Raw genomic sequence first — 230686 nt, forward strand, 5'->3', positions numbered from 1 at the left:
CAGCAGATCGGGAGTGAACTGGATGCGCCGCACCGAGCAGTCGATGGACCGGGCCAGCGCCTTGGCCAGCATGGTCTTGCCCACGCCCGGCACATCCTCGATGAGTAGATGGCCCTCGGCGAGCAGTACGGTCAGCGAGAGCCGTACGACCTCCGGCTTGCCCTCGATCACGTTCTCCACCGACCTGCGGACCCGGTCCGCTGTGGTGGTCAGATCCGTGAGGCTCGCTCGATCGTCATAGGTCGTCACCCGGCCCTCCTCGGCCCGTTCTGCGGGCCGGGGCCCTTTCGACGGACCCGGCCCTCCCCGAAGCGTGCGCACCGCATCCCGGACGGCTCCGGAATGCGACGCCACACCACGCATTCTTGCTGCCGATATGGCTTCACGTCACTCGGCTGTGGATAACCGCGGACAACCAGGGTCGATATGAGATGACCGGGCGCCTTATGCACCGTTCGGAACAGCGCCCGGGGCGGCGCTTACAGCCCTGGGGGCCGCGCTCAGGGCAGTTCAGGACAGCTCGGGAGAGCTCAGGACAGGGGGTCTATCTCGCGCAACAGGCCCGTGTGGACGTCGAAGACGAAGCCCCGGACGTCGTCGGTGTGCGGCAGGAACGGAGACGTCCGCACCCGCTGCATCGACTGCCGGACGTCCTGGTCCACATCGCGGAAGGACTCCACGGCCCACGCCGGCCGCTGGCCGACCTCGAGCTCCAGCTCGTGCCGGAAGTCCTCGGTGAGGCTCTCCAGACCGCATCCGGTGTGGTGGATGAGTATGACGCTGCGGGTGCCCAGGGCCCGCTGGCTGATCGTGAGAGAGCGGATGGTGTCGTCGGTGACCACGCCGCCCGCATTGCGGATGGTGTGGCAGTCGCCGAGCTCCAGGCCGAGCGCGGCATGCAGGTCGAGCCGGGCGTCCATGCAGGCCACCACGGCCACCTGCAGGATCGGGTGGGCGTCCATGCCCGGATCGGTGAAGTCGGCGGCGTACTTCCGGTTGGCCTCGACGAGGCGGTCGATGACGGTACCCCCGCTGCGGGCGGTACGGCCCTCGGAACGGTGCGCTGATGTCGACATGAGTCAACGGTATGCGTCACCTTCGCCGGAGGCCGCCCGTGAGGCCGGGCAAAGCCGGTCAACGCACACCCTTGTGACCTAACCCACAGGCCTGATCCCCGCTGGGCCATACGGGTGAAGAACCGGTTCTGCGGCGCGCAGGCCGAGTTGGTTGACCGAGGGGACGAGTGGACTAAAGTGACGCGAAGTGGGAGGCGTGACGCTCCCCTCGGAACCGATTCCCCCGCGTGCGCGGTGCGTACGTACGGCTCGGCCTCCTCCCGCTCCCCGGTCGGCTGACGCCCCTTCCCCGGCGCCAGCAGGCCACTTCCCCTTCAGAGCGGGCGGGGACCCGGTGGTACGTGCGCCCGGTGCACGCCGGACCTGAGAGGGGCGCATGAGCGAGACCCGACATGTCCCGGTGATGCTCCAGCGGTGCCTGGACCTGTTGGCCCCAGCTCTCGCCCAGCCCGGCGCCCTCGTCGTCGACTGCACGCTCGGCCTCGGCGGTCACGGCGAAGCCCTGCTGTCCGCCTTCCCCGACGCCCGCCTCATCGGGCTCGACCGCGACCCGGTGGCGCTGAAGCGCTCCGGCGAGCGGCTCGCGCCCTTCGGCGACCGCGCGACCCTCGTGCACGCGGTCTACGACGAGCTGCCCGAGGTCCTCGACCGGCTCGGCATCGCGCGCGTGCAGGGCGTCCTCTTCGACCTCGGGGTCTCCTCGATGCAGCTGGACGAGGCCGAGCGCGGCTTCGCGTACGCCCAGGACGCCCCGCTCGACATGCGCATGGACCAGACGACCGGGATCAGCGCGGCCGAGGTCCTCAACACCTACCCGCCCGGCGAGCTCGTCCGCATCCTGCGCACCTACGGCGAGGAGAAGTACGCCAAGAAGATCGTGGAGGCGATCGTCCGGGAGCGGCGGAAGGAGCCGTTCAGCACCAGCGCCCGCCTCGTCGAGCTGATCCGCGAGGCGCTCCCGCAGGCCGCCAAGCGCACCGGCGGGAACCCGGCCAAGCGCACCTTCCAGGCGCTGCGCATCGAGGTGAACGGGGAGCTCGCCGTCCTCGAGCGCGCCGTGCCCGCCGCCGTCGCCGCGCTCGCCGTCGGCGGCCGGATCGCCGTCCTCTCGTACCACTCGCTCGAGGACCGGCTGGTCAAGCATGTGTTCGCTTCAGGCGCGGCGAGCAGCGCACCGCCCGGTCTGCCCGTCGTGCCCGAGCAGTACCAGCCGCGGCTGAAGCTGCTCACCCGCGGCGCCGAGCTGCCGACGGAGGAGGAGATCGCCGAGAACCGGCGGGCCGCCCCCGCCCGGCTGCGCGGCGCGCAGCGCATCCGGGAGGACGTGGCGTGAAGCGAGCCGTCCGCGGCAGGGCCGCGCGGCTGGCGCGGTTGGTGCCGGCCCGGTCCGGCCCGGCCCCCCGGATGCCGTTCGTGCTGCTCGTCGTGCTCCTCCTCGGCAGCGGACTGATCACGCTGCTGCTGCTCAACTCCTCTCTCAACCAGGGCTCGTTCAAGCTGAGCAAGCTGAAGCGGGAGACCACCGAGCTGACGGACGAGCAGCAGGCGCTGCAGGAGCAGGTCGACGGGTACTCGGCCCCGGATGCCCTGGAGCGGCGGGCGCGGGAGCTCGGGCTCGTGCCCGGCGGCAGCCCGGTCTTCCTGTTCCCTGACGGCACGGTCCGCGGATCGCCGTCCCCCGCCCCCGGCTCGTACGTGCCGGGGGCGGCGCCGTGACCGAAGCCCTCGCCCGTTCTTCGGAGGCCATCGCATGACCCCGCCCCAGGAGCCCCCGCGCCGCCGGGTGCCAGGACCCCCGAGGCCGCGCGGCGAGGCCAGGCGCCCAGCGCGCCCTCCGCAGCAGATCCGCCTCGCCGCACACCGCCCCCGGCTCCGCCTCGTGAGCCTCGGTTTCACCCTGGTCCTGATCGCCTTCGTGGTGCGCCTGCTCCAGGTGCAGGCCGTGGACGCGAGCGCCTACGCGGCCAAGGGTGACGTCAACCGCTACGTCACCCACACCCTCGCCGCCGAGCGCGGTTCGATCACCGACCGCACCGGCGTCGCCCTCGCCACCACCGTGGACGCGTACGACATCACCGCGGACCCGCTCCTCTTCACCCGCAAGCAGACCAAGGTCAGGGACGCGCCGGAGCAGGCCGCGGCCCTCCTCGCGCCGATCCTCGGCAGGGACCAGCAGGAGCTCGCGGAGAAGCTCTCCAGGCCCGATACGCGGTACGTGGTGCTGGCCCGCCGCCAGTCGCCGCAGATCTGGAATCAGATCAGCGACCTCAAGCGGGCCTTCGAGGACAAGGCGGCCGACGGCAAGGGGCACAACGTCCTCGCCGGGGTCTTCCAGGAGCCGCACAGCAAGCGGGTCTATCCCAACAAGGACCTCGCCGCGGGGGTGCTGGGCTTCGTCAACGCCGAGGGCCACGGCGGCGGCGGGCTCGAGGGGAAGTTCGACAGGAAGCTCGCCGGGACGGACGGCAAGATCACGTACGCCCAGTCCGGCGGCCGCCAGGTGCCCACCGTCGGCACCCAGGAGCAGCCCGCCGTCCCCGGCTCCGACATCGAGCTGACCCTCGACCGGGACATCCAGTGGGCCGCCCAGAAGGCGATCAGCGAGCAGGTGCGGGCGTCCGCGGCGGACCGGGGCTACGTCATCGTCCAGGACACCCGCACCGGCGAGATCCTGGCCATGGCGAACGCCCCCGGCTTCGACCCCAACGACATCTCGGCGGCAGGCCGTTCGGCGCTCGGCAACGCCGCGCTGGAGGACGCGTACGAGCCCGGCAGCACCAGCAAGGTCATGTCCATGGCCGCGGTGCTGGAGGAGGGCGTGGCGACGGCCGGGACCCACGTCATCGTCCCCAACCGGCTGCACCGCGCCGACCGGCTCTTCGCCGACGACATCGACCACGCCACCTGGCAGCTGACGCTCAACGGCGTGCTCGCCAAGTCCAGCAACATCGGCACGATCCTCGCCGTCGAGCAGCTGGGCAGGACGCGTCAGGAGACGAACCGGGTCCTCAACTCGTATCTGCGGAAGTTCGGCGTGGGACGGCCGACCGGGCTCGGCTTCCCCGGCGAGACCCCGGGCATCCTGGCCAGGCCGGAGGAGTGGAGCGCATCCCAGCAGTACACGATTCCCTTCGGTCAGGGCCTGTCCGTCAACGCCCTCCAGGCCGCCTCCGTGTACTCCACCATCGCCAACGGCGGCGAGCGGATCGCGCCGACGCTGGTCCGCGGAGCCCGCGGCCCCGACGGTCACCTCACCCCGGCCGCGGCCCCCGGCAGAAACCGTGTGGTCAGCGAGGACACCGCGAAGACCCTCACCCACATGCTGGAGTCGGTCGTCGACGACGAGGAGGGGACGGGCACCAAGGCCCGTATCCCCGGCTACCGCGTCGCGGGCAAGACCGGCACCTCCAACCGGGTGGACCCGGACACCGGCCGCTACCACGGCTACACGGCCTCCTTCGCGGGCTTCGCGCCCGCCGACAAGCCCCGGGTCACGGTCTACTGCGCCGTGCAGAATCCGACCAGCGGCAGCTACTACGGCGGCCAGGTCTGCGGCCCGGTCTTCAAACAGGTCATGGAGTTTGCGCTGAAGACCCTGCAGGTCGCCCCGACCGGCGCGAAGCCCGCGCGCCTCCCGGTCACGTTCTAGGGAGCACAGCCGTGACGACGATCACCCCCGAGCCCGGGAACCAGGACGCGGCCCACCCCTCTTTTCGCCGCGAGCCCGGTGCGCCCGGTACGCTCACCGCCGTGCCACATGCTGATCAGTCTCGAACCACCCCGCAGGATGTTTCCGCGACCTACCCGGGAGCACCGCGCCCGGAGCAGGTCCGCCCGACACCGCTCGCGGCCCTGGCGGATCAGCTCGGTACCAAAGCGCCCGATCCCGGCGCGGACGCCGAGGCCACGGGCATCACGCACGACTCGCGCGCCGTGCGCCCCGGCGACATCTACGCGGCGCTGCCCGGCGCCCGCTTCCACGGTGCCGACTTCGCCTCCCAGGCCGCCGACCTCGGCGCCGCCGCGATCCTGACCGACCCGGCGGGCGCCGACCGCGCCGCCGCCACCGGGCTGCCGGTCCTCGTCGTGGACGACCCGCGCGGCCGGATGGGCGCCCTGGCCGTCGCGATCTACGGCGAGCCGGGCCGTGACCTGCTGCAGATCGGCATCACCGGCACCTCGGGCAAGACCACCACCGCGTACCTCATCGAAGGCGGGCTGCGCGCAGCGTCCGTCGAGGGCGGTGGTGGGCGACGGGAGGATGGGCTCAGGGCCGCGGCCGAGAAGGGTGAGGGAGGCCTCACCGGGCTGATCGGCACCGTCGAGTCCCGGATCGGCGACGAGCGGCTCAAGAGCGAGCGGACCACGCCCGAGGCCACCGACCTCCAGGCGCTCTTCGCGGTGATGCGCGAGCGCGGCGTCCGCTCGGTCGCCATGGAGGTCTCCAGCCACGCCCTGGTCCTCGGCCGGGTCGACGGCACCGTCTTCGACGTCGCCGTCTTCAACAACCTCAGCCCCGAGCACCTCGACTTCCACCCGGACATGGAGGACTACTTCGCGGCGAAGTCGCAGCTGTTCACCGCGGCCCGCAGCCGCGTCGGAGTCGTCAACTTCGACGACGAGTACGGCAAGCGGCTCGCCCAGGAGTCCGAGGTTCCGGTCACCACCTTCTCCGCCGAGGGGCACCCCGACGCCGACTGGCGCGCCGAGGACGTCGAGGTCGGCCCGCTGGGCTCGACCTTCACCGCGGTCGGCCCGGCCGGCGAGTCCGTACGGGCCGCGGCCCCGCTGCCCGGCCCGTTCAACGTCGCCAACGCGCTGGCCGCCATCACCGCCCTCGTCGTCGCGGGGATCGACCCGCAGACCGCCGCCGACGGGGTCGCCGCCGTTCCGGGCGTCCCCGGCCGCCTGGAGCGCGTCGACGCGGGCCAGCCCTACCTCGCGGTCGTCGACTACGCCCACAAGCCCGACGCCGTCGAATCCGTCCTGCGCGCCCTGCGCAAAGTCACCGACGGCAAGGTGCACGCCGTCCTCGGCTGCGGCGGCGACCGCGACCCGCACAAGCGCGGCCCGATGGGCGCCGCGCTGGCCCGGCTCGCCGACACCGCCGTCCTCACCTCCGACAACCCGCGCTCCGAGGACCCGCTGGCCATCCTCGCCGCCATGCTCGCCGGGGCCGCCGAGGTGCCCGCGCACGAGCGCGCCACCGTCCTCATCGAGGAGGACCGGGCCGCGGCCATCGCGGCCGCCGTCGCCCGCGCCGAGCCCGGCGACACCGTCCTCGTCGCAGGCAAGGGCCACGAGCAGGGGCAGGACATCGCCGGTGTGGTGCGGCCCTTCGACGACCGGCAGGTGCTGCGCGAGGCCATCGAGTCCGCCGAGTCCGCCAAGCACCGGAACCACCAGGGATGACAGAACGCCATGCGCGCACCGACCAACAGCTGGAAACCCCCCTCCCGCACCGGGGGTGACCGGTGATCGCCCTCTCCCTCGCCGAGATCGCCGCCATCGTCTCGGGGCAGCCGCACGACATACCGGACCTCGACCGCAAGATCACGGGCCCGGTCGTGATCGACTCCCGCGAGGTGCGCCCCGGCGGCCTTTTCGCCGCCTTCGCGGGCGAGAACGTGGACGGCCACGACTTCGCGCAGCGCGCCGTCGAGACGGGCGCGGCAGCCGTACTGGCCGCCCGCCCCGTGGGCGTTCCCGCGATCGTCGTCGACGATGTCGAGACCGCGCTCGGCGCCCTCGCCCGCGCCGCTGTCGAACGCCTCGGCACCACCGTCGTCGCCCTCACCGGCTCGTCCGGCAAGACCAGCACCAAGGATCTGATCGCCCAGCTGCTGGAGCGGATCGCCCCCACCGTCTGGACGCCCGGCTCTCTCAACAACGAGATCGGCCTGCCGCTCACCGCGCTGCGCGCCGAGCCCGGCACCCAGCACCTCGTCCTGGAGATGGGCGCCCGCGGCATCGGCCACATCCGCTATCTCGCCGGGCTTACCCCGCCCCGGATCGGCGTCGTGCTCAACGTCGGCACCGCGCACATCGGCGAGTTCGGCGGCCGCGAGCAGATCGCCCAGGCCAAGGGGGAGTTGGTCGAGGTGCTGCCCGCCGCGGCCGAGGGCGGCGTCGCCGTGCTGAACGCCGACGACCCCCTCGTACGCGCCATGGCGGCCCGCACCAAGGCCCGTACGGTCCTCTTCGGCGAGGCCGAGGACGCGGATGTACGAGCCGAGGACATCCGCCTCGGCGAGGCCGGGCAGCCCGCCTTCACGCTTCGAACACCGACCGGGTGCAGCGGCGTGACCTTGCGGCTGTACGGTGAGCATCACGTGTCGAACGCGCTCGCCGCGGCCGCCGTCGCCCATGAGCTGGGCATGCCCGTCCACGAGATCGCCCAGGCGCTCTCCGCGGCGGGACAGCTCTCCCGCTGGCGGATGGAGGTCACCGAGCGCTCGGACGGCGTGACGGTCGTCAACGACGCCTACAACGCGAACCCCGACTCCATGCGAGCCGCGCTGCGCGCCCTCGCCGCCATGGGGAAGGCCTCACGGGCCCAAGGGGGTCGTACGTGGGCCGTCCTCGGCCTGATGGCCGAGCTCGGCGAGGAGTCGCTGGCCGAGCACGACGCGGTCGGGCGGCTCGCCGTCCGGCTCAACGTCAGCAAGCTCGTGGCGGTAGGGGGCCAGGAGGCCGCCTGGCTCGACATGGGCGCCAAGAACGAGGGTTCGTGGGGTGAGGAGTCGGTGCACGTGTCCGACGCGGAGACGGCGATCGACCTGTTGCGCAGCGAGCTGCGCCCGGGGGATGTCGTGCTGGTGAAGGCGTCCAGGTCGGTCGGCCTGGAGCGGATCGCCCAGGCATTGCTCGACGGCACGGGTGAGGGCGAGGTCGCCGGCCGATGAGGCAGATCCTGTTCTCGGGAGTCATCGGGCTCTTCCTCACCCTGGTCGGTACCCCGCTGCTGATCCGGCTGCTCGCCCGCAAGGGATACGGGCAGTACATCCGCGACGACGGCCCGCGTGACCACCACAGCAAGCGCGGCACCCCCACCATGGGCGGCATCGCCTTCATCCTGGCCACGCTCATCGCGTATGTCCTGACGAAGGTGATCACCTCCAGCGAGCCGACCTTCTCGGGCGTGCTGGTGCTGTTCCTGATGGCCGGGATGGGCCTGGTCGGCTTCCTGGACGACTACATCAAGATCGTCAAGCAGCGGAGCCTCGGCCTGCGCGCCAAGGCGAAGATGGCGGGCCAGCTCATCGTCGGCATCGCCTTCGCGATCCTGTCGCTCAACTTCGCCGACTCGCGCGGCCAGACCCCGGCCATCGACAAGCTGTCCTTCACCCAGGACTTCGGCTGGCGCCTCGGCCCGGTGATCTTCACGATCTGGGCGCTGTTCATGATCCTCGCGATGTCGAACGGCGTGAACCTCACCGACGGCCTCGACGGCCTGGCCACCGGCGCGTCCGTGATGGTCTTCGGCGCGTACACCTTCATCGGCGTCTGGAAGTACCAGGAGTCCTGCGCCAACGCGGCGACCCTCACCAACCCCGGCGCGTGCTTCGAAGTCCGCGACCCGCTCGACCTCGCCGTCGTCGCCTCCGCCCTGATGGGCGCCTGCTTCGGCTTCCTGTGGTGGAACACCTCGCCCGCCAAGATCTTCATGGGCGACACCGGCTCGCTGGCCCTCGGCGGCGCGCTCGCCGGCCTGGCGATCTGCTCCCGTACGGAACTGCTGCTCGCCCTGCTCGGCGGCCTCTTCGTCCTCATCACCATGTCCGTGGTGATCCAGGTCGGCTCCTTCCGGCTCACCGGGAAGCGGGTCTTCCGGATGGCGCCGCTGCAGCACCACTTCGAGCTCAAGGGCTGGACGGAAGTGCTCGTCGTGGTCAGATTCTGGATCATTCAGGGTATGTGCGTGATCGTGGGTCTGGGCCTCTTCTACGCGGGCTGGGCGGCCGACAAGTGATCTGGCAAGACATGGGGGTACCCCCACCCAGCGGTAGCTGGGGAAGCGTCACCGTCGCCGGCCTGGGCGTGAGCGGCATCAGCGCCGCCCGCGCCCTGGCCGGGCTCGGCGCTGCCGTCACGGTCGTGGACGGCGGCGACGGCGAGCGGCAGCGCGAGTCCGCGAAGGCCCTGGAACAGGAGGGGATCGCGGTCCGGCTCGGGGACGGGACGACGCTTCCCGAGGGCACCGAGCTGGTCGTCACCTCGCCCGGCTGGAAGCCGGACAGCCCGCTGTTCGCGGCGGCCGCGAAAGCGGGTGTGGACGTGGTCGGCGACGTGGAGATCGCCTGGCGGCTCCGCGGCCCCGACAGCGCCCCCTGGCTCGCGGTCACCGGCACCAACGGCAAGACCACCACCGTCCAGATGCTCGCCTCGATCCTCTCCGCCGCGGGTCTGCGCACCGCCGCCGTCGGGAACATCGGCACCCCGATCATCGACGTCGTACTGTCGGGCGAGCCGTACGACGTGCTGGCCGTCGAGCTCTCCAGCTACCAGCTGCACTGGGCGCCCTCCGTACGCGCCCACTCCGCCGCCGTGCTCAACCTCGCGCCCGACCACCTCGACTGGCACGGCTCCATGCAGGCGTACGCCGCCGACAAGGGCCGGATCTACGAGGGCAACAAGGTCGCCTGCGTCTACAACGCCGACGACCCCGCGACCGAGGAACTGGTCCGCGCGGCCGACGTCGAGGAGGGCTGCCGTGCCATCGGCTTCACCCTCGGCACTCCCGCCCCCTCCCAACTCGGCGTCGTCGAGGGCATCCTCGTCGACCGCGCCTTCGTCCAGGACCGGTACAACAGCGCCCAGGAGCTCGCCGAGGTCTCCGACGTCCAGCCCCCGGCCCCGCACAACATCGCCAACGCCCTCGCCGCCGCGGCCCTCGCCCGCGCCTTCGGGGTCGAACCCGCGGCCGTACGCGACGGGCTGCGGGCCTTCCGCCCCGACGCACACCGCATCGCGCACGTAGCGGACGTGGACGGGATCGCGTACGTCGACGACTCCAAGGCCACCAACACCCACGCCACCGAGGCGTCTCTCGCCTCCTTCGAGCACATCGTGTGGATCGCGGGCGGCCTCGCCAAGGGCGCCACTTTCGACGACCTCGTCGCGAAGTCCGCGTCCCGGCTGCGCGGTGCGGTCCTCATCGGCGCCGACCGGGCCCTGATCCGCGAAGCGCTCGCGCGACACGCCCCCGAGGTCCCGGTCGTGGACCTCGACCGGACCGACACTGGGGCGATGGCCGCGGCGGTGGGCGAAGCGGCGCGGCTCGCCCGGCCGGGAGACACCGTCCTGCTGGCCCCGGCCTGCGCCTCCATGGACATGTTCGTCAATTACGGCAAGCGCGGCGAAGCCTTCGCGGAGGCCGTACGGGACCTGGAAGCCGGCACCGGCGGTGGGCAGGAGCAGGCGCAGGGGCGGTAGCCGGAGGTCCCCGCCGCGGAAGGATCCGGCGCACCACACCTTACGGAGGGGACATGACGGCGCGGACGGAGAGACCGGCGGCGCTGCGCCCCGAGGGGCGCGGCACCCATACCCCGAAACCCCCGCGCGGCAGCGCCTGGCGTGGGCTTCGTCAGCTGCACACCCGGGCCCGGCGCGCCTGGGACCGGCCGCTGACCGCGTACTACCTGATCCTTGGCGGGAGCCTGCTGCTCACCGTGCTCGGCCTGGTGATGGTGTACTCCGCCTCGATGATCCAGGCCCTGCAGTCCGGGCTCGCCCCCACGTACTTCTTCCGCAAGCAGCTGGTGGCCGCGGTCCTCGGCACCGGGCTGCTGCTCCTCGCCTCCCGCATGCCGGTACGCCTGCACCGCCTGCTGGCCTACCCGCTGCTCGCCGTCTCCCTGTTCCTGATGGCCCTGGTCCAGGTGCCGGGGATAGGGCACTCGGTCAACGGCAACACGAACTGGCTCCAGCTCGGCGGCCCGTTCCAGCTCCAGCCCAGCGAGTTCGGCAAGCTCGCCCTCGTCCTCTGGGGCGGCGACCTGCTCGCCCGCAAACAGGACCTGCGGCTGCTGACCCAGTGGAAGCACCTGCTCGTCCCGCTCGTCCCCGCGGCCTTCATCCTGCTCGGACTGATCATGCTCGGCGGCGACATGGGCACCGCGATCATCCTCACCGCGATCCTCTTCGGCCTGCTGTGGCTGGCCGGCGCCCCCACCCGGCTCTTCGCGGGCGTCCTCGCGGGCGCCGGGCTGCTCGGCGCCATCCTCGTCACCACCAGCGAGAACCGGATGGCCCGGCTCGGCTGCCTCGGCGCCACCGAGCCCGGCGAGGGCGACCGCTGCTGGCAGGCGGTGCACGGAATCTACGCGCTGGCCAACGGCGGATGGTTCGGTTCCGGGCTCGGTGCGAGTGTGGAGAAATGGGGCGAACTCCCGGAACCTCACACGGACTTCATCTTCGCCGTGACCGGGGAGGAACTGGGGCTGGCGGGGACGCTGTCGGTCCTGGCACTGTTCGCGGCTCTAGGCTATGCGGGTATCCGCGTGGCCGGACGCACGGAGGACCCCTTCGTGAGGTACGCCGCGGGAGGCGTGACCACCTGGATCACGGCCCAGGCCGTGATCAACATCGGTGCGGTGCTCGGTCTGCTGCCGATCGCCGGTGTCCCGCTCCCGCTGTTCTCCTACGGGGGCTCCGCCCTGCTGCCGACCATGTTCGCCATCGGGCTGCTGATCGCTTTCGCGCGAGCCGAGCCCGCCGCCAGGGCGGCCCTGGCCACGCGGCAGCCCGCTTTGCGGAAGAAGCTGGCTGGGGTGAGATGGAAGACGATGCGACGGCGCGCCACGAGGCGGCCGTCCGGAGAGCGGTGAATTTCGGTGCATGTCGTACTCGCCGGTGGGGGGACCGCCGGCCACATCGAGCCCGCGCTCGCCCTCGCGGACGCCCTGCGCAGGCAGGACCCGACCGTGGGGATCACGGCCCTCGGCACTGAGCGCGGACTCGAGACCCGGCTCGTGCCCGAGCGGGGCTACGAACTGGCGCTGATCCCCGCCGTACCGCTGCCGCGCAAGCCCACGCCGGAGCTGATCACCGTCCCCGGCCGGCTGCGCGGCACCATCAAGGCCGCCGAGCAGATCCTGGAGCGCACCAAGGCCGACTGCGTGGTCGGCTTCGGCGGCTATGTGGCGCTGCCCGGCTATCTGGCCGCCAAGCGGCTCGGCGTGCCGATCGTCGTCCACGAGGCCAACGCCCGCCCGGGCCTCGCCAACAAGATCGGCTCCCGGTACGCCCACCAGGTCGCGGTCAGCACCCCGGACAGCAAGCTGCGCAACGCCCGCTACATCGGCATTCCGCTGCGCCGCGCCATCGCCACCCTCGACCGGGCCGCGGTGCGCCCCGAGGCGCGTGCCGCGTTCGGCCTCGACCCCCACCTGCCCACGCTGCTGGTCTCCGGCGGCTCGCAGGGCGCCCGCCGCCTCAACGAGGTCGTCCAGACGATCGCCCCGGCCCTCCAGCGCTCCGGCATCCAGATCCTGCACGCCGTCGGCCCGAAGAACGAACTGCCGCATGTGGACAACATGCCGGGAATGCCCCCGTACATCCCGGTACCGTACGTGGACCGGATGGACCTCGCGTACGCAGCGGCCGACATGATGCTCTGCCGCGCGGGCGCGATGACCGTCGCCGAACTGTCCGCGGTCGGCCTCCCGGCCGCGTACGTTCCGCTGCCGATCGGCAACGGTGAGCAGCGGCTCAACGCCCAGCCTGTGGTCAAGGCGGGCGGCGGCCTGCTGGTCGACGACGCCGAGCTGACCCCGGAGTGGGTGCAGGGCAACGTGCTCCCGGTGCTGGCCGATCCGCACCGGCTGTACGAGATGTCCCGCGCCGCGGCGGAGTTCGGCCGCCGGGACGCCGACGACCTGCTCGTCGGCATGGTGTACGAGGCGATTGCCGCACGCCGCCAGGTGTGAGGCCGGGCAGGCCCGGGGTGTCCCCGGGCCCTTGGTAAGGAGGCCGGGGAGCGTGGCCGGACCGACCACCGCCGATCGCGGTGCCAGGGAGTCATCGCCGTCCGGCCCGCCCCCGCAACCCCGGCGGAAGCGGCGGCTCCGGCTGTCGGTGGCAGGCCGGCGCGCCCTCCTCGCGGCGCTGGCGGTCGTCTCGCTGCTCACCGCGGGCGGGGTCTGGGTGATCTACGGCTCGCAGTGGCTGCGGGTGGAGAAGGTGAGCGCCAAGGGGACCCGGGTCCTCACCCACCGCCAGGTGGTGGCGGCGGCCGACGTACCGCTGAACACCCCCCTGATGTCCGTCGACACCGCGGCCATCGCCGCCCGCTTGCGCGCGGAACTGCCGCGCATCGACTCCGTGGATGTCGTACGGGTATGGCCGAACGAAATCGGTCTAAAAGTGACCGAGCGGAAGCCGGAAGCGCTTATTGAAAAGGGCGGAAAGTTCATCGAAGTGGACGCCAAGAGCGTCCGCTTCGCAACGGTGGCCAAGGCCCCCGAAGGTGTCCCGCTTCTGGAATTGGACGCGAGCAGGTCGCCGAGTCTCCGCAGATTCGGACCGGCCAGGCTCCAGCGGGAGGCGGTACGGGTCTCCGCCGGACTCCCGGACGCGATTCGCCGCGACACCCGCGTCATCCGAGTCAGTTCATATGACTCCATCACCCTTGAACTGACGGGTGGTCGGGTGGTGGCGTGGGGAAGCAGTGAACTGGGCGTGGCCAAGTCGAAGGCACTTCTCGCGCTCATGAAAACCGCGCGGGATGCCGACCACTTCGACGTCAGTGCGCCCACGGCCCCTGTGGTGTCGGGGAGTTGACGCGCCGAGCGGCGGGCACGCACCCTGGTTGGCCAGTGCTTGGCGTGATCACATAGGGTGAAAAGAAAAACGGGAGGTTCGGCGTGTTCGTTGAACGCGCAGTGCTTGTCGACTTAGTGTCTCGTTCGAAGAGTCCACAGGGCAGGCACAACTGGTAACCCTAAACTTGACCGTTAGGGTTCGGGTCGGCGATGTGACCGTCCCATTCGGCATCCGTCCGCGCACCGCGACAAACGCGGGACGCGGACACGTAACTCGAGGCGAGAGGCCTTCGACGTGGCAGCACCGCAGAACTACCTCGCAGTCATCAAGGTCGTCGGCATCGGCGGCGGTGGCGTCAACGCCATCAACAGGATGATCGAGGTCGGTCTCAAGGGCGTCGAGTTCATCGCGATCAACACCGATGCACAAGCCCTGCTGATGAGCGACGCCGACGTCAAGCTCGACGTCGGCCGCGAGCTCACCCGCGGCCTCGGCGCCGGCGCCAATCCCGATGTCGGCCGCAAGGCGGCCGAGGACCACCGCGAGGAGATCGAAGAGGTCCTCAAGGGGGCCGACATGGTCTTCGTGACCGCGGGGGAGGGTGGCGGCACGGGCACCGGCGGCGCACCGGTCGTGGCCAACATCGCGCGTTCCCTGGGCGCCCTGACGATCGGCGTGGTCACCCGCCCGTTCACCTTCGAGGGCCGCCGCCGCGCGAACCAGGCCGAGGACGGCATCGCCGCGTTGCGCGACGAGGTCGACACCCTCATCGTGATCCCGAACGACCGGCTGCTGTCGATCTCCGACCGTCAGGTGAGCGTGCTCGACGCCTTCAAGTCGGCGGATCAGGTACTCCTGTCCGGTGTCCAGGGCATCACCGACCTCATCACCACCCCTGGCCTCATCAACCTCGACTTCGCCGACGTCAAGTCCGTGATGTCCGAGGCCGGGTCCGCGCTCATGGGCATCGGCTCGGCCCGCGGCGACGACCGCGCGGTGGCCGCGGCCGAGATGGCCATTTCGTCGCCGCTGCTCGAGGCGTCCATCGACGGCGCCCGCGGGGTGCTGCTGTCCATCTCCGGCGGCTCGGACCTCGGTCTCTTCGAGATCAACGAGGCCGCCCAGCTGGTCAGCGAGGCCGCCCACCCCGAGGCGAACATCATCTTCGGCGCGGTCATCGACGACGCGCTCGGCGACGAGGTCCGGGTCACCGTCATCGCGGCGGGCTTCGACGGCGGTCAGCCGCCGTCCAAGAACCGCGACAAGGTGCTCGGTACGACCAGCGGCCGCGACGACTCGTACCCGGGCGCGGGCCGTACGCCCTCCGACGGCGCGGGCGGCCGCCCGTCGTTCGGCGGCCTCGGCACCGTCACCCCGCGCGATCTGCCCGGCGAGCGTGAGCCGGACCGGACCGAGTCGGCCCCGGCGGGCGAGGTGCCCTCGCCTCCGGCGGGGCCGCCGCAGGTTCCCTCGGCCCGCCCGTACCAGGACAGCCAGGCCGAGGAACTGGACGTCCCGGACTTCCTGAAGTAACCGGCCCGACGTGATAGGGCAGCAGCACTCGACGAGCGGCGCGCACTTCGCTTTCACCGACCGGTGGGGCGGGGTGAGCGCCGCTCCGTACGACCAGCTCAACCTCGGCGGCGCGGTCGGCGACGACCCCGGAGCCGTACGGGCCAACCGCGAACTCGCGGCGAAGGAGCTGGACCTCGACCCGGCGCGGGTCGTCTGGATGAACCAGGTGCACGGGCGGGACGTAGCGGTAGTCGAGGGGCCGTGGGAGAGCGACGGCACTCCGGAAGTGGACGCCGTGGTGACGACCGGGCGCGGTCTCGCCCTGGCCGTTCTCACCGCAGACTGCACCCCCGTCCTGCTGGCCGACCCGGTCGCGGGCGTCGCCGCAGCGGCCCACGCCGGGCGCCCGGGACTTGTGGCCGGAGTCGTGCCGGCGGCCGTCGAGGCGATGCTGTCCCTCGGCGCCGAGGCGTCGCGCATCACGGCCGTTACGGGACCCGCGATCTGCGGACGCTGCTACGAGGTGCCGGAGGAGATGCGGGCGGATGTGGCGCGGGCCGTTCCGGAAACGTGGTCGACCACGAGCTGGGGTACGCCGGCCGTGGACGTCACCGCCGGAGTTCTTGCGCAACTTGCCCGGTTTGGCGTGGAGATGTGCTCGACGTCTCCCATCTGCACCCTGGAATCGCCCGATTTCTTTTCATACCGCCGTGATCGCACGACGGGTCGGCTGGCCGGATACGTCTGGCTGGACTGATGGGACTGGCATGACTGACCGCAGAGCTCAACTCGCCGAGAATCTGGTGCGGGTGGAGGAACGTATCTCCGCCGCCTGTGCCGCCGCGGGGAGGAAGCGGGACGAAGTGACCCTGATCGTGGTCGCCAAGACCTACCCCGCGAGCGATGTCCGGCTGCTCGCGGAGCTCGGCGTACGGCACGTCGCGGAGAACCGGGACCAGGAAGCCGCACCCAAGGCGGCCGAGTGCTCCGATCTCCCCCTCAACTGGCACTTCGTCGGGCAGCTCCAGACGAACAAGGTCCGTTCCGTGGTGAGTTATGCCGATCTGGTGCAGTCGGTCGACCGGCCGAAGCTCGTCACCGCACTCTCCGGCGCGGCCATGCGCGCCGGACGCGAGATCGGCTGCCTCGTCCAAGTCGCCCTGGACGCCGAGCCGGGGGAGACCGGAGGCAGGGGCGGGGCGGCGCCCGACGCCGTGCCGGAACTCGCCGCCGCGATCGCCGGGGCCGAAGGGCTGCGCCTGGGCGGGGTGATGACCGTCGCGCCGCTCGCCGGGCCGTACGCGGGGCGGCAACGGGCCGCGTTCGAGCGGCTGATGGAAATCTCAGCAAGCCTGCGCGCGGAGCATCCTGCTGGGAACATGGTATCGGCGGGAATGAGCTCGGACCTCGAGGACGCCGTGGCGGCCGGAGCGACACATGTGCGCGTAGGCACTGCGGTACTCGGAGTCAGACCCATGCTCCGGTAACGTCGCGAAGCAAGTCGGACCACAGCAGAAAATATGGTCATTTCCGTCGATAGGCGGACAGGCCGAGTGGATCCAGGGCGACCGGTGACGGGGCCGATCCACCACAGAGCGGAGGACGCAGAGAATGGCCGGCGCGATGCGCAAGATGGCGGTCTACCTCGGCCTCGTGGAGGACGATGGGTACGACGGCCGGGGCTTCGACCCCGATGACGATTTCGAGCCGGAGCTGGGGGCACCTCCCAGCGGCCACGCTGGGGGAGAGCCCGAGCGGGCCCGCCGGCAACACCAGCCACATCAGTCCGAACGGACACAACGGGATGAACCGGTACGGGTCGTCCACCCCCCGGCGCAGCGCGAACCGCTGGCGATCGCCGCGGAAAGCGGACGACCCGCCCGTATCGCACCCGTGGCATCCATCACACCTGAACGCCAGAATTTGGAGAAGAACGCACCGGTGATCATGCCTAAGGTCGTGTCCGAGCGTGAGCCCTACCGCATCACGACTCTGCACCCCCGGACCTACAACGAAGCCCGTACCATCGGGGAACACTTCCGTGAGGGCACTCCGGTGATCATGAATCTGACGGAGATGGATGACACCGATGCGAAGCGACTTGTCGACTTTGCGGCTGGATTGGTGTTTGGTCTTCACGGCAGTATCGAGCGAGTGACGCAGAAGGTGTTCCTGTTGTCGCCTGCTAACGTCGATGTCACGGCGGAGGACAAGGCCCGCATCGCAGAGGGCGGGTTCTTCAACCAAAGCTGAGACGCAACACCGGTCACCGAGGCTGCGAGGCCCGGCGCGAGTAAGGGGAGAGGCAACGCGAGATGGACATCGCACTGCAGGTGGTCTACATCGCGCTGTACTGCTTCCTGATCGTGTTGATCTTCAGGTTGATCATGGACTACGTCTTCCAGTTCGCCCGCTCATGGCAACCCGGCAAGGCGATGGTGGTGCTCCTCGAGGCCACCTACACTGTCACTGATCCGCCGCTCAAGCTTCTGCGGCGGTTCATTCCGCCGCTGCGTCTCGGGGGCGTGGCGCTCGACCTGTCCTTCTTCGTACTGATGATCATCGTCTACATCCTGATCTCCGTCGTGAGGCAGCTGTGAACGATACGGTCTTGCCGAATGCCGACGACTACGTTGAGGTGAAGAGATGCCGTTGACCCCCGAGGACGTGCGGAACAAGCAGTTCACGACCGTCCGCCTCCGAGAAGGCTATGACGAGGACGAGGTCGATGCCTTCCTCGACGAGGTCGAAGCCGAACTGACCCGGCTGCTGCGGGAGAACGAGGACCTGCGCGCCAAACTGGCCGCAGCGACCCGTGCCGCCGCGCAGAACCAGCAGCAGGGGATGCGCAAGCCGCCGGAGCAGCAGGACCGTGGCGGTGCGCCCGTACCCGCCGCCATATCCGGACCGCAGCCGGTGCCGCCACAGCAGCAGATGGGCCCGCCCCAGCTGCCCGGTGGCGCACCCCAGCTGCCTGCAGGTCCCGGTGGCCACGGCCCGCAGGGTCCGCACGGCCCCGGTCCCATGGGCCAGGGCGGCCCCATGGGTGGTCCGATGGGCGGCCCCATGGGCCCCGGCGGACCGCAGCTGCCGCAGCCCGGTCAGGGCCCCGGTGGCGACAGTGCCGCCCGCGTGCTCTCGCTCGCGCAGCAGACCGCGGACCAGGCGATCGCGGAGGCCCGTTCCGAGGCCAACAAGATCGTCGGCGAGGCCCGCAGCCGCGCCGAGGGCCTGGAGCGGGACGCCCGTTCCAAGGCCGACGCGCTCGAGCGGGACGCCCAGGAGAAGCACCGCGTCGCGATGGGCTCGCTCGAGTCCGCCCGCGCCACGCTGGAGCGCAAGGTCGAGGACCTGCGCGGTTTCGAGCGCGAGTACCGGACCCGCCTGAAGTCGTACCTGGAGAGCCAGCTGCGCCAGCTGGAGAACCAGGCCGACGACTCGCTGGCCCCGCCGCGTACCCCGTCCGCGCCTTCGCTGCCGCCGTCCCCGTCGATGGCGGGCGCGGGTGCCGGGCCGATGGGCGGCCACACCATGGGCGGTAACCAGACCATGGGCGGCCACGGTCACGGTCCGGGTGGCGGTGCCCCGTCGTATGGCGGGCAGCAGCAGATGTCCCCGGCCATGACCCAGCCGATGGCGCCGGTGCGGCCGCAGGGTCCGCAGCCGATGCAGCAGGCGCCGTCGCCGATGCGTGGCTTCCTCATCGACGAGGACGACAACTGACGGCCCACCGCGCGGTGAGCGCGTAGCCGTCGGCAGCTCGAACGGGCGGGGCCCGGGACGATGTCCCGGGCCCCGCCCGTTGCCGTGCCGACGCGCGTGGCCCGGCGCTCTGCGGGCCAACGCCCCCGGCGCGGTGCGCCAGGGGCGTTGGTGGTGCCGGCTGCAGGCCGGTTTACGCCTTGCGGAGGCGGAAGGTGAGGGACAGGCCCTCGTCCTCGAACGGGTCCCCGTACGACGCGTCCGCCTCACCGGAGGCGAAGTCCGTTGCGAGGACCTCGTCGGCGATCAGGCCCGCGTGATCCTCCAGCGCCGTACGGACCTCCTCGTCCGTCGACTGCCAGCGCAGAGCGATGCGGTCGGCGACATCCAGGCCGCTGTTCTTGCGGGCCTCCTGGATCAGCCGGATCGCGTCACGGGCCAGGCCCGCGCGCCGCAACTCCGGTGTGATCTCCAGGTCGAGCGCCACCGTCGCGCCCGCGTCCGAGGCCACCGACCAGCCCTCGCGCGGGGTCTCGGTGATGATGACCTCCTCCGGTGAGAGGGCGACCCGCTCGCCGTCCACTTCCACCGAGGCCGTGCCCTCGCGCAGCGCCACCGACAGCGCGGCGGCATCCGTCTCGGCGATAACTTTGGCGACCGCCTGGACGCCCTTGCCGAAGCGCTTGCCCAGGGCGCGGAAGTTCGCCTTCGCCGTGGTGTCCACCAGGGAGCCGCCGACCTCGGAGAGCGAGGCCAGCTCGCTGACGTTCAGCTCCTCGGCGATCTGGGCGCGGAGTTCATCACCCAGCGACTCGAAGCCGGCGGCCGCGACGAGCGCGCGGGACAGCGGCTGCCGTGTCTTCACACCCGACTCGGCACGCGTCGCACGCCCCAGTTCCACCAGCCGTCGCACCAGCACCATCTGTTGCGAGAGTTGGGGGTCGATCAGCGCGGTGTCCGCGACCGGCCAGGTCGACAGGTGCACCGATTCCGGCGCGTCCGGGGTCACCGGCACCACCAGGTCCTGCCACACCCGCTCGGTGATGAACGGGACGACCGGTGCCATCAGCCGCGTCACCGTCTCGATCACCTCGTGCAGCGTGCGGAGCGCGGACGCGTCGCCCTGCCAGAAGCGGCGGCGCGAGCGGCGTACGTACCAGTTGGACAGGTCGTCGACGAAGGCCGAGAGCAGCTTGCCCGCGCGCTGGGTGTCGTACGACTCCAGGGCCTGGGTGACCTGGTCGGTCAGCGCGTTCAGCTCGCTGAGCAGCCAGCGGTCCAGCAGCGGCCGCTCCGCCGGGGCCGGGTCCGCGTCGCTGGGCGCCCAGCCGGACGTCCTGGCGTACAGCGCCTGGAAGGCGACCGTGTTCCAGTACGTGAGGAGCGTCTTGCGGACGACCTCCTGGATCGTGCCGTGGCCGACCCGGCGCGCCGCCCACGGTGAGCCGCCGGCCGCCATGAACCAGCGCACCGCGTCCGCGCCGTGCTGGTCCATGAGCGGGATCGGCTGGAGGATGTTGCCCAAGTGCTTGGACATCTTCCGGCCGTCCTCGGCGAGGATGTGCCCGAGGCAGACCACGTTCTCGTACGACGACCGGTCGAAGACGAGTGTGCCGACCGCCATCAGCGTGTAGAACCAGCCGCGGGTCTGGTCGATGGCCTCCGAGATGAACTGCGCGGGGTAGCGCTTCTCGAAGGTCTCCTTGTTGCGGTACGGGTAGCCCCACTGCGCGAAGGGCATCGAGCCCGAGTCGTACCAGGCGTCGATCACCTCGGGCACCCGGGTCGCGGTCAGCGAGCAGCCTTCGGCGGTGCAGGTGAAGGTGATCTCGTCGATGAACGGGCGGTGCGGGTCGAGGCCCGTCTGGTCGGTGCCGGTGAGCTCGGAGAGCTCGGTGAGGGAGCCGACGCAGGTGAGGTGGTCCTCCTCGCAGCGCCAGATCGGGAGCGGCGTGCCCCAGTAGCGGTTCCGGGAGAGCGCCCAGTCGATGTTGTTGTTGAGCCAGTCGCCGAAGCGTCCGTGCTTGACCGCCTCCGGGTACCAGTTGGTGCGCTCGTTCTCCCGCAGGAGGGCGTCCTTGACCGCGGTGGTCCGGATGTACCAGGACGGCTGCGCGTAGTAGAGCAGCGCGGTGTGGCAGCGCCAGCAGTGCGGGTAGCTGTGCTCGTACGGCAGGTGCTTGAAGAGCAGTTCGCGCTGCTGGAGGTCCTTGACCAGCGCCTCGTCGGCCTTCTTGAAGAACGTGCCGCCGACGAGCGGGACGTCCGCCTCGAAGGTGCCGTCCGGGCGCACCGGGTTGACGACCGGCAGACCGTACGCGCGGCAGACCTTGAGGTCGTCCTCACCGAAGGCGGGGGACTGGTGGACCAGGCCCGTACCGTCGTCGGTCGTCACGTACTCGGCGTTGACGACGAAGTGCGCGTTTTCGATCTCGACGAGCGAGAACGGGCGGTCGTACGCCCAGCGCTCCATCTCGGCGCCGGTGAAGGTCTGGCCGGTCGGCTCCCAGCCGCCCCCTGGGCCCAGCGGCCCGGGAGGTGCCCCCACGCCGAGCGCCTTCTCCAACAGCGGCTCGGCGACGACCAGCTTCTCCTTGCCGTCCGTCGCGACGACGTACGTCACCTCGGGGTGGGCGGCGACCGCGGTGTTGGAGACCAGCGTCCACGGGGTCGTCGTCCAGACCAGCAGCGCCGCCTCGCCCGCCAGCGGTCCCGAGGTCAGCGGGAAGCGGACGTAGACGGACGGGTCGATGACCGTCTCGTAGCCCTGCGCCAGCTCGTGGTCGGACAGGCCGGTGCCGCAGCGGGGACACCAGGGGGCGACCCGGTGGTCCTGGACCAGCAGGCCCTTGTTGAAGATCTCCTTCAGCGACCACCACACCGACTCGATGTACTCGGGGTTCATGGTCCAGTAGGCGTCGTCCAGGTCGACCCAGTAGCCCATGCGCGTGGTGAGCTCGGCGAAGGCGTCCGTGTGCCGGCTCACCGACTCGCGGCACTTGGCGTTGAAGGCGGCGATGCCGTACGCCTCGATGTCCTGCTTGCCGGAGAAGCCGAGCTCCTTCTCGACCGCGAGCTCCACGGGCAGGCCGTGGCAGTCCCAGCCGGCCTTGCGGCCCACGTGGTAGCCCTGCATGGTCCGGAAGCGCGGGAAGACGTCCTTGAAGACGCGGGCCTCGATGTGGTGGGCGCCCGGCATGCCGTTCGCGGTCGGCGGGCCCTCGTAGAAGACCCACTCGGGCCGGCCCTCGGACTGCTCCAGGCTGCGGGCGAAGACCTTGCTCTCGCGCCAGAAGTCGAGCACGGCGTGCTCGAGGGCGGGCAGGTCGACCTGGGCGGGGACCTGGCGGTACTGCGTCATCGGATCTTCCTCCGGCGGACACTTTTCGATCTCCGTCGGAGGGACGAGAGCACTTCGCTCCCGCGGTACCACCCTCCTTGGCGGTGGAGCGTTCCCACCGCCCCCTCATTGGGGTCGCGCTGCCGGGTCTAGTCGCTCGCAAGCTGCTCAGCTGGAGCTTTCTTCCGGCGGCTCCGGGGCGATCTTCACGTCGCGCTCGCCCCCGGGCTCGCACCGTCCCCGGGTCGCTCATGGCTGCGTACGGCGCTACTCGTCCCCTTCCACGCCTGTCGCTGCGCCCAGTGTACGGGCCTTCGCCGACCGCGGCCGACCGGTTTCCCGGTGACCCGAATGGCGACATACGGGCCGACGGAGTGCGGCCGGCGGATTACGGGGCGGGGAGCGGGGCACAACGGTTGCAGACCTGCCCCGACGGCGTGGCAGGGGCGGCGTGCCCCGTTGCCGCGCACTTGGAGTCGATTTATCGTCCCAGCACGATTCGCGTGCAAGATCACAATATGTGAAGGGGCCGCGACCATGGTGGCGAAAAAGTCCGCCGTGAAGAAGTCGGCGTCCGCCGGATCCGCAGGCGCGGCGCCCAGGAAATCATCGGCGAGGAAGAGCACCGTGAAGACGAGCACGCGAGTGGCGAAGGCGGCACCTGAGAAGAAGGCGACGGCTGGGGCTGCGAAGACGGCGCCGCCGAAGAAGTCGGCGGCGAGGAAGGCCCCCGCGAAGAAGGCCGTCAAGGCCGCGCCCAAGAAGACCGCGCCCAAGAAGACCGCGCCCAAGGAGCCCGCGGCCAAGGAGCCCGCGGCCGAGAAGACCGTGGCCGAGAAGACGGTCGCCGAGAAGCCCACGGCGAAGAAGGCCGCGCCCGCGAAGAAGGCCCCTGCCAAGAAGGCCGCGCCCAAGAAGGCGGCGGCGAAAAAGGCCGCGCCCGCGAAGGTGGCCGCAGCCCAGGAGACGGCACCCGGGACGACCACCCGGGCCGTGAAGAAGACCACGGCCGGCAAGACGGCCAAGAAGGCCGCGCCGGCGACGAAGGCGGCGCCCGCCGCCCGGAAGCCCGCGACGAAGACGGGAGCCAAGTCGGTGGTTGCGAAGAAGACCCCGGGCCGGGCGTCGGCCGCCAGGAAGGCTGCCGCGCCCGCCGCCGCACCGGCCCCCGCCTCCGCCTCCGCCGTGCCGAAGGCCCGCGTCACCCAGGCCGCACCTGCCGAACTCGCCGTACGCCCGGGCGAGGAGCCCTGGACCCCGGCAGAGGTGGAGGAGGCCCGGGCCGAGCTGAACGCGGAAGCCGAGCGGCTGCGCGACGAGCTCCTCGCCTCCGAAGCGGCGATCACCGGTCTGATGCGCGACTCAGGCGACGGAGCCGGGGACGATCAGGCCGACACCGGCACCAAGAACATCACCCGCGAACACGAGCTGTCGCTCGCCGCCAACGCGCGCGAGATGCTCGTGCAGACCGAGCGGGCCCTGGAGCGGCTCGACGCGGGCACGTACGGGCTCTGCGAGTCCTGCGGCAAGCCGATCGGCAAGGCGCGGATGCAGGCGTTCCCGCGCGCCACCCTGTGCGTCGAGTGCAAGCAGAAGCAGGAGCGCCACTGAGCGCCCGCACGTGTGTGCCGTACCCTCGTCCTCAGTTCAGCCGGGCGCGGCCGCCCGGCCCGCGGACAGATGCTGAGGGACTCACGTGGCAGAGGCGGAGCGGACCATCGGTACTCCAGGGTTTGAGGAGGGGGCACCGGAGCCGGAGCAGACCGAGGAGCCCGCACCGAAGGGCAAGCGGCGGGTCGCGGTGCTGATCGCGGTCGCCGCATTCGCGTACGCCCTGGACCTGGTGAGCAAGATGATCGTGGTGGCCAGGCTGGAGCACCACGCGCCGATCGAGATCGTGGGCGATCTGCTCAAGCTGGAGGCGGTGCGCAACCCGGGTGCCGCGTTCGGCATCGGCGAGGCCCTGACCATCGTCTTCACGATCATCGCGGCCACGGTGATCGTGGTGATCGCGCGGATCGCCCGCAAGCTCTACAGCGTGCCGTGGGCGATCGCCCTCGGACTCCTGCTCGGCGGGGCCTTCGGGAACCTCACCGACCGGATCTTCCGGTCGCCCGGGGTCTTCCAGGGCGCGGTGGTGGACTTCATCGCCCCCGCCCACTTCGCGGTCTTCAACCTGGCCGACTCGGCGATCGTCTGCGGCGGCTTCCTGATCGTGATCCTGTCCTTCCGCGGGCTGGACCCGGACGGCACGGTCCACAAGGACTGAGCGTACGAGCAGGCGTACGAGGCGTCGCCGGCGTTCCGGCATACTCGACGGGTGAGCACGCTTCCCGAGATCCGCCAGCTGCCCGTACCCGACGGCCTCGAGGGTGAGCGCGTCGACGCCGCCATCGCCCGCATGTTCGGCTTCTCCAGGACCAAGGCCGCCGAGCTGGCCGCCTCAGGAAAGGTCCAGGTAGACGGCACGAAAGCGGGCAAGTCCGACCGCGTGACCGGTGGCGCCTGGCTCGAGGTGGAGATGCCGCAGGCCGCGCCGCCCGTGCAGGTCGTCGCCGAGCCCGTCGAGGGCATGGAGATCGTGCACGACGACGACGACATCGTCGTGATCATGAAGCCGATCGGGGTCGCCGCCCACCCGAGCCCCGGCTGGACCGGGACGACGGTCATCGGCGGACTGGCCGCGGCCGGCTACCGGATCTCGACCTCGGGTGCCGCCGAGCGGCAGGGCATCGTGCACCGCCTCGACGTCGGGACGTCCGGCCTGATGGCCGTGGCGAAGTCGGAGCGGGCGTACACGTCGCTCAAGCACCAGTTCCGGGAGCGGACGGTCGACAAGCGCTACCACGCGCTCGTACAGGGCCACCCGGACCCGCTGAGCGGCACCATCGACGCCCCCATCGGCCGCCACCCGCACCACGACTACAAGTGGGCCGTGATCGCCGACGGCAAGCCGAGCGTCACGCACTACGACCTCATCGAGGCGTTCCGCGCCGCCAGCCTGCTCGACGTCAAGCTGGAGACCGGGCGCACCCACCAGATCCGGGTCCACATGGCCGCCCACCGCCATCCCTGCGTCGGCGACCTCACCTACGGCGCCGACCCCACCCTCGCCAAGCGGCTGAAGGTCGGGCGGCAGTGGCTGCACGCGGTCAGGCTCGGCTTCGAGCACCCCGCGGACGGGCGCTGGGTGGAGTTCGAGAGCGCGTACCCGGACGACCTGCAGCGCGCGCTGGACATCGTGCGCGCTGAGAGCGCGTGACCGCCCCGGCGCGGGACGCCCTGCCGTACGACGTCCGGGTCGCCCGTGACGAGGCGGACCGGGCGGCCTGCTTCGCGGTGCGGACCGAGGTCTTCGTCGCGGAGCAGGGGGTGCCCGCCGAGATCGAGTACGACGCGTACGACGGCGGCGCCGTGCACGTGCTGGCCGTGGGCCCGGAAGGGCCGCTGGGCGCCGGGCGGCTGCTGCACGGCCGGGCCGCGGCCGCGAAGAACGGCGGCGACGAGAGCGTCGGGACGCTCGGCCGCCTCGCCGTCACGCGGGCGGCGCGCGGCCTCGGGGTCGGGGCCGCGCTGGTCCGGGCGATCGAGTCCGAGGGACGCAGGCTCGGCCTCACCGCGATCGACCTGCACGCGCAGGTGTCCGCGCTCGGCTTCTACGAGCGGCTGGGCTACGCGGCGTACGGCGAGGAGTTCCTGGACGCGGGCATCGTGCACCGGTCGATGCGCAGGGCGCTCTAAGCGGTCTTGGGTAAGTCCGGGCGGCGTCGCGTGCCGATGGGCGGCGCCTGGCCGCACCCCGCTCGTCGCACGCAGCGCCGCTGCGCTCTCCTCACGGGGCACGCCCATGCTTGCCCCTCGACCCGCTCCTTCTCCCACCCGGACTTACCCAAGACCGCTTAGCCGCGCGCGAGACAACCGGGCTCCGCTGGATCTCGCTCGTGCGGCGTCCGCACGTGTCGACGCGAGCCCGGGCGGGCGCCCGGGGGCCCGTCGTAGGATCGCCTGGGAAACCCGAGCGAGGGGATCGCTAATGTCACGCACAGTCGTCGTCAGCGGTGGCGGTACCGGGATCGGGTTCGCGGCGGCCAGGACCTTCGCGCGGGACGGCGACCAGCTGGTGCTCATCGGCCGGCGGGCCGATGTTCTCGAGCGGGCCGCGGCCGAGCTGCCGGGGGCCGTGGCCTGCCCGGCCGATCTGACGGACCCGCAGCAGGTCGCGCGGGCCGCGCACTTCGTGTGCGAGGAGTTCGGCGCCGTCGACGTGCTCGTCAACAACGCGGGCGGCAGCGGCCGTCTCGAGCCGCCGGCGGAGACCGACGACCCGCTGGCGGCGACCGCCCACGACTGGACGGTCAACTTCCGGCTCAACGTGCTCACCGCCGTGCTGCTCACCGAGGCGCTCCGCGACCATGTGGCCTCGCCCGGTGGCCGGGTGCTGTTCCTCAGCTCCATCGCGGCCCTGCGCGGGTCCGGCCGCCACGCGTACGGCTCCGCGAAGGCGGGCCTGCACCCGTACGCGTTCGCGCTCGCCGCGGACCTCGGGCCGCGCGGCATCACCGTCAACCTCGTCGCCCCCGGCTACATCGAGGAGACCGGCTTCTTCGGCGACGGCATGCCGGAGGAGCGCCGTCAGGCGCGGATCGACGAGACCCTCAACCACCGGCCCGGGCACCCCGGGGACGTCGCCGAGACCCTGCACTGGCTTGCCTCCCCGGCCGCCGACCACATCACCGCCCAGCTGATCCAGGTCAACGGCGGCGCGGAGAGAGGGCGTTAGCCGACGGAGCGCAGGCGTCAGTCGACGTCGACCGGCTTGTCCTCGGTGTCCTCAGGAACCGCCGCCGTGATGACGCGTGGCAGCGCGTACGGGTGCTCGTCGTGCAGCCAGGCGACCATCCGCTCGCGGACCTCGCAGCGCAGCGTCCACACTTCGTCCGCGTCCCGCGCTGTGACCAGGGCCCGCACCTCGATCGTGGTCGGGGTGGTGTCGGTCACGGCGAGGCCCCAGTCGCGCCCGTCCCAGGACGGGCAGTCCTGCACGATCTCGTGCAGCTTCTCCCGCATCGCGTTCACCGGCGCCGCGTGGTCCACCTGGAAGAAGACCGTGCCCGTCATCTGCGGGCCGCCGCGCGACCAGTTCTCGAAGGGCTTGCTGGTGAAGTACGAGACCGGCATGGTGATCCGGCGCTCGTCCCAGGTCCGTACGGTCAGGAAGGTGAGGGTGATCTCCTCGACCGAGCCCCACTCGCCGTCCACCACGACCACGTCGCCGATCCGCACCATGTCGCCGAAGGCGATCTGCAGCCCGGCGAAGAGATTGCCCAGCGTGGACTGGGCGGCGATGCCCGCGACGATGCCGAGGATTCCGGCGGAGGCGAGCATCGATGCGCCGAAGGTGCGCATCGCGGGGAAGGTCAGCAGCATCGCGGCCACCGCGACCACCCCGACGACGGCCGTCACCACCCGCTGGATCAGCGTCACCTGGGTGCGCACCCGCCGCACCCGCGCCGCGTCCCGCGTCGCCGTCGCGTAGCGCGAGTACGCCGACTCCACGACCGCCGCCGAGATCCGTACGATCAGCCAGGCCGCGGAGCCGATCAGGACCAGGGTCAGCACCTGCCCGATCGCCTTGGTGTGATCACGGGCGATGTGCGCCTCGCCGTACGCGCCGCGCAGCAGCGCCGCGCACAGCACGAACTGCAGGGGCAGCCTGCACCGGCGCAGCAGGCCCCACAGGGGTGTCTCCGGGTGCGCCGCGTCGGTTCTGCGCAGCACCTGGTCGACGACCCAGCCGACGATGACGGTGACCGCGACCGAGCCGCCGAGTACGAGCAGCGGACGCAGCACATCCTCCATAGGCACCTCAGCTCCTTCCGGGGAGTCTGGCCTGCCAGGCATATCAAATGCCCGCGGCTGTGCGCGTACCCACGACCGTAGCTGGCACGATGTGAGATGAGAGACAGTGCGAGAGAGAAGTGAAGAGCTGTGGCGTCCTCGACGATCGTCCTTTTCCACTCGGCCTTCGGGCTGCGTCCTGCCGTGCACGCGGCGGCCGACCGGCTGCGCGCGGCGGGGCACGAGGTGCACGTGCCCGACCTGTACGACGGGCGGACCACCGAGACCGTCGAGGAGGGCATGGCGATCAAGGACGAGATCGGCCAGGACGAGCTGCTGCGGCGCGCCGTCACCGCCTCCGCCCCGCTCTCCGACCGAGGTCTCGTCTACGCGGGCTTCTCGCTCGGCGGCTCGATCGCCCAGAACCTGGCCCTCGCGGACGAGAAGGCGCGCGGGCTGCTCCTGCTGCACGGCACCTCCGACATCGCGGAGGGCGCCGCGGCCGACGACCTGCCGGTGCAGCTGCACGTGGCCGACCCGGACCCCTTCGAGCCGCATGACTGGCTGAACGCCTGGTACCTGCGGATGCGGCGGGCGGGAGCGGAGGTCGAGATCTTCCGTTACCCGGGCGCCGGGCACATCTTCACCGACCCTGAGCTGCCGGACTACGACGCCGAGGCGGCCGAGGCCACCTGGTCGGTGGCGCTCGGCTTCCTCGACGAGCTGTAGAGCGGCCTCAGCGCACCGGCGCGTCCGCCCGCTCCACCTTCTGGCTCCCCGACCGGGTCCGGTAGGAGCGGGTCCACTCGGCCGAGGCGTTGCGGTCGGTCTTGTCGGAGATCACGTAGTAGTCCATCTGCGCCCGCTCGGCCGTGACGTCGAGCACCCCGTAGCCGTGCGAGTCCATGTCCAGCCACTTCACATGGCGGTTGGCGGCCTTGATCGCAGCGACCGCGGCCGGTGACACCGACTGCGGCGGGACGTGCAGGATGTCGTCGAGGTTGTCCGAGGTCACGGACGTCACCACGAACTCGGTGGCCGCCGACGGCGAGAAGGGGTACGTGGCGGCCTTCACCGGCACGTCGTTGGCCCACGCCATGTGGATGTCGCCGGTCAGGAAGACCGTGTTGGTAAGCCCGCCGTCCCGCAGGTGCGCGAGCAGCTCGCGCCGGTCGTCGGTGTAGCCGTCCCACTGGTCCACGTTGACCGCCAGGCCCTCCTTGGGCAGCCCCAGCAGCTCGGCGAGCGGCCCCAGGAGATGGGCGGGCACCGAGCCGAAGGCGACCGGCGAGATCATCACGGACGTGCCGACGAGCTTCCACGACGCGTCGGAGGACGAGAGCCCCGACTTCAGCCAGTCCAGCTGGGCGCGGCCGGTGATCGTACGGTCGGGGTCGTCGACGTCGCCGTTGCCGACCGTCGACTGCTGGGAGCGGAAGGAGCGCAGGTCGAGCAGGTGCAGATCGGCCAGCTTGCCGAAGCGCAGCCGCCGGTAGGTGGTGCCCTCGGTCGACGTCCGCACCGGCAGCCACTCGAAGTACGCCTGCTTGGCCACCGCCACGCGCTGCGCCCACTCGCCTTCGGCGCCCTCGGTGTGGTTCTCCGCGCCGCCCGACCAGGCGTCGTTCGCGAACTCGTGGTCGTCCCAGATCGCGACGACCGGGTGTGCGGAGTGCAGGGCCTGGAGGTCGGGGTCGGTCTTGTACGTGGCGTGCCGGACGCGGTAGTCGGCGAGACCGGTGATCTCGTGCGCGGGGGAGTGCGGGCGTACGACGTACCTCTGCGCCGGGTACTCGCCGGCCGCGTACTCGTAGATGTAGTCGCCCAGGTGCAGCACCGCGTCGAGGTCGGTGCGCGCGGCGAGGTGGCGGTACGCGGAGAACCAGCCGGACTCCCAGTTGGCGCAGGACACCACACCGAACCGGACGGAGTGTGCGGTGTCGTCGTGCGCCGGTGTGGTGCGCGTGCGCCCGACGGGCGACTGGACCCCGCCGGCGGTGAAGCGGAAGAAGTACGGGGTGGCCGGGCGCAGTCCGCGCACATCGACCTTCACGGTGTGGTCGGACGCGGCGCGGGCGCTGGTGGCGCCGCTCGCGACGACCTTGGAGAAGGCCTTGTCCTCGGCTATCTGCCAGTCGACCGTGACCTCGGGCCCCTTGCCGGAGCCGGGTATGGCCTCGGGGGACGGGGTGACGCGCGTCCACAGGAGTACGCCGTCGGGCAGCGGGTCGCCGGAGGCGACGCCGTGGAGGAAGGCGGGGGCCGCGGGTTCGGCGGCCATGGCGCTGGTTCCCGCGGCGGTCAGCGGAATCAGCGCGGCAGAGGCCGCAGCGGCCTTGACGACCGTGCGGCGGCGGGTGCTCGTGTTGCTCGTGTTGTTCGGCTGGAGATCGGTCACGGCCGATCAGATTACGGACTCGTAGGCCGAACGGGCGGGCGAATACGGGATGTTCGCCCGCCCGTCGGCGAGAGGTCGCTTCCGCCCCTGTTGAGGCGGCGACGGCCCTCAGCTCTTCGCGGCCAGGGCCTTGTCGACCGCGGCGTTGAACTCCTGCGGGGTCATCGGGGCGTTCTGGCTGCCCTCGGCGGTGAGCTTGGTGCCGTTGAGCTTGAAGCTCGGCGTGCCCTGGATGTCCTTGGCCGCGTTGAACCGGTCCTTCATCGCCAGCGCCCACTGGTCGTAGGTGCCCGCGTTCACGGCCTTCTCGAACTCCGCGTTGCCCTTGAGGGACTTGACCTGGTCCGCGACCTTCAGCAGGTACGCGTCGTCGGCGAACTTGTCCTCCCTCTCGTCCGGGTGGTTCTTGGCGGAGAAGAGGGCGGTCTTGTACTCGAGGAAGGCGTCCGGGCTGACGTTCAGCGCGGCGCCCAGCGCGCTCAGGGCGTTCTTGGAGCCCGACCCCTTGGGCGGGATGTTCTCGTCGAGGAAGGCGCCCATCGTGAACTGCAGCTTGTACTTGCCGTCCCTCATGTCCTTGAGGACGGTCTCGCCGGTGGCCTGCTCGAAGCTCGCGCAGACGGGGCAGCGCATGTCCTCGTAGACCTCGAGGGTGTTCTTGGCGTTCTTGTCGCCGATGACGACGACCGTCCCCTTGTCGCCGGAGGTGTTCGCGGGCTTCGCGAAGCTCTCCTTCTTCGCGGCGGCCACCCAGTCCTCGTGGCTCACCTTGCTGTCGCCGCCGCCCATGTTGCTGACGGCCACGCCGATGCCGGCGGCTATCGCCAGCACCGCGACGATCGAGCCGCCGACGACCAGCTGGCGGCGGATCTTGTCCCTCTTCGCCTGGCGCTCGCGCTCCGCGCGGAGGCGCTCGCGGGCGGCGGTCTTGCTGGCCTGGCTGTTGCGCTTGCTCATGGTGTTCTTCCTGCTCCGTCGATGGGTGTGGTTGGGACTGCTGTGCTCGGTGGGTCCTGAGTGGTTGTGCTCAGAGAGCCACGCAGCACGGCGGCCCGCGCCGTACGACGGAGTGGACCAGCATCGGCTGGGTACGGGCCGGACGCACGCGCCGTACCGCCCGCAGAGCCCGGTGCGCGGGCCCCTCCTCCGCCCCCGTGACCGCGGCGACCGCGGTCAGCAGCGGCCGGAAGGCGAAGCCTGCGACGGCGCGCAGCAGGCGGGCCAGCGCCGTCTCGCCGCGCCGCAGCCAGGCCGCCGCGGCGAGGCCGACCGTGACGTGCGCGGCGAGCAGCAGCCAGGGGGTGGCCGGGTCGCCGGCGACCGGCAGGGTGGCGGCGGGCTCCCGGCCCGCCATGCGGGCGAGCGGCGTACCGAAGTCGCCGCCGCTGCACAGCAGATCCAGGCCGACCGAGCGCAGCGGGCCCGCCACGGGGCCGCCCGCCTGGCCGTAGCAGGCGTGCTGGCCCGTGGTGAAGACCGTGTCCGCGGCCAGCTCGAGCGGGATCAGCAGGGCCGCGATCGCGCCGTAGCCGCGCTCCCGCCCGGCCAGTGCCCAGGCGATGGCGAAGACACCGGCGGAGAGCGCGGCGACGGTGGTCACCGGGAGCGGGACGCCGGACAGCAGGACGTGCGAGGCAGCCGACAGCGTCACGCACAGCGCCGTGAAAAGCGCTGCGCGTAGCGTCCTCAACTGGGCCCCGGATATGTCCATCGCGCAGAGTGTGCCATGTCCGCAGGTAAGGGGCGACTAAACGGGCCCCTCATACGGGCCCCTGTCAGCGGGCCCTTGTCGCTGCGGCTCGCTACAGCCCCGGGATCCGTCCGTTGCGGAACAAGTCCACGAAGATCTGGTGGTCGGACCGCGCCCTGGCCCCGTAGGAGTGCGCGAAGTCCACCAGCAGGCCCGCGAAGCCGTCCTCGTCGGCCGCGATCGCGGCGTCGATGGCCCGCTCCGTGGAGAACGGGACCAGCGAGTGGCCGCTCTCGTCGTCCGCCGCCGCGTGCATGGTCGCGGTGGCCCGCCCCAGGTCGGCCACGACCTCCGAGATCTCGGCCGGGTCGTCGATGTCCGACCAGTCGAGGTCCACCGCGTACGGCGACACTTCGGCGACCAGCTGGCCCGACCCGTCCAGCTCGGTCCAGCCCAGCCAGGGGTCGGCGTGGTCCTGGAGCGCGCGCTGCGAGATGACCGTGCGGTGCCCCTCGTGCTGGAAGTAGCCGCGGACCCGCTCGTCGGTGATGTGCCGGGAGACCGCCGGGGTCTGGGCCTGCTTCATATAGATCACGACGTCGTTCTCGAGGGCGTCGCTGTTGCCCTCCAGCAGGATGTTGTACGACGGGAGGCCCGCGCTGCCGATGCCGATGCCGCGGCGCCCGACGACGTCCTTGACGCGGTACGAGTCGGGGCGGGCGAGGCTGGACTCCGGCAGGGTCTCCAGATAGCCGTCGAAGGCCGCCAGGACCTTGTACCGCGTCGCGGCGTCCAGCTCGATCGCGCCGACGCCGGGCGCGAAGCGGCGCTCGAAGTCGCGGATCTCGGTCATCGAGTCGAGCAGCCCGAAGCGGGTGAGGGAGCGGGCGTCGCGCAGCGCGTCCAGCAGCGGCCCCTCGGCCGTGTCGAGCGTGAAGGGCGGCACTTCGTCGTTCTTCGCGCCGGTGGCCAGCGCGTGGATCCGCTCGCGGTAGGCGGCGGCGTACGTCCGCACCAGGTCGCTGATCATCTCGTCGCTGAGCGCCTTCGTGTACCCGATCAGGGCCACGGAGGCGGCGAAGCGCTTCAGGTCCCAGGTGAACGGACCCACGTACGCCTCGTCGAAGTCGTTGACGTTGAAGATCAGTCGGCCGTTGGAGTCCATGTAGGTGCCGAAGTTCTGGGCGTGCAGATCGCCGTGGATCCACACCCGGGCCGTCCGGTCGTCCAGGTACGGGCCACTGTCCCGGCCCTCCTCCAAGTCCTTGTAGAACAGGCAGGCCGTGCCGCGGTAGAAGGCGAAGGCGGAGGCCGCCATCTTCCGGAACTTGACCCGGAACGCCGCCGGATCGGCGCTCAGCAGCTGCCCGAAGGCGGTGTCGAAAACGGCGAGGATCTCCTCGCCGCGCTGCTCGGCCTGGGTGGACAGGGCCTGCTGGGACGACATCGCGGTGAGCCTCCTGGTGCCTGGAGCTGAGCGTCGGATCTTCCGGCTGTTCCAACGCGCGAGGCTACTCGCGAGTGCCCGCCCGCTGTCAGTCCCGAGGCATAGACTTCAGAGCCGTCGACCCAACCCGTCGCCCGACCACCGCCCCTGATCGAGGCGCTTCGCGCCGCAGCTTCTTCTGGAGGTCTTCAGCCGTGGCCAAGCCGCCCTTCACGCACCTGCACGTTCACACCCAGTACTCGCTGCTGGACGGTGCGGCGCGGCTGAAGGACATGTTCAATGCCTGTCAGGAGATGGGCATGACGCACATCGCGATGACGGACCACGGCAACCTGCACGGGGCGTACGACTTCTTCCAGCAGGCGACCGGTGCCGGAATCACGCCGATCATCGGCATCGAGGCGTACGTGGCGCCCGAGTCGCGGCGCAACAAGCGGCGCATCCAGTGGGGCCAGCCGCACCAGAAGCGGGACGACGTCTCGGGCTCCGGTGGTTACACCCACAAGACGATCTGGGCGGGCAGCAAGACCGGTCTGCACAACCTCTTCCGGCTCTCCTCCGACGCCTACAAGGAGGGCTGGCTGACCAAGTGGCCCCGGATGGACAAGGAGGTCATCGCGGAGCACGCTTCAGGCCTCATCGCGTCCACCGGCTGCCCCTCCGGCGAGGTGCAGACCCGGCTCCGCCTCGGCCAGTTCGACGAGGCCCTGAAGGCCGCCGCCGACTACCAGGAGATCTTCGGCAGGGAGCGGTATTTCCTCGAGCTGATGGACCACGGCATCGAGATCGAGCGCCGGGTCCGCGACGGCCTGCTGGAAATCGGCAAGAAGCTCGGCATCCCGCCGCTCGTCACCAACGACTCGCACTACACGTATGCGCACGAGTCGAGCGCCCACGACGCGCTGCTGTGCATCCAGACCGGCAAGAACCTCTCCGACCCGGACCGCTTCCGATTCGACGGCACCGGCTACTACCTGAAGTCCACGGAGGAGATGTACGCCATCGACTCCTCCGACGCCTGGCAGGAGGGCTGCGCCAACACCCTCAAGGTCGCCGAGCTGGTCGACACCACCGGCTGGTTCGAGAAGCGGGACCTGATGCCCCGCTTCGACGTGCCCGAGGGCTACACCGAGGTCACCTGGTTCCGCGAGGAGGTCAAGCGCGGCATGGCCCGCCGCTACCCCGGCGGGATCCCCGAGGACCGGCAGCGCCTGGTCGAGTACGAGATGGACATCATCATCCAGATGGGGTTCCCGGGGTACTTCCTGGTCGTCGCCGACTTCATCATGTGGGCCAAGAACAATGGCATCGCGGTCGGCCCCGGCCGGGGCTCCGCGGCCGGCTCGATCGTCTCGTACGCCCTGGGGATCACCGACCTCGACCCGATCGAGCACGGCCTGATCTTCGAGCGGTTCCTCAACCCCGAGCGCGTCTCCATGCCCGATGTCGACATCGACTTCGACGAGCGCAGGCGCGCCGAGGTGATCCGGTACGTCACCGAGAAGTACGGGGCCGACAAAGTCTGCATGATCGGCACCTACGGCACCATCAAGGCGAAGAACGCGATCAAGGACTCCGCGCGCGTGCTGGGTTACCCGTACGCGATGGGCGACCGCATCACCAAGGCCATGCCCGCCGACGTCCTCGGCAAGGGCATCCCGCTCTCCGGCATCACCGACCCGCAGCACCCCCGCTACAGCGAGGCGGGCGAAGTCCGCGGGATGTACGAGAACGAGCCGGACGTGAAGAAGGTCATCGACACCGCCCGCGGCGTCGAGGGCCTGGTCCGGCAGATGGGCGTGCACGCCGCGGGCGTGATCATGTCCAGCGAGACCCTCACCGACCACATCCCGGTCTGGGTCAGGCACACCGACGGCGTCACCATCACGCAGTGGGACTACCCCACCTGTGAGTCGCTCGGCCTGCTCAAGATGGACTTCCTGGGCCTGCGCAACCTCACGATCATGGACGACGCCGTCAAGATGGTGAAGGCCAACAAGGGCATCGATCTGGAGCTGCTCAGCCTGCCGCTGGACGACCCCAAGACGTATGACCTGCTGTGCCGCGGTGACACCCTCGGCGTCTTCCAGTTCGACGGCGGGCCCATGCGCTCCCTGCTGCGCATGATGAAGCCCGACAACTTCGAGGACATCTCCGCGGTCTCGGCCCTCTACCGGCCGGGCCCGATGGGCATGAACTCGCACATCAACTACGCGCTGCGGAAGAACGGGCAGCAGGAGATCACGCCGATCCACCCCGAGCTCGAGGAGCCCCTGAAGGAGGTCCTCGACATCACCCACGGCCTCATCGTGTACCAGGAGCAGGTGCAGAAGGCCGCCCAGGTGCTCGCGGGCTACTCGCTCGGCCAGGCCGACCTGCTGCGCCGCGCCATGGGCAAGAAGAAGAAGGAAGTCCTCGACGCCGAGTTCGTCAACTTCCAGAAGGGCGCCCGCGAGAAGGGCTTCTCGGACGAGGCGATCCAGGCGGTCTGGGACGTGTTGGTCCCCTTCGCCGGGTACGCGTTCAACAAGGCCCACTCCTCCGCGTACGGCCTGGTCACCTACTGGACCGCCTACCTCAAGGCCAACTACCCGGCCGAGTACATGTCCGCGCTGCTCACCTCGGTGCGCGACGACAAGGACAAGTCGGCGGTCTACCTCAACGAGTGCCGCCGTATGGGCATCAAGGTGCTGCCGCCGAACGTCAACGAGTCCGAGGCGAACTTCACCGCCCAGGGCGACGATGTGATCCTCTTCGGCCTGACCGCGGTCCGGAACGTCGGGCAGAACGTGGTGGATTCGATCATCCGCAGCCGCAAGTCGAAGGGGAAGTACACCTCCTTCCCCGACTTCCTCGACAAGGTCGAGGCGGTCGTCTGCAACAAGCGGACCGTCGAATCGCTGATCAAGGCGGGCGCCTTCGACGAGATGGGCCACACCCGCAAGGGCCTCACGGCGCACTACGAGCCGATGATCGACAATGTGGTCCAGGTCAAGCGCAAGGAGGCCGAGGGCCAGTTCGACCTCTTCGGCGGCATGGGCGACGACTCCGGCGACGACACCCCCGGCTTCGGGCTCGACGTGGAGTTCTCCGACGTCGAGTGGGACAAGGCCTATCTGCTGGCGCAGGAGCGCGAGATGCTCGGCCTCTACGTCTCCGACCACCCGCTGTTCGGCATCGAGCACGTCCTCAACGAGAAGACGGACGCGGCGATCTCCCAGCTGACGGGCGGCGAGCACGCCGATGGCGCGATCGTCACCATCGGCGGCATCATCTCCGGGCTCCAGCGGAAGATGACCAAGCAGGGCAACGCCTGGGCCATCGCCACCGTCGAGGACCTGGCCGGCTCCATCGACTGCATGTTCTTCCCGGCCACCTACCAGTTGGTGTCCACCCAACTCGTCGAGGACGCGGTCGTCTTCGTGAAGGGCCGCCTCGACAAGCGGGAGGACGTGCCGCGGCTGGTCGCGATGGAGCTGATGGTTCCCGACCTGTCGGAGGCCTCCGCCAACGCGCCCGTGACGATCACGATTCCGACGGTGAAGGTCACCCCGCCGCTGGTCGAGAAGCTCGGCGAGGTGCTCGACCACCACAAGGGCAGCACCGAGGTCCGTATCAAGCTCCAGGGGGCCCGGAAGACCACCGTGCTGCGGCTCGACCGGCACCGGGTCACCGCGGACCCGGCCCTCTTCGGCGACCTCAAGGTGCTGCTCGGGCCGTCCTGCCTGGCGGGCTGAGCGGAGGCGTCCTGCCCGGCGGGCTGGGCGATTCGCCCTGCCTGGGCGGCTGAGGGCGGGCGTCCTGCCTGGGCGGCTGAGCCGCGCCGTACGGTCCACGCGCGGAAGGGGCGCGCCCTGGGCCCGGACCGGTCCGGGGGAGGGCGCGCCCCTCGTGTTGCTCAGCTTCCGCTCAGCGGCAGCGGTCAGTTGTGGCCGAAGTTCTTGCGCTGCTTGTTGCGGGCAGACTGCTCGGAGCTCGAGGAGTGTGCCTGCTGCTGGGACTGGGACTCCGACGACGAGCTCTGCGCGTTGGGGCTCTTCGCGCGCTCGTCGGCGCGCGAGGCGGCGCTGCGGCTCTTGGGCTGACTGCGATTCTTGTTCTTGGCCATGATCGTGCCTCCTGTGCGGAATCTCGGAACCTGGCCTGCGGCCGGCCGGCGGGCGCCGGGGCCGCTTTGCGAGATAACGCTCGCATGACCCGACAATGAACGCATGTCGGACAATTACCCTGAGTGAAAAGGGTGGGTGAGGAAGCAGGCGGGGTAAGCGCTTCCGTACGGCTCCCGTACGGCTTCCGCGCGGCTTCCGTATCCGCCACGCCGATGATCGAGTTCCGACTGATAACCCCTGTGCGGTCGGGCAGACTCGAAGGAAACCCGAAGCCAAAACGCCGTTCCGGGGGGCGACGGACTTCACGAAAGAGGGTGGAACGTGGACCGCTGCGTCGTCCTGGTGGACGCCGGCTACCTGCTGGGCGCCGCTGCGAGCCTGCTCGCAGGAGAGCCCGCCCGCGCCCGCATCACCGTCGATCACGCCGCCCTCATCCAGGGTTTGCGGGAGCGCGCCGAAGTCGACACCGAGCGTCCCCTGCTACGGATTTACTGGTTCGACGGGGCGCCGGACCGGGTGCCGCAGCCGGAGCACCGGCGGCTGCGCGTCATGCCCCGGGTCACCGTCCGGCTCGGCGCGCTGACCCGCAGCGACGGGCGGTGGGCGCAGAAGGGCGTGGACGCTGCCATGCACGCCGAGCTCACCGAACTCGCCCGTAACCGGGCCTGTTCCGACATCGTCCTGGTCACCGGGGACGGCGATCTGCTGCCCGGCCTGATGGACGCCAAGGAGCACGGCGTCGCCATCCATCTGTGGGCTGTGCAGGCCGCCGACGGCGACTTCAACCAGTCCGAGGATCTCGTCGCCGAGGCCGACGAGCGCCGCGTGCTGGACCGGGCGTGGATCACCCGGGCCGTACGGGCCAAGGACCTCGTCGAGCCCTGCGCGCCGCCGGCCGCGCCCGAGCCGGAGATCGCGGCGATCCTCTCCGCACCGCTGCCCGAGTCGTCCGCCGCGGGCCCTGCGCCTGCGCAGGGGCAGGCGGCCGACGCCGGGGTCGGCGCCGGGGCAGGCGCGGGTGCCGGTGTGGGCGCCGGTGCCGGGCAGGGTGGCGTCGCGGTGCCGCCGTCGGCGAACGGCTCCGCCGCCGGTGCGCAGGCGGCCGCGGCGGCCGCGGCCGGTGCGCCGAGCGCGTCCGATGCCACGGGCGCCAAGGGCGTCCCGACCCCGAAGGACCTCGCGGGCCTCGGCCGCGCCCACGCGGGCCAGGGTACGCAGCCGCCGCAGCAGGCGCAGCCGGCGAACGCCACGCTCCGCTGGTCCTCCGACCGCGGCTGGGTCGAACGCGGCGGTCCCGCCGAACCCGCGGAGATCGCCGCCCTCCCCACGCTCGCCCAGCTCACGAGCGCCGAGCAGCGCTGGGCCGACCGCGAGGAGGACATCACGGCGGTGAGCGGCGACCCGTTCGAGGTGGGCCAGGTCTTCGCCCGCCGCTGGACCGAGCGGCTGTCTTCTCAGACGCACCTGCAGCAGCTCTCCACGGAGTACCCGCGGATCCCGCACCGCATCGACGGGGAACTGCTGCGGTACGCGGCCCGCTTCGGGCTGCTCGCCCACAAGGACGACCAGATCGACGAACACGACCGGTACGCGATCCGCGCGGGCTTCTGGCGCGAGTTCGACACCCGCGCGGGGGAGGAACGCGGCTCCGCCGCGGGATGAAGACCGCTGTGGGCATTCGTTCCGCCCCGCGGAACGAATGCCCACAAAGCGCCCCGGGGCCAGGGATCGGGGGCTGGACGCGTACCCTCGTTGCTCGTGAGGACGGGCACAGCGCGGGCAGGGCATGGCGGCGGAGCCGCCGCGGCGGAAGCCGCCCCCGCGTGTGCCGTGCGCAGCCTGGTCAAGACCTACCCGGCCGTCCGGGCCCGTCGCCGTGCTCCCGCCGCTCCGGCCGTGCGAGCGAGCGACGGCATCAGCCTCGATGTCCAGCGCGGCGAGATCTTCGGGCTGCTCGGCCCGAACGGCGCCGGCAAGTCCACGCTCGTACGCCAGCTCACCGGCCTCATGCGGCCCGACTCGGGCAGCGTACGGGTGCTGGGCCACGATCTCGTACGGCACCCGGAGCGGGCGGCGCGGCTGGTCGGCTACCTCGGTCAGGAGTCCACCGCCCTCGACGAGCTGACCGTTGCCCTGGCCGCCGAGACCACCGCGCGGCTGCGCGGACTCGACGCCAGGGCGGCGCGGGCCGAGCGCGACGCCGTGCTCGACGAGCTCGGGCTCGCCGAGATCGCCGGAAGGCCGCTGAAGAAGCTGTCCGGAGGTCAGCGGCGGCTCGCCTGCTTCGCCGCTGCGCTGGTCGGCGACCGGCCCGTGCTCGTCCTGGACGAGCCGACGACCGGAATGGACCCGGTGGCCCGGCGGGCCGTGTGGAGCGCTGTGGACCGGCGCCGGGCCGAGCGCGGTGTGACCGTCGTGCTCGTCACCCACAACGTCATCGAGGCGGAGACCGCCCTCGACCGGGTCGCGGTGCTGGAGCGCGGCCGGGTCATCGCCTGCGACACGCCGAGCGGCCTGAAGGCCCTGGTCGCCGACGAGGTGCGTCTTGATCTGGTGTGGCGGGACCGGGCCCCGTTGGACGTGCCGGAGGTAGCGGCGCTGCGCGCGTCCGCGCGCGAGTCCGGGCGCCGTTGGGTGCTGCGGCTCGCCCCGGACGAGGCCCGGGCCGCGGTCGCCGCCGTGACCGGCGGCTCGGCGTTCGCGGCGCTCGATGACTTCACCCTTGCCACGCCGAGCCTGGAGGATGTGTACCTTGCGCTCGGCGGCCGTACGAAAGGCTTGGTGAAGGGTGACTGACCGCATGCGAGCGGCCTGCCACCGGCCCGTAGCGAACAGGAGCACAACGTGAGTGTCGTGCCCGCGGAGGCGGTGTCCGGAGGACTCCGGGCGAATGCCGGTAACGGCGGCGAGGCCGAGCCGTGGCCCGACGGCGACGCGGCGGCCGCCGCCCCGCTCGCGCCGCCCGCCCGGCTGCTGCCCGCGCTGGCCGCCGTCTACCGTGCGCAGCTGTCGCGGGCCCGCGTGGCCCGCATCCCGCTGCTGTTCGTGGCGACCTTCCAGAGCGTGGGGATCATGGTCCTGATGCGCGGGGTCGTCGACGGCGCCGACGAGGCGCGGGCCGTGGTCGCCGGGTCGAGCGTGCTGGTGGTGGCCTTCGTCGCGCTCAACCTTCTCGCCCAGTACTTCGGGCAGCTGCGCGCGAGCGGCGGGCTCGACCACTACGCCACCCTGCCGGTGCCGCCGGCCGCGGTGGTGCTCGGCGCGGCCGGGGCGTACGCGTCCTTCACCGCGCCCGGTACGGCCGTCACGGCCGTCGTCGGCAGCCTGCTCTTCGGGCTGCCCCTCGCCAACCTGTGGGTGCTGGCCGCCGTGATCCCGCTCGCGGGTGCAGCCCTGGCCGGGCTCGGCGCCGCCCTCGGGCTGCTCGCGCCCCGGCAGGAACTCGCCACGCTGCTCGGCCAGTTGGGCATGTCGGCCGCCCTGCTGCTGGGCGTGCTGCCCGCGGCGCACTTGCCGGACCCGGTGGCCTGGGCGCGGGACCTGCTGCCCTCGACGTACGGGGTCGAAGCGCTGGCCCGCACCTTCGAAGCGAGGCCGGACTGGCTGGCCGTCGGCGCGGATCTCGGCGTCTGCGCAGCCGTCGGCGTCGCGTCGCTGGCGGTCGCCACCTGGGCGTACCGGCGGGCGGCGGTGCGATGACGCGCCCGGACCGGCGTCCTGCCGCGGGCAGCACCGCCCCGGCCTGGCACGATGGCGGAGTGACCGCACCCATGACACCGCACGATCAGCATCCGCACGACCCCCGCCAGAAGCCGCCCACCGGAGGCGGGCCGGTGTACGCGCCCGCTGACGGGCCCGGCTTGCGGGCCGAGTTGCGGCAGGGCGCACTGGTGGTGGTCGCTCTGGCGGCCGCCGGGGTCCTGCTGGGGCTGCTGTGGCTGTGGCTGGCGCCGCGGGTCCCGCTGGTCTCGGACGGCAAGGCCGTCTACTTCAAGAACTCCGAGGGCGAGGAGGCGATCGGTGCGGACGGCACGTTCGTGCTGCTCGCGGCGGGCTTCGGGGTGCTCACGGCGGTGGTGGTCTTCTTGCTGTTCCGGCGCGGGGGCGTCGCGCTGGTGGTGGCGACCGCGGTGGGCGGGCTGCTCGGCTCACTGGTGGCGTGGCGGCTGGGCGTATGGCTGGGGCCGACGCAGGACGTGGCGGCGCACGCGAGGGCCGTGGGGGAGGGGAAGGTCTTCGACGCGCCGCTTCAGCTGCGGGCGAAGGGGGCGCTGCTGGCGTGGCCGATCGCGGCCGCGGCGGTCCATTTGTGCCTGACGGGCCTCTTCGGCCCCCGCGACGCCCCGCCGCCTCCGGCGCGGTTCTGACCGGCCTCCGGCCGAGGTTCGTTTCCCACCCGCCCACCGCTTCCTTCGGAACGAGAGGTTCCATGGCCGCCCGCGGAGTCCCAGCATGCGGCCGGGGTTGGGCGGGGAAGGCCCGCCCGTTCCGCCGGAACTGCTGGGCGCGTGTCGGCCCGCGGAACGCCACCGGGGGGAGGGGGCGGGGTGGGGTGGCCCACTCCAGGCACTAAAGCGTGATTTGTGGGCCGGCTTACCGACGGCCCGCAGACGACGAACAACCGTGCCGGCCCGTAAATCATGCCGCCGGGAGTGGGCCACCCCACCCCGCACCCGGCACCAGGACGCACACGCCGCAGCGGCCGCCTGCCCGCTGCCCGCTGCCCGCCGCCCGCCGCCCGCCGCCCGGCGAGAGCGCCGGGCTAGGCCGGGCGGCGGCCGTGGTTTGCGCGGTTTCTTCGCGTGCGCCACTTGCGCTTGCGGGTGCGTTTCGACACGGCGTCGCCCCCTCCCGCGCGGGCCGGGCGCCCGCGCCTTCCCGCAGAGTGCGCCCGGGCGGCACAGACGTCCAGTACTCCGCGCCCGCGCGGACGCGCGTGCGCCTACGCGCGGGCGATCGGTGCCAGCACCGCGCCCGTAAGAGACGCCAGATCCGCGGGCGCCAGCTCGACCTCCAACCCGCGGCGGCCCGCCGACACACAGACCGTCGCGTGCCCCGAGGCCGATGCGTCCAGCACCGTCCGCAGGCGGCGCCGCTGCCCGAGCGGCGAGATGCCGCCTCGCACGTACCCCGTCGTGCGTTCGGCCACCGCCGGGTCCGCCATCGCCGCCCGCTTGCCGCCGACCGCCGCCGCCAGCGCCTTGAGGTCGAGCGACCCGGCGACCGGGACGATCGCGACCGTCAGTGCGCCGTCGACCTCCGCCAGCAGCGTCTTGAACACCCGCTCCGGTTCCACCCCCATCGCCTGCGCCGCCTCCTCGCCGTACGACGGCGCGGCCGGGTCGTGCTCGTAGGAGTGCACGGTGAACGCCGTACCCGCCTCGGTCAGGGCGACCGTCGCGGGCGTCCCGCCCGCGCCCGGCCGCCCCGGTCCCGCGGACTTCTGCTTCTTCTTCGCCAAGGTGCCGAAGCCTTCGTTCAGTTGGGCTCAGCTCGGCCCAGCCCAATCGGGACTCAGTTCTCAGTTCGGGTTCGTCGGCTGCCGCGTCAGGTCGACCGCGGGCAGCGACGGAATGCCGCGGATCAGCGCGCTCTCCCCGCGCAGTATCTTCAGCTCCTGCCGGAGCCGGTCCGCCGTATCCGGCGCCTCCAGCAGCCGCTGCTTCGCCGGGGTGTCGAGCACGGCCGCCGCGGCCACCAGATAGGACAGCACGGACGGTTCGTCCGGCAGTTCCTGCTCGGCGCTCAGCGACCGTTCGTTCGCCCCGGCCAGCCGCTTCTGGTACGTGCGGAACGCTCGCATGACCCCCGAGGCGAGCGCCCCCGCGCCCTCGCCCTCCTCCTCGGGAAGGGTCTCGATCTCGCCCACCAGATACGCCCCGGAGGCGTCGACCGACCGCAGCCGGAAGCGCGTCGTGCCGGTGGCCAGCACGTCGAAGCCGCCGTCGCTCTTCTCCCGGATGGTGGCCGCGTCCGCGACGCAGCCCACCGGGTGGAAGGCCTTGACCGGGTCCTCGCCGAAGCCGGCCGCCGGGCCGCGCTCGGGGAGCGCCGTGGCGTCCGGCATGCCGGGGGCGCTGGGCGCGACCTCGTGGCCGTCGCGGATGGCGACCACGGCGAAGCGGCGCGGCGTTTCCTCGTCCAGCTTCAGCAGGTCGCGCATCATGGCGCGATACCGCTGCTCGAAGACGTTCAGGGGCAGCACGAGGCCCGGGAACAGCACCGAGTTCAGCGGGAAGAGTGGCAGGCGCGCGACAGTCACAACGCTCAAGCCTAATGGCCGGTTGCGGGCGTCCTGCCCGCCCGTCTCCGCAGGGGCATGGACGAGGCGACCTGGATGCGGACGCCGTCGCGCAGTTCGAGGAACTGGCCGAGCGGATCGTCGGAGATGTGGCTCCACGGGAAGCTTGTGGCATACGGGCCGATCAGCCGGAACTGTTCCAGGGCCTCGGCCCAGCGGCCCCGGACGATCAGGATGTACGCGAGGAGGTTGCGGACCTCGGCGGGCCATGGGTCGGCGGACGCGTACCGCGCGGACATGGCGATGGCCAGGTCGGCGGCCGCGTCGATGCGCTCGGCCAGGACGTCGGTGGCGCCGGGCCCCGTATGGCCCGCCCCGCGTCCAGTACGTTCCGCCCCGCGTCCAGTACGTTCCGCTCCGCGCCCCGGGCGGCCCGCCCCGGGCCCCGTACGGCTCGCCCAGCCCGGCGCGCGGTCCGCCTCCGCGAGCAGGACCGCCAACGCCGCCCGGACCGGGAGGGCTTGCAGCAGCGAGCCGGGGAGCGCCTGCCCGGCCGCGCGCTCCGCGAAGCCGAAGCACTCGCGGTGCGAGCCGTACCAGTCCGCGCTCAGGTACTGCAGCGCCGCGACATGGCACCCGTAGTGGTGCGGTGACCGGCGTACGGCCTCGCCCCACAGCACGTCGAAGTCGGTGCGCGTCGCGTGCGTGCCGCGCGCATGGTCGAGCGCGATGCGCCACGGCACGGGGTCGCGCGGGGCGGCCTCCGCAGCGGACTCGATGAGCGGCGCGGTCTCCCGCAGCGGCTCGGCGCGGCCGGGCCGCTCCCAGGCTCTGCGGACGGCCAGCTCGGCCTTGACGAGCGCGGCGTCCGGATCGCGCGGCGCGGCTGCCAGCCAGTCCGCGAACCAGTCCGGGCGGTGCTGGGCGAAGATCGCGAGGCGGGTGGTGTAGCGGTCGCGCGACTCCCACTCGGCGGCCTCGCGGGTCGCCGCGAGCAGCGCAGCGGCCGGGCGGTGGTCGCCCCGCCCGGCGGCCGCGAGCGCGGGGGCCAGCGGCTCGTCGGGTGCGTCGAGCAGCACGTCGTCGTCCGCCGACAGGCCGGCGGCGAGTCCGGAGGTGTGGCGGAGCATACGGATGGTGGTGACGAGTGCCCGGAGGAAGACCATCGTGCCTTGTGCCTCCGGCGGTAGACGGGCGGGAACGGGTCGGGACATGGACTGCCGTGCCCTGGTGGGGAGTTCGGGCGCGGCGGTGCTCGAGGTCATTGAAACCCCAGGTCGAAGGCGCGCCAAGAGGTTTCTGCGACGCTTCTGTATCAGCGGAAAGGTTGCTTGCGGAACGGTCAATGCCGGGTAAAGAGTGCTGGTCGCGGCGGATCGCGTAGCCCGCCGGGGTGCGGCCTGCCGGTCCCTGCCGCCGCCCCGGCCCCGGCACCGGGCAGGGCCGCGGTGACCCTGTCTGCCGAGGGGGAGGGCTCGGGGCGGTCTCGGGAGCTGCGCTCACCGAGTCCCCGGGCCCGCGCCCGCCGTCGGCTTCCGCGTCCGGGCCCTCGGCTGCGGCAGGCCGACGCGTCGTCGCGCGGGTGGGGTCCGGCCCAGGTCCATGTGTCGTCGCGCGGATCGGGTCTGGGTCAGGTCCCTGGGCCGTCGCCCGCCGCGTCGTCGCCCGGGTCGGGTCCGGGCCAGGCCCCCGTGTCGTCGTGCGGACCGCATGGCCACTCCGCTCAGCTCCTGCGGAGGAGTCGTGACGCGCCCGCCGCAACCGTCGTCGCGAGGATCCAGCCCAGCAGGATCAGGACCGCCGCCGCCCACTGGAAGCGGCCCTGCGGCTTCCAGAAGCCGTCCTGCCCCAGATCGATGACCGGCAGCAGCAGATCCAGCGTGTACAGCGCGGCGTTCCAGTGCGGCGACTCGCCGTCGCGCAGCTCCTGCGGCGGGTTCCGCTCGAAGAGCAGCGCGCCCACCGCCCACAGCACCGCCATCCACAGCGCGGCCCGCCCCGGCTTGTAGCCGTACGCCACCGCCCAGTCCTGCAGATAGCCCCACAGCTTCCCGGCCAGCGGCAGCGTCTCCCTCCGCCGCCGCTGCTTGGCCAGCAGCACCGCCCGCGCGTCCGCGTCCTCGCCGCTGGCCCGCAGTGCCGCCGCCAGCTGTTCGTACGGCTCCGGGGCGTACTCCGGGGTGGCCGCGGCCACCCACTCCAGCCGCCGCGTCAGCGGGAAGGGCCCGCGCGGGATCAGCGTCTCGTACGCGAACCCCGCCATCGCAAGACCGCCGGGGCCCGGCCAACTCGTCGACCGGTCGACCAGGTTGACGACCTTGGCGCCCGACAGCACCACCCGCCCCCGCTGGGGCCGCTCGCCGAGAAACCGCAGCTCCGGCGTCTGGATGCGGCGCAGCGACACTTCCTGGCCGGCCTCCATGACGAACCGGGCCTGGTAGAAGTCGACGGCGTCGCCGAACCGCCCGTCGTCCAGCCGCACGCCCCCCTCGCACTCGAAGTGCTGGATCCGCGTCCCGCGCGTCGGCGTGATCCCGTACGGCGGCGTGGTGCCGGTGGAGCCGGCCAGCGGCGAGGTGCTGAGGCCGGCCGCGGTCATGTACAGGGACCGCTCGACGGTCAGCTGCGGGGCGTTGAGCGCCCGCCGCCCATACGGGTTGCTCAGCCGGCTGCCGCGCAGGCTCAGCGAGACGCCGATCTGCGCCCCGCGCAGGCTGAACTCGCCGTACGACTGCATCATTTCGGCCTGCAGGTCCTGCGCGACGGTCATCCCGTCGGCGGCGATCGACCGGCCCTTGCTGTCCTTGTAGACCGTGAGCTGGTTGAGCAGCAGGTCGGTGCCGATGTGCGCGTCGGTGAGCCGTATGCCGCTGCGCACCGTGCAGCGCGGCAGGTGCAGATCGCCCTCGGTGGTCAGCCGCGCGGCCTCGAGGCGGGGTATCGCGCAGGCCACCAGGCGCAGGGTCGTGAAGCTGCACTCGGGCAGCAGCACCTCGTTCTCGAAGCGGCAGCCGCGCAGCTCCACGTACGGCTCGACGGTGCCGCCGGACAGCTCGAGCGTGCCGGTGATGTACGCACCGACCAGCTTGAGCGCGGAGACCCGCCCCGGCTGCGCGGACGGGCCGTCGAGCAGCAGCAGGGCGACGACGCGGGCGCGCACGCTGCGGTCGGGACCCCAGTAGTGCCTGCCCTGCGGATCGTCCTGCACGGGATTGCGGGTGCGAAGGTCGTGCGTGCTGCCGTTGCGGAACGCCTGCCACATTCCCCACTCCGCAGGGGTCAGCTCGAGACCCTCCGGCGGCTCGCCGCCACCTGCTCCGGACACCTCCGCAACCCCCTTCCCGCGCCGCGCGGCCCACACGGCTCTTCCAAGCTCCCTATTCCCGTTCCGTAACCGACTGAACGCTAGCGGTCAGCAGCATCGCGGGAACCGGGGCAGGGGCGCGTATCAGCCACTGAAACGCGCGGCCGGACACCGGAACAGGTCTGAGACAATTAACTCCGTGATCTCCCGAATCGATCTGCGCGGTGACGCCCTCCCCGAGGGTGCTGCCCTGCGTGACCTGCTGCCCCGTGCCGAGTTCGACGTCGAGGCCGCCCTGGAGAAGGTGCGGCCGATCTGCGACGACGTACGCCATCGCGGCTCCGCGGCACTGATCGAGTACGCGGAGAAGTTCGACGGTGTGCGCATCGAGCAGGTGCGGGTGCCCGCCGAGGCGCTGGCCCGCGCCCTGGAGGAGCTGGACCCGCGCGTGCGCGAGGCGCTCGAGGAGTCGGTCCGCCGCGCCCGCCTGGTCCACCGCGACCAGCGCCGCACCGACCACACCACCAGGGTCGTGCCGGGCGGCACGGTCACCGAGCGCTGGGTGCCGGTCGAGCGCGTGGGGCTCTACGTGCCGGGCGGCCTCGCCGTCTACCCGTCCTCCGTCGTGATGAACGTCGTCCCGGCCCAGGAGGCGGGCGTCGACGCCGTCGCCGTCACCTCCCCGCCCCAGAAGGAGTTCGGGGGCCTGCCGCACCCGACGATCCTCGCCGCCTGCGCCCTGCTCGGGGTGGACGAGGTCTACGCGGCGGGCGGCGCCCAGGCCATCGCCATGTTCGCGTACGGCACCGAGGACTGCCTGCCGGTCAACCTGGTCACCGGGCCCGGCAACATCTACGTCGCCGCGGCGAAGCGCCTGCTCAAGGGCCGGATCGGGATCGACGCGGAGGCGGGCCCCACCGAGATCGCGATCCTCGCGGATGCCACCGCGGACCCGGCGCACGTCGCCGCCGACCTGATCAGCCAGGCCGAGCACGACACGCTGGCCGCCGCCGTCCTCGTCACCGACTCCCTCGACCTGGCCGAAGCGGTCGAGGCCGAGCTGAAGACCCAGGTCTCCGTGACCAGGCACCGCGAGCGGATCAGCGCCGCCCTGGCCGGGCAGCAGTCCGCGATCGTGCTGGTCGACGGCGTGGACGAGGGTCTGCGGGTCGTCGACGCGTACGCCGCGGAGCACCTGGAGATCCAGACCGCGGACGCCCCGGCGGTCGCCGCCCGGGTCCGCAACGCGGGCGCGGTCTTCGTCGGCCCGTACGCCCCGGTCTCGCTCGGCGACTACTGCGCGGGCTCGAACCACGTGCTGCCCACCGGCGGCTGCGCCTGCCACTCCTCCGGCCTGTCCGTGCAGTCCTTCCTGCGCGGCATCCACGTCGTGGACTACACGCGCGACGCGCTGGCCGAGGTCACCCACCACGTGGTGACGCTCTCCGAGGCCGAGGACCTGCCCGCGCACGGGGCGGCCCTCAAGGCGAGGTTTGGGGGCACTCCCCCTAGCTTCGCCGGGGGGACCCCCACCCACGCGCGAAGCGCTGTGGGGGAGGAAGGTGCGCAGCCCAAGTGACCGGGATCGACGATCTGCCCATCCGGGACGAGCTGCGCGGCAAGTCCCCGTACGGAGCCCCGCAGCTCGACGTTCCGGTGCGCCTGAACACCAACGAGAACCCGTACCCGCTGCCCGAGCCCCTCGTGCGGCGGATCGGTGAGCGGGTCAGCGAGGCCGCCCGCCACCTCAACCGCTACCCCGACCGGGACGCGCTCGAGCTGCGCACCGAGCTGGCCAGGTACCTGACGCGGACCACGGGACACGAGGTGGGCCGGGCCGGTGTCTGGGCCGCCAACGGCTCGAACGAGGTCATCCAGCAGCTGCTCCAGACCTTCGGCGGCCCCGGCCGCACGGCCATCGGCTTCGAGCCCTCGTACTCGATGCACGCGCTGATCAGCCGCAGCACCGGCACCGGCTGGATCTCCGGCCCGCGCCACGACGATTTCACCATCGATGTGGACGCGGCCGTACGGGCCATCGGTGAGCGGAAGCCCGACGTCGTCTTCATCTGCTCGCCGAACAACCCGACGGGCACGGCGGTCGACGCCGGGACGGTCCTCGCGCTGTACGAGGCAGCGCAGGCCGCCAAGCCGTCGCTGGTCGTGGTCGACGAGGCGTACGGCGAGTTCAGCCACCACCCCTCCCTGCTGCCGCTGATCGAGGGCCGCCCCAAGATGGTGCTGTCCAGGACCATGTCCAAGGCCTTCGGCGCCGCCGGGCTGCGGCTGGGCTACCTCGCCGCCGACCCGGCGGTCGTGGACGCCGTCCAGCTGGTCCGCCTCCCGTACCACCTCTCGGCCGTCACCCAGGCCACGGCGCTCGCCGCGCTGGAGCACACCGATACGCTGCTCGGGTACGTCGAGCAGCTGAAGGCCGAGCGGGACCGGCTGGTCACCGAGCTGCGCGCGATCGGCTGCGAGGTCACCGAGTCGGACGCCAACTTCGTACAGTTCGGCCTCCCCCATAGCCTTAAGGGCAGGGGAGACGCCCCCACCGTCGACGCCCACGAGGTGTGGCAGGGCCTGCTGGACCGGGGCGTCCTGGTCCGGGACAACGGAGTACCGGGCCGCCTGCGCGTCACCGCGGGCACCCCGGAAGAGAACGACGCGTTCCTCGATGCGGTGCGCGATCTGATGAAGGAGCTGAACCGATGAGCCGCGTAGGCCGCGTGGAGCGCACCACGAAGGAGACCTCCGTCCTGGTCGAGATCGACCTCGACGGCAGCGGAAAGGTCGATGTGTCGACCGGGGTGGGCTTCTACGACCACATGCTCGACCAGCTCGGCCGCCACGGCCTGTTCGACCTCACCGTCAAGACCGACGGCGACCTGCACATCGACAGCCACCACACCATCGAGGACACCGCGCTCGCGCTCGGCGCCGCCTTCAAGAAGGCGCTCGGCGACAAGGTGGGGATCTACCGGTTCGGCAACTGCACGGTGCCGCTCGACGAGTCGCTGGCCCAGGTGACCGTCGACCTGTCCGGCCGCCCGTACCTCGTGCACACCGAGCCCGAGAACATGGCGCCCATGATCGGCGCGTACGACACGACGATGACCCGGCACATCCTCGAGTCCTTCGTCGCCCAGGCCCAGATCGCCCTGCACGTGCACGTGCCGTACGGGCGGAACGCGCACCACATCGTCGAGTGCCAGTTCAAGGCCCTGGCCCGCGCGCTGCGGTACGCCTCGGAGCGGGACCCGCGGGCGGCCGGAATCCTGCCGTCCACGAAGGGCGCGCTGTGAACACACTGTCCACCCTGCTGATCCTCGTCGGGCTCTTCCTGCTCGGCGGCGTCATTTCCTTCACCAAGCAGAAGATGCCGAAGGGCGTGATCGTGGTGCTCGGCCTCGCCTCCGCGATGTGCCTCACCGCCGGAGTCCTGCGGCTCGAGGGGGTGTTCGCATGACGACCCCGACCGGGACCGGGACCGGAAGCGGAACCGGAAAGCGCGTCGTCGTCTTCGACTACGGCTTCGGCAACGTCCGCTCCGCCGAGCGCGCCCTCGCCCGCGTCGGAGCGGACGTCGAGATCACCCGTGACTACGACAAGGCCATGAACGCCGACGGCCTGCTCGTGCCGGGCGTCGGCGCCTTCGCCGCCTGCATGAAGGGCCTCAAGGAGGCCCGCGGCGACTGGGTCGTCGAGCGCAGGCTGTCCGGCGGCCGCCCCGTCATGGGCATCTGCGTCGGCATGCAGATCCTCTTCGCCCGCGGCATCGAGCACGGCGTCGAGACCGAGGGCCTGGACGAATGGCCGGGCACGGTCGAGCCGTTGCGCGCGCCGATCGTCCCGCACATGGGCTGGAACACCGTCAAGGCCGCCGAGGGCTCCTGGCTCTTCGCGGGCCTCGACGCCGGAGCGCGCTACTACTTCGTGCACTCCTACGCGGTGCGCGACTGGAACTTCGAGGCCGCCAACCCCAGCATCCAGCCCCCCAAGGTCACCTGGTCCACGCACGGCGAACCCTTCGTCGCGGCCGTCGAGAACGGCCCGCTGTGGGCCACCCAGTTCCACCCCGAGAAGTCCGGCGACGCCGGCGCCCAGCTGCTGACCAACTGGATCGAGACGCTCTGATGCCCCACAAGCTCGAACTCCTCCCGGCCGTTGACGTCCGCGACGGCCAGGCCGTCCGCCTCGTCCACGGCGAGTCCGGCTCCGAGACCTCCTACGGCGACCCGCTCCTGGCCGCCCTCACCTGGCAGCAGGCGGGCGCCGAATGGCTGCATCTGGTCGACCTCGACGCCGCGTTCGGCACCGGCCACAACCGCGACCGGATCGCCGAGGTCGCCCGCGCCATGGACATCAAGGTCGAGCTGTCCGGCGGCATCCGCGACGACGAGACCCTGGCCGCAGCGCTCGCCACCGGCTGCACCCGGGTCAACCTCGGCACCGCGGCCCTCGAGACCCCCGAGTGGGTCGCCAAGGTCATCGCCGAGCACGGCGACCGTATCGCCGTCGGCCTGGACGTCCGCGGCACCACCCTGCGCGGCCGCGGCTGGACCCGCGACGGCGGCGACCTCTACGAGACGCTGGCGCGCCTCGATTCCGAGGGGTGCGCGCGCTACGTCGTCACCGACATCGCCAAGGACGGCACCCTCCAGGGCCCGAACCTGGAGCTGCTGCGCAACGTCTGCGCCGCGACCGACAAGCCGGTCGTCGCCTCCGGCGGCGTCTCCTCCCTTGACGACCTGCGGGCCATCGCGAAGCTGGTACCGGAGGGCGTCGAGGGCGCCATCGTCGGCAAGGCCCTCTACGCCAAGGCGTTCACCCTGGAAGAGGCGTTGGAGGCTGTGTCCGGATGAGCGAAGCCGTGCAGCGAGTGCAGTCCGACAGCCCCTGGGAGGAGACGATCGGTTTCGCGCGTGCTGTCGCGGCCGGGGACCGGGTCCTCGTATCCGGCACCATGCCCTTCACCGGCAGGGTGCTGCAGGGCGAGGGCGACCCGTACGAGCAGGCGCTCGCGGCATTCCGCAACGCGCTGCACGCGCTGAAGGAGTTCGGCATCGGCGCCGAGTCCGTCATCCGCACCCGTATGTACCTCACCCACCCCCGCGACGTGGACGCGGTCAGCCGCGCCCACAAGGAGCTCTTCGACGCCGTACGCCCGGCCGCGACGCTCGTCGTCGTCTCCGGCTTCGTCGACTCCCGCGTGCTGGTCGAGGTGGAACTCGAAGCATTCCGCAGCAAGTCCGAGGAGCCCCGGAAATGACCCTGGCGGTCCGAGTCATCCCCTGCCTGGACGTGGACGGCGGCCGGGTGGTCAAGGGCGTCAACTTCCAGAACCTGCGCGACGCGGGCGACCCGGTCGAGATGGCCAAGCTGTACGACGCGGAGGGCGCCGACGAGCTGACCTTCCTGGACATCACGGCCTCCTCGGGCGACCGCGAGACGACGTACGACGTCGTGCGGCGCACCGCCGAGCAGGTCTTCATCCCGCTGACGGTCGGCGGCGGCGTCCGCACGACGGAGGACGTCGACAAGCTGCTGCGCGCCGGTGCCGACAAGGTCGGCGTCAACACCGCGGCCATCGCCAGGCCCGAGCTGATCAGGGAGATCGCCGAACGCTTCGGCAGCCAGGTCCTGGTCCTGTCCGTGGACGCCCGCCGGTGCCCGGAGGGCACGGTCACCGACTCCGGCTTCGAGGTCACCACACACGGCGGGCGCCGCGGCACTGGGCTGGACGCGGTGGAGTGGGCGCACCGCGCTGCCGAGCTGGGCGCGGGCGAGATCCTGCTCAACTCGATGGACGCCGACGGCACGAAGGACGGGTACGACACGGCGATGATCGAAGCCGTCCGCAAGCACGTCACGATTCCGGTGATCGCGTCGGGCGGCGCGGGCCGGCTGGACGACTTCCCGCCGGCGGTCGCGGCCGGGGCGGACGCGGTGCTCGCGGCCTCCGTCTTCCACTTCGGCGACCTGCGCATCGCCCAGGTCAAGGACACCCTGCGGGCGGCGGGCCACCCGGTTCGCTAGCGCCTCGGGGCGCCGTTTCGCCCCGTGCGCCGTCCGCTTGGTGCGCCGTCCGCCCGGTGCGCCGTCCTCGCGGCGCTGCGCGCCGGTGGTTCCCCGCGGGAGGCGTCCAACCGCGTCCAACCGCGCATTGGCCTCCGCGGTGGTCTGCGCGATGGCCTACATCGAGATGCCGAGCGGCGCGTCCTGCGCCTGCGAGACCGCTTCCTTGTCGCCCTCCAGCTCCACGCGCGCGACGTTCTGGCGGCCGAAGAGGAAGAGCGTCAACTCGCCCGGTTCACCGGTGACCGTGACCACCGGGGTGCCGCGCTTCGCCACCGCCGTACGGCCGTCGGGGCGGCGCACCACCAGGCCGACCGAGGACTTGCGGCCGAGCAGCCGGGCGGCCTTCTCGAGGCGCGACCACAGCACGTCCGCGAACACCGGGTCGATCTCGCGCGGCGTCCAGTCCGCCTGGGCGCGCCGTACATCCTCGGCGTGCACGAAGAACTCCACCGTGTTCGCGGCCTCGTCGATCTGCTTCAGGGCGAACGGAGACGACCGCGGCGGGCCCGTCCTGATGAGCTGGATCAGCTCCTCGTACGGCTTCTCGGCGAGCTCCGCCTGCACCCGGTCCCGGCGGGCGGCGAGCGGCTTGAAGACGATGCCGGCGGCCGCGTCGGCCCGCCGCTCCCGCATCACCACGTGCGCCGCGAGATCGCGGGTCGTCCAGCCCTGGCACAGCGTCGGTGCCGCGGGCCCCGCGGCCTCCAACAAATCGGCGAGAAGAAGTCGTTCACGCTTCGCATGGGTCGACATACGGCCAGCGTACGGCGGGCCCTGGCGCCTTGCCACGGTGCCGCGCGGAAGCCCGGCCCGCGACGCGACGCCCTGTACGGCGCCGCGCGCCGACCGCGACCGCGACCGCAGGCGAGCCTCAGCCACCCACCCGCACACGGAGGGCCGTACGCGGCTCCCGCCTGTAGCGGCGCACGCTGCCCCACCCCCGCCCCTTCGACGACCAGCTCCCGGCGGGGCGGCACGGTTGCTTCGTCGCCCTTCTGTGGTGGCGTGGCGTCGCCATTCACCTGCCCTTTCAGGGCGGGCGGATGGGAAGACCCCGGCGCGGAGCGCCCGGGCATGATGGCGGGCGGGTCAGCCCGGCAGGGGCTTGGTCAGCTTCTTTCCGCCGAGGCGGTCGCTCAGGGTCAGCGCGCAGGAGATCCGCTTCTCCTGCCGGATCCGGTACGTGTCCAGGGAGGGGTAGAGGGCGTAGTTGAAGTACTGCCGCCCGTCCTCCGGTATGGACTTCATCCGCTCCGCCACCGCCGTCTCGCACAGCGCCAGCGCCTTCTCCTGAAGCTGCGCGTCGGAGGAGTACGACCCGGTCAGCCGCTTGTTGGCGATCACTTCGCCGTCGTGGGCCACGCCGCAGGAACGGGTCACGATGTGGGCGACCGAGCGGTCGAGCGCCGGGTGGTCGAAGCACCGGCCCGGCTTCAGGACGACGAACGGCACCAGGTCGCCCGGCGAGGCCGACGCGCTCGCCGGAGCTGAGGGCGCCCCCTCGCCCGGGCCCGCCGAAGGCCGGTCGTCGGGCTGCCCGCCGGGCGTGGCTCGCGGCTTGGCGTCGGCCGAGGCGTCACCGTCGTCCGAGCCCTTGAAGAGCAGGAGACCGCCCACGGTGAGTCCGGCCACCAGCACGCCCGCGATGAAGATCGCGGCGATCTTCGGGCCGCTGGGCCCGCCGCCGGAGGGCGGCGGAGGCGGCGGGTACGCGCCGTAACCGCCCTGCGGCGCGGGGAAGCCGCCCTGCTGGCCGTACGCCGGGCCAGGCGGCGGCCCGTATCCATGCCCCTGTCCCTGTCCCGGCCCCTGTCCCGGTCCCTGCCCGTATCCCGGTCCGGGCCCATAACCCTGCGGAGGGCCGAAGCCGCCCCCGGCGGCGGGCGGCGTGGGCTCGTTCGGCGAGGGCGGAAAAGTCATGCCGGAAGCATGCCCCATCGCACCGACAATGGGCCCATCGGCCCATCCGGCCAGGCGAGTTGGCCGATAAACGCGCCCTATGCCGGATTCGCGATGGTGCTGGGTCGCCGAGGCCCTGCGAGGCCGTGCCGGGCCGTGCGCGGCCGCAGGGTGCCCGACCGCTCGCGGCCCTCGCGCCGTGCCGCCCGCACCCCCTCGCGCCGTGCCGCCCGCGGTACGGCCCATAAGCGGCACAATGGAGCCCATGTCCAGCACCGCACGCCCTTCCGGCCTCGCCCCCGCCATCGCCGCACGTCTCAAGCGGAACGACGACGGGCTCTTCCCCGCCATCGCCCAGCAGTACGACACCGGCGAGGTGCTCATGCTCGGCTGGATGGACGACGAGGCGCTGCACCGTACGCTCACGTCCGGCCGCTGCACGTACTGGAGCCGCAGCCGCCAGGAGTACTGGGTCAAGGGCGACACCTCCGGCCACGTCCAGTACGTGAAGTCCGTGGCCCTCGACTGCGACGCCGACGCGCTCCTGGTCAAGGTCGACCAGGTCGGGGCCGCCTGCCACACCGGCGACCGCACCTGCTTCGACGCCGGTGAGCTCCCGCTGGACACGTCCGCGGGGCAGCCGCGGGCGGCCCACTAGGATCCCGCCCCATGACCACGGGTGCTGCCATGACGGACACGATGGACCTCGAGACCTTCCGCAAGCTGGCGGCCGACCGCCGCGTCATCCCCGTCAGCCGCAGGCTGCTCGCGGACGGTGACACGCCGGTGGGCCTCTACCGCAAGCTCGCCGCGGAACGGCCCGGCACGTTCCTGCTCGAGTCCGCGGAGAACGGCCGCTCCTGGTCCCGCTACTCCTTCGTCGGCGTGCGCAGCGCCGCCACGCTCACAGTCCGCGACGCCCAGGCCCACTGGCTCGGCACCCCGCCCGTAGGCGTACCGGTCTCCGGCGACCCGCTGGAGGCGCTGCGCGCCACCGTTGAGGCCCTCCACACGCCCCGCGACCTGGCCGACCAGCAGCACCTGCCGCCCTTCACCGGCGGCATGGTCGGATACCTCGGCTACGACATCGTGCGCAGGCTGGAGCGGATCGGCGACAGCACCACGGACGACCTGCGGCTGCCCGAGCTGACCATGCTGCTCACGTCCGATCTCGCCGTCCTCGACCACTGGGACGGCACGGTGCTGCTGATCGCCAACGCGATCAACCACAACGACCTCGAGACCGGCGTCGACGAGGCGTACGCGGACGCGGTCGCCCGGCTCGACGCCATGGCCGCCGACCTGTCCCGGCCGGTTCCAGCGAGCGCCGCCGTCCTGCCGCCCTCGGAGGTGCCCGCGTACACCGCGCTGTGGGGCGGCCCCGCCTACCAGGAGGCGGTCGACGACATCAAGGAGCGGATCCGTGCGGGCGAGGCCTTCCAGGTCGTGCCGTCGCAGCGGTTCGAGACCCCCTGCCCGGCCTCGGCGCTCGACGTCTACAGGGTGCTGCGGGCCACCAACCCGAGCCCGTACATGTACCTCTTCCGCTTCCCGGCCGTGGACGGGGAGGAGGGCTTCGACGTCGTCGGGTCCAGCCCGGAGGCCCTGGTCAAGGTCGAGGACGGGCGCGCGATGGTCCACCCCATCGCGGGCACCCGCCCGCGTGGCGCGACCCCGCAGGAGGACGCGGCCCTGGCTGAGGAGCTGCTCGCCGACCCCAAGGAGCGGGCCGAGCACCTGATGCTCGTCGACCTCGGGCGGAACGACCTGGGGCGGGTCTGCGAACCGGGCAGCGTTGAGGTCGTCGACTTCATGTCGATCGAGCGCTACAGCCACGTCATGCACATCGTCTCGACGGTCACCGGCCGCCTCGCCGAGGGGCGCACGGCCTTCGACGTCCTCACGGCCTGCTTCCCGGCCGGCACGCTGTCGGGGGCGCCGAAGCCGCGCGCGATGCAGATCATCGAGGAGCTGGAGCCGAGCCGACGCGGCCTGTACGGCGGCTGTGTCGGCTACCTCGACTTCGCGGGCGACTCCGACACGGCGATCGCCATCCGTACCGCTCTGCTGCGCGGCGGTACGGCGTACGTGCAGGCGGGCGCGGGCGTCGTCGCCGACTCCGACCCGGTGGCGGAGGACACGGAGTGCCGCAACAAGGCTTCCGCGGTCCTCCGTGCGGTAGCCATGGCAGCGGGCCTCACCACGCACTGACCCCCTCCGGGCCCCGCGTCTGCGCCCAGCCCGGACGCCTGCCGCGCTTGGCCCGTGGCACAAGCCGGCCGGGCCGCTCGGCCTCGGCTCTGGCACCGGACGCAGGCCGCGCCCGGCTCCCGGGCCGGCCTGGCCCTGGTCCCGCCTCGTCGGCGGGCCGACATGGGTACCGGGCGACTCCGGCGCCAGCCCGGGCCTCACCGCCCCGGCGCCGCCCGGGTCGGCATGGCTTCCGGGCACTGGCCGGGGGCAGCACCCGGGTCATGCTCCCGTCCGGCCTCGTCGGCGGCCGGTCCTCCGCCGCCGCACGGGGCGGGGCGCGGCACTTCCCAGCCACGCCCTTCCAGGGCGCGGGCTGGCACGCAGTGGCCAGACGGGCAAGGGCAGGCGAGGAGACCTCGCGCCGCAGGTGCGCGAGGCGGGCCCGGGTGGACCCGCGTGCATGGTCCCGCGCCGGGCGCTGCATAGTGGTGGGGTGAGTGCCGTACCCCACCCCCGTGCACCCCAAGCCCAGGCGCAGCCGTCCCGGCGGAGCCTGGGCGCCGCCCTGCTGCTCGGCGCGCTCGGGGCTGCGCTCGCGCTGATCGCCGGCGGCCAGACCTGGAGCCAGGGCACGTCCGCCGCCGCGCAGGGCGCCCTGCCGCTCTCGGCCGACGGCCGGGACGTCACCGGGCTGCCCGCCGCGCTCGCCGTCGTCGGACTCGCCGCGCTCGTCGCGGTCTTCGCCGTACGGCGTACGGGCCGGACTCTCGTCGCCGCCCTGCTCGCCCTGAGCGGTGCGGCCGCAGTCCTCACCTCCCTCCTCGGCGGCTCCGACACCGCCGCGCTCGAGGCCAAGGCCGCGCAGGCCACCGGCCTGACCGGCACCGGAGTCGAGCACGTCACGCACAGCGCCTGGCCGTGGGTCTCCGCCGCCGGCGGCGCGCTGCTGCTCCTCGCCGGGCTGCTCGCCCTCCGCTACGGGCGCTACTGGCCCGCCATGTCCGGCCGCTACGAGCGCGGCGGCCGTCCGGCCCCGAGCCGAGCGCGGACCGCGGCGGACCCCGACCGCCCGGAGGAGATCTGGAAGGCCCTCGACCGCGGCGAGGACCCCACCCGCGAGACGTGACCGTCCGCGATCCGCGTCGCAGGCGAGGCCACCCACACCCCCGGATCACCGGCAGCCCCGCTCGTCGGGGAGAATGACCGATGAGCCTTCACCGCGCCACGATCCAGGCGCGCGACACAGCAGCGAGGAGTACTCAATGGCGGGCAGCAGCCACGGACACACCCCGGCCGCCTGGACCGGTGTCACCATCGCCTTCATCGGCTTCCTCATCTCCGGTGCCTTCACGGTGCTGGCCGAGCCCCTCGGCTTCGTGGCCGGGCTCGTCGTGGTCGCCATCGGCGGTGTCGTCGGCCTTGCCATGCGCGCTGCCGGCATGGGGCAGCAGAAGCCGCCCACCACGCCGGAGGCCCCCGCCCAGAGCTGAGGCCGCCCCGGCGTGCCCGGCGCATCACGGCGCGGCTCCTGCCCCGTACGGCCCTACGGTGCCTGGAGCTGCGCCTTCGTGCGTCTGCGGGGAGACTTGGTGGTGTGACCGATGAATCGGTGAATGAGCCGGTGCAGCCCGTACGGTCGGTGCCGTCGGAGCGGTCCACGCCATCCGTGCGGGCCGTGCAGACACCCGTACCGCCCGCGGGCCGTCGGGCCTCCGCCGTCGTCGTCCCGCTCGCGACCCTGGCCGGAGTCGTCGCCGCCTTCTGCTACGTCGGCGCCGTGGACCCGAACGAGCCGGGCCACTACCCCGTATGCCCGCTCCTCCACTCCACCGGCCTCTACTGCCCCGGCTGCGGTGGCCTGCGCAGCGCCCACGCCGTCGCGCACGGCGACCTCGCCACCGCGATCGGCGCCAACGTCCTCGCCGTCGCCGCGTTCGCGGCCTTCGCCGCCGTCTGGGCGCTCTGGCTCGTACGGACCGTACGCGGCCGCCCCCTGGAGCTGCGGCTCCGGCCCGCCCACGGGTGGTCCCTGGCGGCCCTGGCGCTCTTCTTCACCGTCGTCCGGAACTCGCCCCTCGGGGCCGGGCTGGTGCCATGATCTCCGCCACCGCAGCGCCCCTGCGGATCACGGAAACCACCACGAATGTCCAGGTAGTGGGACCGCGGTCCACCGGATGCGGGCCCTCCGGCCCCGGCCGGATACCATCGCAGTGCTCCACGCAACACCTGGTGGGGCGGCGCCCGACCGGCGCCAACCATCTGCTCCACACCCGTCCCGGAAGGGGGCCGCTCGCGTGAGTGTGCTCGACGAGATCATCGACGGAGTCCGCGCCGACCTCGCCGAGCGGCAGGCGCGTGTCAGCCTCGACGAGCTCAAGGAGCGGGCCGCGAAGGCTCCCCAGGCCAAGGACGGCGTCGCCGCGCTGCGCGGCGACAGCGTCAAGGTGATCTGCGAGGTCAAGCGCTCGAGCCCGTCGAAGGGCGCGCTGGCCGCGATCGCCGACCCCGCCGGGCTCGCCGCCGACTACGAGGCGGGCGGCGCGGCTGTCATCAGTGTGCTGACCGAGCAGCGGAGGTTCGGCGGCTCGCTGGCCGACCTGGAGGCCGTACGGGCGCGGGTCGACGTTCCGCTGCTGCGCAAGGACTTCATCGTCACCTCGTACCAGCTGTGGGAGGCACGGGCGTACGGCGCCGACCTCGCCCTGCTGATCGTCGCCGCGCTCGACCAGGAGGCCCTGGTGTCGCTGGTCGAGCGGGCCGAGTCGATCGGGCTCACCCCGCTCGTCGAGGTGCACGACGAGGAGGAGATCGAGCGGGCGGTGGACGCCGGGGCGCGCGTCATCGGCGTCAACGCGCGGAACCTGAAGACGCTCGAGGTGGACCGCGGGACGTTCGAGCGCATCGCGCCGGAGATCCCCGGGCACATCGTGAAGGTCGCCGAGTCGGGCGTCCGCGGCCCGCACGACCTCATCGCGTACGCGAACGAGGGCGCGGACGCGGTGCTGGTCGGCGAGTCGCTGGTCACCGGCCGCGATCCGAAGGCGGCCGTCGCCGACCTGGTTGCTGCGGGCGCGCACCCGGCGCTGCGGCACGGGCGGGGCTGAGGCCGCGATGCAGGATGTCTACGCGCGGATGGCGCGGCTGGCGCGCGGCTGCAGGCCGCGCGGCTGCCGTGCGCCTGCGCGGCGCGTCCGGGGACGCCGGGTGCGCTATGTGATCGGCTGCGAGCCGGGGCAGGTCAACGGGATGCGATGGCGCCTGGCGGCTGCGCTTTAGCCATCCGGCTGCGTTGGCGGTTCCCGGCGGTTCCCGGCAGTGCCGGGGCCGGTGCCTCCCGCCGGTGGCCCCAGCGAACCCCTGGACTGCCGGGCACCCCTGTGGCCCCTGCGGGTCCGGGGCGCATGGCCCCCGCTGCGGGTGTTGATCGCCCAGTGGTCTTTGGTCTTATGCGGAGCCTGGGCGGCATGCGGCCCCCTACTGAAGACCTGCTGGGCCGCTCCGCGGTAGCCGATGCGGTCCTGCGTCGCAGGGACTGCCTGGGTGCCTGCGGCCGGTGGTCCGCTGCGGAGTTGCCTGGATGGCTCCACCCGGTCGCCCACTGGCCGCCTGCCTGGGTGGTGGTTTCGTGGGTCCCGGGCCCTGTGGCTGGGTGGTCTCTGGCGGAATCAACGGCCTGCCCGCCGTGGTCCTGTGGGTTCTGCTGCCTACGGCGTTCCCGCCGGTGCCTACCGGCCCTGGCCCAGGCCGGTTCGAACCGCGCTGGGAACACCTGGCCGGGCCTAGGCCGGTGCCCGCCCGCCGCCTGTAGGGCTCTCATCCACCCGTCCTTCAAGGCGGGCGGGAGGAGGCCCCGTCGGTTCCGAAGGAACATAGGGGCGGGTGGGCGGGAGGAGGACCTGCCGCGTAGCGGCAGAAGCCAGGGAAGCCCAGCGCAGCCAACGCGTACCTTGTTCACATACCGAGACTTTCGGGGCGCGAGCCCCTTCCGAGGAGTACGTCGGATGTCCTCTGACTTCTTCATCCCCGACCCGGAGGGTCGGATCCCCAGCGCGCAGGGCTACTTCGGCGCGTTCGGCGGCAAGTTCATCCCCGAGGCGCTCGTCGCCGCGGTCGACGAGGTGGCCGCCGAGTACGAGAAGGCGAAGGCCGACCCGGCCTTCGCCGCCGAGCTCGACGAGTTGCTCGTCGACTACACCGGCCGCCCGAGCCCTCTCACCGAGGTGCCCCGGTTCGCCGTACACGCGGGCGGGGCCCGGATCTTCCTGAAGAGGGAAGATCTGAACCACACGGGCTCGCACAAGATCAACAACGTGCTCGGCCAGGCGCTGCTCACCAAGCGCATGGGCAAGACCCGCGTGATCGCCGAGACGGGCGCCGGCCAGCACGGTGTCGCCACGGCCACGGCCTGCGCCCTCTTCGGGCTCGAGTGCGTGATCTACATGGGCGAGATCGACACCCAGCGGCAGGCCCTCAACGTCGCGCGGATGCGGATGCTCGGCGCCGAGGTCGTGGCCGTCAAGTCCGGCAGCCGGACGCTGAAGGACGCGATCAACGAGGCGTTCCGCGACTGGGTCGCGAATGTCGACCGGACGCACTACCTGTTCGGCACGGTCGCCGGGCCGCACCCCTTCCCCGCCATGGTCCGGGACTTCCACCGGGTCATCGGCGTCGAGGCGCGGAGGCAGATCCTGGAGCGTACGGGCCGGCTGCCGGACGCCGTCGCCGCCTGCGTCGGCGGCGGGTCCAACGCGATCGGGCTGTTCCACGCCTTCATCCCGGACGAGAAGGTCCGTCTCGTCGGCATGGAGGCCGCGGGTCACGGCGTCGAGTCCGGCGAGCACGCCGCGACCCTGAGCGTCGGCGAGCCCGGCATCCTGCACGGCTCGCGCTCGTACGTCCTCCAGGACGAGGAAGGCCAGATCACCGAGCCGTACTCGATCTCGGCGGGCCTGGACTACCCCGGCATCGGTCCCGAGCACTCGTACCTCAAGGACGCGGGCCGCGCCGAGTACCGCCCGGTCACGGACGACGAGGCGATGCAGGCGCTGCGGCTGCTGTCGCGGACCGAGGGCATCATTCCGGCCATCGAGAGCGCCCACGCGCTCGCCGGGGCGCTCGACCTGGGCCGGGAGCTGGGGAAGGACGGCCTGATCCTGGTGAATCTGTCGGGCCGCGGCGACAAGGACATGGACACGGCCGCCCGCTACTTCGGGCTGTACGACACGGACGCGACGGTCGAGGCCGACGGGGACGGCGGGATCGCCGAGATCCGGGAGGACACGAAGTGAGCGGGAACATCAAGCTGTTGAGCGACACCCTCGCGGCCGCCAAGGCCGAGGGACGGTCCCCGCTCATCGCCTACCTTCCGGCCGGGTTCCCGACCGTCGACGGCGGCATCGATGCGGTCAAGGCGGCTTTCGACGGCGGCGCCGACGTCGTCGAGGTCGGGCTGCCGCACAGCGACCCGGTCCTCGACGGGCCGGTCATCCAGACCGCCGATGACATCGCACTGCGCGGCGGCGTGAGGATCGCGGACGTGCTGCGCACGGTCCGCGAGGCCCACGGGGCGACCGGGAAGCCGGTGCTCGTCATGACGTACTGGAACCCGATCGACCGGTACGGCATCGAGCGCTTCGCCGCCGAGCTGGCCGGGGCCGGGGGAGCGGGCTGCATCCTGCCCGACCTGCCGGTGGAGGAGTCCGAGGTGTGGCGGAAGGCGGCGGAGCAGCACGGTCTCGCGACGGTCTTCGTCGTCGCGCCCAGCAGCCGCGACGACCGGCTCGCGAAGATCACGGCGGCCGGCACGGGCTTCGTGTACGCGGCGTCGCTGATGGGTGTGACAGGTACGCGGGAGTCGGTGGGCGCGCAGGCCCAGGACCTGGTACGGCGCACCCGGGCGACGACCGAGCTGCCGGTGTGCGTCGGGCTCGGGGTCTCCAACGCCGACCAGGCCGCGGAGGTGGCCGGGTTTGCGGACGGCGTGATCGTCGGCTCGGCCTTCGTCAAGCGGATGCTGGACGCGCCCGACGCCGAGGCGGGTCTTGCGGGGGTCCGGGCGCTCGCGGGGGAGCTGGCGGAGGGTGTGCGCCGCAGAGCCTGAGGCGGAGCGCCTGAGGCGGAGCTGCCTGGGGCGGTAGCTCGTAAGGGTGGATCTGTGACCGGGGAGGCACGCTGGTGCCTCCCCGGTTCGTTTCCCCGGGTGTGAGCGAGAAGAACCGTGAGGGTAAGCGCAGCGCACGCGAGCGGCTGCAGGAAGAGCGCGAGCGGGACCGGGTCCGCGAGAAGCGCAGGCGTGCGCTGATCGTCGGCGTGGCCGGCGTCGCCGTGCTCGGTATCGCCGCGGGTGTCGGCTTCGCGGTGTCGCAGGCGGGGGGTGACGGGGACGGGCCCGTGGTCGCGCCGACGGGCGCGAACGGCGAGGACAGCCTCGCGATCCCGGTCGGCAGGGCCTCGGCGCCGTCCACTCTCACCGTCTACGAGGACTTCCGCTGCCCGGCGTGCGGCCAGTTCGAGAACGGCTTCCGGGACACGATCCACGAGCTGCAGGACAAAGGGCAGCTCAAGACCGAGTACCACCTGGCGACGATCATCGACGGCAACCTGGGCGGCAGCGGCTCCCGTAACGCGGCCAACGCCGCGGCGTGCGCGCAGGACGCCGGAAAGTTCCAGGCGTACCACGACGTGCTCTACCGGAACCAGCCGCCGGAGCAGGACGACGCCTTTGCCAACAAGGGCCGTCTGATCGAGCTGGCGGGCAAGGTCGAAGGGCTGGCCACGGCCGAGTTCAGGAAGTGCGTGAACGAGGGCAGCCACGACGGCTGGGTGGACAAGTCCAACAGCGCCTTCACCAGCTCCGGCCACCGGGGCACGCCGACGGTCCTTCTCAACGGCAAGGACGTCAACAGCAACCAGCAGGACCCGCTGACACCGGAGAAGCTGAAGAAGACGGTCGAGGACACCGCGCAGCAGAAGTCCTGACGCGTCGCATCGTGGGGCCGCACCGGATGCCGCCGCTCTCCAACCGGGGATCCAACCGGGGATCCGACCGGGTTCCCGCCGGGGAGACGGCGGCATCCGGCGTCCTGGCGAGCGATACGGCCGGGCGCCGATGTGGCGGCCGGGCTGGGCCGCGGGTACGGGCGCACGGTAGGTTCGGATCTGCCATGGACCTCGCATACATTCCCAGCCCGTCGACCGGCGTGATCCACCTCGGACCGGTCCCGCTGCGCGGCTACGCGTTCTGCATCATCATCGGCGTCTTCCTCGCCGTCTGGCTCGGCGGCCGCCGGTGGGTCGCCCGGGGCGGCCTGTCCGGGACGGTGGCGGACATCGCCGTCTGGGCGGTGCCGTTCGGCCTGGTCGGCGGACGCCTCTATCACGTGATCACCACGTACGAGCCGTACTTCGGCAAGGACGGCAACTGGGTCGACGCGTTCAAGATCTGGGAGGGCGGCCTCGGTATCTGGGGCGCGATCGCCCTGGGCGCGGTCGGCGCGTGGATCGGCTGCCGGCGCCGGGGGATCCCGCTCCCGGCCTACGCGGACGCGGTCGCGCCCGGCATCGCCTTCGCCCAGGCGATCGGGCGCTGGGGCAACTGGTTCAACCAGGAGCTGTACGGGCGGGCGACCGACCTGCCGTGGGCGCTGAAGATCGACGGCGACCCGGACAGCGGCCGGATCGCCGGGACGTACCACCCGACCTTCCTGTACGAGTCGCTGTGGTGCGTGGGCGTGGCGCTGCTGGTCCTCTGGGCCGACCGGCGCTTCAAGCTGGGGCACGGGCGGGCTTTCGCGCTGTACGTGGCCGCGTACACGGTGGGGCGCGGCTGGATCGAGTACATGCGCATCGACGAGGCCCACCACATCCTGGGCGTCCGGCTCAACGTCTGGACGTCGGTCGTCGTCTTCCTGGCCGCCGTCACCTACATGATCATCTCGGCGAGGCGCAGGCCGGGGCGCGAGACCGTGGTCGAACCGGCGGCGGAGGCCGCGCGGGCGGAGAAGGCGGAGGCGGCGCAGAGCGACGGCTCCGCGGCGGCCGACGAGGCCGACCCGGCGGAGGCCGGGGCCGCCTCGGACGGCGACGCGGATCCGGCTGCGGACGGCGAGCCCGCCGCCGAGGCCGACGCGGATGCCGACCGCGGCGCGGCCGCGGAGAAGGACGAGGCGGACTCCGCCTCGGAGGCGGAAGCAGGCGCCTCGAAGAAGCGCTGACCGCTCACGCCGCAGGCTTTACGGCCGCCGGCCCGCCCAAGCGGACCGGCGGCCGTCCCGCGTCCGGCCCCAGCCCAAGGCCCCACCCGAAGGCCACCACGCTCACCCGGTGCCGCAGGCAGGGGCGCAAGGGCCGCCCGAGGTTCCGCCGCACCGGACTGTCCGCGGCTTCGTGCAGCTCACCCGGGGCGGTGACAGGTCGGTGACAGGGCGGTGACGCTGCGCCGTGTCCCCGAAGCTCGCAGCAAGCGGCCGACGGCCCGGAACGCCCGGTCGCGCGCGGCGCCGCAGCGTGCGGTCGGCGGCGCTCCCCCGTGGTCCGCTGAAGCTCTTCGCGGGAGAAGTCGCAGGTCAGGGCGGTAAGTTCGGCCTTCCTTGCTAGCGGATCTTGGGGAATCGTGCGTACCTTCGAAGCGTTGGGGCAAGGGCGCAAGCCCGGATGCCCGTTGGTCCGGGGAAAGCCGGGGGGACCCCAGGGGACTCCGGAGGAGGAAGGAGCACCAGGGGCGATGTCCGTCATCGATTCCACAGCCGATCTGCACCAGGCGCACCGCGACAACCACACCCACCGCGACGTCAACGGTGGCTGGCTGCGCCCCGCGGTCTTCGGTGCCATGGACGGGCTCGTCTCCAACCTCGCGCTGATCAGCGGCGTCGCCGGGGGGAGCGTGTCGTCCGGCACCATCGTGATCACCGGTCTCGCCGGGCTCGCCGCCGGGGCCTTCTCGATGGCCGCCGGTGAGTACACCTCCGTCGCCTCCCAGCGCGAGCTGGTCCTCGCCGAGCTGGAGGTGGAGCGGCGCGAGCTGCGCAGCCACCCCAAGGACGAGCAGAAGGAGCTCGCCGCGCTGTACGAGTCGCGGGGCGTCGAGCCGAAGCTCGCGCGCGAGGTCGCCAAGCAGTTGTCCAAGGATCCCGAGCAGGCGCTGGAGATCCATGCGAGGGAGGAGCTCGGGATCGACCCCTCGGACCTTCCCTCGCCGGCTGTCGCGGCCGTATCGTCGTTCGGGTCCTTCGCACTGGGCGCGCTGCTGCCCGTACTGCCGTACCTGCTCGGGGCCACGACGCTGTGGCCCGCCGCCCTGCTGGCGCTGCTCGGGCTCTTCGCCTGTGGCGCCGTCGTGGCCAGGGTCACGGCCCGCATGTGGTGGTACAGCGGGCTCCGACAGTTGATACTGGGTGGGGCCGCGGCTGCGGTCACCTACGGGCTCGGTGTGCTCTTCGGCACCGCCGTCGGTTAGCGCGGGCGCAGGACGGCGGGCAGGGCCTCGGGCGGTCCGGCCGCAGCCACAGGTTTCTCATCGGTTTCAGCTCGTTTACGAATGGGCATGAGCCCGAAGCGCTTCAGGCAGTGTCGCCTTCAGCGCCCTGGGGTAGCGGATGTCGATCCGTCCGTGTTCGCCCCCCTCCTCACCGCACCCGGGCGGTGTCCGCATGTTGGAATGAAGCATCCGCTTCTCGAGAAGCGGGCCATCATGTAACCTGCACGAAAATTTGCTGCGCAGAGGGCCAACGTCGTCCCTCGGCACTGACACTGCCACGACGACGACGGGAGAGCCGATGCGTTCCGCGTCCACGCACTCGACCAGCGGCGCCACTGCCGCCTGGTCGCCCATGGACGGGCGCCCCGCCCCGCAGGGAATGTACGACCCGCGCAACGAGCACGACGCCTGCGGTGTCGGCTTCGTGGCCACCCTCACCGGCGAGGCCAGCCACGAGCTCGTGGAGCAGGCTCTCACCGTGCTGCGCAACCTCGAGCACCGCGGTGCCACCGGCTCCGACCCGGACTCCGGCGACGGCGCGGGCATCCTGCTGCAGATCCCGGACGCCTTCCTGCGTGAGACCGTCGGATTCGCCCTGCCCGAGGCCGGCTCGTACGCCGTCGGCATCGCCTTCCTGCCCGCGGACGGCCCCGGTGGCGCGGACGCCGCCACCCGCATCGAGACCATCGCCGCCGAGGAGGGCCTGAGCGTCCTCGGCTGGCGCGAGGTGCCCGTCGCCCCCGAGATGCTCGGCAGCGGCGCCCGCGCCACCATGCCCGCCTTCCGCCAGCTGTTCGTCGCGGACCGGGACGGTACGGCGAGCGGCATCGCCCTCGACCGCAAGGCGTTCGTGCTGCGCAAGCGCGCCGAGCGCGAGTCCGGGGTCTACTTCCCCTCGCTCTCCGCGCGGACCATCGTCTACAAGGGCATGCTCACCACCGGGCAGCTCGAGCCGTTCTTCCCCGACCTGTCCGACCGCCGCTTCGCCACCGCCGTCGCGCTGGTCCACTCGCGCTTCTCGACGAACACCTTCCCGAGCTGGCCGCTGGCCCACCCGTACCGGTTCGTCGCCCACAACGGCGAGATCAACACCGTCCAGGGCAACCGCAACTGGATGCGGGCGCGCGAGTCGATGCTGGCCAGCGAGCACTTCGGGGAGAAGGCCCTCGAGCGGACCTTCCCCGTGTGTACGCCCGGGGCCTCGGACTCCGCGTCCTTCGACGAGGTCCTGGAGCTGCTCCACCTCGGCGGGCGCTCGCTGCCGCACGCGGTGCTGATGATGGTCCCCGAGGCGTGGGAGAACCACTCCTCCATGGACCCGGCCCGCCGCGCCTTCTACCGCTTCCACTCCACGATGATGGAGCCCTGGGACGGCCCCGCCTGCGTCACCTTCACCGACGGCACCCAGGTCGGCGCCGTACTCGACCGCAACGGCCTGCGCCCCGGCCGCTACTGGGTCACCGACGACGGCCTCGTCGTGCTCTCCTCCGAGGTCGGCGTGCTCGACATCGACCCCTCCAAGGTCGTCCGCAAGGGCCGCCTCCAGCCGGGCCGGATGTTCCTCGTCGACACCGCCGAGCACCGCATCATCGAGGACGACGAGATCAAGGCGCAGCTCGCCGCCGAGCAGCCCTACGAGGAGTGGCTCGAGGCCGGGCTCATCGACGTCGAGGACCTGCCCGAGCGCGAGCACATCGTCCACACCCACGCCTCGGTCACCCGCCGCCAGCAGACCTTCGGCTACACCGAGGAGGAGCTGCGCGTCCTCCTCGCGCCGATGGCCAAGACCGGCGCCGAGCCGATCGGTTCGATGGGCACCGACTCGCCGATCGCCGCGCTGTCCGAGCGCCCCCGGCTGCTCTTCGACTACTTCACCCAGCTGTTCGCGCAGGTCACCAACCCGCCGCTGGACGCCATCCGCGAGGAGCTCGTCACCTCGCTGATCTCCTCGCTCGGCCCGCAGGGCAACCTGCTCGAGCCGAACGCGGCCTCCTGCCGCAGCGTCACCCTGCCGTTCCCGGTGATCGACAACGACGAGCTGGCCAAGCTCATCCACATCAACGCCGACGGCGACCTGCCCGGCTTCAAGGCCGTGACCCTCTCCGGCCTCTACCGGGTCGGCGGCGGAGGCGAGGCGCTGGCCGCCCGGATCGCCGAGATCTGCGCCGAGGCCGACTCCGCCATCGCCGGCGGCGCCCGCCTCATCGTGCTCTCCGACCGGCACTCGGACGCCGAGCACGCGCCGATCCCGTCGCTGCTGCTCACCTCCGCGGTCCACCACCACCTGATCCGTACGAAGCAGCGCACCCACGTCGGGCTGCTGGTCGAGGCCGGTGACGTCCGCGAGGTGCACCACGTCGCGCTGCTCATCGGCTACGGTGCCGCGGCCGTCAACCCGTACCTCGCCATGGAGTCGGTCGAGGACCTGGTCCGCGCGGGCACCTTCCTGCCCGGCGCCGACGCCGAGACCGCGATCAAGAACCTCATCAAGGCGCTGGGCAAGGGCGTGCTGAAGGTGATGTCCAAGATGGGCATCTCCACCGTCGCCTCCTACCGCGGCGCGCAGGTCTTCGAAGCGGTCGGTCTGGACGAGGAGTTCGTGGACGCGTACTTCCACGGCACCGCCACGAAGATCGGCGGCGCGGGCCTGGACGTCATCGCCCGCGAGGTCGCCGAGCGGCACGCCAAGGCGTATCCGGCCTCCGGCATCGCCCCGGCGCACCGCACGCTGGACATCGGCGGCGAGTACCAGTGGCGCCGCGAGGGCGAGCCGCACCTCTTCGACCCGGAGACGGTCTTCCGGCTGCAGCACTCCACGCGCTCCCGCCGCTACGACATCTTCAAGCAGTACACCGAGCGCGTGGACCACCAGTCCGAGCGGCTGATGACGCTGCGCGGCCTGTTCGGCTTCAAGAGCGACCGCGAGCCGATCTCGATCGACGAGGTCGAGCCGGTCAGCGAGATCGTCAAGCGCTTCTCCACCGGCGCCATGTCGTACGGCTCCATCTCCAAGGAGGCGCACGAGACCCTCGCCATCGCCATGAACCGGCTGGGCGGCAAGTCCAACACCGGTGAGGGCGGCGAGGACCCGGACCGTCTGTACGACCCGGCCCGCCGCTCCGCGATCAAGCAGGTCGCCTCCGGCCGCTTCGGCGTGACCAGCGAGTACCTGGTCAACTCCGACGACATCCAGATCAAGATGGCGCAGGGCGCGAAGCCCGGCGAGGGCGGCCAGCTGCCGGGGCACAAGGTGTACCCGTGGGTGGCCAAGACCCGGCACTCGACGCCGGGCGTGGGGCTCATCTCTCCGCCGCCGCACCACGACATCTACTCCATCGAGGACCTGGCCCAGCTGATCCACGACCTGAAGAACGCCAACCCGCAGGCGCGCATTCACGTCAAGCTGGTCTCGGAGGTCGGAGTCGGCACCGTCGCCGCCGGTGTCTCCAAGGCGCACGCGGACGTCGTGCTGATCTCGGGACACGACGGCGGTACGGGCGCCTCGCCGCTCACCTCGCTGAAGCACGCGGGCGGCCCCTGGGAGCTGGGCCTGGCCGAGACCCAGCAGACGCTGCTGCTCAACGGCCTGCGCGACCGTATCGTCGTGCAGACCGACGGCCAGCTGAAGACCGGCCGTGACGTGGTCGTCGCCGCGCTGCTCGGCGCCGAGGAATTCGGCTTCGCGACCGCACCGCTGGTGGTCTCCGGCTGCGTGATGATGCGCGTCTGCCACCTGGACACCTGCCCGGTCGGCATCGCCACCCAGAACCCGGTGCTGCGCGAGCGGTACAACGGCAAGGCCGAATTCGTCGTGAACTTCTTCGAGTTCATCGCCGAAGAGGTCCGCGAGCTGCTGGCCGAGCTGGGCTTCCGTACGCTCGAGGAGGCCGTCGGCCACGCCGAGGTCCTCGACACCCGGCGGGCCGTGAACCACTGGAAGGCGCAGGGCCTGGACCTCGAGCCGCTGCTGCACGTGCCGGACCTGCCGGACGGCGCCGTACGCCACCAGGCCGTCGAGCAGGACCACGGTCTGGAGAAGGCGCTCGACAACGAGCTGATCAAGCTCGCGGCCGACGCCCTGACCGCGGACACCGCCGAGGACGCGCAGCCCGTCCGCGCGCAGGTCGCCATCCGCAACATCAACCGCACCGTCGGCACCATGCTGGGCCACGAGGTGACGAAGAAGTTCGGTGGCGCGGGCCTGCCCGACGACACCATCGACATCACCTTCACCGGCTCCGCGGGCCAGTCGTTCGGCGCCTTCGTGCCGCGCGGCGTCACCCTGCGCCTGGAGGGCGACACCAACGACTACGTCGGCAAGGGCCTCTCCGGCGGCCGCCTCGTCGTCCGCCCGGACCGGGGCGCCGACCACCTGGCCGAGTTCTCGACCATCGCGGGCAACACCATCGCGTACGGCGCGACCGGCGGCGAGATCTTCCTCCGCGGCCGGGTCGGCGAGCGCTTCTGCGTCCGCAACTCCGGGGCGACGGTGGTGTCCGAGGGCGTGGGCGACCACGGCTGCGAGTACATGACCGGTGGCAACGCGGTCGTCCTCGGGTCGACCGGCCGCAACTTCGCGGCCGGCATGTCGGGCGGCTTCGCGTACGTCATCGACCTGGACGCCGACAACGTCAACAAGGACCTGGTGCCGGCCGTCGGGCCGCTGGACGCCGACGACCGGCAGTGGCTGCACGATGTCGTGCGCCGCCACCACGAGGAGACCGGCTCCACCGTCGCCGAGAAGCTCCTCGTCGACTGGGACACGGCCGTGACCCGCTTCAGCAAGGTCACGCCGGCCACGTACAAGGCAGTGCTCGCCGCCAAGGACGCCGCCGAGCGAGCCGGGCTCTCCGAGTCCGAGACCCACGAGAAGATGATGGAGGCGGCGACCAATGGCTGACCCCAAGGGCTTCCTGACCACCGGGCGCGAAGTCGCCGAGACCCGTCCGGTCGAGGAGCGCGTCAAGGACTGGAACGAGGTCTACAAGCCGGGCTCGCTGCTGCCCATCATCAGCAAGCAGGCCGGCCGCTGCATGGACTGCGGCATCCCGTTCTGCCACAACGGCTGCCCGCTCGGGAACCTCATTCCCGAGTGGAACGACTTCGCCTACCGCGAGGACTGGAGCGAGGCCAGCGAGCGGCTGCACGCCACCAACAACTTCCCGGAGTTCACCGGGCGGCTGTGCCCGGCCCCGTGCGAGTCGGCCTGCGTGCTGGGCATCAACCAGCCCGCGGTGACCATCAAGAACGTCGAGGTCACCATCATCGACAAGGCGTGGGAGACCGGTGACGTCACCCCGCAGCAGCCGGAGCGTCTCTCCGGCAAGACCGTCGCCGTCATCGGCTCGGGCCCGGCAGGGCTCGCGGCCGCCCAGCAGCTGACCCGGGCCGGCCACACCGTCGCGGTGTACGAGCGCGCCGACCGTATCGGCGGCCTGCTGCGCTACGGCATCCCCGAGTTCAAGATGGAGAAGCGCCACATCAACCGCCGCATCGAGCAGATGCGCGCGGAGGGCACCAAGTTCCGTACGGGCGTGGAGATCGGCCGCGACATCAACGCGGCCAAGCTGCGCAACCGCTATGACGCGGTCGTCATCGCGGCCGGTGCCACCACCGCGCGCGACCTGCCGGTGCCGGGGCGCGAGCTGTCCGGGATCTACCAGGCGATGGAGTACCTGCCGCTGTCCAACAAGGTGCAGGAGGGCGACTTCGTCGCCCCGCCGATCACCGCGGAGGGCAAGCACGTCGTCGTCATCGGCGGCGGCGACACCGGCGCGGACTGCGTCGGCACGGCCCACCGGCAGGGCGCGGCCTCCGTCACCCAGCTGGAGATCATGCCGAGGCCGGGCGAGGAGCGGAACGCCAACCAGCCCTGGCCGACCTTCCCGATGCTCTACAAGGTCACCTCGGCCCACGAGGAGGGCGGCGAGCGGGTCTACTCCGTCTCCACCACCCACTTCGAGGGCGACGAGGACGGCAACGTGCAGTTCCTGCACCTGATCGAGGTGGAGTTCAAGGACGGCAAGCTGGAGCAGAAGCCGGGAACCGAGCGGAAGATCCCGGCCCAGCTCGTCACGCTGGCCATGGGCTTCACCGGCACGGACCAGGAGAACGGCCTGGTCCAGCAGTTCGGACTTGAGCTGGACGCCCGCGGCAACATCGCGCGCGACGCCGACTTCGCGACCAACGTGCCCGGCGTCTTCGTCGCCGGTGACGCGGGCCGCGGCCAGTCACTGATCGTCTGGGCGATCGCCGAGGGCCGCTCCGCCGCCCGCGGTGTGGACCGGTTCCTCACCGGCGCGAGCTCGCTCCCGGCCCCGATCCGTCCGACGGACCGCGCGCTGACGGTCTGAGCCACGAGCGTTCCGTACAACGGCGTACGGACGGAACCGCGGCGCCTGCCTCTCTCCCGACCGGGGGCAGGCGCCGCGGGCGGTTCCGGTAAGGACGCGTCGTCAGGACCGGCCGTCAGGCGTAGACCCGCTCCACGAACTCCGCGAGCTGGTCGTCGCTGATGTTCCGCGCCAGGTTCTGCTCGCTGACCATCCCGACCAGGCGGTGGCTGTCGCGGACGTCGATCACCGGGAGCCGCTTGATCTGGTGGGTCTCCATCATCTCCAGGCACTCGGTGATGGGGGCGTCGGCGTCGATCCAGTGCAGCGGTCCCGAGAGCTGCGATGCCTTGGTCTTCGACAGGTCCATGCCCTCGGCACAACACTGCACCACGATGTCGCGGTCGGTGATGATGCCCTTGAGCCGGTCGTCCGTGCCGCAGATCGGGAGGCTTCCGACGTTCAGGTCACGCATCATGCGTGCGGCGTCGAGCATCGACTCGTTCTCGCCGATGCACTGCGTGCCCTCGGTCATGATGTCCCGGACCCTCAGGGTTTCTGCTGTGGCCATGGCGAGTCCTTCCCTTCCGTTCGTTCTTCCTCTGCCAGGTCCTTGAACTGCCGCAGGTCTTCCCGGACCAGCCGTTCGATCGCACTGGCCTGCGCGAATCCCTTCGGGCCGCCGAACGTCTCCTTGACCGTGTCCGGGTCGTACTCCACCCGCACCTGGACGCGGGTGTGCTCCGGATCGAGCGGGAGGACCGAGAAAGTGCCCTGGAGGTGGGCACCGTTCGTGGTCCGCCACATCATCAACCGGCCCTGGCCCCGGTCGAGTATCTCGGTGTCGAGTCCGTAAACCCTGTCGCCCGCGTCGATGTCCAGGTGCGCGCGGTGTACGCCCTCGGTACGGGCGTTGCGGACGCCGCCCACGAAGCGCGGATAGTCCTCCACGCGGTGCAGGCAGTCCCACGCAACCTTCGCTGGTACGTCGATGTCGATCTGCTCTTCGAGCGTGCTCATCGCCAGACCTCCAACCTGTTATCCAGCGTGCGCCGCCGGGCCCGGGGATGCGACTCGAGTGGGGGCGGGAGTCGGCGGCGGAGGATCGTCTTTCGTCTCTTTGCGTCAACGGCGCCGTACGGACCGTGACGGCGCATCGTCGTCGTATCAGGTGTCGCATTCCAGAACGGTCCGGCACAGCCCGCAGCGGGCCCGCACTCTTCCCCGTACCGGCACCCGGATGCGCTGGTGGCAGGTCGGACACGGGAAGGTCACCCGCAGCGGGGCCTGCCCCTCGAAGGCGTACCCGCTGCCGGACGCGGGCGCGCTGACCGCCGCCCCGGCCCCGCGCAGGTCCTGCACGGACCGGCGGTCCCGCGCGTACCGGCGGCGTCCGGCCCAGCCGCAGGCGGTCAGCGGCGGCTGCTGCCCGTCGCGCAGCGCGAGTGCCTTCCCCGCCGTGTACGCGGTGTACGCCTGCGGGCTGGTGAACCAGGGCGACGGGTCCTCGCCGAAGACGATGGCGCGCTTGGCGAGGACGTACCCGAACTCCTCCGGGGTGAGATAGCCGAGCTTCTGCGAGGAGACGGCGTCCTCGCGGAAGGCGTCGAGCAGCAGCCAGCCCGTGCCGAGGTACGCGGTGGCGGTGTCGGTCAGGATCTCGTTGTTGCGGACGCCGTCGAAAGCCAGATCGAGGCGGTGCAGGTAGACATGCATCACCTCGTGCGCGAGGGCGGCGCCGATGTCCTGGCGGTGGGTCTTGAAGCGGCTGTTCAGCTCGATGAAGTACTCGGGGCCCGCGGCGAGTTCGACGTTCGCGGCGTGGTGCATGTCCCGGAAACTCACGATGATGCGGGCGTCGGGCAGGCGCAGATGCTGCACCATCGCGCGGGCCACGCGCTGCACCCCGAGGTAGAGGTCGTCGATGTCGGCGAAGGCCACGTCGGCGGGGAGGATGCTGGTGGAGAAGGTGTGCACGGTGTCGTACGAGAGCCGCTTGAAGATCGCGGTGATGGACTCCCGCACGGTCTCGATGTGCGGATAGCCGTGCACCACGTCGCTGCCCGTTCCCACGCCCACGCGTCAACTGTACGTGCGGTCGTCCCGGACGGGACAAGGAAAATCGCGCCCGGCCGGAGGGGCTCCGGCCGGGGCGCCGGAGGGTCTCCGGAGCCGGTCGGCGGCGATCCGGAGCCCGCTCGGCCACCGCTGGCCTGAACGCCCCGAAGAATCTGGCCCGTTGGGGCCCCTTGTCATGCGCGCGTCCCGATCCAGATAATCCAATGGCACTTTTTGCGGACTCATCCCCAGGGTTCCTTCAAGGTCTCCCTGGTTGGCATGGGCCTGCCAGAAATTGCGCGAAACCCCCCACGAAAGGACATCCGTTGAACACCTTCGGTAAGACTCTCAGAAGAAGCGTCGCCGCCGGTGCAGTCGCACTGGCCGCCTTCAGCCTGCAGCCGCTGTCGGCGCAGGCGCAGCCCGCGCCGGACGCGAGCGCCGCACCGCCCGTCGTCGGCGGAACGCGCGCGGAGCAGGGCGAGTTCCCGTGGATGGTCCGCCTCTCCATGGGCTGTGGCGGCGCTCTCTACAGCAAGACGATCGTGCTCACGGCCGCCCACTGTGTGGACGGCTCCGGTCCGGACACGAGCATCACCGCCACGGCGGGCGTCGTGGACCTCCAGGACTCGAACGCGATCAAGGTCAAGTCCACCGAGGTCCTCCAGGCCCCGGGCTACAACGGCACCGGCAAGGACTGGGCGCTGATCAAGCTCGCCCAGCCGATCGAGAACGTCCCGACCCTGCCGATCGCCGAGAGCAACGCGTACGACAAGGGCGAATTCGGCGTCGCGGGTTGGGGCGCCGACAAGGAGGGCGGGAATCAGCAGCGGTACCTGCTGAAGGCCACCGTGCCCTTCGTCGACGACGGCACCTGCAAGGGCGCGTACCCGGACCTGGTGGAGGGCGAGGAGATCTGCGCCGGTCTCATGGACACCGGCGGCGTGGACACCTGCCAGGGTGACTCCGGCGGCCCGATGTTCCGCAAGGACGACGGCGGTGCCTGGGTCCAGGTCGGCATAGTCAGCTGGGGCGAGGGCTGCGCCCGGCCGGGCAAGCCCGGTGTCTACACCGAGGTGAGCCACTTCGCGGCCGACATCAAGAAGGGCGCGGACGAGCTCGGCGGCTGATCCACGGCCGGCTTCGGCGCCCGCGCTTGCGGCGCGGGCGCCGGTTCCCTGGATGGGGCGGTCACTTCCGTGTCCGGAGGTGACCGCTCCGCCATGAGGTGGACCCGCATCGCCGGCCTTCGCGACCACAACCTGGTCGCGAAGGCCGACGTCACGCTCCGCACCGAATTCGGGGGCTAGTCGTGGTCGTTGCCTCGCACCTAGCCGGTGCAGCCGGTCGGGATGACCGGGCTGCCGGTGCAGTTGGTGGGAATGTTGTTGGTGATGGCGGATCCGACCGCGGAGAAGGCGGTGTTGGTCCAGACGCCACCGGGGGCGAGGTCGGAGACGTTGCGGGTGATACTGCTCTGGGTCAGCGTGACGGTGCCACCGTTGTTGAACAGGCCCCCGGCCTGGGAACCGGTGTCGATGATCTCGTTGTCGTTGAGGCTGATCCTGTTCAGTGTCAGCGCGGCAGCCACGTTGTTGAAGATACCGGCGCCCCTGGAAAACACCGCCCCCTGAGCGTTGATGGTGTTGTCGCTGACGCTGCTGCTCCTGAGCGTCAGCGAGCCCGAGTTCGTGATGCCGGCGCCTTCCACGCCCCCGCCGGCGGGGGCGTTGATGGTGTTGCGGCTGATGACGCTGCCGGTCACGGTCAGGGTGCCGTCGTTGTCGATGCCTCCGGCGGAACCGCTGATGTTATTGACGATGTTGTCGATGATGGAGCTGCTGTTGATGGTGATGGTGCCGCTGTCGAAGTGCAGCCCCCCGCCCTCCAGGTCTGAGGTGTTGTTGTTGATGAGGCTGGTGCTGATGGTGATGGCCCCGGTGGAGCTGTCGTTGTTGATGGCCCCACCCTCGGTGTCGCTGTGGTTGTCGGTGAGGCGGGAGCGGTTCACGGTCAGCGCTCCCTGACTGTCGATTCCTCCGCCGTGGCGCGCGGCGTTGACGGTGAAAATACTCCTGTCGACCGTGGCCGTGCCGAAGTTGCGGACGCCGCCGCCGTCCGAGTTGATGGCGGCGTTGTCGAAGAAGGTGGTTGTGGTGGCGCTGAGGCTTCCGCCCGCCTCGACGAGGACCCCGGCGCCGCCTGCGGTGGTGAGGCCGCCCCTGATGGTGAGGCTCCGGAGGGTGAGGTCACCGTCGGAGTCGACCTTCAGAATGCGGAAGTTCTCGCCGGCGCCGCCGTCACGAACGATGGTGGCCCCGTTGCCGATGATGGTGATGGGGGAGCTGATGACCGGCAGGCCGTTTTCGGGGTCGCCGGGGTCGGGGTCTGTGAGGTTGTAGGTGCAGCCGGGGGCGAGGCTGAGGGTGTCTCCGCCGGCCATGTTCGCGTCGTTGATGGCGTCGACCAGGGCGGGTACGGAGCAGGGGACGGGGGTGTCGGCGTGCGCGGGGGTGGTGAGCGCGCCTGCTGCCAGGACAGCGCAAGCCGGTGTGAGGAGGGCTTTGGTCAGATTCATGACAGCCTCTCTTCCGCTGTGCGGTGTGGGGAGCCGCTGTGGAATTGAAGACGCCGGTATCCTTCAGTTGGCGGCGCCAGGAGCTAGGACGGACAACGGCCCGCTCGTGCATGGGAATTTGACTGGGGCCGTTTGTCGTTCGGCATCCCGGCTTGGCACTTGGTGCGGGTATGGGTCCACGACTGGACGTCGACCGGAAGAAGCTGGGTCGGCGAGTGCGGAGACCTGTTGCGCAAGGAAGTACCGGTGTGGGTACATGAAAGTGATGCATGAAAGCCGATTGCGCGACAAGAGCCCTGACTGGGCGCCACTCATACGGTGGAGCGCACGGAATCAATATCCCGCCCTGCGTGCCACCTGAGTTGAACGGTGCATAACCGGCGCACTCCTTGGCGGAATTCGACTCTTGGTTCTTCATCTGATGTCTACACCGAGGTGAGCCACTTCGCGGCCGACATCAAGAAGGGCGCCGACAAGCTCCGCGGCTGATCCATGGGGCGGCGCCCGCGCATACGGCGCGGGCGCCGGTCCCCGTTACGGAGCGGCCATCTCCGGGTCCGGAGGTGACCGCTCCGCGGAACGCAACGTCGGCCTTCGCGACCAGAAAGAATCTGGTTCGTGAAGGCCGACGTCACGCTTTTCGCTCGTTTCGGGGCTCGCGGGCGGTGGCCGCCTCGCCCTTAGCCGGTGCAGCCGGTGGGGATGACCGGGCTGCCCGTGCAGTTGGTGGGGGTGTTGGCGGTGATGGAGGAGCCGACGGCGGAGAATGGGGTGTCGGTCCAGACACCGCCCGGCTGGGCTTGGGAGACGTTGTTGCTGATCCTGCTGCTGGTCAGCGTGACGGTGCCACTGTCGTTGAAGAGTCCTCCGGCCTGGGAGCCCGTGTCGTTGATCTCGTTGCCGCTGAGGCTCGTCCTTTCAAGGGTCAGCGGCGCGAAGCCGTTGTTGATGCCCCCGCCGACAGAAACCGTGGCCCCCTGAGCGTTGATGGTGTTGTCGTCGACCTTGCTGTTCCTGATCGTCAGCGGGCCGAAGTTGTCGAAGCCGCCGCCCTCCACGAACCCGCTGGAGGAATTGATGGTGTTGCCGCTGATGGAGCTGCCGGTCACGGTCATGTTGCCGCTGTTGAAGATGCCTCCGGCGAAGCCGCTGCTCGGGCGGTTGACGGTGTTGTTGGTGATGGTGCTGCCGCCGATGGTGATGGTGCCACTGTCGAAGTCCAGCGCCCCGCCGTCCGAGTTCGAGGTGTTGTTGCTGATGCGGCTGTTGTTGATGTCGATGGCTCCGGTACTGCTGTCGTTGTTGATGCCACCCGCCTCCGTGACGCCATGGTTGCCGGTCAGCCGGGAGGTGGTCACGGTCAGGGCTCCATCGCTGTCGATTGCTCCCCCGTGACGCGCGGTGTTGCCGGTGAAAAGGCTGGTGGTGACCGTGGCTGTTCCGTAGTTGCTGATGCCGCCGCCGTCTTCGCTGCTGCTGTTGACCACGTCGTTGTCGTTGAAGATCGTTGTTTCGGCACTGAGATCCCCGCCCGACTCGACGAGGACGCCGGCGCCGCCTTCGGTGAAATTGGGGCGGCCGCCCCTGATGGTGAGGTTCTCGAGGCCGAGGTCGCCGTTGGCGTCGACCTTCAGGATGCGGAAGTCCTCGCCGGCGCCGCTGTCACGAACGATGGTGGCCCCGTTGCCGACGAGGGTGATGGCGGAGCTGATGACCGGCAGGCCGTTCTCGGGGTCGTTGGGATCGGGGTCGACGAGGTTGTAGGTGCAGCCGGGGCTGAGAATGAGGGTGTCTCCGCCGCCCGTGTTCGCGTCGTTGATGGCCTGGACCAGGTCGGGTACGGAGCAGGCGACGGCAGTGTCGGCGTGCGCGGGAACGGTGAGTGCGCCTGCTGCCAGGACAGCGCAAGCCGGGACGAGGAGTGCTTTGGTCAGATTCATGACAGTCTCTCTTCCGCTGTGCGGTGTGGGAAGCCGCTGTGGAATTGAAGAGGCCGGTAAGCTTCGGATGGCCGGCGCTGAGGAGCTGGGACGGTCAACGGTCCTCTCATGCGTATGAATTGATGAATGGGCCGCTTGGTCGTTCGGCATCCCGGCTTGGCACTCGGTGCGGAATAGGTCCATGGCCGGACGTCGACCGATAGGAACCTGGTCGGCGGGGAGGCGGAGGCCTGTCGCGCAAGGAAGTACCGGAGTGGATACATGAAAGTGACGCATGAAGGCCGATTGGGCGACAAGAGCCCGGACTTGGCGCCACCCGTACGGTCGAGCGCGCGGAAAGAATGCTCCGCCTCACGTACCACCGCGAGTTGACCGGCGCATAACCGGCGCACCTCTTGACGGAATACGCTTTTGTGCTTTTAGTCTGATGACCTTTTATGCGGCTTGACTTCATGGCTTCACGCGTCATCAGCCCCACACCTCTCCGCCTGACCGGAACCGCGGCTGGAGCGCCGACCGAGCCGCCGCGCGATCGTGGTGTCCACCGCGCTCGCCGTAAAAGAGCGGGCCGGGCAGTACGTGGGTCACGGCGGTCGACGAGCCGGGCGTGCGCGGGCTGATCCGCACGCCGCTGCCGGTGGCGACTCGACCCGGCCGAGCTGAGCTACGCGTTCACCGCCCCGGCAGAGGGCGACGCCCTGGGTGGAGCTGCGCAAGGTGGGCGACAGCGGTACCGCCGAGTTCGTCGTCAGCGCGGGGAGCGGCTGGTTCCGTGACCCCGAGACGGCCGACGGCGTACGGTGGCAGCGCCCACGCTCCTCTGGCTCACTCCCGGTGTGCCGCACCACTACGACGCAGACCCGGAGAACGGCTGGGACGAGAGCTTCGTCGACTTCACTGGGCCCGCCGCCACCACGTACACCGAACTCGGCTACATCGATCCGGACCGGCCCGTCGTCCCGCTCGCCGGGGGCAATCCGCTCCTCGAGGTCGAGACCGGCGCCGCCGTCCACGAACTCCTCGTCGCCCTGCGCCGCGACCGCGCCGACCTGGGCGGCGACGGTGACCCCGTCCTCTCTCCGCCACCGAGCTGCCCCTCGCCGCCGTCGCCCGCCGCTGCGGCTACGACGCCCCGGCGTACTTCGGCCGCCTGTTCACCCGCCGCGTCGGCACCGCGCCGGTCCGCTTCCGCGAAAGCAGAGCGGCGCGGTCCCCGGCGGCTGGAGCGACCAGCCCGGATCCGGACAACCAGCCGACGATCACCGGCGAGCCTGGCGCACTGTGCCAAGGGCGACGCATGTCAGTAGCATGACAAGCGCTTGACGGCACGCCGCCACCGAACGAGGGCTGCCCGTCCAGCCCCTGAAGCGCAGTACGGCCGTAGGGGTCGGCCCTGTTACGGTGACGCCGTTTGCCGCTGCCAGCGATCCGCTACGGGAGATTCTGCTCCATGACCGACCAGCCCGACGGGACCGATCGGACCGACCAGCCCGTGAACGCCGCCATCGCCGACGAGGCCGTCCTGGCCGAGCTCACCCGGCTGCGGGAAAGCATCGACAACATCGACGCGGCGGTTGTCCACATGCTGGCCGAGCGCTTCAAGTGCACCCAGCAGGTCGGTCGACTCAAGGCCGACCACCACCTTCCGCCGGCCGACCCGGGCCGCGAGGCCCGCCAGATCGCCCGGCTGCGACAGCTCGCCGAGAGCGCGAAGCTGGATCCGGCGTTCGCGGAGAAGCTGCTGAATTTCATCATCGCGGAGGTCATCCGCCACCACGAGACGATCGCCCGCGGTTAGTCCCCGGACCCGCTCCGGAACACGGCCAGGGGGCCTTCCGCCGGGCGGAAGGCCCCCTGCCGCTACTACCGGCAAGCCCGAGGGGTGACTCAGCGTCACCTGACGGCTGATCCGGCTGATTACCAGCCGTGCTTGTCGAGGTTCTTGCCGTTGTGGTTCTTGCCGTCGTCCTTCTTGTCGTCGTGCTTGTAGTGCTTCTTGTCGTAGTCCTTCTTCCTGTCGTGGTGCTTCTTGTCGTGGTGGTCGGCTTCGGCGTTGATGCAGACGTTGCCGCGGGCCGGGTTGCCAATGGAGATCTGCGTGAGTTCGTTCTCCAGGTCGCCGGGCCCAGGGCTGATGGGGCCACCATCGATGTCGGATTCCTGCTCAGCCGAAGATCCGGTGTTGGCGCAGTTGTTGGACGGCTCGTGCTCGACTTCCTGAACGATGAATCCCGTCGCAATGCCCGAGCTGTTCAGCGCGACGGCCTTGCCATCCGCGTCGGCGAATGCCGTACCTGCCCCGATCGGCGCAAGAGCTGTGACTGCAATGGCCAGGACAGCCAGCTGACTGGTCTTCCCCACGGTACCTCCTCTAGAGAATGTGAGTCCCCCGTCAGAGCAAACGACATGGGACGCCCCAAGTAGCGAAGCCCTGCCCCCACTCATTCATCAAGACGCGAAGAACAAGGCGGAAAGCGCAACCTTTGTGACGAGCGTTCGTTGTATGGAAATGAGGCCGGGTTTTTGCTCCGGATGCCCGGCTATCGGCTTGGTGTCCCCCCGAACGCGGTCGGCCGGTGTGCGGCCGTCGGCCACGCTCGGGTGGCACGGCGGCGGGGTGGGGATTTCACCGACTCGCGAGCCCGCCAGATCGCCCGATTGCGGAACTCGCGGGAGAGCGCGACGCGGGGCCAGGCGTGCGCGGTGCTACTGGGTCAGGCCGGAAAGAGGGCGGGGGCCTTCCGCAGTGCGGAAGGCCCCCGATACCACGGGCTACTACCGGGCCAGGCCGACGGGTGACCAGCGTCACCCGCTCGCTGAACCCGACTGGTGCTACCAGCCGTGCTTGGCGTGGTTCTTCTTGTCGTGGTTCTTGTCGTCGTGCTTGTAGTGCTTCTTGTCGCCGTGGTTCCTCTTGTCGTGGTGCCTGTGGTCGTCGTGGTGGTCGCCACTGGCGTTGACACAGGCGTTGCCGGTAGCCGGGTTGAATGCAGACACCTGCAGGAGTTCGTTCTCCAGGTCGCCGGGACCAGGGCTAACGGGGCCGTCTTCGATCTCGGATTCCTGCTCGGCCGAAGATCCAGTGTTAGCGCAGTTGTTGGACGGCTCGTGCTCGACTTCCTGAATGATGAATCCCGACAGAATGCCGGAGCTGTTGGCCGCGACGGCCTTGGCGTCCGCATCCGCGAATGCTGTACCTGACGCGATCGGCGTAAGAGCTGTGGCCACGATGGCCAGGAGAGCCAGCTGACTGGACTTCCTCACGGAACCTCCTCTAGAGAATGTGAGCCCCCCACCCGAGCAAACGACATGGGCGGCTGCAGGTGGCGAAATCCTGTCCCAGTCATTCGTCATCGGGCCGAGAATGAAGCGTAGGGCGCAACCTCTGTGACCGTGCGTCGTTGACACGGAATGACGGGTGGTCTCACCTTTATGGCGGATAGCGCGAAGCGCGGACATGGAAAAGGGACCCCTTCCGTACGGTGACGGGGTCCCTTGAGGCTGCTGCGTGTTTGCGGTCAGATGGTCGTCGGGTCCTGCTCGACCGCGTACGAGACGAAGGCCGCCCACTCCTCCGGCGAGAAGGCGAGCTGCGGGCCCTGCTTGTCCTTGGAGTCCCGGACGTGGACCGTGCCGGGTATGGACGCGATCTCGACGCAGTTGGGGCCGTCCCCTGTGCTGTAGCTGCTCTTGAACCACTTCAGCTCGGTCATACTTCTCCCCGCAGTTTCTCGATGAACGCCAGTGACTCCTGGGGAGTCAACGCCTGCGCTCGGATGATCCCGTACCGAGCCTCGAAGACCCGGAGCTCTTTCCGGTCGGTGATCACACGGCTGAACTGTTGCACTTCGATTTGGCCCACCTTGGGGCCGTGGTGGGGCTCGAGCAGTTGAAACGGCCCGCTCAAACCTGCGTGGTCCTCGCGGTCCGTCGGCATCACCTGGATCTCCACGTTCCGCAACTGACCAACCTCCAACAAACGTTCGAGCTGTCCTTGCAGGACCATCCTGCCACCGACCGGACGGCGCAGTGTCACCTCATCTTGGACAAAGCTGAGGATCGGGGCGGGCAACCGATTGAAGATCTCCTGGCGGGCCATGCGCGCGGCCACTCGTCGCTCAATGGCCTCCTCGTCCAGCAGTGGCCGGACCAAACGGAAGACCGCCCCGGCGTAGTCCTCGGTCTGCAGCAGACCATGGACGACGGAATTGGCATACGCCCCCAGCTCCACCGCCTCCGCCTCAAGCCGCGCCAGCTCCCGTACCTTCTTCGGGTACCGGGCCTGCTTCACGTCCTCCTTCATCGCGGCCAGCAGCCCGCCCGCGCCCAGCACTTCATCCGCTGCGTTCAGGAACTCCGGCTTCGGGACCCTCCGCCCTCGCTCGACCGAGGAGACCTGCTCCTCCCCGTAGTCGATCTTCTTGCCGAACTCGGCCTGGGTCAGTCCGGCCCGCTCGCGCCACAGCTTGAGCTGTTTGCCGACGGTCTTGAGGACCTCCGAAGCGTCGCCCTCGTCCCAGTCCTGTTCTTCTGCCCCATTGCCCAGCTGTCCGGCACCCGTCATGATCCGTCACCTCCGATGTGCTCGTACTCAACACGGCCGCCGCACGCCCCGTCACGCCCGGCCTCCCGGACGACCGGCCCACGTGTCCGGACAGTCACGCTGCGTACTGGTGGCGTCCCTGGTCAGGTTACGACCGGTTGACCACGCTGAGTGACGTGATTTCGCAAACTCCTTCCCCAACCGCTTCTACCGGCCAAGATGCAGGGCAGGGCCGCCAGTTCACCGTCCGGCTCAGTTCCACCCGCCGGGGCGCGCGCCTCGCCCGTCGACTCGCGACCCAGCAGCTCGCCGCCTGGGGTTGGTCGTACGACACGCGGGCGTCCCGCAGCGCGGCCCAGCTCGTCGCCGAGCTCGCCGCGAACGCGGCGGTTCACGGCCGACTCCCTGGACGGGACTTCCGTCTGCGGCTCACCCACAGCGGCTCCACGCTTCGTATCGAAGCCACCGACACCCGCGTCGAGCGCCGCCCACCGTCCCCTGCCGACCTCGCGCCTCCGCTTCCCGACTCCGAAACCGGCCGTGGGCTGCTCCTTGTCGACGCCCTCGCCGACCGCTGGGGCACCGACGAACACGACACCCTCACCAAGACCGTCTGGTGCGAGCTCGTGCTCAGGCCCTGACGGCCCCGGGTCCGGGCGGGTCTCCACTCGACCCCTGCGCCGCCCGCAGGGCATGCGGCAGCATGGCCACATGTCCGTACTCACGCGCGACGAAGCGCAGACCCGAGCCCGCCTCCTCGACGTGCGGCGTTACGCGATCGATCTCGATCTGACGCGCGGCGAGGAGCTGTTCCGCTCCAGTACCGTCATCGCGTTCACCGCGAGCGAGCCCAGCGACACGTTCGTCGAACTGCGTCCGGACACCCTCCACAGCGCCGTACTCGACGGGCAGGAGCTCGATACGGCGGCGCTGGCCGGCGGACGGCTGCCGCTCACCGGGCTCGGCGCGGGTGAGCACGAGCTGCGCATCGTCGCCGACATGCGCTACTCCCGGACCGGCGAGGGCATGCACCGCTTCACGGACCCGGCGGACGGCGAGACGTACCTCTATACCATGTGCTGCATGACGGACGCGCCCGGCGTCTTCGCGGCCTTCGACCAGCCCGACCTGAAGGCCGTGTTCGAGGTGACCGTCACCGCGCCGCCCGCCTGGACCGTGCTCGGCAACGGCGTGGCGGAGAGGGTCGGGGAGGCGGCGGAGGGCCGCTGGCGGCTGGCGCCCACGCCGCCCATCAGCACGTATCTGATGGCGCTCGCCGCCGGCCCGTACCACTCGATCCGGAGCGAGCACCGTGGTCTGCCGGTCGGCCTCCACGTACGGCAGTCCCTCGCGCCGTACCTGGACGCCGACGCCGACGAGCTGCTCGACATCACCCGCCGCTGCTTCGACCGCTACCACGAGATCTTCGACGAGCCGTACCCCTTCGACTCGTACGACCAGGCGTTCGTCCCCGAGTTCAACTCCGGCGCCATGGAGAACCCCGGGCTCGTCACCTTCCGCGACGAGTTCATCTACCGCTCCGCCGTCACCGACACCGAGCGCCAGACCCGCGCGATGGTCATCGCCCACGAGATGGCCCACATGTGGTTCGGTGACCTGGTCACGCTGACCTGGTGGGACGACATCTGGCTGAACGAGTCGTTCGCCGAGTACATGGGCTTCCAGATCCTCACCGAGGCGACGGATTTCTCGGGAACCTGGACGGACTTCGCGGTCGCCCGCAAGAGCTGGGGCTACGACGCGGACGAGCGCCCGTCGACCCACCCCGTGGCGCCGGAGCCCGAGGGTGTTCCCGACACCGAGGCCGCGCGGCTCAACTTCGACGGCATCTCCTACGCCAAGGGCGCCTCCGCGCTGCGCCAGCTCGTCGCCTGGCTCGGCGAGGGCGACTTCCTCGCAGGCATCAACGACCATTTCTCGCGGCACCGCTTCGGCAACGCCACCCTCGCCGACTTCATCGACTCCCTGGCCCGCGCCTCCGGCCGCGACGTGCACGCCTGGGCCGACGCCTGGCTGCGCACCACCGGCGTCGACACGCTCACGTCCGAGCCCGCACCGGCGCCCGCGCTCGCGCTCGCCGATGCGGACGGCCACTGGACCCTGACCGTCAGCCGCGAGGGCAGCCGCCCGCACCGGGTCGCCGTCGGCGCGTACGACCACGACCCGGTCGAGCCGGGCAGCCTGATGCTGCGCGAGCGCTTCGAGGTCGACGTCCCGCAGGGCAGCGGGAGTGCCCGCGAGGCGCGCCCGGGACGCCGGCCGGACCTGGTGCTCATCAACGACGGTGACCTCACCTACGCCAAGATCCGCCTCGATCCGGGCTCGTGGGACACAGTCGTGCGGTCGCTGTCCGGGCTTCCGGACCCGCTGGCGCGCGCCGTGATCTGGAACGCCGCGCGCGACATGGTCCGCGACGGTCACCTCCCGCCTGCCGCATACCTGGACGCCGCCCGCGCCCACCTCCCGCGCGAGACGGACAACGCGATCGTGCAGGGCGTGCTGGCCTTCGCGAGCGTCCACATCGCGGACCGGTTCCTGCCGCCCGAGGGCCGCCCCGCCGCGCTGTCCGCCCTCCGGGCCATCAGCCGCGGCCTGCTGCGGATCACCGAGGACGGCTCCGCGCCCGGCCTGCGGCTGACCGCCGTACGCACCTTCATCGACAGCTCGGTCGACCCCGACACGCTGCGCGAATGGCTCACCGCGGGGGCGGTGCCCGGTGGCCCGGAACTCGACCCCGAGCTGCGGTGGCGGACGCTGGACCGGCTCTGCGTCCTGGGGGCCGCGACGGCGGCCGACATAGCCGCCGAGTTCGACCGGGACCCGAGCGCCACCGGTCAGGAGGGCGCGGCCCGGTGCCGGGCCGGGCTCCCGGACCCGGAGGCGAAGGAGGCCGCCTGGGCGGCGATGTTCGAGAACGACGAGCTGTCCGCGTACCTCGTCACCGCCACGGCCCAGGGGTTCTGGCAGCCCGAGCAGAACGATCTCGTACGCGATTACGTGCCGCGGTACTACCCGGCGGCGGTGGCCGCGTCTGCGCGGCGGGGGGCGGCGATCGGGGAGGTGCTGGGGCGCTACGGCTTCCCGGCGCACGCGGTGGAGGCGGAGACGCTGCGGCTGGGGGAGAAGTGTCTTCGGGACGATGAGCCGATTCCTGCGTTGCGGCGGCGCCTTGACGATCAGTTGGACGATCTGCGGCGTGGTCTGCGGGTGCGCGATGCGACATAGCCGGGTTGTGGGCATTCGTTCCGCAGGGCGGAACGGGTGGGCACAACCCGGCCACCGGCCTGACCCTGGCCACTGCAGGAACGGCCACCGCCGGATGGTGGCCCCGGGCCGCACCTGACGACGTATCGCGCGCCAGCCGGGGTGGACAACGGTGGGTGCGCCTCCCGGACCATGGCCACGGTGCGGCCCGGTGGCCGGTTGTGCCCACCCGTTCCGCCCCCGCGGAACGAATGCCCACAACCGGCCGGGGTCAGTACCCCTTTCGGGTTTGGATGGTCGTGCTCGCCGGACGTACTCAGGCATCCCTGCTCAGACTGGGCGTGGCCGCGGACTCCAGCGGCTGCCGGTCGCCTGTCCGGCTGACGCCATCCCGGAGGACACGCCATGCCCATGCCGCCAGACGGCACCCACGGCACCCACGGCACCCCCGCCGCACCGCTCGCCGGAGGCGCGGACGGCCCGCGGCAGTTGCGGCCCCTCCTCGAGACCGTCCTCGAAGCGCTTGAAGCCGGGGCCGCCGCCCGTGGCGGGCCCATGCCGGCAGGTGGCCCGCAGGCGGTCACCCATCGCGTACGGGTCGCCGCGGAACCCCTCATCCCCGAGGCCGGGGTCGGTTCCGAGGCCGCGCTGCGCGACCTCGTACAGGCTTTCGCCGAGGGCGCGGCCGACCCCGCGGAGCCGCTCTGTGCGGCCCATCTGCACTGCCCGCCGCTCGCCGTCGCCACGGCCGCCGATCTCGCGGCCAGCGCCCTCAACCCCTCCATGGACTCCTGGGACCAGGCCCCGGCCGCCTCCACGCTCGAAGACCTGGTCAGCCGGGGACTGGCCACCGAGGTCTTCCCGGCGGGCAGCGCCCCCGACGCGCTCGTGACCACCGGCGGCACCGAGTCCAACCAGCTCGCCCTGCTCCTCGCCCGCGAACTGAGCAAGGAAGAAGGCCCCGTCCAGGTCGTCTGCGGAGCCAACGCCCACCACAGCATCCGCCGCGCAGCCTGGCTCCTCGGCCTGCCCGAGCCCGTCATCCTGCCCACCCCGGCCGGCGTCCTCAGCCCCGCGGAACTCGACCACACCCTGAGCGGGATGCGCGGCCCGCTGCTCGCGATCGCCACCGCGGGCACCACCGACACGGGCGAGATCGACCCGCTTCCGCAGCTCGCCGACGTCTGCGCGGCCCGCTCCGCCCGGCTCCACATCGACGCGGCCTACGGCGCCCCGCTCCTGTTCAGCACCACCCTGCACAACCGGCTCGACGGCCTCGCCCGCGCCGACTCCGTCACCGTCGACCTGCACAAGCTGGGCTGGCAGCCGGTCGCCGCCGGACTCCTCGCCGTCCCCGACACCGCGGCTCTGGCCCCGCTCGGCCACCGCGCCGACTACCTCAACCCCGAGGACGACACGCAGGCGGGGATCCCCGACCTCCTCGGCCGCTCGCTGCGTACGACCCGCCGCGCCGACGTCCTCAAGATCGCCGTTACGCTCCGCGCGCTCGGCCGTACGGGACTCGCCGCCCTCGTCGAGCACACCTGCGCCGCCGCCCAGCGCTTCGCCGACCTCGTAGAGGCCCACCCGGACTTCGACCTGTACGAGCGGCCGACGCTGAGCACCGTTCTCTTCCGGCCGTCCGGCGCCGACGACGACCGCGTCGCCTCGGTCCGCCGCAGCCTCATGACCGAGGGCCGCGCAGTCCTCGGCCGGGCCCACGCCACCGACCACCGCGACGGCACGACCAGGCTGTGGTTCAAGGCCACGGTCCTCAACCCGCACACCCGGCCCGCCGACCTGGAAGTCCTTCTCGGCATCGTGGAAGGGAGCGCCGCCAAATGATCCCACCGGCCCCGCGGACTCCGCCGGACTCGCACCCCGCTCCGGCCGAGCCGACCTCGTCCGCCGACCACCCCCTGGACCTGGTCGGCATCGGCATCGGCCCCTTCAACCTCTCCCTCGCCGCCCTCGCCGACGGGCTGCGCCACAGGGGAGGGCCCGGGCTGCGCACCGCCTTCTACGACCAGCGCCCCGCCTTCCACTGGCACCCCGGCCTGCTCATCGAGGGCACCACCGTCCAGGTCCCCTTCCTCGCCGACCTGGTGACCCTCGCCGACCCGGCCAGCCCCTGGTCCTTTCTCAACTACCTCCGCGCCCGCGACCGGCTGTTCCCCTTCTACTTCGCCGAGCGGTTCCACATCCAGCGTGCCGAGTACGACGCGTACTGCCGCTGGGTCAGCGAGCAGCTGCCGGGGCTGCACTTCGGGCACCAGGTCGACCTCGTGCGCTGGAATGCGGAACAGGACCTGTTCGAGGTCGACTTCACCCAGGTCGACCCGGTGGGCGAGGCCGAGGCCCTGGGCCGTACGTACGCCCGCAACCTCGTCATCGGCGTCGGCACGGCCCCGTACGTCCCCGAGCCGCTGCGCCCGCTCGCCGAGGCGCCCACCGTCCCCGTCGTCCACTCCTCGGAGTACCTCGCCAACCGCGAGCGACTGCTGGCCGCCGGGCACCTCACCGTCATCGGGTCCGGCCAGTCCGGCGCCGAGGTGTTCCTCGACCTGCTGCGCGCCAGGCCCGCAGGGCGCGAGCGGCTCACGTGGCTGAGCCGCACGCCCGCCTTCGCGCCCATGGAGCACAGCAAGCTGGGTCTGGAGCATTTCACGCCCGACTACACCCGCTACTTCCACGGCCTACCCGAGCGGGTGCGCGACGAGCTGCTCCCGGTGCAGTGGCAGCTCCACAAGGGCATCGACCACGACACCCTCGCCGCCATCCACGACGAGCTGTACCGGCGCACGGTGGACGGCGGCTGGCCGGACGCCGTCCTCACACCCGGCGTCCGGGTCCGTACGGCGGGACGGTTCGGAACCGGGTCCGGGAACGGGCGCGTCGAACTCCACCTGGAGCATGTGCAGCAGGGCACGCGCAGCCGGGCCACCACGGACGGCGTCGTGCTCGCGACGGGCTACCGCGAGCGCCGCCTCGACAGCCTCCTGGGCCCCCTGGACCCGTACCTGCGGCGGGACACCTCCCAGCGGCCGTGCGTCGACGAGCACTTCCGGCTCGTCATGGACCATTCGGTCAAGGGCGCGGTGTACGTCCAGAACGCGGAGCGGCACACGCACGGGGTGGGCGCCCCCGACCTGGGTCTTGCGGCCTGGCGCAGCGCCGTCATCCTCAACTCCCTGGTGGGAGTGGGGGAGCCGGGCAAGGAGCCCTACCTGCTGCCCGCCCGCACCGCGTTCACGACCTTCGGTCCGACCGGCGGGGCGGACGCGCGGCAGGGGCGGCCGGGGGAGGGGCCCGTCAGAACAGTGGAACTCCGTCACGCGTGATACGCCGTCACGCGTGAGCTTCCGGCGGCCCGCCCGCTGGATGCCGCCGGGCCTGGCAGAGTGGCCGTATGACGACATCACCCCAGCCCACCCCGTATGGCACCCCCGAGCACCCGCGCGTCGCCGTCCGCGGCGAGGCCAGGCTGGAAGTCGACCCCGAGATCGCCAGGATCGGCATCACGGTCAACGCCCGTGGCACGGACCGGCGGGGCGCGCTCGAGGACCTGGCCCGGCGCAACTCCGCCGTTCTCGACCTCGTCAAGTCCTATGGCGAGGCGGTCGAGAAGCTGGAGACCGGCGCGTTCGTCATCACGCCGCAGCTGACGCACAAGGGGCGCGGCGAGCGCATCCGGGCGTACCACGGGCGGGTACACGTGACGGCGACGCTCACCGACTTCACCGCGCTCGGTGAGCTCGCGACCCGGCTCGCCGACCTCGAACTCACCAGCGTGGGCGGCCCGTGGTGGGCGCTCCGCCCGGATTCGCCCGCCCATGGGGAGGCGCGCCGGCAGGCCGTACGGGAGGCGGTGCAGCGGGCGCGCGAGTACGCGGGCGCGCTCGGCGCGGAGTTGACGGCGCTGGTCGAACTGGCCGATGAGGGGGCCGAAAGCGCGGTACCGGTGGTGAGGCCGGCGGCGCCGGGCGGGACGATGCGGGGCTTCGCGGGAGGAGCGGAGAGCGGGGAGGCCCCGCCGCTGGACCTGGAGCCGCAGCGCCAGACGGTCCACGCCCATGTCAACGCGCGCTTCACGATGTCACCGCCCCGGCTCTGAGGGGGGCCGTGCCCGCCGTGCGGCGGACGACACCGAAGAAAGGCTGACCGTGGCCACGTTGATCTACTCGGCAATCGCGTCGCTCGACTGCTATGTAGCGGACGAGTACGGCACATTCGACTGGGCTGTACCGGACGAAGAGGTGCACACCTTCATCAACGACCTTGAGCGGCCGATCGGCACTTATCTGTACGGACGCCGGATGTACGAGGTGATGCTCGGCTGGGAGTCCGCGGACACCCGAGCCGACCAGCCACCGTTCATGCGGGACTTCGCGGAGATCTGGCAGGCAGCGGACAAGATCGTGTATTCCAGGACGCTGGAGACGGTTTCCACCGCCAGGACGCGGATCGAGCGGGACTTCGACCCTGAAGCGGTCCGGGAGATGAAAACCTCAGCGGAACGTGACCTCACCGTGGGTGGTCCCGAGCTTGCCGCTCAGGCATTCAAGGCCGACTTGGTCGACGAGTGCCACCTGTTCGTCGCGCCGATCGTGGTGGGAGGCGGTAAACGGCTCTTCCCCGACCATGTCCGCGTGAAATTCGAGCTGCTGGACGAACGCCGGTTCGGCAACGGGATGGTCCACCTCCGGTACCGCACATCCCGGAGACTCCTGGCCTGACGCCCTCCGGGCGTGTGGAGCAAGAGCCGCTGCGAAGGCCGGGCTTCGTCCGTCTCCGGTGAAGGGTGGCGGGGGATCCCAAGGTTGGACAGAACGGGCGGTTGTATTAGGTTAGGCTCGCCTAAGTGAGTGCGCCTGGGGATCCTCGGCGCCAGGCTGCCCGTGACCCTGGGGGAATCCGTGTCTCATCCGCAGACCGCGTCCGCGTCACCGCCCGTGCCGACGGTCGCGTCACCGCCCGCGTCACTGCCCGCGCCGACGGTCGCGTCACCGCCCGCGTCACCGGCCGCGCTGGTCGTCCGGCGGTTCGATGGGGGTGCCGTCGCCGCGGACCCCGTTCGCTGGGCGCGGGTCTACGAGGGCGTCTACGCACAGGCGTTGGGCCTCAGCGACCACAGCGACCCGCCCATATCGGACCGCCTGCTGCGCCACGCCGGACGCCCCGGCTTCGCCCTCGTGGCGGCGCTCGAGGACGAGGAGGTGGCCGGGTTCGTCTACGGCTACACGCTGCCCGCCGACTCGCTGTGGTGGGACGGCCTGACGCCCGACCCCGGGCCCGAGTTCACCCGCGAGTACCCGGACCGCACGGTCGGGGTGTGCGAGCTGCTGGTCCGCCCGCGATGGCGCCGCTCCCGCGTCGGGCACGAGCTCTTCGAAGCCTTCCTCGCCGGACGCCACGAGGAGCGCGCCGCGGCACTCGTCGCCGAGGACAACGGCGTCGTGCTCGCCACGTACGCCACGTACGGGTTCGAGCCGGTCGGCCGCATCGAGCCGTACCCCGGCTGGCGGCCCCACGTGATGATCGTCCGCAGCCTCGCGCGCCGCAGCATCGCGCGCCCCTGATCCGAAGATTCGCCGCGCCGCTGACCCGCCGAGCCCTGGCCCCCAACTCCCCATTCCCCGCAACCATCCCGAGGCAGACCCGTGTCCGTCCAGTTCCCGCCCTCCGCAGCCCCGCGATCCGCCTATCCGGTGGACACGCTCCCCGCGCCGGCCGCCACCTGCTCGACCTCGCGCAGCGGTCCGAGGCGCCGGTGTCGGCCTACGTGTACGACGGCGATGCCGCCGCCCAGCGGGCCCGCGAGCTGCGCGCCGCGCTCCCGGAGTGGGCGGCCGTCTACTACGCCGTGAAGGCCAACTCCTTCCCGGGCGTCGTCCAGGCCCTCGCCCCGCACGTGGACGGCTTCGAGGTCGCCTCCGTCTCCCAGCTCGAACTCGCCCTCGGCGCCCGCCCGTTCCGGCACGGACCGGCCGAGGGGCCGCCACGCCTCGTCGCCGCCGGTCCTGCCAAGTCGGTCCCGGTCCTCACCGCCCTCGTCCGGGCCGGAGTCGAGGCCATCAACGCCGAGAGCCTGCTCGAACTCCACCGGACCAGCCGGATCGCGGTCGCCGAGGGCGTCACGGCCCGAGTGGCGCTGCGGGTCAACCCCCTTCCTGCCGAGGGCGTCGGCGTGCAGCTCGAAGTTCTCACGCCAGTTGGGGCCCGTGGTCTCCGAGAAGACGGTCGGGGCGATCTGCGACAGCTCCTTGTAGCTCTTCTCGTCGCGGACCTTGCTGCTCAGGATGAGGTCCGGCTTCAGCTCGTGGATGGCCTCGAGGTTCGGCTCACCGATGAGACCGACCTCCTTGATGCCCTTGATCCGGTCCTCGGGGAGGTACGGGGAGGTACGTGGACAGCGGCGCGCCAGCGAACGCGATGACCGCGCCGACCGGCTTGACGCCGAGGGTGATCGCCGAGTCGAGGGCGTCGGTGTCGAGCACGACGACGCGCTTGGGGCTGCCGGGCACCTCAACCTCGCCCATGGCCGTCGTCACCGAGTGCTTGCGCCTCCGGCGGGGGAGGACGGCTTGGCGTCGTCGTCCGAGGAGCCGCACGCGGTGGCGGCGAACGCCGCGACGAGGGCCAGGGCCGTGGCGCGGCGACTGAGGGTTCCGGACATGGAAAGGAGGCCTTTCGTGCCAGGAGCCCGGACACCCTCCGGGCTCAAGACTTAGGTAAACCTAACCTCATGTAGTGGATGTGACAAGTCACGATCGGATCGCGGGTGGTTACTTCCGGTCCGATCTGCTCATCAGAGCAGGTCCGTGCTCCTTTCAACACTTGTCAATATCCCTTCATGTAACGGCCGTTGAGTCGTCACGCATGTCCCAATCTCTACCCACCAGTACGGCATAGGCTCGCCCCATGCGCCGAGCAAAGATCGTCTGCACACTGGGCCCCGCCACGGACTCGTACGACCAGATCAAGGCACTGGTCGAGGCCGGCATGGACGTGGCCCGCTTCAACCTCAGCCACGGCACCTACGCCGACCACGAGGAGCGCTACCGCCACGTGCGGAAGGCCTCCGAAGACACCGGCCGCAGCGTCGGCGTCCTCGCCGACCTTCAAGGCCCGAAGATTCGCCTCGGCCGCTTCCACGAAGGACCCGTACTCCTTGAACGCGGTGATGAGTTCACCATCACCGTCGAAGAGCTGGAAGGCGACCGGCAGATCTGCGGCACCACCTACAAAGGGCTGGCCGCTGACGTCACGCGCGGCGAGCGCATTCTCGTCGACGACGGCCGGGTGACCCTCGAAGTCACCAAGGTCGACGGCCCCCGCGTACACACGATGGTCATCGAAGGCGGCATGGTCTCCGACCACAAGGGCCTCAACCTCCCCGGCGTCGCCGTCTCCGTCCCCGCCCTGTCCGAGAAGGACATCGAGGACCTCCGCTGGGCCCTGCGCACCGGAGCGGACGTCATCGCCCTCTCGTTCGTCCGCTGCGGCGGCGACATCGACGAGGTCCACCGCGTCATGGACGAGGAGGGCCGCCGCCTCCCCGTCCTCGCGAAGGTCGAGAAGCCGCAGGCCGTCGAGAACCTGGGCAGCATCGTCGACGCCTTCGACGGCATCATGGTCGCCCGCGGCGATCTCGGCGTCGAAATGCCGCTGGAGTCGGTGCCGATGGTCCAGAAGCGCGCCATCAAGCTGGCCAAGCGCAACGCCAAGCCGGTCATCGTCGCGACCCAGATGCTCGACTCGATGATCGATGCCTCCCGGCCGACCCGCGCCGAGGCCTCCGACGTCGCCAACGCGGTCATGGACGGCACGGACGCGGTGATGCTCTCCGGCGAGACCAGCGTCGGCAAGTACCCGATCGAGACGGTCAGGACCATGGGCCGGATCGTCGCGGCGGCGGAGGAGGACATGCTCGCCAAGGGCCTCCCGCCCCTGACGGAGCGCAACAAGCCCCGCACCCAGGCGGGCGCGGTGGCCCGCGCGGCGGCCGAGATGGGCGACTTCCTCGGCGCCAGGTTCCTGGTCGCCTTCACCCAGTCCGGCGACACGGTCCGCCGCCTCTCCCGCTACCGCTCGCCCATCCCCGTCCTGGCCTTCACCCCCGAGGCGGCGACGCGCTCACAGCTCAACCTGACGTGGGGCGTGGAGACCTTCCTCGGCCCGAGGGTCGACTCGACGGACGAAATGATCCAGCAGGTCGACGAACAACTCCTGAAGATCGGCCGCTGCGAACCGGGCGACGTCGTCGTGATCACGGCCGGCTCCCCGCCGGGAGTTCCGGGCAAGACGAACCTGGTACGGGTCCACCACATTGGCGAGGACGATTACCAGAAGTAAGGGGCCGGGCAGTACGCCCGAGCGGTGTCAGTACTTGGGCCCGACGTGCGCGTCCATGAGCGCGACGGAGGCGCGCTTGGCGACGGAAATGTTGAACGGGTTGCCGTCACGGGTGCAGTGGGTCCACGTGATCCCGAGCTTGTCGAGCGTATCCGTGTAGAGCCGCCGGATGTCGTCCGACTTGTTGGTGAAGAAGTAACGCGGGTACTCGTAGCGTTTCCGTTCGCCATCGACGGTTCGCACCGTCGAGTTGGAGATGCGACAACCGTCGGAGTGGATCAGGCCACGGATCAACTCCCACAGGTACTCGTCAACAATCTCCTGCTGCCAGGGCTCAAGGGAGATGACTCGATCGTGCTTCTTCCCCGGGCCGTGCTGAGGGAACATGCATGTCCAATGCTTCGTGTAGGACTTCACCTCGACGCAGCCCGTCTTTTGCCGTCGCCTCACGCTGGGCATGGGCATCACCTTCCGCATTGCCTCTTCGGCGTCCTCGATCAGTCCGGGCCAGCTGTCTGCGCAGAAGATCGACAGGTGGTGCTGCTTGGGCTTGGAGATGATGTGGCCGTCGCCGAGGTAGAGGCCGAGTAGATAGGCGTAAGCCCGGCGGTCGAACTGGCGGCCGGTGCACCGGGGGCAGTCATGGGGATGCTCGAAGGTTTCGCCGCGCTGCTTCCGGTCCTGGTGTCGCCACCAGCCGACCGTGCCCCGTGGAACGCCTAATCGCTCGGCGACGACCCGGTTGGTCACCCCCCGGCGCATCAGCGTGACAGCTTCATGGCGCACTGACGGATTGTGTTCGTCCATTCGCACAGCGTTGCGGGTCATCTCTGCTGGAGCTGGGGAATGCTCGAATTTCGCTCGAACGAGAGAATCCGTCTTCTCCAAGGAATGCGTGGTGCCGGGTATGGGATTCGAACCCACATGTCCTTGCGGACAGAGGTTTTTGAGACCTCCGCGTCAACCAGTTGCGCCAACCCGGCCAGTTGCAGAGACACCCTACCGTGTGTGTGTCTTCAGCTGCAGCTAGGTAGGCTGCAGGGGCACCATCTCCCCTGGAACGAGGAGTCCCGTGAGCGCCGCCGAGCCCGAGCAGCCCGTTGACGACGAGCAGTCGCACGTCCCGCCGCAGACCACCCGTGTCGTCATCGCCGAGGACGAGGCCCTCATCCGACTCGATCTGAAAGAGATGCTCGAGGAGGAGGGCTACACCGTCGTCGGTGAGGCCGGGGACGGTCAGACGGCCGTTGAGCTCGCTCGCCAGCACCGGCCCGATCTGGTCATCCTCGATGTGAAGATGCCGGTCCTCGACGGCATCTCCGCCGCCGAGAAGATCGCCGAGGAGAGCATCGCGCCCGTCCTGATGCTGACCGCTTTCTCGCAGCGCGAACTGGTGGAGAGGGCCCGGGACGCCGGGGCCATGGCGTATCTCGTGAAGCCGTTCAGCAAGAGCGATGTCGTGCCCGCGATCGAGATGGCGGTCTCCCGCTTCACCGAGCTGAAGGCGCTGGAGAAGGAGGTCGCCGACCTCTCGCAGCGGCTGGAGACGCGCAAGCTGGTGGACCGGGCCAAGAGCATCCTGCAGACGCAGTACGGGCTGAGCGAGCCCGCCGCGTTCCGGTGGATTCAGAAGACGTCGATGGACCGCAGGCTGTCCATGCAGCAGGTGGCCGAGGCCGTCATCGAGGACGCCGAGGAAAAGAAGCAGCAGGGGCAGTAGCAGCCCCGCAACGGCCCCGCGCCCACGCCGTACGGAAACGGAAGGGGCCCGCACCGGACGAGATCGGTGCGGGCCCCTTTCGCTTAACTATGAACTAACTATGGCGCTCAGTCCTCGCCCAGGTATGCCTTGCGGACGGACTCGTCGTGGAGCAGGTCCTCGCCCGTCCCCGACAGCACGATCTTGCCGATCTCCATCACATGGCCCTGGTCTGCCAGCGACAGCGCCGCCTGCGCGTTCTGCTCGACCAGCAGGATGGTCGTGCCCTGGGACTTCAGCTCGGAGATCGTCGCCATGATCTTCTGCATCATGATCGGCGAGAGCCCCATCGACGGCTCGTCGAGCATCAGCAGCTTGGGCCGGGACATCAGGGCCCGCCCCATCGCCAGCATCTGCTGCTCGCCGCCGGAGAGTGTGCCCGCCGCCTGGTTGCGGCGCTCGCCGAGGATCGGGAAGAGGTCGTATGCCCGCTGGACGTCCTCGCTGATGCCCGCGGAGTCCTTCCGGAGAAACGCTCCGAGCTGGAGATTCTCCGCGATCGTCAGCCGGGGGAAGATCCGCCGGCCCTCGGGCGAGTGGGCGAGGCCCATGGCGACGATCTTGTGGGCCGGGACGCCGTTCAGCGGCTGTCCGTCGAAGAAGATCTTTCCGGCAAGTGGCTTGAGCAGCCCCGACAGGGTGCGCAGTGTGGTCGTCTTGCCGGCGCCGTTCGTTCCGATGAGGGTGACGACCTGGCCGGCCTCCACACTGAACGAGATGCCCTTGACGGCTTCGATCTTTCCGTAGGCGACCCGCAGGTCCTCCACTTCGAGCAGTGCGGTCATGTCTCTTCTCCCTGGGTGCCCTCCGAGCCCTCGGTGCGGGCCGTACTGTGTGCTTCCGCCGCCTCGACCTCCGCGACCTCATCGTCCCCCGGCGCGCCCTCGAACGGCGTGCCGAGGTACGCCGCGATCACGCGCTCGTCGCCCTGGACGACCTCCGACGTGCCTTCGACGAGCTTCTCGCCCTGGACGAGTACGGCGACCCGGTCGCAGAGGTTGAAGATGAAGCGCATGTCGTGCTCGATGACGAGGACGGCGATGCCCTGGTCGCGGATGGCGAAGACCAGGTCCTGGGTGGCCCGGGTCTCCTGCGGGTTCATGCCGGCCGTGGGCTCGTCGAGCAGCAGCAGGCCGGGGTCGCTCGCGAGGGCGCGGGCGATCTCGAGCTTGCGCTGCTCGCCGTACGGCAGGTTGCGCGCGAGGTGGTCGCGCTTGGCGGCAAGTCCCGTGAACTCCAGCAGCTCCATGGCGCGGGCCTCGGACTCGCGCTCGGCGCGGCGGAAGCGCGGCCCGCGCAGGAGGGCGGAGAAGAGTCCCTCGTCGGTGCGGGTGTGGCGGCCGACGAGCACGTTTTCCAGCACGGTCATGTTGGCGAAGAGCCGGATGTTCTGGAAGGTGCGGGCGATGCCGGCCTGGGTGACGAGGTGGGATCGGTGGGGGAGGACTTTGCCCTTGTAGGAGACGGTGCCCTCGGTGGGTATGTAGAGCCCGGTGAGGCAGTTGAAGAAGGTCGTCTTGCCTGCGCCGTTGGGCCCGATGAGGCCGACGATCTCTCCGGAGTTGACGGTGAGGTCGACGTTCTTCACGGCCGTGAGTCCGCCGAAGCGCATGGTGACGCCGGTGGCCTGGAGCACGGGGGTGACCTTTGCGGGCTCGGCTGCCTTTGCGGTGATGGTGTCGGTGGTCATGTCGGTCACGCCTCCGCCTTGCTGAGGGTGACGTCGCCCTTGGGCACGTCGAGTTGGCCGGTCTCGTGGAATTCGAGCTGCTTCCTCCGGTCGGCGACCAGGCCCTCGGGGCGGAAGCGCATCAGCAGGATGAGCGCGACGCCGAAGAGGAGGAGCTGGTAGTCGCCGATGAACTGCAGCTTGGCCGGGATCAGATAGAGCAGGGCCGCGCCGATGAGCGGGCCGCTGACCGTGCCCATGCCGCCGAGGATGACCGCGGCCAGGAGGAAGGCGGAGTTGGGCGGGACGAATTCCACGAACTTGTACTGGGACGGGGTGACCGTGAAGGTCACATGCGCCTGTACGGTGCCGGCGAGTCCGGCCAGGGTGGCGCCGAGGGCGAAGGCGATGAGCTTCACCCGGAAGGCGTTGATGCCCATGGCGCGGGCGGCGGTCTCGTCCTCGCGGACGGCGACCCAGGCGCGGCCGATGCGGGACTGGTCGGCCCGCCGGAAGATGGAGACGATGACGATGGTGAAGACGAGCATCAGCAGGAAGTAGTTGGAGAACCTGCCGAGTTCGAATCCGAGGACGGTGTGCTCCTCGCCCAGGTTGAAGCCGAAGAGCTCCAAATCGGGGATGTTGGGGATTCCGTTGGAGCCGTTGGTGACGTCGGGCCCGGAGGTGCCGTCCATGTTCTGCATGGTGATGCGGAAGATCTCACCGAAGCCGAGGGTCACGATGGCGAGGTAGTCGCCGTGCAGCCGGAGCGTCGGGGCGCCGATGACGACACCGAAGAGCAGCGAGGCCCCCGCGCCGATGATCACGGCCGCCCAGAAGGGCACCTGCACGCCGAAGGGTGAGGACGGCGAGCCGGAGACCAGCGCGGCCGCGTAGGCACCGACGCCGAGGAAGGCGACGTAACCGAGGTCGAGCAGTCCGGCGAGGCCGACGACGACGTTCAGTCCGAGCGCGACGGTGGCGAAGATCAGGATGTTGGTGCCGATCGTCGCGTTCGCGTCGCTGGACTGTGTGAAGGGGAAGGCGACCGCGGCGACGAACGCGGCGGTGACCGTGACGTTGCGGTGCTTCCTGGTGAGCGAGGAGAGCCGTTCGGTGAGTCCGGCCCGGGCGACGGCGGCGCCGCCGAAGCCCGCCAGGATCAGGAAGCCGACGAAGAGCTCTCCGTAGTCCGTGTCGATGCCGTAGGTGAAGACGAAGAGTCCGACGCCGGCGGCCGCGGCGATGATCAGGATCTCCAGCCAGCCGGGCAGCTCCTTGGCGCTCGGTGCGGCAGGCGCCTTGAAGGCGTGCCGGAACCGCTGCCAGACACCCTTGGGCGGTGCGTCGCCGTCCGCTCCGGCGGGGACGTCGGCGGCGAGGCCGAGCGCGCCGAGGGCGGTGATCAGCGAGGTGACTCCGGCGATGGCCCCGCCGGGTTCCAGGTTGATGAACCCGCCGAGGTGGTTGGCGATGGCGAGCAGGGTGTACCAGGTGATGCCGAGGGTGCCGAGGGCGAGCAGCAGGACGGTGCTGTTCTTCCCGGCGGGGGCGAGCCAGCGCAGCCCGCGTATGCCGTATCCGGCGAGGTGGAAGGCGAGGGTGAGCAGCGCTCCGGTGAGGGTGAGCAGCTGCAGCCCGCCGGGGTAGCCGTTGATGGTGAGGTCGCCGGGGAACTCGCTGGTCCAGGTCCAGGCGAGGAAGGTCGAGGCGAAGGTGAGGATCGCGCCGACGGCGACGGTGAGCCGGGCGGCCGCGGGTGGCAGCGGCAGCGCGCCGGGGACCAGGGTGCCGGTTGCCTCGGCGGTGGCGGGGGTGCGGGTGGTGGTCATGGGTATCACGCCCGATCCGCGACGCGCTCGCCGAGCAGGCCCTGGGGCCGCAGGAGCAGTACGAGAATGAGCAGCACGAAGGCCCAGACGTCCTTCCAGCTGCCGCCGCCGAACAGCTCCATGCCGGGGATCTTCTCGATGTAGGCGGTGGAGAGGGCCTCGGCGAGTCCGAGGACGACGCCGCCGAGCATGGCGCCGTAGATGTTGCCGATGCCGCCGAGGACGGCCGCGGTGAACGCCTTGAGTCCGGCGATGAAGCCCATCCGGAAGTTGACCTCGCCGTACTTCAGCCCGTGGGCGATGGCGGCGACGGCGGCGAAGGCGCCGCCGATGGCGAAGGCGGTGACGATGATGCGGTTGGTGTTGATGCCCATCAGCTTCGCGGTGTCCGGGTCCTGCGAGGTGGCCTGCATGGCGCGGCCGGTGCGGGTCTTGGACACGAAGAAGGCGAGTGCGGCCATGCAGACCGGGGCCGCGAGCAGCAGGTACAGCTCGCCGCGCTCGATGGAGAACGCCCCGAAGTCGATGCGGGGGCCTTCGAGCTCGGGGAAGGGGCGGGACTTGGTGGCCTCGGGGTAGAAGGCCCAGACCGCCTGCTGCAGGGCGATGGAGAGGCCGATCGCGGTGATCAGCGGGGCGAGCCGGGGGCCGCCGCGCAGGGGCCGGTAGGCGAAGCGTTCGGCGCCGATGGCGACGAGTACGGAGCAGAGAATGGCGAAGAGGAGCATCAGTGGCAGGGCGACCAGCATGCTGGTGCCGCCCGGCAGCCAGAGCCACACGCTGAGTGCGCCGAAACCGCCGATCATGAAGATCTCGCCATGGGCGAAGTTGATGAGCTGGACGATGCCGTAGACCATCGTGTAGCCGATGGCTATCAGTCCGTACAAGCCGCCAAGGAGCAGGCCGTTGGCGAGTTGCTGCGGCAGATCGTTCACCGCGGGGCCTCCGAGTCAGGTGTCAGATATGGCTGCGCGGGGGCGCTGTGGTGCCCCCCCGCGGCCGTAGTGTTACGTGCAGGGCGGGCGGTTGGCCCGGGTCAGCTCGCCTGGTACTCGCCGCTCTGGACCGGCGTGTGCTTGCCGCTCTTCACCTCGTAGAGGGAGAGCTGCTTGTTGGTGGTGTCGCCGAACTCGTCGAAGCCGACCTCACCGGTGACGCCGCTGAACTTGACGTCCTGCACGGCCTCGGTGACCTTCTTGCGGGCGTCGTCGATGTCCTCGGGCAGCTTGCCGTCGTTGGCCTCGGCGACCGCCTTCACGGCCTGGATGATGGCCCAGGTCGAGTCGTAGGCGTAGCCGCCGTAGGCGTCGAAGCCGTCCTTGTACCCGGCGCTCTTGTAGTTCTTGATGAAGTCCTTGGCGCTGTCGATGGTCTCCAGCGGAGCGCCGACGGAGGAGGCGATGTCGCCCTCGGCGTTCGCCTTGCCGAGCTTGACGTACTCGGGGCTGTAGAGCGCGTCGCCGCCGACCGTGGGGATCTTGGCTCCGGCCTTCTTGATCTGGGCGGAGAGCGGGGCGCCGGCCGGGTACTCGCCGCCGTAGTAGACGAAGTCCGCGCCGGCGTTCTTGACCTTGGTCGCGACGGCGCTGAAGTCCTTGTCGTCCGGGTTGATGTGGTCGGTGCCCACGACCTTGCCGCCGAGCTTCTTGAACTCGTCCGCGAAGGTGCCGGCGAGGCCCGCGCCGTAGGTCTTCTTGTCGTCGATGACGAAGACCTTCTTCAGCTTCTTCTTGTTGTACATGTACTGGGCGGCGTACGGGCCCTGGATGGCGTCCGTGGTGGACGTACGGAAGTACGTCTTGAACGGACGGACCTTCTTGCCGTCCTTCCAGTCCTTGCCCTGGGTGAGCTCGGGGTTGGTGTTGGCCGGCGAGATCTCGGCCAGGTCGGCGTCGGCGAAGACCTTCTGCATCGACTGGCCGACGTCGGAGTTGAGCGGGCCGACCACGCCGATGACGTCCTCGTTGCCGACGAACTTGGTGGCGTTCTGCTGGCCGGTGGAGGCGTTGGCCACGTCGTCGAGGGACTCGAGCTTGAAGGTGATGCCCTCGACCTCTTTGTTCTTGTTGGCGGTCTTGACCGCGAGGTCGGCGGAGTTCTTGATGCCCTGGCCGAGCGCGGACAGGTCGCCGGTGAGCGGTGCGTCGAGGCCGATCACGACGGTGGTGTTGCCCCCGTCGCCTGCCTTGTTGTCGTCGCGCGAACCGCAGGCGGAGAGGGTGAGCGCCCCTGCGGTGACCGCAGTGGTGATGATGAGCACGGAACGGTGACGCACGATCAGTCCTTTCCCCAGGCCCGGCCGCCTCGGTGGAGGTTGCCGTTTGTCGCGCCGGGAGAGAGAAACAGGACAGGTACGAGGTACCCGGCGCGGTGACTGGCGGTGACTCTAAGCGGGTCCGCTGGCCTGGGGCAGAGGTGGATCGATGATGTGACGCTCTTGTTATGACAATGGCCGCGTCGCGGTGTTGGTGTAGCTCAGCGCATCGGACATTCCAGACAAAACATGACGGACTGTCGAGTCCGGATATTAGAAATGTGCAGCTCCCCTACGACGTGGGCGAGCTCGGCGAGGGTCTCGCGTCGCAGATCGTTCGTAGGGAGCGGGAAAGATCATCCGCGTACGCCTCGCCGAGTATTTCGCTGACGTCCTGTATTGCGCGATCGTTACGCAGTGTTACGTCGAGGAAAGGCAGCCGCGCGTCGATGGGGACCCCGGAGCAGCGGAGAACCGTCATCCGGACGACGAGGCGGCGGGGGTGGCCGGAGCTGAGGGTGATGGGGAGGCGGGGGCTGACCGACAGCTCCAGGGTGTCGTAGCCCTGGTGGATCGCTTCGATCGTGACCGGTGTGCCCTTGGTCGCCTCGGCCCGCAGAGCGAAGGCGACGCTGCGGTCCGCCGGGTCGGGTGCCTCGGCGATACCGGCGTAGCCGATGTGCGAAGCCGCCCCCGGCCACGGCACGGGGGGCGGGGCGCCGGGGCGCGAGGCGAGCGCGTAGCCGCCGGCCGCGACGAGCAGGGCGGCTGCCAGGGCGGCACGCACGGCGAGGCGGGTGCGGTGGGGGAGCGCGGCCCACCGCTCGCTCAGCCTGGGGGCCTCGCCGCCTGCCTCGAGGAGCTCGGGCGCGGCCGGGTCCGGCTCCCCGTCGCGCTCCCCGTACGACGTCATCGCGGCCCCCCGGTCCGGTCGGTCAGACGGTGCCTGACGCGTTGTCGGCGTCGCGGAGCAGGCAGGTGAGACGGGCGGTGCAGACGCGCCGGTCCTGCTCGTCGGTGATCACGACCTCGTACGTGGCGGTGGAGCGGCCGCGGTGCACGGGTGTGGCGACCCCGGTCACCAGCCCTGAGCGGATGCCGCGGTGGTGGGTGCAGTTGAGGTCCACGCCGACCGCGATCTTGTGCGGACCGCAGTGCAGCATCGCGCCGACCGAGCCGAGGGTCTCGGCGAGCACGGCGGACGCGCCGCCGTGCAGCAGCCCGTACGGCTGGGTGTTGCCCTCGACGGGGAGCGTGCCGACGACGCGCTCGGGCGCTGCCTCGAGGATCTGCAGCCCCATACGGTTACCGAGGTGCCCGGCGGAGAACAGCGCGGGGAGATCGAGACCGAGGCCGTTCCACTTGTCGAGGATCTCCTGCGGGAACTTCGTGCTGCTCTGCTCACCCATGGGGTCCGGCTCCGATCGGTACTCTCCGCCACAACGCTGTGTTCGTTGCAGTGTGCACCGTCCTATCAGGTGCGTGCAGTGACGTCGGTCTCGGGGGCCCCGGCGTCCGTCCGCTCCAGCCGTACGACGAGGGACTTGCTCGCCGGCGTATTGCTGGTGTCCGCGGTGGCGTCCAGCGGCACGAGGACGTTCGTCTCCGGGTAGTACGCGGCGGCGCAGCCGCGGGCCGTCGGGTAGTGGACGACGCGGAAGCCGGGCGCGCGGCGCTCGCTGCCGTCCTCCCACTCGCTGACCAGGTCGCAGTACGAGCCGTCGGCGAGGCCCAGCGCGCGGGCGTCCTCGGGGTGGACGAGGACGACCCGGCGACCGTTCCTGATGCCGCGGTAGCGGTCGTCGAGCCCGTAGATCGTGGTGTTGTACTGGTCGTGCGAGCGCAGCGTCTGCAGCAGCAGGCGGCCCTCCGGCACCTTCGGGTACGTGACGGGCGCCGCCGTGAAGTTGGCCTTGCCCGTGGCGGTGGGGAAGCGGCGGTCGTCGCGGGGCGCGTGCGGGAGCGTGAAGCCGCCGGGCCGGTTCACCTTCGTCTCGAAGTCCTCGAAGCCGGGCACGACGCGGGAGATGCGGTCCCGTACGGTCGCGTAGTCGTATCCGGACTCCTCCCACGGGATGCGGCTGTTCTCGCCCAGGACCCGGCGGGCCAGCCGGCAGACGATGGCGGGCTCGGAGAGCAGATGGGGGCTCGCGGGCTCGAGGCCGCCGCGCGAGGCGTGCACCATGCCCATCGAGTCCTCGACGGTGACGAACTGCGCTCTGCTCGTCCCGCTCGGGGCGGCCTGGAGGTCGCGCTCGGTGCGGCCGAGGGTGGGGAGGATGAGGGCGCGCGCTCCGGTGACCACATGCGAGCGGTTGAGCTTGGTGGAGACGTGTACGGTCAGCCGGGCCCGGCGCACGGCCGCCTCGGTCACCTCGGTGTCGGGGGTGGCGGCGACGAAGTTCCCGCCCATGGCGAAGAAGACCTTCGCCGTGCCGTCGCGCAGGGCGCGGATGGACCGTACGACGTCGAGGCCGTGCTTGCGCGGGGGCGCGAAGCCGAACTCCTTCTCCAGGGCGTCGAGGAAGGCGGGCGCGGGCCGCTCGAAGATGCCCATCGTGCGGTCGCCCTGCACGTTGCTGTGCCCGCGCACCGGGCACACCCCGGCGCCGGGGCGGCCGATGTTCCCGCGCAGCAGAAGGAAGTTGACGACCTCCTTGATGGTGGGCACGGCGTGCTTGTGCTGGGTGAGACCCATCGCCCAGCAGACGACGATGCGCCGTGAGTCCAGGACCATGCGCAGGGTCCGGTCGATCGCGGCCCGGTCGAGGCCGGTGGCGCGCAGCGTCTGGTCCCAGTCCTGCGCGCGGGCCGCGGCCGCGAACTCCTCGAAGCCGTGGGTGTGCTCGGCGATGAACTCCTCGTCGAGCGCTCCGGGGGAACTGGACGACGCTTCGAGGATGAGGCGGTTCAGGGCGCGGAAGAGGGCCTGGTCGCCGCCGAGCCGGATCTGGAGGAAGAGGTCGGTGAGGGCGGTGCCGCCGCGGGCGAGTCCGCGCGGCGTCTGCGGGTTCTTGAACCGCTCCATGCCCGCCTCGGGCAGCGGGTTGACCGTGATGATGCGGGCGCCGCCCGCCTTGGCCTTTTCCAGGGCGGAGAGCATCCGCGGGTGGTTGGTGCCGGGGTTCTGCCCGGCGACGATGATCAGGTCGGCGCGGTAGAGGTCCTCGAGCAGCACGCTGCCCTTGCCGACCCCGAGCGTCTCGGTGAGCGCGGAACCCGAGGACTCGTGGCACATGTTGGAGCAGTCGGGGAGGTTGTTGGTGCCGAATTCGCGGGCGAAGAGCTGGTAGAGGAAGGCGGCCTCGTTGCTCGTACGCCCCGAGGTGTAGAAGATCGCCTCGTCCGGGGAGTCCAGCGCGTGCAGCTCCTCGGCGACGATGTCGAAGGCCCGCTCCCAGGGCACCGGCTCGTAATGGCCTGCGCCCTCCGCGAGGTACATCGGCTGGGTGATCCTGCCCTGCTGGCCCAGCCAGTAGCCGCTGCGGGCCGCGAGGTCGGACACGGGGTGCGCGGCGAAGAAGTCGGGGGTGACGCGGCGCAGCGTCGCCTCCTCGGCGACGGCCTTCGCGCCGTTCTCGCAGAACTCCGCGGCGTGGCGCTTGTCCGGCTCGGGCCAGGCGCAGCCGGGGCAGTCGAAGCCGTCCTTCTGGTTGACCTTGAGGAGGGTGAGCGCGGTGCGGCGGACGCCCATCTGCTGCTGGGCGATGCGCAGGCTGTGGCCGATGGCGGGGAGCCCGGCGGCGGCGTGTGCGGGAGGGGCGACCTCCGGTGCGTCCTGAATGGGATCCCCCGAGGGCGGCTTCCCTGCCATGTCACGACCTCCTCGATGCTCGCATCGATCCTGCCACGGGGCACCCGTTGTGGGCATGCGTTCCGCGGGGCGGAACGGGAGGGCACAACGGGGCCACCGGCGTGCAGCCGCGCACGAGACGGCAACCCCCGGCGGCGGATGGCGCTCCGTTGCCGAGTGCGGGTGCGGTGTGCCCACCCGTTCCGCCCCAGCGGAACGAATGCCCACACCGTGGTGTCAGTGATACGTGGCAGGATCGGGGGCGTGGCAGAGAACGCATCGAAGAAGACCGCACAGACCGCTCCCGCCGCCGGGCAGGCGGACCCGCTGGGGGAACGGCCCCGTCTGCTCCTGCTGGACGGACATTCCCTGGCGTACCGGGCATTCTTCGCACTGCCCGCAGAGAACTTCAGCACCACCACGGGTCAGACGACCAACGCGATCTACGGCTTCACGTCGATGCTGGCGAACACGCTGCGCGACGAGCAGCCCACGCATCTCGCGGTCGCCTTCGACGTCTCCCGCAAGACCTGGCGCTCTGAGGAGTTCGCCGAGTACAAGGCGAACCGCTCCAAGGCCCCGGACGAGTTCAAGGGCCAGGTCGAGCTGATCGGCGAGCTGCTCGACGCCATGAACGTCACCCGCTTCGCGATCGAGGGTTACGAGGCGGACGACGTGATCGCCACCCTCGCCACCCAGGCCGAGGCCCAGGGCTTCGAGGTGCTGATCGTCACGGGTGACCGCGACTCGTTCCAGCTGGTCAGCGACCATGTGACCGTTCTCTACCCGACCAAGGGCGTCTCCGAGCTGACCCGGTACACCCCGGAGAAGCTCAAGGAGAAGTACGGCCTCACCCCGCAGCAGTACCCGGACTTCGCGGCGCTGCGCGGCGACCCGTCCGACAACCTCCCCGGCATCCCGGGTGTCGGCGAGAAGACCGCCACGAAGTGGATCGGCCAGTTCGGCTCCTTCGCGGAGCTCGTGGAGCGGGTCGACGAGGTCAAGGGCAAGGTCGGCGACAAGCTCCGCGAGCACCTGGACTCCGTCAAGCTCAACCGGCAGCTGACGGAGCTGGTACGGGACGTGGAGCTGCCCGTCGGCCCGGACGCCCTCAAGCGCGCTCCGTACGACCGGCAGTCGCTCTCGGTGATCCTCGATGCGCTGGAGTTCCGCCACCAGAACTTCCGGGACCGGCTCATGGCCGCCGACCCCGGCGAGACGGTGGTCGAAGCCCCGCCGGCCGCGGGCGTCGCGGTGGACGGCGAGGTGCTCGGCGCGGGCGAGCTCGCCCCCTGGCTGGAGCGGCACGGCGCGGAGCCGCTCGGCGTGGCCACCGTCGACGCCTGGGCGCTGGGCAGCGGCAGCGTCAGCGAGATCGCGCTCGCGCTGGGCTCGGGGCCCGCGGTCTGGTTCGACCCGGCCGAGCTGGACGAGGCGGACGAGCGGGCCTTCGCCGCCTGGCTCGCCGACCAGGACCGGCCGAAGGTGATGCACAACGCCAAGGACCTGATGCGGGTCTTCGCCGAGCACGGCTGGACGGTCGCGGGCGTCACCATGGACACCGCCCTCGCCGCCTACCTCGTCAAGCCAGGCCGCCGCTCCTTCGCCCTGGACGCGCTCTCCGTCGAGTACCTGGGCCGCGAACTCGCCCCCGCCGCGGCCGAGAACGGCCAGCTGGCCTTCGGTGCGGACGACCAGGCGGAGAAGGACGCGCTGATGACCCAGGCTCGTACGGTCCTGGACCTGGGCGAGGCGTTCACCGGGCGGCTGGAGGAGGTCGGCGCGGCCGACCTGCTGCGCAATGTGGAGCTGCCGGTGTCCGCGATGCTGGCCCGGATGGAGCGGGCCGGGATCGCCGCGGACCGCGACTGGCTGGAGCGCATGGAGCAGCAGTTCGCCGGGGCTGTGCAGCAGGCCATAAAGGAGGCGCACGCCGCCGTCGGCCATGAGTTCAACCTCGGCTCGCCCAAGCAGCTCCAGGAGGTGCTCTTCGGCGAGCTGGGCCTGCCCAAGACCAAGAAGACCAAGACCGGTTACACCACGGACGCCGACGCGCTCGCCTGGCTGGCCGCCCAGACCGAGCACGACCTCCCCGTGATCATGCTGCGCCACCGCGAGCAGGCCCGGCTGCGGTCCACCGTCGAGGGCCTGATCAAGACGGTCGCGCCCGACGGCCGTATCCACACCACCTTCAACCAGACCGTGGCGGCGACCGGCCGGCTCTCCTCCACGGACCCGAACCTGCAGAACATCCCGGTGCGCACGGACGAGGGCCGGGCCATCCGGCGCGGCTTCGTCGTCGGCGAGGGCTTCGAGTCCCTGCTCACCGCCGACTACAGCCAGATCGAGCTGCGCGTCATGGCCCATCTCTCCGAGGACGAGGGCCTGATCGAGGCCTTCACCTCGGGCGAGGACCTGCACGACACGGTCGCCTCCCAGGTCTTCTCCGTGGCCAAGGCCGACGTCGACCCGGAGATGCGCCGCAAGATCAAGGCGATGTCGTACGGGCTGGCGTACGGCCTGTCGGCCTTCGGCCTCTCGCAGCAGCTGAACATCTCGCCCGACGAGGCGCGCGGGCTGATGGACACCTACTTCGAGCGGTTCGGCGGCGTCCGCGACTATCTGCGGCGGGTCGTCGACGAGGCGCGCGCCACCGGCTACACCGAGACCATCCTCGGCCGCCGCCGCTATCTCCCGGACCTCACCAGCGACAACCGGCAGCGCCGCGAGATGGCCGAGCGCATGGCCCTCAACGCCCCGATCCAGGGCACGGCCGCCGACATCGTGAAGATCGCGATGCTCCGCGTCGACGAGGCCCTGACGAGGGAGGGGCTGAGCTCGCGGATGCTGCTCCAGGTGCACGACGAGATCGTGCTGGAGGTGGCGCCCGGAGAACGCGCCAAGGTCGAGGAACTGGTGCGGCGCGAGATGAGCGGCGCGACCGAACTGCGGGCGCCGCTCGACGTGTCCGTCGGCTCGGGTGCGGACTGGGAGTCGGCCGCGCACTAGCCCCTGTCTGGTTGTGGGCATTCGTACCGCCCCGCGGAACGAATGCCCACAACAGGGCGCATCCGTACCGCCGCTGCGTAGAGCGGCAGGCTCAGGGCGAGGCCCGCGCCCGCGCCGAACATCACCGTGGGCACGTAATCGAGCAGCGAGGCGTCCTCGGCGATGGCCGTGATGGCCGCGTACGAGCGGACACAGCGGTGCACGACGCCCGCGAGGACGCCCAGCGCCAGCACCCCCGCCGCGAGCAGCCGTTCGCGCGACGTCAGGCCCGGTACGGCCGCCGGCGCCGGGGCGTCCGCCGGCAGCCCGCGCACCGCCCCGACGAGGAACGCGGCGATCACCAGCAGCGCGAGCGCAGAACCGCCGTACTGCGCGTACAGATAGAGCGGAAAGCCCGCCACCACCTCGCCCAGCACCGGCAGGATCCGCATCCCCCAGCGGTCCAGGTGCGTGAAGGCGTCCCACACGATGTGCGTCGCCGCCCCGAGCACGGCCGACACCCAGAACCAGAACACCAGCGGCGCGACCGGCCTGCCCCGCCACGACCGGCCGCGCGCCAGCGCGTACGCACGGCCCTGCCAGGCCCCCGGCAACAGCGCCACCAGCGGTTCGCGCAGCAGCAGCCAGCCCCCCACCAGCACCGCCGACACGAGTGTGTCCGCGGTGAGCACACCGGCGGGCGAGTGCGTGAAGTCCCCGTACAGCATCGCCCCGGGAAGGACCGTGTCGGCGAAGTACGTCATGTCGGGCGCGAACGAGCCCGCGACGAGTGCCGAGGCGACCAGCGGCCCGCGCCCCGTACCGTCACGTCGTATCCCTGGCAGCACAGCCGCAGCATGGCTGAGCGTGAACGGCATACGTTCCCCCCTGCGTTCCGTTCTCGATCGGTCTTGATCATCCTTGCCCAGTCTCGCCCAGTATGCGGGTGAGCGGGGTTCGCCACGCTGGGCACCCGCTCCGCGCCAACGTGGTGAAATCCTGGGCAGGGAACGGTGACTCAGGGCGCGAAGGTGCCGTAGTGTCACCAGCGTTCGCGCGCGGGGGAGTACGGGGCGGGCGCGGTGCACAGACCAAGGCGGGGCGGGACCCCCGCACGTACAGGGGAGGACGCACGTATGGCAGCGCAGTTCGGCCGGCGGCTGCGGAGGGGAGCGGCCACGACAGCCGTGGCGGCCCTCGCGATGGCGGCGCTCACCGCGTCCCAGGCACCCAGTCTGCTGAAGTCCGAGCGGCAGTCGACGAGTGATCCGTCGCCCGCCACCGACACCCCCATCGACGGCGGCTCTCCGTACTACACGGACCTGCCGCCGCTGAACACAGCGGACAAGCCCGGCACTTCCATAGATCTGCCCGGCGACGGCAAGGGCGCCGAGTCGGGCATACCGGCGACCGTTCTCGATGCGTACAAGAAGGCCGAGGCGGCGCTGGCCCAGAGCCACCCCGGCTGCCACCTGCCCTGGGAACTGCTCGCCGCCATCGGCAAGGTGGAGTCCGGGCAGGCGCGCGGCGGGCGCGTGGACGCCGAGGGCACCACCATCTCGCCGATCCTCGGCCCGCAGCTCAACGGCAAGGGCTTCGCCAACATCAGCGACACCGACGACGGCGCGTACGACGACGACACCGTGCACGACCGCGCTGTCGGCCCGATGCAGTTCATCCCGTCCACCTGGGCGAAGTGGAGCGCCGACGGCAATGGCGACGGAGACGAGAACCCCAACAACGTCTACGACGCGGCGCTGGCCGCGGGCCGTTACCTCTGCGCGAGCGGCCGCGATCTGTCGGTCGAGGCCGACCTCCACCGGGCGATCCTCGGCTACAACCACTCGCAGGAGTACCTGCGGACGGTCCTGTCGTGGTTCGAGTACTACAAGAAGGGCACGCACGAGGTGCCCGACGGCACGGGCGTGCTGCCCGCCGGAACCGGCCCCGGCGGAGACGGCGACGGCTCGAAGGGCGGGGGCAAGGGCACCGGAAAGGGCTCCCCGGGCTCGCCGTCCGGGGAAGGCGGCAAGAGCCCCTCCACGCAGCCCCCGAAGACGGGCGGTACGCCCACCCCGTCGCCCCGGCCAGGCGAACCGGGCGAGCCGGGCGAGCCGAGCGAGCCGGACCAGCCCACCCCCGCCGAATCCGTCACCGCCCTTGAGCGCGTCGGCGCGCAGGAGCTGACCGCCACGGCCGGAGGCGAGTTCGCCGACCTGCCCCGGGTGCGGGCGGAGAACGCGGCGGGCAAGCCGGTCGCCAAGGCGCGCGTGCAGTACGAGATCCGCGGCGAGACACAGGCGCGCTTCCCCGACAAGGCGACCCGCGTCACCGTCCTCACCGGCAGCGATGGCACTGCCATCGCTCCGAAGCTGCTCGCGGGCGAGAAGGCGGGCCAGTTCACCGTACGGGCCACGGTCGTGGGCCGCGGTCTGCCCGGCGTCGACTTCGCCGCCACCGTCACGTCCCGTCCTGCGCCCGACCCGCAGGCCGACGCGCTGGCCCGTACCAGCGACGAGGCGCTGAAGGCCGAGACCGGCAGCGAGTTCGCGGAGACGGTTGAGGTCAAGGCGACCTACAAGGGCGAGGCCGCCGCGGGCGTGCCGGTGACCGCGACCATGGTCACCTCCGACGACCCGGACCAGCCGGTGGAGAACGACAAGGGCCCGTACTTCACGGACGATGAGGGCAGGACGGTCCGTGCCCTCGAGGACCTCAAGACGGACTCCAGCGGCCTCCTGACGCTGCCGAAGATCTTCACCGATGGCAACGCGGGCACGTTCCACCTGCGGCTGACCACAGCGGACGGCGCGACGCTGACCATCGAGCTGACCGTTACGGAGCCGGCTGCCGCGGACCAGTAGCGCCCGGCCGGTCCCTCGCCCGTACCGTCCCCGCCGCACCGCTCGTCTGCCCCCACCGGCCCACCGGTCCACCGGCCGCCGGAGGGCAGGGGAGCGGTGCGACGTGTTCTCTTCTGCGCCCCCCGTTGCTACGGTGCCCAATCCGGGCGTCCTGACGCACCGTCAGGATGCCCGGAAGGCTTCTGCCCCCACACACCGGGAGGCCGACCATGCGCGCCCTCGCAGCCGCCGCCATCGGACTGGCCGCGGCCCTCGCGCTCGTCTTCACCATCACGGCGATCGGCGCGCCCAGCGGCCGGACCTCCCCGAAGCCGCTGCTGACCACCGTTCCCGAACACCCGTAGAGGGAGGGCACACTGCCATGCGCCGCACAGCGAGCCTGGTCCTGCTCGCCCTCGCCGTCCTCTGCACGGCCCTGTCGCCGCTCCTGCGCTGGTACGCCTTCCCGCGCCTCGCCAAGATCCCCCCGAACCAGTACCAGGAGATGGTCCTCGAGGCGAAGGACGCCACCCTCCTCGACTACGGCACGATGCGGCCGAAGACCGTCCCCAAGGTCACCATCGTGCAGACGCTGAAGGGCAACGTCGAGGCGTCCGAGAAGATCGAGCGGACCGCCGGCCGCGACGTCGTGGTCTGGGACGGCCTCTCGTACGTGGTGGGCCCGGACGGCAAGATGGTCTCCCGGATCCCCGAGCGCTACATCTTCGACGCCCACACCCAGGAGCCGGTCCACGCGGACGGCGAACACGTCGACGGCGACCGGGTCCGGCGCGAGGGCATCGAGTTCAAGTGGCCCTTCCTCACCGAGAAGCGCGACTACAACTACTTCGACGCCCAGGCGCGCATCTCCGCCCCCATCCACTACAAGGGCACCCAGAACTTCCGCGGCGTGGAGGTCTACTACTTCGAGCAGACCATCCCGTGGACCAAGGTCCCGATGCCGAAGAAGATGCCGGTCAAGGGCATCACGCCGGAGTCGGTCGCGAAGACGGGCACGACCCGCTGGTACACCACCAGGCGCATGTTCTGGATCGACCCCACCACGGGCGCACCGGTCAACGGGCAGGAGATCCACAAGGAAGAACTGCGCGGCGGCACTCTGCTCGGCGACCGCGACAAGGTCACGGCGTTCGCGGGGCATGTGAAGATGCGCGAGGACTACATCGACTACACGGCCGACCTCGTGAAGTCCCAGCGGCAGCTGGTCCTGCTGATGACGTCGCACCTGCCGTGGGGCTTCCTGGGGTTCGGGGCCGGCCTGCTCGCGCTCGCTCTGGTGCTGGAGGCGCGCAGCCGACGGCGCGGAGGCCCTGGCGCGGCGTCCGGGGAGCGCACGCCGGAGCCGGAACCGGTCAACGCCTGAACGCCTCAACGCCTGAACGTCGGACTTCCTGAACGCTTCGACTATCGCCGGGGGTTGGTACGCGCCTTGGTGTGGCGCGTCGGCTCGGCGGTGGCCGGGTCCTCCGGCCACGGGTGCTTGGGGTAGCGGCCGCGCAGCTCGGCCCGTACGGACCGGTATCCGTCGCGCCAGAAGGACGCGAGGTCGGCGGTGACCGCGGCGGGGCGCCCGGCGGGGGAGAGCAGATGGACGAGCAGCGGTACGCGCCCGCCCGCGATCCGCGGAGTCTCCTGCAGCCCGAACAGCTCCTGCAGCTTCACGGCCAGCACCGGCTGACCGCCGCCGTAGTCGATGCGTACGCGGGAACCGCTCGGCACCTCCAGCCGCTCGGGCGCCAGCTCGTCGAAGCGCGCCGCGTCACCGGTGGCCCACGGCAGCAGCCGGGCCAGAGCCTTGCCCCCGTCCACCCGCTCCAGATCACCGCGCTTCTGCGCGCGGTCCAGTTCACACCCGAGCCACTCGTCGGGGTGAGCGAGGAGCGCGGCATCCGACACGTCGGGCCACGGCTCGCCCAACTCCCGGTGCAGAAAGGCCAACCGCTGCCGCAGCTCCGCGGCCTCCCGCGGCCAGCGCAGCATCCCGAGCCCTTCGCGCCGCAGCCCGTCCAGCAGAGCGGCCCGCACCTGCGCCGGGTCGGGCGCGCCCAGCGGCCGTACGAGCAGTTCGATCGCGCCGAGCCGCTCCACTCGCCGCGCGACCACGTCGCGCCGCTCGGCCGACCAGACGACCTCCTCGCCGCCGGAGAGGAGCGGCGCGGCCGCGATCCGCGCGGTCTCCTCACCGACCACGGCGGCCAGCCGCACGCGCGCGGACGCGGCGGCCACGGGCCGGTCCGCGACGGCCACCGCCAGCCACTCCGCGTCCCCGAGCCGCGACCCGCCGGCCGTCTCGGCCCCGGTCCCGGAGGCCATGAGATACGCCCCGCCCCCGCGCCGCCGCGCCACCCGCTCGGGAAACGCGAGCGCGGCGAGCAGCCCCGCGGCGTCGTCTTCCGTCAACCGGCCGGTGGCGGTGTTCTGGCGGCGTGACCCCCCGCTGTCCGGCGGCGGCACCGCCCGTTCGACGCCGTTCCAACCTCCCGACCCGGGCTCGGAGGGCGCTCCGCCGGGCCCGGCAGTCCCGCCCAACGAGGACCCGCCCGCCGCCCCACGCGCGCGTGGCGCCCCGGCCTCCGTTGGGGCGTACGCGTCGTCGTCGGCGGGCGGCGTCGCGGAGGCGGAGGAGCTGGCGTCCTCACCACCCGCGGCGACGGGCGATGTGCGTTCCGCCCTGTCGCGAGCGGCCGAGCGCAGTGCCGACTCCAGGCGCCTGGCCTCCGCGCGCCAGCGGGCCGCGTACGGGTCGCCGCCGCGGCGGGCCGTGCGCCAGGCCGCGGCCAGGTCGTCGCCGTACTCGCGGGGCGGCTCCTCCGACAGCAGCGCGACCACCTCCGCCGCCCTGCGCGCGCCCACCTCGGGTGCGCCGTCCAGGAGGGCCCGGGCGAGCCGCGGGTGGACGCCCAGCCGGGACAGCTGGACGCCGCGCGCGGTCGCGCGCCCGTCCGCGTCCACGGCCCCGATCGCGCGCAGCACCTCGCCCGCCGCGGCCATCGCCCCGCCCGGCGGCGGGTCGAGCAGCGCGAGCCCCGAGGCGTCCGGCTCGCCCCAGCACGCCGCCTGCAGCGCGAAAGCGGTCAGGTCCGCGACCTTGATCTCCGGCGAAGGCCACCGCGGAAGCCGCGCGTCCTCCTCCTCGGCCCAGCAGCGGTAGACCGTGCCGGGCGCCTCGCGCCCCGCCCGGCCCGCGCGCTGCCGGGCCGCAGCCTGCGAGGCCCGTACGGTCGTCAGCGCGCTCAGCCCGCGCGCGTGGTCCGTGCGCGGCTCCCGGGCCAGACCCGCGTCCACGACGACCCGCACGCCCGGCACCGTCAGGCTCGACTCGGCCACCGCCGTCGCCAGCACGACACGCCGTACGCCCCCACCGCCCGCCAGCACCGCGTCCTGGACGTCCGCGGGGGCCCGCCCGTGCACCTGCAGCACCTCGGCGCCCGCCCCGCCCAGCCGCCCCGCCACGCGCGCGATCTCCCCGACGCCCGGCAGGAAGCACAGCACGTCGCCGACCCGCTCGCGCAGCGCCCGCCGCACGACGGCCGCGACGTGCTCCAGCAGGGCGGGGTCCACCCGCATGCCGTGCGGCGGGCGTACGGGACGTGGCGGCGGTGCCCACACCACCTCCACCGGGTGCGACACGCCCGGCGCCTCGACCACCGGCGAGCCCCCGTCACCGGCGCCTCCCGCACCCGCGCTCCCGTCCCCCGCGCCGTCGCCGAGGAGCCGGGCCCAGCCCGCCGCGTCCGTCGTCGCCGAGGCCGCGACGAGCCGCAAGTCGGGCCGCAGCGCCTCCCGTACGTCCAGCAGGAAGGCGGCCGCCGTGTCGGCGTCGAGGTGCCGCTCGTGGCACTCGTCGAGGACGACGACGTCGACCCCGGCCAGCTCCTGGTCGCGCTGCAACCGCTGCAGCAGCACGCCGGTCGTCACCACCTCGACGACCGTCCCGGGCCCGGCGCGCCGCTCGCCGCGCACGCTGAACCCGACGCTCCCCCAACCTTCGGCCGGGGGTGCCCCCATACCGACCTCCTCGCCCAGCAGCCACGCCATGCGCCGCGCGGCGGCCCGCGCCGCGATGCGCCGCGGCTCGGCGACCACCACGCGCCGTACGGGCCGCTCGCCCGCGGGCCCGTCGTCCAGCAGCCCCGCCAGAGCCAGCGGCACCAGCGTCGTCTTGCCCGTCCCGGGCGGCGCGCACAGCACAGCGGCGCCGCGCGCGTCCAGCGCCTCCTCCAGCGCGGGCAGCGCCGCCTTCACGGGCAGCTGCTCCAGCGCGTCCCTCCGTATCACCCGGCCAGTCTCCCAGCGCTGCGCAACGGGTCCCGCCCTCCCCGGCCGGAGGCCGGCCGAAGCGCCTCAGTCCCTGACGCACACGAAGATCGCCGTGCCCGGGATCAGATGCCCCCGCAGCGGGGACCAGCCGCCCCACTCCTGGTCGTTCCAGTCAGGCCACTCCGGCTCCACGAAGTCGATCAGCCGAAAACCGGCCGCCACCACGTCCCGTACCCGGTCGCCCACCGTCCGGTGGTGCTCCACGTACACCGCACGCCCCGACTCGTCCTGCTCGACGTACGGCGTCCTGTCGAAGTACGAGGCCGCCACCGACAGTCCCTCGGGGCCCGGCTCGTCCGGGAAGGCCCAGCGGATCGGGTGGGTCACCGAGAACACCCAGCGCCCGCCGGGCCGCAGCACCCGCCGTACCTCCCGCATCACCCGCACCGGGTCGGCGACGAACGGCAGCGCCCCGTACGCGGAACACGCCAGGTCGAAGGACCCGTCGGCGAAGGGCAGCGCGCCCGCGTCGGCCTGCACCAGCGGAACGTCATCGCCGATCCGCCGCGCGTGCTGCAACTGCCGGTGCGAGATGTCCAGGGCGACCGGCCTGGCGCCCTGGGCGGCCAGCCAGCGCGAGCACTGCGCCGCGCCGGCCCCGATCTCCAGGACGCCCCGTCCCTTGAGGTCCTCCGCCGGGCCGAGCAGCCCGGCCTGCTCCTCGTCGAGCCCCTCCGGGCCCCAGACGAAGCGGTCGTCTCCGAGGAACCCGCCGTGTTCCCGCTGGTATTCGTCCGCGTTGCGGTCCCACCAGCCCCGGTTCGCCCGGCTGCTCTCCGTGTCCCCCGCGCCACGCCGAGTGGCCCGGGCTTCGTCCTCTTGGCTCATCGCGCCTGTCGTCGTAATGTTCGCTCGAACCTGTAGCTGCTAAGAGCAGTGCGCAAAGCAGTGTGCGTTGTGTCGGGTATGGGGCTTGAGTTGGCTTATGCCCCTGGTGCGCTCTTCGCGCATTGACCATGCCCGGCTGCCCCCGTATGCTACAAGTTGCGCTGCGGGCCTGCGCACCTCAGACGTAGCAGGCTGCGCTCGCATCTGTTGTATGTCCCCTCGGTTGTCGAGGCGCATTTCCGACCCTGTGGAAGGATCGCGTCTCCTGGCTGTCCGGCTTCGGCGGTGCGATAACGGGCTCCCGGCGTGAGCAGTACCTACGACTCAATGTCCGTACCGGAGCCCTTTCCCACATGACGAGCAGCACCGAGACCCCCGCCACCCCGCAGGTAGCGGTCAACGACATCGGTAACGAGGATGCCTTCCTCGCCGCGATCGACGAGACGATCAAGTACTTCAACGACGGCGACATCGTCGACGGCGTCATCGTGAAGGTCGACCGGGACGAGGTCCTGCTCGACATCGGTTACAAGACCGAGGGGGTCATCCCCTCCCGCGAGCTCTCGATCAAGCACGACGTCGACCCGAACGAGGTCGTGGCCGTCGGCGACGAGATCGAGGCCCTTGTTCTCCAGAAGGAGGACAAGGAAGGCCGCCTCATCCTGTCCAAGAAGCGCGCTCAGTACGAGCGGGCCTGGGGCACGATCGAGAAGATCAAGGAAGAGGACGGCATCGTCACCGGTACCGTCATCGAGGTCGTCAAGGGTGGTCTCATCCTCGACATCGGCCTCCGCGGCTTCCTCCCCGCCTCCCTGGTCGAGATGCGCCGCGTCCGCGACCTGCAGCCCTACGTGGGCAAGGAGCTCGAGGCGAAGATCATCGAGCTGGACAAGAACCGCAACAACGTGGTTCTTTCCCGCCGCGCCTGGCTGGAGCAGACCCAGAGCGAGGTCCGCCAGACCTTCCTCACCACCCTCCAGAAGGGCCAGGTGCGCTCCGGCGTCGTCTCCTCCATCGTCAACTTCGGTGCCTTCGTGGACCTGGGCGGCGTCGACGGTCTCGTCCACGTCTCCGAGCTGTCCTGGAAGCACATCGACCACCCGTCCGAGGTCGTCGAGGTCGGCCAGGAGGTCACGGTCGAGGTCCTGGACGTCGACATGGACCGCGAGCGCGTCTCCCTGTCGCTGAAGGCGACCCAGGAGGACCCGTGGCAGCAGTTCGCCCGGACCCACCAGATCGGTCAGGTCGTCCCGGGTAAGGTCACCAAGCTCGTTCCGTTCGGTGCGTTCGTCCGCGTCGACGAGGGCATCGAGGGTCTGGTCCACATCTCCGAGCTGGCCGAGCGCCACGTGGAGATTCCGGAGCAGGTCGTCCAGGTCAACGACGAGATCTTCGTCAAGGTCATCGACATCGACCTCGAGCGCCGCCGCATCAGCCTCTCGCTGAAGCAGGCGAACGAGGCGTTCGGCGCCGAGCCTGCGGCCGTCGAGTTCGACCCGACCCTGTACGGCATGGCTGCCTCGTACGACGACCAGGGCAACTACATCTACCCCGAGGGCTTCGACCCGGAGGCCAACGACTGGCTGCCGGGCTACGAGAAGCAGCGGGAGGAGTGGGAGCGCCAGTACGCCGAGGCGCAGGCGCGCTTCGAGCAGCACCAGGCGCAGGTCATCAAGTCCCGCGAGGCCGACGAGCAGGCCGCGGCCGAGGCCGGTCAGGCCGCTCCGCAGGGCGGCGGCGGCCAGGGCGGCGGCGGCTCGTACTCCTCGGAGCCCCAGGACAACTCCGGCGCGCTCGCGTCGGACGAGGCCCTGGCCGCGCTCCGCGAGAAGCTGGCCGGCGGTCAGAGCTGACTGCTCGCCGCTAGCCAATAGCCGGTAACACAAGGCCCGCCCCTGCAGGGGGCGGGCCTTGTGTGTTCCGCGCACGCGGGGGTGCCTGGGTCAGGGATGGGGCGGGGTGGGTGGTAAATGTCCCGCCCGCGGGCCGGTCAGTCGTCGACCGGTACGCCCGGGTTGACCAGGCCGCGGCCGCCGGTGACCGTGTTGCTGCTGGTCACCGTCGTCTTGCAGGACGAGCTGTAGTTGAAGGCGTAGATCGCGTAGCGCCCGGAGCCCGTGGCTCCGGTCAGGTCGGAGCGGTTGCCGCGGAAGACCGTCCCGCAGCCCCACCCCTCCTGCTGCGTATGCACCTCGAAGCCGTTGTTGGTCGTGTTCCTGCCGGAGTTGTTCTCGACGACGTAGTCGTTGCCCTTCACGTCGATCCACGAGTCGTCGTAGTGGTTGCCGGTCAGTCCGCGGCCGTCGAACGTGTTGCCGGAGACGAGACCGCCCGTCGTGCCCTCCTTGAGGTCGATGGCCTCGCCGCCGACGTCGGGGCCGATCGTGTTGCCGAGGATCTGCACGTTGTCGCTCTTGTCGGAGAGCGTGTTGGCGGTGCCGACGTACACCCCCTCGCCCATGCCGCTGTCGTTGTTCCCCGTGTCGTAGATCGTCGAGTTCTTGATCAGGCCGTTCCTGCTGGACTTGCGGAAGTGCACGCCCTCCATGTCCAGGCCGTGGACGGTGACCGCGTCGATGACGACGTCGTTCGCGCCGTCCATCATGATCCCCTTCTGGCCGCCGGTGACGGTGATGCCCTTCACCGTCCAGTACGAGGCGCCGTTGAGGTGCAGCCCATAGCCGCCGCCCGCCGTGAGCACGGCTTTCGAGGAGCCGGTGATTGTGATGCGGGAGGACGCGCTGCCGGTGGCGGTGGTCTGGAAGTTGCCGTTGTACGTGCCGTCGGCGAGCTGGATGGTGTCGCCGGGCTTGGCGGCGGCGAGCGCGTCCTTGAGTTGAGCGGCCGTGGACACCGGGATGACGGCCGCGGGATTGGCCGCAGGACCGGAGGCGGGACCGGCCGCGGGGGCGGCCTGGGCGGCATCCGCGCATGTGCTGGTGGTCAGTAACGCCGTGCAGCCGAGCGCAGCGGCGAGTGGGGTGGTCAGCAGCATGCGGCGGCGCGTGCGCGTGGGGGAGCGCATGGCGGGTTCCTTCCTGCTTCATGTGGCGACGCGTCCGACACGTTTCTCTATGTGAACGACAGTCGCCAATCTGAACAACCTTGGTGGCTGGCGAAATTAGGCGCATTGCGCGAACACGTCAAGACCTGCGTCGATGCGTACCGCCGCTGGGGGAAATATGGGCGATACGCCGGAAGCTGACGGACCGTAACACCCCGTTGCCACGATGCGGCGGGCCCCCGACGCCGGGAATGCCTGTGCGCCCTCGGGCGTTGGGCGTTTATGAACACGAGGAGGCGCGGTTACGGTGCTTGATCCGCAGGATCTGTACGAGTGGGAGCCCAAGGGGCTCGCAGTGGCCGACATGGCGATCGCCCAGGACACGGCAGGGCTCGTCATGCTCTACCACTTCGACGGATACATCGACGCCGGAGACACCGGCGAGCAGGTCGTGGAACGGCTGCTCGACCAGCTGCCCCACGAGACGGTTGCACGCTTCGACGCGGACCGACTCGTCGACTACCGCGCCCGGCGTCCCCTGCTCACCTTCCAGCGCGACCGCTGGACCTCGTACGACATGCCCAGGCTGGACGTGAATCTGGTGCAGGATGCCACCGGCGCGCCCTTCCTGCTGCTGTCCGGACCCGAGCCGGACGTGGAGTGGGAGCGCTTCGCCGTCGCCGTGCGCCAGATCGTCGAGCGGCTGAGCGTCCGGCTGTCCGTGAGCTTTCACGGCATTCCCATGGGCGTTCCGCACACCCGCCCGGTCGGGCTCACCCCGCACGGCAACCGGCTCGACCTGATGCCCGGCCACCAGGGCTTCTTCGACGAGGCGCAGGTGCCCGGCAGCGCAGAGTCGCTCGTGGAGTTCCGGCTCGCCGAGGCGGGACACGATGTGCTGGGCGTCGCCGCGCACGTGCCGCACTACATCGCCCGCTCGCCGTACCCCGACGCCGCGCTGGCCGCGCTCGAGGCGATCACGGCGGCGACGGGACTGGTCGTGCCGGGCGTGGTGCACACGCTGCGCACGGCGGCGCACCGCACCCAGACCGAAATCGACCGGCAGGTCGGGGAGGGTGACGAGGAGCTGGTCTCGCTCGTGCAGGGCCTGGAGAACCAGTACGACGCGGTGGCCGGCGCCCAGAGCCGCGGCAACCTCGTCGCCGAGCCCGCGCAGCTGCCGTCGGCGGAGGAGCTGGGCCGGGAGTTCGAGCGCTTCCTCGCCGAGCGCGAGGGCGACGGGGACTGAGGGCGTCCGGCCCGGGTGGCTGAACTAGTCTGATCGCATGCTGAAGGTGGGCCTGACGGGCGGTATCGGCGCGGGCAAGAGCGAGGTGTCGCGGCTGCTCGCGTCGTACGGCGCGGTGATCGTCGACGCGGACAGGATCGCGCGGGAGGTCGTGGAGCCGGGGACGCCCGGCCTTGCGGCGGTTGTGGCCGAGTTCGGCCCGGAGATTCTCGCCCCGGACGGCACCCTGGACCGCCCCAGGCTCGGTACTGTCGTCTTCAACGACCCGGAGCGGCTGCGCGCGTTGAACGCGATTGTCCACCCGCTCGTCGGTGCCCGCTCGGCCGAGCTGGAGGCGTCGGCCGCGGGCGCTGACGCCGCCGTCGTCGTGCACGACGTCCCCCTGCTCACCGAGAACGACCTGGCCGGTCTTTACGACCTGGTGGTGGTCGTGGACGCATCCCCCGGGACCCAGCTCGACCGCCTGGTCGGGCTGCGCGGTATGGCGGAGTCCGAGGCTCGCTCCCGAATGGCTGCTCAGGCGACGCGCGAGCAGCGGCTGGCCGTCGCCGACCTGGTGATCGACAACGACGGTCCGCTGGAGGCGCTGGAGCCGCAGGTCAGGAAGGTCTGGGAGGAGTTGCGGGAGCGAGCGGGCGGGTGAGCCGGGTCAGCCCACGCACTGCGGCTTGAAGCCGGGGTCGGCCGGGCCCTCACGGTCCAGGGCGTTGATCACCCATCGGGCGACCACGGGGTCATTGGGGGACTGGTCGTGCTCGATCGGGTCCATCGGGCACGCGTCCTGCAGGGTGATGTTGGTGACCTGCTTTGTCGGTCCATCGAGGAAAGCGCTGGTGTACGGCGTGACGACCTCGTCGTACTTCGTCGTGATCACCGTGTAGTCCGGACCCGAAACGGTGTCGCCGCCCGCGTTGAGCTCGGTCAGGAACGGTGAGCCCGCCACCTGGTCCGCACATGCCGCGCAGACCGTGGCTCCGGTGACGGCCGCCAGGGGGTTGGTCGTGCCGTGGTTGGACGGAACGATGCCGACCAGGTCGTCGACCTTGTTCGCGCCGTGCAGGAACTTGAGGTAGTAGCGCGGCATCATGCCGCCCTGGCTGTGTCCGACGATGTCCGCTTTGTGCGCTCCGGTGGCGCTGAGCACGGCGTCCACGAAGGGCGCGAGCTCGCGGGCGGAGTCCGCCACGTGGTCGGTCGCGTCGTGCCCGTAGTTGAGCGCGAAGACGCAGAACCCGGCGTCGGCGAGCTTCGGCGACAGCATGCTCCAGTTCTTCGCCATGTTCTCGAATGTCCCATGGACGAGGACGACCGGGTCGGGGTGCTCGGCCGTCGGCTTGCACGACCAGTCGTTGGCGCCGGGCGGGGAGACGTCCACGGTGTCGCCGAGCGCGGGCGTGGCGAAGGCCGTCAGCGCGGTGATGACGGCCGAGGCGAGGAGCACGGCGAGAGAGCGGCGACGCATGGCACTTCCCTTCCAGGCACCGCCGGACCCGGGTCGGGCGACGGCGGTGGCGGCCTGCCGTTCCGGGCGGAACGGAAGGCCGGTGTGCCGTCGCCCGGAGGTCGTCCGAGGTCGTCCGAGGAAGATCCGCAGGTCGACGGCGTGTCGAACAGTGAAACGGAATGCTTACCTCCCCTTACTCGCGAGTCAAGAACCTGGACGGTGGGATGTGCGCCACACGGGAAAAGTCACCCCCCTGACTTGCCGCAGGTCTCATTCGATGTCGATGTCGATGTCGGTGCGGGTTGTCGGGTGGGTTGTCGTGTGCACGGCCGCCGTCCGGGGGAATGCCGTGCCGGACGGTGGTGTTGTCCGGACCGAGGGGCAGGATCCGCCGTCGTGTGTTGTGGAAGGAGGCCGCTGTGCCCGAGCGCACCCCCGAGACGCATGTCATCGACTTCCGCGCCGCGGAGCATCTGCTGGCCGCGCGCGACCCGCGTGGCGCGATCAAGCTGCTCGACTCGGTGATCGAAGCCCACCCGGGGAGCAGAGCGGCACGCCTGCTGCGAGCGCGCGCGTACTTCATGGCGGCCCAACTCCGCTCGGCGGAGGCCGAGTTCCAGCACATCGTGGACCGCGAGCCGGACAACGCGTTCGCCCACTTCGCGCTGGGCCGTACGCTGCAGCGCGCCAACCGCCCCGGCGAGGCCATCCGCCACTTCCGCCTGGCCGCGGCGCTGGATCCGCGCCCGGACTACGTCGAGGCGGCCCGCTTCGGCGAGAGCGCCTGAGACCACTGAGATCACTGACACCACTGAGACCACGGACGCCCGGCTTCCCGAGAGGGAGCCGGGCGTCCGCTTCAGCATGCTTAGGGGCGCCCGGAGGTACGTCAGGACGCACAGCGGATCCGGTCGGCGCGGCGACTTCACCCAGCGAGGGTGAAGTCTCCCGCCGCGGCCTCGGCGCAGGCTGATCGGGAGCAGGCTCGCGCCGGCGAGCCCGCGCGGCCGCACGCGCCCTCGCGATCGGGGAGGTGCCCATGACGCCCATGACGCCCGGGACGCCCATGGCGCCCCGTGCCATGACGCCCAGAGCCGTGGCGCACGACCTGGACACGCTGTCGGTGAACACCATCCGCGGCCTGTGCATGGACGCCATCCAGAAGGCCGACTCCGGGCACCCCGGTACGCCGATGGGGATCGCCCCCGTCGCGTACACGCTGTGGCAGCGGTTCCTGCGCTTCGACCCCGCCGATCCGATCTGGCCGAACCGCGACCGCTTCGTGCTCTCCGAAGGCCACGCCTCCGCCCTCCTCTGGTCGCTGCTGCACCTGACCGGGGTACGCGCCGTGAACCCCGACTACGAGGTGCTGGGCCGCCCCGCGGTCGGTCTCGAGGACCTGAAGTCGTTCCGCCGGCTCGACTCGCACTGCCCGGGCCACCCCGAGTACCGCTGGACCAGCGGCGTCGAGACCACCACGGGCCCGCTCGGACAAGGCGTCGCCACATCGGCCGGCATGGCGATGGCGGGCCGGTGGCTCGCGGCGCGGTTCAACCGGGACGGCTTCCCGACATCCCCGACGGCGTACGCGAGCACTTCGACGCGGGGATCGGCGCCCGCGGCGCTGAACTCCGTACGGACTGGGAGCAGCGCTTCGAGGGCTACCGCAGCGCCCATCCCGATCTCGCCGACGCGCTGGAGCGCATCCAGCGGCGGGAGCTCCCCGACGGCTGGCAGAGCGCGCTTCCCACCTTCCCCGCCGACCCGAAGGGCATGGCGACCCGCGAATCCTCGGGCCGGGTGCTGAACGCCCTTGCCCAGGCGGTGCCGTGGCTCCTCGGCGGCTCCGCGGACCTGGCGCCCTCGACCAAGACCCACCTCGCGTTCGAGGGCGCCGGCGACTTCCAGCCCGCCGACCGGTCCGGGCGCAACCTGCACCTGGGCATACGGGAGCACGCGGCCGCGGCGGTGGCGAACGGCATGGCGCTGACGAAACTCCGGCCGTACTGGTCGGGGTTCCTGATCTTCTCCGACTACGCCAAGGCGGCCATCCGTCTCTCCGCGCTGATGGAGATCCCGACCGTGCACATCTTCACCCACGACTCCATCGGCGTCGGCGAGGACGGCCCCACCCACCAGCCCGTGGAGCAACTCGCGGGGCTCCGGGCCATGCCGGGGCTGCTCGTCTTCCGGCCCGCCGACGCGGGCGAGGTCGTCGAGACCTGGCGCGTGGTCGCCGCACTCCGCCACGAGCCGGCCGCGCTCATCCTCTCCCGCCAGGCCCTCCCCACGCTCGACCGGTCGCAGCTCGCCCCCGCCTCGGGAGTCGCGCGGGGTGCCTACGTCCTGGCCGACGCCCCCGCGGGCGGGCCCGGGCTCCGGGTGATCCTGCTCGCGACCGGCTCCGAGGTGGCGCCGGCGCTCACCGCGCGCGAGGAGCTCGCCGCCGACGGCATCGGCGCGCGCGTGGTGAGCATGCCGTGCTGGGAGCTGTTCGACCGCCAGCCGCGCTCGTACCGCGACGAAGTGCTGCCGCCCGGTGTGAAGGCCAGGGTTGCGATCGAGCAGGCGTCGACCTTCGGCTGGGACCGGTACGTGGGCGACGGCGGCGCCGTCATCGGCATGCACACCTACGGAGCCTCCGCGCCGCTGAAGCAGCTGCTGTCGAGGTTCGGGTTCACCCCCGAGCGCGTGTCCGCGGTCGCCCGTGAGCGCGTGGCGGCCGCGGAGGCGCAACCGCCGCCCCACCGAACGGAGGGCTGACCATGACCACTGACTCGCCCATGCAACTCGGCATGATCGGGCTCGGCCGGATGGGCTCCAACCTCGTACGACGCCTCATGCGGGACGGCCACCGCTGCGTCGTCCACGACCTCGACCGGAGCGCCGTGCGGGAGTTGGCTGGCGAGGGCACCGCCGCCTCCTCGCTCCAGGACCTCGTGGCGAAGCTGGAGAAGCCCAGGACCGCCTGGCTGATGCTGCCCGCCGGGGCCGTACAGCCCACGCTCGACCAGCTGACCGGCCTGCTCGAGCCGGGCGACACCGTCGTCGGCGGCGGCAACTCGTACTACCGGGACGACATGGCCCGCGCCGGGCAGCCGGCCCGGCACCGCATCCACTACGTCGACTGCGGCACGTCGGGCGGCGTCTGGGGCCGGGAGCGCGGCTACTGCCTGATGATCGGCGGCGAGGACGAGCCGGTCGCGAGGCTGGACCCGCTCTTCCGCACGATCGCGCCGGGCGCCGCGAGCGCCGAGCCCACACCCGGCAGGACCCGGACCGGCGGGACCGCGCCCGAGGGCTATCTGCACTGCGGCCCGAGCGGAGCGGGCCACTTCGTGAAGATGGTCCACAACGGTGTCGAGTACGGGATGATGGCCGCCATCGCGGAGGGGCTCAGCGTCATCGAGCACGCCGACACAGGGCTGCGCCGCCGTAGGGCCGACGCCGAGACCGCCCCGCTCCGCGAGCCCGAGGCGTACCAGTACGAGATCGACGTGGCGGAAGTCGCGGAGGTCTGGCGCCGCGGCTCGGTCGTCGGCTCCTGGCTCGTCGACCTGATCGCCGACGCGCTGGCCCGCTCGCCGCACCTCGACTCGTTCACCGGGCGCGTCTCGGATTCGGGGGAGGGGCGGTGGACGGTGCTCGCGGCGGTCGACGAGAGCGTGCCCGCCCCCGTCATCAGCGCCGCGCTGACCGAGCGCTACGAGTCGCGGGGCCTGGGCGAGTTCGGCGACAAGGTGCTGTCCGCGATGCGCGGCGAATTCGGCGGCCATGCCGAGAAGGCGGCGTGAACCGTGGCCCGCCAGCCCTCGGCCCGCCAGTCCGTGTCACGCCGGCCCGCGTCCCCCCGGTCCGCGTCCCGCCCGTCCCGGCGGCGCAGCCGCGCCCCGGCGGGCCCGGTCCCCGACGACCACGTCATCGTGCTGTTCGGCGCGACCGGGGACCTCGCGCGGCGCAAGCTGCTGCCCGGGCTGTTCCACCTGGCCAAGGCCGGGCTGCTGCCCTCCCGCTGCCGCATCGTCGGATCGGCCCCCGCGCGATTCGCCCTCAGCGACGAGGACTTCCGCAAGCACGCGAGCGAGGCGGTGGCCGAGTTCGGGAGAGCGAAGCCGGAGGGCAGGGCGTGGCAGGAGTTCGAGGGCGCGCTGCACTTCGGCGCGGCCGACCCGGAAGATCCCGGGCCGCTGCTCTCGGCCGTACGGGAGGCGGAGCGGGCGGTCGGCGGAAGCCCGCGCCGCCTGTTCCATCTGGCCGTCCCGCCAACCGCGTTCGGTTCCGTCGTCGAGATGCTCGGCGCGACCGGCCTCGCCGGGAACGCCCGGCTGATCGTGGAGAAGCCCTTCGGCACCGACCTCCCCTCGGCCAGGGCCTTGAACGGGACGATCCACGCCGTCTTCGACGAGTCCCGGGTGTTCCGCATCGACCACTTCCTCGGCAAGGAGTCCGTCGACAACATCCTCGCCCTCCGCTTCGCCAACGGTCTCTTCGAGCCGGTCTGGAACCGCGACCACATCAGCCATGTGCAGATCGACGTGCCCGAGAGCATCGGCATCGAGGGCCGCGCCCACTTCTTCGAGGGCACGGGAACCTTCCGCGACATGATCGTCACGCACCTCTTCCAGCTGCTCGGCTTCGTGGCGATGGAGCCCCCGACCTCGCTGACCGCCAAGTCCCTGCGGGACGAGAAGGAGAAGGTCTTCGAGACCGTGAAACCCCTCGAGCCGGCACACGTGATCAGGGGCCAGTACGAGGGCTACCGGGCCGAGCCGGGAGTCGACCCGCGCTCGGACACCGAGACCTTCGCCGCGCTGCGCGTCGAACTCGACAACTGGCGGTGGGCCGGGGTCCCGTTCTATCTGCGCTCGGGCAAGTCGCTGGGACAGGGGCGGCACGTGGTCACCCTCGGCTTCCGGGAGCCCGCCCTGCGGATGTTCCCCGTCGACGCCCGGCGCGGGCGCGACGTCCGGGGCAACCGACTCGTGGTCGATTTCGCCGACCCCGGCCGGATCGCCGCCCGCTTCCTGGTGAAGGACCCGGGACCCGCCATGCACCTGAGCACGGCCCAGATGACCTTCGACTACGCCGAGTCGTTCACCACGATGCACTCCCTCGAGGGTTACGAGCGGCTGCTGCTGGACGCGATGCTCGGCGACCAGTCACTGTTTACGCGCTCGGACGGGATCGAGAGCCTGTGGGAGGCGGCCACCCCGCTCCTGGACGACCCGCCACCGGTCGAGCCGTACGCACCGGGGTCGTGGGGCCCTGGGGCGATCCACCGGCTGATCGCCCTGCACGACTGGTACCTGCCGGACGGCCGTTAGGCCCAGGGCGCCTGTGGGGGAAGATCCGCCCGGGGGTCACTTCAGCCGGCCGCGCGTCGAGGTCCCGCTCCCCGCCGCGCCCTCCTACGCTCGGCAGCATGCTGGGGCTTCCGGAGCACGTGCACACCTGCCTGTTCGACCTCGACGGCGTCCTCACCCGGACCGCGGAGGTCCACGCGGCCGCCTGGAAGGAGATGTTCGACGCCTATCTGCGGCAGCGCGCCGACCGCGAAGGCGCCCCCTTCGTACCGTTCGACGCGGTCCGCGACTACGACGAGTACGTGGACGGCCGACCGCGCGCCGACGGCGTCCGCACCTTTCTCGCCGCGCGCACCATCGACCTGCCGGAGGGCATGCCCGAGGACCCGCCGGACGCGGAGACGGTGCACGGACTGGGTACGCGTAAGAACGACCTGGTCCTGCGCAAGATCGAGGAGGAGGGCGTGCAGGCGTACGAGGGCTCGGTCGCGTACGTACGGGCGGCCCGGGACGCAGGGCTGCGGCGCGCCGTGGTGTCCTCGAGCGCCAACTGCCAGGCCGTGCTGACCGCCGCGGGCATCGCCGACCTCTTCGACGAGCGCATCGACGGCCTCGTCGCGCGCGAGCAGCACCTGCGGGGAAAACCCGAACCGGATACGTACCTGGCCGCGGCCCGCGCCCTGGGCGCCGAACCCGGCCAGGCGGCCGTCTTCGAGGACGCGCTGGCCGGAGTCGAGGCCGGGCGGGCCGGGAAGTTCGGCATCGTCGTCGGCGTGGACCGGGTCGGACAGGCCGACGAACTGCGGCGGCACGGCGCCGACGTGGTGGTCCGCGATCTCGCCGAGCTGCTGGAGGAGCGATGATCAGTCACCCGAGCTACGGGGTGGAGCCCTGGTGCCTGCGCGAGACCGAACTCAACCTGGAGGTGCTGGCGCAGAGCGAGTCCGTGTTCGCCCTGGCCAACGGCCATGTCGGCTGGCGCGGAAACCTCGACGAGGGCGAGCCGCACGGCCTGCCCGGCAGCTACCTCAACGGCGTTCACGAGCTGCATCCGCTGCCGCACGCCGAGGCGGGCTACGGCTACCCGGAGTCCGGCCAGACGATGATCAACGTCACCAATGGGAAGATCATCAGGCTCCTGGTCGACGACGAGCCGTACGACCTGCGCTACGGCGAACTGACGGCCCATCAGCGGGTGCTCGACTTCCGCTCCGGGGTGCTGCGCCGCACCGCCGAGTGGACCTCACCGGCCGGCCGCAGCGTGCGCATCACCTCGACCCGGCTGGTCTCCTTCACCCAGCGGGCGATCGCCGCGGTCTGCTACGAGGTCGAGCCGCTCAACGGTCCGGCGGACATCGTCATCCAGTCCGAGCTGGTGGCGAACGAGCAACTGCCGCAGGCGGGCGGCGACCCGCGGACCGCCGCCGCCATCGACTGCCCGCTGCGGGCGGAGGAGGACTTCGCGCAGGACACCCGGCTGCGGCTGGTGCACAGGACCGAGCGCAGCGGGCTGCGGGTGGCGGCCGCGGCCGACCATGTGATCGAGGGGCCGGAGGATGAGGGAAGCCCCGAGGGTACGGGCGACGGGGACGGCGCGGGCGGTACGAGCGGCCGGGGGGTGACGGACGGCCCGGCGGTGACGGGCGGCCCGGCGGTGACGGGTGGCCCGGCGGTGACGGGCGGCCCGGCGGTGACGGGCGGTACGCGCGGCACGACCTGGGCGGCGGAGAGCGAGCCGGACGTCAGCCGCATCACCATCACCAGCACGGTCGCGCCGGGACAGCGGCTCCGCATGGTGAAGTTCGTGGCGCACGGCTGGTCGGGCCGGCGCTCGCTGCCCGCCGTCCACGACCAGGTCGACGCCGCGCTCGCCGCCGCCCGCAGCACCGGCTGGGAGGGACTGCTCGCCCAACAGCGCGACTACCTCGACGACTTCTGGTCCTGCGCGGACGTCGAGGTGCACGGCGACGCGAAGATCCAGCAGGCCGTGCGCTTCGCCCTGTTCCACGTACTGCAGGCCGCCGCGCGGGGCGAGGAGCGGGCGATTCCCGCGAAAGGCCTGACCGGGACGGGCTACGACGGGCACTCGTTCTGGGACATCGAGTCCTTCGTCCTCCCGGTGCTCACCTACACGGCGCCACAGACGGTCGCGCCGGTGCTGCGGTGGCGGCACGCGACCCTGCCGGCGGCGTGCGACCGGGCCCGCCAGCTCGGGCTCGACGGCGCGGCTTTCCCCTGGCGGACCATCACCGGGGAGGAGTGCTCGGCATACTGGCCCGCGGGCATGGCCGCCTTCCACGTCAACGCCGACATCGCCGATGCCGTGCTGCGGTATGTGACCGCCACGGGGGACGAGGACTTCGAGCGAGGCCCCGGCCTCGACCTGCTGGTGCACACCGCCAGGCTCTGGCGCTCGCTCGGCCACCACGACACCGAGGGCGTCTTCCACATCGACGGTGTCACAGGCCCCGACGAGTACAGCGCCGTGGCCCGCGACAACCTCTACACCAACCTGATGGCACAACAGAATCTGGTCGCTGCGGCCGAGGCCGCCATACGGCACCCGGAGCGGGCGCGGGAACTCGGCGTCGACGACGAGGAGACCGCGGCCTGGCGCGACGCCGCCGCCGGAATCGCGCTGCCGTACAACGAGACGCTCGGCGTCCACGAACAGTCGGCGGGGTTCACCCGCTTCCAGGCCTGGGACTTCGACGCCACCGGGCCGGACCGGTACCCGCTCATGCTGCACTTCCCGTACTTCGACCTGTACCGCAAGCAGGTCGTCAAGCAGGCGGACCTGGTGCTCGCGCTGCATGTGCGCGGGGACGCGTTCACGCCGGAGGAGAAGGCGCGCAACTTCGCGTACTACGAGCCGCTGACCGTACGGGATTCGTCGCTGTCGGCGTGCTCGCAGGCGGTCATGGCCGCCGAGACCGGCCATCTGCGGCTGGCCTTCGCCTACTTGGGCGAGGCCGCCCTGATGGATCTCGAGAACCTGGAGCACAACACGCGCGACGGGCTGCACATCGCGTCGCTGGCGGGGACGTGGATCGCGCTGGTCCACGGCTTCGGCGGCATGCGGCGGCACGGCTCCGGTGACGGCGGCAGCAGGAGGGGCGGCGAGGTCGTCGAGTTCGCGCCGCGGCTGCCCGAGCACCTGACCCGGCTGGCGTTCACGGTCCTGGTGCAGGGGCGGCGGCTACGGGTGGAGATCGACGGGTCGTCGGTCCGCTACGCGCTGGTCCAGGGGGAGCCGCTGCGGATCCTGCACTGCGGGGAGCCGCTGACGGTCACGGCGGCCGAGCCGGTGGAGCGGCACCTGCCGCCGGTGCCACCGCAGCCGGAACCCCGGCAGCCGAGCGGGCGGCGCCCCGCGGACCGGTCGAGCGATTGACCGCTCGCGTACGGGTTTCTCCCCCCGGCCCGCCCCTTCCCTGACCGGTGGCTCTGCTCCAGACCCCAGGGGGGCCAGAGGTCTGGAGCAGAGCCCCTGCCACGCGGCGGAGCCGCAACATCGATGCTGCGGGAAGGGGCGGGATGGTGCGGGGCGGGGCCGGATGGGGCGGGATGGGGAAAGGCCCGCCGTCACGCCCAACGGCCCAGCGGTCCAGGGACCTACGGGCCCGGGGACTACGCGCCCAGGGTCCTACGGGCCCGGGCACTACGCGCCCAGGGTCCTACGGGCCAGGCCGATACAGGCCTATGACCGCTGTGGGCACTCCTTCCACGCGAGGTGGTAGACCGTGCTGACGCTGGCGTCGGTCGAGTCCATCGTCATGAAGCTGGTCTTCTGCGGGTCGGATGTGCCCTTGCTGACGCGCAGTTCGGTGTTGATGTTGAAGTTGCGCTGCTCGCCGCAGGGCGCCCACACCAGCTGTGCGATCTCCGTGACGTCGGACGCCTGCCAGTTGTCGTTGTAGGGCCCCGTGAAGTCGTGGTTCTTGGAGACCGTCTCCGGCATTCCCTGGAAGTAGTAGTTCGCTCTCTCCCGCCCCGTCGCACCGGACTCCAGGTACGCGAACCCGCGGTAGTCGGCTCTGGCGATGGCGTAGGTGAAGCCCTGGGGGACGTGCACGATCAGGTTGAGCTGGCAGTTCTTCCGGAATGCGGTCGGGTCGGAACTCCCGCCGGTCTGGGCCAGGTAGTCGCTGTACGTGACCGTGAACGCCGTGTTGTCCGGCGAGACGGCCACGGCGGCGGTGCCCTCGGGGCATCCCGATCCGTTGACGGTCGCCAGCTCGATCACGATCTTGTCCGGTGGTGCTTCGAGCGCCGGTGCGGCGTGGGCAGAGGTCGTTCCGGCGAAAAGCGCCGCGGCGGCGCCGAGGATGGTCAGAGTCCTGTGCATGGGGGGTTTCTCCATTGGCTCGTTCACCGCTGCCGTGCGGTGACGGGATGAGGCGATGGGGCGTGAAGGACTCGCTGAGATTGCGGGGACATGTCAGCACGCTGAAACGAACCTGTGAAGAGAATCTGAAGGGAAGCCGCCGCCGTGGAGGGAAATCCGGCCGAGTACGGGGTCGGCCGGATTTGGACGTTGCGGGCATGCCGTGGGGCGCGTAGGCAGGGGCGATTCGGGGGCGCGTGGCGCGCGTACGCCCGTGCGGAGAGGCCGGGCGCGTACCTCAGGGCGGCTGGACCGCGGCGCGTACTTCAGGGCGGCTGGGCCGCCGCGCGTATCCGATCGCGGCTGGATCGCCTCGCGTACGACGGCCGGCTAGGCGGCGCGCTTCTCGGCCGCCCGGCAGTCCGGGCAGGTGCCCCAGAAGGTGACGGCCGCCTCGTCGATGCCGAACCCGGCCGGCAGCCGCGGCTTCATGCAGGGGGCGGCACCCACCGTGCACTCCACGTCGCGGATCGTGCCGCAGCGGCGGCACACGAAGTGGTGGTGGTTGTCGTGGCGCTCGGTCTCGAAGCGGGCGGGATGACCGGGGATCTGGGTGGTACGTACCAGGCCGGCCTCGGTGAGCGCGCGTAGAACGTTGTAGGTGGCCTGGAGCGAGAGCCCGCCGGTGATCTGCTGGGCGCGGTCGCGGAGCGTGTCCGCGTCCAGGTGGCCGGGCGACTCGTGGATCGCCGTGAGCATGGCCATCCGCTGAGCGGTCACCCGCAGTCCCGCCTCGCGCAACCGCGAGGCCGCCGCGGCCATGGGTTCCTCGGTCATCGCGCCTCCGTTCGCCACATGATTCACAGGATTCGCATGATGCACAGGACTCCTCGCTGCCCGGCCCGGCTGGGTCAGGCCGCGTCGCTCAGGTCGTTCAGGTCGCTGAGGTCGTTCAGGTCGTTCAGATCGTTCAGGTCGTTCAGTTTCAGGTCGTCCAAGTCGTACAGGTCGTCCGGGCTCGTGGGTTGGGCGGACAGCTCGAACCAGACGTTTTTGCCGACGGCGGCGCGGTCGCAGCCCCAGCGGGTGGCGAGCAAATCGACCAGTTCCAGACCGCGGCCGTACTCGTCATCCGGCCCGGCGGCGGTCTGCCGGGGCCGCGCGGGCGATCCGTCGGACACGGTGCAGCGCAGACCCGACATCCGCTCCAGGGTGAGGCAAAGGGGGGCGGAGGCGTGCCGCAGTGCGTTGCCGACGAGCTCGCTGACCAGCAGCTCGGCGGCGTGGACGATCTCGCCGAGCCCCCAGAGGGGCAGCACCTCGCGTACAGCCTTCCGGGCCTGCCCGCAGGCCACGGGCGCCCACGGCAGCGGCCAGGGGCCGACGGCGACGGCGTCCTCGAGCGGTCCTGGTGGTAGCGCCCACCCCGGCTGCGCCGGGACCGCGCAATGCGGCCGGGGTGTGAGCGCGGCGTCGGCAGCGGCTCCGTCCGACGTCGGCTCGAGGGGTCGTGTGCGGTCCATGGGTCACCTTTGTGGCGGGGGCTGGGCCTCCCCATCGAATGTAGGCGTTTTCTGGAGTAAGTCAAGAAAATGGAGGAATGTCCGAATCCGGAACTAATGCAGAAAGTGGAGAGCCCCTCCGAGTGCGGCAGCCGAAGGCGAAGGCCGGGCGCTCCATGGGCTGGCCTCCGGCCTTCCCACATGTCCGAGAGGACCGCCACGCGCACTCCGTCACGGCGCTCCGTGCCCCTTTACGGGGCAGGTGGGCCCCGCTCACCCGAGTACGGGGCACTGGCGGTCGGCCACCGGACGTACGACGACGCCTCCCGGATGTGCAGCTCGTGCCCCACGGCCGACTCGAGAACGCGCGCGGCGTTGAACGGCCCGGTGCAGAGCGCCAAGGCCCCGCACTGATCTACTCGGCGGAGGTATTGTCCGCGTTCGTGGCGCGGTCAACCTCCGGGCCCGCACATGACGAGTGGGACTACAATTGGCCCAATCCGACGCAGCCTTGGGCTTCCGATTCGCAGGACACGCCAACGCCGAGATGCGTCGACCGTTCCGTGGGGGTGGCGTGTTCCTACTCCAGTTGTCAGCCGGAGAGCTGCATGACCTGCATGTGCGGGGCTCCTTGGCGTCCGCCTTGCAGGAAGCCGAAGTGCGACTGGGCAGGGCGTCTTCAGATGGCGGGGAGAAGCGCGCCTGGAGCTTCAGCCTGCCGGCCATGGCACGGGATCTCCTTGATGCGGGGCTCGGGTCGGTGGAGATGATGGTCGAATGCAAGCTGCCGGATGTCGAAGGGCCGGCTGACGTTGTTCTTGCGGGAATGAACCCCCAGACGGGAGATCATTCCTACGTCGTAGTCGAACTCAAGCAGTGGAAGCAGGTAGTCGCCGCGCAGGGGAGCGCCGGGAGGTTCAAGGTCAGAGACATGCCCGGGGGATTGAAGAAGCACCCTGCTGAGCAGGTGGCAGCCTTCTGTCGGGAACTTCTCAATACGCACGCGGTATTTGAGAATCACGAAGAGAGGCTCGCGGGCATGACCTACCTGCATAACGCCTCTGAGAACGACGTCGCAGACCTCCTTGCTCGTCCGCGTACGCGGTTGTCACATATCTTCACCCGGGATTCGCGCGGCGCGTTGATGGCATTCTTGCGCAGCAGACTGACGACCGAATCCGGGGAGCAGGCGGCCGAACGATTCCGGGAGGGTGACGTCTCACGTCGCGGAAGTGCTCAACGCGACCCTCTGAGTCACCAGCGATGGGGCCGGGCGTTCGAGCTGACTTCTGACCCATCAGCAGCTGCCCACTACGTACTGGATCTGCTGCGATCCTCCCACTGGCAGGAGCAGAAGAGCGTTCTGGCCCTCATGGGCGACATGGCGGGCCATGGGACCACCCTCGTGCAGGCCATGGTGCGTATGCTCAACCAAGCTGGATACGAGACGCGGCAGGTCGATGCTCTCGGGGCTGTGGACGCGCCACCTTGCGACGTACTGATCTGCGAAGAGTCCCGACTTCGGCGAAGTGAGGATTGGTTGCGTCCCCGAGAAGGTCACGCTCCCGGAACCAGCTCAGTGGTGGCCGACTTGATTGCGGCGGCGCGTGTTCCTGTCTTCTTCCTGCAGGGAGAGAAGGGCTCTGTCCGCGACGGAGATGTACGTATGCTCCCTGTCCTCAAAAGTACTGCCCGAGAGATGGGGGTTAGCCTGCGGAAGGTCCCTCTCGACAAGGAGTTCCGCTAGTGACAGGGAATTCGAGGCTCTTGTAGGGCGGCCCGGAGCAGCTGAGACTTGACTGGATTCGCTACAATTGATCCTGAAGTGATGCGGCCCGCCGGGCTTCCTCCTCAGGACACGCCCCCACCCGCACGAGAACGCTCTTGTGCCCTGGGGGACTTCTGTGACGCTGCTTCGTATTTCTGCGCGCTCGCTGGCTGAGGATGGAATAGCGGAGCCGCGGACTTACGTGGCCTCTTTGATCAATCAGTACTCGTTCACCTATCGGCGGAATCCCTCGCGTGCTGAGGTGCGCTCGTGGGAACAGAGCCTCTATGCCTTGGCGCGACTCCTCGTTGATGCGCAACTAGGTGATGTGGAGATGCTGATCGAGTACCAGTTGCCGATGTGCAGCCTGCGAGCCGATGTCGTGCTCGCTGGGGTGCACCCAAGCACGCATGATCCGTCCTACGTTGTCATCGAACTCAAACAATGGAGCGCGGCTTCCGTCATCTCAGGTGCGAATGATCTCTGTGAGGTCCCTGGTCTTCGCCCGCGGCGAGCGCTGCTCCACCCGGTCACCCAGGTACGTCGCTACTGCGAGTACCTCATCGACTTCACCAAGGTTCTTGATGGTCACGAAGAACGGGTCAGCAGCGCTGCGTATCTGCATAACGCTGACGAGGATCACGTACGTAGTTTGTTGACGCTGCCTCAGGATCGTCGCGGACGGCTCTTCACTCGGACGACCCGCGATGCATTCGAGCAGTTCCTCAAGGAGCGGATCAAGCGGGATCCGCATGACAGAGCTGGGGATTCCCTGGCCAGAAGCCGCATGGCGCCCAGCAGGAAGTTGATGGCGCTGGCCGCCGACGAAGTTCTGAGTCGGAGGCATTTCAAACTGATTGGAGCGCAGCAGACGGCATTCTCCTTGGTGTTGCGAACACTAGGTAAGGCGCGAGCTGCGGGTGGCGGGAGCAGCAACAAGGAGGTGGTCGTCATCACAGGTGGCCCAGGGTCGGGTAAGAGCGTCATAGCCCTGTCCCTGATGGGGGAGCTTTCGCGAAGCAAGACTCGGGTCGTCCATGCGACAGGTTCGAAGTCGTTCACTACCACGCTTCGAAAGGAGATAGCGCGACAATCGAGCGGGGTGGCCAAGCTCTTCAGTTATTTCAACAACTTCGAGAAGGCGCGACCGAACGATCTCGAGGTACTGATCTGCGATGAGGCGCATCGCATCCGGGAGACGACGAACGGTGCGCCTGCCGGGAGCCGGTGGGCGGCCAGACGACAGATCGATGAACTAATAGACGCCGCCCAGGTTCCCGTCTTCCTCCTCGATCAGCACCAGGTTGTGCGACCCGGCGAGACAGGGACCGTCGCGGTAATAGAGGAGGCTGCGCGGCATCGCAATATTCCGGTGCGTCATGTCGATCTGGATGTCCAGTTCCGATGCGGTGGAAGCCGTGCGTACGAGACATGGGTGCTCCGCCTGCTCGGGCTGGAGAAAGGGGGCCCCGTGGAATGGGCGGGTGATGACAGGTTCCTCGTTGAGATAGCCGAAAGCCCCGCCGAGCTCGAGGAGATACTGCGAGCCAAGCGTGCGGAGGGGAGGACCGCCCGGATCGCAGCGGGTTACTGCTGGCCTTGGAGCGATCCGTTGACTGACGGAACATTGGTCGATGACGTTCAGATCGGTTCTTGGCAGCGCCCTTGGAATATCCGGGCGCCAGCAGGCGTGAAGGGCCTGCCCTCGTCGGATCTATGGGCGACCGATCCTGGAGGTTTCGGGCAGGTGGGCTGCGTCTACACCGCCCAAGGTTTCGAGTACGACTGGAATGGTGTGATCGTCGGCCCTGACCTCGTGTGGCGGCCGGGAGGATGGCAGACAGATCCATCGGCCAGTGAGGACCCGGCGCTGTCCGATGCTTCCCCTGGCGACTTCGACCGTTTGATCCGGAACACGTATAAGGTCCTGCTGACCCGAGGCATGGTGGGAACGGTTCTGTATTCGACTGATGAGAGGACGCAGAAGATGTTGCGCGCTCTCGTGCGTCCCAAAGTGCATACCAAATCGCATATGGATCAAACCGATTCCGCCAGTGCTTTGGGGTGAACGACAGCGGTAGGCAGAGGTCGGCTGGACTGGGTAAACAAGAGCGGATGCCCCAGCATCGCTGGGGCTCCCTCTTCGTCGGTCAGGCCTACAGGCCCACGGCAACCCGTACGTCCCCGCGGACAAGCTCACGCAACTTGTTCCGAGTCTCCGCGTCCGTCGAGTAGATCACCGTGCCAAGCATCCCGCGGGTGAGTAGCACCTTGTACGTGTTGCGAATCAGCCGGTCCACGTCCGCGTCCAGGGTGCTCTTCTTGAAGACCGGGTCCTTGGAGGCGGTCCGGTCGGTGATCCACCGGTCACCACGCCAGACGAGGTCCGGTCCGAGGATCACCCCGCTCCAGTCGTACTCGAAACCTTGGGCGGTGTAGACGCAGCCGACCTGACCGAAGCCGGCTGGGTCTGTTGCCCACAGTGCAGACGGCGGAGCGCCTGCCACGGCCCGGTCGCCGTAGACGTTCCAGGGGCGGGTCCAGTCGCCGATCACGACGTCGGCGGGCAGGGCCTGGCCGGGCGGTGTCTCCTTCGTCCACTTCCAGCAGTATCCGGCGGACATGCGAGCTCCGTAGCCTTCTGCTCGCCGCGCTATGAGGAAGGCTTCGAGCTCCTCCGGACTCTCCACGACCTCCAGCCCGACCTTCCCGTCGGGCTCCCATTGCACCGGCCCGCCGTCGTCGAGGCCCAGGAGCCGCAACACCCATCGGAGGTAGGCGTCACTGCCCGCGCAGCGGAACTGACTGTCCAGCGGGACGACGTGGCAGTGCAGCCCCTTGGCCCTGGCCGCGGCTGTGATCTCCTCCACCGTTCCCATCTCTCCGGGACGTACGACCTGGTGCTCGTCCAGCAGGAAGACGGGTACGCGTGCGGCGTCGATGAGTTCCTCGACCTGAGGCTTGCCGGTGCGGTGCCGTGCCTGGGTGTAGCGGCTGGCGGAGGTCTCGCGGATCCGGTGGGCTTCATCGCAGATCAGCGCGTCGAGGCCGTTGCGCTCCGCGGCCATGAAGCTGTTGAAGTACTTGAAGAGGTCCTGGACCTCGCGCTTGCGAGCGCCAGCGACCTTGCGCATGGTCTTGGTGAACGACTGTGATCCGGTCGCGTGCAGAGCCGTGCGGCCCTGGCGGTACAGCTCGCCCAGCAGCTGCAGCGCGATGACGCTCTTGCCGGTTCCGGGCCCGCCCGTGACCACGACGACTTCCTTGTGATCGGCCTCGCGTGCGCGGCGTACGGCCCTCAGGACGATCTCGTACGCGACGCGCTGCTCGTCCAGCAACTGGAACTGCTCACGCTCCCGTACCTCTTGGGCGGCAACGGTAATGAGCTGCCGTGAGGGCTTGGTCTTTCCGGCCAGGAGCTCGTCGGCGGCCTGGGCGCCAGGGGCGGGCGCCAGTCGCGATCGCAGGAAGTTGACGAACGCGCTCCGCCGCTCGGCGGTGAACAGCCGCCCACGTTCGCTCTGCTCGACCTCGTACAGGCCGCTGATCCCGAACTCCGTTGCGTTGTGCAGGTAGGCGACGCCGGCGAGCCGGTTCCCGTGGCCGTCCAGAGCGCCGTTGAAGGACTCCAAGTAGTTGCAGTAGCCGCGCACCTGATCGATGGGGTTGAGGACGGGTCGGGTGTACGTGTCGACCCGGCAGAGCAGCGGATCGCCGTCGTCGGGCACGGCCTGGCTCCACTGCTTAAGCTCGACGACGAGGTACGACGGCTCCTTCGTCCGCGGGTGCACTCCGGCGAGCACGGCGTCGGCCCGCTTGCTGGTGAGCGGCAGCCCGTACTCCAGCAGCACCTCGACCTGCCCGAGCCCGGCGTCGAGCAGCGTGTTCACCAGTACGGGGATGCTCCGCTCCCAGGAGCGCACCTCGGAGGGTCCCGGCTTGTATCCGTGCATGTGAACAAACTGTTCGGTGAGCCGGAGAAAGAGCGAACCGGCGTGGATCTCGGCGGCGACTGCGGACGCTGAGTCGCGGAACAGCAAGGACTTTCCCCCAGGCAGCACGAAGTAGCTCGTGCGGGTGGGGGCATGTCCTTCGAGACCCCGCCGGAGCGGAGCGGAAGCCCGTCGGGCCGCAGTGACGACGATCAGTCGAACTCTATCGCGGGCTGCTGCGGCCCGGCCTCGTTGAGCAGCGTGGTAAGCAGGGCCTCTCGGCTGCCGGCGCACGGCCTGGCGCCCGTCGTGCCAGGGGTTCAGTCCCGCGCGGCGAACTCTATGAATGCTGCCCACTCTTCAGGGGCGAACGAGAGTATTGGACCCGCGCCATATCCTTGGAGTCGCGCACGTGGACGCCGCCTGCCCTGCTGCTCGATGTGTCCTCGTCCAACAGCGGACGCCACATAGCGAAGACGGCCCGGGCGTACTCCTCCGTCTGCAACAGGCCCGGGGTGGCCTGGCTGGCATAGACACGGAGTTCCACCGCATCCGCTTCCAGCCGCGCAGCATCCCTGAAGAATCCCGGATACCGCGCCCGCGCGACCGCATCCTTCATCGCCCGCAGGACCTCGCCCGCGCTCAGTACCTCGTCCGCCTTGTCGATCATCTGCGGCTTCGGGGTCCGCCGCCCTGCTCAACTGATGCGACCTGGTCTTCCCCGTACCCGAGCCGTGCACCCAACTTCGGCGCGCCCGACCGCGAGTTCACCATGCGGTTCACCTCCACCCCGCGGGGTGCTCGCCTCGCCCGGCGCCTGGTGTCCCATCGGCTCGACGAGTGGGGCTACCCGTACGCGTCCGACGCCAACGGCACCATGACGCTGATCGCCGCCGAGCTTGTCGCCAATGCGGTCCGCCACGGGCGCGTCCCCGGCCGGGACTTCGGTCTCCGGCTCACGCTCACCTCGTCCGCCATGCGGATCGAGGTGAGTGACACCCGTAGAGAGGAGCCGATCCCCAGACCCCTCCCCGGGGCACCGCCTTCTGACGCCGACTCGGGTCGCGGTCTGTTCCTCGTCTCCGAGCTCGCCACCCGTTGGGCTGTCACTGCCCGCGAGGGCGCACCGGGAAAGACCGTCTGGGCGGAGCTGGCCACACCCGCACCGGCTGGCTGTCACTGACTACTTGGTGCGCGACTCCAGGTCTCGGCGGGTGTTGTCGCCGTAGACGCCTCTCTCGTCGCCGCGGATGCCGTACCACTCCTGGAATCTGGCCACGGCCTCCTGGACCTCGATGTCGTAGAGGCCGTCGATATCGCGGTCGCCGTAGAGGTTCGGGACCTGGAGCAGACGTACCTGCAGCTCGTACACTCCATGGCCGCTGTCGCCCCGGCGCAGCACACCTCCTCCCAGTTGTGGGTTGCCCAGTTGGGGGTTCTCGGGGACGGACGGAGACGGGTTGTCGGACAGCGGTCTGTCCGGCTGCGCGATGGGTGTGGATGAGACGGGCAGGGCGGGGCGGTCGTTGCCCAGCAGCGCAGAGGCGAGGATGAACCCGCTCACGGCGCCTGCCCCGAACACCCCGGCGACACGTGTGCTCCGCCTGTCCATGAGGCGCCGGCGCCCTCGGCCTCTGGTTCTCGCGTGCGAGCCCGAGCGCGGGGGTGACGCCTCCGGGGGCTGGTCGGGGGCTTGGTGGGCAGTGCCCCACCGGTCGGCGTCCGGCCGCGGGTCGATCACAGGCCGCCGGTCGGTCACGGGCGGTGGGTCGGCCACAGGCCGCCGGTCGGCCACGGGCGGCGGAGCGGCTGCCGGGCGTTCGACGTCCGGCCACGCCGGCTCTGCCGCCTGGGGGAACGGGGCGGCGTTCGGGCGGACCGGCGCTGCCCGCATGTTCCTTGGGCGGAAGAAATCCGTGTCCTCGGGGCTGTGCTCCACTGGTGGTTGCGGTCGCCGGGGAGGGCGCGGGGGCGGAGGTGAGAACGAGGACGGGGACGGGCGATTGATGACGGTGCCCCTGACCGGCTCGCGGCGGGGGCGACCGGACGGCGGCGGGCTCTCGGCCCGGCCCTCCTCCACGTCGTCCTCGTGAAGCCGGGCGCGCGCGGCGTCCAAGGCGTCCAGCACGTCCTGGAAGGAGTCCATGATCGCGCGTCCGGCATCATGACCCGGATCAGGAGCTCGCTGGGTTTCGGTGTCGTTGACTCCCACCGGCAGTCCTCCTCAACCAACATCCGTGGATGCTCAGGTTCCGTTGTGAGGCGATACGCAGCCCGTGCGGCGTTGTCTCATTTCGCCTTCGGCTGACCCAGTGCCCATCTCGGCGATTCCGCCATGGAGTTGACCGGTCCCCCTGGAAGGCGCGGTGAGCGGCCGCCCTGCGCAGGCTCGGCTCACAGCCGCTCCGCCCACCGCTCCAGCGCCGCGAAGTCCGCCTCGCGCAGGCCGCGGCGCGGGCTGATCTGGAGCAGCAGGGCTGGGGCGTCGTGGTGGGTGGATACGTGGGTGGCGTCGCGGTGGGTGATCAGGTCGTCGACCCAGGCGAAGGGGCGGCCGGCGGCCCACTTCAGGACGTGGCGGGTTTTCCAGTACAGGCCGTCGGGGTCCCTGGTGAAGAGCTCGGGCCATTCGATCACCGGGAGGTCGCCGGGGAGGCCGAGGACCGGGGCGATCATCTCGTTCGCCTGGTGCATCCAGGTGGTGGCCCAGGCGAGTTCGTACGGGAGGGCGGTCAGGCGCGGCCCGTGGGCGGGGTTGAGGCGGACGCGGAGGCCGCGGCGGTGGCGGCGGGAGCCCGGGGTCTGGCGGGCGGACCAGTTGGCGGGGTGGAGGCGGTGGGTGGTGTAGCCGCGGGGGCGGCGCAGCCGGGCGCCGTACGGGTTGAGCGGGCCGTCGACGTCGAGGAGGAGCAGGGGGCGATCCGTCATGGGAAGTTTCTACCTCCTGTACCTTCTTGGCTCCGGTCAATGGCAAGCAGTAGTCGGGCCCACGGCTGGGCGTCCGCCCGGTCCCCGTTTACTTGACGGATCGTCAGCTTTCGGTGACCGTGTGGGGCATGGCGAACGCAGGCACGCGCAGGTCCGGGCGGGGCCGGATATTCGGGGTAGTCCTCGGGCTCCTGGCGGCGGCCGGGTCGTACGGTGCTCCAGCGGGCGCCGCCTCCGATTCCGGCGCCTTCGCTTCCGCTTCCGGCTCCGGCGCCTTCGCTTCCGCTTCCGGCTCCGGCGCCTTCGCTTCCGGCTCCCGCACCGCCTCCGCCCACGCTGCCGCAGGCCCCCTGTGGTTCGACACCCGGGCTGCGGGCGAGGTGTCCGTGCAGGGCACGCGGTTCGTCGACGGGTACGGTCGCGAGGTCGTCCTGCGCGGGTTCAACGTGTCCGGCGAGGCCAAGCTGGAGGAGAACGGCGGGCTGCCCTTCGCCAGTGCGGACGATGCCCGCACGTCGGCCCGGGCGCTGCGGAATCTGGCCGGTGGGAACGCCGTACGGTTCCTGTTGTCCTGGGCGCACGCCGAGCCAGAGCCCGGCCGGGTCGATGACGCCTATCTGGCCAGGGCGACCGAGCAGATGCAGGTTTTCCTCGACGCCGGGCTGCGGGTCTTTCCTGACTTTCACCAGGACCTCTTCTCTCGCCATCTCTTCAACAAGGACAGCTGGTACACCGGCGACGGCGCGCCCAAGTGGGTTGTGAAAGCGGGCGGTTACGGCAAGGAGTTCTGCGGGATCTGCTTCCACTGGGGCCAGAACATCACCCAGAACAAGCCCGTCATGGACGCGAGCCGCGACTTCTGGCACAACCGCGTTCTGGCCACGGATGCCGGTAGCTTCGGCGTTCAGGATGCGTTTCTGGACACTGCGCAGAAGGCGATGGCCTACGTCGCGCAGCACCTCACCGCGGACCAATTCGCCCGCGTCGTCGGCTTCGACCCGTACAACGAGCCGTACGCGGGCACGTACGACGACGGCCAGGACAGCCGCTCGTGGGAGCGGGACGTGCTGTGGCCCTTCTACGAGCGGTTCCGCTCCCGCATGGATGCCGCGGGGTGGCGGGACAAGCCGGCCTTCGTGGAGCCGAATCTGTTCTGGAACTCCAACCTGGACTTCGCGCGGCAGGAGGGCGGTCTGTCGGACACCGGCGGGAAGCTCGGTCCGCGGTATGTCTTCAACACGCACTTCTACGACCAGAGGGCGATCTCCGGAATCTTCATGCCGGGCAAGGCTCAGGACGGCCAGTATTCCGGAGACTTCGGCGCGGTGCGCGAGCGTTCCTCCGCGACGGACACCCCGGCCGTCGTCAGTGAATTCGGGCACCCGCTCAGCGGCAACGTCGCCGACAAGGCGCCGACCGTTCTCAAAGCGATGTACCAAGCCCTCGAATCCCGTCTGTCCGGCCGGAATTGGTGGAGACAGACGGCCCACTCCGGGCCCGTACTGTCCTCCACCCAGTGGCATTGGGACATCTACAGCGGCCGTCACCACGAGGTGATGAACGACAACCCCGACAAAGTCCTCACCGAGGCCGACGCCTGGAACGACGAGGACCTCTCCTCGGTCGAACTCGGCGACTCGGGCGAGCCCGTCCTGCGCCAGGACGCGCGGCTGATCGACCGCCTCTACCCGAGCGCGGTGGCGGGCCGGACCCTCGCGTTCACGTACGAGGACCGGTCCCGCGACGGCGGGAAGACGCTGACGTGGGACCGCATACCCGGCGACCTGCCGAACGTCGCCCGGCTTGTCGGCAGCGGCCAGTACGGCATGCTGGTCTGGCGCTCCGGCGGTGACGGCACCGCGGACGCACCCACCGAACTGCACCTGCCGCGCGGCTGGGACCCGGCCGCCACCACCGTCGTATCCGACCTCGGTACGGCCACCGGTCCGCCGCCCTACGCCGCCCACGGTCACACCGCCCACGGTCACACCGCCCACGGTCACACCGCCGACCACCCCATCGCGGCCGCCCCGGAAGCCGGGGCCGGCGGCGCCATCGGGGAGACGGGTGGCTCCCCGAATGCCCGGCGCCTACTGCTCTCCACACCGCCGTCCGACTCAGGTGACCTCCACTTCGCGCTGGTCAGTGACGGTACGGCGGCCCCCTCGGCGGAACTGCGTGCCGCTGCGCGGAAGGAGCTCATCCAGTGGGCGGCCCGCTCCGGCTTCCCCCGGTGAGGGGCGGAAAGTGCCTACGGGCAGACCAAGCGGCTTACGTCGTGGCCCCGTTGAACGCCCAGACGCTGAAAGCAGCGCCTTGGGGGTCCCGCAGTGCCGCCACGGACGGCCCGGCTCGTTGACCATCGTGGAGCCGATGCGGTCCTTCCCCTGCCACAGCCCGACGGTTACACCCGTCGGGTCCGCGGCGAAGGCCGTCCGTCCGGCGTTCATGACGTCGGACGGTGGACTCAGTCCACCGGGGGCACACGGGCACTGGGCTGGTATGGGCGGCCGCCCGGGTAGGTGGCTGACCGTGAGGCGGCTTGGCATGCCGTCCTGGCCGACGAGACAGGCGTGGCACCGGAGAGGCGGGCCGCGAGCAGAGTTCCGGTGAAGGCATCGCCCGCGCCTGTGGTGTCCACGGGGGTGGCGGGCGGGGCCGGTACGTGCGCGAGGAGCTGTCCCTCCGCGGCGAGCAGGGCTCCATCGGCGCCCAGTGTCAGAGCTACGAGTGGGAAGTCGTGACTCAACTTCAGCGCCATGTCCGCCGGTTCCGAGAGCCCGGTCAGCAGCTGGGCCTCGGCGAGGTTGGGGGTGAGGAGGTCCGCTCCCGCGATGGATTGCAGGAAGAGGTCGACTCCGAGGCGTTCGATGAAGCCCGCTGATGCCGGGTCCACGCTCACGGGGATGCTGTGCGCTCGGGCCGCCTTCATGGCCACGCGCGCGTGGGCGCGGGACGAGTCCGCGAAGAACAGGTAGCCCGACAGGTGGAGATGGGCGACGCCCTCCAGGAGGTCGTCGGACCAGTCGTCGGGGGTGAGGCGGAGGGCCGCGCCGCTGTCGGTGAGGAAGGTGCGTTCGGCGGTGGCGTCCACCAGCGAGATGACCTTGGCGGTATGAGCCTCCGGGTCCACCCGCAGGATCGGGCGGACACCCGAGCGGACGAGGGCTTCCTCGTGCCACTCCGCGGAGTCCGGGCCGACGCACGCCAGGAGGCGTACGTCCACCGCGCGCAGGTCCGCGCCCGCGCCGGGGTCCGCCCCTGGGCCCGTGCCCGTCCCCTTGCCGTTGTCCGTGCCCCCGCCCACGCCCGCGTGCGCCGCCCAGCACGCCACGTTCGCGCCCGCGCCGCCCGGCAGGATCGAGATTTCCGCGGCGGTGTCCGTCGCTGCGGCGAGGGGAGTGGTGTGGCGGGCGACGATGTCCGTCACCACGTCTCCGATGACCAGCAGGCCGCCGGCGGTCCCGGCGCCTGCCCCGGCAAGGGCCCCAGCCCGAGTCCCGCCCGTCATCCAGCCCCGCCCCTCACTCGGACCGGGACCACGCCGCGGCGATCTGCGCCGCCAGGCGGACGTTGCCGCGTACCGCCGCCAGGTTCGCCTCCAGCGACGCACCGCCCGTATGCCGCACCAGGTAGTCCAGGAGGAAGGGGGTCACCGCCTGACCCGTGACGCCCTCCCGGGCGCAGGCCGTAAGAGCTTCCTCCAGTACGCGGTCGTGGAGTTCCGTGTTCAGCTGATCCTGCTCCGGGACAGGGTTCGCCACGATCAGCGCCGACTCCGTACCCGATCTCGTACCTGGTTCCGTACGCGAGTCGGTACTCGATCCCGTACCCGGTTCCGTACGCGACTCCGGGCCGTCCAGTCCGTCCTGGGCCCGCATGATCGCCGCGACTTCCTCCGGCTCCCGCACTGTCCAGTCCACCGGCTCCCCCGAACTGCTCACGTAGAAGCCGGGGAAGTGATCCGTCCGGTAGCCCACCACCCCCACCCCCAGCGTCTCCAGGCGCTGCAGCGTCGCGGGCACGTCGAGGATCGACTTCACGCCCGCGCAGACGACCGTGATGCGCGTACGGGCGAGGAGCCCGAGGTCCGCGGACTCGTCCTGCGTCGTCGTCCACTCGCGGTGTACGCCGCCCAGGCCGCCCGTCGCGAAGATCCGGACCCCGGCGCGGGCCGCCAGGAAGGCCGTACCGGATACGGTCGTCGCCCCGCTCGCGCCCGTCGCCAGTGCCGGGGCGAGGTCGCGGTGGCCCAGCTTGCGCAGCGAGCGGTCGTCGGCGATCCGCTCCAGCTGGGTCTTGTTGAGGCCTACATGGGCCCGTCCGTCGAGGACCGCGATGGTGGCCGGTACGGCGCCGGCGGCGCGGACGATGCCCTCCAGCTCCTCCGCCACGCGCAGATTGCGGGGCCGCGGAAGTCCGTGGGCGATGATCGTCGACTCCAGGGCCACGACAGGACGGTGGCCCGCGAGCGCTTCCCGTACTTCGTCGGACAGGGCGATCAGGGGGGTGGGCATCGCTGCGCGGCTCCTGTCACGTGGGGGTCTCGTCGGGTTCGCGTACGGGTTCGCGTACGGGTTCCCGTATGGGTGCTGGGGGGCGGCAAGGGGGGCATGCCCTTTCCCCATCCATGGCATGGCTGCCTCTGAGTCAAACCTTTGCCCCAACACCCCTTGACTCGGAACACCATACGGGTGGAAAAACATGACACAACTTGAAAAGTGTTGAGAGTTCGTTTCGATGCGTCCAGGAGTCCTGGAGTCCTGGCGTCCAGACGCCCCTGGGAACGGGACTCGGCCGACTCTCCGGGGGGCGTCATGTTCCGGACCCGCCTCACCCTCGGCGTCAGAGGTATCGGACGCATCAGATCTCGCCTCAGCCTGCTCGTCGCCGCCGTCACCGGCACAGCCTTGACGCTCGTCGTCCTCGCGCCGCGCGCCTCCGCCGAGCCCGCCACCCCGATCGGCTATCCCTCCGGCGCGACCGCCACCCGCTACTCCGGTCTCGCCTTCGACACCTGCACCGCACCCACCCTCGCCGCGATGAAGGCATGGAGCGCCTCGCCGTACCGCGCCGTCGGGATCTACTTCGGCGGTGTCAACCGCACCTGCGCCCAGCCCCAGCTGACCGCGAGTTGGGTCACCGAAGTGACCAAGCTCGGATGGCGGCTGCTGCCCATCTACAAGGGTCTTCAGCCGCCTTGCGGCGCGCGGCCCCAGGACACGAAGATCACCCCCGCGGGCGCGGGCACCGAGGGCAAGGCGGCGGCCACCGACGCCATAGCCAAGGCCAAGGCGCTCGGCCTCCTCCCCGGCAGTGCCTTCTACAACGACATCGAGCCCTACTCGCGGACCGACCCCACCTGCCGTACCGCGGTCCTCAAGTACCTCTCCGCCTGGACCAAGGAGCTGCATGCCCGCGGGTACGTCTCCGGCGTCTACATGAACCTCAACCTCGGCGCGAAGGACCTCTCCGACGTCTACAACTCGACCGCCTCCGCCCGGCCCGACGCGCTCTGGGTCGCCCGCTACGACGGCAGCTCATCGCTGACCGGCTGGGCGAACATCGCGAACTCCAAGTGGGCCGTGCACCAGCGGGCCAAGCAGTACACCAACAGCCACGACGAGACGTACGGCGGCGTGAAGATCAATATCGACAACGACCGGCTGGACGCGCCCGTTGCCACCGTCGCGTACACGTACAAGGTGACCAGCTCCACCGCCCTCTCGGCGCGCAGCGGGCCGTCCACGTCGTACGGCGTCGTGCGCTCCCTCGCGCCCGGATCGCCGGTCAAGGCGGTATGCCAGGCGTCCGGCTCCAAGGTCGGTACGACCTCCGTCTGGGACAAGCTCTCCGACGGCACGTACGTCTCCGACTACTACGTGAGCACCCCCTCGAACACCGGCTACAGCGCGCCCCTGCCCCGCTGCACGTATCCCTACCAGGTGACGGCGGCCGGCGGGGTCAACCAGCGCACTGGTCCCGGCACCTCGTACGCGACCGCGGGCACGCTGCCCGGCGGCGCGCTGGCCTGGGTGGTCTGCCAGGCGAGCGGCTCGGCGGTGAGCGGAACGAAGGTGTGGGACAAGCTCGACACCGGGCGCTGGGTCTCCGACTACTACGTGTCCAACGCCAGCAATACGACGTACAGCAAGCCGGTGCCGCGCTGCTGAGCTTTCGGGGGCGGGAGCGGAGGCCGGGGGACCGGGGGCCGCTGCCGGTTCGGGCTTCGGGGCATGATGGGAGGCGTGCGGCTCGAAGCGATCTCCTGGGAACGGCTGACCGGCGCGCTCGCCGACCGGATCGCCGAGCTGAAGGCCTCGGACGGCGGCCCGTGGCTGCGCGTCGCGATCGACGGCGCACCGGCGGCCCGCCCCAAGGAGCCTGCGGAGCGGCTGGCCGAAGCCCTGCGTGTGCTCGGGCGGCCGGTCAGGACCGTGGCGGCGGACGGCTTCCTGCGTCCCGCTTCGCTGCGCTACGAGTACGGGCGGGAGGACCCGGACGCGTACTACGACGCCTGGCTCGACACGGGCGCGCTGTGGCGGGAGGTCTTCAATCCGCTGGAGCCGGGCGGCAGCGGGCGCATCCTGCCCGACCTGTGGGACCCCGGCACCGACCGTGCGACGCGCAGCCCTTACGTCGAACTGCCGCCCGGCGGCGTGCTGATCCTGCACGGGGCCCTGCTCCTCGGGCGCTGGTTCCCGCTGGATCTGTCGGTGCACCTGATGCTGGCGCCCGCCGCGCTCGCCCGCCGCACGGAGGAGGGCGAGCGGTGGACGCTGCCCGCGTTCGCGCGCTACGAGGACGAGGTGGGGCCGGGGGAGGCCGCCGACGTCGTCGTACGGGTGGACGACCCCCGGCATCCGGCGTGGAGCGGTTGGCGGGCGTGAGCAAGTCCGTCCCCCTCAGTCGCTGACACAGCATGAGGAAACGGCTACCGCCAGTAAGTGATCGTGATCACGTCCGGCCGTCTTTTGAGTCCGGAGCAGCCCTGCCAGTCTGGACCGAATTACGTGAGCGGGTGTCAACTCTGTGGCGCCCGCTGCCTGTTCTGACCTGACCGATCGGAGAGGGGCACTGTTTGATGAGATCGGCGAGATTGTTATGGGGGCTTACAGCGCGCAAGCCGCGGACGGCACGGCGGGGATGGCTGCGGAAGGGGCCGCGGACAGGGCCGAGGAAGGAGCCGAGGAAGGGGCCGAGGAAGGGGCCGGGGACAGGGCCCAGGACAGGGCCCAGGACAGGGCCGCGGGCAGCACTGATCGCGGGCCTCCTAGGAACGCTGCTGCTGACGAGCGTGGCCGCGCTACCGGGCACCGCTGCCGCCCGGGATTCCTCGGGGACGGCGTACCCCCTGATTCTCGACGTGGACCTGACGCCGAACCCGTCGTGTTCCCGTACGGTCCACGCGCGCGTGCAGGTCTACCACCCCGCGGGCGCCAGGGCCGGAGCGGAGGTCGAGTGGCGGGTCCGGACCGGTGGCGGCGACCGTCTGGCCGGGGGAACGGTCGTGATGGCCCGCTCGGTTGCCGTCGCGGAGTTCAGCATTCCCGCCGAGGAGGTCCCGTCGGACGCCGCATTGACGGTGGACGCGCGCGTGCTGCGTACCGCCGCGGGCGGCGCGCCCGGTGACTTCGGCAAGCCCTGGCGGGACCGGATCGGCCGGGGCTGCGACCCGGTGCGTGTGGCGTCCGTCGGCGACTCGGTGGTGTGGGGCCAGGGGCTCGACCACGACCAGAAGTTCCCGTACCTCACCGGCGAACTCCTCGGCCGGGAGACCGGACGCGGGCATCAGCACGTCGACTACGCCATCTCCGGCGCGGTGCTCGACGCGCCGGACCTCCCGCCCGGCAACGAGGACGCCGCCTGCCTGGAGCGCACGGAGAAGCAGGACCCGGACGGCGACGGCGAGATGGAGTTCGGGGAGATCACACAGCAGATGCCGGACGTGTTCTGCCAGCTCGAACGGGCCGGAGCGCAGGCACGGTCCGGCGGATACGGTCTCGACCTGGTGATCCTCAACGGGTGCATCAACGACATGGACCCCTTCTTCGGCATCGGCGCCGGCGTGACGCCGGGGTCGGAGAGCGTGCCCCGGGCCGTGCGGCGCGAGTGCGAGGGCGTCGGTGCGGCCCCCGAGAACCCGGCCAAGGACGTCCCCTACTTCAGTGGCGCCAAGGTCGGGTACGGAGGGCGCGGCATCAGGGCGGCCATCGAGAAGGCGCACTCCCTGCCCGGCCACCCCAAGGTGATCGTGGCGGACTTCTACTACGCCTTGAGCCGCAAGAGCTCCCCGCTCCCGGCGACGTGGTGCGCGGCTCCTGGGCTCCGTGGCGCACAGCGGGCCACGTGCAGGGGCGCGCTTGGCAACGCGGAGGAGCGATACGAGCAGTTCACGCAGCTTGCGGGCGAGGCCTACCGCGCGGCAGCCGAGGCCGCCAACCGCGCCTCCCCCGACGGTCCTTACGCGGTTGCGGCCGACGGTCTGTTCACGCTGGACAGTGCGTTCCACGCCCCGCAGTCCACGGTGTGGGGGAACCCGCTGACCGATGCGCAGTACTCACTGCGCAAGTTCGCCTGCCCGGAGCTCAGCAAGACGCCGGTCCAGTGCCTGAGCGCGTCGGTGGGGCATCCGGATGTCCGCGGCGCCCGGCAGTACGCCGACAGCTTCCTGCTCAACCCGCGCGTGCGCGACTGGTTCGGCCTTCCGTCGCACGGACACCGAGTGTCGTTCACGGTCACCGGGGACGCGCAGCCGGTCGGATCCGTGGTCCGATTCGCTGTGGACAGGCCCGAGGGGGAGGCGGGCACCGGACACCGCTACGACTGGTATTTCGGTGACGGGACCCACCTGCGGACCGACAAGCCGACGACCACCCACGTCTACGACCGCCAAGGGCCCTACCTGCCACGGCTGGTCGTGACCGACTCCGGCGGACAACGGACGCTGGCGGAGGCGCCGTCACCGGTCTCGGTGACTGGGTGATTGGGTGACTGGGTGGCTCCGTGACCCCGTGACCCCTGACCGAGATTCGGCGCGAGTCGCGGACGGGTGACTGGGTGGCGGTCGGCCGGCGGTTCGGGGCCGCCGCGGTCGGCCGTAGGGCGAGGCGGCGGCCTGGCCGCCCGGACGCCCGTACGCCCGGGGCCGCCGGGCCGCCCGGACGCTCGTACGCCCGGTCGCCCGGTCGCCCGTGTCTGCGGCAGCGTCAGCCGGACACCGCGCGCAGCGCGCCCGGCCGGCGGCCGGTGAGGCGGTCGAGCGCGGCGGAAGTGGCGTCGTCGGCGGCGAGGTGGACGATGAGGCACTGGTCGTCGTCCGCGGGCAGTTCGAGGGTTTCGTACGCCAGGCGCAGCTCGCCCGCCTCGGGGTGGACCAGCCGCACGATGCCGCTGGACTTCGGGAGGCCGGGCAAGGTGTCCACGCGCTCGGTGAAGGCCGCCCCCGCGGTGATGGCCAACTCGTCGGCGAGCACTGCCACATGCTCGTCCGCCCGGAACGGCCCCTGCTTGAGGGCGGCGACCTGTTCGTCGGCGATACGGTCCCAGTCTGGGTAGGCGGTACGGGCCCGGTCGTCGGTGAAGACGAAGCGGGCGAGGTTCGGGGGCGTGCCGTCCAGCAGTCCGATGGGGCCCGCCAGCCGCTCGTAACCCGCCGTGCAGGCGAGGATCTCGCTCAGCCGGTTCAGCAGGACGGCGGGGGCGGGTTCGAGGCGGTCGAGCAGCGCCTGCACGGTGGGGCGTACGGTGCGCGTCGGCGTCGCGCCCCCCATGCAGGCGAAGCCCCCGTCGGCGGCCTTGGTGAGGCGGTGCAGGTGGATGCGTTCGCTCGGCATGAGCCGTAGCGCGTCGGCCAGCGCGGAGAGCACCTGCGCGGACGGCCGGCGGTCGCGCCCCTGCTCGAGCCGCGTCACGTACTCGACGCTGACCCCGGCGAGCGTGGCCAGCTCGGCCCGGCGCAGGCCGGGCGTACGGCGGCGGGGGCCGGTGGGCAGCCCCACCTCTGCGGGTGTGACGGCTTCACGGCGGATGCGCAGGAACCTGCCCAGCTCGTTGTCGCTCACGTTTCGAACGTAACAGCCGGGGCTGCCGGGATCGTGGCCCTGCCACTACCAGTCTCAGCCCGGTCTTCTTGGCTTCCGCTCCGCCCGGCAGGTTGAGACCTGGGCCCACGGGGGTGGGCCCACGCGGTCCCTCTCGGGACGCGAACAGTTCGGACAGATGGCAACAAGGAGTACAGACATGCCCAGTGAGCCCCTCAACCTCGCAGTGATCATCGGCAGCGTCCGGCAGGGCCGGTTCGGCCCGGTGGTCGCGAACTGGTTCGTCGAGCGCGCCGAGCAGCACGGCCAGTTCACGGTCGACCTCATCGACCTGGCGGATACGCCCCTGCCGGTCGAGCTGCCGCCCGTGCCCCCGGTGCTCCAGCCCAAGATGGACCGCCCTGCCGAGATGGCGGACCTCACCCGGCGGATCGAGGCCGCGGACGCGATCGTCGTCGTGACGCCGGACTACAACCGCAGCTTCCCGGCTTCGCTGAAGGCCGCTATCGACTGGCACTTCACCGAGTGGCAGGCCAAGCCGATCGGGTTCGTCGGCTACAGCGGCGCAAGCGGAGGGCTTCTGGCGATAGAGCAACTGCGGCAGGTCTTCGGCGAGTTGCATGCCCACACGGTCCGGGACTACGTCTCCTTCCCCCGCTTCTTCGAGCTCTTCGGCCCCGACGGCACTCTCAGGGAACCCGAAGGCCCGAACGGCGCGGCGAAGGTCCTGCTCGATCAGCTCCTGTGGTGGGGCTCGGTCCTCCACGACGCCCGCCGCGACCGCCCGTACGCCTCCGCGATCTAGGCCATCCCGGCTGCACTTCGCCCACGCCCCGCCCCTCCCCGAAACCAGGGGCTACGCCTCTGGGCCCCTACGCCTCTTGGCCCCTACGCCCCCTGGATCCCGCTGGGGGGCCTGGGGCTGGGCGCCCGGTTCAGGGAGGGGTGGGGCCGGGGGGACTGCGACGGCGTCGACGGGTGGTCCGGTAGAGGCCGTTGCTAGATCAGGCGCGTGATCTCGCCGGGCACGCGGTAGAAGCCCCCCGGAAGCCGGGTGCAGCGAGTCGCCGGCGAAGACGTACTGGCCGCCGGGGGCCGTGGCGCAGGAGTAGACGACCGTGTCGCACTGGTACGAGGCTTCGACGGCCCCCGTCGCCTTGGCCGGTGCACATGTGCACCGGCCGTGCTCCCTTTCGCGTCGGCCCGCCGGACTGGCGTACTGGTTGTCCGGGCCGCGGGCAGTCAGTGCCGTGCGGCGCCAAGGCGGGAGGGTGTGCGGTGAAGTGGCGGCGCAAGCGGCGGCAGGGGCGGCGCGAGAACGACCTCGCCGAGTACGCCAGGAACTTGCTCGATCAAGGGGACCGCGACGGCGCCTTACGCCTGTGGCGTGAGCTGGCCAGGACAGGCGACGCCACGGCCGCCGCGAAGCTGGTGATCGAGTGCGCCACCGACGGGTTGTACGACGAGGCGCTGATCTGGTGGGCCAAGGCCGTCGAGCGGGGCGTGGACATCCCGCTCCACGAGCCCGGCGCACGGCTGCACGACATGGGCCGCAAACCCGCGGCCGAGGGGTGGTGGCGCAAGGCCGCCGAGGCGCGGAACGACGACATCAGCCGTGAGCGGCTGGGCGTGGCGCTGCGCGAGCGCGGGCGCGCGGATGAGGCCGAGGAGTGGCTGCGGCCGGGTGCGGAGCGCGGACACGGCGGCTGCGCACGGGAGTTGGCCGCGCTGTATCTGGAGCGGGCGGAAGCGGCGAGCGGCGAGCGGGACAAGCAGGCGCACGCCGCACGGGCGCGCAACTGGGCGCAGCGGGCGGCAGTCGCGGGAGACGCGCGAGCCCGGGTGCTGCTGCTCCAGCTGGAGCTCTGACCGGGTTCTGAGCCGAGCTCTGAGCCGAGCTCTGAGCCGGGTTCTGAGCCGGGTTCTGAGCCGAGCGAGTCGAACCCTGAGTCGAGCTCTCCGTACCCGTGCCATCAGAACAGCGGCTGCGGCAGTACGCCCTCCAGCGCCAGCAGCGCGCGCTTGGTCTCCAGGCCGCCCCCGAAGCCCCCGAGCCCTCCGTCGCTCTCGACCACACGGTGGCAGGGAACGACGACAGGCAGCGGATTGGACCCCATGGCCACGCCCACCGCCCGCGCCGCGCCCGGCTCGCCGACCCGGTCGGCGAGGTCCTGGTAGCCGACCACCGTGCCGTACGGGACGCCGGTCGCCAGCTCGCGCAGCACCCGCCGGTTGAAGCCGCCGGACAGCGACCAGTCCAGGGTGAGGTCGAACGTACGGAGCGTGCCCGCGAAGTAGGCGCGGAGCTGGCGGACCGTTTCCGCCAGGAAGGGGTTCTCCGTAGCCTCCACCGGCTCTCCGCCGAGTCGCCCCGCCAGCCGCTCCAGCGCCCTGCGCGCCGTCTTCTCGTCGGCGTGGAACACGACGTTGACCAGGCCCTCGTTGGTCGCCGCGAGCAGCAGCGGTCCGATCGGGGTGCCGGTCACGGTCCAGGTCACGGTGCTCATCTCACGCAGCGTAGCGCCCGGAAGGACATCACCACGCGCGCGTGCGGAGGCGTGAGGCGAAGCGCGCGAGGGCGAAGCGCGTGCCGAAGCGCGTGAGGCGAAGCTGAAGCGAAGCGCGCGAAGCGCCGCGCAAAAGGCGCGGCCGCGCCCCGGTCGGGGGCGCGGCCGCATGGGCGCCGTGGGCTTCCCGGGAGTCGGAGCTACGGCGCTGTGGCACCGGAGAAGGAGCCGGACGCGCCGGAACCGGCGTCCGCGGCGTCCCCCTCCGTCGCCTCGCGGACGACGTCGGGTGTGTTGGTGATGATCCCGTCGACTCCGTATCCAGCGAGCCGTGTCGCGTTGGGACCGTCGTTGATCGTCCAGGTGAACAGCTCGAGCGGTCGCCAGTGCGCGCCCCGCAGGGCGTGGACGGCGGCCACGTACTCGGGGGTCACGGTCTTGTAGTTCGGGTTGATCTGGTCCGTGAACGCGGCGTACTGCGGCAGGTCGGCGACCGCCGGGGTGCCCAGAAAGCCGGTCTTCACGTCGGGCCGCAGCTTGTGGACCGTCTTGACGGAGTCCGCGCTGAACGACTGAATGATCAGCTTGTGCCGGACGTGGTACCAGTCGAGCCAGCCCTCGCCGCGCAGCTCCCGCAGCGTCTGCCTCTCGATGCCCGGGTACAGCTCCGGTGCCTTGATCTCCAGCAGCAGCTTCTGGTGGTTGGCGCTGACCCGCTTCAGATACTGCTCGAGCGTGGGCACGCGCGCGCCCGCGTAGTCGGGTGAGAACCAGCTGCCCGCGTCGAGCCGCTTGATCTCCGCCAGGGTGAAGTCGGCGACCTTCCAGGGCGAGCGGTCGGGGAAGACCTGCTCCACGTCCGTGGTGCGCTTCAGATCGGTGTCGTGGATGACGACCAACTCGCCGTCCTTGGTCCGCTGGACGTCGTTCTCCACCCAGGCCGTGCCGAGCTCATCGGCCTTGTCGATCGCCTCGAGCGTGTTCTCGGGGGCGTACGCGGATGCGCCGCGGTGCGCGACGACCACCGGACCGTGCGACGTGCCGGAGTCCGCGGCCTGTGCCGCGGGGGTGGGGAGGACGAGTGCGGAGAAACCCAGAAGCGCGCCAACAGTGGCTGCGACAGTGCGTGTATGCACGTGGACTCCTCGCGTCGGCTGTGCGGGGACGGGCTGAGAGTCCCAGCTGGGTGCCAACGAGGGACAGGCTCAGAATGGCCAAAAGTTGAACAGGACACCTCAGGAATGTCGGGGCGCGGCATTCCAGGCATCGGCGCCGCCGGCCGGCCGCCCGAGGCCCTGGCCTCCCCTGCCTCCACCGCCCCGTCGGCCCCGCGAGCGCTCGCCGGGTCCGTTGTCAGTGCCGAGTCGTACGGTGGTTCCATGCGGCCCGTATCCCAGATCGAACGCACCGTGGCGCCCTTCGAGGTCGTCAGCCCCTACCAGCCCAGCGGTGACCAGCCCACGGCGATCGCCGAGCTGGAGCGGCGCATCAAGGCGGGCGAGAAGGACGTCGTGCTGCTCGGCGCCACCGGCACCGGCAAGTCGGCGACCACCGCCTGGATGATCGAGAAGCTCCAGCGGCCGACCCTCGTCATGGCGCCGAACAAGACCCTCGCGGCCCAGCTGGCGAACGAGTTCCGCGAGCTCCTGCCGAACAACGCGGTCGAGTACTTCGTGTCGTACTACGACTACTACCAGCCCGAGGCGTACGTCCCGCAGTCGGACACGTACATCGAGAAGGACTCCTCCATCAACGAGGAGGTCGAGCGGCTCCGCCACTCGGCGACGAACTCGCTGCTCACCCGGCGGGACGTGATCGTGGTGGCATCCGTCTCCTGCATCTACGGCCTGGGCACCCCGCAGGAGTACGTGGACCGGATGGTCCCGCTCAAGGTCGGCGAGGAGATCGACCGCGACCTGCTGCTGCGCCGCTTCGTCGACGTCCAGTACACCCGCAACGACCTGGCCTTCACCCGCGGCACCTTCCGTGTCCGCGGCGACACCATCGAGATCTTCCCGGTCTACGAGGAGCTGGCCGTCCGGATCGAGATGTTCGGCGACGAGATCGAGGCGCTCTCGACGCTGCACCCGGTCACCGGCGAGGTCATGACCGAGGACGACGAGCTCTACGTCTTCCCGGCCAGCCACTATGTCGCGGGTCCCGAGCGGATGGAGCGGGCCATCTCCGGCATCGAGTCCGAGCTGGGGGTGCGGCTGGCCGAGCTGGAGAAGCAGGGCAAGCTGCTGGAGGCCCAGCGGCTGCGCATGCGCACCACCTACGACATCGAGATGATGCGGCAGATCGGCAGCTGCTCCGGGATCGAGAACTACTCGCTGCACATCGACGGCCGCGAGTCCGGCTCCGCCCCGCACACCCTGCTCGATTACTTCCCCGAGGACTTCGTCCTCGTCATCGACGAGTCCCATGTCACGGTGCCGCAGATCGGCGCGATGTACGAGGGTGACGCCTCGCGGAAGCGGACGCTGGTCGAGCACGGCTTCCGGCTGCCGTCCGCCCTGGACAACCGCCCGCTGAAGTGGGAGGAGTTCCTGCAGCGGATCGGCCAGACCGTGTACCTCTCCGCCACCCCCGGGCAGTACGAACTGTCCCGCTCCAGGGGTGTCGTCGAGCAGATCATCCGGCCCACCGGCCTGGTCGACCCCGAGGTGGTCGTCAAGCCCACCGAGGGCCAGATCGACGACCTGGTCCACGAGATCCGTACGCGTGCGGAGAAGGACGAGCGGGTCCTGGTCACCACCCTCACCAAGAAGATGGCCGAGGACCTGACCGAGTACTTCCTCGAGCTCGACATCCAGGTCCGCTATCTGCACAGCGACGTCGACACGCTGCGCCGCGTCGAGCTGCTGCGCGAGCTGCGCTCCGGCGAGTTCGACGTGCTGGTCGGCATCAACCTGCTGCGCGAGGGCCTCGACCTGCCGGAGGTGTCGCTGGTGGCGATCCTCGACGCCGACAAGGAGGGCTTCCTGCGGTCCGGCACCTCGCTGATCCAGACCATCGGCCGCGCGGCGCGCAACGTCTCGGGCCAGGTCCATATGTACGCCGACAAGATGACCCCGGCGATGGAGAAGGCCATCGAGGAGACCAACCGCCGCCGGGAGAAGCAGATCGCGTACAACAAGGAGCGCGGCATCGACCCGCAGCCGCTCCGGAAGAAGATCAACGACATCGTGGCGACCATCGCCCGCGAAGAGGTCGACACCGAGCAGCTGCTCGGCACCGGATTCCGGCAGGGCAAGGAGCTCAAGGGCAAGGCCCCGGTGCCCGCGCTGAGCGGCGCTGCCCGCGGCAAGGCGGCGGCGGGCAAGGCGGTCCGGGGCGCGAAGGATGGCCGGGAGCTCACGGACCGGCCGGCCACCGAGCTCGCCCAGCTCATCGAGGAGATGACGGACCGGATGCGGGCCGCCGCGGCGGAGCTGCAGTTCGAGGTCGCCGCGCGGCTGCGCGACGAGGTCGGCGAACTGAAGAAGGAGCTGAGGCAGATGAGGGAAGCGGGGCTGTCCTGATCGGCGTGTGTTGCAAGAGCGCCACAAATTGACGTGGTCGTTGCCTCACTGTCAGTGGCGCTGCGTAGGGTTTCAATCCAGCCGCGCAGACGAACGGCTGCGATGAATGTGTTTGAGAGGGGACAGCGCGTGAGCGTCAACTTGTCCAAGGGGCAGGGCATCAGCCTGCAGAAGTCCGACGGGGGCGCCCTGAGCGCGGTGCGGATGGGCCTGGGCTGGCAGGCGGCGCCTCGCCGCGGACTCTTCGGGTCCCGCACGAGGGAGATCGACCTCGACGCATCGGCCGTGCTGTTCGCCGACAAGCAGCCCGTGGACGTGGTCTTCTTCCGCCACCTCGTCAGTGACGACGGCTCCGTCCGGCACACCGGCGACAACGTGGTCGGCGGCGCGGGGCAGGGCGGCGACGACGAGGCCATTCTCGTCGACCTCCAGCGCGTGCCGGTTCACATCGACCAGATCGTCTTCACGGTCAACTCCTTCACCGGACAGACCTTCGCCGAGGTGCAGAACGCCTTCTGCCGTCTTGTCGACGAGACCAACGGTCAGGAGCTGGCGCGCTACACGCTGACCGGCGGCGGCCAGTACACCGCGCAGATCATGGCCAAGGTGCACCGCGCGGGCGGCGGCTGGCAGATGACCGCCGTCGGCAACCCGGCCAACGGCCGCACCTTCCAGGACCTGATGCCGGCGATCCTGCCCCACCTGTAGCACCACCCCGTTCCGCGCCAACGGCTCCCGGAGGCACGCGCCCCGGGAGCCGAACAGCACCACCCGCGAACGCGAACCGGTGGCACCACCGACACGTACGAGACGACGAGGGGAACGCGATGACGGCCGAGCTGGTGCGTGGGCAGAACCACCCACTGCCCCAGGCCCGTTTGGAGATCCGGGTGTCGGCGGGCAAGCCTGTCGTGGCCGGAGCCACCCTGAGCGACGAACAGGGCACCATACGAGGCGCCGACTGGGTCGCCCACCCCGCATCGCCGAACCTCCCCGGCCTCGAGGTCTCCAAGCAGGCCGCGGCCGACCACCGGCTCGCCGTCGACCTCGACGCGATGCCCGGGCCCGTCCACCGGGTGAGCGTGCTGCTGGCGCTCCCGGTCGGCGTCGGCGGCCCGGTGAGCTTCGCGGGCCTCGCCGCGCCCTTCGTCGCCGTCACCGGCCTCGACGGCACCGAGATCGCCAGCTACACGATCACGAGTCTCGACAGCGAGTCCGCCGTCGTCGCCCTCGAGCTCTACCGCAGGCAGGGCACCTGGAAGGTACGAGCTGTGGGCCAGGGTTACGCGGGCGGGCTCGCCGCCATGCTCCAGGACCAGGGGCTGCCCCAGGCCGCCCAACTCGCCGCCGCCATCAACGAGGCCGTCGCCCAGGGCCTGGCCCGCTCCGTTGCCGCGCCCCCGCCGCGCCCCTCCGACGGAGGCGGCCGGGTCCGTACGGCCGCGGCCGGCGGCAGCACTGGCGACGGCTCAGGCGGCCCTTCAGGACCGGCGCCCATACCACCCGTACCGCCCGGGCCGGGGCCCGTCCCGTCGCCCGGCCCCGAACCCGTCCCGCCCGCTCAACCGGTGGCCAACGGCCCGGTCAACTACCAGCACCCCGGCCGTACTCCGGCGGCGCCGCCCGTACCGCCGCCGCCCGCGCCGCCCGCCCAGCCCGGTCAGCCCGCCCAGCCCATCGCCGGCGACGCCACCGGCTGGACCATGGACGAGCGGCTCTACAACCAGGTCTGGGGCATGTTCGAGGACCTGGCCCGCACAACCGCCGCCTACCGCAGCGCCGTTGACTTCGCCGAATCACGGATGGAGCAGGAGCTCGACCGGGTGCTCTCCGATCCGCGCTCGCGGATCGGCAGTGCGGGCGACGCCGCCCGCGCCGAGGCCCGCGCCAAGCACGCCCAGCTCGTCGACCAGGCCCGCGCCGCCCTGGACCGCGACCTCGCCCAGCTCGCTGCCGAGTCCGAGGTCGTCGAGCCCGCGCTGCCGCCCGCGTTCGCCCGCTGGGACAGCCCGGTCTGGCAGGGCTACCGCGTCCCGATGGAGACCCCGATGGCGCTGCGCCTCGGCGACCTGCATCTCCCCGAGCGCCCCGAACTCCGCATCCCCATGCTCATCCGGCTGCCGCTGGAGCGCGGGCTGTGGGTGGACAGCGGCAGGACCGGCTCGGCCGAAGGGGCACTGGCCGACTCCGCCGAGCTGCGCCGGCTGGCCATGGACACCGCCGTCGCGCACGCCGCCCGTATGCTCGCGGTCCACCCGGCAGGGGAGTTCACGGTCCAGGCGATCGACCCCGCGGGCTCCGCCGCGTCCTCGCTCGCTCCGCTGACGCAGTCCGGTGTGCTCCGCGAGCCGCCCGCCTCCGGCGCCGGGGGAGTGACGGCCGTGCTGGCCAGGCTGACGCAGCGCGTCGACCTCGTCCAGATGGCCATCCGCGGCGGGGCGTCCGACTCGCTGCCGCCCGACCTGGACACCGCGGAACAGCTGCTGATCGTCAACGACTTCCCGCACGGCTTCGACGACCGCGCGGTCACCCAGCTGCGCTACCTCGCGGACGAGGGCCCCGCCGTGGGCGTGCATCTGATGATGGTCGCCGACCGGGAGGACGCGCGGGAGTACGGGCCGGTGCTCGACCCGCTGTGGCGGGCGCTGCTGCGGATCACCCCGGTCCCCGACGACTACCTGGCCGACCCCTGGGTCGGGCACGCCTGGACGTACGAGCCCGCGCTCGCCCCGGCCGGGAGCGCGGTGCTGCATCAGGTACTCGGCCAGGTTGCCGAAGCCCGTCGGGCCTGGGGCCGCTGACCTGCACCCTTGGCTCCCCTTTGCCAATCCCTTTACCTTTCCTTGGTGTTCCGTGTACTCTTCTTGGCGCGGAGGGGAGTACTCCTGCTGCGACGTTCCCGTCAGTACGGATCGGTGACAGATCCCGGGGCGTCGGCCCGGTGTGGCGTGGTGCGCCATCACGGGTGGAAGAGACCTCCGGCAGTTACGACAGCTGTGACGCTGAAACCTGCCGTACGACTCTGCCGGAGGAGCAGTGGACGTTTCCCTCACCCTGTGGGTGCTGACCATCGCCGGTCTGTGTGCCCTGATCGCGGCCGACTTCTTCATCGGGCGCAAGCCCCATGACGTGTCCGTCAAGGAAGCCGGAATCTGGACGGCCGTCTGGATCGTTCTGGCCGCCCTCTTCGGCCTCGGCCTGCTGGTCTTCGCGGGCGGGCAGCCCGCGGGCGAGTTCTTCGCCGGATTCATCACCGAGAAGTCGCTGAGCGTCGACAACCTCTTCGTCTTCGTCCTGATCATGGCGAAGTTCGCGGTGCCCTCGCAGTACCAGCAGCGGGTGCTGCTGGTGGGTGTGCTCATAGCGCTCGTGCTCCGCGCGGTCTTCATCGCAGCCGGTGCGGCGATCATCGCCAGCTTCTCCTGGGTCTTCTACCTCTTCGGCGCCTTCCTCATCTGGACGGCCTGGAAGCTCATCCAGGAGGCGCGCGCGGAGGAGCACGACGAGGAGTACGAGGAGAACCGCCTGCTCAAGGCGGCTGAGAAGCGCTTCGGCGTGGCCGACCGCTACCACGGCACCAAGCTGTTCATCCAGCAGCACGGCAAGCGCGTCATGACCCCGATGCTCGTGGTCATGCTGGCGCTCGGCACCACGGACGTCCTCTTCGCGCTGGACTCCATACCGGCGATCTTCGGCCTCACTCAGGACCCGTACATCGTCTTCACTGCCAACGCCTTCGCGCTGATGGGGCTGCGGCAGCTGTACTTCCTGATCGGCGGGCTGCTGAAGAAGCTGGTCCACCTGTCGTACGGGCTGTCGGTCATCCTCGGCTTCATCGGCGTGAAGCTGGTGCTGCACGCGCTGCACGAGTCGGGGGTCCATGTCCCGGAGATCAGCATTCCGGTCTCGCTCGGCGTGATCTGCGGGGTGCTGATCATCACGACGATCACCAGCCTCCGTGCGTCAAGGAAGCTGGCGCAGGCGCAGGCGCAGGCGCAGGCGCAGGGGCGGGACGAGGCCGGGGCCCGGGCCGAGGAGAGGCTCGACGCCTGACGCCGCCCGCTCGCCCCCGCGGTGCGTTGCGGACCGGCGTCGCGGGTACCCGCTGTGGACGAGAGGTTCGTATGCACGCCATCGACACCCTGGACACGGCCGGCCTCGGCAACCGCAGCTATCTCGTCGCCGGTCCCCGGACGGCCGCGGTCGTGGATCCTCCGCGCGACATCGACCGGGTGATCGCCGCGGCCGAGCGCTGCGGCGCCCGCATCGCGTACGTGGCCGAAACCCACGTCCACAACGACTACATCACCGGCGGCCTCGAACTGGCCCATGTCACCGGCGCCCGCTACCTCGTACCCGCTGGCGCCCAGGTGTCGTACGAGCGGACCGCGGTGGCCGACGGTGACACGATCCCGGTCGACGACGGCCTGGCGCTCGAGGCCGTCGCGACCCCCGGACACACCCCGCACCACACCACGTACGTCCTGCGCGACGACGGCCGCCCGGTCGCCGCCTTCACCGGGGGCTCGCTGCTGATCGGCACGGTCGGCCGCACCGACCTGGTCGAACCCCGCCTGACCGAGCAACTGGCCCGGGCCCAGCACGCCTCCGCGCACCGGCTGGCCGACCGCCTCCCCGAGGACACCCAGGTCCTGCCCACGCACGGCTTCGGCAGCTTCTGCGCGTCCGGCCCGTCGCGGACGGCGGACCGTACGACCGTGGGTGCGGAGCGCAGGAGGAACGAGGCGCTGGTCCAGGACGTCGACACGTTCGTGGCGCGGCTGCTGGCGGGCCTGGACGACGTGCCCGCGTACTACGCGCACATGGGGCCCGTGAACGCCGCCGGGCCCCCGCCCGTGGACCTGACCCCGCCGAAGGCCGCGGACGCCTCCGGTATCGCGGCCCGGCTGAGGGCGGGGGAGTGGGTCGTGGACCTGCGCAACCGGGTGGCGTTCGCCGCGGGGCACGTGCGCGGCTCGTACAACTTCGAGGGCGAGGGCCAGTTGGCCACCTACCTGGCCTGGCTGATGCCGTGGGGCAAGCCCGTCACGCTGCTGGCCGAGACGCCAGGACAGATCGCCGACGCCCAGCGTGAGCTGGCCCGCGTCGGCATCGACCGTCCGGCCGCGGCGGCCACCGGCGAACCGGCGGACTGGGTCGCCGGGGACGACCGGCCCAGCGGCTTCCGGCGGGCGGGCTTCGGTGCCCTGGCGGAGGCGGTGCGGCGCGGTGATCAGCCGGTGGTCCTCGACGTGCGCCGGGACTCCGAGTACGCGGACCGGGCTCTGGCGGGCTCGGTGCACATCCCGATTCACGAGCTGTACGGGCGGCTGGCGGAGGTGCCGCCCGGGACGGTCTGGACGCACTGCGCGAGCGGCATGCGCGCCGCGACGGCGGCGTCCATGCTGGACGCGGCCGGACGCACGGTCGTCCTGATCGACGACCACTTCGAGGCGGCGTACGAGGCGGGGCTGGCGGTGGTGTGAAAGCGGTGGCGTGAGACGGGCGACGCTCGAGGGGCAACGCGAGAGGCGCGGCGGGCCGCGTCTCCGGCAGCAGCGCGAAGCAGCCCAGCGGACGATGGGGGCACCCGCATCGCCCCGCGGAACGCATGCCCACAACGCGGTCACCACCCGCGCTTGCGCCACTCCGGCAGGTGCGGGCGCTCGGCGCCCAGCGTCGTGTCGTTGCCGTGGCCGGGGTAGACCCAGGTCTCGTCCGGGAGCGCGTCGAAGAGCTTGGTCTCGACGTCGTGGATGAGGGTGGCGAAGGCGTCCGGGTCGTTGTGCGTGTTCCCGACCCCTCCCGGGAAGAGGCAGTCGCCGGTGAACACGTGCGCGTGCCCGTGCGGGTCGTCGTAGACCAGGGCGATGCTTCCCGGGGTGTGCCCGACGAGGTGGCGCGCGGTCAGCTCGACCCGGCCGACGCGGATCGTGTCGCCGTCGTCCACCAGGACATCGGTCGGTACCGGGATGCCCGCCGCGTCGTGGCGGCCCGCGTACGTCCGCGCTCCGGTGGCCTCGACGACCTCGGCCAGCGCCTGCCAGTGGTCGGCGTGCTGGTGGGTGGTGACCACCGAGGCGATGCCGCCGTCCCCGATGAGGTTGAGCAGGGTCCGCGGCTCGTTCGCCGCATCGATCAGCAACTGCACATCCGTGGCGCGGCAGCGCAGCAGGTAGGCGTTGTTCTCCATGGGGCCGACCGCCACCTTGGAGATCATCAGGTCCGTCAGCTCGTGCACATCCGCGGGTCCGCCGACCGTCACAACTCCGCTGTACGTCATGCCGTCAGCCTAGCGGCGGGAGGTCGGGCAGGGCGGAGCCGTGGGCGTCGAGTCCGGCGCCGTCGGAGCGGCCCGTGAGCCAGCCGAGCAGGGCGGCCGCGGGCCCGCTGACCACGGCCTCGACACCACCGTCCGTACGGCCCGCACGCCCCGTACGCCAGGCGCGGCCGTCGTCCGTGCGGATCTCCAGGGCCGGGACGTCGGGGCGGCCCGCGAACCGCTCACCCGCGACGTACTCCAGGTCGCGGTCGACGAAGGAGTCCGGGAGGTCCTCGATCTCGCAGCCGGTGCCGAGGTCCACATGGTGCAGCTCGACCTCGATGAGGCGGCGGAAGGGCACCCGCTCGGCGAGGTCGGTGACGCCGCCCCGCAACTCGACGGTCCGCTGCCACGCCTCGGGATGAAGCGCGGCGGCCGCGGTGTTGAAACGGTCGGCGCTCGCGAGCAGGTCCTCGATGTGGGCGGCGAGCGGGCGCTGCGCGTCGCGCTCGATGTCCGCCGCCCTGATCTCGGCGCTTGCGTACATCGGGATGTGGGTGCCGGTGCGCGCCGAGGTGAGGACGTTGACCATGGCGTCGGCGTTGCGCGCGAGGTGGGCGAGCACATGGCCGCGCGACCAGCCCGGGAGCCGGGACGGCTCACGGAGCGCCGCGTCGTCCAGCTTGCGCACCGTCGCGAGCAGCCGGCCGGTGGCCTCCTGGACGGCGGCCGTGTCCTGGACGTGGTCGATCACGTGATCATTCATGACTCGACGCTATCGCCGACACACGTTCGGGTGAAGGAGGTGAAGAGCCCCCGTAAATCGAATGCGCGTGCTATAGGCTCAGCTCTGGCATCAATAAGACATCGCTGTGGCGCCCCCCATACCCTGGACCGCGGGGGTGCGGCGCACCTCCGCCTCTCTCAAGAAAGGTGCCGACCGGCGTGGCCGACCGTCTCATCGTCCGTGGCGCTCGCGAGCACAACCTCAAGAACGTCTCGCTCGACCTGCCCCGGGACTCCCTTATCGTCTTCACCGGCCTGTCGGGTTCCGGCAAGTCCTCCCTCGCCTTCGACACGATCTTCGCCGAGGGGCAGCGGCGTTACGTCGAGTCGCTCTCCTCGTACGCGCGCCAGTTCCTGGGCCAGATGGACAAGCCCGATGTGGACTTCATCGAGGGCCTGTCCCCGGCCGTGTCCATCGACCAGAAGTCGACCTCGCGCAACCCGCGCTCGACGGTCGGCACGATCACCGAGGTCTACGACTACCTCCGCCTCCTCTTCGCCCGCATCGGAAAGCCGCACTGCCCCGAGTGCGGCCGCCCGATCTCCCGGCAGTCGCCACAGGCGATCGTCGACAAGGTGCTCGGCCTGGAGGAGGGCAGCCGCTTCCAGGTGCTCTCGCCGCTGGTGCGCGAGCGCAAGGGCGAGTTCGTCGATCTCTTCTCCGACCTCCAGACCAAGGGCTACAGCCGGGCCCGGGTCGACGGGCAGACGATCCAGCTGGCCGACCCGCCGAAGCTGAAGAAGCAGGAGAAGCACACCATCGAGGTGGTCGTGGACCGCCTCACCGTCAAGGAGAGCGCGAAGCGGCGGCTGACGGACTCGGTCGAGACAGCGCTGGGGCTCTCCGGCGGGATGGTGATCCTCGACTTCGTCGACCTCGACGAGGACGACCCGCAGCGCGAGCGGATGTTCTCCGAGCACCTCTACTGCCCGTACGACGACCTGTCCTTCGAGGAGCTGGAGCCGCGCTCCTTCTCCTTCAACTCGCCCTTCGGCGCCTGCCCCGACTGCACCGGTATCGGCACGCGCATGGAGGTCGACCCCGAGCTGATCGTTCCGGACCCGGAGAAGTCGCTCGACGAGGGCGCCATCAGCCCGTGGTCGCACGGCCACACCAAGGACTACTTCGCCCGGCTGACCGGCGCCCTCGCGGACGCGCTGGGCTTCCGTACGGACATCCCGTGGGAGGGACTGCCGCAGCGCGCGAAGAAGGCTCTGCTGCAGGGCCACCGGACGCAGATCGAGGTGCGGTACCGCAACCGCTACGGGCGGGAGCGCGCGTACACGACCTCCTTCGAGGGCGCGGTGCCGTTCGTCAAGCGGCGGCACTCGGAGGCGGAGAGCGACAGCAGCCGGGAGCGCTTCGAGGGCTATATGCGCGAGGTGCCCTGCCCGACCTGTGAGGGGACCCGGCTCAAGCCGATCGTTCTCGCGGTCACGCTGCAGGGGAGGTCCATCGCGGAGATCTCCGCGATGTCGATCAGCGACTGTGCCGACTTCCTGCGGGAGATGAAGCTCACCGCCCGCGAGAAGACCATCGCCGAGCGGGTGCTGAAGGAGGTCAACGAGCGGCTGCGCTTCCTGGTCGACGTGGGCCTGGACTATCTATCGCTGAACCGTGCGGCGGGCACGCTGTCGGGCGGCGAGGCCCAGCGCATCCGGCTCGCCACGCAGATCGGCTCCGGTCTGGTCGGCGTGCTGTACGTGCTGGACGAGCCGTCGATCGGCCTCCACCAGCGCGACAACCACCGGCTGATCGAGACCCTCGTACGGCTCCGGGACCTCGGCAACACGCTGATCGTCGTGGAGCACGACGAGGACACCATCAAGACCTCGGACTGGGTGGTGGACATCGGCCCGGGCGCGGGCGAGCACGGCGGCAAGGTGGTGCACAGCGGCCCGCTGAAGGAGCTGCTGGGCAACGAGAAGTCGATGACCGGGCTGTACCTGGCCGGCAAGAAGTCCATCCCGACGCCCGAGATCCGGCGGCCGGTCAACGGCACACAGCGGCTCACGGTGCGCGGCGCCCGGGAGAACAACCTCCAGGACATCGACGTGTCCTTCCCGCTCGGCGTGTTCACCGCCGTGACCGGTGTGTCCGGGTCCGGTAAGTCGACGCTGGTGAACGACATCCTGTACACGCACCTGGCGCGGGAGCTGCAGGGCGCCAGGACGGTGCCCGGTCGGCACACGCGCGTGGACGGGGACGACCTGGTCGACAAGGTGGTGCACGTCGACCAGTCGCCCATCGGCCGCACCCCCCGGTCCAACCCGGCGACGTACACGGGTGTCTTCGACCACGTAAGGAAGCTCTTCGCGGAGACGATGGAAGCGAAGGTGCGCGGCTATCTGCCGGGCCGCTTCTCCTTCAACGTCAAGGGCGGGCGCTGCGAGAACTGCTCCGGTGATGGCACCATCAAGATCGAGATGAACTTCCTGCCGGATGTGTATGTGCCGTGCGAGGTCTGCCACGGCGCGCGCTACAACCGGGAGACCCTGGAGGTCCACTACAAGGGCAAGTCCATCGCCGAGGTGCTGGACATGCCGATCGAGGAGGCGCTCGACTTCTTCGAGGCCGTGCCGACCATCTCGCGCCACCTGCGGACGCTGAACGAGGTCGGGCTCGGGTACGTCCGCCTCGGGCAGCCGGCGCCGACGCTCTCCGGCGGCGAGGCGCAGCGCGTGAAGCTCGCGAGTGAGCTGCAGAAGCGCTCGACGGGCCGGACGGTGTACGTGCTGGACGAGCCGACGACGGGCCTGCACTTCGACGACATCAGCAAGCTGATCAGGGTGCTGTCGGGTCTGGTCGAAAAGGGCAACACCGTGATCGTCATCGAGCACAACCTCGATGTGATCAAGACGGCGGACTGGATCGTCGACATGGGCCCGGAGGGCGGCAGCGGTGGCGGCCTGGTGGTCGCCGAGGGCACGCCTGAGGAGGTTGCGGCGGTCCCGGCGAGCCATACCGGGAAGTTCCTGCGGGACCTGCTGGGGGAGCGGGTCAGTGACGCGGTCCCGCAACAGCGCTCGGCGGCGAAGAAGCCCCCCGTGGCGAAGAAGCCCGCCGTGGTGAAGAAGCCGGCCGTCGCGAAGAAGACGGCGAGAACGGCGAAGGCACGCCGGGCGTAGGGGAGACCGGAGGAACGGCGAGCGGGTTGCGGCGGGGCGGCGCCTGCCGCGCCCGAGCATCCCGCGCTAGTCCCCCAGTTCCGCCGCGTACGGCGGCTCCGCGCCCGCGCGGGAGCAGGTGATCGCCGCCGCGCGGGCGGCGAAGCCGAGGATGTCCCGCCACTCGTCCGCGCCGAGCCCCGCCACAGCGCCGGGCGACAGCGCGTCGTGCGCGGCCAGCCGGTGGAGCAGCGCAGCGTTCACCGTGTCGCCCGCCCCGATCGTGTCCACCACGTCCACCTGCTCGCCCGGGACGGCGAATTCGCCGCCGTTCCGGGTCAGCACCCGCACCCCGTCCGCCCCATGCGTGAGCACCACCGCAGCGGGCCCGGCCGCCAGCCACTCGCGCGGTGTGCCGCCGAGCCAGTCCGCGTCCTCCTCCGACAGCTTCAGCAGAGCGGTGTGCGGCAGCCAGGAGCGGAAGCGCGCCCGGTAGGCGTCCGCGTCGGGGATCAGCGCGGCCCGGATGTTCGGGTCGAGGGCGGTGAACAGTCCGCGCCCGGCCTCACGCCGCAGCAATTGCTCGTACGCGCTCGCGCCCGGCTCCAATACCAGCGAGCAGGTGCCCAGCGACACCGCGCGGGCGCTGTCCGGCAGCCGCTGCGGCAGCTCGAAGAGACGGTCGGCCGTGCCTTCGACGTAGAAGCCGTAGCCCGCCGAGCCGTCGGCGCCGATCGCGGCGAGTGCGAGCGTGGTGGGCTCCGGGCCCCGCTGGACCAGCGAGGTGTCCACCCCGTCGGCGCGCAGCCCACGCAGCAGCGCCTCCCCGAAGGCGTCCGTCGATACGCGTGAGCAGAAGGCGACGGGGGAGCCCAGCCGGCCCAGCGCCACCGCCGTGTTGTACGGGCCGCCGCCGCGCCGCGGCAGCAGGGCAGGCAGCTCGGCATCCCCGGGCCCCGCAGCCGGGACGAGGTCGATCAGGGCTTCTCCCGCTACGACGATCACCGGCCGCATCCTCCCTCTGCGCAGTCCGTCCGCCCACCTGCGGCGAGCACGTGGAGGCGAGTGTGTCAGCAGGTAGGGTCGGGCCGCATCACCGGGACCGACCTGTGAAGCACGCTGGAGGATCGCATCGCCATACGCCTTCCGGGACGGCTGCGGGTGGCGGTGCCCGCGCGCCCGCTGTGGTGGGAGAGCCGCCGCGCCATGCTGTTCGACGCGTGCGTCGCGCCGGGCTGTGCCGACACGAATTCGGCCGCAGCCGCCGCACGCTCCTGCTGATCTCCACGGTTGCGGTCCTCAGGAACTGCTCGGCCGCCAGGCCCGCATGGAGGAGCGGACGCGGATAGCGCGGGAGATGCACGACGTGGTCGCGCACCGGGTGCGCCTCATGGTGATCCACTCCGGGGCTCTGGAGGTCTCGGTGAGCGAACGGAAGACCGCCGAGGCCGCCGAACTCATCGGCGAGATCGGCCGGCAGGCCCTGGAGGAGCTGCGCCAGGTGCTGGGTGTGCTGCGGCCCGAGGAGAGCGCGGGTAGCGAGGCCGGTGCGCCGCGCACACCGCAGCCCACCCTGGAGGATCTGCCCACGCTGGTCGAGCAGTCACGCGGTACCGGCATGCGGATCGAACTGGCCCAGTCCGGTACGTGCCGCCCGCTGGACCTGACAGCGGAGCGCACCGTCTACCGCCTCGCTGGGCACCGGCCTCCCGGAGCCGGGCCGCGAGCTGAGTGGCCTGCGGGGGACGCACCTTGACGGCGTTCTGCGAACTCGCCGCGATGAAGTCGCGTACGGCGGTGTCGGCGATGAGCCTGCCGCGGCCGATCACCACGACGTGGTTCGCCGTCACTTCCCTCTCACTCATCAGATGGCTGGACACGAACACCGTGCGGCCTTCCGCGGCCAGCCCCTTCATCAGGTTCCGGAGCCACCGAACGCCCTCCGGATCCAGGCCGTTGACCGGCTCGTCGAGGAGCAGTACGGGCGGATCACCGAGCAGGGCGGTGGCGATGCCCAGCCGCTGTCCCATGCCCAGGGAGAAACCGCCGACCCGCTGATCCGCCACCCCCGTGAGGCCCGTGATCTCCAAGGACTTCGGCGGCCCGGGCGGGCCGCCTTCGCGTCGAGCACCGCACCGACTCTGCGCAGGGGGTGCCGCACCTGGTGCGGCCTGCCGTTGACGAGCGCACGGCCCGAGTCCGGGCGGTCCAGACCGAGGAACAGCCGCATCGTCGTGGACTTGCCCGCGCGATGGTGCGGGGGACGGGGCCCGCCACAGCGCGCTCGGCAAGGCGGATGCGGATCCGCGGATCGAGGACGCGACCGTGCCCGTCTACGCTCTCGCACCCGAGTTCGTGGCGGGCCGGGCCGATGTGCCGGTCGCCCGGCTGGAGTTCCTCGCCACGGACATGCTGCGCGGGGCGCGGGTGGTGCCGCTGGACGGCGACGCCGTACGGGCCGTGGGGCGCGGGCACCACGGTTGGAGGCATCCCGGCACGGGTGCGCGAGGCGTAGGGGGCGAGCTGCCCGGGTCGGCGTACGACCGGTGCGACGGGGCCGGGGGATACGGGCGGGGGCGCAGCCGCCGCCTCAGCCGCCGCCCCGGCGCAGCCTCAGGAGGCGGCGGAGGCCGGGCGTGATTCGCCGACTCCGGCACCGCCTTGCCGGGGCCCGTGCCGGGGGCTCGTGCCGGGGCTCATGCCCGGGCGCGGCCGGCAGCGCAGGTCGTCTCCCGATCGTCTCCCGATCGTCTCCCGAGCTCGCTCGCCGCAGGCGACCTCGTGTCACCGCTCGCCAGTAGGGTGAGAGCATGGCCGACCCCAGCAGCTACCGACCCAAGCCGGGACAGATCCCCGACTCGCCGGGGGTCTACAGGTTCCGCGACGAACACCGGCGGGTGATCTACGTCGGGAAGGCGAAGAGCCTGCGCCAGCGCCTCTCCTCGTACTTCCAGGACCTCGCCGGGCTGCACCCGCGCACCCGGACCATGGTCACCACCGCCGCGTCCGTCGAGTGGACCGTCGTCTCCACCGAGGTCGAGGCGCTGCAGCTGGAGTACTCCTGGATCAAGGAGTTCGACCCGCGGTTCAACGTCAAGTACCGCGACGACAAGAGCTACCCGTCCCTGGCCGTCACCCTCAACGAGGAGTTCCCGCGGGTCCAGGTGATGCGCGGGCCGAAGAGGAAGGGCGTGCGCTACTTCGGGCCTTACGCTCACGCCTGGGCCATCCGCGAGACGGTGGACCTGATGCTGCGGGTCTTCCCCGTACGCACCTGCTCCGCCGGGGTCTTCAAGCGGTCGCACCAGATCGGCCGTCCCTGCCTGCTCGGCTACATCGGCAAGTGCTCCGCGCCGTGCGTCGGCCGGGTCACGCCCGAGGAGCACCACGAACTCGCCGAGGAGTTCTGCGACTTCATGGCCGGCCGCACCGGAACATATCTGCGCCGCCTGGAGAAACAGATGCAGGAGGCCGCGGAGGAGCTGGAGTACGAACGGGCGGCCCGGCTGCGGGACGACATCGAGGCGCTGCGCCGCGCGATGGAGAAGAACGCCGTCGTCCTCGCGGACGCCACCGACGCCGACCTGATCGCGGTCGCCGAGGACGAGCTGGAGGCCGCCGTCCAGATCTTCCACGTCCGCGGCGGCCGGGTGCGCGGCCAGCGGGGCTGGGTCACCGACAAGGTGGAGGCCGTCGACACCGCCGGGCTCGTCGAGCACGCGCTCCAGCAGCTGTACGGCGAGGAGAGCGGCGAGGGTGTGCCGCGCGAGGTCCTCGTGCCCGCCCTCCCGGAACCCGTCGAGCCGGTCGCCCAGTGGCTCTCCGACCGCCGCGGCTCGAACGTCAGCCTCCGCATCCCCCAGCGCGGCGACAAGAAGGACCTGATGGCGACCGTGCAGCGGAACGCCCAGCAGGCGCTGGCGCTGCACAAGACCAAGCGCGCCTCCGACCTGACCACCCGCTCCCGCGCCCTTGAGGAGATCGCCGAGGCGCTGGAGCTGGACTCCGCGCCGCTGCGCATCGAGTGCTTCGACATCTCCCACCTCCAGGGGCAGGACGTCGTCGCGTCCATGGTCGTCTTCGAGGACGGGCTGGCCCGCAAAAGTGAGTACCGGCGGTTCCAGATCCGAGGGTTCGCCGGGCAGGACGACGTGCGGTCCATGCACGAGGTGATCAGTCGTCGCTTCCGCCGCTATCTGCTCGAGAAGCAGAAGACGGGCGAGTGGGACGAGGAACCGGCTGGCGAGAACGGGAACGGCGAGAACGGGAACGGCGAGAACGGCGACACGGACGCCGAAGCCCTGCCCGGCGGCCCCGTGGACTCCGAGACCGGCCGCCCGCGCCGCTTCGCCTACCCGCCCCAGCTCGTGGTCGTCGACGGCGGCCGGCCGCAGGTGGCGGCCGCGCAGCAGGCGCTCGACGAGCTCGGCATCGACGACGTGGCCGTCTGCGGCCTCGCCAAGCGCCTCGAGGAGGTCTGGCTGCCGAGCCAGGACGACCCGGTGGTCCTGCCGCGCACCAGCGAGGGGCTGTACCTCCTCCAGCGGGTCCGCGACGAGGCCCACCGCTTCGCCATCACGTACCAGCGCAGCAAGCGCGGCAAGCGGATGAAGGCCGGGCCGCTCGACACCGTCCCCGGCCTCGGCGAGACCCGCCGCCAGGCGCTGCTCAAGCACTTCGGCTCCCTGAAGCGGCTGCGGGCGGCCACCATCGACGAGATCTGCGAGGTGCCCGGCATCGGGCGCAAGACGGCCGAGACGATTGCGGTGGCCCTCGCGAAGGCGGCGCCCGCCGCACCGGCCGTGAACACCGCGACCGGGGAGATCATTGAAGACGAGGCCACCACGACGGCCGCGTCCTCATCGGAACGGGGGCAGGACAGATGACCGGCATCGACGGAGACGGAGAACAGGTGAGTACGGGCACGACAGCCGAGGGCGGCGCCGAGGTGGCGGCCATCCCGGAGCTGGTGATCATCTCTGGCATGTCGGGCGCGGGCCGCAGCACCGCGGCCAAGTGCCTGGAGGACCTCGGCTGGTTCGTGGTCGACAACCTCCCGCCAGCCCTGATCCCCACCATGGTGGACCTCGGGGCCCGCTCGCAGGGCAACGTCGCCCGTATCGCCGTTGTCGTCGACGTCCGCGGCCGCCGCTTCTTCGACAACCTCCGCGAGTCCCTGGCCGCCCTCGACGCCAAGAGCGTCAAGCGCCGCGTGATCTTCCTGGAGGCGTCCGACGAGGCGCTGGTCCGCCGCTTCGAGTCCGTCCGCCGCCCGCACCCCCTCCAGGGCTCCGGCCGGATCGTCGACGGCATCGCCGCCGAGCGCGAACTGCTGCGTGAACTGCGCGGCGACGCCGACCTGGTGATCGACACCTCCAGCCTCAACGTCCACGAGCTGCGCGCCAAGCTGGATGCCCAGTTCGCGGGCGAGGAGGAGCCGGAGTTGCGCGCCACCGTCATGTCGTTCGGCTACAAGTACGGCCTGCCCGTCGACGCCGACCTGGTGGTGGACTGCCGCTTCCTGCCCAACCCGCACTGGGTGCCGGAGCTGCGACCCTTCACCGGCCTCAACGACGAGGTCGCGAATTACGTCTTCAACCAGCCGGGCGCCAAGGAGTTCCTGGACCGCTACGCCGAGCTCCTCCAGCTGATCGCCACCGGCTACCGCCGCGAGGGCAAGCGCTACGTGACCGTCGCCGTCGGCTGCACCGGCGGCAAGCACCGCAGCGTCGCCATGTCCGAGAAGCTCGCCGCCCGCCTCGCGGCCGAAGGCGTCGAAACCGTCGTCGTCCACAGAGACATGGGGCGCGAGTGACGGCCGGTAAGTCCTCGCGGCTGGGGCGCGTACGGCGGCTGGTCCCGGAGCGTACGGGCTTGGGCACGGACCGTGCCCAAGGGCGCGCCCAGGCCCGTACGTTCCGCAGGCGCGGCACGCAGCCCAAGGTCGTCGCGCTCGGCGGCGGCCAGGGACTGTCCGCCTCGCTCGCCGCCCTGCGCCGCATCACCGGCGATCTGACCGCCGTCGTCACCGTCGCCGACGACGGGGGCTCGAGCGGCCGCCTCCGCGACGAGCTGGGCGTCCTGCCGCCGGGCGACCTGCGCAAGGCTCTGGCCGCGCTGTGCGGCGACGACGACTGGGGCCAGACCTGGGCCCGGGTCATCCAGCACCGCTTCGCGAGCGAGGGCGACCTGCACGGCCACGCCGTCGGCAATCTGCTGATCGTCGCCCTGTGGGAGCAGCTCGGCGACCACGTCAAGGCCCTGGAGTGGGTCGGCAGGCTGCTCGGCGCGCACGGCAGGGTGCTGCCCATGTCGGCCGTGCCGCTGGAGCTCGAGGCGCTGGTCCGGGGCCACGACCCGTCCAGGCCCGGCGAGGTCACGACCGTACGCGGCCAGGCCACCGTCGCGCTGACTCCCGGCGAGGTCCAGTCCGTCCACCTGGTGCCGAACGACCCGCCGGCCGTGCCCGAGGCCGTCGAGGCGGTCCTCGACGCGGACTGGGTGGTGCTCGGCCCCGGCTCCTGGTTCTCGTCCGTGATCCCGCATCTCCTGGTGCCGCGGCTGCTCGACGCGCTCACGGAGACCAAGGCACGCCGGGTGCTGTCCCTGAACCTCGCGCCGCAGCCCGGCGAAACCGCGGGCTTCTCCCCGCAGCGTCATTTGGAGGTTTTGGCCCGACACGCCCCTAAACTCGCCTTCGACGTGGTGCTGGCCGACGAGGCCGCCGTGCCCGACCGGGACAGCCTGACGGACGCCGCCGAGCGGCTCGGCGGGACGGTCGAGCTGGCTCCCGTGGCCTCGCCCGACGGCTCGCCGAGGCATGATCCGGAGCTGTTGGCGGCCGCGTACGACCGTATTTTTCGGATGCATGGAAGGATCGGCCCATGGCGATGACGGCAGCGGTGAAGGATGAAATCTCCCGGCTCCCCGTCACCCGGACCTGCTGCCGGAAGTCGGAGGTTTCGTCGATCCTGCGGTTCGCGGGAGGACTGCACCTGGTCAGCGGCCGGATCGTGATCGAGGCCGAGCTGGATACGGGCATCGCGGCCCGGCGGCTCCGCAAGGACATCCTGGAGATCTTCGGGCACGCGTCCGACCTCGTCGTGATGGCGCCCGGCGGGCTGCGCCGCGGCAGCCGCTATGTCGTACGGGTTGTGGCGGGCGGTGACCAACTGGCCCGGCAGACCGGTCTGGTCGACGGCCGCGGCCGCCCGATCCGCGGCCTGCCGCCGCAGGTGGTCTCCGGCGCGACGTGCGACGCCGAGGCCGCCTGGCGCGGTGCCTTCCTCGCCCACGGCTCGCTCACCGAGCCCGGCAGGTCTTCCTCGCTGGAGGTGACCTGCCCGGGCCCGGAGGCGGCGCTGGCGCTGGTCGGCGCGGCCCGGCGGCTCGGCATCGCGGCCAAGGCCCGCGAGGTACGGGGCGTGGACCGGGTCGTCGTACGGGACGGGGACGCGATCGGCGCGCTGCTGACCCGGCTCGGCGCGCACGAGTCCGTACTGGCCTGGGAGGAGCGGCGGATGCGCCGCGAGGTCCGCGCCACCGCCAACCGGCTCGCCAACTTCGACGACGCCAACCTGCGCCGGTCGGCGCGGGCCGCCGTCGCTGCGGGCGCGCGCGTGCAGCGGGCGCTGGAGATCCTGGGCGAGGACGTGCCGGAGCACCTCGCGGCCGCGGGCCGGCTGCGGATGGAGCACAAGCAGGCCTCGCTGGAGGAGCTGGGCGCGCTCGCCGACCCGCCGCTCACCAAGGACGCGGTGGCCGGCCGTATCCGCCGACTGCTGGCCATGGCCGACAAGCGGGCCCAGGACCTCGGCATCCCGGGCACGGAGTCGAACCTCACGGAGGAGATGGCCGACGGCATGGTCGGCTGACCGGTCGCCGCACCCACCTGTTCGCCCTCGGCGCATTTGTCCGGCGCCGGGGGCAGCTGCGTTCGGTGTCGCTCCGCGCGGTGTAACCGCGCCGGTATCTCCGTGATCGCCGTCGATCCGGCTTACACCAGTATGTGGGGCGTGCAGCACTGGCAGGCGCCCACCTCCACCAAAAGTGAAGAACCTTCCCGTCACCAGGCTGTGGCTGTGGCGATCGGGAGACGCGGCCTGGGCTTGGCCGTGCGACGTCGAGCAGAGAAGACCGCGCCCCACCAGAGGACGGAAGCAACTAGGTTGCGTGCGCGGCGCACCGGCAGCTGGAACCGCTTCACCGGCGCCTCCGACGGCTGGCAGCCCGTCGCCTCGACTTCAGCGGCTACGCGGGCAAGAAGGTCGAGCTGTCCGTCTCGTACGTTACCGACCCCGGCACGGGCGGGCGCGGCGTCTTCGTCGACAACACCCGGCTCCTCACCGGCGGCACAGGCCAGGACGACGGGGGATTCGAGACGGCGCTGGGCCGCTGGGTCGTTCAGGGACCGCCGCCCGTCAGGTGACCGGCGCGGAGTGGGCCCGCTCCAAGGAGCTGTTCCGCTGCTCGGCCGCGGTGACCACCCGTGACACCGTGCTCCTCGGCTTCGGTCCGGAGCATGTCGCCAGTGTGAACGAGAGGTCTCGGCTGGTAGGCAGCGCTGCGCGCCCTTCGCCGCTGACCCCCGAATCCAGGGCCGTGTCCCCGGCCGCCCGATGTCACCCCATGCGCCGGAGAGGGGTAGGGTCGGGGGTGGTCGGGGACATCCCATACAGCTCGCCGGAGTGCAAACCGGCGTACCAACGAGGAGATCGGTTCGTGACGATCCGCGTAGGCATCAACGGCTTTGGCCGTATCGGCCGCAACTACTTCCGGGCGCTCCTGGAGCAGGGTGCGGACATCGAGATCGTCGGTGTCAACGACCTGACCGACAACGCCACCCTGGTCCACCTGCTCAAGTACGACTCCATCCTGGGCCGGCTGAAGCACGAGGTCAGCCACACCGACGACACCATCACGGTGGGTAACCAGACCTTCAAGACGATGGCGGAGCGCGACCCGGCGCAGCTCCCCTGGGGCGAGCTCGGTGCCGACGTCGTCATCGAGTCCACCGGCATCTTCACCAAGCGCGAGGACGCCGCGAAGCACCTCGCCGCCGGAGCGAAGAAGGTCCTGATCTCCGCGCCCGCCAAGGACGAGGACATCACCATCGTGATGGGCGTCAACCAGGACAAGTACGACGCCGCCAACCACCACGTCATCTCCAACGCCTCCTGCACCACCAACTGTGTGGCGCCGATGGCCAAGGTCCTCGACGAGAGCTTCGGCATCGTCAAGGGCATGATGACGACGGTCCACGCCTACACCAACGACCAGCGCATCCTGGACTTCCCGCACAAGGACCTGCGCCGCGCCCGCGCCGCCGCGGAGAACATCATTCCGACCTCCACCGGTGCCGCCAAGGCCACCGCACTGGTCCTCCCGCAGCTCAAGGGCAAGCTGGACGGCATCGCCATGCGCGTCCCGGTGCCGACCGGCTCGGTCACCGACCTCGTGATCGAGCTCGACCGCGAGGTCACCAAGGACGAGATCAACTCCGCCTTCCAGAAGGCCGCCGAGGGCCAGCTCAAGGGCATCCTGGAGTACACCGAGGACCCGATCGTCTCCTCGGACATCGTCAACTGGCCCGCCTCCTGCACCTTCGACTCGCAGCTGACCATGGTCCAGGGCAAGCAGGTCAAGGTCGTCGGCTGGTACGACAACGAGTGGGGCTACTCCAACCGCCTCGTCGACCTGACCGTCTTCGTCGGCGGCCGGCTCTGAGTTCAGAGCAGGCGACTCGATGTGAGTGACAGGGCTCGCGCAGCGCACAGCGCGCCGCACGGGCCCTGTTACCCCTTTTGCGGCTGAACCGCCGCCGCTCTCGCGGAGGTGGTTGCTCGCCGTGTGGGTTGCTCAATTCATGGTTGCTCTGTTTCTCGTGAAGCGTTGCGCCGCTGCTAGGAGTCCACTCTCATGAAGACGATCGACGACCTCCTCAAGGAGGGCCAGGTCGCGGGCAAGCGGGTCTTCGTCCGCGCCGACCTGAACGTGCCGCTGGACGGCACGATCATCACCGATGACGGCCGGATCCGCGCCGTCCTCCCGACCATCGCCAAGCTCGCCGACGCCGGCGCCAAGGTGATCGTCGCCTCTCACCTGGGCCGCCCCAAGGGCGCCCCTGACCCGCAGTTCTCGCTCGCCCCCGCCGCCTCGCGGCTCGGCGAACTCCTCGGCAAGGACGTCGCTTTCGCCACCGACACGGTCGGCGAGTCCGCCCGTAGCACGGTCGCGGGTCTGTCCGACGGCCAGGTCGCGGTGCTGGAGAACCTTCGCTTCAACCCCGGCGAGACCAGCAAGGACGACGCCGAGCGCGGCGCCTTCGCCGACCAGCTGGCGGCCCTGGCCGACGTGTACGTGGGCGACGGCTTCGGCGCCGTGCACCGCAAGCACGCCTCGGTCTACGACCTCCCGGCCCGCCTCCCGCACGCCGCGGGCGGACTCATCGCGGCCGAGGTCGGCGTCCTGAAGCAGCTCACCGAGGACGTCAAGCGCCCGTACGCCGTCGTCCTCGGCGGCGCCAAGGTCTCCGACAAACTCGGCGTCATCGACCACCTGCTGGAGAAGGCCGACCGCATCCTCATCGGCGGCGGTATGGCGTACACCTTCCTCAAGGCTCAGGGCCACGAGGTCGGCACGTCGCTGCTCCAGGAGGACCAGATCCCGGCCGTGCAGGCGTATCTGCAGCGGGCCGAGGAGCGCGGCGTGGAGTTCGTCCTCCCCGTCGACGTGCTGATCGCCACCGAGTTCCCGGACCTGAAGACCAAGGCGCCGGCGAATCCGTCGGCCGTCGCCGCGGACGCCATCCCGGCCGACCAGGAGGGCCTGGACATCGGCCCGGAGGCCCGCAAGCTGTACGCCTCGAAGCTCGCCGACGCGGCCACCGTCTTCTGGAACGGCCCGATGGGCGTCTTCGAGCACCCCGACTACGCCGAGGGCACCCGCGCAGTCGCCCAGGCCCTGATCGACAGCCCTGCCTTCACCGTCGTCGGCGGCGGCGACTCGGCCGCGGCCGTCCGGATCCTGGGCTTCGACGAGAACGCTTTCGGCCACATTTCGACCGGCGGCGGCGCGAGCCTCGAGTACCTCGAGGGCAAGACGCTTCCCGGCCTCGCAGCACTGGAGGACTGAGCTGCGTGAGCGACGCACGCGCGGCCGCCGGGCCGCAGACATGCACGAAACCCGCACCTCTGCGCCGCGCGGGCGGAGATGGGGGCACCGCCCAGGCGACAGCTCTGGGGGAGAACAATGAAGGAGGGGCATGAGCACCCGTACCCCGCTGATGGCGGGCAACTGGAAGATGAACCTCAACCACCTCGAGGCCATCGCGCACGTCCAGAAGCTCGCCTTCGCGCTGAACGACAAGGACTACGAGTCCGTCGAGGTCGCGGTCCTGCCGCCCTACACCGACCTGCGCTCGGTGCAGACCCTGGTCGACGGCGACAAGCTGAAGATCGTCTATGGCGCCCAGGACCTCTCTGCGCACGACTCCGGCGCGTACACCGGTGAGATCTCGGGCTCGATGCTGGCCAAGCTGAAGTGCACGTACGTCGCGGTCGGGCACTCCGAGCGCCGCCAGTACCACGGCGAGGACGAGGAGGTCGTCAACGCCAAGGTGAAGGCTGCGTACCGTAACGGTCTGACTCCGATCCTGTGCATCGGCGAGGGCCTGGACATCCGCAAGGCGGGCAACCAGGTCTCGCACACCCTCGCCCAGCTCGATGGTGCGCTGAAGGACGTCCCGGCCGAGCAGGCCGAGACGATCGTGATCGCGTACGAGCCGGTGTGGGCCATCGGAACCGGCGAGGTCGCCACGCCCGAGGACGCCCAGGAGGTCTGCGGGGCGATCCGCGGCCGCCTGGCCGAGCTCTACAGCCAGGAGCTGGCCGACAAGGTCCGGATCCAGTACGGCGGCTCGGTGAAGTCCGGGAACGTCGCGGCGATCATGGCGCAGGCCGATGTGGACGGCGCGCTGATCGGCGGGGCCTCGCTGGACGCCGACGAGTTCGTCAAGATCGTCCGGTTCAGCGATCAGTAGCCTGACCGGCGAGTAGGCCGTAAGGCCTCCTCCGTCGTACTCTGTCGGGGGTCGGGTGGTGCGGACCGGATCCGGTCCGTTCGGCCCGGCCCCCGTCGCCCGTGTCCGTACCGTCACTGTCCGAGAGAGTTGGTCCAGCCGTGATTCTAGGGTTCTCCATCGCCCTGATCGTCTTCAGCCTGCTGATGATGCTGCTGGTGCTGATGCACAAGGGGAAGGGCGGCGGTCTCTCCGACATGTTCGGTGGCGGCATGCAGTCCTCCGTCGGCGGCTCCTCGGTCGCCGAGCGCAACCTGGACCGGATCACCGTCGTGGTCGGTCTGCTGTGGTTCGCGTGCATTGTCGCCCTCGGTCTGCTGATGAAGCTGGACAGCTGACCTCTGCCGTCCGACTGACACGCCGTCGCAGGCGCGGCTTATCATGGGGTCGGCGTCCTCGGGGGCGGGTGTAACTCCGGTCACTGGACGCGCGTTGGGCCTTACGTAGACTGGGGCGCCCGGCAGCGGAGCTGCCTATCGATGCTTTGCGGCACCATCACGCAGGGAGTTACGACCGTGGCAAGTGGCAACGCGATCCGTGGAAGTCGGGTCGGAGCGGGGCCGATGGGCGAGGCCGAGCGGGGCGAGTCCGCGCCGCGCCTGCGCATCTCCTTCTGGTGCTCCAACGGGCACGAGACGCAGCCGAGCTTCGCCAGCGACGCGCAGATTCCCGACACGTGGGACTGCCCCCGCTGCGGCTTCCCGGCCGGCAAGGACCGGGACAACCCGCCGGACCCGCCGCGCACCGAGCCGTACAAGACGCACCTCGCGTATGTACGGGAGCGGCGCAGCGACGCGGACGGCGAGGCGATCCTCGCGGAGGCGCTCGCCAAGCTCCGCGGCGAGATCTAGCGATCTCGCTCGCAACAGAACCGATCCACCGGCCCGGTGGGCGCGAGAACTCCCTCCGCCCACCGGGCCGGTGCCGTTGCCCCTGTTTCCGGCCAGTCGTTCCGCGGTGGGCAGCAGCCACCCACTGGCCCGCGGTCGCGCACGAGCCCGAACGGCATGGGGTACCCCCATCGCCCTTGCGGAACGACTGCCCGCACCCGGCTTGAGTTAGGTTGGCCCGTGCAGTGGGGGACCGTACGAGAAGAAGTGGGCTGATGTCCGAGATGAACGCAGGCGAGGGGTACGCGCGAAGCGCTCCTAAGAAGGGTGGTGGCGGGCGACGGGCGGGACGTACCAGGCTCGACCGGATGCCCGAGTGGACCGCGCTCGCCGAGCACCGGGAAAGGCTCGGGGAGGTGTCGCTGCGTCAGCTGTTCGACGCCGATCCGGCTCGTGGCGAGCGCTACTCCCTGCAGGTCGGTGATCTGCACCTGGACTACTCCAAGCACCTGGTCACGGACGAGACGCTGGGGCTGCTGCGCGACCTGGCGGCGGCGACCGGAGTGGCCGGGCTCAGGGACGCCATGTTCCGCGGCGAGAAGATCAACATCACCGAGAACCGCGCCGTGCTGCACACCGCCCTCCGCGCCCCGCGCGACACGGTGATCGAGGTCGACGGCGAGAACGTGGTGCCCAGGGTCCACGCCGTGCTCGACAAGATGACCGGCTTCGCCGACTCCGTCCGCGCCGGTAAATGGGTCGGCTCGACCGGCGTCCGGATCCGGAACGTCGTCAACATCGGTATCGGCGGCTCGGACCTCGGCCCCGCGATGGCCTACGAAGCGCTGCGCCCCTACACCGACCGCTCGCTGACCTTCCGGTTCGTCTCCAATGTCGACGGCGCGGACCTGCACGAGGCGGTACGGGACCTGAACCCGGCCGAGACGCTCTTCATCGTCGCGTCGAAGACCTTCACCACCATCGAGACGGTCACCAACGCCACGTCCGCCCGCACGTGGCTGCTGGACGGCCTCGGTGCGGACGAGTCGGCGGTGCCTTTCCACTTCGTGGCACTGTCCACGAACGCCGCCGAGGTGAAGAAGTTCGGCATCGACACGGAGAACATGTTCGAGTTCTGGGACTGGGTCGGCGGCCGCTACTCCTTCGACTCGGCCATCGGCCTCTCCCTGATGATCGCCATCGGCCCGGAGCGCTTCCGCGAGCTGCTGGCCGGCTTCCACCTCGTCGACGAGCACTTCCGCACCGCCCCGCCCGAGGCCAACGCCCCGCTGCTGCTGGGCCTGCTGGGCATCTGGTACGGCGGCTTCCACGACGCCCAGTCGCACGCCGTACTGCCGTACAGCCACTACCTGTCGAAGTTCACCGCGTACCTGCAGCAGCTGGACATGGAGTCCAACGGCAAGTCCGTGGACCGAGAGGGCAACCCGGTGCACTGGCAGACGGGACCGGTCGTCTGGGGCACCCCCGGCACCAACGGCCAGCACGCGTACTACCAGCTGCTCCACCAGGGCACGAAGATGATCCCCGCCGACCTCATCGGCTTCGCCCGGCCGGTCGAGGAGCTGAGCCCCGAACTCGCCGCGCAGCACGACCTGTTGATGGCCAACCTGTTCGCGCAGGGGCAGGCGCTCGCCTTCGGCAAGACCGCGGAGGAGGTCCGGGCCCAGGGCGTCGCGGAGGAGCAGGTCCCGCACCGCACCTTCCGCGGGAACCACCCCACGACGACCATCCTGGCGAGCGAACTCAGCCCGTCCGTACTGGGCCAGCTCATCGCGCTGTACGAGCAGAAGGTCTTCGTGCAGGGCGCGGTCTGGAACATCGACTCCTTCGACCAGTGGGGCGTCGAGCTCGGCAAGGTCCTCGCCAAGCGGATCGAACCGGTGCTCACGCAGGGCACGGGCGCAGAGGACCTGGACGGCTCGACGGCCGCTCTGGTCGCCAAGTACCGCGGGCTGCGCGGCCGCTGAGCCGCCCTTCGAACTCCTCAGAGAGGCGGCCCCCGCACACGCGCTGTGCGGGGGCCGCCTCTATGAGAAGTTCAGGGCGAAGCCGGTGGGTACAGGCCGCGGGGGAGCTGGGCGGCCGCGGCCGCGTCCAGCAGCCACAGCGTGCGCCCGCGCCCGTACGCCCCGGCCGCGGGGGCCTGTATCTCGCCCGTCCCGGACAGCGCGATCGCGGCTGCCTTCGCCTTGTCCTCGCCCGCGGCGAGCAGCCACACCTCGCGCGCGGCCCGGATCGCCGGGAGCGTGAGCGAGATCCGGGTGGACGGCGGCTTGGGCGCGCCGCGTACGCCGACGACCGTGCGCTCGGTCTCCCGTACGCCCGGCAGCTCCGGGAAGAGCGAGGCCACGTGGGTGTCGGGGCCGACGCCCAGCAGGAGCACGTCGAAGGACGGGACCGAGGCGTGGTTCTCGGGCCGTGCGGCGGCCGCGAGCTCGGACGCGTACGCCTCCGCCGCGGCCTCCACGTCCGTGCCGTACGGCCCGTCCGAGGCCGCCATCGGGTGCACCCGCTTCGGGTCGAGCGGAACGGCGTCCAGCAGCGCCTTCCGGGCCTGCGTGACGTTGCGCTCGGGATCGCCCTCCGGCAGGAACCGCTCGTCACCCCACCACAGGTCCAGCCGGGACCAGTCCACCGCGTCCCGGGCCGGGGACTCGGCGAGCGCGGCGAGCAGGCCGTTGCCGTTGCGGCCGCCGGTGAGGACCACGGAGGCCGAGCCGCGGGCCGCCTGGGCGTCCACGATCTTCGTGATCAGGCGGGCCGCCGCGGCCTTCGCCATCAGATCCTTGTCGCGGTGGACGACGACCTGCGGAGCGCTCACGTGGCCGTCGCCTCCCTGGCCGCGGGCTTGCCGGCCTGCTCCGCCGCAGACGCCTGGCCCGCTTCGCCCGACGGAGCGGCCGCGGTGGCCGAGGAAGCCGACCCGCCCGGCGCCATCCCCACGCCCGCTTCGATGACCCTCTTGCCGTGCGCGGTCACGCCGAACTTGATCGTCGACGCGTACATCTCGTCCGGGTCGAGCCGCCGCAGCTCCTCCGCGATCAGCTCGGAGGTCTCGCGGCGGGGCAGTGCCACGTGCCGGTCCGGCTGTCCGGGCATCGCCAGCTCCGCCAGCCGCCCGTTCGTCCGGTCCAGGCAGATCGAACCGTCGACGGTCTCCAGACGTACGGCCGTGAGGCCTGGCCCCTCGGAGACCGTGCGCTCGACCGGCACCGCGAGCCTTTCGGCGAGCCACAGCGCCAGCAGCTCACTGCTCGGGTTGTACGCCTCGGCCTCGACGACCACGGAGGTGATCTTCGAGTGCCGCTGGTCCAGGGCGGCCGCGAGCACGCTCCGCCACGGGGTGATCCGGGTCCAGGCCAGGTCGGTGTCGCCCGGCGCGTACGTCCTGGCCCGCTGACCCAGCGCGGCGACCGGGTCCTCGGTGGCCGCCGCGTCGGTGATACGGCGCGCGGCCAACTGCCCGAGGAGGTCCGCAGCCGGATTTTCGGGGGCTTCCTCGGGCCACCACACGACCACCGGGGCGTCCGGGAGCAGCAGCGGCAGGACGACCGAGTGGGCGTGGTTGGCGAGCTCGCCGTGCAGCCGCAGCAGCACCGTCTCCCCGGTGCCGGTCTCGCCGCCGACCCGCACCTCTGCGTCCAGCCGGGCCATCTTGCGGTCGCGGGGCGAGCGGCCCGGCCGCTTGATGACCACGAGGATGCGGGAGGGGTGCTCCTTGGACGCCTCGCTCGCAGCCTTGAGGGCGTCGTAGTGGTTTCCCTCGTCGGTGACGATGACGAGGGTCAGCACCATGCCGACGGCCGGGGATCCGGTCGCCCGGCGCGCCTTGACCAGGGCGGCGTTGATCTGGCCGGACGTGGTCTCCGTGAGATCGATGTTCATGGCCGGCGCCAGCACCTTCCGTCTCGTGCGAGCATCTCGTCCGCCGCCTTCGGTCCCCACGTCCCGGCGGTGTACTGCTCGGGCGTGCCGTGCTTGTCCCAGTACGCCTCGACCGGGTCGAGGATCCGCCAGGACTCCTCGACCTCCTGGTGGCGGGGGAAGAGGTTCGCGTCGCCCAGCAGCACGTCGAGCAGCAGCCGCTCGTACGCCTCGGGGCTGGACTCGGTGAAGGACTCGCCGTACGCGAAGTCCATCGTCACGTCCCGGATCTCCATGGAGGTGCCGGGTACCTTGGAGCCGAACCGGATGGTGACGCCCTCGTCCGGCTGCACCCTGATGACCAGGGCGTTCTGCCCCAGCTCCTGGGTGTCGGTGGTGTCGAAGGGGGAGTGCGGGGCGCGCTGGAAGACCACCGCGATCTCGGTCACCCGGCGGCCGAGCCGCTTGCCGGTGCGCAGGTAGAAGGGAACGCCCGCCCACCGGCGGTTGTCGATCTCCAGCTTGATCGCGGCGTAGGTGTCGGTGCGCGAGCCCGGGTCGATGCCCTCCTCCTCGAGATAGCCGAGCACCTCCTCGCCGCCCTGCCAGCCGTGCGCGTACTGGCCGCGTACGGTGTGCTTGCCCAGCTCCCTGGGCAGCTTGACCGCCTTCAGGACCTTCAGCTTCTCGGTGACGAGAGCCTTGGCGTCGAAGGAGGAGGGCTCCTCCATGGCGGTCAGCGCCAGCAGCTGGAGCAGGTGGTTCTGGATCACGTCACGGGCGGCGCCGATGCCGTCGTAGTAGCCGGCGCGGCCGCCGATGCCGATGTCCTCGGCCATCGTGATCTGTACGTGGTCCACGTACGACCGGTTCCACAGCGGCTCGAACATCGTGTTGGCGAAGCGCAGCGCCAGGATGTTCTGGACCGTCTCCTTGCCCAGGTAGTGGTCGATCCGGAAGACGTCGGACGGCCGGAAGACCTCGTGGACGACCTGGTTGAGCTCCTGGGCGCTGGCCAGGTCGTGGCCGAAGGGCTTCTCGATGACGGCGCGCCGCCAGGAGTCGCCTGTGCCCTCCGAGAGGCCGTGCCCCTTCAGCTGCTGCACGACGGTGGGGAAGAACTTCGGCGGGACCGACAGGTAGAAGGCGAAGTTGCCGCCCGTCCCCCGCGCCTTGTCCAGCTCGTCGATCGTCGCCTTCAGCTTCTCGAAGGCCTCGTCGTCGGAGAACTGGCCGGGTACGAAGCGGAAGCCCTCGGCCAGCTGCTGCCAGACCTCCTCGCGGAACGGGGTCCGCGCGTGCTCCTTGACCGCGTCGTGCACGACCTGCGCGAAGTCCTCGTGGTCCCATTCCCGGCGGGCGAAGCCGACCAGGGAGAAGCCCGGCGGCAGCAACCCGCGATTGGCCAGGTCGTAGACCGCAGGCATCAGCTTCTTACGGGACAGATCGCCCGTGACGCCGAAGATGACCAGGCCGGACGGCCCCGCGATACGCGGGAGCCGCCGGTCCTTTGCGTCACGCAGCGGGTTGCTGCTGGTCAATTCACGCCTCCGGAGGAGCGAGGCGCTTGAGCTCCGCCTCGGTGGACTTCAGCAGGTCGTTCCAGGAGACCTCGAACTTGTCGACGCCCTCGTCCTCGAGAAGCTGGACGACCTCGTCGTAGTCGATGCCCAGATTCGCGAGCGCGTCGAGATCGGCCCTGGCCTGCTCGTAGGTGCCGCGCACGGTGTCACCGGTGATCCGGCCGTGGTCCGCGACCGCCTGGAGGGTGGCCTCCGGCATGGTGTTGACGGTGCCCGGGGCGACGAGTTCGTCTACGTACAGCGTGTCCTTGTACGCCTTGTCCTTGACGCCGGTGGAGGCCCACAGCGGCCGCTGCCGGTTGGCGCCGTCCCTATCCAGGGCGGCCCAGCGATCGGACCCGAAGACCTCCTCGTACGCCTCGTAGGCGAGCCGGGCGTTGGCGATGGCGGCCTTGCCGCGCAGCTCCTTGGCCTCCGGGGTGCCCAGGGCGTCGAGCCGCTTGTCGACCTCGGTGTCCACGCGGGACACGAAGAAGGACGCCACCGACTCGATCTTCGACAGGTCCAGGCCCGCGGCCTTGGCCTTCTCCAGGCCGGAGAGGTAGGCGTCCATGACCTCGCGGTAGCGCTCGAGCGAGAAGATCAGCGTGACGTTGACGCTGATGCCCTTGCCGATGGCCTCGGTGATCGCCGGGAGGCCCGCCTTGGTGGCCGGGATCTTGATGAAGGTGTTCGGCCGGTCGACCAGCCAGGCCAGCTGCTTGGCCTCGGCGACCGTGGCGCGGGTGTTGTGCGCCAGGCGCGGGTCGACCTCGATGGAGACCCGGCCGTCGCGCCCGCCGGTCGCGTCGAAGACCGGGCGCAGCACATCGGCGGCGTCCCTGACGTCCGCAGTCGTGATCATGCGGAGAGCCTCCTCGACCGTGACCTTACGGGCGGCGAGGTCGGCGACCTGCTGCTCGTAGCCGTCGCCGCTGGAGATCGCCTTCTGGAAGATCGTCGGGTTCGTGGTCACCCCGACCACGTGCTGCTGGTCGATCAGCTCGGCGAGGTTGCCGGACGTGATGCGCTGGCGCGACAGGTCGTCGAGCCAGATCGCCACGCCTTCGTCGGAGAGCCGCTTGAGTGCGTCTGCCATGGGAAATGCATCTCCTACTCGTCGTATACCTGCGTCAGCGACCGGCGGCGGCCAGAGATTCCCGGGCTGCGGCCTCGACCGCGTCCGCGGTCAGACCGAACTCGCGGAACAGCACCTTGTAGTCGGCGGAGGCGCCGAAGTGCTCCAGCGAGACGACCCGGCCGGCGTCGCCGACGTAGCGGTGCCAGGTCAGGCCGATCCCGGCCTCCACGGCCACCCGCGCCCTCACGGACGGCGGCAGCACGCTGTCGCGGTACCCCGGGTCCTGCTCCTCGAACCACTCGACGCATGGCATCGAGACCACGCGGGTCGGGACGCCGGTGGCCTGGAGCTTCTCGCGCGCCTTGACGGCGAGCTGCACCTCGGAGCCGGTGGCGACGAGGATCACCTCGGGCGAGCCGCCGTCGGCCTCGAGGAACACGTAACCGCCCTTGGCGGCGTCCTCGTTGAGCTCGTACGTCGGCACGTTCTGCCGGGTCAGCGCCAGGCCGTGCGGGGCGGGATCGGCGCTGTGCCGGCGCATGACCTCGCGCCAGGCGATGGCGGTCTCGTTGGCGTCGGCCGGGCGGACCATGTTCAGGCCGGGGATGGCGCGCAGCGCGGCCAGGTGCTCGACCGGCTGGTGGGTCGGGCCGTCCTCGCCCAGGCCGATGGAGTCGTGCGTCCAGACGTACGTGACCGGCAGCTTCATCAGGGCGGCCAGCCGGACGGCCGGGCGCATGTAGTCCGAGAAGACCAGGAACGTGCCGCCGTAGATCCGGGTGTTGCCGTGCAGCGCCACGCCGTTCATGGTCGAGCCCATGGCGTGCTCGCGGATGCCGAAGTGCACGGTGCGGCCGTACGGGTTCGCCTCCGGCAGCGGGTTGTCCGCGGGCAGGAAGGACGACGAGGCGTCGATCGTGGTGTTGTTCGAGCCGGCCAGGTCGGCGGAGCCGCCCCACAGCTCGGGGATCACGCCGCCGAGCGCCTTGAGGACCTCACCGGAGGCCTTGCGGGTGGCGACGTCCTTGCCGGCCTCGAAAACCGGCACCTTCTGCTCCCAGCCGTCGGGCAGTTCGCCCGCCGCGATGCGGTCGAACTCGGCGGCGCGCTGCGGGTTGGCGCCGCGCCACTCCTGGAACTGCTTGTCCCAGGCGGCGCGCGCCTCGCGGCCGCGGTCGAGCGCCTTGCGGGTGTGGGCGATGACCTCGTCCTCGACCTGGAAGTCCCGCTCCGCGTCGAAGCCCAGCACGCGCTTGGTCGCCGCGACCTCCTCCGCGCCGAGCGCCGAGCCGTGGGCGGCCTCGGTGTTCTGCGCGTTGGGAGCCGGCCAGGCGATGATCGTGCGTGCGGCGATGATGGAGGGGCGCTCGGTCTCGGCCTGTGCCGCCCTGAGCGCCGCGTACAGCGCCTGCACGTCGAAGTCGCCCGACGGGTCCTGCTCGATGCGCAGGACGTGCCAGCCGTACGCCTCGTAGCGCTTCAGGACGTCCTCGGAGAGCGCGGTCGCGGTGTCACCCTCGATGGAGATGTGGTTGTCGTCGTAGAGGGCGACGATGCTGCCGAGCTTCTGGTGGCCCGCCAGCGAGCCGGCCTCCGCCGAGATGCCCTCCTCCAGGTCGCCGTCGGAGACGATCGTCCAGATGGTGTGGTCGAAGGGAGAGGCGCCCTGGGGTGCGTCCGGGTCGAACAGGCCGCGCTCGTAGCGGGCGGCCATCGCCATGCCCACCGCGTTGGCGATGCCCTGGCCGAGCGGTCCCGTCGTGGTCTCGACGCCGGTCGTGTGGCCGTACTCCGGGTGGCCCGGGGTCTTGCTGCCCCAGGTGCGGAAGGCCTTCAGATCGTCCAGCTCCAGGCCGTAACCGGCCATGTAGAGCTGGATGTAGAGAGTCAGGCTGGTGTGGCCGGGGGACAGCACGAAGCGGTCGCGGCCCGTCCACTGCGCGTCGGACGGGTCGTGCCGCATCAGCTTCTGGAAGAGCATGTACGCGGCGGGAGCGAGGCTCATGGCCGTGCCCGGGTGGCCGTTACCGACCTTCTGCACGGAATCCATGGCCAGGACGCGTACGGTGTCGACGGACCGCTGGTCCAGTTCGGTCCACTCGAGGTCTGTGGTGGTCGGCTTGGTGCTCACCCTGAGTCAGGGCTCCTCTCCACATGTCGAATGCCGGTGACGTTCTGCACACCGGCGGTGTTGAGCCTACCCTCGGCTCCCGGCCCTGCCCTGCGGGGCAATGAGGAGTACGTCAGCCTGCGCGACGAGCCGTGGACAGCGCGGCGGACAACACGACGGACCCCCGCGGCGGGCGGCGTATCCGCTACGTCTAGAGTGGCGTGGTACGCGCAAGTCTTTACCGGCCTCCCGGTCCGGTGCTTGCTGGTCCGTGCCCGCGGCGCAAGCCGCTGAGGTCGCTTTACAGGGGTGTGCGTGACGGCCGTCGATTCCCGTCCTGCGGGTGGGGGCACCCCCCATGCCGGAAGGGCTGTGGGAGGGGGCACCTCCCATGCCCGAAGGGCTATGGGGGAGCTCGCGGAAGTTCCCGGTCACCGGCCGTTCGGGGCCCGCGCCAAGGCTTTTGTGGCGCTGACGAAGCCGCGGATCATCGAGCTGCTGCTGATCACCACGGTCCCGGTGATGTTCCTCGCCGAACAGGGCGTGCCCAACCTGTGGCTGGTGCTCGCCACCTGCATCGGCGGCTACCTCTCCGCGGGCGGCGCGAACGCGCTCAACATGTACATCGACCGCGACATCGACGCGCTCATGGACCGCACCTCGCAGCGGCCGCTGGTGACCGGGATGGTCTCGCCGCGCGAGAGCCTGGTCTTCGGCCTCGCGCTGGCCGTGATCTCCACGCTGTGGTTCGGCCTTCTGGTCAACTGGCTGTCGGCGGCCCTCTCGCTCGCAGCGCTGCTTTTCTACGTCATCGTCTACACGATGTGGCTCAAGCGCCGTACCGCACAGAACATCGTGTGGGGCGGCATCGCGGGCTGCATGCCGGTCTTCATCGGCTGGTCCGCCGTGACCAACTCCGTCTCCTGGGCCGGGCTGGTCCTCTTCCTCGTCATCTTCTTCTGGACGCCGCCGCACTACTGGCCGCTGTCGATGAAGGTGAAGGAGGACTACGCGCGCGTGGGCGTGCCGATGCTTCCTGTCGTCGCCTCCAACGCCGTGGTCGCCCGGCAGATCGTGCTCTACAGCTGGGTCATGGTGGGCGTCTCGCTCGCGCTCTGGCCGCTGGGGTACGTCGGGTGGTTCTACCCCTTGATCGCGGTCGTGGCGGGCGCCTGGTGGCTCAAGGAGGCGCACGCGCTGCGGGCCCGCGCCAAGGCCGGGATCACGGGCGCGAAGCTCAAGGAGATGCGGCTGTTCCACTGGTCCATCACCTACGTCTCGATCCTGTTCGTGGCCATCGCCGTGGACCCCTTCCTGCGTTAGCTGCGGCGCTGGTTTCGCGCTGAGGCGGCCCTCACCCGGCGGTTTTGAGGGGCGCCCTCTTAAAACGCAGTACCGGCGAGTAGCATTCAGGCATGGCAGAGACTCAGCAGCAGGTCGACGAGACAAAGCGGGACGACGCCCGCGCCGAGCGCAGGGCCGGCAGGCTCGCGAAGCAGATCAAGCACTTCGCCCGGAGCCACGGCGGCAGCGCCGAGGGCCAGCTCGCCTACCTCGGCCAGAGGGGCACCCGCATCGTGCTGGTCGGCGAGGACGGCGCCTGGGGCGACCTCGTGGCCCCCGACCACGCGATAGCGCAGCGCGCCGCGGAGCAGGCCGGCCTCACCCTCCACGAGTCCTTCGACGGCGACCTCGCGGCCAAGGTCCGCACCGGCCCGTACGAGTGGTCCCGCATGGCGGGCATCCAGGTCGGCGGTCCGAGCAACACCTGAGGCGCGACCCGCCCGTTAGACCGTGCGACGGCTGACGACGGAGGGCGGGCGCTGTGATCGAATTGCCACCGCTGGTGGACCAGCACTGCCATGGCGTGTTCCGCACGGAGCTCGGCCTCGGCACGTTCGAGACGCACCTCACCCAGTCCGCCTCGCCCGCCGCACCCGGTACCACCTTCTTCGACACCCAGACCGGCTTCGCCGTCCGCCGCTGGTGCCCGCCGCTGCTCGGCCTCGAACCGCACTGCATGCCCGCCCGCTACCTCGCGCGGCGCCGCGAACTCGGCGTCCTGGAGGCGGGCAGGCGGCTGCTGCGCTCCACCGGCATCGGCACGTACCTGGTGGACACCGGGCTGACCGGGGACCTCACGGAGCCGTCCGAGCTTGCCGCCGCCGGGGACGCCGCGGCCCACGAGATCGTGCGCCTCGAGCTGCTCGCGGAGCAGGTCGCCGACACCTCGGGCACCGCCGACGGCTTCCTGACCAACCTCGCCGAGGCGGTGCACGGCGCCGCCCAGTCGGCCGTCGGCTTCGCTTCGGTCGCCAGCTGCCGGGACGGCCTCGCGCTCGCGCCCGAGCCGCCGGGCCCCGGCGGGGTGCGCCGGTCGGCCGGGCGCTGGCTGTCGGGACGCCGGGTCGGCGACCGCCTCACCGACCCCGTGCTCCTCAGCCACCTGCTCTGGACGGCGGTCGCGACGGGGCTGCCGCTCCAGCTGCACGGCGGGGTCGGCGGCGCCGAGCTGCGTATCGACCGCACGGATCCGATGCTGCTGACCGACTTCGTACGGGCCACCGCCGGGCTCGGTACGGATCTGGTGTTGCTGCACGGCTACCCATACCACCGGCAGGCGGCCTGCCTGGCCGACGTCTTCCCGCATGTGTACGCGGACCTCGGGCCCGCGCTCGCCCGTACGGGGCCACGCGCGCGTACCGTCCTCGCGGAGGCGCTGGAGCTCGCGCCCTTCGGGAAGCTGCTCTTCTCGACCGGCGGGCACGGGCTGCCGGAGCTGCACGTGGTGGGTGCGCGGCTCTTCCACGAGGCGCTGGGCCGGCTGCTGACCGAGTGGGTGGCCGAGGGCGTGTGGTCGCGGGCCGACGCGGGGAGGGTCGCGGGGCTGATCGCGGCGGGCAACGCCCGCCGGGTGTACGGGCTCACGGACCCGGCGGGCCGCTCAGACGGCGGCGGCCGGAACGGCTGAACCCTCCTGGGCGGGGCCGGGCCCCGGCACACCGGGCTCGGAGACCGGCCGCTCGCGCAGCGACAGCAGCACGCGCAGCACGGCGATCCACACCAGGGCCGAGCCCAGCATGTGCAGCCCGACCAGGACCTCGGGCAGCTCGGTGAAGTACTGGACGTAGCCGATGGCGCCCTGCGCCAGCAGGACCAGGACGAGATCGCGAGTGCGGCGGCGCGGGCCGTCGGGGGCGTCCACGGCCTTCAGCACGATCCACAGGCCGAGCGTGAGCGCGACGACGATCCACGCCATGGCGGCGTGGACCTGCGCCACCAGCTTCAGGTCCTCGAACATCCGGGGCACCTGGCTGTTGTCGCCCGGGTGCGGCCCCGACCCGGTGACGACCGTGCCCGCGGCGATCAGCAGCCCGGCGCAGACGGTGAGCCCCCGCGCCAGCCGCCGCACCGACACACCGACCAGCGGGCGCGGCTCGGCGTCGCCCTCGCGGGAGCGCAGCCAGGTCAGCGTGGCCACCGTCAGCAGCACGGTGGCGGCAAGGAAGTGCCCGGCGACGGTGTACGGGTTGAGGTCGGTGAGCACGGTCACGCCGCCGATCACGCCGTTCCCCATCACCACCCAGAACTGCGACCAGGCCAGCCGCGACAGCCCCCGGGTCGGCCGCTTGGCGGCGCGTACCGTGATGATCGCCCAGCCGACGGCCGCGCACAGCACGTACGTGAGCATCCGGTTGCCGAACTCGATCGCGCCGTGGATGCCCATCTCCGAGGTGGCGATCAGGCTGTTGTCCGAGCACTTCGGCCAGGTGTCGCAGCCCAGTCCGGATGCGGTCAGCCGGACGGCGCCGCCGGTGACGACGATGAACACGCTCATCAGCAGCGCGGTGAGGGTGGCGCGTTCCACGGTGCGCTGGGTGGGTGTCCAGCGGGCGGCGATGTACGCGACGGGGTTGCGTACGACTTCGAGCAGATTCGGCACGGGCCTATCGTAGGCGGCGCTTGTGCACGACTTCACAACCACCCCCCGCACGCCGCCGGCACGGCGGACGGGCCGTGAGGGATGCGCTCATTCCCAGAGGGATGCGCTCATTCCCAGCGGAAGAAGCGGGTCGCGGCGCCCAGGCCGAGCACCGCCCACGCCGCGAGAATGCCCAGATCGCCCAAGGGGATGTGGGCTCCGTGCTGGAGCACATCCCGCAGCCCGTCCGACAGCGCCGAGATCGGCAGCAGCTCCAGCACGCCCTGCGCCGCCTCCGGGAACTTGTCCAGTGGCACGATGACCCCGCCGCCGACCAGCAGGAGCAGGAAGACCAGGTTCGCGGCCGCCAGGGTGGCCTCCGCCCTGAGGGTGCCCGCCATCAGCAGGCCGAGCCCCGAGAAGGCGGCCGTGCCGAGGACGAGCAGCAGCAGGACGTACAGCGGATTGCCCCGGGGCGACCAGCCCAGCGCGAAGGCCACCAGCGTCAGCAGCGCGATCTGCAGCACTTCGGTGACCAGCACCGAGCCCGTCTTCGCGGTCATCAGCGCCCACCGCGGCAGCGGCGAGGCGCCGAGGCGCTTGAGGACGCCGTACCGCCGCTCGAAGCCGGTGGCGATGGCCTGCCCGGTGAAGGCCGTGGACATCACGGCGAGCGCCAGGACCCCCGGTGCCAGGAAGTCCACCGCCTCGCCCTCACCCGTATCGACGATGTCGACCGCGCCGAAGAGCGTCAGCAGGAGAGTCGGGATAACGACGGTCAGCAGGAGCTGCTCGCCGTTGCGCAGCAGCATCCGGGTCTCCAGCGCCGTCTGCGCGGCGATCATCCGGGCCAGCGGCGCCCGGCCCGGCTGCGGGGCGAACGTGCCGGCGGCCGTGCCGGTCGCGCCGGTCGTGCCGGTGGCGGTCATGCGCGCAGCTCCTTGCCGGTCAGCTCCAGGAAGACGTCCTCCAGGGTGTGCCGTTCGACCGAGATCCGGTCCGGCATCACGCCGTGCTGTGCGCACCAGGAGGTGACGGTGGCCAGCAGTTGCGGGTCGACCTTGCCGGTGATCCGGTACGTGCCCGGCGTGAGCTCGGCGGCCACGGTGTCGGCGGGCAGCGCCTTGAGGAGCGTGGCGAGATCGAGGGCGGGCCGCCCGGTGAAGCGCAGGGTGTTCTCGGCGCCGCCCCGGCACAACTCCTCGGGGCTGCCCTGTGCCGCGACCCTCCCCCCGTCGATGATCGCGACGTCGTCCGCGAGCTGCTCGGCCTCGTCCATGTAGTGGGTGGTCAGGACGACGGTTACGCCGTCGGAGCGCAGCTCGCGCACCAGGTCCCAGGTGGCGTGCCTGGCCTGCGGGTCGAGTCCGGCGGTCGGCTCGTCGAGGAAGACCAGCTCGGGCCGTCCCACGACAGCCATGGCGAGCGCGAGCCGCTGCTGCTGGCCGCCGGAGAGCCGGCGGTAGGCCGTACGGCCGCAGCCGCCGAGGCCGAGGCGCTCGATGAGCGAACCGACTTCCACCGGGTGGGCGTGCAGTTTGGCGATGTGGCGCAGCATCTCTTCTGCACGGGCGCCGGGATAAACCCCGCCCGATTGGAGCATCACGCCGATGCGCGGGCGCAGGGCGGCGGCGTCGGCGACCGGGTCGAGTCCGAGGACCCGGACTTTCCCCGCGTCGGGCCGCCGGTAGCCCTCGCAGGTCTCGACGGTGGTGGTCTTCCCGGCGCCGTTGGGGCCGAGTATCGCGGTGATCGTGCCTGCCCCGACGGAGAGGTCGAGGCCGCCCACCGCGGTCTTCCGGCCGTACCGCTTGACCAGTCCTTGGACCTGGACGACGGGCTCTTGGCCGGGGGGCCTGGGGGCGCCCCCAGCATGAGCTGGGGGAGGGTCGCCCCCCGGGAGGACACTGCGCATGCCGGGAAGTCTACGAACCGGAGCCGGGCGCGCCGCCGTCAGGGGCGAAAGCCCGGCGGGATCCGGCCAGTGCGCAGCCCGGACCTCGCCGTTTAGGTAACCCTTAGTGACCGAGCCCACCCCCGGCCGAATGGATCTCCGCTTGTCGCAGTCCAGGGAATTACGCAACAATGGCGTTGTGAAATACGCGAGCGAGGCTCAGAGGGCTGCGGCGGTCGAAGCGACCGCCGCGTCAAGCGTGCCTGCGCCCGCAGCGCCGTTCGGCGACGAAGGCCAGCGCAGCACCCGTAACCGGGTGGCCCGGTCGATCCTCGACCACGGGCCCTCCACCGCTGCCGAACTCGCCCTGCGGCTCGAACTGACCCAGGCCGCGGTCCGCCGGCATCTGGACTCGCTGGTCACCGACGGCGTCGTCGAGCCCCGCGAACAGCGGGTCTACGGCTCGCGTGGCCGCGGCCGCCCCGCCAAGGTGTTCGCCCTCACCGACTGCGGGCGGGACGCCTTCGAGCAGGCCTACGACAATCTGGCCGTCGACGCCCTGCGCTGGATCGCGCAGTCCGCAGGCGGAGGTGAGATGGGCGACGCCGCGGTCGCGGCGTTCGCCCGCGCCCGCCTCGCCGCCCAGGCCGAGACCTACCGCGAAGCCGTCGAGAGCGCCGCTCCCGAGGATCGCACCGAGGCGCTGGCCAAGGCATTGACTGCGGACGGGTACGCTGCTACGGCGCGCAGCGCACCGGTCGGCGAGCAGCTCTGCCAGCACCACTGCCCGGTCGCCCATGTGGCCGAGCAGTTCCCGCAGCTGTGCGAGGCGGAGACCGAGGTCTTCTCCCGCCTGCTCGGCACCCATGTGCAGCGGCTGGCCACGATCGCCCACGGCGACGGGGTCTGCACCACCTTCGTCCCGAAGGCGGGCCACGGCCCCCAGCCGCCGGGCAAGCGCACCACCAAGACCACCACAGCATCTGCAAGCACGGCCGGGAGGAACCCCGAATGACTCTCCCCACGGAGACTGCCCACCCTGAGCTCGAGGGCTTGGGCACCTACGAGTACGGCTGGGCCGACTCCGACCTCGCCGGCGCCTCCGCGAAGCGCGGGCTGTCGGAGGAGGTCGTCCGCGACATCTCCGCGAAGAAGTCTGAGCCTGACTGGATGCTGAAGCTGCGTCTGAAGGGCCTGCGTCTCTTCGACAAGAAGCCCATGCCGAACTGGGGCTCCGACCTCTCCGGCATCGACTTCGACAACATCAAGTACTTCGTGCGCTCCACCGAGAAGCAGGCCGCTTCCTGGGAGGAGCTCCCCGAGGACATCAAGAACACGTACGACAAGCTGGGCATCCCGGAGGCCGAGAAGCAGCGCCTCGTCGCCGGTGTCGCCGCGCAGTACGAGTCCGAGGTCGTCTACCACAAGATCCGCGAGGACCTCGAGGAGCAGGGCGTCATCTTCCTGGACACCGACACCGGTCTCCGGGAGCACCCCGAGCTCTTCAAGGAGTACTTCGGCACGGTCATCCCGGCGGGCGACAACAAGTTCGCCTCGCTGAACACCGCCGTGTGGTCGGGCGGCTCCTTCATCTACGTGCCGAAGGGCGTGCACGTCGAGATCCCGCTCCAGGCCTACTTCCGGATCAACACCGAGAACATGGGCCAGTTCGAGCGGACGCTGATCGTCGTCGACGAGGGTGCCTATGTGCACTACGTCGAGGGCTGCACCGCGCCGATCTACAAGTCGGACTCGCTGCACTCCGCGGTCGTCGAGATCATCGTCAAGAAGAACGCCCGCTGCCGTTACACGACCATCCAGAACTGGTCGAACAACGTCTACAACCTGGTCACCAAGCGCGCCGTGGCCTACGAGGGCGCGACCATGGAGTGGGTCGACGGCAACATCGGCTCCAAGGTCACGATGAAGTACCCGGCCGTCTACCTGATGGGCGAGCACGCCAAGGGTGAGACCCTGTCCATCGCCTTCGCGGGCGAGGGCCAGCACCAGGACGCCGGCGCCAAGATGGTCCACATGGCCCCGCACACCTCGTCGAACATCGTCTCCAAGTCGGTGGCGCGAGGCGGCGGCCGCACCTCGTACCGCGGTCTGATCGAGATCGGCGAGGGCGCCGAGGGCTCGAAGTCCAACGTGCTCTGCGACGCGCTGCTGGTCGACACCATGTCCCGCTCGGACACGTACCCATACGTGGACGTCCGCGAGGACGACGTGTCCATGGGCCACGAGGCGACCGTCTCCAAGGTCAGCGACGACCAGATCTTCTACCTGATGAGCCGCGGCCTCTCCGAGGACGAGGCCATGGCGATGATCGTGCGCGGCTTCGTCGAGCCGATCGCGCGCGAGCTGCCCATGGAATACGCGCTGGAGCTCAACCGGCTGATCGAGCTGCAGATGGAGGGCGCGGTCGGCTGACTCCCCCAGCTACCGCTGGGAGGTGCCCCCAACGCCCGTACCACGAGCAGCACTGTTCTCTGACGCAGGCTGCACCTCTTCAGAAAGTGAGCACGACGACAGCCATGGCCGAGCCTCAGAACATTCCGGCGGGTTCCACCACCTCCGGATCCATCGCGGTGGCCGCCGAGTCCACCACCGCCACCCGGATGAGTGCGCCGCCGTCCTACGACGTGGCGGACTTCCCGGTGCCTCACGGCCGCGAGGAGGAGTGGCGCTTCACCCCGCTCGAGCGGCTGAAGGGGCTCCACGACGGCACCGCCGTCGCGGACGGCGGCGGGATCAAGGTCGAGGTCACCGCGCCCGAGGGCGTGACGGTCGAGACCGTGGGCCGCGACGACGCCCGCGTGGGCAAGGCCGGCAAGCCCGTGGACCGGGTCGCCGCGCAGGCGTTCTCCGGCTTCGAGAAGGCCTCGGTCGTCACGGTGCCCAAGGAGGCCGTGCTGGCCGAGCCGGTCCGGATCGCCGTGCACGGCGAGGGCGGCACCGCCTTCGGCCACCAGGTCATCGAGCTGGGCGCGTTCGCCGAGGCCGTCGTCGTCATCGACCACACCGGTGACGCCGTGCTCGCCGCCAACGTCGAGTACCACCTCGGCGACGGCGCCAAGCTGACCGTCGTCTCCGTCCAGGACTGGGACGACACCGCGGTGCACGCCGGGCAGCACACCGCGCTCGTCGGCCGCGACGCCACCTTCAAGTCCGTCGTCGTGACCTTCGGCGGCGACCTCGTACGTCTCCACCCGCGCGTGCAGTACACGGGTCCCGGCGGCGAGGCCGAGCTCTACGGCCTGTACTTCACCGACAACGGCCAGCACCAGGAGCACCGGCTGTTCGTCGACCACCAGGCGCCGAACTGCCGCAGCAACGTCGCGTACAAGGGCGCGCTGCAGGGCCAGGACGCGCATGCGGTGTGGATCGGCGACGTGCTGATCCGGGCCAGCGCCACCGGCACGGACACCTACGAGCTGAACCGCAACCTGGTCCTCACCGACGGCGCCCGCGTCGACTCGGTCCCGAACCTGGAGATCGAGACCGGTGAGATCGTCGGCGCCGGCCACGCCTCGGCGACCGGCCGCTTCGAGGACGAGCAGCTTTTCTACCTGATGTCCCGGGGCATCTCGTCCGAGGAGGCCCGCCGCCTGGTGGTCCGCGGCTTCTTCGCCGAGCTCGTCCAGCAGATCGGCCTGCCGGACCTCCAGGAGCGCCTGCTCACCAAGATCGAGGCCGAGCTGGAGGCGTCCGTCGCATGACAGCCGAAGGCTTCGTCCGTGTCTGCGCGCTGAGCGAGCTCGAGGAGGACATGCCCAAGCGTGTCGAGCTCGAGGGCACGCCGGTGTCGGTCGTCCGCACCGACGATGACGTCTTCGCGATCTACGACATCTGCTCGCACGCGAACGTCTCGCTGTCGGAGGGCGAGGTGGACGACTGCACCATCGAGTGCTGGCTGCACGGGTCGCGCTTCGACCTGCGCACCGGCAAGCCGTCCGGCCTGCCCGCGACGCGTCCTGTCCCCGTATACCCCGTAAAGATCGAAGGGGACGACGTGCTCGTCTCCGTCACCCAGGAGTCCTGAGGCACCCATGGCAACGCTTGAGATCCACGACCTGCACGTCTCCGTCGAAGCCGAAGGCGGCCCCCGCGAGATCCTGCGCGGCGTCGACCTGACCGTGAAGCAGGGCGAGACGCACGCCATCATGGGCCCGAACGGCTCCGGCAAGTCCACCCTCGCGTACTCGCTCGCGGGTCACCCGAAGTACACGGTCACCGGCGGCACCGTCACGCTCGACGGCGAGAACGTCCTGGAGATGTCCGTCGACGAGCGCGCGCGGGCCGGTGTCTTCCTCGCCATGCAGTACCCGGTCGAGGTCCCCGGCGTCTCGGTGAGCAACTTCCTGCGCACCTCCGCGACCGCCATCCGCGGTGAGGCCCCCAAGCTGCGCACCTGGGTGAAGGAGGTCAAGGAGGCCATGGAGCGCCTCAACATCGACCCCTCCTTCGCCGAGCGCAACGTCAACGAGGGCTTCTCCGGCGGTGAGAAGAAGCGCCACGAGATCCTTCAGCTGGAGCTGCTCAGGCCGCGGATCGCGATCCTCGACGAGACCGACTCCGGCCTGGACGTCGACGCGCTGCGGATCGTCTCCGAGGGCGTCAACCGGGTCCGCGAGACCGGGGAGGTCGGCACCCTGCTGATCACCCACTACACGCGCATTCTGCGCTACATCAAGCCCGACCACGTGCATGTCTTCGCGAACGGCCGGATCGCCGAGTCCGGCGGCGCCGAGCTCGCCGACAAGCTGGAGGACGAGGGCTACGAGGCTTACACGAAGGGTGGCGCATCCGAGTGACAGAGCTGCCGGGCCTCCTCGACACCGAGGCGATCCGCAAGGACTTCCCCATCCTGGACCGCCTGGTCCACGACGGGAAGAAGATCGTGTACCTGGACAATGCGGCGACCTCGCAGAAGCCGCGCCAGGTGCTCGACGTGCTCAGCGCGTACTACGAGCGGTACAACGCCAACGTGCACCGTGGTGTGCACGTTCTCGCCGAGGAGGCCACGGCCGCGTACGAGGGTGCCCGCGACACGGTCGCCGGCTTCATCAACGCGCCGAGCCGCGACGAGGTGATCTTCACCAAGAACGCCTCCGAGTCCCTCAACCTCGTGGCGAACATGCTGGGCTGGGCCGACGAGCCCTACCGCGTGGACCGCGAGACCGAGATCGTCATCACGGAGATGGAGCACCACTCCAACATCGTGCCGTGGCAGCTGCTCGCGCAGCGCACGGGCGCGAAGCTGAAGTGGTTCGGCCTCACCGACGACGGCCGCCTCGACCTGTCCAACATCGACGAGATCATCACCGAGAAGACCAAGGTCGTCTCGTTCGTGCTGGTCTCCAACATCCTGGGCACGGTCAACCCGGTCGAGGAAATCGTCCGGCGGGCCCAGGAGGTCGGTGCGCTGGTCGTCGTCGACGCCTCGCAGGCCGCCCCGCACATGCCGCTCGACGTGCAGGCGCTGCAGGCCGACTTCGTGGCCTTCACCGGCCACAAGATGTGCGGCCCGACCGGTATCGGCGTGCTGTGGGGCCGCCAGGAGCTCCTCGAGGACCTGCCGCCCTTCCTCGGCGGCGGCGAGATGATCGAGACCGTCTCGATGCACTCCTCGACGTACGCCCCGGCGCCCCACAAGTTCGAGGCGGGTACGCCCCCGATCGCGCAGGCCGTGGGCCTCGGCGCGGCCGTGGACTATCTCTCCTCGATCGGCATGGAGGCCATACAGGCCCATGAGCACGCCCTCACCGAGTACGCGGTGCAGCGGCTCCTGGAGGTCCCCGAGCTGCGGATCATCGGCCCGACGACGGGCGAGGACCGCGGCGCCGCGATCTCCTTCACGCTCGGCGACATCCACCCGCACGACGTGGGCCAGGTGCTCGACGAGCAGGGCATCGCGGTCCGGGTCGGCCACCACTGCGCGCGGCCGGTCTGCCTGCGGTACGGAATTCCCGCGACCACGCGAGCGTCGTTCTATCTGTACTCCACGCCGGCCGAGGTCGACGCCCTCGTCGACGGCCTCGAGCACGTACGGAACTTCTTCGGGTAGGAGCTGACGCTCGTGAAGCTGGATTCGATGTACCAGGACGTCATCCTGGACCACTACAAGCGCCCGCACGGGCGGGGGCTCCGGGACGGCGACGCCGAGGTGCACCACGTCAACCCGACGTGCGGCGACGAGATCACCCTCCGGGTCCGGTACGACGGCGAGACCATCGCCGACATCTCGTACGAGAGCCAGGGCTGTTCCATCAGCCAGGCCAGCGCCTCCGTGCTCAACGAGCTGCTGGTCGGCAAGGACCTCGCCGAGGCGCAGAAGATCCAGGAAACCTTTCTGGAGCTCATGCAGTCCAAGGGCCGGATCGAGCCGGACGATGCGATGGAGGAGGTGCTGGAGGACGGTGTCGCGTTCGCCGGCGTCTCCAAGTACCCGGCCCGCGTGAAGTGTGCTCTGCTGAGCTGGATGGCATGGAAGGACGCCACCGCCCAGGCTCTGGGCGGTGGCGCTGTGAAGGAGACCGTATGAGCGAGACCACCACCAAGCCCGCCAGCGAGGAAGAGGTCCGCGAGGCCATGATGGACGTCGTCGACCCCGAGCTAGGCATCGACGTCGTCAACCTGGGGCTGGTCTACGGCATCCACATCGACGACGCCAACGTCGCCACCCTGGACATGACGCTGACGTCCGCGGCCTGCCCGCTGACCGACGTCATCGAGGACCAGGCCAGGTCCGCGACCGAGGGCCTCGTCAACGAGCTGCGGATCAACTGGGTCTGGATGCCGCCGTGGGGCCCGGACAAGATCACCGACGACGGCCGCGAACAGCTCCGCGCCCTCGGCTTCAACGTCTGACACCAGGACGCGGCTACGTACGCCGCACTGACCGAGCCATCCCGCCCGTCGCCCGCCACCGCCCTCGAGGGGGCGCCCTGGCGGGCGACGGTGTTGCATTCCAGACACACTGGCGGGCATGGCTCTTTCGCAGTATCAGATCGCTGTCCATGCCCACGACTTGCCGGATCTCAGCCCGGACGACCAGGAGGGCGAGGTCGAGCGGCTGATCGGGCTCGGGGCGCGGCGGGTGGACGGCGGGCAGGACGAGGACGTGACATGGGTGGTGCTCGCCGATCCCGAGGGCAACGAGTTCTGCGTGCTGCGGCCGAAGGTGTCGCTCACCGCCTGATTCCGCCCGCGGCTGTGCTCCAGCTTGCGTACGGGCGTACACAACGTTGTGTACGCTCGTACGCATGATGTGGCTGATGCTGTCCGGCGCGATCCTCGCCGAGGTTCTGGGCACCACCGCGATGAAGTACAGCGACGGGTTCACCAGGCTGTGGCCCTCGCTGGCCACGGCGGCCGGTTATCTCATCGCCTTCGCGCTGCTCGCCCAGACGCTCAAGACGATGTCGGTCGGGACTGCGTACGCCGTCTGGTCCGGTGTCGGTACGGCGGCCATCGCCGCGATCGGCATGATCTTCCTCGGCGAGGCGGCGTCCGCCGCCAAGCTGATCGGCATCGCGCTCGTGATCGTCGGGGTCCTCGTGCTCAACCTCGGAGGGGCGGCGCACTGATGGGCCGCCGGTACGACCCCGACCGCCGGCAGCGGATCATCGACGCCGCGATCCGGGTGGTGGGCGACCGCGGCATCGACGGCCTCAGCCACCGGTCGGTCGCCGCAGAGGCCGACGTCCCCCTCGGCTCCACCACGTACCACTTCGCCACGCTCGACGACCTGCTGGTCGCGGCGCTGCGGAAGGTGTGCCTCGAGCCGCAGACCGTCCTCGATGACTGGCGGCGCCACCTCGGCCGGGAGGGGCCCCTGGCGGACCGGCTCGCCGGCCTCCTCGACGAGGTGATGGCGGGCGACCGCAGCCGCATCCGGGTGGAGTACGAGCTCTACCTCGCGGCCCTGCGCCGCGAGGCGCTGCAGCCGGTCGCCGCGGAGTGGCTCGACTCGGCGGTCGGGATCCTGAGCGGCTACACCGCGGACCCCGCGACCGCGCGCGCCCTCATCGCCCTGATGGACGGCCTGCTGCTGCAACTCCTGCTGACCGGCCGCCCGTTCGACCGAGCCGAGGCCCGCGAGGCGCTGGCCCGCGTCATCGGCTGCCGGACTGCGTGAACCGGATGTGCTCCTGCGGGCAACAGAGGGCGACAGACTCAGCCGGACGGCAGATACGGAGACCCTGTGACCGGACCACCACCGGCCGATGACGACGCCGATATCGTCGCGCAGTCCCTGGAGCGGCCCGAGCTCTTCGCGCGCCTCTACGACCGGTATGCGCCCGATATCCACCGCTACGCGGCCCGCCGCCTCGGGGACGGTGCCGCCGACGACATCACGGCCGAGACCTTTCTCGTGGCCTTCCGGTCCCGGGCCCGCTATGACACGGCGCGCGTCAACGCCCGGCCCTGGCTGTACGGCATAGCCGCCAACCTCATCGGCAAGCAGCGCCGTACCGAGGTCCGGGCCCTGCGCGCCCTGGCTCGCACCGATGTCGACCCGGTCGCCGAATCCTGGGTCGACAGCGCCGACAGCCGGGTCGCGGCCCAGGCCGCGCAGGCGCCCCTCGCGGGCGCACTCGCCGGGCTTTCCGTCGGCGACCGGCACGTCCTGCTGCTCGTGGCCTGGGCGGACCTCAGCTACCCGGAGGTTGCCGACGCGCTCGGCATCCCTGTCGGCACGGTCCGCTCCCGCCTCAACCGTGCACGCCGCAAGGTGCGCGCGGCGCTCGGCGGAGACCCCACCCTCGTCATCGACGCCAGGGAGGCGGCAAGCCATGGATGAGATGACCACGGTGTGCGAGCTGCGCGCCGGCGTCCCGAACCCCGACCGTGTCCGGCTCGAGACCGGCCGCCGACGGCTGCTGGACGCGGCGGTGAAGGGGAGGCGTGCGCGCAGGTTGCGGACCGACTGGCGGCTCGCAGTGGCCGGAGTGGCCGCGGCGATCACTGCGGTGGCCGTGTCGGCCACCAACCTCGGGAACGACCCGGTGGGGGAGGCCGCGAAACCGTACACGCGGTTGTACCAGACCGGCAGCGCGTCCAAGGTTCTGGAGCAGGCCGCGGGCACCGTCGAGTGGATGCCGGCGCCCGAGCCCGAGGACGACCAGTGGATCTACGTCAAGTCGGTCCACGCCTTTGCGGCGAACACCGACCCACGGCCGAAGGAGAGCGAGTACTGGGTGCGCTTCGGCACCCCGGACCTCGACGAGGGGGACGAAGACGACGACCACTCTCTTCGGGAGGAGTTCCGCTTCATGTCGGAGCTCCCCGACGACCCGGAGCAGGTGCTGAAGAAGGTCCGCGGGTTCTACCCGACCAGCAAGGAGAGTCCCGAGTCCCGGGCCCAGCATGAATTCCGGGCGCTCGGTCTGCTGATCAACTCGTACCCGGTGCCGCCCGAGGGGCTGGCGAAGGTCTACCGGGCGCTCGCAGCGGTCAAGGGAGTCGCCGTCGTGGACCACCTGGTCGAGGATGTGACGGGCCGAGAAGCCATCGCCCTGTACCTCAAGGGCAAGGGCGACACCGGCCTCCGGAACGAGATCCTGATCGACCCAGTGAGCTTCGCCTACCTCGGATCGCGGTACGTGGCGGCCGCCGACCAGAAGGGAGACGGTTCCTCCGGCACGGAGTGGAAGACCGGCGACGTCATCAGCAGTACGGCCATTAAGGAGGCCGCACTCGTCGGCGAGCGGGGGAAGCGGCCCTGAGCAGCGCTGAAGGGAGTGGCCCGCCACGAGGGAGCGGGCCACTCCCGGCGCCCCCCGGGCGCGTACTTCCGTCTGGTCGATGAGACCGGTTCGCCTCGGCGGCCCGCCTCCGGTTAGCGTTCGACCATGACCGATGCTGCTACCGCTACCCGTACCACCGGCGCCGTCGCCGCCGGGCTTGCCACCGTCGCCGCCGACGGCACCGTACTCGACACCTGGTTCCCGGCCCCCGAGCTCGCCCCCGAGCCCGGCCCGGCGGGGACCGAGCGGCTGACGCCCGAGCGGGCCGCCGAGCTGCTCGGTGCGGCCGCGCCCAAGGCGCTGGGCGAGGACGCCCGGCGCGGTGTCGAGGTCGTCGCCGTACGGACGGTCATCGCCTCCCTGGACGACAAGCCGCTCGACGCGCACGACGCCTACCTCCGGCTGCACCTGCTCAGCCACCGCCTGGTCAAGCCGCACGGCCAGAGCCTCGACGGCATCTTCGGGCTGCTGGCCAACGTCGCCTGGACGAACCTCGGTCCGGTGCCCGTGGACCGGATCGAGCAGACCCGGCTTGCGGCCCGCGCCGAGGGGCTGGGCCTCAATGTGACCAGCGTCGACAAGTTCCCGCGGATGACCGACTACGTCGTCCCGTCCGGCGTACGGATCGGCGACGCCGACCGTGTCCGGCTCGGCGCGCACCTCGCGTCCGGGACCACCGTCATGCACGAGGGCTTCGTCAACTTCAACGCCGGGACGCTGGGCACCTCCATGGTCGAGGGCCGGATCAGCGCGGGCGTCGTCATCGGCGACGGCTCCGACATCGGCGGCGGCGCATCCACCATGGGCACTCTCTCCGGCGGCGGGCAGCAGATCATCTCGATCGGCGAGCGCTGTCTGCTCGGCGCGGAGTCCGGCATCGGGATCGCGCTCGGCGACGAGTGCACCGTCGAGGCGGGCCTGTACGTGACCGCGGGCACTCGTGTCACCCTGCCCGACGGCCAGGTCGTCAAGGCGCTGGAGCTGTCGGGCGCCAGCAACATCCTCTTCCGCCGGAACTCGACCACCGGCACGGTCGAGGCCCGCCCGAACAAGGCGACCTGGGGCGGCCTCAACGAGATTCTGCACAGCCACAACTGAGCTCCGCTGAAGCTCCGTGCGCCCGCGCGAGGCGCATTCTCGACGGCGGCCCGACGATCACGGCCGGATCCGCAGCACCTGCGGGTCGTGGTCGCTCGCCTGGTCGGCGAACTCCGCGTTGATGTGGACGATGTCGTAGTCCGCGCGGCGGATGGCCGGGCTGGTGAGGACGTGGTCCAGGACCTGGGAGTTGCCGTTGAAGACGTAGCCGTAGCGCTCGTTCCGCGGCAGGCGGGTGACCAGGTCGGTCAGGGCGCCGTCCGAGGTGAGGGTCTTCAGGGCGGGGGAGAAGTCGAAGTCGTTGATGTCGCCCGCGACGACGACCCCGGCCTTCGGGTCGAGGGCGAGCAGCGACTTCACCCAGCTGTTCACGGCGGTCGCCTGGGCGATGCGCTGGGTCTCGGACGTACGGGCCGGGGGCTGGAACCGGCTGTCCAGGCCCTGGTCGCCGCCCTTGCTGTTGAAGTGGTTGGCGACGACGAAGACCGGCTCGCCGCGGAAGGTGAACCGGGCGGCGAGCGGCTTGCGGCTGTTCTGCCAGGCCTGGTTCGCGGGGTCGATACGGCCGGGGTTGGCGGAGAGCGTGACCTCGCCGTCCTCCCCGCGGACCGGCGTCACGGGTGTCGTGGCGTCGCCGCCCGCCACATCCGTGAAGGAGACCCGCTCCGGGTTGAAGAGGAAGGCGACCCGGATGTTGCCGCCGGGCTGGCCGCCATCCTGGTCGTCGGCCGGGTCGATCTGGCGCCAGGAGTACGAGGGGCCCCCGGCGGCCGCGATCGCCGCGGTCAGCTTCTTCAGGGTGTCGCCCGCGGAGACGACCTTGTCGTTGGTGGGGCCGTTGTCGTCCTGGACCTCCTCCAGGGCGATGACGTCGGGCGAGGCGAGGTTTGCGACGACGGCCTCGGCGAGGCGCTCGAACTTGGCCGTGGAGTCCTTCGGGGAGAGGTTCTCCACGTTGTAGGTGGCGACGGAGAGTTCGGACTCGGCCTGCTTCCTGGTCTTCTCCCGCTCCAGGCCGTTGTCGTGTCGCTCGCCGAGCGCGGTGGCCTGCAGCTCGTAGCCGCCGAACTGGTCGTAGTCCAGGGGGCCAGCCGTGATGCCGTCGAGCTCGTCGCCGACATCCGCCTTCGGGAACGGCCGCTCGGCGAAGGGGATGAGGGAGGCGACCTTGACCCTGCCGCCGTTCTGGTCGCGGTAGGAGGCGTAGAGCGTGCCGCCGCGCTCGGTACGGTTCCGGTGCGGCTCCGCCGTCACCCACAGTTCGTTGAACTCGCTGCTCGCGCCGACCACCCGGGCATCCGAGACCTGGGTGCGCATGCCCTCCAGGGACTCGTACCGGTCGAGGGCATACGAGCGCGGGCGCAGCGGCAGGGCCTCGATGCTGCCGCCGTCCGCGTCCTGGGCGGTCGGGGCGTCCTGAGCGGTCGGGGCGTAACGATCCGGCACGGTCGAGGAGTTGAGCCGGAACGCCGCGGGCAGCGGATTGCCCGAGGAGACGATGGTCCACTCGGGCTGGATGATCTCGGTGACCGACTGGAGACCCGCGGAGGCCCCGCCTGGGTAGTACTCGGCAGCCCTGCCGGACACCAGCACGGAGTCGCCGACCGTGACGGCCGGGGTCTTCGACCCGGTGAAGACGAAGATGCCCTCGCTCGTCGCCTGGTCGCGGTCCGGCTTCGCGTCCTGCACCCAGAAGCCGCGCGAGGAGCCGAAGGCGCGTATCGCGGTGACCGTGCCGGGGACGTCCGCGACCTTCTTCCCGGCGAGCGGGGAGATCCGGGTGCCGCCCTGGATGTCGTGGATACGCACCTCGGCGGCGGTCGCCGACCCGGGCGCGGCGAGCAGTCCGGCCGCCAGGGCGGCGGCGACGACGGCGCCCACGGTGACGGGGCTGCGGAGGGGACGGGCGGGTATCCAGGGCATCGAGGTCTCCGGAAGGGGGTGAGGGACGGAGGCGTACGGGGGCATAGAGGGGCGCGCGGAGGCGTACGTCGGCGCACGGCCGATGCTGAGTGTCGACTGCTGCTCTACGCGCGTCAATCTCCTGTGTGTGCAAGGGAGTTGTCAAGGGATGGCCGATGTACGGCTTCTGACAGGGACATGAACCGGGTGTTGGGGTCATATCCGTCTAGGCTTGGGCAGCGCACGGCCCCGCGGCTGAAGCCCCCGTCCCGAGGAGAACCCGCTGATGTCCGGAGAACGCCCCACCATGCCCCCGGTGCGTCTGCCCCCGGAGGCCGAGCTGGCACGGGACGCGCTCGCCGCGCCCCTCTTCGCCCGTGCCGTACGGCTCGCCCGCTGGGCCGGACCCCGCACCCGCGTCGGGGCCGGCGGCGAGCTGCTCGAGGAGGGAGTCCGCGAGGCGGTCGTCCACCTCGGGCTCGAAGGCGACGAGTACGCTGCGGCGGACGCGAGCGAGGCCTGGCAGCTCGCCGTCGACACCGGGCTCGTCGAGATCACCGAGGACGAGACCGCGGACGAGGCGGACGACGCCGCGATCGGCACCGCCACGGCCGGGGAGGACGCGGCGCTCATCACCGCCGGCAGCCCCCAGGACGTACTCGGGATCTGGCTGAGCGGGCTCGAGACCGTGCTCGGGGACGCCGTGGCGCCCGACCTCGCCGACCTTCTCGAGAGCATCGGCGAGGCGGCGGGGGAGGGCGGGGCCCCCGACCTCGGCGCGCTGGACTGGAACCCTGAGGAAGAGGCCGGGTTCCTGGACGGTGTGCTGCGGAATCTCTATCTGCTGACCGTCCTCGAAGGCGGCTCCGCCGAGTCCGCGGTGCCGCTGCCCGCCCTGGCCGCGTCCGTGATCGTCCCCGACGACATGGACGAGCCCACGGACGACGTCCTCGAGGAGGTCTCCGCGGCGATGATGCGGCTCGACGATCAGTTCCGGCTGCTCGCGACCATGGGCCTCGTCGACTACCAGCCGGTGGACGAATCGCTGATCGAGGAGCTCGACGAGAGCGAGGAGACCGCGGCCGGGGGCGGCGAGGGCGGGGCCCGGAAGGGCGCGCAGGAGGTCGACGAGGCAGAGGTCTCGCGCTACGGCATGGTCCGGCTGACGGAGCTCGGGGTGTACGGCGTACGGGCCCGGCTGCTCGACGACGGGGTCGACGCCCCGGCCGTCGGCGACCTCGCGGACAAGGGCGCCGACGTCCTGCTCGACCGGCTGCCCGGCTACCCGGAGGCCATGGCGCAGGCCGAGGCCGAGCAGTGGCTCGCCCGGCGCGAGCCCGCCGAAGCCGCTCGGGAACTCCTCGCCGCTGCGCGCGGCGACGACGCTCACGCGCCGAGGCGGCGGCTCGCGTGCCAGCAGGCGCTCCTGATGGTCGGCGCGGAGGCCGGGCCCGCCCTGCGGGAGGTGCTCGACGACCCCCGGCTCGGCGGGCTCGCCCGCGTGGGGCTCGCGGAGCGCGGCGCGACGGATGTGCCGCCGCCGTCCCAGGACATGGTCTTCTGGCTGACCATCGACACCATCGCGGCGCAGCTCGGGAGCGCGGAGGACGCGGAGGAGCTGCGGGAGCTGATCCAAGGGGTCGCCGGGCAGCACAGCGGCTTCTTCGAGGCGGCCTGGCGGGTGGACCACCCGGCGACCGCGGACGTCCTGGAGGTGATGGGGCGCCTGCACCCGGACAGGAAGATCGCCAAGGAGGCGCGCAAGGCGGCCTTCAAGGCCCGCTCGAAGCCGAGTTCCGGCGGCTGACGACCGGCTGACGACCCGAGGCTGACGACCCCGAGGCTGACGACCCCGAGTCTGACCACCCCGAGTCTGACCACCCCGAGGGGACGAGCCGCCGGACGGCGGGGGTCGCCATGGCCCCGCCGTCCGGCGCCCCGCGGCCGATCAACCTCGGGTCGGGGGCGATCAACCTGGGGTCGAGGGCGATCAGCTCCGGATCAGCACTCGTATCTCGTGGTGTGCATGAAGGAGGACGCGGCCCCGTCGAAGCCGTAGGTGCCGCGATAGGCCGGTGGGTTCTGGAACTCCCCGACGATCGTGATGGTGTTGGCGCACGAGCCCTGGCCCGCCCGCTTCGCGTCGATCCTGATCTGCTCGCCGAGGAAGCCGCCCGTGATGTTCCACGGAGCGCCGCAGATGCCGGACGTGATCTCGCCCCCAGTGACCACGTGCGGGTAGGAGTTGGGGTTGTACCGCACCTTCAGCGCGAAGGTGACGGCGCCGTTGTGCAGCGTCATCGCGCACTCCGCCGAGACGGCCTCGGGGGAGGCGCCGAGCGGGGTCGCGAAGGCCTCGTCGCGCGTCTTGACCTCGGCGCCCTGCGCGTTCAGATAGCGGTGCTCGACCTGGCTCTTCTTCCGTGCGGTCGTCGTCATGACTCGTCCTCCGGTCTAGGCCAGCTGCTCGGCGATTTCGACGCGCAGCAGCGCGCGGACGTTCTCGATGTGGTTGAGCACGGTCACGACCGCCGAGCCGGCGTACAGCAGACCGACCGCGACGTTGTCGTAACTCGTGACCAGCGAGCCGGAGTCGCCGCCCGCCGACATGTTCGTCGTCAGGATCTGGTCCTTGAACCGCGCCGTGCCGGACGTCCCGTAGTTCACATCGATCGTGGCGTCGACCGAGATGATCCGGCCCAGGCTGATGTTGGTCGTCCGACCGCTCTTCTTCACGAGGTCGCCGACCGCCACATTGGACTTGCGCCGCCACGCGCGCGGTGCGCCGCTGAAGTACTGCTCGCGGGTGGCGTCCTGGAACTCCACGGTGCCGAGCGCCGCGTCCACCACGTTGTTGTGCTGCTCCAGCGGGATCTGCGGCGCGAACTGGATGGTGACGAAGCGGGCCAGTGTGGCGATCCGGTCGGCCGGGTCCGTGCCGCCGTCGAACACCCCGGGCTGCACGATCGCGCTGCCCAGCTGTGCCCGGTTGGAGTCGGCGAGCACATGGTTGTTGCTGAGGATGTAGAAGCGGGACGGCACGCCGATGCCGGGCCCGGGCGGGTCGGTGGTCGCACCCGGCTGGAAGTCGTACACCACGCTGCCGAGCGTGCCCGCGGTGACCCGTACGTGCCCGACCGAGAAGCCGGACGGGGCCGGGCGCAGCCTGCGCCTGAGGAGCTGCGGTTCGTAGCCGCCGAGCTGCGGCAGTTCCTCCAGCAGCGGCGGGGTCAGCTGCTCGGACAGGCTGCCGTCGGCCCGGTACGGCATGTCCCGCTGCTCGAGGCGCGCGGACCGGTGCTGCTGTCGCTGGGCGGTGATCTGGCCGACGGCGACCACATCGGTCGGGGTGCCGTCGTCCATGTGACGCGGAATCACATCCCGTTCGGTCAGAAGCGACTCCGGGACCTTCTGGGTCACGAAGACGAGTACGGCTTCCTCACCGGTCGGCTGCCCGTCGGTCCACTTCACGCCGTGGCCGAAGCCGACGACGTTGGAGACGGGCGCGTGCGGACGCAGGAAGTCGGAGAGTGCCTGCTGACGGGAGGAATCACTGACGTGACCCCCGGTCGGTCCTCGCATCATCTCGGGCTGGCTCATGCCAGAACACCTCTTCCCGGTAGGGGTCCCGCCGGACTCCGCCTGGGCGGCCACGCGCGTTGTGGGGCGCACGGAACCAAGGGGGGCGTTGCGCGGGACCTGTCCTTGAGCTGGAGCGCGGCCGTCGTTGCGGCCGGCCCCCAGTGCGTCGGCGGGCGGCCGGTGATAACGGTGGTCAGCCGTGGGGGGCCCACGTTCTCTTACGGGCGATGCAGGTAGGGCATGTCTATTGCCCCGGCCCGGTGCAGGTCAAGCCGATTGGTGGTAAATCATGCCTTGTTGATTGAATGCCACTGATGACCTTGTTTGCCATGATTCTTTGCGGTCTCGCCCAACGGGGATGGTGTTGTGGAACTGTGAACGGCTTCTCCAATCGGCCCCCTGCTGTCGCGTTGTGTTCAACCGCAGTTCGGCGGGGCGCGGCACCGTTGAAGCAGCACAGATGGGGACCGATCTTGCCATCCAGGAGATGAAGATGCCGCTCACCCGCAGAGACTTCGCGAAGCGCTCCGCGTACACCGGCGCGGGCGTCGCCCTCGTCGGCAGCGTCGGCGTGCTGTCCACCGCAGGGGCCATCGGGTCGGAGGCCGGTGAGGCGGGTGACGGCGACGAGCAGAGCACCGAGCGGCACGGTGGCCACGAGTTCGGCTACGGCCCGCTGGAGCCGGACCCGGACGGCATCCTCGCGCTGCCGGCCGGCTTCTCGTACCGGATCATCACCCACAGCGGGGTCACCAAGCTGGAGTCGGGCGAGTTCACCCCCTCCAACCACGACGGCACGGCCGCCTTCGAGGGCCCGCGCGATGTGACCCTGCTGGTCAACAACCACGAGCTCAAAGGCCCGCGGTCGAAGTGGAAGTACCCGGTCCCGCTCGCCGAGGGCCTGGTCTACGACCCGGCAGCCTCCGGCGGCTGCACGGTCGTCGAGGTTCACCGGCAGGGCGGGCAGGTCGCCGAGTGGGTCGGCATCGCCGGTACGTCCACCAACTGCGCAGGCGGGCGCACCCCCTGGGGTACCTGGCTGACCTGCGAGGAGAACTCCGACCGGGCCGGCGAGAACGGCATGACCAAGGACCACGGCTACGTCTTCGAGGTCGACCCCTACGACCGCCGGGCCAACCGGAACCCGCAGCCGATCAAGGCGCTCGGCCGCTACGACCACGAGGCCGTGGTCGTCGATCTCAAGCGCGGCCACCTCTACCTCACCGAGGACGACGCCGAGCCCAACGGCCTCTTCTACCGCTGGGTGCCGCCGCACGGCTTCAAGCACGGCCGCGGGCAGCTGCGGAAGCTGGCCGACGACGCCGGCATGCTCCAGGCGCCCAAGTGCTACGACTCGGGCGGCCGGTTCGTCGACGACCTCTCGCGCGCCACGAAGATCGGCACGGTCTACGGCGTGGACTGGGTGGACGTGCCCGACCGGGACGCGCGCGAGGTGGCGGTGCGCGAGCAGTTCGACATCGGCGAGGTGACCCGGGCCCGCAAGCTCGAGGGCATGTGGTGGGCCGACGGCGGCGCCTACATCGTGTCCTCCTATGCCCGCGAGGAGAGCCCGGTCGCCCACGACGGCCAGGTGTGGTTCTACGACCCGCGCCGCCGGACCCTCACCCTCAAAGTGCTGCTCGGCGTCAACCCGGACCCGTCCAAGGACGGCGCCCTTGACGGCCCCGACAACATCACCGTGTCGCCGTACGGCGGGCTGGTCATCGCCGAGGACGGCGAGGGCATCCAGCACCTCTTCGGGGCCACGGACAACGGCCGGACGTACCCGATCGCCCGCAACGACCTCAACATCGGCACCGAGGCGGAGCCGGAGTTCAGCGAATTCACCGGTGTCGTCTTCTCGCAGGACGGGCGGACGCTCTACGCCAACATCCAGGACCCCGGCATCATGCTGGCGATCACCGGTCCGTGGCGGCGTCAGCGGTGACCAGGAAGTAGTCGAGGAGCCTGGTCTCGTACGCCTCGAGGAAGCGGCGAGGCCAGAGGTCCTTCAGCGGCGTCCGGGCGAGCCAGCGGTCGTAGGCCGCCCAGACGTCCTCGCCGATGGACACGGTCCGGACGCCGGTGAAGCCGCTGCAGGACAGGGTCTCGGCGAAGCGTCCCACGACGTGCGGGAGATCGAGGCCGTCGGCGTACGTGGGCAGCAGCCAGGGCAGCGCCTCGGCCGCGCGCCCGTCGCGGGCGAAGAAGGTGGCCAGGGCCAGCCGCCCGCCCGGGCGCAGCACGCGGGCCGCCTCGCGGGCGAACCCCGGCACGTCGGGGAAGTGCTGTGCGGACTCGACCGAGTACAGGCAGTCGGCCGAGCAGTCGGGCAGGGGCATGGCTTCGGCCCCTCCGCGTACATAACGGAGCCGGCCGGGGTGTTCGGTCATGGCGTCGGCATTGGCGATCCGCGCCCGGTCGAGCTGGGCCGGGTGCAGATCGATGCCGCACACCTCGCGGAAGCCGAACTCCCGGAGCGCGAGCGCGCAGCCCAGGCCGATGCCGCAGCCCACTTCGACGGCGTCGAGGCCTTCGGTACGGCCCAACTCCCGCAGGACGACGCGGTAGAGCTGCTGCTCGGAGCGCAGCCGGTCGCCTTCGGTGAGCGGCTGGTCCCTCGGGATGCCCCGCCAGTAGCCGAAGTTGATGAATCCGCCCGTGAACGCGGGCACGCTGCTGAGATCCCAGGACCCGTAGATCGTGTCGACCTGGCCCGGTATGCGCGGCTCCTGCGCCATGAGCGGCCCTCGCTTCGTTGCTGTCACCTCATCAGAGAGCCTGCCCGCCCGGCTTCACCATGCCACGCACGGTGCGCGAATCAACGTATTCGCCCAGAGCCGTCATCTCCCACTCCCCGGAGTACTGGCGGATCAGCTTGCACATCATGACACCCGTGCGCGGCTCGGCTCCGGTCAGGTCGAATCGGACGAGTTCCTGGCCCGAACCGGCGTCCAGCAGGCGGCAGTACGCCTTCGCGACCTCGGTGAACCGCTGTCCGGAGAAGGAGTTGACGGTGAAGACCAGCCCTGTGACGTTCGGCGGCACGTCGCCCAGGTGGACGGTGATGACCTCGTCGTCGCCGCCGCCCTCGCCGGTGAGGTTGTCCCCGGAGTGCTGGATGACGCCGCCCAGAATGACGAGCTTGCCGAAGTAGCAGGCGTCGATCTTCTTGCGGTCGGGGCCGTACGCGATGACGGATGCGTCGAGGTCGATGTCCTTGCCGCGGTAGGCGGGCTCCCAGCCCAGGCCCATCTTCACGGACGTGAGGAAGGGGCGGCCGCCCTTCACGAGGGAGACGGTCTGGTTCTTCTGGAGGCTGACCCGGCCCTTGTCGAGGCTGATCTTCCCGGCACCGGGGGCGGGGGCGGCCGCGGGCGCGGGTGCGGGTGCGGGTGCGGCCGGGGCGGGGGCGGCCGGAGCAGCCGCGGGCTGCGGGGGAGGAGAGGTGGGCTGCGCGGGTGGCTGCGGGGGAGCGGGCGGGGCCGGGGGTGAGGTGGGTGCGGCCGGTGCGGCAGGTGTGGCGGGGGCCGACGCTGCGGGTGCGGCCGGTGCTGCGGGCGTGGCGGCGGGCTCTTCGACGGTCACGCCGAAGTCGGTCGCGATCCCGGCGAGCCCGTTGGCGTACCCCTGCCCGACGGCGCGGGCCTTCCACGCTCCGCCGCGCCGGTACACCTCGACGACGACCAGCGCCGTCTCGCTGCCCAGCCGCGGCGGTGTGAAGGTGGCGATCGCGCTGCCGTCGTCCGCGTTGCGGATGGTCGCGGTCGGCTCGATGCCGGAGAAGGTCTGGCCTGCCGCGTCAGGGCTCGCGGTAACCACGATCTTCTCGATGTCCGCGGGCACGGCCGCGGTGTCCACGGTGATCGCGTCTGGTGCCGTGCCGCCACCCGAGCGGTAGCTGACACCAGGGCCCGCCGGCTGGTTGTAGAAGATGAAGTCGTCGTCGGAGCGCACCTTGCCGGAGCCGGAGAGCAGCAGGCCCGACACATCGAGCCGCACGGGTGCGGCGACGTCCACCGTCACACGCGCGACGGGCAGCGGGATGTTCGAACCAGAGGTCATTGCCGTCATGCCTCGGGTAACGAGCGGCCCCGCTTTGCAGTTCCATTACCTCCGGATCAGTGCGGCCAGATGGGCGGGCGGGTGCAGAAGTGGCCGCCCAGGTGGGCCTGGTCCGGATTGGCGGGGTCCAGTTCGCCCTGTTCCGCGATGAGCTTCGCCGCGTACGGCTCGGAGTCGTCCTGCGGCTCGTACCCCAGTGCGCGCGCGCTCGACAGGTCCCACCACAGCCGGGTGTTCGCCGAGCTGCCGTAGACGACCGTGTGGCCCACGTCCTCGGCGGTGAGCGCGGCGTGCAGCAGCCGGGCGCCGTCGTCGGGGCTCATCCAGACCGAGAGCATCCGGACCGAGGTCGGCTCGGGGAAGCAGGAGCCGATGCGGATCGAGACGGTCTCCAGGCCGTGCAGGTCCCAGTAGAGGGAGGCGAGGTCCTCGCCGAAGCACTTGGAGAGGCCGTAGAGGGTGTCGGGGCGGTGCGGGGTGTCGATGGGGATGAGCAGGTCGCCCTCCGCGGGGCGCGGGGTGAAGCCCACCGCGTGGTTGCTGGAGGCGAAGACGATCCGGCGCACGCCCCCCGCGGTGCGCGCGGCCTCGTACAGGTTGTACGTGCCCTGGAGGTTGGAGTGCAGGATCTTGTCGAAGGTGGACTCCAGGGAGATGCCGGCGAGGTGGATGATCGCGTCGACGTCGCGTACGGCCTCGCGCAGCGCGTCCGTGTCGGCCAGGTCGGCGGTGATCGCGCCGGGCTCGCCCTCGACCGGGACGAGGTCGAAGAGGCGCAGCCGGTAGCCGTACGCCGGTAGCCGCTGCCGCATCAGGGTGCCGAGGCCGCCGGCGGCGCCGGTGAGCAGAACGGTGCGGGGAGCGGGCATCGAAGGTCTCTCCTCGGGCGGCTCGGTTTCGTGCCTGGACTCAGCGGACGCAGTCGGCTCGGTGGTTCAGCGGACTCCGCGGACTCGGCGGACTCGGCGGACTCATGTGCGGGCCACCATGGCCCCATCCGTAAACACAATTCATGTGCATGGACAACGTAAGGAGCGCTGCCGATCTTCGTCAAGGGCGCTTCCGGCCCCGGGAAATCCCTTCGGACTGGGGATATTGGGCCTTGACCTGCGGGAGCGGGTTGCCATAGCGTGGCCGTGTTCAGGGATATGGATATCAATCAGAAACATGTACGAGAGTCGTACGCCCTGCATGGCCGCACTCCAGGAGAGCCCGTGACCACAGCCTCACTCGCCGAGCGCCTCGACGGCCTGCTCTTCTTCCCCGTGACCCCCTTCGGACCCGACGGCGGGCTCGACCTCGAGGTCCTCCGCACCCACATCCGTAACGGCATCGACGCGGGTGCCGCAGCCGTCTTCGTCTGCTGCGGCACCGGCGAGTTCCACGCGCTCGACGCCGAGGAGTTCCGGCTCTGCGTCCACACCGCGGTCGAGGAGGCGGGCGGCCGCGTGCCCGTCGTCGCGGGCGCGGGCTACGGGACCGCGCTCGCCGTCACGTACGCGCGCATCGCGGAGGTGGCGGGCGCGGACGGGCTGCTCGCCATGCCGCCGTACCTCGTCGTGCCCGACCAGCGTGGCCTGCTGCGCCATTACGCCGCGCTCGCCGACGCCACCTCCCTCGACCTGATCGTCTATCAGCGTGACAACGCCGTCTTCGAGCCGGAGACGGTCGTCGAACTCGCCCGTATCCCACGGATCATCGGCCTCAAGGACGGCCTCGGCGACCTTGACCTCATGCAGCGCATCATGAGCGCCGTCCGCACCGAGCTGCCCGGCCGGGACTTCCTCTACTTCAACGGCCTGCCCACAGCCGAGCTCACCGGCCTCGCCTACCGCGGCATCGGCGTCCTGCTCTACTCCTCGGCCGTCTTCTGCTTCGCCCCCGAGATCGCCCTCGCCTTCCACAAGGCGCTGAACTCCGGCGACGACGCGACGGTCAACCGCCTGCTGGACGGCTTCTACCGGCCGCTCGTCGAGCTGCGCCAGCAGGGCCGCGGTTACGCGGTCTCGCTCGTGAAGGCGGGGGTCCGGCTGCGCGGCCCCGATGTCGGCGAGGTCAGGCCCCCGCTCAGCGAGCCGAGCCCCGCTCACATCAAGGCGCTGGCCGAACTGATCGAGCGCGGCCTGGCTCTGCTGGCCGCCGACTGGCCGCCGACTGACCTCCTTCTGATTCCACTTGAGCGCAGTCCGGGCAGCATCCGAGCGCCACCCGACCGCCATCCGACTATCCCTGAGCGAGCGTGACCTCCACCGACTGGGCCACCACTGACCGACCTCCGCTGACCCGCCTCCGAGAGCTCGGGAGCCGATGTGCGAGCCTCCGCCTTCCTCTACCCCTGGGACGTCGTCGGCGACCCGCACGCCGCGCGCCGCATCGCGCGCCTCGGCGTCCGGCAGGTCACCCTCGCCTCCGCCTACCACTCCACCCGCGCCCTGACGCCGCGCCACCCCCGCCACCGGATCGTCACCGCCGAGCACGCGGCCGTGCTCTACCCGCCGGACCGGGCGCGCTGGGCGGGCCGGACGCTGCGCCCGTACGAGCAGAGCTGGGTGCCGGGCCCCGACCCGTACGGCGAGGCCGCAGCAGCCCTCGCGGACGAAGGGCTCGAGGTCCACTCCTGGGTGGTCCTCGCCCACAACTCCCGGCTCGGCGCCGAGCGTCCGGAGACCTCCGTGCGCAACGTCTACGGCGACCGCTACCCCTGGGCGCCCTGCATCGCCCTCCCCGAGGTGCGGGAGTACGCCGTCACGCTCGCCGCGGAGGCCGCCGTACGGCCCGGCACGAGCGGCACGGAGCTGGAGTCCTGCGGCTGGTACGGCCTCGCTCACCTGCACGCCCACGACAAGACCGCCGGGGTGCGGCTGGGCGGCGCAGGCCAGTACCTGATGTCGCTCTGCTTCTGTGCGGTGTGCCGGGAGGGGTACGCGGCGGCAGGCGCGGATCCGGACGAGCTGCGGGCGGCCGTCGTACGGGCGCTGGCGCCGCTGTGGTCGGGGGAACCGGGCCCCGGGCCCGGCGACCGGGCAGGGGAGTGGGCCGAGGTCGAGGAACGTCTCGGGACGGACCTGGCCGCCGCCACGCGCGCGTGGCGCGGGAGGGTGGCCGACGGCTTCCAGAGGGGCGCCGTCGCGGCGGTACGGGAGGCGGCCGGGCCGGAGTTCCGTGTACTGCTGCACGCCGACCCGGCCGTCCACCGCTGCGGCGCCAACGCCGGCACCGACCCGTCGAGCCTTCTGGCCCACGCCGACGGGGCTGTACTCCCCTGCACGGGGCCGCCGGCAGAACGGACTGCCGTACTCGCCCCCTTCGCGGCACAGGCGACCGAACGCACCACCCTCGCCGCGAACTTCACCGTCGTCACCGGGATGGGTGGCAACCCGGCAACGCTGGCGGTCGACGCGGCCCACGCCCGCGTACTCGGCGCGACCGAACTCCGCCTCTACCACGCCGGACTGGCATCCAACGCCGACCTCGACATGGTCGAGTCGATCCTCGCCTGACACGCTCCTGACAGCACCGGGGGCCGACGGCGAGGGGGCCCGCCCCCGCCTGCCCCGCGGCCCGACCCGGCCGGGTCCCGCGGCGTCGGCCCCGACCTGCCCGCTGCCCCGGCCGGGCGAGGTGCTCAGCCGCACGCGGTGACGAGGGGTGCGGCGGGCCGAGGGAGGCTGAAGCCGCTGAGGTGGCGTGATGGGGTTGATGGTCGTTCCGTAACACGTTGACAACCTGAAACGGTCCAACTGCGGGGACAATCCAGCTACCCCGCCCGCCCGTCCGCCGAGGAGTGCCATGTCCGGACAGGTCACCGACAAGCCCGCAGCGCCGCCGGCCCCCGCCTCGGGGCCGGTCGACCGCTGGTTCCGGATCAGCGAGCGCGGATCCACCTTCGCGCGCGAGATACGCGGCGGCTTCGCCACGTTCTTCACGATGGCGTACATCCTGGTGCTGAACCCGATCATCCTGGGTGGCGCGACCGACAAGTTCGGTCACCACCTGTCGGGGCCGCAACTGGTCACCGCGACGGCGCTGGTGGCGGCCGTGATGACGGTCGCCATGGGTGTCGGCGGCAACCTTCCGCTGGCCATCGCCGCCGGACTCGGGCTCAACGCCGTCGTCGCCTTCCAGCTCGCCCCGCTGATGAGCTGGCAGGACGCGATGGGGCTGGTGGTCCTGGAAGGTCTCGTCATCTGCCTGCTCGTCGTGACGGGCCTGCGCGAGGCGGTCATGCACTCCATCCCGCAGCCGCTGAAGCAGGCGATCAGTGTCGGCATCGGCCTCTTCATCGCCTTCATCGGCTTTGTCGACGCGGGCTTCGCCACCCGTATCCCGGGTGAGACCGGCGCGGTGCCCGTCCAGCTGGGGGACGGCGGCCGGCTGGCCGGCTGGCCCGTGCTGGTCTTCTGTCTCGGCGTGCTGCTGACCGTCGCGCTCGTGGCCCGCAAGGTGCGCGGCGCGATCCTCCTCGGCATCGTCGCCATGACGGTCGTCGCCATCGTCATCAACGAGATCGCGGCCATCAAGCCGGCCGCCTGGGGCCTCACCGCGCCGACCGTGCCCGACGACATCGTGTCCGCCCCCGACTTCGGGCTGATCGGATCCTTCAGCCTCTTCGGGGCCTTCGAGCAGATCGGCGTGATCACGCTGGTTCTGCTCGTCTTCACGCTCGTGCTCAGCGACTTCTTCGACACGATGGGCACCGTCGTCGGCATCAGCAACGAGGCCGGGCTCCTCGACGACAAGGGCAAGGTGCCGAACCTCGGCCGGGTGCTGCTCATCGACGGCGCGGCGGCCGTCGCGGGTGGTGCGGCCTCCGCGTCCTCCAACACCAGCTACATCGAGTCGGCCGCGGGTGTCGGCGAGGGCGCCCGTACGGGATTCGCCAGCGTCGTCACCGGCGCACTCTTCGCGGGCGCGCTCTTCCTCACGCCGCTCGCCACCGTCGTTCCGGCCCAGGCCGCGGCCCCCGCGCTGGTCGTCGTCGGCTTCCTGCTGATGTCGCAGGTCCGGCACATCGACTGGGAGCGGTACGAGATCGCGATCCCCGCGTTCCTCACGATCGCCGTGATGCCGTTCACGTACTCCATCACCAACGGAATCGGCGCGGGATTCCTCGCCTACTCCGTCATCCAGACGGTACTCGGCAAGGCGCGCCAGGTACACCCGCTGCTGTGGGGGACGTCGGTGCTCTTCGCCGTCTACTTCGCGATCGACCCGGTCGAGCAACTGCTCGGCGTCAAGTGACGGGCTGATCCCCCGGCCGCCGAACTAGGTCAGCGCGGCCTCCATCATCTTCCTGGCGATGGGGGCCGCAAGGCCGTTGCCGCTGACCTCCGAGCGGGCCGCGTCCGAGTCCTCGACGACCACCGCGACCGCCACCTGCTTGCCGTCGTCCGCCTTCGCGTAGGAGACGAACCAGGCATACGGCGTCCGGCTGTTGTCGACGCCGTTCTGCGCCGTGCCGGTCTTGCCGCCGACCTCGGTGCCGCCGATCCGCGCGTTGCTGCCGGTGCCGCGCTCCACGACGGTCACCATCGCGTCCCGCAGCTGTTCTGCGGTGCCGGAGCTCACGACCCGGGACGTCTCGGGGCCGGAGTGGTCCTCCAGGGTGTTCCCGTCGCCGTCCGTCACCCGGTCCACCATGTGCGGCGCGGCCAGCTCGCCGCCGTTCGCGAGGGCCGCGGTCACCATCGCCATCTGCAGCGGGGTCGCGGTCACATCGAACTGCCCGATACCGGAGAGGGCCGTCTGCGCCCTGTCCATGTCCGACGGGTAGACGCTCGTGGCGGCCCGCACGGGTATGTCCATCTTGTCGGTGTTGAAGCCGAACTTCTCCGCCATCGCCTTCACCTTGTCCTGCCCCAGGTCGACGGCCATCTTGGCGAAGACGTTGTTGCAGGAGTACTGGAGTCCGGTGCGGATGCTCGCGTTCTCGCACGGCGCCGAGGGGTTCTCGTTCGTCAGCACCTTGCTGGAGCCCGGAAGGGTGTACGGGTCCGGGCTGCGGGTGGGCTCGGCCACCGACCCGTAGAGCCCGTCCTCCAGCGCTGCGGCCGCGACCACCAGCTTGAAGGCCGAGCCGGGCGGATAGGTCTGCCGCAGCGCGCGATTGAGCATCGGCTTGTCCTCGCCTTCCGTCAGCTCCCGCCACGCCCGCGTGTCCGCCGCCGAGCCGCCGGTGATCCGCCCCGGGTCGTAGCCGGGCGTGTTGACCATGCCGAGGACGGCGCCGGTGGCGGGATCCAGCGCCACGGCCGCGCCCTTCTTGCTGCCCAGTGCCTCGGTACCGGCCTTCTGCACAGCCGGGTCGATGGTGGTGAGGACATCGCCCGGCTCGGTCTCCTTGCCGGTCAGCACATCGGCCGGGTTCTTCAGCCGGGTGTCGGTGCCGTCCAGGACGTCCTGGTAGACGCCCTCGAGCTGCGTCGCGCCGTAGACCTGGGAGCTGTAGCCGGTCACCGGCGCGTACAGCTCTCCGTCGGTGTACGTGCGCGCGTAGGCGAGGTCTCCGCTCTCCGTCCTCCTCGACCCGGTGACCGGCTCTCCGGCCACGATGATGTCCCCGAGCGGCCGCGCGTACTGCGCGATGACCTTCCGCCGGTTGTCGGAGCTGTCCGCGAGCGCCCGGGCCTGGACAGCCTGCACCCACGTGGCCCGCAGGAGCACGGCGAAGGCCAGCAGCAGGCAGAAGGCCGCGGCGCGCCTGATCGTCTTGTTCATCATGGAGAAGACGAACCGGGCAGAGCCGGGCGTTCCCGCATGAGGCTCTTCTCAGGAAGTCTTCATGTTCGGGCGGCCGTTCGGGCGGGTTGTTCGGGCGGCCGTTTGGGCGGGTTGTCCGGATGGGTTGTTCGGGCGGGTTTGGCGTTGCGGCGCCGGAAGCCGCTCATCGGGGCCGTACGAAGCCGGACTCGTAGGCGGCGATCACCGCCTGGGTGCGGTCGCGGACGCCGAGCTTGGCGAGCACCGCCGCCACATGGGTCTTGGCGGTCGCCGGGCCGACCCGCAGTCGCTCGGAGATCTCCGCGTTCGACAGCCCCGAGGCCATCAGCCGCAGCACCGCCTCCTCACGCTCCGTGAGCCGGGCGAGCCAGGGCGGCGCCTGGCGCGGGCCGACGGCGGTCGCGTGCTCGGCGGCCAGGGAGCGGACGGCGGCGGGGAAGAGCAGCGAGTCGCTGCGGGCCACCAGCCGTACGCCCTGGACGAGTTCGTCGGCGGTCGAGCGCTTGAGCAGGAAGCCGCTGGCACCTGCGCGCAGCGCTTCGTAGACGTAGGAGTCGTTCTCGAAGGTCGTCACCACGATGATGCGCGGGGGCTCCGGCATCGACCCGAGCAGCTGCTCAGTGGCGCGGATGCCGTCGATCTCCGGCATCCGTACGTCCATCAGCACGACGTCCGGGCGCAGTTCGCGGATCAGCGGTACGGCTTCGGCGCCGGTCGCCGCCTCGCCGACGACCGTGAGACCGGGCTCGGCCTCCAGGATCGCCCGGAGCGCGGTCCGCACCATCCGCTCGTCGTCGGCGAGCACGATCCGCAGCGTCACCGGGCGGCCCCCACGGGCAGCCGTACGGTGAGGCGCCACACGCCACCGTTTTCCCCGGCCGACGAGCTGCCGTGCAGGAGCGCGGCTCGCTCGGCGATGCCGCGCAGGCCGCGTCCACCGCCACACCCGGCTTCGCCGCGTCCGGTCCCGCCGCGTCCGGTCCCGCCGCGTCCGGTCCCGCCGCGTCCGGTCCCGTCGCGTCCGGTCCCGGCGGACGGCGCATCTCCGCGTTCCCCCTCTGAGCGCCCGGCCTTTGCGCCGCGGTCGGCCTCAGCGCGCCCCGCCTCATCCCGCCGTGCCACCACCGGGTTCTCCATCCTGATCTCCAACTCCCCCTCGTCCAGGGCGATCCACAGCCGCACCGGCACCTGCCCCGCGTGCCGCAGCGCATTGCCGAGCCCCTCCTGAACGATCCGGTACGCCTCGCGGGACACCACGTCGGGCAGCCCGCCCAGGTCCCCGAGCGTGGTCGGCTCGACCGCGGCACCCGCCGCGCGCGTCCGGTCCAGCAGCCCGCCGAGCTCGGCGAGCGTGGGTCCAGGAGCCCGCGCGGCCTCCTCGTCCTCGCCCCCGCGGTCCTCCCCGTCGCGCAGCAGGCCCAATACGGTGTCGAGCTCGCCGACCGTACGCCGCGCGGTCTCCTCGATGGCGGCCAGCGCCTCCCGGGCGAACTCCGGCTCTGCGTCCAGGACTTTGCGCGCCGCGCTCGCCTGGAGGCTCACCGCGCTGAGCGCGTGGCCCACGGAGTCGTGCAGTTCGCGGGCGAGCCGGTTCCGCTGCGCCAGCGTGGCGGCCCGCTCCTCGGCGACGGCGAGCCGGTCGGCGGGCGTGGGGCCGAGCAGCACGGGCGCGCAGCGGGCCAGCAGCGCCCCGGCAGCCGCGGCCACGGCCGCCAGCGCGATCAGTACGGCGACGCCCGCGACCGGCGCGAGCGCCAGGCCCGCGCCGTCGAAGACCTCGGGGACGCCCAGCCGGGGGTCGCGCAGCCCGGCGAAGAGCGGCAGCACCACCAGGACGGCGGAGAACGGCGGTACGGCCAGGGTGGCTCCGCTGATCACTCCGCCGAGCGCGAGATGCAGGGTGTACCAGGCCGCGGTGCGGATCCGTGCCGCGCGTGACTGCGCCGGTCCGCCCGCCAGGCTCTCCGCCGGGACACCGCACAGCGCCCGGATCGCGGCCACCGACAGCGGCCGTACGAGCGGGAAGAAGGCGGTCAGCGCGGCGACCGGCAGCGCCAGGGCGTATGCGGCGAGCTGCAGCGGCAGGGCGGTGAAGACGTTCCGGTCCGGGGCGAGCGGGCCCACGGCAACGCTCGCCAGCAGGAAGTACGGCATCAACAGCGCCCCGCCGAGCACCAGATGGACCCAGCGCAGCCGGGCACGCCGCCCGATCAAGGCGCGGGCCGTCCGGCGCAGAGCGCTCACGGCGTACGGCGCTGCGCGGCCGCGGCGCGTTCGAAGCCGCGCCGTCCTCCGCGCCGTCCTCCGCGCCGGCCCCTGCCTTCGCTGCCGCGCCGTCCTCCGCGTTGGCCCCGCCGTTGGCCTCCGCCCTCGCCTCCGCGTCCGCCCGCGCCCTCGGCGAGGAAGTAGGCGCCGAGGGTGGCGACCAGCATCCCGACGATCACCTGGACAGCGTAGGTCAGGCTCATGGCGTACGGGACCTCCTTCGCCGGGTCGTCCGCGGCCGCCGCGGAGAGCATCAGCCAGCCGCCCCAGCAGGCGAGCGCGCCGGATCCGGTCCAGGCCAGGGCCAGGGGCACGCGCAGCGGTACGGTGCGCCCGAGGCGGAAGGCGAGCACGAGCGTGCCCGCGACCGTGCCGATCGCGAAGAGGACGAAGACCGCTTCCAGGGCGTAGAAGTCGCTCGCCCGCTCCCCGGCCCGGGACTCGCTGAGCCCGGCGGTCGAGCCGCAGGCCCACAGCAGGTGCATGGTCAGGGGCAGCAGGGCGAGCAGCGCGGCGGCGACGGCGGCGGCCTGCTGTGCGGGCCGGGTGGGGCTCGCGGGCAGGTCCCCGAGCCGGCCGCGCCACAGATGGCCCCAGCGGTCCCGCGCGTACAGCACGAACAGGGCGCCCAGCGCGAGTCCTTGGACGATGAAGCCGCCGTAGACGACCCCGAAGACCCACTCGTCGAGGAACGGGTCCTTGGCGCCCGTAGCGGTGGCCGTGCCCGTGTTCACGGATCCGCCAAGTGCTTTGACCAGCAGCTGGAGCGGATATCCGGTCATGATCGGCGCGAGCAGCCCGGTGGCGACCCACACGGGCAGGAGCAGCAGCCAGGCCGGGGTCCGCTGCCCCCACGGCCGGGTGAGCAGCAGTGCGAGCACGATCACGCAGCCGTCCATGAGGACGGTGAGGCCGTTGGCGAGGGCCATGCCGGTCCCGGCGTCGCGCAGCGAGCTGCCCTCGGGGATGCCGAGGTGACTGCCGGAGATCCAGGCGATCTTGAGCGAGAGATACGGGAGGCAGGCGGCGATGGCGGCCGTACGGAGAGCCCGGCGGGCGATGCTTGTGCGTACAGGGTCACCCGGGGAGCCCGGGGAGCCGGGCGCGGCGAGGGAGCCTGGTGAGGCGGGGGAGCCGGACGCGATGGAAGCGAGCGGTGTCTGTGTCATGCCCACCAGCGTTCCGCCGGGCTCCCGGGCCCCGCCTCAGCCCGCACGGCGATCCGCCTCCGCCGAGCGGCGGAGGCGCGCCTCATCCGCGCCCGCGTCAGAGGCGGCGTCAGAGGCGGCGCGTCGCGAGCGTGAGCCGGTCGCGGGCGTCGAACAGCGCGTCCTTGATCGTCTGCTCGTGGGCCGGGGTCAGCCGGGCGACCGGCACCGAGCAGCTGATCGCGTCCCGGGCCGGCGTCCGGTACGGGATCGCGACGCCGAAGCAGCGCAGGCCGATCGTGTTCTCCTCGCGGTCCACCGCGTAGCCCTGCTCGCGGACCACGCGCAGCTCCTCGATGAGCTTCTCGCGGTCGGTGATGGTGTTCTCGGTGAGCGGGCTCAGCGTCTCGGGGAGCAGCTTGCGCACCTGCTCGTCGGAGTAGGTCGCGAGCAGCGCCTTGCCGAGGGACGTGGAATGGGCCGGGAGGCGGCGGCCTACGCGGGTGAAGGGGCGCAGGTAGTGCTGCGACTGCCGGGTGGCGAGGTAGACGACGTTGGTGCCGTCGAGGCGGGCGAGGTGGATGGTCTCTGTGGTGTCGTCCGAGAGCCGGTCCAGGGTCGGGCGGGCGGCGGCCACCACCTCGTCGCCGTCGATGTACGAGGTGCCGACGAGCAGCGCGCGGACGCCGATGCCGTAGCGCGTGCCGGTCGCGTCGGTCTCGATCCAGCCCAGCTCCACCAGGGTGCGCAGCAGCATGTAGAGGCTGGATTTCGGGTAGCCGACGGCCTCCTGGACCGCGGCCAGGCTGTGCATGCCCGGCCGCCCGGCGAAGAACTCGAGCAACTCCACGGTCCGTACCGCCGACTTGACCTGGGCCCCGCCCGACTCCGCAACCGGCATCGCCCTTGACCCCTTCGTTCGACCGGAAATAGGGTCCCGGAAGAGTTCATCATCAGGGACAATGTTCAGCATATCGAACAATGCCCTGTGTGCGGCAAGCAGGAGGAACCGCGGTGGCAGCACCAGCAGCACCAGTCTGGAGTGTCGACCCCCGAACCGGGAAGCAGCGGGAGCAGGTTGCGGTCGAGGCCACTGCGGAGGAGGTCGACCGGGTGGTGCGCGCTGCCCACGCCGCGCGCGGAGCCCTCGCCGACCGGGCCGTGCGCGCAGCGTTCCTGCGGAGTGCCGCAGACCTGCTCGACGAGGCCGGTGACCACGTCATCGAGGCCGCCGACGCGGAGACCGCACTCGGGCCCGGCCGCCTCACAGGGGAGCTGGCCCGTACGACGTACCAGCTGCGCGCGTTCGCGGACGTCGTGGACGAGGGCGCGTTCCTCGACATCGTCATCGACCACTCCCACCCGTCGCCCGCCACCACCCCGCCAACGAGCGCTTCGCGCGCACCTCTTTCCGCGGGACCCGTCCCCCGGCCCGACCTGCGGCGTTACAAGGTGCCGCTCGGCGTCGTCGCCGTCTACTCCGCCAGCAACTTCCCGCTCGCCTTCTCCGTCCCCGGCGGCGACACGGCGAGTGCGCTCGCCGCGGGCTGCCCGGTCGTCGTCAAGGCGCACCCCGACCACCCCGGCACCTCCGAGCTGTGCGCCGCCCTGCTGCGCATGGCCGCGGGGCGGCACGGCCTGCCGGAGGGCGTCGTGGGTCTGGTGCACGGCTTCGAGGCGGGCGTCGAGCTGGTGCGGCACCCGCTGATCGCCGCGGCCGGATTCACCGGTTCGATTCGCGGCGGGCGCGCGCTCTTCGACGCGGCCGCCGCCCGCCCGGTGCCCATCCCCTTCCACGGCGAGCTGGGCAGCCTCAACCCGGTCGTCGTCACGGAGGCCGCGGCGCAGGAGCGGGCGGAGGAGATCGGCACGGGTCTCGCCGGGTCGATGACGCTCGGCGCGGGCCAGTTCTGCACCAAGCCCGGGCTGGTGCTCGCGCCCGCGGGCGCGGCGGGGGACCGGGTGGTCAAGGCCCTGACCAAGGCCGTCAGCGACACGGCGGAGGGCGTGCTGCTCGACGCGCGGATGCGGGACGCGTTCGTGGCGGGCGTACGGGCGCGGACGGCGCTGACGGGTGTCGAGAGCCCGGTCACGCCAGGCGAGACCGGCGAGAATGCCGTGGCCGCGGGCTTCCTCACCGTCCCGGCGGCGCGGCTCGCCGATGGGGGCGAGCACGGGCTGCTGCTGGAGGAGTGCTTCGGGCCTGTGACGGTCGTCGCGCGGTACGAGGACGAGGCCGAGATTACGGCGGTCCTCGGACGGCTGCCGGGCAACCTCACCGCGACCGTTCACCTCGGGGAGGGCGAGGCGGGGGAGGGCGACGGACTGGCGGCGCGGCTGCTGGCCGAACTCACGCCGCTCGCCGGGCGGGTACTGGTCAACGGCTGGCCGACGGGCGTCGCCGTGGCCCCTGCCCAGCACCACGGCGGGCCGTACCCGGCGACGACTTCGACGTCCACGTCGGTCGGCGGCACGGCGATCGAGCGCTGGCTGCGCCCGGTCACCTTCCAGGCCACGCCTGAGGCACTGCTCCCTCCGGAACTCCGCGACACCAACCCGCTGGGCCTCCCGCGCCGTGTAAACGGCCACCAAGCGCCCTGACGCGGCGGCCCGCCAGAATACGGGCCAGCGGGGCACGGCCGCGCCCCGGCGCACGGCCGCGCCTCTGCGGTGCTGCCGGTGCGCCGGGG

The 230686-nt window shown here is 70.9% G+C and carries 197 protein-coding genes, 1 tRNA gene and 5 pseudogenes (1 of these 203 running past the window's edge); 127 read left to right on the top strand and 76 right to left on the bottom strand.

Features of this window, described 5'->3' with window-relative positions:
- On the bottom strand, positions 1–249 hold the 5' portion of the coding sequence (locus tag ACTWQC_RS00260; RefSeq protein WP_443313389.1) for an AAA family ATPase. It extends 819 nt beyond the left edge of the window; the window shows 249 of its 1068 coding nt (coding positions 1–249); it begins with the start codon at positions 247–249; its stop codon lies beyond the left edge, outside the window.
- A 281-nt stretch (positions 250–530) separates the two neighbouring features.
- On the bottom strand, positions 531–1076 hold the full coding sequence (locus ACTWQC_RS00265) for a beta-class carbonic anhydrase (RefSeq protein WP_443313390.1): 546 nt from the start codon (positions 1074–1076) through the stop codon (positions 531–533).
- Between the two features lie 376 nt (positions 1077–1452).
- Here ACTWQC_RS00265 and rsmH point away from each other — a divergent pair, with 376 nt between their 5' ends.
- The 16 genes from rsmH (at position 1453) to ACTWQC_RS00345 (ending at position 19079) form a co-directional block, all read left to right on the top strand.
- The gene (rsmH, locus tag ACTWQC_RS00270) at positions 1453–2409 is read left to right on the top strand and encodes a 16S rRNA (cytosine(1402)-N(4))-methyltransferase RsmH (protein ID WP_443313391.1); all 957 of its coding nucleotides are present in this window, start codon (positions 1453–1455) and stop codon (positions 2407–2409) included.
- Complete coding sequence (locus ACTWQC_RS00275; RefSeq protein ID WP_443313392.1) at positions 2406–2792, top strand: FtsB family cell division protein; 387 nt, start codon at positions 2406–2408, stop codon at positions 2790–2792. Before rsmH ends, ACTWQC_RS00275 begins: the two co-directional genes overlap by 4 nt.
- Before the next feature lie 34 nt (positions 2793–2826).
- Entirely contained in the window at positions 2827–4725 is a 1899-nt protein-coding gene (locus ACTWQC_RS00280) for a peptidoglycan D,D-transpeptidase FtsI family protein (RefSeq protein ID WP_443313393.1), read from the top strand.
- 11 nt (positions 4726–4736) lie between these two features.
- Positions 4737–6488, top strand: a complete 1752-nt coding sequence (locus ACTWQC_RS00285; protein ID WP_443313394.1) for a UDP-N-acetylmuramoyl-L-alanyl-D-glutamate--2,6-diaminopimelate ligase — start codon at positions 4737–4739, stop codon at positions 6486–6488.
- A 62-nt stretch (positions 6489–6550) separates the two neighbouring features.
- On the top strand, positions 6551–7981 hold the full coding sequence (locus ACTWQC_RS00290) for a UDP-N-acetylmuramoyl-tripeptide--D-alanyl-D-alanine ligase (protein WP_443313395.1): 1431 nt from the start codon (positions 6551–6553) through the stop codon (positions 7979–7981).
- Positions 7978–9048 (top strand): phospho-N-acetylmuramoyl-pentapeptide-transferase, encoded by a 1071-nt coding sequence (gene mraY / locus ACTWQC_RS00295; RefSeq protein ID WP_443313396.1) that lies wholly within the window; start codon positions 7978–7980, stop codon positions 9046–9048. Before ACTWQC_RS00290 ends, mraY begins: the two co-directional genes overlap by 4 nt.
- Positions 9049–9059: 11 nt before the next feature.
- A complete protein-coding gene (murD, locus tag ACTWQC_RS00300) occupies positions 9060–10511 on the top strand; it encodes a UDP-N-acetylmuramoyl-L-alanine--D-glutamate ligase (protein ID WP_443313397.1) in 1452 nt (483 codons plus the stop codon).
- Between the two features lie 53 nt (positions 10512–10564).
- Positions 10565–11905: a putative lipid II flippase FtsW gene (gene ftsW, locus ACTWQC_RS00305; protein ID WP_443313398.1), complete on the top strand. Its 1341-nt coding sequence runs from the start codon at positions 10565–10567 to the stop codon at positions 11903–11905.
- 6 nt (positions 11906–11911) lie between these two features.
- Positions 11912–13006 (top strand): undecaprenyldiphospho-muramoylpentapeptide beta-N-acetylglucosaminyltransferase, encoded by a 1095-nt coding sequence (gene murG / locus ACTWQC_RS00310; RefSeq protein WP_443313399.1) that lies wholly within the window; start codon positions 11912–11914, stop codon positions 13004–13006.
- A 52-nt stretch (positions 13007–13058) separates the two neighbouring features.
- Positions 13059–13859 carry a cell division protein FtsQ/DivIB gene (locus tag ACTWQC_RS00315; protein ID WP_443313400.1) on the top strand — a complete coding sequence of 267 codons (801 nt, stop codon included), beginning with the start codon at positions 13059–13061 and terminating at the stop codon, positions 13857–13859.
- 276 nt (positions 13860–14135) lie between these two features.
- The gene (gene ftsZ, locus ACTWQC_RS00320; RefSeq protein WP_443313401.1) at positions 14136–15374 is read left to right on the top strand and encodes a cell division protein FtsZ; all 1239 of its coding nucleotides are present in this window, start codon (positions 14136–14138) and stop codon (positions 15372–15374) included.
- A gap of 10 nt (positions 15375–15384) precedes the next feature.
- On the top strand, positions 15385–16113 hold the full coding sequence (pgeF, locus tag ACTWQC_RS00325; protein WP_443313402.1) for a peptidoglycan editing factor PgeF: 729 nt from the start codon (positions 15385–15387) through the stop codon (positions 16111–16113).
- Between the two features lie 10 nt (positions 16114–16123).
- Positions 16124–16843: a YggS family pyridoxal phosphate-dependent enzyme gene (locus ACTWQC_RS00330; protein WP_443313403.1), complete on the top strand. Its 720-nt coding sequence runs from the start codon at positions 16124–16126 to the stop codon at positions 16841–16843.
- 124 nt (positions 16844–16967) lie between these two features.
- Complete coding sequence (locus ACTWQC_RS00335) at positions 16968–17609, top strand: cell division protein SepF (RefSeq protein ID WP_443313404.1); 642 nt, start codon at positions 16968–16970, stop codon at positions 17607–17609.
- 62 nt (positions 17610–17671) lie between these two features.
- Positions 17672–17956, top strand: coding sequence for a YggT family protein (locus ACTWQC_RS00340; RefSeq protein WP_443313405.1), 285 nt, complete (start codon positions 17672–17674; stop codon positions 17954–17956).
- A 46-nt stretch (positions 17957–18002) separates the two neighbouring features.
- The gene (locus tag ACTWQC_RS00345) at positions 18003–19079 is read left to right on the top strand and encodes a DivIVA domain-containing protein (protein WP_443313406.1); all 1077 of its coding nucleotides are present in this window, start codon (positions 18003–18005) and stop codon (positions 19077–19079) included.
- Positions 19080–19251: 172 nt separating this feature from the next.
- On the opposite strand, the gene ileS is transcribed toward ACTWQC_RS00345, so the two are convergent.
- Positions 19252–22419, bottom strand: coding sequence for an isoleucine--tRNA ligase (gene ileS, locus ACTWQC_RS00350; protein WP_443313407.1), 3168 nt, complete (start codon positions 22417–22419; stop codon positions 19252–19254).
- A gap of 606 nt (positions 22420–23025) precedes the next feature.
- Here ileS and ACTWQC_RS00355 point away from each other — a divergent pair.
- The 5 genes from ACTWQC_RS00355 to ACTWQC_RS00375 all read left to right on the top strand — a co-directional run bounded on the left by ACTWQC_RS00355 (position 23026) and on the right by ACTWQC_RS00375 (position 27178).
- A complete protein-coding gene (locus ACTWQC_RS00355) occupies positions 23026–24009 on the top strand; it encodes a TraR/DksA family transcriptional regulator (RefSeq protein ID WP_443313408.1) in 984 nt (327 codons plus the stop codon).
- 85 nt (positions 24010–24094) lie between these two features.
- On the top strand, positions 24095–24667 hold the full coding sequence (locus ACTWQC_RS00360; protein ID WP_443313409.1) for a signal peptidase II: 573 nt from the start codon (positions 24095–24097) through the stop codon (positions 24665–24667).
- A 51-nt stretch (positions 24668–24718) separates the two neighbouring features.
- Positions 24719–25660, top strand: coding sequence for an RluA family pseudouridine synthase (locus tag ACTWQC_RS00365; protein WP_443313410.1), 942 nt, complete (start codon positions 24719–24721; stop codon positions 25658–25660).
- A complete protein-coding gene (locus ACTWQC_RS00370) occupies positions 25657–26139 on the top strand; it encodes a GNAT family N-acetyltransferase (protein ID WP_443313411.1) in 483 nt (160 codons plus the stop codon). Before ACTWQC_RS00365 ends, ACTWQC_RS00370 begins: the two co-directional genes overlap by 4 nt.
- 292 nt (positions 26140–26431) lie before the next feature.
- Positions 26432–27178 carry an SDR family NAD(P)-dependent oxidoreductase gene (locus ACTWQC_RS00375; protein WP_443313412.1) on the top strand — a complete coding sequence of 249 codons (747 nt, stop codon included), beginning with the start codon at positions 26432–26434 and terminating at the stop codon, positions 27176–27178.
- A 17-nt stretch (positions 27179–27195) separates the two neighbouring features.
- On the opposite strand, the gene ACTWQC_RS00380 is transcribed toward ACTWQC_RS00375, so the two are convergent.
- Complete coding sequence (locus ACTWQC_RS00380; protein ID WP_443313637.1) at positions 27196–28257, bottom strand: mechanosensitive ion channel family protein; 1062 nt, start codon at positions 28255–28257, stop codon at positions 27196–27198.
- A gap of 129 nt (positions 28258–28386) precedes the next feature.
- Here ACTWQC_RS00380 and ACTWQC_RS00385 point away from each other — a divergent pair, with 129 nt between their 5' ends.
- Complete coding sequence (locus ACTWQC_RS00385) at positions 28387–28965, top strand: dienelactone hydrolase family protein (protein WP_443313413.1); 579 nt, start codon at positions 28387–28389, stop codon at positions 28963–28965.
- A 7-nt stretch (positions 28966–28972) separates the two neighbouring features.
- Here ACTWQC_RS00385 and ACTWQC_RS00390 read toward each other — a convergent pair whose 3' ends face one another.
- From ACTWQC_RS00390 to ACTWQC_RS00405, 4 genes are all read right to left on the bottom strand, one after another.
- A complete protein-coding gene (locus ACTWQC_RS00390) occupies positions 28973–30634 on the bottom strand; it encodes an alkaline phosphatase D family protein (RefSeq protein WP_443313414.1) in 1662 nt (553 codons plus the stop codon).
- Between the two features lie 108 nt (positions 30635–30742).
- On the bottom strand, positions 30743–31591 hold the full coding sequence (locus ACTWQC_RS00395) for a thioredoxin domain-containing protein (protein ID WP_443313415.1): 849 nt from the start codon (positions 31589–31591) through the stop codon (positions 30743–30745).
- Positions 31592–31661: 70 nt separating this feature from the next.
- Entirely contained in the window at positions 31662–32345 is a 684-nt protein-coding gene (locus ACTWQC_RS00400) for a hypothetical protein (protein ID WP_443313416.1), read from the bottom strand.
- Positions 32346–32436: 91 nt separating this feature from the next.
- A complete protein-coding gene (locus tag ACTWQC_RS00405; RefSeq protein ID WP_443313417.1) occupies positions 32437–33771 on the bottom strand; it encodes a DUF2252 domain-containing protein in 1335 nt (444 codons plus the stop codon).
- Between the two features lie 194 nt (positions 33772–33965).
- On the opposite strand from ACTWQC_RS00405, the gene dnaE reads away from it, so the two are divergent.
- A complete protein-coding gene (gene dnaE, locus ACTWQC_RS00410; RefSeq protein WP_443313418.1) occupies positions 33966–37508 on the top strand; it encodes a DNA polymerase III subunit alpha in 3543 nt (1180 codons plus the stop codon).
- Positions 37509–37693: 185 nt separating this feature from the next.
- Here the strand turns inward: dnaE and ACTWQC_RS00415 are convergent, their stop codons facing one another.
- Positions 37694–37879, bottom strand: coding sequence for a hypothetical protein (locus tag ACTWQC_RS00415; RefSeq protein ID WP_443313419.1), 186 nt, complete (start codon positions 37877–37879; stop codon positions 37694–37696).
- Between the two features lie 322 nt (positions 37880–38201).
- Between ACTWQC_RS00415 and ACTWQC_RS00420 the strand changes: the two genes are divergently transcribed.
- The 4 genes from ACTWQC_RS00420 to ACTWQC_RS00435 all read left to right on the top strand — a co-directional run bounded on the left by ACTWQC_RS00420 (position 38202) and on the right by ACTWQC_RS00435 (position 42247).
- Positions 38202–39542 (top strand): NYN domain-containing protein, encoded by a 1341-nt coding sequence (locus tag ACTWQC_RS00420; RefSeq protein ID WP_443313420.1) that lies wholly within the window; start codon positions 38202–38204, stop codon positions 39540–39542.
- Between the two features lie 168 nt (positions 39543–39710).
- Positions 39711–40676 carry an ABC transporter ATP-binding protein gene (locus ACTWQC_RS00425; RefSeq protein WP_443313638.1) on the top strand — a complete coding sequence of 322 codons (966 nt, stop codon included), beginning with the start codon at positions 39711–39713 and terminating at the stop codon, positions 40674–40676.
- A gap of 48 nt (positions 40677–40724) precedes the next feature.
- Positions 40725–41579 (top strand): ABC transporter permease, encoded by an 855-nt coding sequence (locus tag ACTWQC_RS00430; protein ID WP_443313421.1) that lies wholly within the window; start codon positions 40725–40727, stop codon positions 41577–41579.
- A gap of 71 nt (positions 41580–41650) precedes the next feature.
- Positions 41651–42247, top strand: coding sequence for a DUF2567 domain-containing protein (locus tag ACTWQC_RS00435; RefSeq protein ID WP_443313639.1), 597 nt, complete (start codon positions 41651–41653; stop codon positions 42245–42247).
- A 575-nt stretch (positions 42248–42822) separates the two neighbouring features.
- Here the strand turns inward: ACTWQC_RS00435 and ybaK are convergent.
- From ybaK to ACTWQC_RS00455, 4 genes are all read right to left on the bottom strand, one after another.
- On the bottom strand, positions 42823–43341 hold the full coding sequence (gene ybaK, locus ACTWQC_RS00440; RefSeq protein ID WP_443313422.1) for a Cys-tRNA(Pro) deacylase: 519 nt from the start codon (positions 43339–43341) through the stop codon (positions 42823–42825).
- 60 nt (positions 43342–43401) lie between these two features.
- Positions 43402–44142: an LON peptidase substrate-binding domain-containing protein gene (locus ACTWQC_RS00445; RefSeq protein ID WP_443313423.1), complete on the bottom strand. Its 741-nt coding sequence runs from the start codon at positions 44140–44142 to the stop codon at positions 43402–43404.
- Between the two features lie 11 nt (positions 44143–44153).
- Positions 44154–45287 carry a hypothetical protein gene (locus tag ACTWQC_RS00450; RefSeq protein ID WP_443313640.1) on the bottom strand — a complete coding sequence of 378 codons (1134 nt, stop codon included), beginning with the start codon at positions 45285–45287 and terminating at the stop codon, positions 44154–44156.
- 557 nt (positions 45288–45844) lie between these two features.
- Positions 45845–47446 carry an oxidoreductase gene (locus tag ACTWQC_RS00455; RefSeq protein WP_443313424.1) on the bottom strand — a complete coding sequence of 534 codons (1602 nt, stop codon included), beginning with the start codon at positions 47444–47446 and terminating at the stop codon, positions 45845–45847.
- A 178-nt stretch (positions 47447–47624) separates the two neighbouring features.
- Here ACTWQC_RS00455 and hisD point away from each other — a divergent pair, with 178 nt between their 5' ends.
- From hisD to hisF, 8 genes are read left to right on the top strand one after another with little or no spacing between them, the layout of a single operon-like run.
- Entirely contained in the window at positions 47625–49004 is a 1380-nt protein-coding gene (gene hisD, locus ACTWQC_RS00460) for a histidinol dehydrogenase (RefSeq protein ID WP_443313425.1), read from the top strand.
- Complete coding sequence (locus ACTWQC_RS00465) at positions 49001–50140, top strand: histidinol-phosphate transaminase (RefSeq protein WP_443313426.1); 1140 nt, start codon at positions 49001–49003, stop codon at positions 50138–50140. The genes hisD and ACTWQC_RS00465 overlap by 4 nt, the downstream gene beginning before the upstream one ends.
- A complete protein-coding gene (gene hisB, locus ACTWQC_RS00470; RefSeq protein ID WP_443313427.1) occupies positions 50137–50730 on the top strand; it encodes an imidazoleglycerol-phosphate dehydratase HisB in 594 nt (197 codons plus the stop codon). The genes ACTWQC_RS00465 and hisB overlap by 4 nt, the downstream gene beginning before the upstream one ends.
- Positions 50727–50894: a hypothetical protein gene (locus ACTWQC_RS00475; protein WP_443313428.1), complete on the top strand. Its 168-nt coding sequence runs from the start codon at positions 50727–50729 to the stop codon at positions 50892–50894. The genes hisB and ACTWQC_RS00475 overlap by 4 nt, the downstream gene beginning before the upstream one ends.
- Positions 50891–51562: an imidazole glycerol phosphate synthase subunit HisH gene (hisH, locus tag ACTWQC_RS00480; protein WP_443313429.1), complete on the top strand. Its 672-nt coding sequence runs from the start codon at positions 50891–50893 to the stop codon at positions 51560–51562. Before ACTWQC_RS00475 ends, hisH begins: the two co-directional genes overlap by 4 nt.
- Complete coding sequence (priA, locus tag ACTWQC_RS00485; protein ID WP_443313430.1) at positions 51562–52290, top strand: bifunctional 1-(5-phosphoribosyl)-5-((5-phosphoribosylamino)methylideneamino)imidazole-4-carboxamide isomerase/phosphoribosylanthranilate isomerase PriA; 729 nt, start codon at positions 51562–51564, stop codon at positions 52288–52290. The genes hisH and priA overlap by 1 nt, the downstream gene beginning before the upstream one ends.
- On the top strand, positions 52287–52697 hold the full coding sequence (locus ACTWQC_RS00490) for a RidA family protein (RefSeq protein ID WP_443313431.1): 411 nt from the start codon (positions 52287–52289) through the stop codon (positions 52695–52697). The genes priA and ACTWQC_RS00490 overlap by 4 nt, the downstream gene beginning before the upstream one ends.
- Positions 52694–53464, top strand: a complete 771-nt coding sequence (hisF, locus tag ACTWQC_RS00495; protein WP_443313432.1) for an imidazole glycerol phosphate synthase subunit HisF — start codon at positions 52694–52696, stop codon at positions 53462–53464. Before ACTWQC_RS00490 ends, hisF begins: the two co-directional genes overlap by 4 nt.
- Before the next feature lie 156 nt (positions 53465–53620).
- Here hisF and ACTWQC_RS00500 read toward each other — a convergent pair whose 3' ends face one another.
- Entirely contained in the window at positions 53621–54259 is a 639-nt protein-coding gene (locus tag ACTWQC_RS00500; RefSeq protein ID WP_443313433.1) for a TIGR03085 family metal-binding protein, read from the bottom strand.
- 336 nt (positions 54260–54595) lie between these two features.
- Positions 54596–55426, bottom strand: a complete 831-nt coding sequence (locus tag ACTWQC_RS00505; protein WP_443313434.1) for a hypothetical protein — start codon at positions 55424–55426, stop codon at positions 54596–54598.
- Positions 55427–55661: 235 nt separating this feature from the next.
- Between ACTWQC_RS00505 and hisI the strand changes: the two genes are divergently transcribed.
- The 14 genes from hisI to ACTWQC_RS00575 all read left to right on the top strand — a co-directional run bounded on the left by hisI (position 55662) and on the right by ACTWQC_RS00575 (position 73426).
- Positions 55662–56063: a phosphoribosyl-AMP cyclohydrolase gene (gene hisI / locus ACTWQC_RS00510; protein WP_443313435.1), complete on the top strand. Its 402-nt coding sequence runs from the start codon at positions 55662–55664 to the stop codon at positions 56061–56063.
- 41 nt (positions 56064–56104) lie between these two features.
- Positions 56105–57616 carry an anthranilate synthase component I gene (locus tag ACTWQC_RS00515; RefSeq protein ID WP_443313641.1) on the top strand — a complete coding sequence of 504 codons (1512 nt, stop codon included), beginning with the start codon at positions 56105–56107 and terminating at the stop codon, positions 57614–57616.
- A 442-nt stretch (positions 57617–58058) separates the two neighbouring features.
- Complete coding sequence (locus ACTWQC_RS00520) at positions 58059–58724, top strand: TIGR02234 family membrane protein (protein WP_443313436.1); 666 nt, start codon at positions 58059–58061, stop codon at positions 58722–58724.
- 136 nt (positions 58725–58860) lie between these two features.
- A complete protein-coding gene (locus tag ACTWQC_RS00525) occupies positions 58861–59088 on the top strand; it encodes an HGxxPAAW family protein (RefSeq protein WP_443313437.1) in 228 nt (75 codons plus the stop codon).
- A 176-nt stretch (positions 59089–59264) separates the two neighbouring features.
- Complete coding sequence (locus ACTWQC_RS00530) at positions 59265–59696, top strand: DUF2752 domain-containing protein (protein ID WP_443313642.1); 432 nt, start codon at positions 59265–59267, stop codon at positions 59694–59696.
- 196 nt (positions 59697–59892) lie between these two features.
- Positions 59893–60702: an indole-3-glycerol phosphate synthase TrpC gene (gene trpC, locus ACTWQC_RS00535; RefSeq protein WP_443313438.1), complete on the top strand. Its 810-nt coding sequence runs from the start codon at positions 59893–59895 to the stop codon at positions 60700–60702.
- 7 nt (positions 60703–60709) lie between these two features.
- On the top strand, positions 60710–60874 hold the full coding sequence (gene trpM, locus ACTWQC_RS00540; RefSeq protein ID WP_443313439.1) for a tryptophan biosynthesis modulator TrpM: 165 nt from the start codon (positions 60710–60712) through the stop codon (positions 60872–60874).
- A 725-nt stretch (positions 60875–61599) separates the two neighbouring features.
- On the top strand, positions 61600–62886 hold the full coding sequence (gene trpB / locus ACTWQC_RS00545; RefSeq protein ID WP_443313440.1) for a tryptophan synthase subunit beta: 1287 nt from the start codon (positions 61600–61602) through the stop codon (positions 62884–62886).
- Positions 62883–63698 carry a tryptophan synthase subunit alpha gene (gene trpA, locus ACTWQC_RS00550; protein WP_443313441.1) on the top strand — a complete coding sequence of 272 codons (816 nt, stop codon included), beginning with the start codon at positions 62883–62885 and terminating at the stop codon, positions 63696–63698. The genes trpB and trpA overlap by 4 nt, the downstream gene beginning before the upstream one ends.
- A gap of 101 nt (positions 63699–63799) precedes the next feature.
- Positions 63800–64576, top strand: coding sequence for a DsbA family protein (locus ACTWQC_RS00555; protein ID WP_443313442.1), 777 nt, complete (start codon positions 63800–63802; stop codon positions 64574–64576).
- Between the two features lie 185 nt (positions 64577–64761).
- A complete protein-coding gene (gene lgt, locus ACTWQC_RS00560; RefSeq protein WP_443313443.1) occupies positions 64762–65811 on the top strand; it encodes a prolipoprotein diacylglyceryl transferase in 1050 nt (349 codons plus the stop codon).
- A 509-nt stretch (positions 65812–66320) separates the two neighbouring features.
- Positions 66321–67052, top strand: a complete 732-nt coding sequence (locus ACTWQC_RS00565) for a VIT1/CCC1 transporter family protein (RefSeq protein WP_443313444.1) — start codon at positions 66321–66323, stop codon at positions 67050–67052.
- A 319-nt stretch (positions 67053–67371) separates the two neighbouring features.
- Entirely contained in the window at positions 67372–71973 is a 4602-nt protein-coding gene (gene gltB, locus ACTWQC_RS00570; protein WP_443313445.1) for a glutamate synthase large subunit, read from the top strand.
- Positions 71966–73426, top strand: coding sequence for a glutamate synthase subunit beta (locus ACTWQC_RS00575; protein ID WP_443313446.1), 1461 nt, complete (start codon positions 71966–71968; stop codon positions 73424–73426). The genes gltB and ACTWQC_RS00575 overlap by 8 nt, the downstream gene beginning before the upstream one ends.
- A gap of 115 nt (positions 73427–73541) precedes the next feature.
- Here the strand turns inward: ACTWQC_RS00575 and ACTWQC_RS00580 are convergent, their stop codons facing one another.
- From ACTWQC_RS00580 to ACTWQC_RS00590, 3 genes are all read right to left on the bottom strand, one after another.
- Entirely contained in the window at positions 73542–73976 is a 435-nt protein-coding gene (locus ACTWQC_RS00580; RefSeq protein WP_443313447.1) for a CBS domain-containing protein, read from the bottom strand.
- Positions 73955–74425: an SRPBCC family protein gene (locus ACTWQC_RS00585; RefSeq protein ID WP_443313448.1), complete on the bottom strand. Its 471-nt coding sequence runs from the start codon at positions 74423–74425 to the stop codon at positions 73955–73957. Before ACTWQC_RS00585 ends, ACTWQC_RS00580 begins: the two co-directional genes overlap by 22 nt.
- Positions 74426–74572: 147 nt before the next feature.
- On the bottom strand, positions 74573–75478 hold the full coding sequence (locus ACTWQC_RS00590) for a hypothetical protein (RefSeq protein ID WP_443313643.1): 906 nt from the start codon (positions 75476–75478) through the stop codon (positions 74573–74575).
- Between the two features lie 311 nt (positions 75479–75789).
- On the opposite strand from ACTWQC_RS00590, the gene ACTWQC_RS00595 reads away from it, so the two are divergent.
- A complete protein-coding gene (locus ACTWQC_RS00595; RefSeq protein WP_443313449.1) occupies positions 75790–76593 on the top strand; it encodes a S1 family peptidase in 804 nt (267 codons plus the stop codon).
- A gap of 200 nt (positions 76594–76793) precedes the next feature.
- Here ACTWQC_RS00595 and ACTWQC_RS00600 read toward each other — a convergent pair whose 3' ends face one another.
- The gene (locus ACTWQC_RS00600; protein ID WP_443313450.1) at positions 76794–78041 is read right to left on the bottom strand and encodes a hypothetical protein; all 1248 of its coding nucleotides are present in this window, start codon (positions 78039–78041) and stop codon (positions 76794–76796) included.
- 680 nt (positions 78042–78721) lie between these two features.
- Complete coding sequence (locus ACTWQC_RS00605) at positions 78722–79981, bottom strand: hypothetical protein (RefSeq protein WP_443313451.1); 1260 nt, start codon at positions 79979–79981, stop codon at positions 78722–78724.
- A 744-nt stretch (positions 79982–80725) separates the two neighbouring features.
- Here ACTWQC_RS00605 and ACTWQC_RS00610 point away from each other — a divergent pair.
- Both ACTWQC_RS00610 and ACTWQC_RS00615 read left to right on the top strand, forming a co-directional pair.
- Positions 80726–81293: pseudogene (locus ACTWQC_RS00610) on the top strand (AraC family transcriptional regulator); the annotation flags it as partial.
- Between the two features lie 138 nt (positions 81294–81431).
- Positions 81432–81779, top strand: a complete 348-nt coding sequence (locus ACTWQC_RS00615; protein WP_443313452.1) for a chorismate mutase — start codon at positions 81432–81434, stop codon at positions 81777–81779.
- 119 nt (positions 81780–81898) lie between these two features.
- Here the strand turns inward: ACTWQC_RS00615 and ACTWQC_RS00620 are convergent, their stop codons facing one another.
- The 4 genes from ACTWQC_RS00620 to ACTWQC_RS00635 form a co-directional block, all read right to left on the bottom strand.
- A complete protein-coding gene (locus tag ACTWQC_RS00620; protein WP_443313453.1) occupies positions 81899–82342 on the bottom strand; it encodes a hypothetical protein in 444 nt (147 codons plus the stop codon).
- Positions 82343–82813: 471 nt separating this feature from the next.
- Complete coding sequence (locus tag ACTWQC_RS00625; RefSeq protein WP_443313454.1) at positions 82814–83245, bottom strand: chaplin family protein; 432 nt, start codon at positions 83243–83245, stop codon at positions 82814–82816.
- Positions 83246–83499: 254 nt separating this feature from the next.
- The gene (locus ACTWQC_RS00630) at positions 83500–83694 is read right to left on the bottom strand and encodes a DUF397 domain-containing protein (protein WP_443313455.1); all 195 of its coding nucleotides are present in this window, start codon (positions 83692–83694) and stop codon (positions 83500–83502) included.
- The gene (locus ACTWQC_RS00635; protein ID WP_443313456.1) at positions 83691–84545 is read right to left on the bottom strand and encodes a helix-turn-helix domain-containing protein; all 855 of its coding nucleotides are present in this window, start codon (positions 84543–84545) and stop codon (positions 83691–83693) included. The genes ACTWQC_RS00630 and ACTWQC_RS00635 overlap by 4 nt, the downstream gene beginning before the upstream one ends.
- 155 nt (positions 84546–84700) lie before the next feature.
- Here ACTWQC_RS00635 and ACTWQC_RS00640 point away from each other — a divergent pair, with 155 nt between their 5' ends.
- The 8 genes and pseudogenes from ACTWQC_RS00640 to ACTWQC_RS00675 all read left to right on the top strand — a co-directional run.
- Complete coding sequence (locus ACTWQC_RS00640; protein WP_443313457.1) at positions 84701–85165, top strand: ATP-binding protein; 465 nt, start codon at positions 84701–84703, stop codon at positions 85163–85165.
- A gap of 70 nt (positions 85166–85235) precedes the next feature.
- Positions 85236–87770 (top strand): aminopeptidase N, encoded by a 2535-nt coding sequence (gene pepN, locus ACTWQC_RS00645; RefSeq protein WP_443313458.1) that lies wholly within the window; start codon positions 85236–85238, stop codon positions 87768–87770.
- A 384-nt stretch (positions 87771–88154) separates the two neighbouring features.
- Positions 88155–89594, top strand: a complete 1440-nt coding sequence (locus tag ACTWQC_RS00650) for a pyridoxal phosphate-dependent decarboxylase family protein (protein ID WP_443313459.1) — start codon at positions 88155–88157, stop codon at positions 89592–89594.
- Complete coding sequence (locus ACTWQC_RS00655; protein ID WP_443313460.1) at positions 89591–91090, top strand: lysine N(6)-hydroxylase/L-ornithine N(5)-oxygenase family protein; 1500 nt, start codon at positions 89591–89593, stop codon at positions 91088–91090. Before ACTWQC_RS00650 ends, ACTWQC_RS00655 begins: the two co-directional genes overlap by 4 nt.
- Positions 91091–91158: 68 nt before the next feature.
- Positions 91159–91863 carry an SIMPL domain-containing protein gene (locus ACTWQC_RS00660; protein ID WP_443313461.1) on the top strand — a complete coding sequence of 235 codons (705 nt, stop codon included), beginning with the start codon at positions 91159–91161 and terminating at the stop codon, positions 91861–91863.
- 49 nt (positions 91864–91912) lie between these two features.
- A complete protein-coding gene (locus tag ACTWQC_RS00665) occupies positions 91913–92485 on the top strand; it encodes a dihydrofolate reductase family protein (RefSeq protein WP_443313462.1) in 573 nt (190 codons plus the stop codon).
- A 129-nt stretch (positions 92486–92614) separates the two neighbouring features.
- Entirely contained in the window at positions 92615–93328 is a 714-nt protein-coding gene (locus tag ACTWQC_RS00670) for a GNAT family N-acetyltransferase (protein ID WP_443313463.1), read from the top strand.
- 203 nt (positions 93329–93531) lie between these two features.
- Positions 93532–93903 (top strand): annotated as a pseudogene (locus ACTWQC_RS00675) (type III PLP-dependent enzyme); the annotation flags it as partial.
- 75 nt (positions 93904–93978) lie between these two features.
- Here the strand turns inward: ACTWQC_RS00675 and ACTWQC_RS00680 are convergent.
- A pseudogene (locus ACTWQC_RS00680) lies at positions 93979–94278 on the bottom strand (ABC transporter substrate-binding protein); the annotation flags it as partial.
- Positions 94279–94296: 18 nt separating this feature from the next.
- Entirely contained in the window at positions 94297–94425 is a 129-nt protein-coding gene (locus tag ACTWQC_RS00685) for a hypothetical protein (protein ID WP_443313464.1), read from the bottom strand.
- Between the two features lie 245 nt (positions 94426–94670).
- Between ACTWQC_RS00685 and pyk the strand changes: the two genes are divergently transcribed.
- Positions 94671–96104 (top strand): pyruvate kinase, encoded by a 1434-nt coding sequence (gene pyk / locus ACTWQC_RS00690; protein ID WP_443313465.1) that lies wholly within the window; start codon positions 94671–94673, stop codon positions 96102–96104.
- A gap of 27 nt (positions 96105–96131) precedes the next feature.
- On the opposite strand, the gene ACTWQC_RS00695 is transcribed toward pyk, so the two are convergent.
- Positions 96132–96911: a helix-turn-helix domain-containing protein gene (locus tag ACTWQC_RS00695; RefSeq protein ID WP_443313466.1), complete on the bottom strand. Its 780-nt coding sequence runs from the start codon at positions 96909–96911 to the stop codon at positions 96132–96134.
- Positions 96912–97000: 89 nt separating this feature from the next.
- Positions 97001–97087, bottom strand: a tRNA-Leu gene (locus tag ACTWQC_RS00700).
- A gap of 89 nt (positions 97088–97176) precedes the next feature.
- Here ACTWQC_RS00700 and ACTWQC_RS00705 point away from each other — a divergent pair.
- A complete protein-coding gene (locus ACTWQC_RS00705; protein WP_443313467.1) occupies positions 97177–97824 on the top strand; it encodes an ANTAR domain-containing response regulator in 648 nt (215 codons plus the stop codon).
- Positions 97825–97931: 107 nt separating this feature from the next.
- On the opposite strand, the gene ACTWQC_RS00710 is transcribed toward ACTWQC_RS00705, so the two are convergent.
- From ACTWQC_RS00710 to ACTWQC_RS00745, 8 genes are all read right to left on the bottom strand, one after another.
- Complete coding sequence (locus ACTWQC_RS00710) at positions 97932–98648, bottom strand: ABC transporter ATP-binding protein (RefSeq protein WP_443313468.1); 717 nt, start codon at positions 98646–98648, stop codon at positions 97932–97934.
- Positions 98645–99553: an ABC transporter ATP-binding protein gene (locus tag ACTWQC_RS00715; RefSeq protein WP_443313644.1), complete on the bottom strand. Its 909-nt coding sequence runs from the start codon at positions 99551–99553 to the stop codon at positions 98645–98647. The genes ACTWQC_RS00710 and ACTWQC_RS00715 overlap by 4 nt, the downstream gene beginning before the upstream one ends.
- Before the next feature lie 5 nt (positions 99554–99558).
- Entirely contained in the window at positions 99559–101364 is a 1806-nt protein-coding gene (locus tag ACTWQC_RS00720; protein WP_443313469.1) for a branched-chain amino acid ABC transporter permease, read from the bottom strand.
- Positions 101365–101369: 5 nt separating this feature from the next.
- Entirely contained in the window at positions 101370–102299 is a 930-nt protein-coding gene (locus ACTWQC_RS00725; RefSeq protein ID WP_443313470.1) for a branched-chain amino acid ABC transporter permease, read from the bottom strand.
- 101 nt (positions 102300–102400) lie between these two features.
- Positions 102401–103639 carry a branched-chain amino acid ABC transporter substrate-binding protein gene (locus ACTWQC_RS00730; RefSeq protein WP_443313471.1) on the bottom strand — a complete coding sequence of 413 codons (1239 nt, stop codon included), beginning with the start codon at positions 103637–103639 and terminating at the stop codon, positions 102401–102403.
- A gap of 271 nt (positions 103640–103910) precedes the next feature.
- Complete coding sequence (locus tag ACTWQC_RS00735; RefSeq protein WP_443313472.1) at positions 103911–104531, bottom strand: hypothetical protein; 621 nt, start codon at positions 104529–104531, stop codon at positions 103911–103913.
- A gap of 22 nt (positions 104532–104553) precedes the next feature.
- Positions 104554–105027, bottom strand: a complete 474-nt coding sequence (locus tag ACTWQC_RS00740; protein WP_443313473.1) for a PaaI family thioesterase — start codon at positions 105025–105027, stop codon at positions 104554–104556.
- A 65-nt stretch (positions 105028–105092) separates the two neighbouring features.
- Entirely contained in the window at positions 105093–107432 is a 2340-nt protein-coding gene (locus ACTWQC_RS00745; RefSeq protein ID WP_443313474.1) for an FdhF/YdeP family oxidoreductase, read from the bottom strand.
- Between the two features lie 243 nt (positions 107433–107675).
- Between ACTWQC_RS00745 and polA the strand changes: the two genes are divergently transcribed.
- Positions 107676–110420, top strand: a complete 2745-nt coding sequence (gene polA / locus ACTWQC_RS00750) for a DNA polymerase I (protein WP_443313475.1) — start codon at positions 107676–107678, stop codon at positions 110418–110420.
- Here the strand turns inward: polA and ACTWQC_RS00755 are convergent.
- Positions 110417–111247: a DUF4184 family protein gene (locus ACTWQC_RS00755; RefSeq protein ID WP_443313476.1), complete on the bottom strand. Its 831-nt coding sequence runs from the start codon at positions 111245–111247 to the stop codon at positions 110417–110419. The genes polA and ACTWQC_RS00755 overlap by 4 nt on opposite strands.
- A gap of 288 nt (positions 111248–111535) precedes the next feature.
- Between ACTWQC_RS00755 and ACTWQC_RS00760 the strand changes: the two genes are divergently transcribed.
- From ACTWQC_RS00760 to ACTWQC_RS00770, 3 genes are all read left to right on the top strand, one after another.
- Complete coding sequence (locus tag ACTWQC_RS00760) at positions 111536–113263, top strand: lytic transglycosylase domain-containing protein (protein ID WP_443313477.1); 1728 nt, start codon at positions 111536–111538, stop codon at positions 113261–113263.
- A 209-nt stretch (positions 113264–113472) separates the two neighbouring features.
- Positions 113473–113607, top strand: a complete 135-nt coding sequence (locus tag ACTWQC_RS00765) for an SPW_0924 family protein (protein ID WP_443313478.1) — start codon at positions 113473–113475, stop codon at positions 113605–113607.
- Between the two features lie 17 nt (positions 113608–113624).
- Positions 113625–114626, top strand: a complete 1002-nt coding sequence (locus ACTWQC_RS00770; protein WP_443313479.1) for a DUF3068 domain-containing protein — start codon at positions 113625–113627, stop codon at positions 114624–114626.
- A gap of 41 nt (positions 114627–114667) precedes the next feature.
- On the opposite strand, the gene ACTWQC_RS00775 is transcribed toward ACTWQC_RS00770, so the two are convergent.
- Together ACTWQC_RS00775 and ACTWQC_RS00780 are read right to left on the bottom strand one after the other, a co-directional pair.
- Positions 114668–117541: an ATP-dependent RNA helicase gene (locus tag ACTWQC_RS00775; RefSeq protein WP_443313480.1), complete on the bottom strand. Its 2874-nt coding sequence runs from the start codon at positions 117539–117541 to the stop codon at positions 114668–114670.
- A 66-nt stretch (positions 117542–117607) separates the two neighbouring features.
- Positions 117608–118411 carry a class I SAM-dependent methyltransferase gene (locus ACTWQC_RS00780; protein WP_443313481.1) on the bottom strand — a complete coding sequence of 268 codons (804 nt, stop codon included), beginning with the start codon at positions 118409–118411 and terminating at the stop codon, positions 117608–117610.
- Between the two features lie 353 nt (positions 118412–118764).
- On the opposite strand from ACTWQC_RS00780, the gene rpsA reads away from it, so the two are divergent.
- Positions 118765–120264, top strand: a complete 1500-nt coding sequence (gene rpsA / locus ACTWQC_RS00785; protein WP_443313482.1) for a 30S ribosomal protein S1 — start codon at positions 118765–118767, stop codon at positions 120262–120264.
- Positions 120265–120401: 137 nt separating this feature from the next.
- Here the strand turns inward: rpsA and ACTWQC_RS00790 are convergent, their stop codons facing one another.
- Entirely contained in the window at positions 120402–121406 is a 1005-nt protein-coding gene (locus ACTWQC_RS00790; protein ID WP_443313645.1) for a right-handed parallel beta-helix repeat-containing protein, read from the bottom strand.
- A 316-nt stretch (positions 121407–121722) separates the two neighbouring features.
- Between ACTWQC_RS00790 and ACTWQC_RS00795 the strand changes: the two genes are divergently transcribed.
- The gene (locus tag ACTWQC_RS00795) at positions 121723–122664 is read left to right on the top strand and encodes a PAC2 family protein (protein ID WP_443313483.1); all 942 of its coding nucleotides are present in this window, start codon (positions 121723–121725) and stop codon (positions 122662–122664) included.
- 37 nt (positions 122665–122701) lie between these two features.
- Positions 122702–123307, top strand: coding sequence for a dephospho-CoA kinase (coaE, locus tag ACTWQC_RS00800; protein WP_443313484.1), 606 nt, complete (start codon positions 122702–122704; stop codon positions 123305–123307).
- A 6-nt stretch (positions 123308–123313) separates the two neighbouring features.
- Here the strand turns inward: coaE and ACTWQC_RS00805 are convergent, their stop codons facing one another.
- Positions 123314–124126, bottom strand: a complete 813-nt coding sequence (locus ACTWQC_RS00805) for an alpha/beta fold hydrolase (RefSeq protein WP_443313485.1) — start codon at positions 124124–124126, stop codon at positions 123314–123316.
- A 401-nt stretch (positions 124127–124527) separates the two neighbouring features.
- Here ACTWQC_RS00805 and ACTWQC_RS00810 point away from each other — a divergent pair, with 401 nt between their 5' ends.
- The 7 genes from ACTWQC_RS00810 (at position 124528) to ACTWQC_RS00840 (ending at position 132805) form a co-directional block, all read left to right on the top strand.
- A complete protein-coding gene (locus ACTWQC_RS00810; protein ID WP_443313486.1) occupies positions 124528–124896 on the top strand; it encodes a tetratricopeptide repeat protein in 369 nt (122 codons plus the stop codon).
- A gap of 251 nt (positions 124897–125147) precedes the next feature.
- A complete protein-coding gene (locus ACTWQC_RS00815; RefSeq protein WP_443313487.1) occupies positions 125148–125915 on the top strand; it encodes a hypothetical protein in 768 nt (255 codons plus the stop codon).
- The gene (locus ACTWQC_RS00820; RefSeq protein ID WP_443313488.1) at positions 125882–126871 is read left to right on the top strand and encodes a transketolase-like TK C-terminal-containing protein; all 990 of its coding nucleotides are present in this window, start codon (positions 125882–125884) and stop codon (positions 126869–126871) included. Before ACTWQC_RS00815 ends, ACTWQC_RS00820 begins: the two co-directional genes overlap by 34 nt.
- Positions 126872–126873: 2 nt before the next feature.
- Positions 126874–127902: a phosphogluconate dehydrogenase (NAD(+)-dependent, decarboxylating) gene (gene gnd, locus ACTWQC_RS00825; RefSeq protein WP_443313489.1), complete on the top strand. Its 1029-nt coding sequence runs from the start codon at positions 126874–126876 to the stop codon at positions 127900–127902.
- A gap of 126 nt (positions 127903–128028) precedes the next feature.
- Complete coding sequence (zwf, locus tag ACTWQC_RS00830; RefSeq protein ID WP_443313646.1) at positions 128029–129432, top strand: glucose-6-phosphate dehydrogenase; 1404 nt, start codon at positions 128029–128031, stop codon at positions 129430–129432.
- 98 nt (positions 129433–129530) lie between these two features.
- Complete coding sequence (locus tag ACTWQC_RS00835) at positions 129531–130274, top strand: HAD family hydrolase (protein WP_443313490.1); 744 nt, start codon at positions 129531–129533, stop codon at positions 130272–130274.
- The gene (locus ACTWQC_RS00840; RefSeq protein WP_443313491.1) at positions 130271–132805 is read left to right on the top strand and encodes a glycoside hydrolase family 65 protein; all 2535 of its coding nucleotides are present in this window, start codon (positions 130271–130273) and stop codon (positions 132803–132805) included. Before ACTWQC_RS00835 ends, ACTWQC_RS00840 begins: the two co-directional genes overlap by 4 nt.
- A gap of 306 nt (positions 132806–133111) precedes the next feature.
- On the opposite strand, the gene ACTWQC_RS00845 is transcribed toward ACTWQC_RS00840, so the two are convergent.
- The 3 genes from ACTWQC_RS00845 to ACTWQC_RS00855 form a co-directional block, all read right to left on the bottom strand.
- The gene (locus ACTWQC_RS00845) at positions 133112–133759 is read right to left on the bottom strand and encodes a DUF4360 domain-containing protein (RefSeq protein ID WP_443313492.1); all 648 of its coding nucleotides are present in this window, start codon (positions 133757–133759) and stop codon (positions 133112–133114) included.
- Positions 133760–134128: 369 nt separating this feature from the next.
- Positions 134129–134575 (bottom strand): Fur family transcriptional regulator, encoded by a 447-nt coding sequence (locus ACTWQC_RS00850; protein WP_443313493.1) that lies wholly within the window; start codon positions 134573–134575, stop codon positions 134129–134131.
- Positions 134576–134649: 74 nt separating this feature from the next.
- The gene (locus ACTWQC_RS00855) at positions 134650–135261 is read right to left on the bottom strand and encodes an ATP-binding protein (protein WP_443313494.1); all 612 of its coding nucleotides are present in this window, start codon (positions 135259–135261) and stop codon (positions 134650–134652) included.
- A gap of 703 nt (positions 135262–135964) precedes the next feature.
- Here ACTWQC_RS00855 and ACTWQC_RS00860 point away from each other — a divergent pair.
- Positions 135965–136987: a hypothetical protein gene (locus ACTWQC_RS00860; RefSeq protein WP_443313496.1), complete on the top strand. Its 1023-nt coding sequence runs from the start codon at positions 135965–135967 to the stop codon at positions 136985–136987.
- Between the two features lie 157 nt (positions 136988–137144).
- Positions 137145–139076 (top strand): DNA/RNA helicase domain-containing protein, encoded by a 1932-nt coding sequence (locus tag ACTWQC_RS00865; protein ID WP_443313497.1) that lies wholly within the window; start codon positions 137145–137147, stop codon positions 139074–139076.
- Positions 139077–139164: 88 nt separating this feature from the next.
- Here the strand turns inward: ACTWQC_RS00865 and ACTWQC_RS00870 are convergent, their stop codons facing one another.
- Both ACTWQC_RS00870 and ACTWQC_RS00875 read right to left on the bottom strand, forming a co-directional pair.
- Positions 139165–141048 (bottom strand): DNA/RNA helicase domain-containing protein, encoded by a 1884-nt coding sequence (locus ACTWQC_RS00870; protein ID WP_443313498.1) that lies wholly within the window; start codon positions 141046–141048, stop codon positions 139165–139167.
- Between the two features lie 232 nt (positions 141049–141280).
- On the bottom strand, positions 141281–141610 hold the full coding sequence (locus ACTWQC_RS00875) for a Scr1 family TA system antitoxin-like transcriptional regulator (RefSeq protein WP_443313499.1): 330 nt from the start codon (positions 141608–141610) through the stop codon (positions 141281–141283).
- Positions 141611–141712: 102 nt separating this feature from the next.
- On the opposite strand from ACTWQC_RS00875, the gene ACTWQC_RS00880 reads away from it, so the two are divergent.
- On the top strand, positions 141713–142123 hold the full coding sequence (locus ACTWQC_RS00880) for an ATP-binding protein (protein ID WP_443313500.1): 411 nt from the start codon (positions 141713–141715) through the stop codon (positions 142121–142123).
- Here the strand turns inward: ACTWQC_RS00880 and ACTWQC_RS00885 are convergent, their stop codons facing one another.
- A complete protein-coding gene (locus ACTWQC_RS00885; RefSeq protein ID WP_443313501.1) occupies positions 142124–142504 on the bottom strand; it encodes a peptidoglycan-binding domain-containing protein in 381 nt (126 codons plus the stop codon).
- An 830-nt stretch (positions 142505–143334) separates the two neighbouring features.
- Positions 143335–143868: an HAD domain-containing protein gene (locus tag ACTWQC_RS00890; RefSeq protein WP_443313502.1), complete on the bottom strand. Its 534-nt coding sequence runs from the start codon at positions 143866–143868 to the stop codon at positions 143335–143337.
- Positions 143869–143996: 128 nt separating this feature from the next.
- On the opposite strand from ACTWQC_RS00890, the gene ACTWQC_RS00895 reads away from it, so the two are divergent.
- The gene (locus tag ACTWQC_RS00895; RefSeq protein ID WP_443313503.1) at positions 143997–146105 is read left to right on the top strand and encodes a cellulase family glycosylhydrolase; all 2109 of its coding nucleotides are present in this window, start codon (positions 143997–143999) and stop codon (positions 146103–146105) included.
- A gap of 230 nt (positions 146106–146335) precedes the next feature.
- On the opposite strand, the gene ACTWQC_RS00900 is transcribed toward ACTWQC_RS00895, so the two are convergent.
- Together ACTWQC_RS00900 and ACTWQC_RS00905 are read right to left on the bottom strand one after the other, a co-directional pair.
- Positions 146336–147379 carry a carbohydrate kinase family protein gene (locus ACTWQC_RS00900; RefSeq protein WP_443313504.1) on the bottom strand — a complete coding sequence of 348 codons (1044 nt, stop codon included), beginning with the start codon at positions 147377–147379 and terminating at the stop codon, positions 146336–146338.
- Between the two features lie 13 nt (positions 147380–147392).
- Positions 147393–148385 carry a pseudouridine-5'-phosphate glycosidase gene (locus ACTWQC_RS00905; RefSeq protein ID WP_443313505.1) on the bottom strand — a complete coding sequence of 331 codons (993 nt, stop codon included), beginning with the start codon at positions 148383–148385 and terminating at the stop codon, positions 147393–147395.
- Between the two features lie 300 nt (positions 148386–148685).
- On the opposite strand from ACTWQC_RS00905, the gene ACTWQC_RS00910 reads away from it, so the two are divergent.
- The 3 genes from ACTWQC_RS00910 (at position 148686) to ACTWQC_RS00920 (ending at position 152854) form a co-directional block, all read left to right on the top strand.
- A complete protein-coding gene (locus ACTWQC_RS00910) occupies positions 148686–150041 on the top strand; it encodes a glycoside hydrolase domain-containing protein (RefSeq protein ID WP_443313506.1) in 1356 nt (451 codons plus the stop codon).
- Between the two features lie 75 nt (positions 150042–150116).
- Positions 150117–150758 carry a uridine kinase gene (locus ACTWQC_RS00915; RefSeq protein ID WP_443313507.1) on the top strand — a complete coding sequence of 214 codons (642 nt, stop codon included), beginning with the start codon at positions 150117–150119 and terminating at the stop codon, positions 150756–150758.
- A gap of 407 nt (positions 150759–151165) precedes the next feature.
- Positions 151166–152854 carry a PKD domain-containing protein gene (locus ACTWQC_RS00920; RefSeq protein ID WP_443313508.1) on the top strand — a complete coding sequence of 563 codons (1689 nt, stop codon included), beginning with the start codon at positions 151166–151168 and terminating at the stop codon, positions 152852–152854.
- Between the two features lie 223 nt (positions 152855–153077).
- Here ACTWQC_RS00920 and ACTWQC_RS00925 read toward each other — a convergent pair whose 3' ends face one another.
- Positions 153078–153932 carry a helix-turn-helix transcriptional regulator gene (locus ACTWQC_RS00925; protein ID WP_443313509.1) on the bottom strand — a complete coding sequence of 285 codons (855 nt, stop codon included), beginning with the start codon at positions 153930–153932 and terminating at the stop codon, positions 153078–153080.
- A gap of 178 nt (positions 153933–154110) precedes the next feature.
- Between ACTWQC_RS00925 and ACTWQC_RS00930 the strand changes: the two genes are divergently transcribed.
- Positions 154111–154716 (top strand): NADPH-dependent FMN reductase, encoded by a 606-nt coding sequence (locus ACTWQC_RS00930; RefSeq protein WP_443313510.1) that lies wholly within the window; start codon positions 154111–154113, stop codon positions 154714–154716.
- A 473-nt stretch (positions 154717–155189) separates the two neighbouring features.
- A complete protein-coding gene (locus ACTWQC_RS00935; RefSeq protein WP_443313511.1) occupies positions 155190–155780 on the top strand; it encodes a tetratricopeptide repeat protein in 591 nt (196 codons plus the stop codon).
- A 104-nt stretch (positions 155781–155884) separates the two neighbouring features.
- On the opposite strand, the gene ACTWQC_RS00940 is transcribed toward ACTWQC_RS00935, so the two are convergent.
- Both ACTWQC_RS00940 and ACTWQC_RS00945 read right to left on the bottom strand, forming a co-directional pair.
- Positions 155885–156418 (bottom strand): methylated-DNA--[protein]-cysteine S-methyltransferase, encoded by a 534-nt coding sequence (locus ACTWQC_RS00940; RefSeq protein ID WP_443313512.1) that lies wholly within the window; start codon positions 156416–156418, stop codon positions 155885–155887.
- Between the two features lie 200 nt (positions 156419–156618).
- A complete protein-coding gene (locus ACTWQC_RS00945; RefSeq protein WP_443313513.1) occupies positions 156619–157554 on the bottom strand; it encodes a glycerophosphodiester phosphodiesterase in 936 nt (311 codons plus the stop codon).
- A 243-nt stretch (positions 157555–157797) separates the two neighbouring features.
- On the opposite strand from ACTWQC_RS00945, the gene uvrB reads away from it, so the two are divergent.
- The 5 genes from uvrB to ACTWQC_RS00970 all read left to right on the top strand — a co-directional run bounded on the left by uvrB (position 157798) and on the right by ACTWQC_RS00970 (position 165428).
- Entirely contained in the window at positions 157798–159942 is a 2145-nt protein-coding gene (uvrB, locus tag ACTWQC_RS00950) for an excinuclease ABC subunit UvrB (protein ID WP_443313514.1), read from the top strand.
- A 129-nt stretch (positions 159943–160071) separates the two neighbouring features.
- Complete coding sequence (locus ACTWQC_RS00955) at positions 160072–160650, top strand: TerD family protein (protein WP_443313515.1); 579 nt, start codon at positions 160072–160074, stop codon at positions 160648–160650.
- Positions 160651–160769: 119 nt separating this feature from the next.
- A complete protein-coding gene (locus ACTWQC_RS00960) occupies positions 160770–162743 on the top strand; it encodes a TerD family protein (protein WP_443313516.1) in 1974 nt (657 codons plus the stop codon).
- Between the two features lie 235 nt (positions 162744–162978).
- Positions 162979–163995: a TerC family protein gene (locus ACTWQC_RS00965; protein WP_443313517.1), complete on the top strand. Its 1017-nt coding sequence runs from the start codon at positions 162979–162981 to the stop codon at positions 163993–163995.
- Between the two features lie 71 nt (positions 163996–164066).
- On the top strand, positions 164067–165428 hold the full coding sequence (locus tag ACTWQC_RS00970) for a rhodanese-like domain-containing protein (RefSeq protein WP_443313518.1): 1362 nt from the start codon (positions 164067–164069) through the stop codon (positions 165426–165428).
- A 140-nt stretch (positions 165429–165568) separates the two neighbouring features.
- Here the strand turns inward: ACTWQC_RS00970 and ACTWQC_RS00975 are convergent, their stop codons facing one another.
- Entirely contained in the window at positions 165569–166225 is a 657-nt protein-coding gene (locus tag ACTWQC_RS00975) for an MBL fold metallo-hydrolase (RefSeq protein WP_443313519.1), read from the bottom strand.
- Between the two features lie 4 nt (positions 166226–166229).
- Entirely contained in the window at positions 166230–166970 is a 741-nt protein-coding gene (locus ACTWQC_RS00980; protein WP_443313520.1) for a maleylpyruvate isomerase family mycothiol-dependent enzyme, read from the bottom strand.
- A 179-nt stretch (positions 166971–167149) separates the two neighbouring features.
- Between ACTWQC_RS00980 and uvrA the strand changes: the two genes are divergently transcribed.
- Positions 167150–170119, top strand: a complete 2970-nt coding sequence (gene uvrA / locus ACTWQC_RS00985; RefSeq protein ID WP_443313521.1) for an excinuclease ABC subunit UvrA — start codon at positions 167150–167152, stop codon at positions 170117–170119.
- A gap of 66 nt (positions 170120–170185) precedes the next feature.
- On the opposite strand, the gene ACTWQC_RS00990 is transcribed toward uvrA, so the two are convergent.
- On the bottom strand, positions 170186–171103 hold the full coding sequence (locus tag ACTWQC_RS00990) for a carbohydrate kinase family protein (RefSeq protein WP_443313522.1): 918 nt from the start codon (positions 171101–171103) through the stop codon (positions 170186–170188).
- Positions 171104–171425: 322 nt separating this feature from the next.
- On the opposite strand from ACTWQC_RS00990, the gene ACTWQC_RS00995 reads away from it, so the two are divergent.
- Entirely contained in the window at positions 171426–171854 is a 429-nt protein-coding gene (locus ACTWQC_RS00995) for a sensor histidine kinase (RefSeq protein ID WP_443313523.1), read from the top strand.
- Here the strand turns inward: ACTWQC_RS00995 and ACTWQC_RS01000 are convergent.
- Positions 171799–172346 (bottom strand): annotated as a pseudogene (locus ACTWQC_RS01000) (ABC transporter ATP-binding protein); the annotation flags it as partial. The gene ACTWQC_RS00995 and the pseudogene ACTWQC_RS01000 sit on opposite strands and share 56 nt — an antisense overlap.
- A gap of 77 nt (positions 172347–172423) precedes the next feature.
- Between ACTWQC_RS01000 and ACTWQC_RS01005 the strand changes: the two are divergent.
- From ACTWQC_RS01005 to pgi, 12 genes are all read left to right on the top strand, one after another.
- The gene (locus tag ACTWQC_RS01005) at positions 172424–172738 is read left to right on the top strand and encodes a hypothetical protein (RefSeq protein WP_443313524.1); all 315 of its coding nucleotides are present in this window, start codon (positions 172424–172426) and stop codon (positions 172736–172738) included.
- Positions 172739–172908: 170 nt separating this feature from the next.
- Positions 172909–174984 (top strand): excinuclease ABC subunit UvrC, encoded by a 2076-nt coding sequence (uvrC, locus tag ACTWQC_RS01010; RefSeq protein ID WP_443313525.1) that lies wholly within the window; start codon positions 172909–172911, stop codon positions 174982–174984.
- Positions 174981–175913 carry an RNase adapter RapZ gene (gene rapZ / locus ACTWQC_RS01015; protein ID WP_443313526.1) on the top strand — a complete coding sequence of 311 codons (933 nt, stop codon included), beginning with the start codon at positions 174981–174983 and terminating at the stop codon, positions 175911–175913. The genes uvrC and rapZ overlap by 4 nt, the downstream gene beginning before the upstream one ends.
- Entirely contained in the window at positions 175910–176992 is a 1083-nt protein-coding gene (locus ACTWQC_RS01020) for a gluconeogenesis factor YvcK family protein (protein ID WP_443313527.1), read from the top strand. The genes rapZ and ACTWQC_RS01020 overlap by 4 nt, the downstream gene beginning before the upstream one ends.
- On the top strand, positions 176983–177972 hold the full coding sequence (gene whiA / locus ACTWQC_RS01025; protein ID WP_443313528.1) for a DNA-binding protein WhiA: 990 nt from the start codon (positions 176983–176985) through the stop codon (positions 177970–177972). The genes ACTWQC_RS01020 and whiA overlap by 10 nt, the downstream gene beginning before the upstream one ends.
- A gap of 398 nt (positions 177973–178370) precedes the next feature.
- Positions 178371–178526: a hypothetical protein gene (locus tag ACTWQC_RS01030; protein WP_443313647.1), complete on the top strand. Its 156-nt coding sequence runs from the start codon at positions 178371–178373 to the stop codon at positions 178524–178526.
- Between the two features lie 293 nt (positions 178527–178819).
- Positions 178820–179824: a type I glyceraldehyde-3-phosphate dehydrogenase gene (gene gap / locus ACTWQC_RS01035; RefSeq protein WP_443313529.1), complete on the top strand. Its 1005-nt coding sequence runs from the start codon at positions 178820–178822 to the stop codon at positions 179822–179824.
- 192 nt (positions 179825–180016) lie between these two features.
- Positions 180017–181231 (top strand): phosphoglycerate kinase, encoded by a 1215-nt coding sequence (locus ACTWQC_RS01040; RefSeq protein ID WP_443313530.1) that lies wholly within the window; start codon positions 180017–180019, stop codon positions 181229–181231.
- Positions 181232–181361: 130 nt separating this feature from the next.
- Entirely contained in the window at positions 181362–182138 is a 777-nt protein-coding gene (gene tpiA / locus ACTWQC_RS01045) for a triose-phosphate isomerase (RefSeq protein ID WP_443313531.1), read from the top strand.
- A gap of 140 nt (positions 182139–182278) precedes the next feature.
- Positions 182279–182515: a preprotein translocase subunit SecG gene (secG, locus tag ACTWQC_RS01050; RefSeq protein WP_443313532.1), complete on the top strand. Its 237-nt coding sequence runs from the start codon at positions 182279–182281 to the stop codon at positions 182513–182515.
- A 177-nt stretch (positions 182516–182692) separates the two neighbouring features.
- A complete protein-coding gene (locus ACTWQC_RS01055) occupies positions 182693–183028 on the top strand; it encodes an RNA polymerase-binding protein RbpA (protein WP_076971064.1) in 336 nt (111 codons plus the stop codon).
- A 347-nt stretch (positions 183029–183375) separates the two neighbouring features.
- On the top strand, positions 183376–184995 hold the full coding sequence (gene pgi / locus ACTWQC_RS01060) for a glucose-6-phosphate isomerase (protein WP_443313533.1): 1620 nt from the start codon (positions 183376–183378) through the stop codon (positions 184993–184995).
- 71 nt (positions 184996–185066) lie between these two features.
- On the opposite strand, the gene pgl is transcribed toward pgi, so the two are convergent.
- From pgl to tkt, 5 genes are read right to left on the bottom strand one after another with little or no spacing between them, the layout of a single operon-like run.
- On the bottom strand, positions 185067–185807 hold the full coding sequence (gene pgl / locus ACTWQC_RS01065) for a 6-phosphogluconolactonase (protein WP_443313648.1): 741 nt from the start codon (positions 185805–185807) through the stop codon (positions 185067–185069).
- Between the two features lie 38 nt (positions 185808–185845).
- A complete protein-coding gene (gene opcA, locus ACTWQC_RS01070) occupies positions 185846–186913 on the bottom strand; it encodes a glucose-6-phosphate dehydrogenase assembly protein OpcA (RefSeq protein ID WP_443313534.1) in 1068 nt (355 codons plus the stop codon).
- Positions 186910–188433 (bottom strand): glucose-6-phosphate dehydrogenase, encoded by a 1524-nt coding sequence (zwf, locus tag ACTWQC_RS01075; protein WP_443313535.1) that lies wholly within the window; start codon positions 188431–188433, stop codon positions 186910–186912. The genes opcA and zwf (ACTWQC_RS01075) overlap by 4 nt, the downstream gene beginning before the upstream one ends.
- A 1-nt stretch (position 188434) precedes the next feature.
- Positions 188435–189553 carry a transaldolase gene (tal, locus tag ACTWQC_RS01080; RefSeq protein WP_443313536.1) on the bottom strand — a complete coding sequence of 373 codons (1119 nt, stop codon included), beginning with the start codon at positions 189551–189553 and terminating at the stop codon, positions 188435–188437.
- 34 nt (positions 189554–189587) lie between these two features.
- Positions 189588–191666 (bottom strand): transketolase, encoded by a 2079-nt coding sequence (gene tkt / locus ACTWQC_RS01085; protein ID WP_443313537.1) that lies wholly within the window; start codon positions 191664–191666, stop codon positions 189588–189590.
- A 294-nt stretch (positions 191667–191960) separates the two neighbouring features.
- Between tkt and ACTWQC_RS01090 the strand changes: the two genes are divergently transcribed.
- The 3 genes from ACTWQC_RS01090 to ACTWQC_RS01100 all read left to right on the top strand — a co-directional run bounded on the left by ACTWQC_RS01090 (position 191961) and on the right by ACTWQC_RS01100 (position 194616).
- Positions 191961–192968 carry a heme o synthase gene (locus ACTWQC_RS01090; RefSeq protein WP_443313538.1) on the top strand — a complete coding sequence of 336 codons (1008 nt, stop codon included), beginning with the start codon at positions 191961–191963 and terminating at the stop codon, positions 192966–192968.
- Positions 192969–193060: 92 nt separating this feature from the next.
- Positions 193061–193417 (top strand): hypothetical protein, encoded by a 357-nt coding sequence (locus tag ACTWQC_RS01095; RefSeq protein WP_443313539.1) that lies wholly within the window; start codon positions 193061–193063, stop codon positions 193415–193417.
- Between the two features lie 53 nt (positions 193418–193470).
- Entirely contained in the window at positions 193471–194616 is a 1146-nt protein-coding gene (locus tag ACTWQC_RS01100) for an amidohydrolase family protein (RefSeq protein WP_443313540.1), read from the top strand.
- On the opposite strand, the gene ACTWQC_RS01105 is transcribed toward ACTWQC_RS01100, so the two are convergent.
- The 3 genes from ACTWQC_RS01105 to ACTWQC_RS01115 form a co-directional block, all read right to left on the bottom strand.
- Complete coding sequence (locus ACTWQC_RS01105) at positions 194590–195588, bottom strand: COX15/CtaA family protein (protein ID WP_443313541.1); 999 nt, start codon at positions 195586–195588, stop codon at positions 194590–194592. The genes ACTWQC_RS01100 and ACTWQC_RS01105 overlap by 27 nt on opposite strands.
- Before the next feature lie 107 nt (positions 195589–195695).
- The gene (locus ACTWQC_RS01110) at positions 195696–196496 is read right to left on the bottom strand and encodes an ABC transporter permease (protein ID WP_443313542.1); all 801 of its coding nucleotides are present in this window, start codon (positions 196494–196496) and stop codon (positions 195696–195698) included.
- On the bottom strand, positions 196493–197482 hold the full coding sequence (locus ACTWQC_RS01115) for an ABC transporter ATP-binding protein (protein WP_443313543.1): 990 nt from the start codon (positions 197480–197482) through the stop codon (positions 196493–196495). Before ACTWQC_RS01115 ends, ACTWQC_RS01110 begins: the two co-directional genes overlap by 4 nt.
- Before the next feature lie 178 nt (positions 197483–197660).
- Here ACTWQC_RS01115 and ACTWQC_RS01120 point away from each other — a divergent pair, with 178 nt between their 5' ends.
- The 14 genes and pseudogenes from ACTWQC_RS01120 to dapD all read left to right on the top strand — a co-directional run bounded on the left by ACTWQC_RS01120 (position 197661) and on the right by dapD (position 208314).
- Positions 197661–198476: a helix-turn-helix transcriptional regulator gene (locus ACTWQC_RS01120; protein ID WP_443313544.1), complete on the top strand. Its 816-nt coding sequence runs from the start codon at positions 197661–197663 to the stop codon at positions 198474–198476.
- Entirely contained in the window at positions 198473–199894 is a 1422-nt protein-coding gene (gene sufB, locus ACTWQC_RS01125) for a Fe-S cluster assembly protein SufB (protein WP_443313545.1), read from the top strand. The genes ACTWQC_RS01120 and sufB overlap by 4 nt, the downstream gene beginning before the upstream one ends.
- A 104-nt stretch (positions 199895–199998) precedes the next feature.
- Positions 199999–201183, top strand: a complete 1185-nt coding sequence (sufD, locus tag ACTWQC_RS01130) for a Fe-S cluster assembly protein SufD (RefSeq protein WP_443313546.1) — start codon at positions 199999–200001, stop codon at positions 201181–201183.
- On the top strand, positions 201180–201506 hold the full coding sequence (locus ACTWQC_RS01135; protein WP_443313547.1) for a non-heme iron oxygenase ferredoxin subunit: 327 nt from the start codon (positions 201180–201182) through the stop codon (positions 201504–201506). Before sufD ends, ACTWQC_RS01135 begins: the two co-directional genes overlap by 4 nt.
- Positions 201507–201513: 7 nt before the next feature.
- Positions 201514–202278, top strand: coding sequence for a Fe-S cluster assembly ATPase SufC (gene sufC / locus ACTWQC_RS01140; RefSeq protein ID WP_443313548.1), 765 nt, complete (start codon positions 201514–201516; stop codon positions 202276–202278).
- Positions 202275–203531 carry a cysteine desulfurase gene (locus tag ACTWQC_RS01145; RefSeq protein WP_443313549.1) on the top strand — a complete coding sequence of 419 codons (1257 nt, stop codon included), beginning with the start codon at positions 202275–202277 and terminating at the stop codon, positions 203529–203531. Before sufC ends, ACTWQC_RS01145 begins: the two co-directional genes overlap by 4 nt.
- Positions 203532–203543: 12 nt before the next feature.
- A complete protein-coding gene (gene sufU, locus ACTWQC_RS01150; protein ID WP_443313550.1) occupies positions 203544–204008 on the top strand; it encodes a Fe-S cluster assembly sulfur transfer protein SufU in 465 nt (154 codons plus the stop codon).
- Entirely contained in the window at positions 204005–204334 is a 330-nt protein-coding gene (locus ACTWQC_RS01155) for a metal-sulfur cluster assembly factor (protein WP_443313551.1), read from the top strand. Before sufU ends, ACTWQC_RS01155 begins: the two co-directional genes overlap by 4 nt.
- Before the next feature lie 166 nt (positions 204335–204500).
- A pseudogene (locus ACTWQC_RS01160) lies at positions 204501–204665 on the top strand (VOC family protein); the annotation flags it as partial.
- A 64-nt stretch (positions 204666–204729) separates the two neighbouring features.
- Positions 204730–205053: a DMT family transporter gene (locus ACTWQC_RS01165; protein ID WP_443313552.1), complete on the top strand. Its 324-nt coding sequence runs from the start codon at positions 204730–204732 to the stop codon at positions 205051–205053.
- The gene (locus ACTWQC_RS01170) at positions 205053–205604 is read left to right on the top strand and encodes a TetR/AcrR family transcriptional regulator (RefSeq protein ID WP_443313553.1); all 552 of its coding nucleotides are present in this window, start codon (positions 205053–205055) and stop codon (positions 205602–205604) included. The genes ACTWQC_RS01165 and ACTWQC_RS01170 overlap by 1 nt, the downstream gene beginning before the upstream one ends.
- A 66-nt stretch (positions 205605–205670) precedes the next feature.
- Entirely contained in the window at positions 205671–206270 is a 600-nt protein-coding gene (locus ACTWQC_RS01175; protein WP_443313554.1) for an RNA polymerase sigma factor, read from the top strand.
- Positions 206263–207195, top strand: a complete 933-nt coding sequence (locus ACTWQC_RS01180) for a CU044_5270 family protein (protein ID WP_443313555.1) — start codon at positions 206263–206265, stop codon at positions 207193–207195. Before ACTWQC_RS01175 ends, ACTWQC_RS01180 begins: the two co-directional genes overlap by 8 nt.
- 126 nt (positions 207196–207321) lie before the next feature.
- Positions 207322–208314 (top strand): 2,3,4,5-tetrahydropyridine-2,6-dicarboxylate N-succinyltransferase, encoded by a 993-nt coding sequence (gene dapD, locus ACTWQC_RS01185; RefSeq protein ID WP_443313556.1) that lies wholly within the window; start codon positions 207322–207324, stop codon positions 208312–208314.
- 57 nt (positions 208315–208371) lie between these two features.
- Here the strand turns inward: dapD and ACTWQC_RS01190 are convergent, their stop codons facing one another.
- The gene (locus ACTWQC_RS01190) at positions 208372–210237 is read right to left on the bottom strand and encodes an endonuclease/exonuclease/phosphatase family protein (protein ID WP_443313557.1); all 1866 of its coding nucleotides are present in this window, start codon (positions 210235–210237) and stop codon (positions 208372–208374) included.
- A gap of 265 nt (positions 210238–210502) precedes the next feature.
- Here ACTWQC_RS01190 and ACTWQC_RS01195 point away from each other — a divergent pair, with 265 nt between their 5' ends.
- Positions 210503–212023: a hypothetical protein gene (locus tag ACTWQC_RS01195; RefSeq protein ID WP_443313558.1), complete on the top strand. Its 1521-nt coding sequence runs from the start codon at positions 210503–210505 to the stop codon at positions 212021–212023.
- Positions 212024–212217: 194 nt separating this feature from the next.
- On the opposite strand, the gene ACTWQC_RS01200 is transcribed toward ACTWQC_RS01195, so the two are convergent.
- Together ACTWQC_RS01200 and ACTWQC_RS01205 are read right to left on the bottom strand one after the other, a co-directional pair.
- Positions 212218–212655: a hypothetical protein gene (locus tag ACTWQC_RS01200; RefSeq protein WP_443313559.1), complete on the bottom strand. Its 438-nt coding sequence runs from the start codon at positions 212653–212655 to the stop codon at positions 212218–212220.
- Positions 212656–212670: 15 nt separating this feature from the next.
- Positions 212671–213816 (bottom strand): hypothetical protein, encoded by a 1146-nt coding sequence (locus ACTWQC_RS01205; protein ID WP_443313560.1) that lies wholly within the window; start codon positions 213814–213816, stop codon positions 212671–212673.
- A 475-nt stretch (positions 213817–214291) separates the two neighbouring features.
- Between ACTWQC_RS01205 and ACTWQC_RS01210 the strand changes: the two genes are divergently transcribed.
- The gene (locus tag ACTWQC_RS01210) at positions 214292–215746 is read left to right on the top strand and encodes an alkaline phosphatase PhoX (protein ID WP_443313649.1); all 1455 of its coding nucleotides are present in this window, start codon (positions 214292–214294) and stop codon (positions 215744–215746) included.
- Here the strand turns inward: ACTWQC_RS01210 and ACTWQC_RS01215 are convergent.
- Genes ACTWQC_RS01215 through ACTWQC_RS01225 form a run of 3 tightly spaced genes read right to left on the bottom strand, consistent with a single transcriptional unit; the run spans position 215718 to position 218732 of the window.
- Positions 215718–216566: a class I SAM-dependent methyltransferase gene (locus tag ACTWQC_RS01215; protein WP_443313561.1), complete on the bottom strand. Its 849-nt coding sequence runs from the start codon at positions 216564–216566 to the stop codon at positions 215718–215720. The two genes, ACTWQC_RS01210 and ACTWQC_RS01215, sit on opposite strands and share 29 nt — an antisense overlap.
- A 4-nt stretch (positions 216567–216570) precedes the next feature.
- On the bottom strand, positions 216571–217863 hold the full coding sequence (locus tag ACTWQC_RS01220) for a TerD family protein (protein WP_443313562.1): 1293 nt from the start codon (positions 217861–217863) through the stop codon (positions 216571–216573).
- 56 nt (positions 217864–217919) lie between these two features.
- A complete protein-coding gene (locus ACTWQC_RS01225; protein WP_443313563.1) occupies positions 217920–218732 on the bottom strand; it encodes an NAD-dependent epimerase/dehydratase family protein in 813 nt (270 codons plus the stop codon).
- A gap of 345 nt (positions 218733–219077) precedes the next feature.
- Between ACTWQC_RS01225 and ACTWQC_RS01230 the strand changes: the two genes are divergently transcribed.
- From ACTWQC_RS01230 to ACTWQC_RS01240, 3 genes are all read left to right on the top strand, one after another.
- Positions 219078–220106 carry a 5-dehydro-4-deoxyglucarate dehydratase gene (locus ACTWQC_RS01230; RefSeq protein ID WP_443313564.1) on the top strand — a complete coding sequence of 343 codons (1029 nt, stop codon included), beginning with the start codon at positions 219078–219080 and terminating at the stop codon, positions 220104–220106.
- A 66-nt stretch (positions 220107–220172) separates the two neighbouring features.
- Positions 220173–221363, top strand: a complete 1191-nt coding sequence (locus tag ACTWQC_RS01235; RefSeq protein WP_443313565.1) for a hypothetical protein — start codon at positions 220173–220175, stop codon at positions 221361–221363.
- A 289-nt stretch (positions 221364–221652) separates the two neighbouring features.
- Positions 221653–223104, top strand: a complete 1452-nt coding sequence (locus ACTWQC_RS01240; protein WP_443313566.1) for an NCS2 family permease — start codon at positions 221653–221655, stop codon at positions 223102–223104.
- Positions 223105–223128: 24 nt separating this feature from the next.
- Here ACTWQC_RS01240 and ACTWQC_RS01245 read toward each other — a convergent pair whose 3' ends face one another.
- From ACTWQC_RS01245 to ACTWQC_RS01265, 5 genes are all read right to left on the bottom strand, one after another.
- Entirely contained in the window at positions 223129–224580 is a 1452-nt protein-coding gene (locus ACTWQC_RS01245; protein ID WP_443313650.1) for a peptidoglycan D,D-transpeptidase FtsI family protein, read from the bottom strand.
- 166 nt (positions 224581–224746) lie between these two features.
- Positions 224747–225367: a response regulator gene (locus ACTWQC_RS01250; RefSeq protein WP_443313651.1), complete on the bottom strand. Its 621-nt coding sequence runs from the start codon at positions 225365–225367 to the stop codon at positions 224747–224749.
- A 32-nt stretch (positions 225368–225399) separates the two neighbouring features.
- A complete protein-coding gene (locus ACTWQC_RS01255; protein WP_443313652.1) occupies positions 225400–226818 on the bottom strand; it encodes a sensor histidine kinase in 1419 nt (472 codons plus the stop codon).
- Positions 226819–226823: 5 nt separating this feature from the next.
- On the bottom strand, positions 226824–228017 hold the full coding sequence (locus ACTWQC_RS01260; protein WP_443313567.1) for a hypothetical protein: 1194 nt from the start codon (positions 228015–228017) through the stop codon (positions 226824–226826).
- A gap of 109 nt (positions 228018–228126) precedes the next feature.
- A complete protein-coding gene (locus ACTWQC_RS01265; RefSeq protein ID WP_443313568.1) occupies positions 228127–228897 on the bottom strand; it encodes an IclR family transcriptional regulator in 771 nt (256 codons plus the stop codon).
- A 113-nt stretch (positions 228898–229010) separates the two neighbouring features.
- Here ACTWQC_RS01265 and ACTWQC_RS01270 point away from each other — a divergent pair, with 113 nt between their 5' ends.
- Positions 229011–230597, top strand: a complete 1587-nt coding sequence (locus ACTWQC_RS01270) for an aldehyde dehydrogenase (NADP(+)) (RefSeq protein ID WP_443313569.1) — start codon at positions 229011–229013, stop codon at positions 230595–230597.
- Positions 230598–230686: the final 89 nt, after the last annotated feature.

This window comes from Streptomyces sp. 8N616 (genome assembly GCF_052246385.1).
Lineage (GTDB): Bacteria > Actinomycetota > Actinomycetes > Streptomycetales > Streptomycetaceae > Streptomyces.

Coding starts and splice junctions, on each gene's coding strand:
- ACTWQC_RS00265 (WP_443313390.1), bottom strand. CDS start 1,076: ATGTCGACATCAGCGCACCGTTCCGAGGGCCGTACCGCCCGCAGCGGG.
- rsmH (WP_443313391.1), top strand. CDS start 1,453: ATGAGCGAGACCCGACATGTCCCGGTGATGCTCCAGCGGTGCCTGGAC.
- ACTWQC_RS00280 (WP_443313393.1), top strand. CDS start 2,827: ATGACCCCGCCCCAGGAGCCCCCGCGCCGCCGGGTGCCAGGACCCCCG.
- mraY (WP_443313396.1), top strand. CDS start 7,978: ATGAGGCAGATCCTGTTCTCGGGAGTCATCGGGCTCTTCCTCACCCTG.
- murD (WP_443313397.1), top strand. CDS start 9,060: ATGGGGGTACCCCCACCCAGCGGTAGCTGGGGAAGCGTCACCGTCGCC.
- ftsW (WP_443313398.1), top strand. CDS start 10,565: ATGACGGCGCGGACGGAGAGACCGGCGGCGCTGCGCCCCGAGGGGCGC.
- ACTWQC_RS00330 (WP_443313403.1), top strand. CDS start 16,124: ATGACTGACCGCAGAGCTCAACTCGCCGAGAATCTGGTGCGGGTGGAG.
- ACTWQC_RS00335 (WP_443313404.1), top strand. CDS start 16,968: ATGGCCGGCGCGATGCGCAAGATGGCGGTCTACCTCGGCCTCGTGGAG.
- ACTWQC_RS00340 (WP_443313405.1), top strand. CDS start 17,672: ATGGACATCGCACTGCAGGTGGTCTACATCGCGCTGTACTGCTTCCTG.
- ACTWQC_RS00345 (WP_443313406.1), top strand. CDS start 18,003: ATGCCGTTGACCCCCGAGGACGTGCGGAACAAGCAGTTCACGACCGTC.
- ileS (WP_443313407.1), bottom strand. CDS start 22,419: ATGACGCAGTACCGCCAGGTCCCCGCCCAGGTCGACCTGCCCGCCCTC.
- ACTWQC_RS00375 (WP_443313412.1), top strand. CDS start 26,432: ATGTCACGCACAGTCGTCGTCAGCGGTGGCGGTACCGGGATCGGGTTC.
- ACTWQC_RS00380 (WP_443313637.1), bottom strand. CDS start 28,257: ATGGAGGATGTGCTGCGTCCGCTGCTCGTACTCGGCGGCTCGGTCGCG.
- ACTWQC_RS00395 (WP_443313415.1), bottom strand. CDS start 31,591: ATGAGCAAGCGCAACAGCCAGGCCAGCAAGACCGCCGCCCGCGAGCGC.
- ACTWQC_RS00400 (WP_443313416.1), bottom strand. CDS start 32,345: ATGGACATATCCGGGGCCCAGTTGAGGACGCTACGCGCAGCGCTTTTC.
- ACTWQC_RS00405 (WP_443313417.1), bottom strand. CDS start 33,771: ATGTCGTCCCAGCAGGCCCTGTCCACCCAGGCCGAGCAGCGCGGCGAG.
- ACTWQC_RS00415 (WP_443313419.1), bottom strand. CDS start 37,879: ATGGCCAAGAACAAGAATCGCAGTCAGCCCAAGAGCCGCAGCGCCGCC.
- ACTWQC_RS00435 (WP_443313639.1), top strand. CDS start 41,651: ATGACACCGCACGATCAGCATCCGCACGACCCCCGCCAGAAGCCGCCC.
- ACTWQC_RS00450 (WP_443313640.1), bottom strand. CDS start 45,287: ATGGTCTTCCTCCGGGCACTCGTCACCACCATCCGTATGCTCCGCCAC.
- hisB (WP_443313427.1), top strand. CDS start 50,137: ATGAGCCGCGTAGGCCGCGTGGAGCGCACCACGAAGGAGACCTCCGTC.
- hisH (WP_443313429.1), top strand. CDS start 50,891: ATGACGACCCCGACCGGGACCGGGACCGGAAGCGGAACCGGAAAGCGC.
- priA (WP_443313430.1), top strand. CDS start 51,562: ATGCCCCACAAGCTCGAACTCCTCCCGGCCGTTGACGTCCGCGACGGC.
- ACTWQC_RS00490 (WP_443313431.1), top strand. CDS start 52,287: ATGAGCGAAGCCGTGCAGCGAGTGCAGTCCGACAGCCCCTGGGAGGAG.
- hisF (WP_443313432.1), top strand. CDS start 52,694: ATGACCCTGGCGGTCCGAGTCATCCCCTGCCTGGACGTGGACGGCGGC.
- ACTWQC_RS00500 (WP_443313433.1), bottom strand. CDS start 54,259: ATGTCGACCCATGCGAAGCGTGAACGACTTCTTCTCGCCGATTTGTTG.
- ACTWQC_RS00505 (WP_443313434.1), bottom strand. CDS start 55,426: ATGACTTTTCCGCCCTCGCCGAACGAGCCCACGCCGCCCGCCGCCGGG.
- hisI (WP_443313435.1), top strand. CDS start 55,662: ATGGAGCCCATGTCCAGCACCGCACGCCCTTCCGGCCTCGCCCCCGCC.
- ACTWQC_RS00515 (WP_443313641.1), top strand. CDS start 56,105: ATGGACCTCGAGACCTTCCGCAAGCTGGCGGCCGACCGCCGCGTCATC.
- ACTWQC_RS00520 (WP_443313436.1), top strand. CDS start 58,059: ATGGTCCCGCGCCGGGCGCTGCATAGTGGTGGGGTGAGTGCCGTACCC.
- ACTWQC_RS00525 (WP_443313437.1), top strand. CDS start 58,861: ATGGCGGGCAGCAGCCACGGACACACCCCGGCCGCCTGGACCGGTGTC.
- trpM (WP_443313439.1), top strand. CDS start 60,710: ATGCAGGATGTCTACGCGCGGATGGCGCGGCTGGCGCGCGGCTGCAGG.
- trpB (WP_443313440.1), top strand. CDS start 61,600: ATGTCCTCTGACTTCTTCATCCCCGACCCGGAGGGTCGGATCCCCAGC.
- lgt (WP_443313443.1), top strand. CDS start 64,762: ATGGACCTCGCATACATTCCCAGCCCGTCGACCGGCGTGATCCACCTC.
- ACTWQC_RS00565 (WP_443313444.1), top strand. CDS start 66,321: ATGTCCGTCATCGATTCCACAGCCGATCTGCACCAGGCGCACCGCGAC.
- gltB (WP_443313445.1), top strand. CDS start 67,372: ATGCGTTCCGCGTCCACGCACTCGACCAGCGGCGCCACTGCCGCCTGG.
- ACTWQC_RS00575 (WP_443313446.1), top strand. CDS start 71,966: ATGGCTGACCCCAAGGGCTTCCTGACCACCGGGCGCGAAGTCGCCGAG.
- ACTWQC_RS00580 (WP_443313447.1), bottom strand. CDS start 73,976: ATGGCCACAGCAGAAACCCTGAGGGTCCGGGACATCATGACCGAGGGC.
- ACTWQC_RS00585 (WP_443313448.1), bottom strand. CDS start 74,425: ATGAGCACGCTCGAAGAGCAGATCGACATCGACGTACCAGCGAAGGTT.
- ACTWQC_RS00600 (WP_443313450.1), bottom strand. CDS start 78,041: ATGAATCTGACCAAAGCCCTCCTCACACCGGCTTGCGCTGTCCTGGCA.
- ACTWQC_RS00605 (WP_443313451.1), bottom strand. CDS start 79,981: ATGAATCTGACCAAAGCACTCCTCGTCCCGGCTTGCGCTGTCCTGGCA.
- ACTWQC_RS00615 (WP_443313452.1), top strand. CDS start 81,432: ATGACCGACCAGCCCGACGGGACCGATCGGACCGACCAGCCCGTGAAC.
- ACTWQC_RS00630 (WP_443313455.1), bottom strand. CDS start 83,694: ATGACCGAGCTGAAGTGGTTCAAGAGCAGCTACAGCACAGGGGACGGC.
- ACTWQC_RS00635 (WP_443313456.1), bottom strand. CDS start 84,545: ATGACGGGTGCCGGACAGCTGGGCAATGGGGCAGAAGAACAGGACTGG.
- pepN (WP_443313458.1), top strand. CDS start 85,236: ATGTCCGTACTCACGCGCGACGAAGCGCAGACCCGAGCCCGCCTCCTC.
- ACTWQC_RS00650 (WP_443313459.1), top strand. CDS start 88,155: ATGCCCATGCCGCCAGACGGCACCCACGGCACCCACGGCACCCCCGCC.
- ACTWQC_RS00655 (WP_443313460.1), top strand. CDS start 89,591: ATGATCCCACCGGCCCCGCGGACTCCGCCGGACTCGCACCCCGCTCCG.
- ACTWQC_RS00660 (WP_443313461.1), top strand. CDS start 91,159: ATGACGACATCACCCCAGCCCACCCCGTATGGCACCCCCGAGCACCCG.
- ACTWQC_RS00685 (WP_443313464.1), bottom strand. CDS start 94,425: ATGTCCGGAACCCTCAGTCGCCGCGCCACGGCCCTGGCCCTCGTCGCG.
- pyk (WP_443313465.1), top strand. CDS start 94,671: ATGCGCCGAGCAAAGATCGTCTGCACACTGGGCCCCGCCACGGACTCG.
- ACTWQC_RS00695 (WP_443313466.1), bottom strand. CDS start 96,911: ATGGACGAACACAATCCGTCAGTGCGCCATGAAGCTGTCACGCTGATG.
- ACTWQC_RS00710 (WP_443313468.1), bottom strand. CDS start 98,648: ATGACCGCACTGCTCGAAGTGGAGGACCTGCGGGTCGCCTACGGAAAG.
- ACTWQC_RS00715 (WP_443313644.1), bottom strand. CDS start 99,553: ATGACCACCGACACCATCACCGCAAAGGCAGCCGAGCCCGCAAAGGTC.
- ACTWQC_RS00720 (WP_443313469.1), bottom strand. CDS start 101,364: ATGACCACCACCCGCACCCCCGCCACCGCCGAGGCAACCGGCACCCTG.
- ACTWQC_RS00735 (WP_443313472.1), bottom strand. CDS start 104,531: ATGACGTCGTACGGGGAGCGCGACGGGGAGCCGGACCCGGCCGCGCCC.
- ACTWQC_RS00740 (WP_443313473.1), bottom strand. CDS start 105,027: ATGGGTGAGCAGAGCAGCACGAAGTTCCCGCAGGAGATCCTCGACAAG.
- ACTWQC_RS00745 (WP_443313474.1), bottom strand. CDS start 107,432: ATGGCAGGGAAGCCGCCCTCGGGGGATCCCATTCAGGACGCACCGGAG.
- ACTWQC_RS00760 (WP_443313477.1), top strand. CDS start 111,536: ATGGCAGCGCAGTTCGGCCGGCGGCTGCGGAGGGGAGCGGCCACGACA.
- ACTWQC_RS00765 (WP_443313478.1), top strand. CDS start 113,473: ATGCGCGCCCTCGCAGCCGCCGCCATCGGACTGGCCGCGGCCCTCGCG.
- ACTWQC_RS00770 (WP_443313479.1), top strand. CDS start 113,625: ATGCGCCGCACAGCGAGCCTGGTCCTGCTCGCCCTCGCCGTCCTCTGC.
- ACTWQC_RS00780 (WP_443313481.1), bottom strand. CDS start 118,411: ATGAGCCAAGAGGACGAAGCCCGGGCCACTCGGCGTGGCGCGGGGGAC.
- rpsA (WP_443313482.1), top strand. CDS start 118,765: ATGACGAGCAGCACCGAGACCCCCGCCACCCCGCAGGTAGCGGTCAAC.
- ACTWQC_RS00790 (WP_443313645.1), bottom strand. CDS start 121,406: ATGCTGCTGACCACCCCACTCGCCGCTGCGCTCGGCTGCACGGCGTTA.
- coaE (WP_443313484.1), top strand. CDS start 122,702: ATGCTGAAGGTGGGCCTGACGGGCGGTATCGGCGCGGGCAAGAGCGAG.
- ACTWQC_RS00805 (WP_443313485.1), bottom strand. CDS start 124,126: ATGCGTCGCCGCTCTCTCGCCGTGCTCCTCGCCTCGGCCGTCATCACC.
- ACTWQC_RS00815 (WP_443313487.1), top strand. CDS start 125,148: ATGACGCCCATGACGCCCGGGACGCCCATGGCGCCCCGTGCCATGACG.
- ACTWQC_RS00820 (WP_443313488.1), top strand. CDS start 125,882: ATGGCGACCCGCGAATCCTCGGGCCGGGTGCTGAACGCCCTTGCCCAG.
- gnd (WP_443313489.1), top strand. CDS start 126,874: ATGACCACTGACTCGCCCATGCAACTCGGCATGATCGGGCTCGGCCGG.
- ACTWQC_RS00835 (WP_443313490.1), top strand. CDS start 129,531: ATGCTGGGGCTTCCGGAGCACGTGCACACCTGCCTGTTCGACCTCGAC.
- ACTWQC_RS00840 (WP_443313491.1), top strand. CDS start 130,271: ATGATCAGTCACCCGAGCTACGGGGTGGAGCCCTGGTGCCTGCGCGAG.
- ACTWQC_RS00845 (WP_443313492.1), bottom strand. CDS start 133,759: ATGCACAGGACTCTGACCATCCTCGGCGCCGCCGCGGCGCTTTTCGCC.
- ACTWQC_RS00850 (WP_443313493.1), bottom strand. CDS start 134,575: ATGACCGAGGAACCCATGGCCGCGGCGGCCTCGCGGTTGCGCGAGGCG.
- ACTWQC_RS00855 (WP_443313494.1), bottom strand. CDS start 135,261: ATGGACCGCACACGACCCCTCGAGCCGACGTCGGACGGAGCCGCTGCC.
- ACTWQC_RS00860 (WP_443313496.1), top strand. CDS start 135,965: ATGGCACGGGATCTCCTTGATGCGGGGCTCGGGTCGGTGGAGATGATG.
- ACTWQC_RS00875 (WP_443313499.1), bottom strand. CDS start 141,610: ATGATCGACAAGGCGGACGAGGTACTGAGCGCGGGCGAGGTCCTGCGG.
- ACTWQC_RS00880 (WP_443313500.1), top strand. CDS start 141,713: ATGCGGTTCACCTCCACCCCGCGGGGTGCTCGCCTCGCCCGGCGCCTG.
- ACTWQC_RS00890 (WP_443313502.1), bottom strand. CDS start 143,868: ATGACGGATCGCCCCCTGCTCCTCCTCGACGTCGACGGCCCGCTCAAC.
- ACTWQC_RS00895 (WP_443313503.1), top strand. CDS start 143,997: ATGGCGAACGCAGGCACGCGCAGGTCCGGGCGGGGCCGGATATTCGGG.
- ACTWQC_RS00900 (WP_443313504.1), bottom strand. CDS start 147,379: ATGACGGGCGGGACTCGGGCTGGGGCCCTTGCCGGGGCAGGCGCCGGG.
- ACTWQC_RS00905 (WP_443313505.1), bottom strand. CDS start 148,385: ATGCCCACCCCCCTGATCGCCCTGTCCGACGAAGTACGGGAAGCGCTC.
- ACTWQC_RS00910 (WP_443313506.1), top strand. CDS start 148,686: ATGTTCCGGACCCGCCTCACCCTCGGCGTCAGAGGTATCGGACGCATC.
- ACTWQC_RS00930 (WP_443313510.1), top strand. CDS start 154,111: ATGCCCAGTGAGCCCCTCAACCTCGCAGTGATCATCGGCAGCGTCCGG.
- ACTWQC_RS00940 (WP_443313512.1), bottom strand. CDS start 156,418: ATGAGCACCGTGACCTGGACCGTGACCGGCACCCCGATCGGACCGCTG.
- uvrB (WP_443313514.1), top strand. CDS start 157,798: ATGCGGCCCGTATCCCAGATCGAACGCACCGTGGCGCCCTTCGAGGTC.
- ACTWQC_RS00960 (WP_443313516.1), top strand. CDS start 160,770: ATGACGGCCGAGCTGGTGCGTGGGCAGAACCACCCACTGCCCCAGGCC.
- ACTWQC_RS00970 (WP_443313518.1), top strand. CDS start 164,067: ATGCACGCCATCGACACCCTGGACACGGCCGGCCTCGGCAACCGCAGC.
- ACTWQC_RS00975 (WP_443313519.1), bottom strand. CDS start 166,225: ATGACGTACAGCGGAGTTGTGACGGTCGGCGGACCCGCGGATGTGCAC.
- ACTWQC_RS00980 (WP_443313520.1), bottom strand. CDS start 166,970: ATGAATGATCACGTGATCGACCACGTCCAGGACACGGCCGCCGTCCAG.
- ACTWQC_RS00995 (WP_443313523.1), top strand. CDS start 171,426: ATGGAGGAGCGGACGCGGATAGCGCGGGAGATGCACGACGTGGTCGCG.
- uvrC (WP_443313525.1), top strand. CDS start 172,909: ATGGCCGACCCCAGCAGCTACCGACCCAAGCCGGGACAGATCCCCGAC.
- rapZ (WP_443313526.1), top strand. CDS start 174,981: ATGACCGGCATCGACGGAGACGGAGAACAGGTGAGTACGGGCACGACA.
- whiA (WP_443313528.1), top strand. CDS start 176,983: ATGGCGATGACGGCAGCGGTGAAGGATGAAATCTCCCGGCTCCCCGTC.
- ACTWQC_RS01040 (WP_443313530.1), top strand. CDS start 180,017: ATGAAGACGATCGACGACCTCCTCAAGGAGGGCCAGGTCGCGGGCAAG.
- tpiA (WP_443313531.1), top strand. CDS start 181,362: ATGAGCACCCGTACCCCGCTGATGGCGGGCAACTGGAAGATGAACCTC.
- pgi (WP_443313533.1), top strand. CDS start 183,376: ATGCCCGAGTGGACCGCGCTCGCCGAGCACCGGGAAAGGCTCGGGGAG.
- pgl (WP_443313648.1), bottom strand. CDS start 185,807: ATGGCGAAGGCCGCGGCGGCCCGCCTGATCACGAAGATCGTGGACGCC.
- opcA (WP_443313534.1), bottom strand. CDS start 186,913: ATGAACATCGATCTCACGGAGACCACGTCCGGCCAGATCAACGCCGCC.
- tal (WP_443313536.1), bottom strand. CDS start 189,553: ATGGCAGACGCACTCAAGCGGCTCTCCGACGAAGGCGTGGCGATCTGG.
- ACTWQC_RS01095 (WP_443313539.1), top strand. CDS start 193,061: ATGGCAGAGACTCAGCAGCAGGTCGACGAGACAAAGCGGGACGACGCC.
- ACTWQC_RS01110 (WP_443313542.1), bottom strand. CDS start 196,496: ATGACCGCCACCGGCACGACCGGCGCGACCGGCACGGCCGCCGGCACG.
- ACTWQC_RS01115 (WP_443313543.1), bottom strand. CDS start 197,482: ATGCGCAGTGTCCTCCCGGGGGGCGACCCTCCCCCAGCTCATGCTGGG.
- sufB (WP_443313545.1), top strand. CDS start 198,473: ATGACTCTCCCCACGGAGACTGCCCACCCTGAGCTCGAGGGCTTGGGC.
- sufD (WP_443313546.1), top strand. CDS start 199,999: ATGGCCGAGCCTCAGAACATTCCGGCGGGTTCCACCACCTCCGGATCC.
- ACTWQC_RS01135 (WP_443313547.1), top strand. CDS start 201,180: ATGACAGCCGAAGGCTTCGTCCGTGTCTGCGCGCTGAGCGAGCTCGAG.
- sufC (WP_443313548.1), top strand. CDS start 201,514: ATGGCAACGCTTGAGATCCACGACCTGCACGTCTCCGTCGAAGCCGAA.
- ACTWQC_RS01155 (WP_443313551.1), top strand. CDS start 204,005: ATGAGCGAGACCACCACCAAGCCCGCCAGCGAGGAAGAGGTCCGCGAG.
- ACTWQC_RS01165 (WP_443313552.1), top strand. CDS start 204,730: ATGATGTGGCTGATGCTGTCCGGCGCGATCCTCGCCGAGGTTCTGGGC.
- ACTWQC_RS01170 (WP_443313553.1), top strand. CDS start 205,053: ATGGGCCGCCGGTACGACCCCGACCGCCGGCAGCGGATCATCGACGCC.
- ACTWQC_RS01180 (WP_443313555.1), top strand. CDS start 206,263: ATGGATGAGATGACCACGGTGTGCGAGCTGCGCGCCGGCGTCCCGAAC.
- dapD (WP_443313556.1), top strand. CDS start 207,322: ATGACCGATGCTGCTACCGCTACCCGTACCACCGGCGCCGTCGCCGCC.
- ACTWQC_RS01190 (WP_443313557.1), bottom strand. CDS start 210,237: ATGCCCTGGATACCCGCCCGTCCCCTCCGCAGCCCCGTCACCGTGGGC.
- ACTWQC_RS01195 (WP_443313558.1), top strand. CDS start 210,503: ATGTCCGGAGAACGCCCCACCATGCCCCCGGTGCGTCTGCCCCCGGAG.
- ACTWQC_RS01200 (WP_443313559.1), bottom strand. CDS start 212,655: ATGACGACGACCGCACGGAAGAAGAGCCAGGTCGAGCACCGCTATCTG.
- ACTWQC_RS01205 (WP_443313560.1), bottom strand. CDS start 213,816: ATGAGCCAGCCCGAGATGATGCGAGGACCGACCGGGGGTCACGTCAGT.
- ACTWQC_RS01210 (WP_443313649.1), top strand. CDS start 214,292: ATGCCGCTCACCCGCAGAGACTTCGCGAAGCGCTCCGCGTACACCGGC.
- ACTWQC_RS01220 (WP_443313562.1), bottom strand. CDS start 217,863: ATGACCTCTGGTTCGAACATCCCGCTGCCCGTCGCGCGTGTGACGGTG.
- ACTWQC_RS01225 (WP_443313563.1), bottom strand. CDS start 218,732: ATGCCCGCTCCCCGCACCGTTCTGCTCACCGGCGCCGCCGGCGGCCTC.
- ACTWQC_RS01240 (WP_443313566.1), top strand. CDS start 221,653: ATGTCCGGACAGGTCACCGACAAGCCCGCAGCGCCGCCGGCCCCCGCC.
- ACTWQC_RS01245 (WP_443313650.1), bottom strand. CDS start 224,580: ATGAACAAGACGATCAGGCGCGCCGCGGCCTTCTGCCTGCTGCTGGCC.
- ACTWQC_RS01250 (WP_443313651.1), bottom strand. CDS start 225,367: ATGGTGCGGACCGCGCTCCGGGCGATCCTGGAGGCCGAGCCCGGTCTC.
- ACTWQC_RS01260 (WP_443313567.1), bottom strand. CDS start 228,017: ATGACACAGACACCGCTCGCTTCCATCGCGTCCGGCTCCCCCGCCTCA.
- ACTWQC_RS01265 (WP_443313568.1), bottom strand. CDS start 228,897: ATGCCGGTTGCGGAGTCGGGCGGGGCCCAGGTCAAGTCGGCGGTACGG.